The organism is Nocardioides jishulii, from assembly GCF_006007965.1.
In the GTDB taxonomy this organism is placed as follows: Bacteria; Actinomycetota; Actinomycetes; order Propionibacteriales; family Nocardioidaceae; genus Nocardioides; species Nocardioides jishulii.
Window position 1 is genome coordinate 1,934,093 of sequence record NZ_CP040748.1, and the last position, 227,793, is coordinate 2,161,885.

207 protein-coding genes, 7 tRNA genes and 4 pseudogenes (2 of these 218 only partly in view) are annotated in these 227,793 nt (G+C 68.8%); 122 read left to right on the forward strand and 96 right to left on the reverse strand.

Going from position 1 to position 227,793, the window contains the following annotated elements:
- The 7 genes in view from FCL41_RS09100 to FCL41_RS09130 are tightly spaced (at most 51 nt apart) and all read left to right on the forward strand, a layout consistent with a single transcriptional unit that may run on beyond the window.
- Positions 1-328, forward strand: partial view of an ArdC-like ssDNA-binding domain-containing protein gene (locus tag FCL41_RS09100; protein WP_137065737.1) — the end only. 758 nt of this gene lie to the left of the window's left edge; only the last 328 of its 1,086 coding nucleotides appear in the window; its start codon lies beyond the left edge, outside the window; it ends in the stop codon at positions 326-328.
- A complete protein-coding gene (locus tag FCL41_RS09105) occupies positions 325-894 on the forward strand; it encodes a hypothetical protein (RefSeq protein ID WP_137065738.1) in 570 nt (189 codons plus the stop codon). Before FCL41_RS09100 ends, FCL41_RS09105 begins: the two co-directional genes overlap by 4 nt.
- Before the next feature lie 12 nt (positions 895-906).
- Positions 907-2,682: a type IV secretory system conjugative DNA transfer family protein gene (locus FCL41_RS09110; protein WP_137065739.1), complete on the forward strand. Its 1,776-nt coding sequence runs from the start codon at positions 907-909 to the stop codon at positions 2,680-2,682.
- A 51-nt stretch (positions 2,683-2,733) separates the two neighbouring features.
- Complete coding sequence (locus tag FCL41_RS09115; protein WP_137065740.1) at positions 2,734-3,213, forward strand: single-stranded DNA-binding protein; 480 nt, start codon at positions 2,734-2,736, stop codon at positions 3,211-3,213.
- A 14-nt stretch (positions 3,214-3,227) separates the two neighbouring features.
- Positions 3,228-3,788: a hypothetical protein gene (locus tag FCL41_RS09120; protein WP_137065741.1), complete on the forward strand. Its 561-nt coding sequence runs from the start codon at positions 3,228-3,230 to the stop codon at positions 3,786-3,788.
- Positions 3,789-3,814: 26 nt separating this feature from the next.
- Entirely contained in the window at positions 3,815-4,123 is a 309-nt protein-coding gene (locus FCL41_RS09125; protein ID WP_137065742.1) for a hypothetical protein, read from the forward strand.
- On the forward strand, positions 4,123-5,433 hold the full coding sequence (locus tag FCL41_RS09130) for a hypothetical protein (protein ID WP_137065743.1): 1,311 nt from the start codon (positions 4,123-4,125) through the stop codon (positions 5,431-5,433). Before FCL41_RS09125 ends, FCL41_RS09130 begins: the two co-directional genes overlap by 1 nt.
- Before the next feature lie 91 nt (positions 5,434-5,524).
- On the opposite strand, the gene nhaA is transcribed toward FCL41_RS09130, so the two are convergent.
- Positions 5,525-6,820: a Na+/H+ antiporter NhaA gene (gene nhaA, locus FCL41_RS09135; RefSeq protein WP_212723114.1), complete on the reverse strand. Its 1,296-nt coding sequence runs from the start codon at positions 6,818-6,820 to the stop codon at positions 5,525-5,527.
- A 318-nt stretch (positions 6,821-7,138) separates the two neighbouring features.
- Entirely contained in the window at positions 7,139-7,510 is a 372-nt protein-coding gene (locus FCL41_RS09140) for a MerR family transcriptional regulator (RefSeq protein WP_137066061.1), read from the reverse strand.
- Positions 7,511-7,757: 247 nt separating this feature from the next.
- Here FCL41_RS09140 and FCL41_RS09145 point away from each other — a divergent pair, with 247 nt between their 5' ends.
- Positions 7,758-9,263 (forward strand): SulP family inorganic anion transporter, encoded by a 1,506-nt coding sequence (locus FCL41_RS09145; protein ID WP_239021593.1) that lies wholly within the window; start codon positions 7,758-7,760, stop codon positions 9,261-9,263.
- Positions 9,264-9,722: 459 nt separating this feature from the next.
- On the opposite strand, the gene FCL41_RS09150 is transcribed toward FCL41_RS09145, so the two are convergent.
- The 7 genes from FCL41_RS09150 to FCL41_RS09180 form a co-directional block, all read right to left on the reverse strand.
- On the reverse strand, positions 9,723-10,601 hold the full coding sequence (locus tag FCL41_RS09150) for a universal stress protein (protein WP_137065746.1): 879 nt from the start codon (positions 10,599-10,601) through the stop codon (positions 9,723-9,725).
- Positions 10,602-10,685: 84 nt separating this feature from the next.
- The gene (trxB, locus tag FCL41_RS09155) at positions 10,686-11,687 is read right to left on the reverse strand and encodes a thioredoxin-disulfide reductase (RefSeq protein ID WP_137065747.1); all 1,002 of its coding nucleotides are present in this window, start codon (positions 11,685-11,687) and stop codon (positions 10,686-10,688) included.
- A gap of 71 nt (positions 11,688-11,758) precedes the next feature.
- Positions 11,759-12,445, reverse strand: coding sequence for an arsenate reductase ArsC (locus FCL41_RS17855; protein ID WP_137065748.1), 687 nt, complete (start codon positions 12,443-12,445; stop codon positions 11,759-11,761).
- A complete protein-coding gene (gene arsB, locus FCL41_RS09165; protein WP_137065749.1) occupies positions 12,442-13,533 on the reverse strand; it encodes an ACR3 family arsenite efflux transporter in 1,092 nt (363 codons plus the stop codon). Before arsB ends, FCL41_RS17855 begins: the two co-directional genes overlap by 4 nt.
- Entirely contained in the window at positions 13,530-13,886 is a 357-nt protein-coding gene (locus FCL41_RS09170) for an ArsR/SmtB family transcription factor (protein WP_137065750.1), read from the reverse strand. The genes arsB and FCL41_RS09170 overlap by 4 nt, the downstream gene beginning before the upstream one ends.
- 71 nt (positions 13,887-13,957) lie before the next feature.
- The gene (locus FCL41_RS09175) at positions 13,958-15,199 is read right to left on the reverse strand and encodes an MFS transporter (RefSeq protein ID WP_212723116.1); all 1,242 of its coding nucleotides are present in this window, start codon (positions 15,197-15,199) and stop codon (positions 13,958-13,960) included.
- A gap of 67 nt (positions 15,200-15,266) precedes the next feature.
- The gene (locus FCL41_RS09180) at positions 15,267-16,589 is read right to left on the reverse strand and encodes an FAD-dependent oxidoreductase (RefSeq protein ID WP_137065751.1); all 1,323 of its coding nucleotides are present in this window, start codon (positions 16,587-16,589) and stop codon (positions 15,267-15,269) included.
- Between the two features lie 86 nt (positions 16,590-16,675).
- Here FCL41_RS09180 and FCL41_RS09185 point away from each other — a divergent pair, with 86 nt between their 5' ends.
- Positions 16,676-17,032, forward strand: coding sequence for an ArsR/SmtB family transcription factor (locus FCL41_RS09185; RefSeq protein WP_137065752.1), 357 nt, complete (start codon positions 16,676-16,678; stop codon positions 17,030-17,032).
- Positions 17,033-17,060: 28 nt separating this feature from the next.
- On the opposite strand, the gene FCL41_RS09190 is transcribed toward FCL41_RS09185, so the two are convergent.
- Complete coding sequence (locus tag FCL41_RS09190; RefSeq protein WP_137065753.1) at positions 17,061-18,185, reverse strand: ArsO family NAD(P)H-dependent flavin-containing monooxygenase; 1,125 nt, start codon at positions 18,183-18,185, stop codon at positions 17,061-17,063.
- A 326-nt stretch (positions 18,186-18,511) separates the two neighbouring features.
- Here FCL41_RS09190 and FCL41_RS09195 point away from each other — a divergent pair, with 326 nt between their 5' ends.
- The 3 genes and pseudogenes from FCL41_RS09195 (at position 18,512) to FCL41_RS09205 (ending at position 20,900) form a co-directional block, all read left to right on the forward strand.
- Positions 18,512-18,832: a transposase gene (locus FCL41_RS09195; protein WP_170970241.1), complete on the forward strand. Its 321-nt coding sequence runs from the start codon at positions 18,512-18,514 to the stop codon at positions 18,830-18,832.
- Positions 18,832-19,545, forward strand: a pseudogene (locus FCL41_RS09200) (IS3 family transposase); the annotation flags it as partial. The gene FCL41_RS09195 and the pseudogene FCL41_RS09200, both read left to right, overlap by 1 nt.
- A 242-nt stretch (positions 19,546-19,787) precedes the next feature.
- A complete protein-coding gene (locus FCL41_RS09205) occupies positions 19,788-20,900 on the forward strand; it encodes an IS110 family RNA-guided transposase (RefSeq protein WP_239021594.1) in 1,113 nt (370 codons plus the stop codon).
- Here the strand turns inward: FCL41_RS09205 and FCL41_RS17790 are convergent.
- Entirely contained in the window at positions 20,833-21,135 is a 303-nt protein-coding gene (locus tag FCL41_RS17790) for an IS3 family transposase (RefSeq protein WP_170970242.1), read from the reverse strand. The genes FCL41_RS09205 and FCL41_RS17790 overlap by 68 nt on opposite strands.
- A 265-nt stretch (positions 21,136-21,400) precedes the next feature.
- On the opposite strand from FCL41_RS17790, the gene FCL41_RS09215 reads away from it, so the two are divergent.
- Both FCL41_RS09215 and FCL41_RS09220 read left to right on the forward strand, forming a co-directional pair.
- A complete protein-coding gene (locus tag FCL41_RS09215; protein WP_137065758.1) occupies positions 21,401-21,751 on the forward strand; it encodes a lipopolysaccharide assembly protein LapA domain-containing protein in 351 nt (116 codons plus the stop codon).
- Between the two features lie 167 nt (positions 21,752-21,918).
- The gene (locus tag FCL41_RS09220; protein WP_170970243.1) at positions 21,919-22,395 is read left to right on the forward strand and encodes a PGPGW domain-containing protein; all 477 of its coding nucleotides are present in this window, start codon (positions 21,919-21,921) and stop codon (positions 22,393-22,395) included.
- Between the two features lie 327 nt (positions 22,396-22,722).
- Here the strand turns inward: FCL41_RS09220 and FCL41_RS09225 are convergent, their stop codons facing one another.
- A complete protein-coding gene (locus FCL41_RS09225) occupies positions 22,723-23,829 on the reverse strand; it encodes an acetate/propionate family kinase (RefSeq protein WP_212723117.1) in 1,107 nt (368 codons plus the stop codon).
- Positions 23,830-23,833: 4 nt separating this feature from the next.
- Positions 23,834-26,281 carry a phosphoketolase family protein gene (locus tag FCL41_RS09230; RefSeq protein ID WP_137065761.1) on the reverse strand — a complete coding sequence of 816 codons (2,448 nt, stop codon included), beginning with the start codon at positions 26,279-26,281 and terminating at the stop codon, positions 23,834-23,836.
- A gap of 95 nt (positions 26,282-26,376) precedes the next feature.
- Between FCL41_RS09230 and FCL41_RS09235 the strand changes: the two genes are divergently transcribed.
- The 10 genes and pseudogenes from FCL41_RS09235 (at position 26,377) to FCL41_RS09275 (ending at position 37,009) form a co-directional block, all read left to right on the forward strand.
- Positions 26,377-29,172, forward strand: a complete 2,796-nt coding sequence (locus FCL41_RS09235) for a cation-translocating P-type ATPase (protein WP_239021595.1) — start codon at positions 26,377-26,379, stop codon at positions 29,170-29,172.
- A 683-nt stretch (positions 29,173-29,855) separates the two neighbouring features.
- Positions 29,856-30,125: a hypothetical protein gene (locus FCL41_RS09240; RefSeq protein ID WP_137065763.1), complete on the forward strand. Its 270-nt coding sequence runs from the start codon at positions 29,856-29,858 to the stop codon at positions 30,123-30,125.
- A 513-nt stretch (positions 30,126-30,638) separates the two neighbouring features.
- A pseudogene (locus tag FCL41_RS17795) lies at positions 30,639-31,022 on the forward strand (DUF6544 family protein); the annotation flags it as partial.
- Between the two features lie 19 nt (positions 31,023-31,041).
- Positions 31,042-31,386, forward strand: coding sequence for a DUF6544 family protein (locus FCL41_RS17800; protein ID WP_420846576.1), 345 nt, complete (start codon positions 31,042-31,044; stop codon positions 31,384-31,386).
- A complete protein-coding gene (locus FCL41_RS09250) occupies positions 31,377-31,643 on the forward strand; it encodes a hypothetical protein (protein ID WP_137065765.1) in 267 nt (88 codons plus the stop codon). The genes FCL41_RS17800 and FCL41_RS09250 overlap by 10 nt, the downstream gene beginning before the upstream one ends.
- Positions 31,640-33,121 carry an alpha/beta fold hydrolase gene (locus FCL41_RS09255; RefSeq protein WP_137065766.1) on the forward strand — a complete coding sequence of 494 codons (1,482 nt, stop codon included), beginning with the start codon at positions 31,640-31,642 and terminating at the stop codon, positions 33,119-33,121. The genes FCL41_RS09250 and FCL41_RS09255 overlap by 4 nt, the downstream gene beginning before the upstream one ends.
- Positions 33,118-33,339: a hypothetical protein gene (locus FCL41_RS09260; protein ID WP_137065767.1), complete on the forward strand. Its 222-nt coding sequence runs from the start codon at positions 33,118-33,120 to the stop codon at positions 33,337-33,339. The genes FCL41_RS09255 and FCL41_RS09260 overlap by 4 nt, the downstream gene beginning before the upstream one ends.
- A gap of 170 nt (positions 33,340-33,509) precedes the next feature.
- Positions 33,510-34,808: a TrkH family potassium uptake protein gene (locus FCL41_RS09265; protein ID WP_239021596.1), complete on the forward strand. Its 1,299-nt coding sequence runs from the start codon at positions 33,510-33,512 to the stop codon at positions 34,806-34,808.
- Positions 34,801-35,472, forward strand: a complete 672-nt coding sequence (locus FCL41_RS09270; protein WP_212723118.1) for a potassium channel family protein — start codon at positions 34,801-34,803, stop codon at positions 35,470-35,472. Before FCL41_RS09265 ends, FCL41_RS09270 begins: the two co-directional genes overlap by 8 nt.
- A 535-nt stretch (positions 35,473-36,007) precedes the next feature.
- Positions 36,008-37,009 (forward strand): IS481 family transposase, encoded by a 1,002-nt coding sequence (locus FCL41_RS09275; RefSeq protein ID WP_137065769.1) that lies wholly within the window; start codon positions 36,008-36,010, stop codon positions 37,007-37,009.
- A gap of 460 nt (positions 37,010-37,469) precedes the next feature.
- Here the strand turns inward: FCL41_RS09275 and FCL41_RS09280 are convergent, their stop codons facing one another.
- Positions 37,470-37,811 carry a hypothetical protein gene (locus tag FCL41_RS09280; RefSeq protein WP_137065770.1) on the reverse strand — a complete coding sequence of 114 codons (342 nt, stop codon included), beginning with the start codon at positions 37,809-37,811 and terminating at the stop codon, positions 37,470-37,472.
- 590 nt (positions 37,812-38,401) lie between these two features.
- Here FCL41_RS09280 and FCL41_RS09285 point away from each other — a divergent pair.
- The 6 genes from FCL41_RS09285 (at position 38,402) to FCL41_RS09310 (ending at position 45,948) form a co-directional block, all read left to right on the forward strand.
- Complete coding sequence (locus FCL41_RS09285) at positions 38,402-38,782, forward strand: hypothetical protein (RefSeq protein WP_137065771.1); 381 nt, start codon at positions 38,402-38,404, stop codon at positions 38,780-38,782.
- 165 nt (positions 38,783-38,947) lie between these two features.
- Positions 38,948-39,157: a helix-turn-helix domain-containing protein gene (locus FCL41_RS09290; protein WP_137065772.1), complete on the forward strand. Its 210-nt coding sequence runs from the start codon at positions 38,948-38,950 to the stop codon at positions 39,155-39,157.
- A 344-nt stretch (positions 39,158-39,501) separates the two neighbouring features.
- Entirely contained in the window at positions 39,502-40,728 is a 1,227-nt protein-coding gene (locus tag FCL41_RS09295; protein WP_137065773.1) for a tyrosine-type recombinase/integrase, read from the forward strand.
- A gap of 211 nt (positions 40,729-40,939) precedes the next feature.
- The gene (locus tag FCL41_RS09300) at positions 40,940-41,599 is read left to right on the forward strand and encodes a DNA methyltransferase family protein (protein WP_137065774.1); all 660 of its coding nucleotides are present in this window, start codon (positions 40,940-40,942) and stop codon (positions 41,597-41,599) included.
- Positions 41,592-44,891, forward strand: a complete 3,300-nt coding sequence (locus FCL41_RS09305) for a DEAD/DEAH box helicase (RefSeq protein WP_137065775.1) — start codon at positions 41,592-41,594, stop codon at positions 44,889-44,891. The genes FCL41_RS09300 and FCL41_RS09305 overlap by 8 nt, the downstream gene beginning before the upstream one ends.
- A gap of 1 nt (position 44,892) precedes the next feature.
- Positions 44,893-45,948 (forward strand): Eco57I restriction-modification methylase domain-containing protein, encoded by a 1,056-nt coding sequence (locus FCL41_RS09310; RefSeq protein WP_137065776.1) that lies wholly within the window; start codon positions 44,893-44,895, stop codon positions 45,946-45,948.
- A gap of 1,012 nt (positions 45,949-46,960) precedes the next feature.
- Here FCL41_RS09310 and FCL41_RS09315 read toward each other — a convergent pair.
- The 4 genes from FCL41_RS09315 to mobF form a co-directional block, all read right to left on the reverse strand.
- On the reverse strand, positions 46,961-47,617 hold the full coding sequence (locus FCL41_RS09315; protein ID WP_137065777.1) for a DUF2290 domain-containing protein: 657 nt from the start codon (positions 47,615-47,617) through the stop codon (positions 46,961-46,963).
- Positions 47,618-49,747 carry a DEAD/DEAH box helicase gene (locus FCL41_RS09320; protein WP_137065778.1) on the reverse strand — a complete coding sequence of 710 codons (2,130 nt, stop codon included), beginning with the start codon at positions 49,745-49,747 and terminating at the stop codon, positions 47,618-47,620.
- A 387-nt stretch (positions 49,748-50,134) separates the two neighbouring features.
- A complete protein-coding gene (locus tag FCL41_RS09325; protein WP_137065779.1) occupies positions 50,135-50,470 on the reverse strand; it encodes a hypothetical protein in 336 nt (111 codons plus the stop codon).
- A gap of 32 nt (positions 50,471-50,502) precedes the next feature.
- The gene (mobF, locus tag FCL41_RS09330; protein ID WP_212723119.1) at positions 50,503-54,096 is read right to left on the reverse strand and encodes a MobF family relaxase; all 3,594 of its coding nucleotides are present in this window, start codon (positions 54,094-54,096) and stop codon (positions 50,503-50,505) included.
- Between the two features lie 375 nt (positions 54,097-54,471).
- Here mobF and FCL41_RS09335 point away from each other — a divergent pair, with 375 nt between their 5' ends.
- From FCL41_RS09335 to FCL41_RS09390, 11 genes are all read left to right on the forward strand, one after another.
- On the forward strand, positions 54,472-55,098 hold the full coding sequence (locus tag FCL41_RS09335; RefSeq protein ID WP_137065780.1) for a hypothetical protein: 627 nt from the start codon (positions 54,472-54,474) through the stop codon (positions 55,096-55,098).
- On the forward strand, positions 55,083-56,039 hold the full coding sequence (locus FCL41_RS09340) for a hypothetical protein (RefSeq protein ID WP_137065781.1): 957 nt from the start codon (positions 55,083-55,085) through the stop codon (positions 56,037-56,039). Before FCL41_RS09335 ends, FCL41_RS09340 begins: the two co-directional genes overlap by 16 nt.
- Positions 56,040-56,176: 137 nt before the next feature.
- Positions 56,177-56,743: an SAF domain-containing protein gene (locus FCL41_RS09345; RefSeq protein ID WP_239021597.1), complete on the forward strand. Its 567-nt coding sequence runs from the start codon at positions 56,177-56,179 to the stop codon at positions 56,741-56,743.
- A 41-nt stretch (positions 56,744-56,784) separates the two neighbouring features.
- Positions 56,785-57,507: a CpaE/TadZ family protein gene (locus FCL41_RS09350; RefSeq protein ID WP_239021598.1), complete on the forward strand. Its 723-nt coding sequence runs from the start codon at positions 56,785-56,787 to the stop codon at positions 57,505-57,507.
- Positions 57,504-58,976: a TadA family conjugal transfer-associated ATPase gene (locus FCL41_RS09355; protein WP_137065784.1), complete on the forward strand. Its 1,473-nt coding sequence runs from the start codon at positions 57,504-57,506 to the stop codon at positions 58,974-58,976. The genes FCL41_RS09350 and FCL41_RS09355 overlap by 4 nt, the downstream gene beginning before the upstream one ends.
- Positions 58,973-59,833, forward strand: coding sequence for a type II secretion system F family protein (locus tag FCL41_RS09360; protein WP_137065785.1), 861 nt, complete (start codon positions 58,973-58,975; stop codon positions 59,831-59,833). Before FCL41_RS09355 ends, FCL41_RS09360 begins: the two co-directional genes overlap by 4 nt.
- The gene (locus FCL41_RS09365; RefSeq protein WP_137065786.1) at positions 59,830-60,732 is read left to right on the forward strand and encodes a type II secretion system F family protein; all 903 of its coding nucleotides are present in this window, start codon (positions 59,830-59,832) and stop codon (positions 60,730-60,732) included. Before FCL41_RS09360 ends, FCL41_RS09365 begins: the two co-directional genes overlap by 4 nt.
- A 191-nt stretch (positions 60,733-60,923) precedes the next feature.
- On the forward strand, positions 60,924-61,358 hold the full coding sequence (locus tag FCL41_RS09375; protein WP_137065788.1) for a TadE family protein: 435 nt from the start codon (positions 60,924-60,926) through the stop codon (positions 61,356-61,358).
- Positions 61,355-61,777: a TadE/TadG family type IV pilus assembly protein gene (locus FCL41_RS09380; RefSeq protein WP_137065789.1), complete on the forward strand. Its 423-nt coding sequence runs from the start codon at positions 61,355-61,357 to the stop codon at positions 61,775-61,777. Before FCL41_RS09375 ends, FCL41_RS09380 begins: the two co-directional genes overlap by 4 nt.
- Positions 61,774-62,196: a TadE/TadG family type IV pilus assembly protein gene (locus tag FCL41_RS09385; RefSeq protein WP_137066064.1), complete on the forward strand. Its 423-nt coding sequence runs from the start codon at positions 61,774-61,776 to the stop codon at positions 62,194-62,196. The genes FCL41_RS09380 and FCL41_RS09385 overlap by 4 nt, the downstream gene beginning before the upstream one ends.
- Complete coding sequence (locus FCL41_RS09390; RefSeq protein WP_137065790.1) at positions 62,193-65,240, forward strand: LysM peptidoglycan-binding domain-containing protein; 3,048 nt, start codon at positions 62,193-62,195, stop codon at positions 65,238-65,240. The genes FCL41_RS09385 and FCL41_RS09390 overlap by 4 nt, the downstream gene beginning before the upstream one ends.
- 76 nt (positions 65,241-65,316) lie before the next feature.
- Here the strand turns inward: FCL41_RS09390 and FCL41_RS09395 are convergent.
- Both FCL41_RS09395 and FCL41_RS09400 read right to left on the reverse strand, forming a co-directional pair.
- Positions 65,317-65,610 (reverse strand): annotated as a pseudogene (locus FCL41_RS09395) (transposase); the annotation flags it as partial.
- Positions 65,611-65,685: 75 nt separating this feature from the next.
- Entirely contained in the window at positions 65,686-66,942 is a 1,257-nt protein-coding gene (locus tag FCL41_RS09400; RefSeq protein WP_138868059.1) for a protein NO VEIN domain-containing protein, read from the reverse strand.
- A gap of 795 nt (positions 66,943-67,737) precedes the next feature.
- Between FCL41_RS09400 and FCL41_RS09405 the strand changes: the two genes are divergently transcribed.
- From FCL41_RS09405 to FCL41_RS09430, 6 genes are all read left to right on the forward strand, one after another.
- Entirely contained in the window at positions 67,738-68,208 is a 471-nt protein-coding gene (locus tag FCL41_RS09405) for a hypothetical protein (protein ID WP_137065792.1), read from the forward strand.
- Positions 68,209-68,520: 312 nt separating this feature from the next.
- Complete coding sequence (locus FCL41_RS09410) at positions 68,521-69,426, forward strand: bifunctional DNA primase/polymerase (RefSeq protein ID WP_137065793.1); 906 nt, start codon at positions 68,521-68,523, stop codon at positions 69,424-69,426.
- 343 nt (positions 69,427-69,769) lie between these two features.
- Positions 69,770-70,579 carry a hypothetical protein gene (locus FCL41_RS09415; protein WP_137065794.1) on the forward strand — a complete coding sequence of 270 codons (810 nt, stop codon included), beginning with the start codon at positions 69,770-69,772 and terminating at the stop codon, positions 70,577-70,579.
- Positions 70,572-71,546, forward strand: a complete 975-nt coding sequence (locus FCL41_RS09420) for a ParB N-terminal domain-containing protein (RefSeq protein WP_137065795.1) — start codon at positions 70,572-70,574, stop codon at positions 71,544-71,546. The genes FCL41_RS09415 and FCL41_RS09420 overlap by 8 nt, the downstream gene beginning before the upstream one ends.
- A gap of 46 nt (positions 71,547-71,592) precedes the next feature.
- The gene (locus FCL41_RS09425) at positions 71,593-72,267 is read left to right on the forward strand and encodes a hypothetical protein (protein ID WP_137065796.1); all 675 of its coding nucleotides are present in this window, start codon (positions 71,593-71,595) and stop codon (positions 72,265-72,267) included.
- A 7-nt stretch (positions 72,268-72,274) separates the two neighbouring features.
- On the forward strand, positions 72,275-73,390 hold the full coding sequence (locus FCL41_RS09430) for a C40 family peptidase (RefSeq protein ID WP_137065797.1): 1,116 nt from the start codon (positions 72,275-72,277) through the stop codon (positions 73,388-73,390).
- Between the two features lie 5 nt (positions 73,391-73,395).
- Here the strand turns inward: FCL41_RS09430 and FCL41_RS09435 are convergent, their stop codons facing one another.
- Positions 73,396-74,646, reverse strand: coding sequence for a hypothetical protein (locus tag FCL41_RS09435; protein WP_137065798.1), 1,251 nt, complete (start codon positions 74,644-74,646; stop codon positions 73,396-73,398).
- A gap of 167 nt (positions 74,647-74,813) precedes the next feature.
- Between FCL41_RS09435 and FCL41_RS09440 the strand changes: the two genes are divergently transcribed.
- From FCL41_RS09440 to FCL41_RS09460, 5 genes are all read left to right on the forward strand, one after another.
- Positions 74,814-75,095 (forward strand): DUF6112 family protein, encoded by a 282-nt coding sequence (locus tag FCL41_RS09440; RefSeq protein WP_137065799.1) that lies wholly within the window; start codon positions 74,814-74,816, stop codon positions 75,093-75,095.
- A gap of 33 nt (positions 75,096-75,128) precedes the next feature.
- Entirely contained in the window at positions 75,129-75,434 is a 306-nt protein-coding gene (locus tag FCL41_RS09445) for a DUF6112 family protein (RefSeq protein ID WP_137065800.1), read from the forward strand.
- A 10-nt stretch (positions 75,435-75,444) separates the two neighbouring features.
- The gene (locus FCL41_RS09450) at positions 75,445-76,719 is read left to right on the forward strand and encodes a type IV secretion system protein (protein ID WP_137065801.1); all 1,275 of its coding nucleotides are present in this window, start codon (positions 75,445-75,447) and stop codon (positions 76,717-76,719) included.
- A 6-nt stretch (positions 76,720-76,725) separates the two neighbouring features.
- Entirely contained in the window at positions 76,726-78,177 is a 1,452-nt protein-coding gene (locus tag FCL41_RS09455) for an SCO6880 family protein (protein ID WP_137065802.1), read from the forward strand.
- A 149-nt stretch (positions 78,178-78,326) separates the two neighbouring features.
- The gene (locus tag FCL41_RS09460) at positions 78,327-79,688 is read left to right on the forward strand and encodes a toprim domain-containing protein (RefSeq protein ID WP_137065803.1); all 1,362 of its coding nucleotides are present in this window, start codon (positions 78,327-78,329) and stop codon (positions 79,686-79,688) included.
- A gap of 715 nt (positions 79,689-80,403) precedes the next feature.
- Here FCL41_RS09460 and FCL41_RS09465 read toward each other — a convergent pair.
- Together FCL41_RS09465 and FCL41_RS17805 are read right to left on the reverse strand one after the other, a co-directional pair.
- The gene (locus FCL41_RS09465) at positions 80,404-81,039 is read right to left on the reverse strand and encodes a GTP cyclohydrolase II (RefSeq protein WP_170970245.1); all 636 of its coding nucleotides are present in this window, start codon (positions 81,037-81,039) and stop codon (positions 80,404-80,406) included.
- Positions 81,036-81,587 (reverse strand): DUF4231 domain-containing protein, encoded by a 552-nt coding sequence (locus tag FCL41_RS17805; protein WP_137065805.1) that lies wholly within the window; start codon positions 81,585-81,587, stop codon positions 81,036-81,038. The genes FCL41_RS09465 and FCL41_RS17805 overlap by 4 nt, the downstream gene beginning before the upstream one ends.
- 161 nt (positions 81,588-81,748) lie before the next feature.
- On the opposite strand from FCL41_RS17805, the gene FCL41_RS09475 reads away from it, so the two are divergent.
- The 15 genes from FCL41_RS09475 to FCL41_RS09545 all read left to right on the forward strand — a co-directional run bounded on the left by FCL41_RS09475 (position 81,749) and on the right by FCL41_RS09545 (position 96,331).
- On the forward strand, positions 81,749-82,147 hold the full coding sequence (locus tag FCL41_RS09475; protein WP_137065806.1) for a hypothetical protein: 399 nt from the start codon (positions 81,749-81,751) through the stop codon (positions 82,145-82,147).
- Positions 82,144-83,643 carry a VirB4 family type IV secretion system protein gene (locus FCL41_RS09480; RefSeq protein WP_137065807.1) on the forward strand — a complete coding sequence of 500 codons (1,500 nt, stop codon included), beginning with the start codon at positions 82,144-82,146 and terminating at the stop codon, positions 83,641-83,643. The genes FCL41_RS09475 and FCL41_RS09480 overlap by 4 nt, the downstream gene beginning before the upstream one ends.
- Positions 83,640-84,719, forward strand: a complete 1,080-nt coding sequence (locus tag FCL41_RS09485; protein ID WP_175422346.1) for an ArdC family protein — start codon at positions 83,640-83,642, stop codon at positions 84,717-84,719. The genes FCL41_RS09480 and FCL41_RS09485 overlap by 4 nt, the downstream gene beginning before the upstream one ends.
- A complete protein-coding gene (locus tag FCL41_RS09490) occupies positions 84,716-85,183 on the forward strand; it encodes a hypothetical protein (RefSeq protein ID WP_137065808.1) in 468 nt (155 codons plus the stop codon). Before FCL41_RS09485 ends, FCL41_RS09490 begins: the two co-directional genes overlap by 4 nt.
- Complete coding sequence (locus FCL41_RS09495; RefSeq protein ID WP_137065809.1) at positions 85,180-86,895, forward strand: TraM recognition domain-containing protein; 1,716 nt, start codon at positions 85,180-85,182, stop codon at positions 86,893-86,895. Before FCL41_RS09490 ends, FCL41_RS09495 begins: the two co-directional genes overlap by 4 nt.
- Positions 86,896-87,121: 226 nt before the next feature.
- Complete coding sequence (locus FCL41_RS09500) at positions 87,122-87,835, forward strand: hypothetical protein (protein ID WP_137065810.1); 714 nt, start codon at positions 87,122-87,124, stop codon at positions 87,833-87,835.
- Positions 87,828-88,946, forward strand: a complete 1,119-nt coding sequence (locus tag FCL41_RS09505; protein ID WP_137065811.1) for an ImmA/IrrE family metallo-endopeptidase — start codon at positions 87,828-87,830, stop codon at positions 88,944-88,946. Before FCL41_RS09500 ends, FCL41_RS09505 begins: the two co-directional genes overlap by 8 nt.
- 96 nt (positions 88,947-89,042) lie before the next feature.
- Complete coding sequence (locus FCL41_RS17270) at positions 89,043-90,305, forward strand: hypothetical protein (protein ID WP_212723120.1); 1,263 nt, start codon at positions 89,043-89,045, stop codon at positions 90,303-90,305.
- Entirely contained in the window at positions 90,298-91,746 is a 1,449-nt protein-coding gene (locus FCL41_RS09515; RefSeq protein ID WP_137065812.1) for a hypothetical protein, read from the forward strand. Before FCL41_RS17270 ends, FCL41_RS09515 begins: the two co-directional genes overlap by 8 nt.
- A 364-nt stretch (positions 91,747-92,110) precedes the next feature.
- A complete protein-coding gene (locus FCL41_RS09520) occupies positions 92,111-92,536 on the forward strand; it encodes a single-stranded DNA-binding protein (protein WP_137065813.1) in 426 nt (141 codons plus the stop codon).
- Between the two features lie 12 nt (positions 92,537-92,548).
- Positions 92,549-93,082, forward strand: coding sequence for a hypothetical protein (locus FCL41_RS09525; protein ID WP_137065814.1), 534 nt, complete (start codon positions 92,549-92,551; stop codon positions 93,080-93,082).
- A gap of 120 nt (positions 93,083-93,202) precedes the next feature.
- Positions 93,203-93,505 (forward strand): hypothetical protein, encoded by a 303-nt coding sequence (locus tag FCL41_RS09530; protein ID WP_239021599.1) that lies wholly within the window; start codon positions 93,203-93,205, stop codon positions 93,503-93,505.
- 161 nt (positions 93,506-93,666) lie between these two features.
- The gene (locus tag FCL41_RS09535) at positions 93,667-94,824 is read left to right on the forward strand and encodes a hypothetical protein (RefSeq protein WP_137065815.1); all 1,158 of its coding nucleotides are present in this window, start codon (positions 93,667-93,669) and stop codon (positions 94,822-94,824) included.
- A gap of 37 nt (positions 94,825-94,861) precedes the next feature.
- Entirely contained in the window at positions 94,862-95,857 is a 996-nt protein-coding gene (locus FCL41_RS09540) for a DUF4192 domain-containing protein (protein WP_170970247.1), read from the forward strand.
- 234 nt (positions 95,858-96,091) lie between these two features.
- Complete coding sequence (locus FCL41_RS09545; protein WP_137065817.1) at positions 96,092-96,331, forward strand: helix-turn-helix domain-containing protein; 240 nt, start codon at positions 96,092-96,094, stop codon at positions 96,329-96,331.
- 93 nt (positions 96,332-96,424) lie between these two features.
- Here FCL41_RS09545 and FCL41_RS09550 read toward each other — a convergent pair.
- Both FCL41_RS09550 and FCL41_RS09555 read right to left on the reverse strand, forming a co-directional pair.
- A tRNA-Val gene (locus FCL41_RS09550) sits at positions 96,425-96,496 on the reverse strand.
- Between the two features lie 53 nt (positions 96,497-96,549).
- Positions 96,550-97,050 carry a PGPGW domain-containing protein gene (locus FCL41_RS09555; protein ID WP_212723121.1) on the reverse strand — a complete coding sequence of 167 codons (501 nt, stop codon included), beginning with the start codon at positions 97,048-97,050 and terminating at the stop codon, positions 96,550-96,552.
- Positions 97,051-97,169: 119 nt separating this feature from the next.
- On the opposite strand from FCL41_RS09555, the gene FCL41_RS09560 reads away from it, so the two are divergent.
- On the forward strand, positions 97,170-97,607 hold the full coding sequence (locus FCL41_RS09560; RefSeq protein WP_137065818.1) for an SsgA family sporulation/cell division regulator: 438 nt from the start codon (positions 97,170-97,172) through the stop codon (positions 97,605-97,607).
- A 21-nt stretch (positions 97,608-97,628) separates the two neighbouring features.
- Here the strand turns inward: FCL41_RS09560 and FCL41_RS09565 are convergent, their stop codons facing one another.
- Complete coding sequence (locus FCL41_RS09565) at positions 97,629-98,348, reverse strand: aminotransferase class IV (RefSeq protein ID WP_137065819.1); 720 nt, start codon at positions 98,346-98,348, stop codon at positions 97,629-97,631.
- Positions 98,349-98,519: 171 nt separating this feature from the next.
- Here FCL41_RS09565 and FCL41_RS09570 point away from each other — a divergent pair.
- The 6 genes from FCL41_RS09570 (at position 98,520) to FCL41_RS09595 (ending at position 99,333) form a co-directional block, all read left to right on the forward strand.
- Positions 98,520-98,592, forward strand: a tRNA-Gly gene (locus tag FCL41_RS09570).
- 44 nt (positions 98,593-98,636) lie between these two features.
- Positions 98,637-98,707: transfer RNA gene (locus FCL41_RS09575), tRNA-Cys, on the forward strand.
- A gap of 29 nt (positions 98,708-98,736) precedes the next feature.
- Positions 98,737-98,811, forward strand: a tRNA-Val gene (locus FCL41_RS09580).
- Between the two features lie 233 nt (positions 98,812-99,044).
- Positions 99,045-99,120: transfer RNA gene (locus FCL41_RS09585), tRNA-Gly, on the forward strand.
- 40 nt (positions 99,121-99,160) lie between these two features.
- Positions 99,161-99,231: transfer RNA gene (locus FCL41_RS09590), tRNA-Cys, on the forward strand.
- A gap of 30 nt (positions 99,232-99,261) precedes the next feature.
- Positions 99,262-99,333: transfer RNA gene (locus tag FCL41_RS09595), tRNA-Val, on the forward strand.
- Between the two features lie 181 nt (positions 99,334-99,514).
- Here FCL41_RS09595 and FCL41_RS09600 read toward each other — a convergent pair.
- Positions 99,515-99,988 (reverse strand): DoxX family membrane protein, encoded by a 474-nt coding sequence (locus FCL41_RS09600; protein ID WP_212723122.1) that lies wholly within the window; start codon positions 99,986-99,988, stop codon positions 99,515-99,517.
- A 344-nt stretch (positions 99,989-100,332) separates the two neighbouring features.
- Between FCL41_RS09600 and cobT the strand changes: the two genes are divergently transcribed.
- Together cobT and FCL41_RS09610 are read left to right on the forward strand one after the other, a co-directional pair.
- Positions 100,333-101,358: a nicotinate-nucleotide--dimethylbenzimidazole phosphoribosyltransferase gene (gene cobT, locus FCL41_RS09605; protein WP_137065821.1), complete on the forward strand. Its 1,026-nt coding sequence runs from the start codon at positions 100,333-100,335 to the stop codon at positions 101,356-101,358.
- Positions 101,355-102,122, forward strand: a complete 768-nt coding sequence (locus tag FCL41_RS09610; RefSeq protein WP_239021600.1) for an adenosylcobinamide-GDP ribazoletransferase — start codon at positions 101,355-101,357, stop codon at positions 102,120-102,122. Before cobT ends, FCL41_RS09610 begins: the two co-directional genes overlap by 4 nt.
- 10 nt (positions 102,123-102,132) lie before the next feature.
- Here FCL41_RS09610 and FCL41_RS09615 read toward each other — a convergent pair whose 3' ends face one another.
- From FCL41_RS09615 to FCL41_RS09625, 3 genes are read right to left on the reverse strand one after another with little or no spacing between them, the layout of a single operon-like run.
- Positions 102,133-102,672: a bifunctional adenosylcobinamide kinase/adenosylcobinamide-phosphate guanylyltransferase gene (locus FCL41_RS09615; protein ID WP_137065822.1), complete on the reverse strand. Its 540-nt coding sequence runs from the start codon at positions 102,670-102,672 to the stop codon at positions 102,133-102,135.
- A gap of 12 nt (positions 102,673-102,684) precedes the next feature.
- Positions 102,685-103,767 (reverse strand): potassium channel family protein, encoded by a 1,083-nt coding sequence (locus FCL41_RS09620; RefSeq protein ID WP_137066069.1) that lies wholly within the window; start codon positions 103,765-103,767, stop codon positions 102,685-102,687.
- 5 nt (positions 103,768-103,772) lie between these two features.
- Positions 103,773-104,744: a YihY/virulence factor BrkB family protein gene (locus tag FCL41_RS09625; RefSeq protein ID WP_137065823.1), complete on the reverse strand. Its 972-nt coding sequence runs from the start codon at positions 104,742-104,744 to the stop codon at positions 103,773-103,775.
- 17 nt (positions 104,745-104,761) lie between these two features.
- Between FCL41_RS09625 and FCL41_RS09630 the strand changes: the two genes are divergently transcribed.
- Positions 104,762-106,396, forward strand: coding sequence for an acyl-CoA dehydrogenase family protein (locus FCL41_RS09630; RefSeq protein WP_137065824.1), 1,635 nt, complete (start codon positions 104,762-104,764; stop codon positions 106,394-106,396).
- A gap of 131 nt (positions 106,397-106,527) precedes the next feature.
- Positions 106,528-107,409, forward strand: coding sequence for a hypothetical protein (locus FCL41_RS09635; protein WP_137065825.1), 882 nt, complete (start codon positions 106,528-106,530; stop codon positions 107,407-107,409).
- Between the two features lie 114 nt (positions 107,410-107,523).
- Here FCL41_RS09635 and FCL41_RS09640 read toward each other — a convergent pair.
- A pseudogene (locus tag FCL41_RS09640) lies at positions 107,524-108,972 on the reverse strand (glycine hydroxymethyltransferase).
- Positions 108,973-109,304: 332 nt separating this feature from the next.
- Between FCL41_RS09640 and FCL41_RS09645 the strand changes: the two are divergent.
- The 3 genes from FCL41_RS09645 to FCL41_RS09655 all read left to right on the forward strand — a co-directional run bounded on the left by FCL41_RS09645 (position 109,305) and on the right by FCL41_RS09655 (position 112,801).
- On the forward strand, positions 109,305-111,002 hold the full coding sequence (locus FCL41_RS09645; protein WP_137065827.1) for a nitrite/sulfite reductase: 1,698 nt from the start codon (positions 109,305-109,307) through the stop codon (positions 111,000-111,002).
- A 162-nt stretch (positions 111,003-111,164) separates the two neighbouring features.
- On the forward strand, positions 111,165-111,911 hold the full coding sequence (locus tag FCL41_RS09650; protein ID WP_137065828.1) for a phosphoadenylyl-sulfate reductase: 747 nt from the start codon (positions 111,165-111,167) through the stop codon (positions 111,909-111,911).
- 146 nt (positions 111,912-112,057) lie between these two features.
- Positions 112,058-112,801, forward strand: a complete 744-nt coding sequence (locus FCL41_RS09655; protein ID WP_137065829.1) for a sirohydrochlorin chelatase — start codon at positions 112,058-112,060, stop codon at positions 112,799-112,801.
- A gap of 112 nt (positions 112,802-112,913) precedes the next feature.
- Here the strand turns inward: FCL41_RS09655 and FCL41_RS09660 are convergent, their stop codons facing one another.
- From FCL41_RS09660 to FCL41_RS09695, 8 genes are all read right to left on the reverse strand, one after another.
- Entirely contained in the window at positions 112,914-113,294 is a 381-nt protein-coding gene (locus FCL41_RS09660) for a DUF3037 domain-containing protein (protein WP_137065830.1), read from the reverse strand.
- Complete coding sequence (locus FCL41_RS09665; RefSeq protein ID WP_239021601.1) at positions 113,291-114,040, reverse strand: HipA family kinase; 750 nt, start codon at positions 114,038-114,040, stop codon at positions 113,291-113,293. The genes FCL41_RS09660 and FCL41_RS09665 overlap by 4 nt, the downstream gene beginning before the upstream one ends.
- Before the next feature lie 8 nt (positions 114,041-114,048).
- Positions 114,049-114,906 (reverse strand): PPK2 family polyphosphate kinase, encoded by an 858-nt coding sequence (locus FCL41_RS09670; RefSeq protein ID WP_137065832.1) that lies wholly within the window; start codon positions 114,904-114,906, stop codon positions 114,049-114,051.
- A gap of 7 nt (positions 114,907-114,913) precedes the next feature.
- On the reverse strand, positions 114,914-115,510 hold the full coding sequence (locus FCL41_RS09675) for a regulatory protein RecX (protein ID WP_137065833.1): 597 nt from the start codon (positions 115,508-115,510) through the stop codon (positions 114,914-114,916).
- The gene (gene recA / locus FCL41_RS09680; protein ID WP_137065834.1) at positions 115,500-116,582 is read right to left on the reverse strand and encodes a recombinase RecA; all 1,083 of its coding nucleotides are present in this window, start codon (positions 116,580-116,582) and stop codon (positions 115,500-115,502) included. The genes FCL41_RS09675 and recA overlap by 11 nt, the downstream gene beginning before the upstream one ends.
- Before the next feature lie 155 nt (positions 116,583-116,737).
- Positions 116,738-118,045 carry an MFS transporter gene (locus FCL41_RS09685; protein ID WP_137065835.1) on the reverse strand — a complete coding sequence of 436 codons (1,308 nt, stop codon included), beginning with the start codon at positions 118,043-118,045 and terminating at the stop codon, positions 116,738-116,740.
- Entirely contained in the window at positions 118,042-118,236 is a 195-nt protein-coding gene (locus FCL41_RS09690; protein ID WP_137065836.1) for a DUF3046 domain-containing protein, read from the reverse strand. Before FCL41_RS09690 ends, FCL41_RS09685 begins: the two co-directional genes overlap by 4 nt.
- A gap of 10 nt (positions 118,237-118,246) precedes the next feature.
- Positions 118,247-118,822 carry a DinB family protein gene (locus tag FCL41_RS09695; RefSeq protein WP_137065837.1) on the reverse strand — a complete coding sequence of 192 codons (576 nt, stop codon included), beginning with the start codon at positions 118,820-118,822 and terminating at the stop codon, positions 118,247-118,249.
- Between the two features lie 85 nt (positions 118,823-118,907).
- Between FCL41_RS09695 and FCL41_RS09700 the strand changes: the two genes are divergently transcribed.
- On the forward strand, positions 118,908-123,422 hold the full coding sequence (locus FCL41_RS09700; protein ID WP_137065838.1) for an ATP-dependent helicase: 4,515 nt from the start codon (positions 118,908-118,910) through the stop codon (positions 123,420-123,422).
- Positions 123,415-124,194, forward strand: a complete 780-nt coding sequence (locus tag FCL41_RS09705) for a DNA-formamidopyrimidine glycosylase family protein (RefSeq protein WP_137065839.1) — start codon at positions 123,415-123,417, stop codon at positions 124,192-124,194. Before FCL41_RS09700 ends, FCL41_RS09705 begins: the two co-directional genes overlap by 8 nt.
- Before the next feature lie 78 nt (positions 124,195-124,272).
- Here the strand turns inward: FCL41_RS09705 and FCL41_RS09710 are convergent, their stop codons facing one another.
- The 6 genes from FCL41_RS09710 to FCL41_RS09740 form a co-directional block, all read right to left on the reverse strand.
- A complete protein-coding gene (locus FCL41_RS09710) occupies positions 124,273-124,575 on the reverse strand; it encodes a helix-turn-helix domain-containing protein (protein ID WP_137065840.1) in 303 nt (100 codons plus the stop codon).
- A gap of 42 nt (positions 124,576-124,617) precedes the next feature.
- A complete protein-coding gene (locus FCL41_RS09715) occupies positions 124,618-125,124 on the reverse strand; it encodes a CinA family protein (protein WP_137065841.1) in 507 nt (168 codons plus the stop codon).
- Positions 125,125-125,139: 15 nt separating this feature from the next.
- On the reverse strand, positions 125,140-125,760 hold the full coding sequence (gene pgsA / locus FCL41_RS09720; protein ID WP_137065842.1) for a CDP-diacylglycerol--glycerol-3-phosphate 3-phosphatidyltransferase: 621 nt from the start codon (positions 125,758-125,760) through the stop codon (positions 125,140-125,142).
- A complete protein-coding gene (gene rimO, locus FCL41_RS09725; protein ID WP_212723145.1) occupies positions 125,757-127,205 on the reverse strand; it encodes a 30S ribosomal protein S12 methylthiotransferase RimO in 1,449 nt (482 codons plus the stop codon). Before rimO ends, pgsA begins: the two co-directional genes overlap by 4 nt.
- A gap of 159 nt (positions 127,206-127,364) precedes the next feature.
- Positions 127,365-129,314: a helix-turn-helix domain-containing protein gene (locus FCL41_RS09730; protein ID WP_170970249.1), complete on the reverse strand. Its 1,950-nt coding sequence runs from the start codon at positions 129,312-129,314 to the stop codon at positions 127,365-127,367.
- Positions 129,311-131,914 (reverse strand): FtsK/SpoIIIE family DNA translocase, encoded by a 2,604-nt coding sequence (locus FCL41_RS09740; RefSeq protein WP_137065844.1) that lies wholly within the window; start codon positions 131,912-131,914, stop codon positions 129,311-129,313. The genes FCL41_RS09730 and FCL41_RS09740 overlap by 4 nt, the downstream gene beginning before the upstream one ends.
- 315 nt (positions 131,915-132,229) lie before the next feature.
- Between FCL41_RS09740 and FCL41_RS09745 the strand changes: the two genes are divergently transcribed.
- The gene (locus FCL41_RS09745) at positions 132,230-135,532 is read left to right on the forward strand and encodes a M4 family metallopeptidase (protein ID WP_138868060.1); all 3,303 of its coding nucleotides are present in this window, start codon (positions 132,230-132,232) and stop codon (positions 135,530-135,532) included.
- A 140-nt stretch (positions 135,533-135,672) separates the two neighbouring features.
- On the opposite strand, the gene FCL41_RS09750 is transcribed toward FCL41_RS09745, so the two are convergent.
- On the reverse strand, positions 135,673-136,521 hold the full coding sequence (locus FCL41_RS09750) for a M56 family metallopeptidase (protein WP_212723123.1): 849 nt from the start codon (positions 136,519-136,521) through the stop codon (positions 135,673-135,675).
- A 31-nt stretch (positions 136,522-136,552) separates the two neighbouring features.
- Positions 136,553-136,984 (reverse strand): BlaI/MecI/CopY family transcriptional regulator, encoded by a 432-nt coding sequence (locus FCL41_RS09755; RefSeq protein WP_275403733.1) that lies wholly within the window; start codon positions 136,982-136,984, stop codon positions 136,553-136,555.
- Between the two features lie 128 nt (positions 136,985-137,112).
- Between FCL41_RS09755 and FCL41_RS09760 the strand changes: the two genes are divergently transcribed.
- Genes FCL41_RS09760 through cydD form a run of 3 tightly spaced genes read left to right on the forward strand, consistent with a single transcriptional unit; the run spans position 137,113 to position 142,984 of the window.
- Positions 137,113-138,558 (forward strand): cytochrome ubiquinol oxidase subunit I, encoded by a 1,446-nt coding sequence (locus FCL41_RS09760; RefSeq protein WP_137065847.1) that lies wholly within the window; start codon positions 137,113-137,115, stop codon positions 138,556-138,558.
- A gap of 13 nt (positions 138,559-138,571) precedes the next feature.
- The gene (cydB, locus tag FCL41_RS09765; protein ID WP_137065848.1) at positions 138,572-139,612 is read left to right on the forward strand and encodes a cytochrome d ubiquinol oxidase subunit II; all 1,041 of its coding nucleotides are present in this window, start codon (positions 138,572-138,574) and stop codon (positions 139,610-139,612) included.
- Between the two features lie 6 nt (positions 139,613-139,618).
- Positions 139,619-142,984 (forward strand): thiol reductant ABC exporter subunit CydD, encoded by a 3,366-nt coding sequence (gene cydD / locus FCL41_RS09770; RefSeq protein ID WP_137065849.1) that lies wholly within the window; start codon positions 139,619-139,621, stop codon positions 142,982-142,984.
- 101 nt (positions 142,985-143,085) lie between these two features.
- On the opposite strand, the gene FCL41_RS09775 is transcribed toward cydD, so the two are convergent.
- The 3 genes from FCL41_RS09775 to FCL41_RS09785 all read right to left on the reverse strand — a co-directional run bounded on the left by FCL41_RS09775 (position 143,086) and on the right by FCL41_RS09785 (position 146,691).
- The gene (locus FCL41_RS09775; protein ID WP_137065850.1) at positions 143,086-144,780 is read right to left on the reverse strand and encodes a ribonuclease J; all 1,695 of its coding nucleotides are present in this window, start codon (positions 144,778-144,780) and stop codon (positions 143,086-143,088) included.
- Positions 144,781-144,788: 8 nt separating this feature from the next.
- Positions 144,789-145,685 (reverse strand): 4-hydroxy-tetrahydrodipicolinate synthase, encoded by an 897-nt coding sequence (gene dapA, locus FCL41_RS09780; RefSeq protein WP_137065851.1) that lies wholly within the window; start codon positions 145,683-145,685, stop codon positions 144,789-144,791.
- 79 nt (positions 145,686-145,764) lie between these two features.
- Positions 145,765-146,691, reverse strand: a complete 927-nt coding sequence (locus FCL41_RS09785; RefSeq protein ID WP_137065852.1) for an LLM class F420-dependent oxidoreductase — start codon at positions 146,689-146,691, stop codon at positions 145,765-145,767.
- A gap of 97 nt (positions 146,692-146,788) precedes the next feature.
- Between FCL41_RS09785 and FCL41_RS09790 the strand changes: the two genes are divergently transcribed.
- Positions 146,789-148,231, forward strand: a complete 1,443-nt coding sequence (locus FCL41_RS09790; RefSeq protein WP_137065853.1) for a protein adenylyltransferase SelO — start codon at positions 146,789-146,791, stop codon at positions 148,229-148,231.
- 15 nt (positions 148,232-148,246) lie between these two features.
- Here the strand turns inward: FCL41_RS09790 and FCL41_RS09795 are convergent, their stop codons facing one another.
- The 8 genes from FCL41_RS09795 to gcvT are packed head-to-tail and all read right to left on the reverse strand — an operon-like array spanning position 148,247 to position 153,101.
- Positions 148,247-148,648: an NUDIX hydrolase gene (locus tag FCL41_RS09795; RefSeq protein WP_137065854.1), complete on the reverse strand. Its 402-nt coding sequence runs from the start codon at positions 148,646-148,648 to the stop codon at positions 148,247-148,249.
- A 56-nt stretch (positions 148,649-148,704) separates the two neighbouring features.
- Entirely contained in the window at positions 148,705-149,064 is a 360-nt protein-coding gene (locus tag FCL41_RS09800) for a GntR family transcriptional regulator (protein ID WP_137065855.1), read from the reverse strand.
- The gene (locus FCL41_RS09805; protein ID WP_137065856.1) at positions 149,061-149,561 is read right to left on the reverse strand and encodes a dihydrofolate reductase; all 501 of its coding nucleotides are present in this window, start codon (positions 149,559-149,561) and stop codon (positions 149,061-149,063) included. The genes FCL41_RS09800 and FCL41_RS09805 overlap by 4 nt, the downstream gene beginning before the upstream one ends.
- The gene (locus FCL41_RS09810) at positions 149,558-150,370 is read right to left on the reverse strand and encodes a thymidylate synthase (RefSeq protein WP_137065857.1); all 813 of its coding nucleotides are present in this window, start codon (positions 150,368-150,370) and stop codon (positions 149,558-149,560) included. Before FCL41_RS09810 ends, FCL41_RS09805 begins: the two co-directional genes overlap by 4 nt.
- Before the next feature lie 52 nt (positions 150,371-150,422).
- Complete coding sequence (locus tag FCL41_RS09815; RefSeq protein ID WP_137065858.1) at positions 150,423-151,244, reverse strand: PhzF family phenazine biosynthesis protein; 822 nt, start codon at positions 151,242-151,244, stop codon at positions 150,423-150,425.
- 1 nt (position 151,245) lies between these two features.
- The gene (locus tag FCL41_RS09820; protein ID WP_137065859.1) at positions 151,246-151,734 is read right to left on the reverse strand and encodes a GNAT family N-acetyltransferase; all 489 of its coding nucleotides are present in this window, start codon (positions 151,732-151,734) and stop codon (positions 151,246-151,248) included.
- A 5-nt stretch (positions 151,735-151,739) separates the two neighbouring features.
- On the reverse strand, positions 151,740-151,955 hold the full coding sequence (locus FCL41_RS09825; RefSeq protein WP_137065860.1) for a hypothetical protein: 216 nt from the start codon (positions 151,953-151,955) through the stop codon (positions 151,740-151,742).
- A gap of 3 nt (positions 151,956-151,958) precedes the next feature.
- The gene (gene gcvT, locus FCL41_RS09830; RefSeq protein WP_137065861.1) at positions 151,959-153,101 is read right to left on the reverse strand and encodes a glycine cleavage system aminomethyltransferase GcvT; all 1,143 of its coding nucleotides are present in this window, start codon (positions 153,099-153,101) and stop codon (positions 151,959-151,961) included.
- A gap of 85 nt (positions 153,102-153,186) precedes the next feature.
- On the opposite strand from gcvT, the gene FCL41_RS09835 reads away from it, so the two are divergent.
- A complete protein-coding gene (locus FCL41_RS09835) occupies positions 153,187-154,689 on the forward strand; it encodes a leucyl aminopeptidase (protein ID WP_239021602.1) in 1,503 nt (500 codons plus the stop codon).
- A gap of 62 nt (positions 154,690-154,751) precedes the next feature.
- On the opposite strand, the gene FCL41_RS09840 is transcribed toward FCL41_RS09835, so the two are convergent.
- A complete protein-coding gene (locus FCL41_RS09840; protein ID WP_239021603.1) occupies positions 154,752-155,117 on the reverse strand; it encodes a hypothetical protein in 366 nt (121 codons plus the stop codon).
- Positions 155,118-155,223: 106 nt separating this feature from the next.
- Here FCL41_RS09840 and FCL41_RS09845 point away from each other — a divergent pair, with 106 nt between their 5' ends.
- Genes FCL41_RS09845 through FCL41_RS09855 form a run of 3 tightly spaced genes read left to right on the forward strand, consistent with a single transcriptional unit; the run spans position 155,224 to position 158,296 of the window.
- Entirely contained in the window at positions 155,224-155,547 is a 324-nt protein-coding gene (locus FCL41_RS09845) for a hypothetical protein (RefSeq protein WP_137065862.1), read from the forward strand.
- Positions 155,548-155,583: 36 nt separating this feature from the next.
- On the forward strand, positions 155,584-157,353 hold the full coding sequence (gene sucB / locus FCL41_RS09850) for a 2-oxoglutarate dehydrogenase, E2 component, dihydrolipoamide succinyltransferase (protein WP_137065863.1): 1,770 nt from the start codon (positions 155,584-155,586) through the stop codon (positions 157,351-157,353).
- Between the two features lie 52 nt (positions 157,354-157,405).
- Entirely contained in the window at positions 157,406-158,296 is an 891-nt protein-coding gene (locus tag FCL41_RS09855) for a TIGR01777 family oxidoreductase (RefSeq protein WP_137065864.1), read from the forward strand.
- A 14-nt stretch (positions 158,297-158,310) separates the two neighbouring features.
- Here FCL41_RS09855 and FCL41_RS09860 read toward each other — a convergent pair whose 3' ends face one another.
- Positions 158,311-158,826 carry a hypothetical protein gene (locus FCL41_RS09860; RefSeq protein WP_137065865.1) on the reverse strand — a complete coding sequence of 172 codons (516 nt, stop codon included), beginning with the start codon at positions 158,824-158,826 and terminating at the stop codon, positions 158,311-158,313.
- A gap of 65 nt (positions 158,827-158,891) precedes the next feature.
- Here FCL41_RS09860 and lipB point away from each other — a divergent pair, with 65 nt between their 5' ends.
- The 3 genes from lipB (at position 158,892) to FCL41_RS09875 (ending at position 161,409) form a co-directional block, all read left to right on the forward strand.
- Entirely contained in the window at positions 158,892-159,620 is a 729-nt protein-coding gene (lipB, locus tag FCL41_RS09865; RefSeq protein WP_137065866.1) for a lipoyl(octanoyl) transferase LipB, read from the forward strand.
- A gap of 85 nt (positions 159,621-159,705) precedes the next feature.
- Positions 159,706-160,644 carry a lipoyl synthase gene (lipA, locus tag FCL41_RS09870; RefSeq protein ID WP_170970250.1) on the forward strand — a complete coding sequence of 313 codons (939 nt, stop codon included), beginning with the start codon at positions 159,706-159,708 and terminating at the stop codon, positions 160,642-160,644.
- Positions 160,645-160,701: 57 nt separating this feature from the next.
- Entirely contained in the window at positions 160,702-161,409 is a 708-nt protein-coding gene (locus FCL41_RS09875) for a DUF4191 domain-containing protein (RefSeq protein ID WP_137065867.1), read from the forward strand.
- A gap of 67 nt (positions 161,410-161,476) precedes the next feature.
- On the opposite strand, the gene FCL41_RS09880 is transcribed toward FCL41_RS09875, so the two are convergent.
- A complete protein-coding gene (locus FCL41_RS09880; RefSeq protein ID WP_137065868.1) occupies positions 161,477-162,379 on the reverse strand; it encodes an SCO4651 family lipoprotein in 903 nt (300 codons plus the stop codon).
- 39 nt (positions 162,380-162,418) lie between these two features.
- Positions 162,419-162,808 carry an RDD family protein gene (locus FCL41_RS09885; protein WP_137065869.1) on the reverse strand — a complete coding sequence of 130 codons (390 nt, stop codon included), beginning with the start codon at positions 162,806-162,808 and terminating at the stop codon, positions 162,419-162,421.
- 187 nt (positions 162,809-162,995) lie between these two features.
- Here FCL41_RS09885 and glnA point away from each other — a divergent pair, with 187 nt between their 5' ends.
- Entirely contained in the window at positions 162,996-164,414 is a 1,419-nt protein-coding gene (gene glnA / locus FCL41_RS09890) for a type I glutamate--ammonia ligase (RefSeq protein WP_137065870.1), read from the forward strand.
- A gap of 79 nt (positions 164,415-164,493) precedes the next feature.
- Here the strand turns inward: glnA and FCL41_RS09895 are convergent, their stop codons facing one another.
- The 3 genes from FCL41_RS09895 to FCL41_RS09905 all read right to left on the reverse strand — a co-directional run bounded on the left by FCL41_RS09895 (position 164,494) and on the right by FCL41_RS09905 (position 168,216).
- Positions 164,494-164,724: a (4Fe-4S)-binding protein gene (locus FCL41_RS09895; RefSeq protein WP_137065871.1), complete on the reverse strand. Its 231-nt coding sequence runs from the start codon at positions 164,722-164,724 to the stop codon at positions 164,494-164,496.
- Between the two features lie 2 nt (positions 164,725-164,726).
- Complete coding sequence (locus FCL41_RS09900) at positions 164,727-165,044, reverse strand: GNAT family N-acetyltransferase (protein WP_137065872.1); 318 nt, start codon at positions 165,042-165,044, stop codon at positions 164,727-164,729.
- 100 nt (positions 165,045-165,144) lie between these two features.
- Positions 165,145-168,216 (reverse strand): ATP-binding protein, encoded by a 3,072-nt coding sequence (locus FCL41_RS09905; protein WP_338088618.1) that lies wholly within the window; start codon positions 168,214-168,216, stop codon positions 165,145-165,147.
- Between FCL41_RS09905 and FCL41_RS09910 the strand changes: the two genes are divergently transcribed.
- From FCL41_RS09910 to FCL41_RS09920, 3 genes are read left to right on the forward strand one after another with little or no spacing between them, the layout of a single operon-like run.
- On the forward strand, positions 168,127-169,005 hold the full coding sequence (locus FCL41_RS09910; protein WP_137065874.1) for an ABC transporter ATP-binding protein: 879 nt from the start codon (positions 168,127-168,129) through the stop codon (positions 169,003-169,005). The two genes, FCL41_RS09905 and FCL41_RS09910, sit on opposite strands and share 90 nt — an antisense overlap.
- A gap of 51 nt (positions 169,006-169,056) precedes the next feature.
- Entirely contained in the window at positions 169,057-169,776 is a 720-nt protein-coding gene (locus tag FCL41_RS09915) for an ABC transporter permease (protein WP_137065875.1), read from the forward strand.
- Positions 169,773-170,741, forward strand: a complete 969-nt coding sequence (locus FCL41_RS09920) for a protein kinase domain-containing protein (protein WP_137065876.1) — start codon at positions 169,773-169,775, stop codon at positions 170,739-170,741. The genes FCL41_RS09915 and FCL41_RS09920 overlap by 4 nt, the downstream gene beginning before the upstream one ends.
- Positions 170,742-170,800: 59 nt before the next feature.
- Here FCL41_RS09920 and FCL41_RS09925 read toward each other — a convergent pair whose 3' ends face one another.
- Positions 170,801-171,472: a DUF6629 family protein gene (locus tag FCL41_RS09925; RefSeq protein ID WP_137065877.1), complete on the reverse strand. Its 672-nt coding sequence runs from the start codon at positions 171,470-171,472 to the stop codon at positions 170,801-170,803.
- A gap of 151 nt (positions 171,473-171,623) precedes the next feature.
- Here FCL41_RS09925 and FCL41_RS09930 point away from each other — a divergent pair, with 151 nt between their 5' ends.
- Together FCL41_RS09930 and FCL41_RS09935 are read left to right on the forward strand one after the other, a co-directional pair.
- Entirely contained in the window at positions 171,624-172,466 is an 843-nt protein-coding gene (locus FCL41_RS09930) for a class II glutamine amidotransferase (RefSeq protein WP_137065878.1), read from the forward strand.
- Complete coding sequence (locus FCL41_RS09935; RefSeq protein ID WP_137065879.1) at positions 172,463-173,530, forward strand: DUF2776 family protein; 1,068 nt, start codon at positions 172,463-172,465, stop codon at positions 173,528-173,530. Before FCL41_RS09930 ends, FCL41_RS09935 begins: the two co-directional genes overlap by 4 nt.
- 43 nt (positions 173,531-173,573) lie before the next feature.
- On the opposite strand, the gene FCL41_RS09940 is transcribed toward FCL41_RS09935, so the two are convergent.
- The 3 genes from FCL41_RS09940 to FCL41_RS09950 all read right to left on the reverse strand — a co-directional run bounded on the left by FCL41_RS09940 (position 173,574) and on the right by FCL41_RS09950 (position 177,508).
- Positions 173,574-175,190 (reverse strand): APC family permease, encoded by a 1,617-nt coding sequence (locus tag FCL41_RS09940; protein ID WP_137065880.1) that lies wholly within the window; start codon positions 175,188-175,190, stop codon positions 173,574-173,576.
- A gap of 108 nt (positions 175,191-175,298) precedes the next feature.
- Entirely contained in the window at positions 175,299-176,270 is a 972-nt protein-coding gene (gene bsh / locus FCL41_RS09945; RefSeq protein WP_137065881.1) for a choloylglycine hydrolase, read from the reverse strand.
- A 260-nt stretch (positions 176,271-176,530) separates the two neighbouring features.
- Positions 176,531-177,508, reverse strand: coding sequence for a DUF5692 family protein (locus FCL41_RS09950; RefSeq protein WP_137065882.1), 978 nt, complete (start codon positions 177,506-177,508; stop codon positions 176,531-176,533).
- Between the two features lie 127 nt (positions 177,509-177,635).
- Here FCL41_RS09950 and FCL41_RS09955 point away from each other — a divergent pair, with 127 nt between their 5' ends.
- Complete coding sequence (locus FCL41_RS09955; RefSeq protein ID WP_137065883.1) at positions 177,636-178,247, forward strand: TetR/AcrR family transcriptional regulator; 612 nt, start codon at positions 177,636-177,638, stop codon at positions 178,245-178,247.
- A 6-nt stretch (positions 178,248-178,253) separates the two neighbouring features.
- On the opposite strand, the gene FCL41_RS09960 is transcribed toward FCL41_RS09955, so the two are convergent.
- The 3 genes from FCL41_RS09960 to FCL41_RS09970 all read right to left on the reverse strand — a co-directional run bounded on the left by FCL41_RS09960 (position 178,254) and on the right by FCL41_RS09970 (position 180,476).
- Positions 178,254-179,546 (reverse strand): oxygenase MpaB family protein, encoded by a 1,293-nt coding sequence (locus FCL41_RS09960; protein WP_137065884.1) that lies wholly within the window; start codon positions 179,544-179,546, stop codon positions 178,254-178,256.
- A 62-nt stretch (positions 179,547-179,608) separates the two neighbouring features.
- Positions 179,609-180,001: a YciI family protein gene (locus tag FCL41_RS09965; protein WP_137065885.1), complete on the reverse strand. Its 393-nt coding sequence runs from the start codon at positions 179,999-180,001 to the stop codon at positions 179,609-179,611.
- 70 nt (positions 180,002-180,071) lie between these two features.
- Entirely contained in the window at positions 180,072-180,476 is a 405-nt protein-coding gene (locus FCL41_RS09970) for a YjbQ family protein (protein WP_137065886.1), read from the reverse strand.
- A gap of 129 nt (positions 180,477-180,605) precedes the next feature.
- On the opposite strand from FCL41_RS09970, the gene FCL41_RS17455 reads away from it, so the two are divergent.
- Positions 180,606-181,076, forward strand: coding sequence for a nucleoside deaminase (locus FCL41_RS17455; protein ID WP_275403736.1), 471 nt, complete (start codon positions 180,606-180,608; stop codon positions 181,074-181,076).
- A 75-nt stretch (positions 181,077-181,151) separates the two neighbouring features.
- The gene (locus FCL41_RS09980) at positions 181,152-182,999 is read left to right on the forward strand and encodes a thiamine pyrophosphate-requiring protein (protein WP_137065888.1); all 1,848 of its coding nucleotides are present in this window, start codon (positions 181,152-181,154) and stop codon (positions 182,997-182,999) included.
- 15 nt (positions 183,000-183,014) lie between these two features.
- On the opposite strand, the gene FCL41_RS09985 is transcribed toward FCL41_RS09980, so the two are convergent.
- Entirely contained in the window at positions 183,015-183,224 is a 210-nt protein-coding gene (locus FCL41_RS09985; RefSeq protein ID WP_137065889.1) for a hypothetical protein, read from the reverse strand.
- A gap of 301 nt (positions 183,225-183,525) precedes the next feature.
- On the opposite strand from FCL41_RS09985, the gene FCL41_RS09990 reads away from it, so the two are divergent.
- Positions 183,526-184,242 carry a response regulator gene (locus tag FCL41_RS09990; protein ID WP_137065890.1) on the forward strand — a complete coding sequence of 239 codons (717 nt, stop codon included), beginning with the start codon at positions 183,526-183,528 and terminating at the stop codon, positions 184,240-184,242.
- A gap of 117 nt (positions 184,243-184,359) precedes the next feature.
- Positions 184,360-185,499: a sensor histidine kinase gene (locus FCL41_RS09995; RefSeq protein WP_170970251.1), complete on the forward strand. Its 1,140-nt coding sequence runs from the start codon at positions 184,360-184,362 to the stop codon at positions 185,497-185,499.
- 30 nt (positions 185,500-185,529) lie between these two features.
- Here FCL41_RS09995 and FCL41_RS10000 read toward each other — a convergent pair whose 3' ends face one another.
- Genes FCL41_RS10000 through FCL41_RS10045 form a run of 10 tightly spaced genes read right to left on the reverse strand, consistent with a single transcriptional unit; the run spans position 185,530 to position 195,286 of the window.
- On the reverse strand, positions 185,530-187,623 hold the full coding sequence (locus FCL41_RS10000) for a YhgE/Pip domain-containing protein (RefSeq protein WP_137065892.1): 2,094 nt from the start codon (positions 187,621-187,623) through the stop codon (positions 185,530-185,532).
- Complete coding sequence (locus tag FCL41_RS10005; protein ID WP_137065893.1) at positions 187,620-188,468, reverse strand: hypothetical protein; 849 nt, start codon at positions 188,466-188,468, stop codon at positions 187,620-187,622. Before FCL41_RS10005 ends, FCL41_RS10000 begins: the two co-directional genes overlap by 4 nt.
- Before the next feature lie 3 nt (positions 188,469-188,471).
- Entirely contained in the window at positions 188,472-189,395 is a 924-nt protein-coding gene (locus FCL41_RS10010) for an urea transporter (RefSeq protein ID WP_170970252.1), read from the reverse strand.
- A 45-nt stretch (positions 189,396-189,440) separates the two neighbouring features.
- A complete protein-coding gene (locus tag FCL41_RS10015) occupies positions 189,441-190,481 on the reverse strand; it encodes an urease accessory protein UreD (protein ID WP_137065895.1) in 1,041 nt (346 codons plus the stop codon).
- On the reverse strand, positions 190,478-191,113 hold the full coding sequence (gene ureG, locus FCL41_RS10020; RefSeq protein WP_137065896.1) for an urease accessory protein UreG: 636 nt from the start codon (positions 191,111-191,113) through the stop codon (positions 190,478-190,480). Before ureG ends, FCL41_RS10015 begins: the two co-directional genes overlap by 4 nt.
- Before the next feature lie 55 nt (positions 191,114-191,168).
- Positions 191,169-191,858, reverse strand: a complete 690-nt coding sequence (locus tag FCL41_RS10025) for an urease accessory protein UreF (protein WP_137065897.1) — start codon at positions 191,856-191,858, stop codon at positions 191,169-191,171.
- An 8-nt stretch (positions 191,859-191,866) separates the two neighbouring features.
- Positions 191,867-193,591, reverse strand: a complete 1,725-nt coding sequence (gene ureC, locus FCL41_RS10030) for an urease subunit alpha (RefSeq protein ID WP_137065898.1) — start codon at positions 193,589-193,591, stop codon at positions 191,867-191,869.
- Positions 193,591-194,022: an urease subunit beta gene (locus FCL41_RS10035; RefSeq protein ID WP_137065899.1), complete on the reverse strand. Its 432-nt coding sequence runs from the start codon at positions 194,020-194,022 to the stop codon at positions 193,591-193,593. The genes ureC and FCL41_RS10035 overlap by 1 nt, the downstream gene beginning before the upstream one ends.
- Positions 194,016-194,984: a sirohydrochlorin chelatase family protein gene (locus FCL41_RS10040; protein ID WP_137065900.1), complete on the reverse strand. Its 969-nt coding sequence runs from the start codon at positions 194,982-194,984 to the stop codon at positions 194,016-194,018. The genes FCL41_RS10035 and FCL41_RS10040 overlap by 7 nt, the downstream gene beginning before the upstream one ends.
- Positions 194,981-195,286 (reverse strand): urease subunit gamma, encoded by a 306-nt coding sequence (locus FCL41_RS10045; RefSeq protein WP_137065901.1) that lies wholly within the window; start codon positions 195,284-195,286, stop codon positions 194,981-194,983. Before FCL41_RS10045 ends, FCL41_RS10040 begins: the two co-directional genes overlap by 4 nt.
- Positions 195,287-195,532: 246 nt before the next feature.
- On the opposite strand from FCL41_RS10045, the gene FCL41_RS10050 reads away from it, so the two are divergent.
- Genes FCL41_RS10050 through FCL41_RS10060 form a run of 3 tightly spaced genes read left to right on the forward strand, consistent with a single transcriptional unit; the run spans position 195,533 to position 199,860 of the window.
- Positions 195,533-196,066 (forward strand): fluoride efflux transporter FluC, encoded by a 534-nt coding sequence (locus FCL41_RS10050; protein WP_137065902.1) that lies wholly within the window; start codon positions 195,533-195,535, stop codon positions 196,064-196,066.
- Complete coding sequence (locus FCL41_RS10055; RefSeq protein WP_137065903.1) at positions 196,063-196,440, forward strand: fluoride efflux transporter FluC; 378 nt, start codon at positions 196,063-196,065, stop codon at positions 196,438-196,440. The genes FCL41_RS10050 and FCL41_RS10055 overlap by 4 nt, the downstream gene beginning before the upstream one ends.
- A gap of 57 nt (positions 196,441-196,497) precedes the next feature.
- On the forward strand, positions 196,498-199,860 hold the full coding sequence (locus tag FCL41_RS10060; protein ID WP_137065904.1) for an FUSC family protein: 3,363 nt from the start codon (positions 196,498-196,500) through the stop codon (positions 199,858-199,860).
- 106 nt (positions 199,861-199,966) lie between these two features.
- Here the strand turns inward: FCL41_RS10060 and FCL41_RS10065 are convergent, their stop codons facing one another.
- Positions 199,967-200,470 carry a DUF1269 domain-containing protein gene (locus tag FCL41_RS10065; protein WP_137065905.1) on the reverse strand — a complete coding sequence of 168 codons (504 nt, stop codon included), beginning with the start codon at positions 200,468-200,470 and terminating at the stop codon, positions 199,967-199,969.
- Between the two features lie 286 nt (positions 200,471-200,756).
- On the opposite strand from FCL41_RS10065, the gene FCL41_RS10070 reads away from it, so the two are divergent.
- The 3 genes from FCL41_RS10070 to FCL41_RS10080 are packed head-to-tail and all read left to right on the forward strand — an operon-like array spanning position 200,757 to position 203,536.
- Positions 200,757-201,950 carry an SHOCT domain-containing protein gene (locus FCL41_RS10070; protein ID WP_137065906.1) on the forward strand — a complete coding sequence of 398 codons (1,194 nt, stop codon included), beginning with the start codon at positions 200,757-200,759 and terminating at the stop codon, positions 201,948-201,950.
- A 60-nt stretch (positions 201,951-202,010) separates the two neighbouring features.
- Positions 202,011-203,249, forward strand: coding sequence for a TFIIB-type zinc ribbon-containing protein (locus tag FCL41_RS10075; protein ID WP_137065907.1), 1,239 nt, complete (start codon positions 202,011-202,013; stop codon positions 203,247-203,249).
- Complete coding sequence (locus FCL41_RS10080; RefSeq protein WP_212723124.1) at positions 203,246-203,536, forward strand: hypothetical protein; 291 nt, start codon at positions 203,246-203,248, stop codon at positions 203,534-203,536. Before FCL41_RS10075 ends, FCL41_RS10080 begins: the two co-directional genes overlap by 4 nt.
- Positions 203,537-203,540: 4 nt before the next feature.
- Here FCL41_RS10080 and FCL41_RS10085 read toward each other — a convergent pair whose 3' ends face one another.
- From FCL41_RS10085 to FCL41_RS10095, 4 genes are all read right to left on the reverse strand, one after another.
- The gene (locus tag FCL41_RS10085; protein WP_212723125.1) at positions 203,541-205,394 is read right to left on the reverse strand and encodes a heavy metal translocating P-type ATPase; all 1,854 of its coding nucleotides are present in this window, start codon (positions 205,392-205,394) and stop codon (positions 203,541-203,543) included.
- A gap of 34 nt (positions 205,395-205,428) precedes the next feature.
- Complete coding sequence (locus FCL41_RS17055) at positions 205,429-205,602, reverse strand: hypothetical protein (protein ID WP_170970253.1); 174 nt, start codon at positions 205,600-205,602, stop codon at positions 205,429-205,431.
- Positions 205,603-205,743: 141 nt separating this feature from the next.
- On the reverse strand, positions 205,744-207,333 hold the full coding sequence (locus tag FCL41_RS10090; protein WP_338088620.1) for an NAD(P)-binding domain-containing protein: 1,590 nt from the start codon (positions 207,331-207,333) through the stop codon (positions 205,744-205,746).
- 90 nt (positions 207,334-207,423) lie between these two features.
- Positions 207,424-209,598, reverse strand: a complete 2,175-nt coding sequence (locus FCL41_RS10095) for a glutamine synthetase III family protein (protein ID WP_137065910.1) — start codon at positions 209,596-209,598, stop codon at positions 207,424-207,426.
- A gap of 248 nt (positions 209,599-209,846) precedes the next feature.
- On the opposite strand from FCL41_RS10095, the gene FCL41_RS10100 reads away from it, so the two are divergent.
- On the forward strand, positions 209,847-211,412 hold the full coding sequence (locus tag FCL41_RS10100; RefSeq protein ID WP_137065911.1) for a peptide chain release factor 3: 1,566 nt from the start codon (positions 209,847-209,849) through the stop codon (positions 211,410-211,412).
- Between the two features lie 6 nt (positions 211,413-211,418).
- Here FCL41_RS10100 and FCL41_RS10105 read toward each other — a convergent pair whose 3' ends face one another.
- Positions 211,419-211,979, reverse strand: a complete 561-nt coding sequence (locus FCL41_RS10105; RefSeq protein ID WP_137065912.1) for a TetR/AcrR family transcriptional regulator — start codon at positions 211,977-211,979, stop codon at positions 211,419-211,421.
- Between the two features lie 98 nt (positions 211,980-212,077).
- Between FCL41_RS10105 and FCL41_RS10110 the strand changes: the two genes are divergently transcribed.
- The 3 genes from FCL41_RS10110 to FCL41_RS10120 all read left to right on the forward strand — a co-directional run bounded on the left by FCL41_RS10110 (position 212,078) and on the right by FCL41_RS10120 (position 215,183).
- A complete protein-coding gene (locus FCL41_RS10110; RefSeq protein ID WP_137065913.1) occupies positions 212,078-213,091 on the forward strand; it encodes an ABC transporter permease in 1,014 nt (337 codons plus the stop codon).
- Positions 213,092-213,330: 239 nt separating this feature from the next.
- Complete coding sequence (locus FCL41_RS10115; protein WP_135832568.1) at positions 213,331-213,534, forward strand: cold-shock protein; 204 nt, start codon at positions 213,331-213,333, stop codon at positions 213,532-213,534.
- A 173-nt stretch (positions 213,535-213,707) separates the two neighbouring features.
- Positions 213,708-215,183 carry a PP2C family protein-serine/threonine phosphatase gene (locus FCL41_RS10120; RefSeq protein ID WP_137065914.1) on the forward strand — a complete coding sequence of 492 codons (1,476 nt, stop codon included), beginning with the start codon at positions 213,708-213,710 and terminating at the stop codon, positions 215,181-215,183.
- A 40-nt stretch (positions 215,184-215,223) separates the two neighbouring features.
- Here the strand turns inward: FCL41_RS10120 and FCL41_RS10125 are convergent, their stop codons facing one another.
- The gene (locus FCL41_RS10125) at positions 215,224-216,069 is read right to left on the reverse strand and encodes a sigma-70 family RNA polymerase sigma factor (protein ID WP_137065915.1); all 846 of its coding nucleotides are present in this window, start codon (positions 216,067-216,069) and stop codon (positions 215,224-215,226) included.
- A 110-nt stretch (positions 216,070-216,179) separates the two neighbouring features.
- The gene (locus FCL41_RS10130; protein ID WP_170970254.1) at positions 216,180-217,751 is read right to left on the reverse strand and encodes an FAD-dependent oxidoreductase; all 1,572 of its coding nucleotides are present in this window, start codon (positions 217,749-217,751) and stop codon (positions 216,180-216,182) included.
- Between the two features lie 217 nt (positions 217,752-217,968).
- Here FCL41_RS10130 and FCL41_RS10135 point away from each other — a divergent pair, with 217 nt between their 5' ends.
- From FCL41_RS10135 to FCL41_RS10145, 3 genes are all read left to right on the forward strand, one after another.
- A complete protein-coding gene (locus FCL41_RS10135) occupies positions 217,969-218,667 on the forward strand; it encodes an RsmD family RNA methyltransferase (protein WP_137065917.1) in 699 nt (232 codons plus the stop codon).
- An 82-nt stretch (positions 218,668-218,749) separates the two neighbouring features.
- On the forward strand, positions 218,750-219,748 hold the full coding sequence (locus FCL41_RS10140; protein WP_137065918.1) for an iron-containing redox enzyme family protein: 999 nt from the start codon (positions 218,750-218,752) through the stop codon (positions 219,746-219,748).
- Positions 219,745-219,975 carry a CDGSH iron-sulfur domain-containing protein gene (locus FCL41_RS10145; protein ID WP_137065919.1) on the forward strand — a complete coding sequence of 77 codons (231 nt, stop codon included), beginning with the start codon at positions 219,745-219,747 and terminating at the stop codon, positions 219,973-219,975. Before FCL41_RS10140 ends, FCL41_RS10145 begins: the two co-directional genes overlap by 4 nt.
- On the opposite strand, the gene FCL41_RS10150 is transcribed toward FCL41_RS10145, so the two are convergent.
- Together FCL41_RS10150 and FCL41_RS10155 are read right to left on the reverse strand one after the other, a co-directional pair.
- Complete coding sequence (locus FCL41_RS10150; protein ID WP_137065920.1) at positions 219,965-220,642, reverse strand: hypothetical protein; 678 nt, start codon at positions 220,640-220,642, stop codon at positions 219,965-219,967. The genes FCL41_RS10145 and FCL41_RS10150 overlap by 11 nt on opposite strands.
- A 6-nt stretch (positions 220,643-220,648) precedes the next feature.
- Complete coding sequence (locus FCL41_RS10155; protein WP_239021604.1) at positions 220,649-222,928, reverse strand: catalase; 2,280 nt, start codon at positions 222,926-222,928, stop codon at positions 220,649-220,651.
- Positions 222,929-223,111: 183 nt separating this feature from the next.
- Between FCL41_RS10155 and FCL41_RS10160 the strand changes: the two genes are divergently transcribed.
- Entirely contained in the window at positions 223,112-223,636 is a 525-nt protein-coding gene (locus FCL41_RS10160; protein WP_137065921.1) for a cysteine hydrolase family protein, read from the forward strand.
- 51 nt (positions 223,637-223,687) lie between these two features.
- Here the strand turns inward: FCL41_RS10160 and FCL41_RS10165 are convergent, their stop codons facing one another.
- Complete coding sequence (locus FCL41_RS10165; protein WP_137065922.1) at positions 223,688-224,065, reverse strand: hypothetical protein; 378 nt, start codon at positions 224,063-224,065, stop codon at positions 223,688-223,690.
- Positions 224,066-224,135: 70 nt separating this feature from the next.
- Between FCL41_RS10165 and FCL41_RS10170 the strand changes: the two genes are divergently transcribed.
- Positions 224,136-224,774, forward strand: a complete 639-nt coding sequence (locus FCL41_RS10170; protein WP_137065923.1) for a DNA-3-methyladenine glycosylase — start codon at positions 224,136-224,138, stop codon at positions 224,772-224,774.
- A 43-nt stretch (positions 224,775-224,817) separates the two neighbouring features.
- Positions 224,818-225,219: a VOC family protein gene (locus FCL41_RS10175; protein WP_137065924.1), complete on the forward strand. Its 402-nt coding sequence runs from the start codon at positions 224,818-224,820 to the stop codon at positions 225,217-225,219.
- Between the two features lie 18 nt (positions 225,220-225,237).
- Here the strand turns inward: FCL41_RS10175 and FCL41_RS10180 are convergent, their stop codons facing one another.
- Positions 225,238-225,846 (reverse strand): phosphoribosylanthranilate isomerase, encoded by a 609-nt coding sequence (locus tag FCL41_RS10180; RefSeq protein WP_137065925.1) that lies wholly within the window; start codon positions 225,844-225,846, stop codon positions 225,238-225,240.
- A gap of 81 nt (positions 225,847-225,927) precedes the next feature.
- Positions 225,928-227,793 carry the 3' portion of a transketolase-like TK C-terminal-containing protein gene (locus FCL41_RS10185; RefSeq protein ID WP_137065926.1) on the reverse strand. It continues 513 nt past the right edge of the window, so 1,866 of the gene's 2,379 nt are visible here — the last part of the coding sequence; its start codon lies beyond the right edge, outside the window; its stop codon occupies positions 225,928-225,930.

Genomic DNA, 227,793 nt, shown 5'->3' on the forward strand with positions numbered 1-227,793 from the left:
CGGGATCGCCGAGGTGGAGGCCGAGTCGGTGGCGCTCATGGTGGCGGCCGCGCATGGGCTGGACACGAATGACTACACCGTCCCGTACGTGTCGACGTGGGCCTCCACCGTGCGGGGCAAGTCTCCGGTCGAAGTCGTCCAGGCCACCGCAGACCGCGTACGAGGGACGGCGATGAAGATCCTCGATGACCTCGACACCGCTCAGGTCAACGACGGCAACCCTCCGGGACTCGACCGCGAGGCACTCGCGGCGAACCGACGGGTGCCCCGCCCACGACGGACCGCGACACGCTCTCCCGTGTCCAGTGGAATGGGAGTCGAACGATGAGCATGATGAGCGCTTCGTACCGCCGTGACCATCCCACGATCCGTGTGCCGGTGGTGATGCCACTTGTCGAGGTCACCATCGCCCAGGACGGTCACGCGGCCGTGAGGTTGAACGGGGAGCCGTACAACGTCGACGGATCCCTCACCCGCTCTGACGTGAGCACGGTGCTGGACCAGATCGCACTGCAGTTGGGCACCGCAGTGCGCGCTGAACTTATCGAGTCCGACGGCGAACGATTCACCGACTACGTCACCCCCGGCTCTTCCCCGCGCTGCCCTGCCTCCACCAACGACGTCGCGCCTGCATCGAGGCCCACTCACCCAGGGCCTGGCGGTGTGAGGCCGCTGTTGTTGTCCGCGTTCGGGGTCACGGGCAGCGGGTTCACTGTGGGTGAAGAGGTCGAGGTCTGTGTGGTGGTGACGACGCAGGTCGCGGACGCCGACGGCCAAGCGTTCGTCCGGGTGCCCTCAGCGCTGCTGGCCACCCACCCCGATGTGGTGTTGGTCGGGCGGTCGTCGGGAACGGTCGCCGCCGGATCCGTGCCCGCGGACGCCGACTCCGCGTAAGCGAGACAAGCCATGAACCCCGGGGGCCGCAGCGCCGATGACACCTTGGTCAACGCTGGCCTGCTCCTGATCGTCGCCGTCGCCGGTCTCGCCGGCCTCCTCCGCCTGACGGGCAGCGTCGCAGCGCGGGTTACCGGCGCCGATGACCCGTCTGGAAGTTGGGCGGGCGGCCTCTCCGTCCTGACCAAACCGACGGATCCGGCCGGTGCACTTGGCGCCATAGGACTGTCTGCGTGGACCTACTGGTTGACCCTGATCATCCTGCTGACCATGGGCGTTCTCCTGGCGTGGGCAGGATGGCGTCTCTTCGACGGCGCCAGGCACCGTGCACGACTTGATCCCTCCCGGCTGTCGGGAACAGCGACCAGACGCGACGTACGCGCGACCGCGTCGCGTCACGCCTTGTTGAAACGCGGCCGGACACTGCGCCCGTCGCTGCCTTCCCCGACTGCTTCGGACGTGGGATATCTGCTCGGGCATGCACACGGCAAGGAGGTGTGGGCCTCAGTCGAGGACTCGATCCTGCTGCTCGGTCCGCCGCGGTCGGGCAAGGGACTGCACATCGTCATCAACGCCATCCTCGACGCCCCCGGCGCGGTGATCACCACATCCACCAGGCCCGACAACATCAGCGCCACCATCGACGCCCGCCGGGCACGGGGGCCCGTCGCGGTCTTCGACCCCCAACGTCTGGCGCAGTCGATGCACGCTGGCCTGCGCTGGTCGCCGGTACGCGGGTGTGAAGATCCGCTGACCGCGATGATCCGCGCCACCGGCCTCGCCTCCGCCACCGGCCTGTCGTCCGGTGGCGTGGAGTCGGGTGGGTTCTGGGAAGGCAAGACCCGCACCGCCCTGCAGGCACTGCTCCACGCAGCCGCGCTGGACAACCGCGCCCCAGCAGAACTGTTCGCGTGGACCCTGAATCCTGCTGCCGCGGCCGACGCCGTGACGATCCTGTCCAGTCACACGGGCGCTGCACCGGGATGGGCCGAATCGTTGGAGGCCATGATCAGCACGGATCCTCGTACCCGCGACTCGATCTGGATGGGTGTCTCGCTGGCCTTGTCGAGCCTGGCCGACCCACGGGTGCTGGAGACCGTCACCCCCAGGACCGGAGAGCACTTCGAGCCCGAGCAGTTCCTCCGCGACAACGGCACGCTCTACCTGCTCGCAACCGGATCCGGCGCCGGCGCCTCGTGGCCTCTGGTGGCGGCGTTCATCGAAGACCTCGCCGAGACCGCACGCCACCTCGCCGCGGCTTCGCCGGGAGCACGACTCGACCCACCGCTGCTGCTGGCTCTGGACGAGATCGGCAACCTGTCTCCCCTCCCCTCGCTGCCCACGTTGATGGCCGAGGGCGGCGGGACCGGGATCACCACGCTGCCTGTCCTGCAGTCGCTGTCCCAGGCCCGTGACAAGTGGGGCGACCACGCTGCTGGCGCGATCTGGGATGCCTCGATCGTGAAGATCGTCCTCGGCGGCGCCTCGTCGGCGAAGGACCTCCAAGACCTGTCGGCACTCATCGGTGAGCGCGACGAGCTCACCGACTCCATCTCGATCGGTGACTACGGATCGCGCAGCGTCCAACGCTCCACCCGCCGCGTCTCCATCCTGCCCCCGGAGAGGATCCGCACCCTGCCGTTCGGCACCGCGCTGGTGCTGCTGCGCTCCACCGCGCCGCTCATCACCCAGCTGCGGCCGTGGACCACGCGCCACGACGTACAGCCGTCAACGAGGCCGCGGCGATCCTCCAGTTGGCGACGGCCTCGGGGATCTACGCGCACCTGACAAACGAGAGCGGTTGCCACCCAGGCGCCGCGCCGGTGTCAGGAGCACGTGATGACGATTCCTACCCAGATGAGCCTGCCCGGGTTCATCGCCACCACTCCGGAGCTGACCCACACCCAGACCGGAACCGAGCGGTTCTACGCCCGCGTCGGGGTGGAGCACTACCGCAAGGAGGCCGACGGCACCTACACGCAACTGGAGACGAGCTTCCACAGCCTGGTGGCCTTCAGCAAGACCGCGCTGCACGCGTACGAGCAGTTCCGGGTCGGCGACTCCGTCGTCGCTTCGGGCTACATCAACGAGTACGAGGTCGAGCGCCACGGTCACGTCGAGATGCGCGAGGAGTTCGTCGCCCGTCGCCTCGGGCACGACACCGCTCGTACCCGCTACGAAGTGGACCGGTCCCCACGGACCGAGCCCGAGGCACCAGGCGTCGAGGTCCCGCAGCAGCAACCCCGTGTCGCTCCTGCGGCCACGGCCGCGAGCCCGTCCGCGAGCTCCGTCCCGACCGCTCACGGCATGGGCATCTGAGCGGGCCTATCGCCATGACCTCCCACGACCCGTCATCGACGTTCACCTCGCGCATGGGAGTCGTCGACAGCCAGGACGCCGAGTCGGTCGATGACGGGTTGGTCCGGCCGATCAACTGGAACGTCCTCACCGCGGCCGAGGCGGAGAACGAGTGGCTCGACCTCAACGCGTGGGTCCACTGGCTGCGCTTCGCCTACGGACTCCCCGTCGCGATCATCCCGCCGCTGTGGCATCGGCACAACGCCCTGGTCCTCGAACTCTCCGCGCTGCACCGGGCGTGGCTCGCCTCCGTCGACCCCGACGGCCCTCCGGGCGGCCAACTGCAGTGGCACGAACAGTTCACCAACAGCCGTCACCGGCTGCGTGAGTGGGTGCAGCTGGCCGGCACCAAGCTCGACCGCGACCGGCCCACCCGCATCACCACCTGGCCAGGGGATGAGCCCCAACCGCCGGCCATCGAGGCCGAGATCACCGACCGCGAAGCCGACTTCTACAGCTTCGTCGCCCTGGATCTCGCAGCCCGCCGCAGCGTCGAGGAACGTGTTGCCCGCCGCCGCGCCCTCCACTCCACCTGACCAGTCCGACGCTTCAGGAGCCCCCGATGAATCGCAGCGACGCCACAGCCATCACCTGCGCGAGAGTGCTGATCACCGCGCTGGCCGACCACCCCGATCATGCGTTCCCACCCTTCGCCAGCAGCGACTACGAGCGAGCGCTCATCGACTTCGACACCATCTGCGGTCCACAAACACCCGGGCTGCCTGCCTTGCGGCCCGCGGGGCAGGCCAGCGAGCTGTACGAGCAGGCGCTCAACGCCATCACCATCCTCGGGGACCTCGGGATCCTCGACGGCCTGCAGGTCGAACTCGTCCTCGATGTCCTCGACCAGGCGTTCAACGGGCCCTGGTGATGTACGGCCACTCCAGTGCAGCAGTACGCGACGCGGTCGGCGAACTGCTCCACCATCAACGCCTCACCAAGCCGATCGGCGCCGTGCACATCCTCGACGACCCGAGGTTTGACGACTACCGGGACGATCTCGCCCTGATCACCCGATACCGACAGGTGCTGCTCGGGTGGTGCTGCCAACTGGCGCGCATCACCACCGCCTACTCCCTGCCAGGCACCGCCGGGGAGTCGTCCTCAAGCCCCGCGCGGGATCTCCACGAACACCTCCGCAGCGCGTACGCCCACTCCCCCGCACGCGCCCCCAGCATGGACGAACTCACCACGCCCGCTTCCACCTCGGTGGTCGAAATCTGGCGCACCGCCGCCCGGGCAGCGGTCCTCGCCGAGGTCGACTTCAACCCGACCCTGGCGCCGGCCGCGCTCAGCGCAGGTGAACGCATCGTCATGCTCAAAGACATCGCCGACGTCACCCACGCACTCGTGTCCCTCGAGCGGCGATACCGAACCCTCCCCGGCTGGCTCCCCCTCGACAACACCCGCCGGTTGGGACGCAGCGCCCACCTGGCCCGCCTCTTCGCCGACGCCCAACAGGTCGACTACGCGATCGACCATCGAGGACAACGCCCCTGTCCCGGACTCATGGCCGACGGCGAACGCACCGGGATCGCAGGCCTCCTCGCCGCCGAACACAACCTGTACGTCCAGCTGGTGCGCCACTTCCCCGACGCCACCACCCTGCGGCTGGTCCTGGACTCCCAACGCCTGATCTCCGCCGCTGCCTCCGAGATCGTTACCGAAGCCGACCCCGACCTGACCCACCTTTGGGCTGCGCGCGCCGAGACCTACCGATTGCTGACTGATCACACTCGTGACCTTGGCGGACAGATCGGCCATGGTGCGCCCGCAGCCCGAGAGGCGCTCATCCTCGGAACTCGCCTACGCATGCTCGGACGCCCAACCATGACACCGGCCCAAGTTGATGGACTCGCCAACCTCTTCAACCGGGTCGACGCCCGCATCGCTGAGATCGTGAGGACCGGCGCACGGCAAGACCTCTACTTCCTCCGCGTCCCGATCCCCCGTATCGACACCAGCAGCCCAGGCCTCACCAAACCAGTGCGACATCGGTACGCACCGCTCAGCGCGGTTGGCAGCGACATGGTCGAGTTGGTCACCAGTCGGTTCCCGACCCACGGCACCCAGGCCACTCACCCCGCTCACGCGCCCCGGCTCACACTGAGTTCGAACCCGAGATCGTCGCTCGCACATGGCTCCGAGCCCTGGGCCGTCGAACGCTCCCTGGAACTCTGAGCGATCGCGTGCCTGTGCCTCGGGGCGGCGCCCCCATCCACCCAGTAGGACGTGCGAGCCGCGTACCGACGGTTGGTAATGGTGGGTCTTCCTAGCCGAGCGGGTGTTCGTGGAAGTGAGGCCGGTTTCGATAGTGCCGATTGCGGGCGGCCAGCACGCAGAGCGCTGCCACCGCGGAAGTCAAGGACCCGACGAGGACCCCCACCTTGACAGTCTCTTCTAGCGCGGACCCGGCACCGAACGCGAGTTCGCCGACGAGCAGAGACACGGTGAAGCCGACCCCGGCCAACAAACTGACGCCGAATAGGTCGGGCCACCGCAAGGTCGGGTCCAATCGAATTCCTGGCAAGCGGGTAACGAGGAAGGTGGCGGTGGTGATCCCCAAGGTTTTGCCGAGCACGAGCCCGGCCATGATGCCGAGGGCCACGGGGGTGGTGGCCGAATCCACGAGGCCGGAGAACCCTCCGATGGTTACCCCTGCGGCGAAGAACGCGAAGAGCGGAACCGCCACGCACGAGGACCAAGGCTTCAGCAGGTGTTCGAAGCGTGCAGTGGGCCCGTGTGCGGCGGCCGCCTCCTTCTCGGCCAACGAACCCATCCTTGAGGTTGGGGCGTTGAACACCGGGACAGTGAGTCCGAGCAGGACCCCCGCGATGGTGGCATGGACACCAGAGGCATGAACAAAACCCCAAGCCACGACCGCGATCGGCACGAGCAACCACCACGCCGGCAGTCGTCTCAACGCTACTGCGAACAAGGCGATGCTCACTGCGCCTAGCAGGAGGAACAGCAGATCAATGTGCGCGGTGAATCCGACAGCGATGATCGTGATCGCGATGAGGTCGTCAACGACTGCCAAAGTGAGCAGAAAGGCCCGCAGTGCCGGTGGAAGGTGGCTTGAAACGGCTGCAAGGACTGCCACTGCGAACGCAATGTCGGTGGCCGCCGGAACAGCCCACCCGTTGAGCGCCCCCTTGCCGCCACCAGCCGCGGTGACGACGGCAAGGTAGACGAGTACCGGGACCACGACGCCGCCGACGGCAGCGGCGACGGGCACCAACGCGCGGCGCGGATCGCTCAGGTCCCCGGCCAGGAACTCACGCTTGAGCTCCACACCAACAACGAAGAAGAACACCGCGAGCAGGCCGTCCGCGGCCCACTGACCCATCGTCAGATCGAGGTGCAGCGCTGCCGGACCGATCCTGAAGTCGCGCAGCGACGCGTAGAGCTCGGCCCCGGGAGAGTTGGCAAGGGTCAAGGCCACAAGGGTGGCGACACCAAGCAAGACCCCACCGGCCGGTTCCAGTCGGGACCAGGCACCCAACCGCTCGCGGCGGGTGCGCTGATGCGGATCCAGGGGTGCATGGGCATGAAGATGCGACGACAAGATGGAGTCCAGACGTGAGTGTCCAGCGGTCCAGGGACCACCGAGCGAACAAAAGGAAACACTGAAGAGTGGTTCCGCACTTCGTCCCGATAGGGACGGCGCACAGAAGCCTCAGCGTTCTGTCTGGGGACAACCCGTCTGCCACGCACCCCACGTGGAGATGTAGCCATTGGTCCCTGTCGCGGTCATCGTCTGACCCTGCGTGCGCACATCAGAGGACCCCGCAAGGAACTCGGGCGCACGGTGGATGATCACGTCCCCCACTTTACCGTTGCCCCCCCGACAGCGCGAGCCCAGGAAGTACCGACACGAGGTCCGTCACGGCACCTCTTGCGCGAGGAGCTCGATGAACTCGTCCGCCATCTCGAGGTGGCGTACCAGTTTCGCGCGCCGTTCCTGGACGTCAGCTCGAATGGCGCCCAGACGGTCTACGGCCGGTCGGCGGGACGATTCGTCACCGCCATGATCGCGCAGCGTCTCAATGTCAGCCATGACTGCCTTCATCTGGTCAAGGGTGAAACCCAACGGCTTCATCCGTCGGATGACCATGATCTTCTCCACGTCCTCCTCGGTGTAGAGGCGAAAACCGCCCTCGCTACGCCCGGACGGCCGCAACAGACCTACCTCTTCCCAATGACGCAGGCTCCGCAGTGACAGCTCGGTTCGGGCGGCGACCTCACCGATCTGCATCACCGCCACGGGTGCGTCCGCGGGTGTCGGAGGGTGGGATTCAGTGGGCATCGATGGGGTCCTCACGTCATGACGATTACAACCCTCACGTTACGTGAGAGTACGATCCTGCTCAGACTTCGCCGGCAGGACGCCGGCACGCGCACCCATGGTGCGCACCAACCCCATCCAGATCCAAGCCGTCCGAGCCTGCCACCGCGACGTGGCCTTCGCGCGGACGACTGCCTCCCAGAACGGAACGCCGCCCTTGAGCGCCACCACCCTGCCCCACGCACCCGAACCGAGCGTCATGGCGGCGCTACGATCCCCCAAACTGTTGCGCACCGAGGTGCTCGCCGGCCTGGTGGTCGCACTGGCGTTGATCCCCGAGGCGATCTCGTTCTCCATCATCGCGGGTGTCGACCCACGCGTCGGCTTGTTCGCGTCGTTCACGATGGCGGTGTCCATCGCGTTCCTCGGCGGTCGCCCGGCCATGATCTCGGCCGCAACCGGCGCCATCGCCCTGGTCATCGCGCCGGTGATGCGCGAGCACGGCTACGACTACCTCATCGCCACGGTCCTTTTGGGTGGCCTCATCCAGATCGCACTCGGCCTGGGCGGGTTCGGCAAACTGATGCGCTTCATCCCGCGCTCGGTCATGGTCGGGTTCGTCAACGCCCTCGCCATCCTCATCTTCATGGCACAGATCCCGTACATGGTCGACGTGCCGTGGCTGGTCTACCCGATGATCGCCGCCGGCATCGCCATCATGGTCGGCCTCCCGCGCGTCACAAAGGTCATCCCGGCTCCCCTGGTCGCGATCGTCGCCCTCACCGCGTTCACCGTCATTGCCGCCCTCACCGTCCCCAACGTCGGCGACGAAGGCGAACTGCCCGACAGCCTCCCCGCCCTCTTCATCCCCAACGTCCCGTTCAACCTCGACACCCTGCAGATCATCGCCCCCTACGCACTCGCGATGGCACTGGTCGGCCTGCTCGAGTCGCTACTGACCGCGAAGCTGGTCGACGACATCACCGACACCCACTCCAACAAGACCCGCGAGTCCTGGGGTCAAGGCGCGTCCAACGTGATCACGGCCTTCTTCGGCGGCATGGGCGGCTGCGCCATGATCGGCCAGACCCTCATCAACGTGAATGCCTCCGGTGCCCGCACCCGCATCTCCACGTTCCTCGCCGGTGTCTTCCTGCTCATCCTGGTGGTCGGATTCGGCGACGTCGTGGCCATCATCCCGATGGCCGCACTCGTCGCGGTCATGATCATCGTCGCCGTCGGGACCTTCGACTGGCACTCCGTCCATCCGACCACCCTGCGCCGGATGCCGAAGTCAGAGACCACCGTCATGGTCGCCACCGTCGCAGTCACCGTCGCCACCCACAACCTCGCCATCGGCGTCGTCCTCGGCGTGCTGGTCGCCATGACGCTGTTCGCCCGCCGGGTCGCCCACCTCACCGAGACCCGCCGCGAGGTGGTCGAGGACCGCGACGGCGTCGCCACCGCCGTCTACCACGTCACCGGCCAACTGTTCTTTGCCTCCTCCAATGATCTCTACACCCAGTTCGAGTACGCCGACGACCCCAACCACGTCGTCATAGACCTCACCCAGTCCCACATCTGGGACGCCTCCACCGTCGCCTCACTGGATGCCATCACCACCAAGTACGAGCGCAAGGGCAAGACCGTCGAACTCGTTGGCCTGAACGGCCCCAGCGCGGAACGGCACGTCCGGCTCAGTGGCGCTCTCCCCTCACACTGAGAGGCATTCGCACACGACGCGACGAGCGTGATGCCCCGACGATTCGTCAGGCGCTCGTAGTGCACCTCGGGGAGCCGGCAGAGGCCGATGGTCCTCGGGGTGGACGAACACATCTGGCGGCCAGGACGGCAATCCCGGTGGTGGACATACTTCCGATCAAGCCATCGTTGTGGGCCAGGGTCGGCGCCGACACCCCACACGCCGGACAGATCCCGGGCATGACACCCCGGAGGGGTCAAGCGATCCAGGAGTCACAACGGGCACCGGGTGACCGGCGATAACCCTGCCAGCCAGCCCCCGGCCAGCCGCCACGAGGACTTACAGGCGATTCAATTTGGGAAGAGCCGCTCTTCTCACCCGCAGACACCGTTTCCGCCTGATGACTCATCACCACCAGTGGAAACCAAGGCGTGGGGCAGGTCAAGGTGTCAACCAAACACTGGGCAGTCCCGGGCGCGGTCAGATTGCGCTGACGACCGCGACCGGGCATTGTGCCCGCATCGCCACGTCGCTCGACACTGACCGGTGCAACAGTCTGAGTACGCCCCGTCGGCGCCTCGCGCCGAGCACCAGCAGTTGCGTTGATCTGGACAGGTCTATCAGTTCGTCAGCGGGGCGGCCGGATCGGTGCGCGGCCCGGTGTTCGACATCGGGGTACTGATCCGCCAACCCAGCGATGGTCTCAGCAACCAACAACCGCTCTTCCGCCGTCGGCCCGTGCTGATCGCTGCGACTCAGTAGCGCGAGGACTGCGGAACCACGGGCCCAACGCTCCAGCGAACAGTGCACGACAACGACTGGGAGGCCAAACGTGGACGCATAGTAGAACGCGAATTCAGCAGCACCTCGCGACACGAGCGTCCCGTCCACACCCAGGACGACCCGTCGGGCCAACCCGCTCCGGGCCGGCGGGTCCCGGACGACGACGACCGGACAATCGGCCTGCCGCATGACCGAGCGGTGGATGGCACCAGCGGGTGACCAGCCCACGGCTCCCCGGCGCGACCCCACGACGAGAACTGAAGCCTCCTGCGATTGGGCCAGCAGCACGGATGACGTGTCACCCGACTCAACGACGGTCACAGATACGTCCGGATGATTGGCGAGCACCCTGTTGGCTGCGTTGTCGAACAGAGTCCGGCGGGACTCCGCCACCTGCGTCCCGTCGGATCGTGCGTCCGCAAAGGTCGAGTCACCACGGGCGTTGTCTCTGGCGTGCACCAGCCTCAGCGGCCTTCCGGTCGCCGCAGCCCAGGAGGACGCCCAGTCAAGTGCTTCGGTACTGTCCTCGGTGTCACTGATCCCAACGACCACGGGGCCGTGCGCGCTCGTCACCATGATCCATTGTGGTCACGGACCAGACCCCTTGGAAAGGGCGACACTGCGCCGCGAGCTGGCAGGGTGGGCTGTCGAGCCCATCTCCTACCCAGAGGGCAGGTGTCCGTGCTTTGAAGGCAGGTACAGATGGCTTGACCCGGAGGTCGAAGCGGAGTGGTCGAGCGCCGCGATGTAGCGCTCGGCGTCCAGGGCCGCGGCGCAACCGGTCCCGGCGGCGGTGATGGCCTGCTGGTAGGTGTGGTCGACCAGGTCGCCGGCAGCGAAGACGCCGGCCAGGTTGGTGGCCGTGGAGGGCGAGGCGACCTTCACGTAGCCCTCGTCGTCGAGGTCGACCTGACCCTTGACCAGCTCGGAGCGCGGGTCGTGACCGATGGCGATGAAGAGACCAGAGATCTCGAGGTCCTTGAGGTCGCCCGTGACGGTGTCGCGCAGGGTGATCTTCTCCAGCGACTGCTCGCCGTGGATCTCGGCGACCTCGGAGTTCCAGACGATCTCGAGCTTGGGGTCGGCGAAGGCGCGCTCCTGCATGACCTTGGAGGCGCGGAGCTCCTCGCGGCGGTGCAGCAGGTAGACCTTCGAGGCGAAGCGCGTGAGGAAGGTGGCCTCCTCGACGGCGGAGTCACCGCCACCGACGACGGCGATCACCTTGTCGCGGAAGAAGAAGCCGTCGCAGGTCGCGCACCACGAGACGCCGCGGCCCGACAGCTCGTCCTCACGGGGCAGGCCGAGCTTGCGGTAGGCAGAACCGGTGGCGAGGATCACCGAGCGCGCGGTGTAGGTCTTGTCGTAGGTCTTCACGACCTTGACGTCACCGGTGAGGTCGACCTCGACCACGTCGTCGGTGACCAGCTCGGCGCCGAAGCGCTCGGCCTGGGCGCGCATCTCGTCCATCAGGGCCGGGCCCATGATGCCGTCGCGGAAGCCCGGGAAGTTCTCGACCTCGGTGGTGTTCATCAGCGCGCCCCCGGCGGTGACGGACCCTTCGAAGACCAAGGGCTCCAGGTTGGCGCGGGCGGCGTACACGGCGGCGGTGTAGCCCGACGGGCCGGAGCCGATGATGATCACGTTGCGTGGCTGGTCGGACATGTTTCTCACTCCTCGACGCGCATTTGGGGCCCAGCCACGCGGCAGATGTGGTCCACCGCGGGGCGTGGAGCTCAGACGGGTGCGATCTCCGCCAGTAGCGTCTTGACGCGGGCTTCGATCTCGTCGCGGATGGGACGTACGGCTTCGATGCCCTTGCCCGCCGGATCAACGAGGGCCCAGTCCTCGTAGCGCTTGCCGGGGAAGATGGGGCAGGCATCGCCGCAGCCCATGGTGATGACAACGTCCGAGGCGGCCACGTCCTCGGTGAGGAGTTTGGTGGGAACCTCGGCGGTGATGTCGATGCCGACCTCGGCCATCGCCTCGACTGCGGCGGGGTTGATCGTCTCCGCGGGGGCTGAGCCTGCCGAACGGACGAGGACACGATCCCCGCCGTGGTGGCGCAGGAAGCCGGCGGCCATCTGGGAACGGCCGGCGTTGTGGACGCAGACGAAGAGGACTTCGGGCACGGTGGTCATGAGGACGTCTTTCTCCTGGTTGGCGGCCTGCACGAGAGCCGCGTGGGCGATTTTGGCGGTGAGAGCGGGGAGGTAGTTGTTGATACGTGCCTCGGCCGCGATCCGCTCGTAGGCGTCGGTGACGTAGGCGTGAACGGTTTCTGGGCCGAATACGCCGGAGAACTGCGGGATCAGGTCCTCGGCGATCCGGCGGAGCAGTTCTGCAGGTTCGAGCAGATGCCATCCCCTTCGATCCGTGCCGCTGGACCGCGGTATCCCGGGCGCTTGGCGTTCGGATGTCATCGGCTCTCCATCGCCGGGGCCGAAGGAAAGTAGCGGCGGCGGGCCCACAGCGACACGTACACGAGTCCGACGAGGACGGGTACCTCGATCAGTGGCCCCACGACACCGGCCAGGGCCTGGCCGGAGGTGACCCCGAAAACGCCGATGGCCACGGCGATCGCGAGCTCGAAGTTGTTGCCAGCCGCGGTGAAGGCCAGCGAGGTGGTCCGTTCGTAACCCAGGCCGATCGCGCGTCCCAGGGCGAAGCCGCCGATCCACATCACGGTGAAGTAGGCCAGCAGCGGCAGCGCGATCCGGGCCACATCGAGCGGCTGGGAGGTGATCGCGTCGCCCTGCAAGGCGAAGAGCACGACGATGGTGAAGAGCAGCCCGTACAGGGCCACCGGCCCGATTCGCGGCAGGAAGGCGTCCTCGTACCACTCCCGGCCCTTGGCCCGCTCCCCGAAGAAGCGGGTGAGGAAGCCGGCCACCAAAGGGATACCGAGGAAGATCAGCACGGACTTGGTGATGTCCCACGCCGAGACGTCCAGCGTCTCTCCGTCGCCCAGGCCCAGCCAGGTCGGCAACAGGTCGAGGTAGAACCAGCCCAGTGCACCGAACGCGATGATCTGGAAGACGGAGTTGCTCGCGACCAGCACCGTCGCGGCTTCGCGGTCACCGCAGGCCATGTCATTCCAGATCATCACCATCGCGATGCAGCGGGCCAAGCCGACGATGATCAGACCGGTGCGGTACTCCGGGAGGTCTGGCAACAGCAGCCAGGCCAGAGCAAACATGAGTGCCGGGCCGAGGACCCAGTTGAGCAGGATCGAACTCCACAGCAGCCGCTTGTCAGCGGTGACGTGGCCGAGTTCGTCGTACCGGACCTTCGCCAACACCGGGTACATCATCACGAGCAGGCCCAGTGCGATGACGATCGAGACCTTCCCGATCTCAACTGCGGCCAGGGCTTCGTCCAGACCCGGCACGAGACGGCCCAGTCCCAGTCCGGTGACCATCGCGATCGCGATCCACACGGGGAGCAGACGGTCAAGGGTGGACAGTCGCTCCAGGCCTGCCGCCGACGCTGGAGAGGTCTGGACACTCATGCCGGCACCGCCACGTCGAACAAACTGCCCAGGGCACTCAGCGCCCCCGGACGCGCGGAGTAGTAGACCCAAGTGCCGCGACGCTCTCGGCTCACCAGGCCCACGTCATGCAACACCTTGAGGTGATGGCTGATCGTGGGCTGGGACAGGTCGAAGCAGGGCAACAGGTCGCAGACGCATGCCTCTCCCCCCTCGTGCGAGAGGATCAACGACATCAACCGCAGACGGGCCGGGTCGCCGAGCGCCTTCAGCAAGGGAGCGATCGTCTCGGCCTGTTCGGCATCGATCGGTTCTGCCGCAAGTGACGTGCAGCATTCGAGCGCGTCGGTCGGCGCACACTCTGATTTCGACATGTGTCTATATTGACAGATGTGGAAACGCGCGGACCGCCGGGACGGGTGAACGATGGGTGAACACTCGCTGATCACCGCGTCGGAGTCGGCGAGCCGGCCGGCGCTACTGAGGTCGTCGCGGCGCTCGTTTCCTTCGCGCCCGTAGCCGCGAGGCTCGCCAACCCGGTCGCCACAGTCGCGACGGCGGCGAGGACGGCAAACAGACCGACATAGCTCCCCGTCGCCTCGACGATCAACGCGCCCAACAAGGGTGCAAGGGCGCTGGCGGCGAGGACGGGGGCGTTGTACACGCCGCTGACGGCGGCGTACCTTTCTCTGCCCCAGTGGTCGCTGACCAGAGTGGCGCCCACCAGAGTGAAGAGACCTCGCGACGAGCCCGCAAGCACGGCGAGCGCGATGAGCACCGGGGCGGGCCCGGCGAGAGTGGCGAATCCGGTCACAGCAACGCCCATAGCGCCGATCACCACGACGGCCCGGACTTGCGCGGTCAGTTGGCGCGTCATCCAGGGGTAGAACACACGCCCCAGGACTTGTCCCGCTCCCCCGAGCCCCAGGGCCCAGGCAGCACCCGTGGAGGTCATCCCCCGGTCAATCAACAGGGGAACGAGGTAGACCATGGAGGCGTACGAAGCGAGCGCCATGAGGGTCCCGGCTGTGGTGGCGAGCAAGAACGTACGGCTGCGGAGGATGTGGCGATCACTGACACGTGGCGGCGGGCCGGGGATTCCACCTGGCCCGGACGTTCGGCGCTGCCTGGATCCTGTTCCCGCGTGCCGTTCCCGTCCGGGCCAGGGGTGGCGCAGCACGAGCAGATGGATCGGCAGGGTGATGGTGCCCAGTGCGACGGCGAGGACGAGATAGGTCTGGCGCCAGGACAGATGCAGCGCAAGGGCATCCGTGAGGGGCGCAAAGATGGTACTGGAGAACCCGGCCGCCAGCGTCAGTGTGGTGATGGCCTGGACGCTGCGCGGCCCGAACCATCCAGTGAGGGCGGCAAATGCCGGAGGGTAGAAGAGGCAGGCGCTGGCCGTGCCGGCGAGCACCCAGGCCGCTAGGAAGAGTGCGTAGTTGGGGCTCCAGGCCAGCATCAGGATCGCGGCAGTGCCCACGAGGCTTCCCGTGGTCATGACCAGCCACGGCCCGCGATCCTGCAGGATCCGACCGACGACGATGCCGACGGCTCCACCGATGACACTCCCGATGGAGAAGGCGGCCGTGATCGCGGTTCGACTCCATCCTGTTTCGGCCTGGATCTGGGGCAGCAGCACGGTGAAGGCGTAGAAGATCACCCCGTAGCTGACGATCTCCGTCACGCACAGCCCCACCAGCACAGCGCGCAGGGAGCCGCGGCCCAGGGCCGGGCTCCCTGCAGCGGGAGTCTCAGGGGAGGACAGGTCCCGCACCCACCTGCACGAACTCCGGAGCAGCTCCGCAGCAACCGCCTTCGGCTGTCGCGGCGGGCTCGTCGTAGAGGCCGGAGCCACCACAGACGCCGGTGTCCGGCAGTGCCAGCTCGACCCTGGCCGCGGCCTCGGGGTCTCCTGCCACCATCGCGACCACACTGCGCACCTGCTCGTACCCCGTCATCGCGAGGAAGGTCGGGGCACGGCCGTACGACTTCATCCCGACCATGTAGAAGTTCGGCTCGTCGGGGTGAGCCAGGTCAGCGGCTCCCGTGGCCTGCACGGAGCCGCAGGAGTGGAGGTTGGGATCCACCTCGTCTGCTACACGCCTGGGTGCTTCGAGCGTGGAGTCGAGGTCGAGACGCAACTCGGAGAGGAATGACAGATCGGGACGGAATCCGGTCAGGGCCACCACTCGGTCGACGCCTGTGAGCACCCGGCCGTCCTCGGCCACGACAACGACCTGCTCGCCCGCACGACGGAATTCACTTGTCCTGAAGCCAGCCACGAGGGCGACCCGTCCGGCCTCGACGGCCTCGCGAGCCCGTGTGCCCAGTGCCCCGCGACGCTCGAGCTGGTCAGCGGCCCCGCCGCCGAAGGTGTTGCTCGTCGTGGCGCGGCGCAGGGCCCAGGTGATCGTGGTTCCGGGGTGGTCCTGGGCGATGCGGTCGAGTTCGAGGATTGCGTTGAGCGAGGAGTCTCCCGCACCCAGCACGACGGTGTGCTTGCCCGCGTACCGCTCGGGGGCCTTCCTGTCCGGGACGCCGTAGTGGATCTTGTCAGCGTTCGCCTTCTCGCCCAGGGCGGGCAGGCCGTCGGCGCCGGCCGGGCTCGGCGTACGCCAGGTGCCCGAGGCATCAATGACCGCACGCGCCTCGATCCGGCACTCGCGTCCGGCCGCGTTCACGGCATGCACGGTGAACGGCTGGTCTCCGCGGTCAGCGTCCACCAATCGGTCACGGCCCACGCGGGAAACCCCGGTGACCCGTGCGTCGTACTGGATCCAAGGCGCCAGCGACTCCCCCAGCGGGGCCAGGTAGGACTCTACCCACTCCGCGCCGGTCGGGTAGCCAGCGGTCGGCGCGACCCAGCCCGTCGACTGCAGCAGGTCCACCGCGACACGGTCCATCAGTTCGGGCCACGGCGAGAACAGGCGTACGTGCCCCCACTCAGCCACGGCCGCGCCAGCAGCGGCGCCCGACTCCAGCACCAGCACCTCGAGGCCCCGCTCACGCAGATGCGCAGCAGCGGCCAGCCCTTGCGGTCCGGCACCGATCACAACAACAGGCAAGTCATTCATGCCCCACTCCTCACATTCACGTTTATCGATGTAAGAAACAGCACTCTCGCATCGACAAATGTCAATACGTAGGCGATGATGGGGTCATGTCCCCCCACGTGCCCCTCGTCGATTCCGAGGCCATCGTTGCGTGCTGCTCCCCCGTGACCGACGGCGTCGTCACCGACAATGCCGCCGCCGCCCTGGCCAAGATGTTCAAAGCCCTCAGTGATCCAGCCCGGGTCAAGCTCATCTCCCTGATCGCTGCTTCACCCGACGGGGAGGCATGCATCTGTGACCTGACGGAGCCGGTCGGGCTCAGCCAGCCGACGGTCTCCCACCACATCAAGCTGCTCGTCGACGCTGGTCTGGCGACTCGGGAGCAGCGCGGGAAATGGGCCTACTATCGCGTGGAGGGCAACACCCTGACCGCGCTGGCGTCCGCGCTGACGCAGACCCACTAGTCATCAGCCAGCGTCTTCGGCTGATCCATCAGCTTTCGGCAATGGCCGCTACCGTGGCCCGGGCCGAGGGGCCCACCCCGGCCAGCGTTGCGGAGGCCGGGCCCGTCCAGTCGCCGTATCCGACCAGGTACAGCCGTGGTTCATCGCGTGCTTGGGTGCCCGAGGGTCCGGCCACGGGCACGTGGCCACCCACGGTACGCAGTCCGAGCGGACGCAGGTGCCGCAACGCCGGACGAAAGCCCGTGCACCAGATGATGGCGTCGCACTCCCACTCCGTGCCGTCACCCCACGCCACCCCGCCGAGGGTGAGGCGGGAGAACATCGGTTCGGCCCGGAGAACTCCTCGGTCACGGGCGCCCTTGACGCTCGGCACCATCACGATGTCGCCGAGTCCTGCGACGCCACTGTGTTCACGGCCTTCGGCGAGCGCCTCGATGCGGGCACGGGCGGTGGTGAACAGGGCGCGCCCGTCCACGTCGTCGGGCAGGAACCGCGGCGGTCGGGTGGTGACCCAGGTGGTGTCGGCCACTGTGGAGATCTCGGCAAGGATCTGCGCAGCAGAGTTCCCGCCGCCGACGACCACGACCCGTTGCCCGGCAAAAGCGTCCGGGACCCGGTAGTCGACCGTATGCAGCTGGCGCCCGACGAAGTCCCGCATGCCCGGGTACACCGGCCAGAAGGGCCGATCCCAGGTGCCGGTAGCGGAGACCACGTGCCGAGCCGACAGCGTGCGATCTCCCGTGGCGACGTGCAGTCGACCGTCCGGGCTGTCGTCGGCTCGCGACACGCTTTCGACCCGCTGGGGGCGCTGTACGCGCAGGTCATACCGCTCCTCGTAACGCGTGAGGTAGTCGACCACGTGGTCACGGGTGGGGAATCCCCGAGTGGCATCGTCCCAGGGTGGCATCATCCAGCCCGGAAGCGAGGAGAAACCAGCCGGCGAGAACAACCGCAGACCATCCCAGGTACGCGGCCAAGCGCCGCCCGGCCGTTCGGCCGCATCAAGCATGACGAAGTCACGTCCCGGGACCAGCCCGGCTCGCCGCAGGTAGAACGCGGTGGACAGACCCGCCTGACCAGCACCAACCACGACGACGTCCACCTCGACATCAGAAGCCCCCCGAACCGGGATGGCGTCCACGTTGTCCACCATCAACGGCGCTCCTTGGCTCACGTGAATCACGGGTCCAATGGACCGTACACACGTGCGCGGGCTTTTCCTCGCACCAGCACCCTGCCAGAGACACAGCGCTGGCGTTTGACCCCTTTGGAACCGCAACGACTCGGACGTGGAGACCTGTGCACCTACTCGGACAGGAGTGGTCATCCGGGCCCCCTCGTCTCCAGGAGTGAGTCATGGCCACCACCTCACGACGCCTCGCGTCCCTGAGCGAAGCAGCAGAGATCCTCGCCGTGCGCCCCAAGACTGAATCGCCCCTGGGTCTGGTGGAGGCTCTCAATCCATGGAGGATGAGAGTCATGGCAGCACCGAGGAAGTACCCCGACGAGTTGCGTGAGCGTGCCACCCGGATGGCGGTGGAGCTGCGGGCAGACCCCGCGACGAAGCAGGGCGCGATCGCCCAGGTGTCCGAGCAGTTCGGCATGCACCCCGAGACGTTGCGCAACTGGGTGCGGCAGGCCGAGATCGACGGCGGTGTCCGGCCGGGCATCACCTCTGCTGAGGCGCAGCGGATCGCCCAGCTGGAGCAGGAGAACCGCGAGCTGCGCCGTGCGAACCACATTCTGAAGACGGCTTCGGCTTTCTTCGCGGCGGAGCTCGACCGCCCCACCAGCAGGTAGTGGCCTACATCGACGCCCATCGCCACGACGTCGTCGAGGGGCGTGGGGTCGGGGTCGAGCCGATCTGCGCGGTGCTGAAGAGCGCCGGCGTGCAGGTCGCCCCGAGCGGCTACTACGCGTCGAAGACCCGGCCGCCGTCGCCACGCGCGATCCGCGACGCGGAGCTGGTCGCCGACATCGAAGTGGTGCACCGGGCGAACCTGGGTGTCTACGGTGCCCGGAAGGTCCATGCGGCCCTGAACCGTGAAGGCATCGCGGTGGCCAGGTGCACCGTGGAGCGGTTGATGCGTGCCGAAGGCCTGCGTGGGATCCGCCGGGAGAAGGGTCGCAGGACCACCATCGGGGACGGCGCAGAGACCGAGCGGCCAGCCGATCTCGTGTCGCGCATGTTCGTGGCTTCGGCACCGAACCAGTTGTGGGTCGCGGACCTGACCTACGTCCGCACCCACGCCGGGTGGACCTACGTCGCGTTCGTGCTGGATGTCTTCAGCAGGAAGATCGTGGGTTGGCAGGTGTCCACGTCCATGCGCACCGACCTGGCCCTGGACGCCCTCGACATGGTCCTGTGGGAACGCCAACGAGCAGGCCACGACGTCACCGGTTTGGTGCATCACAGCGACCGAGGGGTCCAGTACCGAGCGATTCGCTACACCGAGCGGCTCGCTGAAGCCGAAGCAGTCGCGTCGGTGGGGTCCAAGGGCGATTCGTATGACTGTGAGCAGAATCAGGGGCTGCCTGGCCGGGGCCTGACCCTTGCTTACGACTGGCCACGGTGCCTTGGCGTTGATCTGTCGGCGCCGGCCAGGTGGCGATCAACGCACACACCGGCTGGCCGGGAGGGCGGTGACCGATTAGGGGCCTGATCGCCAAACCTGACCCATCACAGTCCTGTCCTACCCGCCCGACCAGCTGGCTTCGACAACCCAGCCAGATCGGAAGGGCAGCCATGACCAGCATGACCGTCACACCCCCCGAGCCGGTAGCCAGCCGTCAGATCATCATCGGCGTCGACACCCACAAGTACGCCCACGTCGCCGTCGCGATCGACCACCTCGGCGCCCGGCTCGCAGCACAACACGTCGCCGCCAACCGCGAAGGCTACGCGCAACTCGAAGCCTGGGCAGCCGCGTTGGCCGGCAACGGTCGAGTCATCGCCTACGGCGTCGAAGGCACCGGTCGCTACGGCGTCGGCCTGGCCAGCTTCCTGCGTCGCACCGGCCGCCGCGTCATCGAGGTCAACCGCGGCGATCGCCGCAGCCGCCGCAGTAATGGCAAGAGCGACACCCTGGACGCCGAGGCCGCTGCCCGGGCAGTCCTGGGCGGGCAAGCCACGGCTGTCCCGAAGTCGGCCGACGGCACCGCAGAGATGATCCGGCAGATCAAGATCGCTCGCGACACCGCGCGCAAGGCGAAGACAAGCGCGATCATCACGCTCAAGGCGCTCATCGTCACCGCCCCGGCCGACCTACGTGAGCACCTCGCCGGCACTTCCGACAAGGTCCTCATCGATCGATGCGCGTCGCTGCGTCCAGGCGCGGTGAACTCGCCGACCGCCAGCGCCAAGCACGCGTTGCGGACACTTGCGAAGCGCTACCAGGCGCTGGAAGCCGAGATCCGCGAGCACGACACGATCCTCGACGACCTCACCCGGTCCCACGCGCCCACTCTGCGCGAAGGCCTCGGCATCGGCGCCGACACTGCAGCCGAGATGCTCATCGTCTTCGGCGACAACCCCGATCGAGTCCACTCCGAAGCCGTCTTCGCCAAGCTCTGCGGGACCAGCCCGGTACCAGCCTCCTCGGGCATGACGAACCGGCACCGGCTCTCACGAGCTGGCCACCGCGAAGCCAACGCAGCCCTCTACCGGGCCGTCATCGTGAGGATGAGATTCCATGAGCCGACCATCAAGTACGTCGCCCGTCGGACCGCCGAGGGACTGTCAAAACGCGACATCATCCGCTGCCTGAAGCGCTACCTCGCCCGCGAGGTCTACCAGGCCGTCATGACCGATCACCGCGCCCGGCAAGCCGTACCGACCTCAGCCAGCCAGGGAACTCTTGACCTATAGGGGCGTCTGTGACCAGTTCGTGCAGCAGCCCCCTGATCCCACGTAACCCGTCACCGCGCATCAGTCGGTGCACGATGCACATGGCGATCCGGTGGCCGCGCGGGTTCAGTTCGGTGTGCATCTTCCGGACCCCGTAGACGCCGTAGTTGTCGGCGTGCACCTGCCGGATCACGTCCAGGAGACCCGCGTCGGCGACCGCCCGGAATGAAGGCGGCCTGGTCTTGGCGGCCTTCACGCTCAAAGCGCGGGGCTCGGTTCGCCGCGAAACACCCAATTGGGGATGTGCAAAATAAAGCTTGCCCGCATGGGAGAAGCCCCATCTGAGCCGCGCTGTCCGACGCGATCCCCTGGCTAGGCAGAGAACCTACGTTCGGGGCTGCACTACGCCCAGATTGGGCGCCGCACTTCGCCTCGCGCGCAGATACTTCGAGAGACCCACTTTCCCCCTGGGCTCAGAAGTGCCGTTGACAGTGATCGCGAACGCAAGGAGGGTTACGAACATGACCACGAACTCGTCCTCGCCGACACCTGACGCAGAACCCGTCGAGACGAATGCCTCTCAGGCTGACCCCTCCGCCACTTCCCACGCCCCGCTCACGCGGGCCGGCGCCGCATGGGTAGCCACTAGCGTCGCGCTCCTGCTGCTGATCTGCCTCATCGTCTTCATCTTGGAGAACTCGTCGAAGGTCGAAGTCCAATTTCTTGGAATGTCTGGAACGATCCCTCTCGGAATGGCTCTGCTGATCGCCGCCGTGGGAGGCGGTGTTGTGGTAGCGATCGCCGGCGTCGCCCGGGTCACGCAACTGCGCAGGAACGCCCGCCACACCAGGCACAGTCCATCCAGCCCTTGACTGCCACCCCGACGCAATCTTGGCAGTCCGCCCTTTCGGGGTGGCCCGCGACGAGGCCTCATGCCTGCCCTTGAGTGGGTGTTGACGTTCGGACCTAGGCTCGTTGGTGCAGGCACCCATTGCCGCATAGTCCCGCGGCGCCTCATCCGACCGACGAAGGACCTGCTGTGAGTGTCAAGAGCACCGGAAGTCACATCCTGCTACAAGGCGCCGGCTGGGTTCTCGTCATCGTCGGTCTTGCGGCCCTGGTGTTACCTGGACCAGGTCTGCTCGCCCTATTCGCCGGGATGGCCATCTTGGCCACCCAGTACGAATGGGCCGACCGGCGCCTTGCGCCGGTCAGGAAGGCCGCCTTGCGTACGGCGGCCGACAGCGTCAAGAGCTGGCTTCGGATCCTGCTGTCGGTGATCGGCGTCCTTCTGTTGGTCGGCCTAGGCGTCTACTGGGGCATCGGCGTCGCGGCACCCTCGTGGTGGCCTGTGGCCGACAAGTGGTGGTTGATGGGCGGCTGGGGGGCCGGTGCCACCCTGTTTGGGTCCGGCGTCATTGCCCTCGCCCTGCTGGTCTACAGCTACTTGCACTTCCGAGATTTCGGGGACGAGTGGAGTCCGGCACGTGAGGGAGGAGAGGAGCGACCGGGGTGAGAACGCTTGGCCGACGGATTCGGGCTTCGTCCACCGATTCAAGAATTCGAGGGGCGAGGAGGGCGCCAAGTGTGGCCCGCCGCGTGCGATACAGGCTTCAGCGCGGCATGCATGTCATCAGGGCCGAAGTACCAGTCCACCCTCTTGGGGGGGACGGTCGCGGCACGGCTGGTCAAGCAAGAGACTTCCTCGCGTGGCTGCTGGCACGCGGCGAGCTCCGGGCCTGCCTCATCCCAATCCCTTCCCTAGTGCTACCGACCTATGGCCTGGTGCTCGGGACTGCGTGGACCCGTCGCTCGGCCCGGCCCATTGGCCCTGGGCTTGAGGTCAGCTGGTTGCCAGTCGGGCGGTCTGCCTGGCGATCTCGGCTTCCTCGGAGGATTTCACCATCACCGTGAGCACGGTCGACGTCGGCGTGCTGAGGTCGGTGTCGCCTTGTGCGGAGTCGTTCGTGGCCTGGTCGATGTCGATGCCGAGGTAGCCCAGTCCGGCCGCCATGTCCCGGCGTACCTCGGCGGAGTGCTCTCCGATGCCGCCGGTGACCACCAACAGGTCCAGGCCTTGGGCGCTGGCAGACGTGGCGCCGATCTCCCGCCGCAGGTGGTGGGTGAAGACGTCGTAGGCCAAGGCCGCGTCGCGGTTGCCGGCCTGACGCGCAGCCAGGACGTCGCGGAGATCTCCGCTTGTTCCGGAGAGTCCCTTCATCCCCGACTGGTGCTCGAGGACGTCACGCAGTTGTTCGGGTGTGAGGTCGCCATTCTGGAGGAGACACAGCACCATGCCCGGATCCACCGACCCGGAGCGGGTGACCATCACTAACCCTGCCAGCGGGGTGAAGCCCATGGTGGTGTCGACGGACCGTCCGTGGCGGACGGCTGCCAGGGAGGCGCCCGCGCCGAGGTGGCAGGAGACGATGCGCAGCTCGGCGGGGTCTCGTCCGCCCAAGGCTGCGGCGCGGCGTACGGCGTAGGCGTGGCTGAGGCCATGGAATCCGTAGCGCCGCAGTTGCCACCGTTCGTTCCACTGCCGGGGCAGGGCGTAGGTGCTCGCCGCGGCGGGGAGCGTGGCGTGGAACGTGCCGTGGAACGTGGTGTCAAAGCAGGCGACGGCGGGTGTGTCGGGCAACAGCTTCCGGGTCTCACGGATCGCCGCGGTGGCGCGCGGGTTGTGCAGGGGCGCCAGGTTGGTGATCAAGTCGAGATAGTCCAGCACGTCGTCGTCGACGAGCACGGGTTCGATGAAGCGTGGCCCGCCGTGGACGACGCGGTGACCGATCGCGTCGAGGGTGGGGGTCTGCTCGATGAAGTCCCGGATCGGTGCGACGTGCCCTTCTCCCTCCCAACGCTCGATGGTGGTGGCCGCGACCTCGTCGTCCCCTTCGCGCACGGAGAGCTTGAGGCTGCTGGAACCGGCGTTGACGACCAGGACCCGCACGCCCTCAGCCCTCCGGGGCGTTCTGGGCGGGATCCGGCGTCGCCGCCTGAGGTCCGGCCCCCATCCCCCACTGCCAGTCCTGGATCTCGGGGAGATCCTCACCATGGGTGCGGATGTAGATCCTGTGCTCGATCAGCTTGTCCCGCAGGATCTCGCGGACCGGTGCCCCCACTATCTGGAGGCTGGGCACCCGGTCGATCACGTCGATCGCCAGGTTGAAGCGGTCGACCTGGTTGAGCACGGTCATGTCGAACGGCGTGGTCGTGGTGCCTTCCTCCTTGTAGCCGCGCACGTGCAGGTTCTGGTGGTTGTGCCGTCGGTAGGTCAGGCGGTGGATGAGCGTGGGATAGCCGTGATAGGCGAAGATCACCGGCTTGTCCTTGGTGAACAGGGAGTCGAAGGCGTTGTCGGAGAGGCCGTGGGGGTGCTCGCGCTCATCCTGGAGACGCATCAGGTCGACCACGTTGACGAACCTGATGGCCAGGTCGGGGAAGAAGCCGCGCAGCAGCTCGACGGCGGCCAACGCCTCCATCGTCGGCACCTCGCCCGCGCAGCCGAGCACCACGTCGGGTTCCTCGGTGGGGTGGGTGCCGGCCCAGTCCCAGATGCCGATGCCCTTGGTGCAGTGCACGATCGCCTCGTCCATCGTGAGGTACTGCAGGGTCGGCTGCTTGCCGGCGACGATCACGTTGACGTACTGGCGGCTGCGCAGGCAGTGGTCAGCCACCGAGAGCAGCGTGTTGGCGTCCGGCGGGAAGTAGACGCGGATCACGTCGGACTTCTTGTTGACCACGTGGTCGACGAAGCCGGGGTCCTGGTGGGAGAAACCGTTGTGGTCCTGGCGCCACACGTGCGAGGTGAGCAGGTAGTTCAGGGACGCGATCGGTCTGCGCCACACGATGTCGTTGCTGACCTTCAGCCACTTCGCGTGCTGGTTGAACATCGAGTCCACGAGGTGGATGAAGGCCTCGTAGCAGGAGAAGAGCCCGTGCCTGCCGGTCAACAGGTATCCCTCGAGCCAGCCTTGGCAGGTGTGCTCGGAGAGGATCTCCATCACCCTGCCGTCGACGGCCAGGCTGTCGTCGTCCGGCAGGAGCTCGGCGTTCCAGGTGCGAGAGGTCACCTCGAGCACGTCCTGGAGCCGGTTGGAGTTGTTCTCGTCCGGTGAGAACAGGCGGAAGCGATCCATGTTGGCGGCCATCACGTCGCGCAGGAACCCGCCCAGCACCTTCGTCGCCTCGACCGCGCCGGTCCCCGGGGTCTCCACCTCGACCGCGTAGTCGCGGAAGTCGGGCATCTGCAGGTCGTGCAGCAGGAGTCCGCCGTTCGCGTGCTGGTTGGCGCTCATCCGCCGCTCCCCAGCAGGATGCAGGTCGGCGATCTCGGGGACCGGGGCGCCGTCCTCGGTGAACAGCTCCTCTGGTCGGTAGCTGCGCATCCACTGCTCGAGGACCGCACGGTGCGAGTCGTCCTCGCGGGCTCGGGCGAACGGCACCTGGTGGGAGCGCCAGGAGCCTTCGACCTGGTGCCCGTCGACCTCTGCGGGCCCGGTCCAACCCTTGGGAGAGCGCAGCACGATCATCGGCCACGGTCGCCGGGCGACCGGCTGACGCCGGGCGGTGCGTGCCTCGTGCTGGATGTCGCCGATCGCGTCCAGGCAGTGATCCAGAGTGGCCGCGAAGGCCTGGTGCATCTCCTCGGGATCGGATCCCTCAACCAGGTACGGCGCGTGTCCGTACCCGCGCATCAGTGAGGTGAGCTCGTCCGTGGGGATGCGGGCCAGGAGGGTGGGGTTGGCGATCTTGTATCCGTTCAGGTGCAGGATCGGGAGGACTGCGCCGTCGCGACGAGGGTCCACGAACTTGTTGGAGTGCCAGCTGGCAGCCAACGGCCCGGTCTCGGCCTCCCCGTCCCCCACCACCGCCGCGACCACGAGCCCGGGGTTGTCGAACGCGGCGCCGTAGGCGTGGGACAGCGAGTACCCCAGCTCTCCCCCCTCGTGGATGGAGCCCGGTGTCTCCGGGGCCACGTGGCTCGGGATCCCGCCAGGGAAGGAGAACTGCTGGAAGAGTCGACGCATCCCTGCCAGATCCCGACCGATGTCCGGATAAACCTCGCTGCAGGTCCCCTCCAGCCACCCCGAAGCAACCACGCCGGGACCCCCGTGGCCCGGCCCGATGACGTACATCATGTCGAGGTCGCGAGCCGTGATCGCGCGGTTGAGGTGCGCGTACATGAAGTTCAGCCCAGGGGTCGTGCCCCAGTGGCCGAGCAGCCGCGGCTTGACGTGCTCCGGCTGCAGGGCCTCACGCAGAAGCGGGTTGTCCATCAGGTAGATCTGGCCCACCGACAGGTAGTTCGCCGCCCGCCACCAGGCGTCGACCCGTCGAAGCTCGGCCGGGCTGAGAGGTTGCCCGCTGACGGTGCTGTTCGTGACTTTGCGTCGGCTCATGCGCCAGGACGCTAACGTTGAGGCATCGCCGCGTCGAGGGCACGGCGAAGCTCAGGGGGAAACGATCAATGGATCTGGATTCGTCGACTCTGGGAGTGCTTCGCGACCCGTCGCTGCTGGGCGGCGACGTCGTCGGCCGAGAGCTGGACGTGGACCCCACCACCGGACTCTCCGAGGAGGAGGCGGCCCGCCGACTGGCCGCCGACGGCCCCAACGAGCTCCGTGGCAAGAAGCCGGTGCCGACCTGGCGGAAGGTCCTCGCGCAGTTCCAGGATCCCCTGATCTACCTGCTGCTCGCGGCCGTGACGATCTCGCTCATCGCCTGGGTCATCGACGGCGCCCCGGGCACCCCCATCGACGCCTTTGTCATCGCCGCCATCATCGTGCTCAACGCCGTGCTCGGCTACACCCAGGAGTCACGGGCCGAGGACGCCGTGGCGGCTCTCGGCACCATGACAGCCGCGGCGTCCACGGTCCTGCGCGACGGGACGCTGCGGACGGTTCCCTCAGCGGAGCTGGTCCGAGGGGACGTGCTGGTGCTCGACGAAGGCGCCGCGGTCGGAGCAGACGCACGCCTGCTGACCGCTAACTCGCTCCGGATCCAGGAGGCGTCCCTGACCGGGGAGAGCGAGGCAGTCACCAAGGACCCCACCACGCTGAGTCACCCGGCGCCTCTCGGCGACCGGCTGAACATGGTGTTCAAGGGCACCGCCGTCGCCCAGGGCACCGGACGCGCGATCGTCACCGGCGTCGGGATGGACAGCGAGGTCGGCGCCATCGCCGATCTGCTCGACGCCACCGTCGAGGAACCCACCCCCCTGCAGGACGAGGTGGCGAGCATCAGCCGGGTCCTCGGGGCAGGGGTCGTCGTCATCGCGATCGTCGTGATGCTCACGATCATCCTGGTGGACGGGGTCACCGAGCCGAGTGACCTGGTGATCGTGCTGCTGCTGGGGGTCTCGCTCGCTGTCGCCGCGGTGCCCGAGGGCCTCCCGACCATCCTGTCCGTGGTGCTCGCCATCGGCGTGCAGCGGATGGCCAAGCGCAACGCCGTGGTGAAGAAGCTCAGCTCGGTGGAGGCGCTCGGGTCGGCCTCGGTCATCTGCACCGACAAGACCGGCACCCTCACCCGCAACGAGATGACGATCCAGCGGATCGTCACTGCGTCCGGCACCGCCGAGGTCAGTGGTGTCGGGTACCGCCCCGAGGGAGAGGTACGCAGTGACGCAACGCCGCTCCACGACACTCACCTGCACGAGGCGCGGCTCTTGCTCGGGGCTGGCTCGCTCGCCAACGACGCACAGCTGACAGAGCGTGCCGGTGCGTGGGAGATCGTCGGCGATCCGACCGAGGCGGCGTTCCTGGTCGCGGCACGCAAGCTCGAGGGCACCACCGAGTGGATGGGCCGATTCCAGCGACGGGCAGAGATCCCGTTCACGTCCGAGCGCAAGATGATGTCGACCCTGCACCAGCAGGCCAGCAACGGCGCCCACGTCCTGCTCAGCAAGGGCGCGCCCGACGTCCTCCTGGCCAGCTGCACCCGGCAGCAGGTGGGCCGCGACACCGAACCCCTCACCGACGCGACCCGGGCTGCGCGTCTCGCCGAGATCGAAATCCTCTCCACCGACGCCTACCGGACCCTCGGCGTCGCCTACCGCGCCGTGACCGACGAATCCGCCCAAGGGTCCGACGGTGCTGTCGAGATGGACCAGTCCTGGGAGGAGGACCTGGTCTACGTGGGGGTCGTCGGCATCATCGACCCCGCGCGCACCGAGGTGGCCGCGGCCATTGGCGAGGCACACCGCGCCGGCATCCGCGTCATCATGATCACCGGGGACCACCCGAGCACCGCAAGCCGCATCGCGGAGGACCTCGGCATCATCGAGGCCGGAGACCGCGCAGTGACCGGGGTGGAGCTGGACACCCTCGACGACGAGGAGCTGCTCGTCCTCACGCGCGAGGTCTCCGTGTATGCCCGGGTGGCCCCCCAGCACAAGCTCAGGCTCGTCGACTCGCTGCAGTCCGACGGCCAGATCGTGTCCATGACCGGCGACGGCGTCAACGACGCCCCCGCCCTGAAGTCGGCAGACATCGGCGTGGCGATGGGCATCACCGGGACGGAGGTGACCAAGGAGGCGGCGCGGATGATCCTGGCCGACGACAACTTCGCCACGATCGTCGCCGCCGTGCGTCAGGGCCGCGTCATCTTCGAGAACATCAAGAAGTTCCTGCGGTACCTGCTGTCGTCCAACGTGGGCGAGGTCCTCACCGTCTTCCTCGGCGTCGTCCTGGCCGGCGTCATTGGGCTCAACGAGGCCAGCGACGGGGCCACCGTCGTGCTGCCGCTGCTCGCCACCCAGATCCTGTGGATCAACCTGATCACCGACTCGACACCCGCGCTGGCCATGGGGATCGACCCCGAGATCGACGATGTGATGGCACGGACACCGCGCAAGGTGACGGACCGGGCGATCGACGCCCGGATGTGGAGAGGCATCGTGACCCTCGGCCTGGTCATGGCCGGGGCCACCCTCTTCGCCATCGACCTGTTCCTGCCCGGCGGCCTCGTCGAGGGCCACGACACACTCGACGTCGCCCGCACCGCCGGGTTCACCACGCTCGTGCTCGCACAACTTTTCAACTCCCTCAACGCCCGGTCGGAGACGACGACCGCCTTCCACGGCCTCTTCGCCAACAAGTGGCTGTGGGGCGCGATCGCTCTCGGAGTGGTGCTCCAGGTCGCCGTCGTCGAGGTTCCGTTCCTCCAGGTCGCATTCGGCACCGCGTCCCTGGACCTGGCTCACTGGGCCGCGTGTGTCGCCCTCGGCTCGGTCGTGCTCTGGTACGACGAGCTCCGCAAGATGCTCCTCCGACTGAAGGATCGCCCCTGACAACAGCCAGGACCGACCGGGACCCGAGGCGTATGGTCGAACCAGTTGCCATCGCGGCGGCCGCACACAGTCGGCGGGAGTGTCATGACAGCTCAGGACGCACAGTCCTTGCAGGTCCCCCACGCGATGGTGTTCGGAACCGGGATCGGACTCGCCCTTGGTGCGGTTCTGGGTGGCACCGCCTTCATTGCTCCCGGCCTCTTGGTGGGCGCGGGGATCGGCCTCGTCATCGGCGCGGCAGCTGCCGCCCACAGGTCGCCAACAAGCCCGTAGCGCAGGCGCCGCGTGAGGGGAACGACGTCGACTTCAGGGGTCGATCAACGACGCATCATTGCTTCCGTCTTGGTCAGCCTCCTGTGCTCCCCGCGGCTGAGCGTCCGTTTCGCGACGCTGCTCGGCCTCGGGGTCGTCGCCTTCGTCCTCTGCCAAGCCATCGCCTTCTCGTGACTGCCCGCGGCGTTGCTGCGTGGACGCAGCGCCGGCGTGCTGGTCACAGGTGATGACGCTGCCGGCAGCTTCCTCGTCGAGTGGGCGCGCACTGCGGCGTTCAACTCGGAGATCCTGCTTCTCTTCTACGTGGCAGCCAACCCCATCCGCTTCTCCAACGGTGTGCCGCTTGGCTACCTCACCGTGGTCGTGATGCAGGTCTACTTCGGGGTCATCACTGAACGAACTGCTTCACCATGCCCGAGACGGGCAAGATCGCGCCATCGTTTCACTGGCTAGTCACACCCGGCTTCTACGAGCTCGCGGCCTATGCCCTTGCCGCGGCAGCCGCCTACCAGATCAGCAGATGGCAGGACGTCAAGATTCACGGCAGGACGAGGGCAGTCCGGATCCAGCCGTCTCAGAGAGGCAGGAGAAGTCCCCAGGTGGGGTGGGGACTGGTCGTTGCCATGGTGGTGTTGATCGCGGCGAGCGGGTGGGAAGCCGGCGTCATCGTCGGACTCTGAAGCGGACCCGATCGTGGGATCCCGGCGGGTCCGCGCTGCGGGGTTTAGCGCGCGACGTCGATTGGGGATGAGAGTGTCGGGGGAAGGGACTGATCCGCATGGGCAACGCTGTCCGCTGGACCGTGATCGTCGTGCTGGGAGTGCACGGGCTCATCCATCTCCTCGGTGTCGCCAAGGGGTTCGGGTGGGCAGACGTTCCCCAGCTCAAGGGACCCATCGACGCCCGGAGGGGCGTTTTTGTGGTTACTGGCGGCCGTGCTCGTCCTGGCCACCGCCGTCCTGATCGTCCTCGGAGCACCCACGTGGTGGTGGTTGATCGCCGCGGCCGCCGCGGTGGTGTCCCAGCTCGCCGTCGTCACGTCGTGGAGCGACGCGAGGGCGGGCACCGTGCTCAACGTGCTCCTGGCCCTCGTCGCGGCCTACGGCTTCCTCTCGGTGGGGCCAACCAGCTTCCACGCCACGTGGGAGAAGCAGGCCACCCAGGCGCTCACGGACGCCGACGCGACACCCCCGGTGCTGATCGAGAAGGACCTCGCCGGATTGCCGCAGCCTCTCGCGACCTGCATCCGCCGCTCCGGGGCCGTCGGCAAGCCCCGGGTCACCAGCGTGTACGCCGACTTCCACGGCCGCATCCGCAGCAGCCCGGCCACCGCGTGGATGACCTTCACCGGCAGGCAGGTCAACACCTTCGGGGAGCGGCCGCAGCGACTGTTCCTGATGGACGCCACCAGGTCCGGGCTCCCGGTCACCGTTCTGCACCTCTACGCCGACGCGACCGCCACCATGCGAGCCAAGGTCCTCTCGCTGGTCACCGTCGTCGACGCCTCCGGCGCCGAGATGAACCGAGGCGAGACGGTCACCGTCTTCAACGAGCTCGTCCTCCTGGCGCCCGGCGCCATCGTCGACGCCCCGTCCGGTGGACGGCCATGGACGCCACGCACGTCCGTGGGTCTTCACCCTCGGCGACCAGACGGTCTCGGCCGAGCTCACGTTCAACACCTCCGGCGACCTGGTCGACTTCGTCTCCGAGGACCGGTCCCGCGCCTCGGAGGATGGGAAGTCGTTCGCCCCGCAGACTTGGTCAACCCCGCTGTCGGGATACCGCGACGCGGACGGGCACCGACTGCTCACGACGGGCGAGGGACGGTGGCAGGACCCACGGGCTGGTTCACCTACATCGAGCTCGAGTTCGACGAGATCGCCTACAACGTGCCTAGCGTGTAGGAGCAACACCCGACAGGAGTGCTGGGCATGCGGTTGAATCGAGTGGTCCCGACCATGATCAAGGGGTGTGGCCAACGGCTGCTGCCCGCCGGTCTCACCGCGATCTCCTACACCGGCCCGGTGTCGGGCCGTGCCGTCCGCGACGGCGCCCTGTACGACGTCGTCGGACACGTGCTGACGGGTCCCCAACGTTCCCCGGCCGCGGCGACGTACCTGGCGGCCCACCCCGCCAGCCGACGAGGCCTCGGTGCCTGGACGCCGGTGATCGCGTTCGAACGAGCGGAGTCCGCGTGAACAGCCGTAGCGCGGCAGGAGTGCTGCTCGTCGGCGTCGCCGGCGCGATCACGGGATGGCTCGTGCCCCGCGGACCCGTGACCACCGTCGAGGCGGTCACGGTCCTGCTGGTCATGGTGGCGGTGGGCCTGGTTGCCGGGTGGTCGACCCGCGCCCGATGGATCCTGCTAGCCGCACCTATGTCCTACGGGCTCGTCTTCGAACTGGTCCGGGTGCGGATCGACGGACCCACGGTGGACGGCATCTCCCTCGACGGCCTGTACGGCGTCATCGCGCTGGTCGGCGGCCGCGGGGTCGATGCCGTGCTGATGCTGCTGCCGCTGGTGGTCGGCTGCGGCTGGGGCCTGGTCCTGGCGCGACGGGTCGAGCCCTCCCCCGGTGCGCCCCCGCCTGGCGGGCGGCTGGTACGCCGTGGCGTCCTGGCGCTCGCCACCGTCGCGGTGGTTCTGCTGTTCGCCGGTCTGCTCCGACCTGCGTCGACCGAGCGCATCGTCGGTGCCGACGGCGACGAGGTGCCCGGCAGCATCGCCGAGCTGGTCGAGGTGCCGATCGGGGGCCACGACCAGGCGATCATGCTCCGCGGCGTCTCGACCGAGTCACCGGTCCTGCTGTTCCTCGAGGGCGGCCCGGGCGGGACCGGGATCGGCCGGATCCGCAACTCCGGGGAGGACCTGGAGCAGGAGTTCGTCGTCGCCACCTGGGACCAGCGCGGCACCGGCAAGTCCTACGACTCCCTGGAGCCCACCTCGACCCTGACCCTCGACCAGATGGTCCAGGACACCCTCGACGTCACTCGCTACCTGCGCGACCGGTTCGAGGAGCAGAAGATCTACCTCGTCGGCAGCTCCTGGGGCACCCTCATCGGGACGCTGGCGGTCCAGGACTCCCCCGAGCTCTTCCACGCCTACGTCGGCACCGGGCAGATGGTCGACCCGTTCGAGACCGACCAGCTGATGTACACCGAGAGCCTCCAGGACGCGGAAGCAAAGGGCGACGACGACGCAGCCGACACCCTGCGCGACCTCGGCCCCCCGCCCTACGACGACACCTTGGACTACCCGGTCGCCATCGCGTCCAATCCCAAGTGGATCGACTTCGAGCACGGTGAGGACTACGACCCCGATTCGGAGTACCCGACCAGCCTGTTCGTCGCCGAGTACACGCTCGTGGAGCAGCTGCGCGGGATGGCCGCCATCGCCGAGACGTTCCACGTCCTGTACCCGCAGTTGAGCGACACCAACTTCCGCGCCGACGTGCCACGTCTCGACGTCCCGATCTACCTGGTGGAAGGCGCCCACGAGGCGGCAGGACGCGAGACCGTGGCCCGGGAGTGGTTCGACGCCCTGTCCGCTCCGAGCAAGGAGTACGTGGTCTTCGAACGGTCGGGACACACCCCGCCGTACGACGAGCCGGGCCGGTTCGCCGACCTGATGTCCCAGGTCCTGGCCACGACCGGGGCCGGGGCCGGTGCACCGTGACCACCAGCCGGCGACCGGACGACCGCGCGAGCGTCGACCTGTACTGGCTCCCTCTGGGGGCCGGTGCCGGCGGTCAGTGCGTGCGGGGATGCGGCCGCCTCTACGAAGGACTCGCCGCCGCCCGCCGGCACCGGCAGCGCGCCGACCTTTACCACTCGGCCCTGGTCGTCCACCACGACGGACACGACCACGCCATCGAGATGGCACCACCGTCATGAGCTAGAAAAGCCCAGGAAGTCGACATCCACCTGGACCATGCTCGGCGTCTCCCGCGTTCGTGGGGCGGCCCGACCCTCAGGCTGGCAGGCTGACGAATGACCGACCAACCCGGGGGGCGATGAAGCGCGTGAGACGTTTGTGGAACGGGATCGTGCATCCCGCTCGGATCGTGCCTCTCGCGTTCCTTGCGGCAGTCCTGCTCGGCGCTGTGCTGCTCTCGTTGCCGATCTCGACCCCCGGTCCGACCCGTCCCCCGGTCCTGACGGCCGCGTTCACCAGCGTCTCCGCGGTGTGCGTCACCGGCCTGACCACGGTGGACACCGCGACGTACTGGTCACCGTTCGGACAGGCCGTCATCGTGGGTCTCATCCAGGTCGGCGGGTTCGGGATCATGACCTTGGCGACACTGCTGGGGATGCTCGTGGGCAGCAAGTTGCGCCTCAGGTCTTCGCTCATCGCCCAGGCCGAGACCCACACCCTCAACATCGGCGACGTCCGTCATGTCGTGCGCCGCGTCGCCATCACCATGCTGGCGTTCGAGGCCGTCTTCGCGATCATGCTGGCGCTGCGCTTCCGTGCCCGGTACGGCGACACCTGGGCCGAGGCGGTCTGGCACGGCGTCTTCCACTCGATCTCGGCATTCAACAACGCCGGGTTCGCGCTCTACTCCGACAACCTCATGGGATTCGTCGACGACGCCTGGATCATGTTCCCCATCTGTGTCGCCATCGTCGCCGGAGGCATCGGCTTTCCGGTCCTGTTCGAACTAGGCCGTCGCTGGCGACAGCCGCGGGCATGGACGGTGCACACCCGTTTGACGGTCTACGGATCCGTGGTCCTGCTCGTCGCAGGGATCGGCGCGTTCCTCGCCCTGGAATGGACCAATGGAGGCACCCTCGGCGGCCTCACCGCGTGGGGCAAGATCGTCGGTGGCGTCACCGGCGGCGTCGTGCCCCGGACGGCGGGCTTCAACAGCATCGACTACGGCCAAATCACACCCGAGACCATGGCTGTCAACTACGTCCTCATGTTCATCGGCGGCGGCTCAGCCGGCACCGCCGGCGGCATCAAGGTCACCACCTTCTTCCTCCTCGCCTTCGTCATCTGGTCCGAGGTACGCGGCGAGCGCGACACGAACATCGCCCATCGAAGGATCGGCGGCGACACCGTGCGCCAAGCCCTCACCGTCGTCCTGCTGGCTCTCGCCGCCATCGCCGTGGGCACCATGGCGATCCTGCTGGTCACCGACTACACCCTCGACGTGGTCCTGTTCGAGACCATCTCCGCATTCGCTACCGTCGGCCTGTCCACCGGCATCACCCCGAACCTGCCCCCTGCTGCCGAGATCACCCTCATGGTGCTCATGTACGTGGGGCGCGTCGGCACCATCACGGTGGCCTCAGCGCTCGCACTGAAGTCCCGCCACCGCCACTTCCACCTGCCCGAGGAGCGACCCGTCATTGGCTAAGTTCAGGAATCCCGCCTCGACCACAGTGCTCATCATCGGCCTCGGCCGGTTCGGCTCCGCGGTCGCCGAGTCCTTGGTCGGCATGGGGCACGAGGTCCTGGCCATCGACGAGAACCAGGCCCTGGTCGACCGATGGGCCGATGAACTGACCCACGTCGCACAGGCCGACACCACCGACGACGAGGCGCTCCGCCAACTCGGCGTGGCCGACTTCGAGCGGGCGGTGGTCGCGATCGGCACCGACATCGAGGCCAGCGTCCTGACCGTCCTCGCGCTCGCCGAAGCTGGTGTCCCCGACATCTGGGCCAAGGCCATCACTCGCAAACACGGCGCCATCCTCGAGCGGGTCGGCGCCCACCACGTCATCTACCCCGAGCACTCCATGGGCGAGCGCGTCGCCCACCTGCTCACCGGCAGGATGATCGACTACATCGAGTTCGACGACGAGTTCTCCATCGCCCGCACCCTGGCGCCACCCTTCACCTGGGACAAGACGCTCGCCGAGTCAGCACCGCGCACCAAGCACGGCGTGACCATCGTCGGGGTCAAGCGCACCGGCGAAGACTTCACCTACGCCCGCCCCGAGACCACCGTGACCCGCCACGACCACCTCATCGTCTCCGGCCCCACCCGCGTCGTGGAAAAATTCTGCAACATGCACTGACGCCTCTCGTGCCGGGGGGATGCCTGCCGTCCCGTACGAGGAGCACTGATGTCGCCGCGCGCTGCGTCGTACCCGCCCTTGGGCGCCTATGCAGAATGTCGAGACCGCGCACCATGGCACCGCTAGGAACGTCAGCCGCCTGGCTAGCGTGTTACATATCTGGTACACAGCGAGCCGCATTTCTGACGTTTGCGCGCAGGTCAGCATGGGTCAGTCAGTACTACCACTTCTGGTCCCAGCTCGACCGATCTCGTCGTCCGTGCGTCGGCGGCCGGCTTCCGCACCCTGGTACTCCCGCACTTCGCCGTCTCACTATTTCGTCGGCGCACGGACCAAGCTGACACTGCCGCTGAGCCGGTCTTCCCCACCCGCAACGGCACCTGGCACCAGGTCACCAACGTGGAACGCCTGTGATGCCCAGGCACGTTGGTCGAGAACTTGCGACGACACGATCTGAGATCGCGGATGGGTGAAGGCCTCCCGGTGTGGAGTGGAGCTGTCTAAGGAACCGCTCCGCCACCCCAAGGAGGCCTTCATGCCCCACGCTACCCATGCCAACGCAGCCCTGACCCCGCGTGCCCAACTTCGGCTGGCACGCCTGATCGTTGACCACGGCTGGTCGCCCGCACGGGCCGCCGAGCGCTACGACGTCTCGTGGCGCACCGCGAAGAAGTGGGCCGAGCGCTACCGCGACGAAGGCCCGGACGGGATGCATGACCGGTCCTCGGCCCCGCACCACCAGCCGAACCGCACGCCCGCGCCGGTGGTCCGCAAGATCGTGCACCTGCGCTGGAAACAGCGGCTGGGACCAGTCGAGATCGCCGACCGGTTGGGCAGGGCGTCCTCGACCGTGCACGCGGTCCTGGTCCGGTGTCGGATCAACCGACTCACCCACATCGACCGGGCTACCGGTGAGGCGATCCGGCGCTACAAACACGAACGCCCCGGTGACCTGATCCACGTCGACGTCAAGAAACTCGGTCGGGTTCCCGACGGCGGCGGTTGGCGTTACGTCGGCCGTAAACAGGGCAACCGCAACCGTGCCGCCACGCCCGACCTGCCGCGCAACAAGTGGCGCAACCCACTCGGCGGGACCTGCTACCTGCACACCGTGATCGACGACCACTCGCGCGTGGCCTACGTCGAGGCCCACGACGACGAGACCAAGGAGACTGCCGCAGCCGTACTGCGCAACGCTGTCGCCTGGTTCGCCGACCGCGGTGTCACCGTGAAACGGGTGCTATCTGACAACGGCAGCTGCTACAAGTCGAACCTTTGGAACCAGACCTGCGCCGAGCTGGGCATCACCCCGAAGAAGACCCGCCCCTACCGCCCACAGACCAACGGCAAGATCGAACGCTTCCACCGCACCCTGGCCGAGGGCTGGGCGTTCAAGAAGTTCTACAGCTCCGAGGCCGCGCGACTCGCGGCCCTGCCAGCATGGATCCACGAGTACAACCACCACCGGCCCCACTCGGCCATCGGGAAACACTCACCCATCACCAGGTTGGACAACCTGGCTGGGCATCACAGCTAGTTGGCCGTTCTAGCTCAAATGCGAACCGCCCCCGACACTGCGTTCTCCGCAGGTCAGGGGCGGTTCTTCGGTCGGGCTGACAGGATTTGAACCTGCGACCCCCCGGAGAAATTCGGGGCGTTTTGGACCTTGACGATCAACACCGGAAACAGCGGGTGGGACTGCAGTAGAGAGCGTGACGGATCGCCCATGCAAGCTCGTACTTGTTACCGAACTTGTCCGTCTCTCCCCCAGGCCTAGGTGACACGTCGACCCCACGATCACTTTCAACTGGCTCGAACGCCGGTAGGGCGATATCGAGCGCAGACTAGCCGAAGGGCGTCATTGGCGGCTGCACGGATGCGTGAAACTGTCACCCGTTCGCGCAACAGACCCGCTTCGCGAGAGTGCGTCTAACCCCCGCCTATGAACCCCATCGGGTCAACCACTCACGCCGATGAGCGGGCGGCGCATGCGCGGATCAGTCCCCGATCCAGAAGAGGGCTGAGCTTGGATCTCTTGAGCACTCCTCAGCCAAGATTCGCAGGCGAAGTAGTCCCCTCTGCTCCGGGCCGCCCTCCGCCATCGTGAGGGCACGGGCGCAGTCGGCAATGACACGTGCCATGGCCCCGGACGGCATCTTCGTTTCCCCGAAAGGGTCCACCGATTCGAGGACCGGCAACCCACCCGGCACCAGGCCATATGGAGGCTGATCAACGAACCGGTCGAAATCGCCAGCCGCGTCGAAGGTTCCGCCGGACGGGTCGGGCAAGCCCGTTCGCGCACGCCCCGCCTGATCGCGGAGTTCGACGTAGATGCCCACCTGGCCGATTCTCGTGGGCGGCGTCCCTTGCCGTCGAATGCATAGCCTGCGCTCATGCAGCAGAGAGCGTGCGCTGCGGCAATCCGGACCTACCGCGATGAGTGGTGTGCGGCCGTGAGTCATTCCCCCGCCTGGGCCCCGAGAGCTTCCGCTCCCGCCGGAGTGATGGGGCTGAGAACGGGTTGAAGAAGTAGAGAGTAGGCGCCGTCTATGTGGCCCTTGTGAGTACATCGGCTCATGCCGCTCGTCGCGTACCCGGCCTACCGTCAATCATGGCTCGAGACGAGGAAGTGACTTCACTGGAGGAACTGCTGTCGCCTCCATCGGTTCTGGCGCCTCGGCGACCACCAGGACCGGGGCTGTTCGTCGGCTGCCTGGTCGCCGCGGTCGTTGCCTTGGCATGGTTCCCTCGGGTCATCTACCTGTTCTTCCCGCTTCCCTGGACCTTCTGATGTGGCTGTTCGGGCAGTGATAGCAGGAAGTGCAATCCGAAGTGCTGCGTCCTTCCCCCGCGAGACGACCACAGATTTGCCGAAGATGAACCTCCCGTTCGGCGGACCTTCGGCTCGTCGCTGTCGTACGTTGCACGGGTGGAGAGCGAATTGCTGGAGCGCGAGTGGCGCCTGCTCTTGAAAGCCGACCCCGCAGCGAGGGCCGCGCTGGCGGCGACCAATCCTCACGCCGCCTACGAAGCGATCAGCTGGTCGCGAAACGACCTACTCGACGACCCTCAGATGCCCCATGTAGGCGCCATCTTTTGCGCCTGGGCCGAACTTGAAGACCTCTACGAGATCGGCCGCACCTCCCCAAACGAGTTCCAAGCGATCGTCCGTATCGCGATGGACAGGTGGCTGTCGCGCCCAGCAGTGCAGTCCAGAGCCTGGATTGAACGGTGGGTGACCGACACCCGTGGCGTCGTTGCAGCACGGTTCAAGGAAGACGGAACCATCCTCGACGGCAAGCCGGTCTGACGCGCAACGGTAGGGCCCGGCCTTATGTGAGTCACTTCCCCGCGAATGATCTGGGCGCCCCTCGAAATCCGAAGTCACACCTCGGGCCAGAGGCAATCGTGGCACTTGGTGCACCTACGGAGACAGGAGTGGTCATCCGGGCCACCTCGTCTCCGGGAGTCAGTCATGGCCACCACCTCACGACGCCTCGTGTCCCTGAGCGAAGCAGCAGAGATCCTCGCCGTGTGCCCCAAGACAGTCCGCCGCTATGTCTCCGAGGGGCACCTCGAAGCGGTTCGTCTGGGCAGTAAGACCTTGCGGATCAGAGTCGAGTCCATCGAGCGGTTCATCGACGCCTGCCCAGTCGGGGGCGGCTCGAAGCGGCTCTCGCGATGATGCCAACCGCCGGGATCCGACTTCAAAGTGAGGGGTGTGAGCGACCTCACGAGAGGGGCAAACGGGGACATCTACGCCTGATCCTTGTTCCCCGTATGTTCCCCGAAACGGAAAGAGCCCCTCGAAAGGGGCTCTGACCTGCGGTTTTACGGTGGGCGATACTGGGTTCGAACCAGATATTCAGGCCCCTTCTCAGGAGCCACAAATGAGCCACAAACACGCTCTGACCTCCGGGTTTACCGCACCCACAACTCCCACAGTTGTGGACTCTGAAGACCACGAATACCCTCTTTAAGACCACGCCTAGACCACGCAGAGACCACGAAACGAAGGGGTTCAGCCCCATGGCTCGGACCAGCAGACGCTCCTTCGGGGCGATCGAAAAGATGCCAAGTGGGCGCTACCGAGCGCGCTACACCGACCCCTATGGTCGCCACGCGGCCGATGGCTCTCAGATGCGCCACAACGCACCCTTCAGCTTCGCAGCCAAGGCCGATGCAGAGGCGTGGCTCGTCGACGAGCGACGTCTGGTGACGGGAGGAGACTGGACGCCACCTTCCGAAAGACTCGCAGCGCGCAGGCAGGCCTCGCCCACCATGGCCGCGTACGCACCCACGTGGCTTGCGCAGAGGAAGGTCAAGGGACAGCCCCTGGCCGATCGAACCCGCGACCACTATCAAGACCTCCTGGACCGATTCATCCTGCCCAGGTTCGCGGACGTCGAACTGAAGCACATCTCCCCCGAGTCGGTTGCACTGTGGTACGACACCCTGGACAAGCCGACCTACCAGGCGCACGCCTACTCCTTGTTGCGCGCGATCATGCGCACCGCAGCCGACCCCACGAAGAACAACGGCTCCCCCCTCATCCCCTACAACCCGTGCGGGATCTCCGGCGGCGGATCGTCGGGCGGCAAGCGCAAGATCAAGCCAGCGACCGTGGAGGAGATCGTCACGATCGTCCAGAACATGCCGGACAAACACCGCCTCATGGTGATCCTGGCCGACAGTTGTGCCCTCCGTTTCGGCGAACTGGCCGAACTGCGCCGCATGGACGTCGACACGAAGAACGCCGTCATCCACGTACGTCGCAGCGTCGTCCGGTCCAAGTCCGCGGGGGTCGTCGCCAAGGCACCCAAGAGCGAGGCCGGCATTCGCGATGTCCCCATCCCGCCCGACATCCTCGAGGCCGTGATCGAACATCGAAGGGAACACGCGGCACCGGGACCCCAAGGGCTGATGTTTCCCGGCTCCGGCGGTGGCCATCTCTCCCCCAGCGCCTTCTACGGCAAAGTCTCAAAGAAGCGACGTGGGAAACCCGACACCACGGGATGGGGTTGGTACGAAGCTCGTCGTCTAGCAGGACGCGAAGACCTCCGCTTCCACGACCTCAGACACGGGGCACTCACGGAAGCAGCTCGGCACGGCGCGACTCTGGCGGAACTCATGGCACTCGGTGGTCACTCCACCAGCCAGGCCGCCATGCGCTACCAGCAAGCTGCTTCCGATCGCCTTGCAGAGCTGGCTCGGAAGCGTGCCGAAGCACGGGGGTGGACCGCGAGTACGGACTGAACCAACTCACGAGCCCGGTTGGCCCGGTGGCGTCGCAGCCGAAGAGGCCAATCCTCACGGCTTGGACAGCCGTAACCAGTTGCTCGACTCAATGTGACTGCCCCAGCGCCGATCACTCCGCGGTTCTCCCCGCCTGTGCCGCCTGCCGCGGATATGCTCACGCATTGAGGAATGACCTCGCAAGCCGGCGGGTCAAGGGTTAGGGGAAAGCATGACCGCCCAGGTCGCGACAGCGCCAGACGTGCAGGCCAAAGTCGAGGAGCAGCTCGTGAAGTCCCGGCACCGGGTGAAGACGTACGGCGAGGTCCTGACGCCCCGACACATGGTCGACCGCATGCTCGACCTGGTGCAGAAGGACTTGGAATGCGTCGACAGCACCTTCCTAGAGCCGTCAGCCGGCGACGGTAACTTCCTGATCGCGATCCTGGAGCGCAAGTTGCAGGCCATCGAGCGCAGTTACCCATACGGGAAGTGGCCCGAGGCCTCGCTGTTCGCCTTGGCCTCGATCTACGGCATCGAGCTGCTGGAGGACAATCACAAGGACGCCAAGTTGCTGATGCTCTCGACGTTCCTGCGCTTTCACAAGGAGCGCGAGGTGCCCTGCGGGCCACGGACGAGCCTGTACCGGTCCGCTGCCTTCCTTATCGACACCAACGTCGTCCGTGGGAACACCCTCACAGGTCTAGACTGGCGGGCCAGTGAGATCCAGCTCTCCTGGTGGCACCGGGTCGAGGGCCTGCCTGGGATGGTCCAGCGGGAGCCGTTCACGTTCTCCTCACTGCGCGAGGGGGCCCTCGACTTCAACGTCTACCCGGACTACGAGCCTTGCCCGATCGAAGAGGTACACGAGCAGGGCGGCTCGAATGGCTAGTCCGAAGATCGAGACCTACCGCGAGATCATCCCGCTGATCTACTCGTGGAAGACCCCGGACGTCCCCAAGTACGAGGGCTGGGAGAAGATCGGGTACACCGAGCAGGCGACTGCCGACGCCCGAATCGCGCAGCAGGCGAGCCAGATGTCCATCATTAAGGAGAAGGTCTGGGCGCGCCGGGCCGTTTTCACTTCAGAGGCGGGCGGGCGTTTCACCGACACCGACTTTCATGCATTCCTGCTTCAGCAGGGGGTGGAGCGGGAGCTCAAGCCGAAGCGGACAGAGTGGCACAACTTCGCCGACGCCCCCAGGAAGTCAATCGACTACTTCAACGACTTCGCGGGCCAGGACTTCTCCGCGATCCAGCGTGTCGACGTGATGGAGGACTACACCCTGCGGCCCGAGCAGCAAGCCGCGGTTGACCAGGCTGTGGCCGCATTCACGGGCGGCAAGCCCGAGGTGCTCTGGAACGCCAAGCCACGCTTCGGCAAGACGCTGACCACCTACGACCTCATGCGCGCACTGGAGGTGCAGAGGGTCCTGATCGTCACCAATCGTCCAGCCATCGCGAACGCCTGGTATGACGACTTCACGCAGTTCATCGGCCACAAGACCACCTTCCGGTTCGTCTCGGAGTCGCCCTCCCTGGACGGCCGATCGCCCATGACCCGCGAGCAGTGGCGGGCGTACTCGCTGGCCCACCAGGACACTAACCCGCGCATCGTGGAGTTCGTGTCACTGCAGGACCTCAAAGGCTCGCAGTACTTCGGCGGCTCCTACGACAAGTTGCGCCACATCGCGCAGTTCGACTGGGACCTGCTCGTCATCGACGAGGCACACGAAGGAATCGACACCACCAAGACTGACGTCGCCTTTGACCAGATCAAGCGCAAGTGGACGCTGCACCTGTCCGGTACGCCCTTCAAAGCGCTGGCGAAGGGCAAGTTCGAGCAGGACCAGATCTTCAACTGGACCTACGAGGACGAGCAGGCCGCGCGCAAAAACTGGACCCCCCAGAACGGGGAGAACCCTTACGCCGCGCTGCCGACGCTCAACCTGCTGACTTACCAGATCTCGCGGATGATCACCGATCGTCTGGCGGAGGGTGTGGCGACCGCCGAGGACGAGGCGAACATCGACTTCGCATTCAACCTCAACGAGTTCTTCGCGACCAAGAACAACGGCTACTTCGAGCACGAGGACGAGGTCGAGAAGTTCCTCGACTGCATGACGACGAACGAGAAGTACCCGTTCTCCACTCCAGAGCTGCGCGACGAGATCCGCCACTCCTTCTGGTTGCTCAACCGCGTTGCCTCAGCGAAGGCGCTCGAGCGCATGCTCAAGAAGCACGAGGTCTTCAAGGACTACACAATTGTTCTCGCTGCCGGTGACGGGCGCCCGAACGACGACGACGCGGACCCGGTGGCCGCTGGCAAGTCGCTCGACAAGGTGCGCCAAGCGATCGCTGAGGCAGAGAAGGCCGGCGGCAAGACCATCACCCTCTCGGTCGGCCAGCTCACCACCGGTGTCACGGTGCCCGAGTGGACCGCGGTTATCATGCTCTCGGACTTGTCCTCGCCGGCCCAATACATGCAGGCGGCGTTCCGGGCACAGAACCCCTGCACCTTCGAGCGTGGCGGGCAGGTCTTCCAGAAGCAGAACGCCTACGTCTTTGACTTCGCCCCCGAGCGCACGCTCACGATCCTCGACGCTTTCGCCAACAACCTGCACCCCAACCCCTCGGGTGACCCGGCAGTGCGTAAGGAGAACATCCGCACGCTGCTCAACTTCTTCCCGGTGCTCGGCGAGGACGCCGAGGGTCGGATGATTGAGCTCGACGCGTCGCAGGTTCTGACGTTCCCGCAGATCTTCAAGGCCCGCGAGGTAGTACGCCGAGGGTTCCTGTCGAACCTGCTGTTCGCCAACGTCGGCGGCATCTTTCGCTACACCGAGCACGTCAAGGAGATCCTCGACAAGCTCCCCACGGTAAAACAGGGCAAGGTGAAGGCGGACGATCCCATCGAACTCCCGCAGCCCCCGCCGGTGACCGACCCGGAGGGCAAGGTCGACGTCAACGCCATCACCGAGACCGTGATCAACCCCAAGGTCGAGGAACTCGGCAAGCCGGTGTACCGCATCGAGGACATCCTGATCCCCGAGCCCGACGCACCCGCCGCGACGGCTGCAACGGCTATCGCCAAAGCCGTCACGGAGCAGACCCGCGCTAAGCGCGAGCAATTGAAGGACGAGTACGGACTCACGGTTGCCCAGGTCGACAAGGACATCAAGAAGACCGAGCAGGCCGTCAAGGACCAGGTCGAGCGCGCCTACACCGACCACAACATTGTCAATAAGCACATCGAGAACGAGCTCAAGAGCGCGGCCACCGAGGCGGAGGCCGGTGCCATCGCTTCGAAAAAGGCCGAGCAGGACGAGGCGTTCAAGGCGAGCATCCTCTCCATCGTCGAGAGCACGATGGAGAGGATCGTGCCTCAGGTGGTCACGCGCGAGGAGACCAAAAAGGAGCAGAGGCGGGCGAACAAGACCATCGAGGACGCACGTTCACACCTGCGGGGCTTCGCTCGCACGATCCCGATGTTCCTCATGGCCTACGGCACCCGCGACCTCCGGCTCTCCAACTTCGACGACTACACGCCCGACGACGTGTTCGAGGAAATCACCGGGATCACAGAGGCGGAGTTCCGGCTGCTGCGCGACGGTCAGGAAGTCGCGGAGAAGGACGGGACCGTCACTAAGGTACCGGGCCTGTTCGACGAGGGCGTCTTCAACCAGGCCGTCCTGGAGTTTCTCGACAAGAAAGAAGCTCTCGCCGACTACTTCGACGACGCTCAGACCGAGAACATCTTTGCTTACATCCCACAGCAGAAGACCTCACTGGTCTTCACGCCACAGGCTGTCGTGAAACTGATGGTGGACACCCTCGAGGTCGAGAACCCCGGCATTTTCTGCGACCCTGAGAAGACGTTCGCGGACCTGTTCTCAACGGCCGGCCTGTTCCTCATGGAGCTAGTACGTCGCCTCGACACGGGCCTTGCCGAGGCATTCCCCGACCAGGACGAGCGGCTAGGACACATCATGTCAACGCAGCTGTTCGAGATGAGCCACAACGAAATCCTGCACCGCATCACGATCGAGGCTGTCTCCGGCGGGGTCCCAAAGCGCAAAGAGTGGCTCACCGAGTCCGGACACTTCCGGGTAGGCAACCTCGCAAACATGAGCGCCGCGGACCGTCAGGCGATGGTCGACGAGATGCTGCAGAAAGGCAACTGACGTGAACAAGAAGTTCGACGTCGTGATCGGCAACCCTCCCTACCAGGAGGATTCAGTCGGCGAATCGACCCACAACATGCCCATCTACGACAAGTTCATGGACGCGGCATTCGAAGTTGGCGACCAGGTCGTGCTCATCACGCCGGCACGCTTCCTCTTCAACGCGGGGTTCACGCCGAAGACATGGAACGAGAAGATGCTCGCGGACGAGCACCTGCAGGTAGCTCACTTCGAGCCCGATTCGAATCGACTCTTCCCAGACCTGACCGACCCGATCAAGGGCGGAATCGCCGTCACGCATCGCGACGCCGGACGCAAGCTCGGCCCGATCGGCTTTTTCACCCAGCACCCGCAGCTCAACGCCATCCTGAGCAAGGTCGAAAGCTCGGGGGCTGACTCGCTGACGGATCTGGGCATCACCAACGATCGACAGCACCGCTACACCGACAGGATGCACGAGGAGAACCCGACCGCCCGGTCGTTGATGTCCGCGGGCAACCCGTACAAGCTCGACGCCGGCGCCTTTGACCGTCTCCCGTTCCTCTTCCACGAGAAGCCGCCGTCGGATGGTTTCGACTACGTCGAGGTGTACGGCCTGTCCGGACGGAAGCGCACGACTCGCTGGCTCCGTCGCGACTACATCACTGGACCCCCGTCGTTCCCCGCCTACAAGGTCGCAGTTCCAGCCGCGAACGGGTCTGGATCGACAACCGACTTCTTTGGGGTCGCCTTGAACAACCCGACCGTGCTTGGGCCGGACGTGGCGGTTACAAGCACGTTCCTCACGATCGGGGCCCTTGGGGCCAAAGCCAACGCCGACGCACTGCTGAATTACGTGAAGTCGAAGTTCGCTCGCGCGATGTTGGGCATCCTCAAGGTGACACAGCACAACGCAGCTCACACGTGGCGCTACGTGCCGAAGCAGGATTTTTCGGCCGGCTCGGACATCGACTGGTCCAAGTCGATCCCAGAGATCGACCAGCAGCTCTACGCGAAGTACGGACTCGACGAAGGCGAGGTCGCCTTCATCGAGGAGAAGGTCACGCCCATGGAGTGACGCGGACGGGGCAGTCCGTCTGGTCTAAGCGCCGAACAGTTGGATGGCATAAGACCGCTCATGAATGAAACGGGTGGACTGGTGGCCACAGGTATCGAAGCCCCCTTGCGAGGGACTCGGCCCGGCTCGATCAGGGTGTCTACAACAGCCTGAAGTGGACGACAACGTCCTCACAGACGTCGCATCGCGGACGGTTGTTTGTTTCCCGCCCTCCCTCGGTCTCGCCATAGCCCACCTGCCGAGCTGCAGCAGGGTCAGAGCCCAGATTTTGATCGCGTCCCACGCCAGCACCACGGCGACAAAGCTCAGCCAGGTGGGTACCTCGGCCGCCACCGCACTTGCCGCGACCTTCGTCGCCACAAGCAGCCCTGCGACCAGGGCGCCTTGCACGGCACAAGTGCATAGCGAGGGGCACGGCTTTACCCGCCTGATGAGCAAGTTCGAACGTGCGTACACCTGCAGTCAGCCGCGCGCGCGGGTGACCCTGAGCGGCGGATCGCCCGTGATCTTGTAGCGGTCGCGGTAGGGAGCCACCGATGAGGCAGCCAGCCATTGGCTGCGGTCCATGGATCCGCTGGCGGCTCCCCCAGCGTTCGCACCAGGGTTTGCCGCTCGTCATTGCCCGATCGACGAATTCACGCACGCTAGTTGAGTCCCCAATAGTGGCCTAGCCGGTTCGGTGTGCTCACGACGGCGTTGATCCCGCCGCTGTGGCAAGCCGTCCACGACTCGGACGCATAAGCAGCAACGCGCGCGGCACCCGCGTGGAGGCTCCTGCGCGTTGGACACACCAGCCCTGGGGTGGCTGACCAACTCCGAAGGCGTCCCGCGTGATGTCCGAATCCGCGGCTCTGACACGCCGACGCTTTTCGAGCGGGCTGAACGGCGTGGTGTGCTCTCTGAGATTCATCTATGTCTGTACCACCCAAGCCAGCATCCTCTTTGGCTGACACGAACCCGCTCCTGCCACCTACTCCGAGCGAGTTTGGCGCTTCTGGTAACCGCTTGAAGGCTAGAGCGAAGCCCAGGCGAAGTACGGGGCAGCACGCTGCTCGTGAGGCAGTTGCCAACCGGCAATATTCCTCGACTCAGAGGGCTCAAAGAAGAGGCGGTGCTCAGCCCACAGATGTGGATAGAAGTTGCGAAACACGAAATCGACGAATCGGTGGGGGTGCATGGCCGCAATGCACGGCAAGCGGCACGAAGAAGAAATCATTGTCAGGTGGCTCTCGGGATGCATTGCTTTGGCGGACTTCGGATCGAAGTCGAACCTAATCGGCGATCGCAAGTACGGCGAACTGTCCGAGTACATGTCAACAATTGATTCCAAGGGATCGCCCATCTCAAGGAGATCAGTGTCGAGATCATATGGACACGGAACATAGGCGAGACGATGGCCAACTACCTCGCCGCCCTCGATGTCATACGTCATCTGCAGCAATGCGCCGTCAAGCAAAATCGCAGTGAATGCGCGACTCTCGACCCAAGTCAGATACTGCGCCACTGTCGCATCGGTTCGATCTGCGAGTAGTTTGGAGTCCTTCTTGATCTGGAATGTAACCCGTTCGCCGTCTTCCCTGAGTGTATTTACGGCGATAACTAGTTCCGCCCCGGAAAGATAATCGAGGGTGTTCTTAATCTCCGTGGCGGCGGATCGAACGGTATCCACTTAGTCTCTCTTATGGACGTTTGCGAATCGAGTTCGAAGAGCGGGTGGGAGTGAGTCGAAATCAATTTCCCCACGCTCGGCAATCTCCAAGTACTTTGAGAATGCTTCTGCTGCCTCGTCCTTCAGTGTCTCCGGGTCAACCTCTCGGTATGTCTCGCGAATCACAGCTAGTTCGGCCTCTGTGGGGATAGTGAAGTCGAGACGGTAGCCCTTGGTTGCAGTTTGTGCGACCTCGTCTTGGATTTCCTTCATCGTGTCGCCGTGCCCGGTGATGCGAACCCATGCCCGACTACGCGTGATCGCCGTGAAAAGCGTGTTCCGTGCGGTGAGTACGTCGAAGTCTCGATCTGCGCGGTGGGAATCAACGGCATACACCATTGGGGCTTCGTTGCCCTTTGCCCGGAAAATGTGTGCAACAGCCACGCTGTCGTTACGGAACACCTCATCAACGCTCGTACCGACGCCCACGAGGTGGCTCGGAATGTCGCGTGCGCGGAGTTGCCGCGCCAACTTTGCGTATCGACTCTTGGACGTGTACGCATCTGGAAGGACGATCAGGATGTCATCGAACTCCAACTCGTCAACGCTGAGGTTGGTTTGGATCTGGTCCGCAATCCAGGAGTCCTGCTCTGCTTCGGTCTTGAAGCCGTGCGCCACCACTGCATCCGAGGGCTTGACGAGTTCCTTGAAGTAGTCGGGGGAACTCTGCTGGTCACGACTGAGAGATACAGGAGATCCGAAGTCCAGGGCACCCCGATGCACCTCGTATCCGATGTCCCGCCACAGAGATGGGTCATCCGGGTGCTGCACAAGTCCCTCATCGCGATACACGCCGAGCCCCAGCGCGTGTGCGGTCGCCAGTGCCTGTGGCGTATTGCGGTAACAGATCGGCAGCACGATGTCTCGACGCGGGTCGTTTGGCCCCGAAGCAAGGTTGATCAGTGACTCGCCATTGGGGCCGAGCCCGAAGAGTTCGTCGGTGCTCGGCATGACGGACTCGGAAAGTTTCTGCAGTTCGTCGTAGCCCCAAACGATCCGCTTCGGGTCCTTGGTGAAGAGGTAGACGAGCTGGAAGAACTCGGGTGGGAGATCTTGGGCTTCGTCGATCAGAACGGCATCGAAGATGGGCGTGACCGTGCGGGCCTTCGCCACTTCCAGGAGTTCGATACAGATTCCTCGGAAGGCGTCGTCCATACCATACGTCCCCCGCGCGTAAGACCAATTTCGAGGCTCTTCGCCCAGCGCGTTCGCTATCAGGCTATAGACACCGGGCTTGCTGTTCGAGCCCCACGAGTGGGCGATCTTCAGTTGCGTGTAATCGGGCCGGTCGTTGCTGTGCTCGAACGTGAAGCGGGTGACGAGATCCTCGATCTGCTGGTACAGGGCGCGCGAGTGGAAGGTGAGCGCGATGTTCCAATCAGGATGTTGGGTGTGGAGGTACGCCGCTTTCAAGGCGAGAACCACCGTCTTACCGGAGCCCGCCAGCCCTCTGATTCGCTGGGGACCCTCCGGGCTCTCGATCGCCGCGCTCTTCTGCCACCTATCGAGATTGGCGATGCCCTTCTCGATCTCCTTCATGATTGCGCCGCGCGATGAAGGCTTGACGACACCGGCTCGCTTCTTGGTCGGCTTGATCGTTGCGACTCGTTGTAGAGCCGCCTGCAATGCCTGCTGGACCGAGGTGTCGATGCTCTTTCGCTGAGCAAGCCACGCTTCAAGTCCGTTGGTATCTCCGAAGTAGCCAGGTTCTCGAGACACATCCAGATTCGGCGCGAGTGGGGCAGGGAAGAGCGTGGCGGTGTCCGGGGTCACCGCCAAACCGCGACCCGCGCGAAGCGACTCGTGCCTGCCGAGATGGCTTTCGAGAACTCGGTACAGACGGTCCTGCTCGTCAACATATCCAACAAGTTCCGTCTGGCTGGACGGCTGAGTGCCTGCGAGCACGAAGGCGACTAAACCTTGTTCGGGGCTCACCAGCAGGCCGTCGACATTCACCTTGTCGTCGGCTGTGGCGAGGACGGGGTACCCCAAATACAAGGTGCCGTCGGACACGAGCGGCCTAAGCGCCGAGGCCAATGCCTGCGCTGCGAGTCGCGAACGACTTTCGCCCTGGACGACTTCGAGTGGCACGACGTACTCCCTGCTGTTGGCGTTGCGCGGGGTCGAGCCTACCGGTGGTTGTGCTCCGTCGTTGGGCGTCCTCCACACCCCGCATGCGTGTCGAGTCCGCGCGTAGGGCACCTACTCGGTGGCAATCAGACGATCTCCTCGGCCTAGACGAACAGGCTGAACTGCCAGGCTCCGGCCGGTCGTCGAGCAACTCGAAGTGTGTGCCCGCCACGTGGAGTGGTTCACAAACGCTGGCCTCGGCTCCGTCGAGCTATTCAATCGCTCCGCGCAACGACGACGCCAGCGAGGTCCTCGGATGGCGATGCGGCGGCAACGGGGGTCGTTGGTTGTAATGCTCGGTGCGGTCATGGGCCCGACTATGCACCAGTGAGTGACGCGGTCAGAGCGTCACGAATCGATCAGAGGCGACGACGCCAAGGCGCGGCCAGGGAAGCAGCCAATGAGAACCGCTATCGCGACCCACGCCATCTTGATCGCGTCCCAAGCGAGCACCAGAACGACGAGGTTCAGCCAGCCCGGCGCACCGGCCGCCACGGCGCATGCCACAGCCTTCATCGCCACCAGCAAACCTGCGGCCAGGACGACGAGCGTGGCGCAGGCGCGCAGCGTGGGCCGCGACCTTTGTACCTGCCTGATCAGTACGTTCGAAGGTGCGTAGACCAGCAGGTAACGGTGCGCGCGGGCGACCGCCAGCAGAACCGGGAGAGCGAGCAGCATGATCATTGCGGCGGCCTTTCGTGGAGGAACACGCCCGTCTACGACGGCGGTGTCGGCGGTGCCACCCCCGACACCCGAGCCTGTGGACAACCGGCCTCCCAACGCCCCTGTGGACCAGAAACGGCGTGCAGCGCAGGCACAGGTCGGCCGCGCGGAGATTCAGCCGTCTGCGACAGCCGAACTGCCTCGCGCAGGGCGCTGTGCGCCCGTTGACGGTCCGCGTGCTGGGCGTCGTTCGTCGCTCCGTTGCCGAGCGGCAGGTCACCAGTGATCTTGTAGCGGTCGCGGTAGGCAGCGACAGATGACGCAGCCAGGATCCAACGACCTCGATCGACCGAATCCGTTGGCTGCTCCCCCAGCCTTCGCACCCAGGGTTCGCCGCTCGCGATGCCCCGGTCCACGAGTTCCCGCGCACGTGCTTCGATTAACGCCTTGCGCTCGTCCACTGCCCGATGATCTTGCGCGCTCATCGCCCCCAGAGGCTCGGCAATCAGCCCAGCAATCAGCCTCGGACGCAGTCGGCATCCACGCGGTGCCACGGAGGCAGCCTTCTCAACGCGGTAGCGGAGCACCGCGGCGATGTCACTGGCATCGCCCAGGTCGTGTTGACCAACCACGCGCGGCACCAGGTGCTCGAGGTCGTGATGGTGGGCCTCGGCTCCGCGGAGCGCCGCGGTGAGGGGTCCGAACGCGGAGGACTCCACCACTGCAGTGTGCTGGTCCGTGGTCAGCCCGGATCGGCTCAATAGGTCGACGAAGCGGTCGTGTTGTGCCTCTGCGGCGATCGTTTCGAGTTCCGCGGCGATCCGGTCGATCCCCCCGTGGGTCTCGTACTCGACCGCGATCGTCTGGTGCGCCGACAAGCTGGCGCCCGTGTGCTGGAGCACTCCGAACAACACCGTCCTCGCGCTCACCTCATCAGGCTCGGGCGTGGTGTGGCTGTCGTCGGGTTGGTCGAGGGCGACGTACGCGATGTTCGATTCTCGGCCACGCGTCATCGACACGTACAGGTTCTCTCGTGTCGTCCTCGGTGTGACGACGACGTGGGACGTGTCGACGGTGATGCCTTGGGCACGGTGCGCGGTCACCGCGTACCCGAGGTCAAGGTGCTGGCCGACGTACTCGGCCGGCAAGACCGTGCCGGCGCCTCGTGCGTCGAGGCGTCGCACGACCGCGGAGCCATCCCGCCGGATGTCCGTGACGCGCCACCGGTCGCCGTTCTTGACCCAGCCACCCGGCATGGTCCGGAGGGTGCGGTCGTTGCGGCGGGTGATGACGACGTCACCGACCGAGGCACGGCTCCCGTCAGCGAGGTCCACCTCCCGAGGGTCCACGACCCCGTCGCTCATGATGCGTTCGGCCCGCGCGCGCTCGTTGAGCGCACGGACGGCGTGCGCAGACTCCGTGACGAGGACGCTGGCCAACCCCGCGTCGCAGTCCTTGCGCCAGGCCTCGTACGCGGCGTCGAGCATCTCGTCGGTGAGCCCTTCGCGGATTCGATCCTGTTGGGCATACGCAGAGATCACCTCGACCTCCCCTTCGCGGAGGGAGAGGGTTGCTGCCTTCTCCCATTCGTGGCGGAAGCGATGGAGATCCTGGAGTTCGGGGGCGTCCGGACGCCGGTCGACCAGGAGCGCGAAGACGCCACCGGCCTCGACCGACTGCAGCTGGTGTGGGTCGCCGACGAGTAGCACCTTGGCTCCCGCCGCCGTGGCGATGCCGGTGATCCGGTCGAGCGTTGCCGTGCCCGCGAGCGTGGCCTCGTCGATGATCACCAGCTGGCCCGTACGCAGCTCCGTGCGGCCACGGTCGTACTCGTGGAGCCACTTGGCCGTGTTGTCGCACGCGATGCCTAGGTCCTCGGACAGCGCCTGGGCAGCTGCCGCCGAGGGTGCCAAACCCACCACGCTCCCCCGCCCATGCTCGACGATCCAGGCGGATCGCAGGGCTCCCATGGTCGTGGTCTTGCCCGAGCCGGCTGGCCCCACGAGGAGGTCGACGGAGCGTCCCGAAGCGGTGATGCTCACGACGGCGGCCCGCTGTTCGGGGCTGAGTTCGCGATGCTGCTTGGTGAGCACCCGGGCCACCACGGATAGACGAACAACCGGCCCGCCCGTGGTTTCGGCTCGGTCCAGGAGACGCGCCTCGGCCTCGATCACGGTGGTGGAGGAGTACTTCACCGAGTGGCGCGGCCGGAACACGCTTGTCCCGTCGTCGCGCTGCAACCGCACCGGACTGATCGCGAGCTCGGGAGGCGTCAACGCCACCGAGCCGGTCTGGGCCGCGTCAACGATCATCGCGACCACAGCCTCGCGTTCGGCCGCGGTGGCGAAGCGCAGATCCATCGTCTGCTTCGACGCCTCCGCCATCAGGTTCCAGTGACTCCACACGGCACGCTTCTCGCTGACCGCCGACACCACATCGCGGGCGATGGCCTCCACCGCGACAAGAGGGACATCCTCAGCAGCCAGGAGCGATGATCCGCCACCGAGCAGCGTCGCCGCCCACGCGGTCGCGTCACGTCCCATCCGGGCTTGGGCCCGCTCGCGCCACTCCCCCGTCAGGTCCGCCAGCGACCGCGTCTCCTTCGCGGGGCGCGTGGCCAGGGTCGCCTGAGCGCGCAGTTCGACGATCTTCTTCGCCGACGGCATACGCCCCTGGTCCGCGACGTACGCCGCGATGAGTTCGTCCTTCTTCTTCTCGATCTCGCGGGTGCGCCCCGAGAACTCGGTGACCAGGTCGTCGCCGACGCCGACGATCTCCCACTGCGAATTGCGGTCGGCCCCACGCTGACGTCGTTCCCACTCCACCCCGACATCTCGGGTGAGCCGGTCCGCGAGCAGCGCGTTGTAATGAGCCGAGAGACCCGTGACCGAGGCGTACACCGGTCGACCGTCGAGACTGCGCCACCGTCCGTCGCGCAGCGTGAGGACCTTGTTCGACACCACCAGATGCGTGTGGAGTTGAGGGTCACCGGCGCGGGAGTCGTAGTGGTCGTACGCCACCGCAGCAACTCCTGCGACCCCCACTTGGGCGATGGCTCCGTCGCTGTCGGCGAGCCCGGTACGGGTGGCCGCCACCTCACGCTCGAAGAAGGCGAGCACGTGGGCGACTGCTTCATGGTGAGCGTTGACGATGCGTTCCTTGGTGGCGGCGTCGGCCACACCCCACAGCACCGATACCGACTTCGGGACGCTGAACGTCAGGTCGAAACCAGCGACGGCGTGCCGCATCCCGGCAGCGCTTTCTTCGGCTTCGATCCGCGAGATCTCTGCGGCGCACTCCTCCTCGTCCAGGCCTGGGTCCAGTCCCGTGACCCGCTCGTCGACTCGTGCGGCCAGCTTCTTGTAGGTCGGGTAGGCGAGCCCGAGTTGGTCGCCGGACACGGGATCGCGTCCCATCCCGATCAGCAGTGCCAGTTGTGCCTCACTCACCTGCATTCCGACGCGCAGGTGGCCGCCGCCCAGCGCAGCGAGTCCGGAGCCCATCCAGCGGCCGGGAGGAGTACCTGTCTCGGAGTAGTACCGCGTGAGCGGTGTCGACAGGGCGCGGTTGCCGTCTCCCGCCGCGACGCTGCGCAGGAGATAGCGGTAACCGGTGCCTGCTGACATCCGGCGCATCGAGACAGTCACGGCCGATTCCCTTCCACAGCCCTCAGGTGCGCGTACTTATCCACAGACGCGGAGGAACTCGTCCCACGGCACCCGCGGAACCCGTCAACCTGAAGTGGATTCGCCGCAGTACCCCTCGACTTGCAATACGTGTGAAAGCGAGAAGGGGTGTGATCGCGAGCGGAGGAACCTGACGACGACGAGGGCGGTGGACGTTCGGCGGGCTAGGCAGGGCTGGGACGGCTGGCGTACCTGTCAGGAGATCGGGATCGCTGAGAAACGAGGGTTCCCCAACGAAGACAGCGTCCCTACAGTGAGGAGCAGACGATGCGGGCACAACCTGCGGGAAGTCGTCACACCTCAGGCCACACGGCAGAGGAAGTAGGACAACACACCATGACGATTCGACTCGGGCTCATCTCATGGGCGACTGGCGCACTCGTGTTGGCCGCAGTAGCCGCCTGCAGTGACGACACCACCAATGCGCCGAGCGCCACACCCACGCCCAGCGCAACGAGCGTGGCCCCCTCCCCGACGTCGTCTCCGTCTCCGACCTCTCCCTCGGATGCAGCGAGCGACGCCGCGACCAGCGCGATGCGGTCGTACTTCACAGTGGTCAGTGAGGTAGGCCAGGACCCGAAGTCCCCTCTCAAGCGGTTGGAGACCGTGGCCACGAGTACGCAACTCCAAGCCCTTGAAACACTCCACCGAGGCCAGCGTGACCGGGGGCGACGTCAGACCGGCTCCACGGTGATCAGCGAGTTCACGGTGCAATCGGTGAACCTCGACAACTCCGATCCCGGAGCGGGCAAGGTTCCGACGGTGGTCATCGACGTCTGTTGGGATGTCAGCGGTGTCGACGTGCTCGACCGCAATGGCACATCGGTCGTTTCCCCCGACCGCCCCGACACCGGGTGGACGCGTTACAGCGTGGCGAACTACGACTACGCCGACGACCCGAGCGGCGGGTGGCGAGTAGCCACCGGCCAGGACCTCAAGGAGGAGCCATGCGCAGCCTCCTGAGCCGGATCCTGGCGATCGGTCTCGTCGTGGCGCTCTCCTTCTTCGTGCCGACAATCGCGTACGCCGACACCACCTGTGGGCAGACGCATCCGGAGACCGGCGAATGTCTGATCTGGGTGGAGGTGCCCGGCGCACCTGGGACACCCGGCAAGTCGGGCGACAACGGCCCGAAGGACACCGGTGCGGGCGCCGCCTGCTACTGGGACGGAAGACCCCAGAAAATCACAAAGCCGCCACCTGGCCCTACCCCCTGTTCAGCGCCCGAGGGCTATTGGTCGAACAGCCACCAGTGCTACATCAGCCCCGTGGCCCCTCCGCCCCCAGCAGGCGACCCGGCATGGCAGGGACACGAACCCGGAGACGGCGGCGTCTACCACTGCTATCAGCCGCAGTCGGACCTGGCCATGACCTTCTGGGCCCAGGATCCCCCACCGAACTCCGGCGCCGGTCCAACACCACGTGAGGTGGCGCAACTGGCCATCGAGCGGATGCACCTGTCGGCCATCGACCTCGGTATCGCGCCCGAACCAGGCCCCGAGAGCGTCGGCCTCGTCGGCATGCCGGTCTGGATGTGGGCGAAGGCGCCCAACGAGCACACCTTCGGTCCGCTCTCCGAAACGGCCTCCGCCGGGGGCGTCAGCATCACCGCGACCGCGAACGTCCTGCACGTCACGTGGGACATGGGCGACGGCGCCAAGATCGTCTGCGACACCGCCGGGGCGCCGTACAAGGCGTCGTACGGGCTGAAGCAGTCGCCCAATTGCGGCCACACCTACACACGATCCAGCGCGCACGAGGCCGATGACGCCTACACGGTCACCGCCACGTCGAGCTGGGTCATCACCTGGTCGGGCGCCGGCCAGACCGGCACGATCCGACTCAACGGACTGGTCCGCTCGACGCAGATCCGGATAGGCGAGGCGCAGGTACTCGTGAACTGAAGCGAGCTGCGCGGGAGGTAGGACGCATGTCGACCACTGCCCGTGAGGACCGAACACCCGGTCCCCGCACGTCACAGCCAGCAACGGCCCCCGACGTCATCGCGCCGCCCAAACTCCGCCGGCGCCCCGCACTCGTCGTGGCTGCGGTCATCGTCACCGCCCTCGGCTGCCTGATCGGGGCCTGGGCCTGGAGTGCCTCCACCGACACCCAGGAAGTCCTCGCTGCACGCGACACGATCCATCGGGGCGAGACCATCGAGGCCGGTGACCTTCAGAGAATCTGGATCAGCCGCGACCCCCTCCTGAGCCCGCTGCCTGCTTCGGCCTTCGACGACATCGTCGGCCAGAGGGCCGCGCTCGACATCTCTGAAGGCGGGTTGCTCACCGACGCATCGGCCAGTGACGAGGCGCTGCCCCCGCAGGGCCAGACCATTGTGGGAATCTCACTCACGCCCGCACAGGTGCCGGCGATGCCGCTGTACGGCGGCGACAAGGTGCGGATCATCACCACACCAGGAGTCGAAGGCACGCCGGCCCCGAGTACCCCTCAATTCACCGTCGCCGAAGTGGTCAGCACGGCCATCGATGAGACGACCGGCAACACCGTTGTCAACGTCGTGGTGCCGTACGCCGACGCCGGTGTTCTCGCTGCGCAGGCGGCGACGGGCAATGTCGCTCTGGTGCTCGACTCCGGAGCCGAGTGATGGCCATCATCTGTCTCACCTCTGCCGCGGGATCTCCTGGGGTGACCACGACGGCTGTGGGCCTGGCCCTCTGCTGGCCACGCCCGGTGCTCCTCGTCGAAGCCGACCCGACCGGCGGATCCGGGATCCTCGCAGGGTTCTTGAAGGGCACCACGCCGTACGACGTCGGACTCGTCGAGTTGGCGCTCTCACCGCTCGACACAGCAGACGCCCTGCGTGACGTCGTACGCCCGCTCAGCCCTAACGTGGGGCTCCTCGCGGGCACGCGTACGCACACCCAATCCACGGCGCTGCGCGACGTGTGGGCTCCCCTCGCCACGGCGCTGCAGGATCTGGAAGCGAGCGGGCAGGACGTCATTATCGATGCCGGCAGGCTCGGCCTCGTCGGTTCGCCGCAGCCGTTGCTGGACGCTGCGGACGTCACACTGCTGACCACTCGCACGGACCTTCCGTCGCTCTCGGCGGCGCGGTCGTGGGCGGAATCAGTGCGCGAACCCGCCACGGGGTGGCGACACCCCGGACTCCTCTTGATCGGCGCGGGCCAGCCCTACCGGGCCTCCGAGGTGTCCACGGCACTCGGCCTGCCCGTGGTGGCAGACCTGCCAGACGAACCCGCTGCTGCTGCGGTGTATCACCGCGGCGCCCCTCCCCCCAAGCAGTTCGAGTCTGGGCCCTACGTCCGGGCGCTCAAGGCTGCAGTGCAGGCGGCGCAGGCACAGGTGGCCCGCGGGCGTTTCACCGTGGCCAAGGAGGAATCGCGATGACCGGGACGTCGAGCGATCTCAACGGCTACGGGGACCTGACGCGCCTCCCCCTCTTCAACGAACCTCCCCGCAGCGCGCCGTCACCCACGGCCACGCTCGGTACGCCGGTTGCCGCTCTCCCAACGTCAGCCACCGACGTCGACTGGGCGTTGGTCTCCTCCTTGCGTGCTCGCGCGTCGGAGCAACTGAGCCAAACCGTCGCCTCGGATCGTGGCCGCCTCGACCGGGCCGCCCAGGAGGAACTCGGGCGATCCATCGTGCTGGACCTCATCGAGTCGGCGATGACCGACGACGTGGACTCCGGCCACGGCGCGTGGAGTCCCGCTCGGCAACTGGCGACCGCACAGGCTGTCTTCGACGCGCTCTTCCGGCTCGGACGCCTTCAACCCCTGGTGGACAACGACGATATCGAGAACATCGTCATCGTGGGTCACGACAAGGTCCTCTTGGAGTTGATCGATGGCCGGCTGGTCGACGGTCCGCCGGTGGCAGATTCGGATCAGGAGCTGATCGACTTCCTGGTCTTCCTCGCCTCCCGCAGCGAGGCCAATGCCCGGTCCTTCTCCGAGGCACAGCCGCGGCTCCACTTGCGGTTGGACGGCGGTTCTCGCCTCGCTGCTGCAGCGTGGGTGACACCACGTCCCTCGGTGGTGATCCGCCGACACCGACTCATGCAGGTCACCCTCGACGACCTCGTCGCTCGGGACATGCTCTCGCCCACAGCAGCCTCGTTCCTGCGGGCAGCCGTCCGGGCTCGTCATTCCATCGTGGTCTCCGGAGCCCAGGGAGCCGGCAAGACCACCTTGGTCCGGGCGCTGTGCGCCGAGATCGACGAAGGGGAGGCGATCGCCACGTTCGAGACCGAGTACGAACTCCACCTGCATGAACTCGACCGGCACAAGATCGTCCATGCCTGGGAGGCGCGGCCGGGATCAGGTGAGCGTGGTTCCGATGGCCGCCAGGCCGGCGAGTTCACCATCGACGAGGCGCTCGTCGACTCCTTCCGCTTCAATCTCTCGCGCCAGATCGTCGGCGAAGTCCGAGGCAAGGAGATCTGGGCCATGATCAAGGCCATGGAGTCCGGCACCGGCTCCATCTCGACCACGCATGCCGCCGACGGCGTCGCCGCTGTGCGCAAACTCGTCACCTGCGCGATGGAAGCCGGGCCACACGTCACCCAGGGGCTGGCCACCAGCAAGCTGGCCGCCACCGTCGACCTGATCGTCCAACTCAGCATGGTGACCACCACCGGATCGGGTGGCGCACAGCGCACCAGGCGGGTCGCGGAGATCATCGCGCTGGCCCCCGGCGAGCGGGAAGTGGGGTACGCGACCACCCACGTCTTCCGTGCGGACGCCTCGGGGGTGGCGGTTCCCGACGTACTCCCCGACGAGTACCGGACGCTGACCCGACACGGGTTCGACCTCGGGGCGTACCTCTCGACCCAACTGGGCGTGGTGCAGCCATGAACCTATTGACAGCCAGCCTTGCGGGCGGCCTGATCGCCGTCGGTGTCTTCGGTGTCATCGTCGGCTTGCGACCAACAGCTCAGCCACCTCGAGAGCGTCCCACCTTCAAGGGACACCGTCTGAAGTTCTCCTCGCGCACACGCACGCTGCTGGTGGTCGGTGTTGGACTGGGTGTCCTCGGTTGGATGCTGACCGGCTGGATCCTCGCGCTGGTCATCGGACCGGCTGCGACCATCGGGCTCCCGGCCCTGCTGGCTGCTCCCCCAGCAGCCACCCAGATCCACCGGCTCGAAGCCATGGAGGAATGGACGCGCTCGCTCGCGGGTGTGCTGACCGTCGGCATCGGTCTCGAGCAGGCGCTCGTGGCGACGTTGCGCTCCACGCCGGCGCCGATCAACGCCGAGGTTGGGCGGCTCGTGGCCCGACTTCGGGCGCGCTGGGACACCGAGACCGCACTGCGGGCCTTCGCCGACGAGCTCGACGACGCCACCGGGGACCTGATCGCCGCCAACCTGATCCTGGGCGCGCGGCGGCGCGGTGCGGGCCTCGCGAGCGTCCTCGAAGGGCTGGCGGAGTCCGTCGCCACCGACGTACGGGCCAGGCGTCAGGTGGAGGCCGATCGAGCCAAACCGCGAGCGACGGCGCGGTGGGTGACGCTGATCAGTGCCAGCGTCCTGGTCGTCCTTGCCCTGTCGGGAAGTTACGTCGAGCCCTACAGCAGCCCCGTGGGCCAGGTGATCCTCGTGGTCCTGCTTGCCGCGTACGTCGCCACCCTCGTCTGGATGCGACGGATGGCCACGGGCAAACCGTTGCCGCGCTTCCTCGAGGCTCAGTGCGACACGGCGGCAGCGCGATGATCAGCGGACTCCAACTCGCTGTCCTCGCCGGGGGCTTCCTCGGGTTGGGTCTGACGTTGGCCGTCGCCCGGCTTCTTCCCGTTGAACCGGATCTCGTCGATGCTCTGGACCGCGTCTCCTCGCCACGCCGACGCACGAGCGCCGGCGTCGCGTCCCTGCGTACGCGCAAGGAACGGCTCGGACTCTGGGGTCTGCGGGTGCTTCCTCCCGGACTTTGGGTGCGTACGCCGGTGCGCGAGTTGGCCCTGCTGCGGATCTCCGTGGCGCAGTTCTACGGCGAGAAACTGACCTTCGCGGGGCTAGGGCTTCTGATCCCGCCGGGGCTCATCGCCCTCTTCACCCAACTCGGCCTGGATGTCCCGCTCCCGATCCCGGCGCTGGCCTCCATCGGTCTCGCGGCCGTCATGTTCTTCATCCCGAACTACAACGCCCACGACGAGGCGCGGAAGGCTCGAGTCGAGTTCGCCCGGGCCCTGGGTGCTTACATCGATCTCGTGGCGCTCGAACGCCTCAACGGGATCGGGGTGCGGCAAGCGATGGAAGCAGCCGCCGAGGTCGGCGACTCGTGGGTCTTCACCCGCCTGTCCGAAGAGCTGACTCGATCCCGGTGGTCGGGACTGCCGCCCTGGGACGCCCTGCACACCTTGGCAACAGAGCTCGGACTCCCCGAGCTCGATGACTTCGCCGACATCATGCGCCTGTCCGGCGAGGAGGGAGCCAGCGTGTACGCCACCCTGCGCGCCCGCTCCTCGGCCATGCGGACCGCGATGCTCAACGACGAGATCGCTCAAGCGAACGCTGTGGGAGAGCGGATGACGATCCCCGGCTCGCTTCTCGGGGTCATCTTCATGGCATTGCTCGTCGCGCCCTCATTGCTTCGCATGGTCACCAGCTCGTGAAACCGATTCGACTCACCCAAGGAGGAACCCCATGTTGAGAGTTTTGATCCTGCTTCAGATAGCGCTCACCGGCCCCGGCCGTCTACTGGCTGCGCGCCGGGACGAGCGAGGTTCGGTGACCACCGAGCACGTTCTCTGGGCTGTCGCGGTGATCGCCATCGTCGGCATCGTCGTCGCGGCCGTCACGACCTATGTCCAAGCACAAGCCGGCAAGATCCAGTAGCCGGGCCCGCGGGCGCGGTGAGAAGGGTTCGGTTTCGATCGAACTCGTCATCCTCATGCCCGCACTCTTTGCGCTCATGTTCTTGGGCATGCAGGCGGCGCTGCACTACCAGGCGCGCACTGTCGCCATCGCCGCCGCACAACAGGGTGCTCGCGCGGTGGGGGCCGAGCATGGACGCGAGTCCGACGGCGTTCACGCGGCCGACGACTTCATCGTCGAGGCGGGCGGAGCAGACGTACTCACAGGCACGTCAACCAGCGCGAGCCGCACGGCAACACGGGCCACGGTGACCGTGACCGGCTTCAGCCTGAGCGTCATCCCGGGCTGGAAAGTCCGCATCACCCAGACGGCGAGCGTCCCCGTCGAACACCTCACGGCTCCCATCCCCCAGGGGTCCCCATGAAGCGACGCGATGAACGCGGATCCGCGGCGATCGAGGCAGCGATCGGCGTGCCGGCGTTCGCTCTCTTCGTCGGGCTGATCATCTTCGGTGGCCGGACGACAACCACGCACGAGGCATTGCAGTCCGCCGCCGCGGAGGGGGCCAGGTCCGCCTCACTCGCGCGTGACGCCCAGACCGCTCGGACCGTGGCCCGTGAAGCCGCCGCATCCAGCATCGCCAACCAGGAGATCGGGTGCTCCCACGTCGATGTCGACGTGGACACCTCCGACTTCGCCAAGCAACCGGGAGTGGCTGGCTCGGTCGAAGTCACGATTTCGTGTCGTCTCGACCTGTCAGATCTGGCTGTTCCGGGGGTCGGAGGATCACGGGTCATGAGCGCGACAATGTCCAGCCCGCTTGATAGGTGGAGGGAACGATGAGACGCGATGTCGATGAGCGTGGCTCGATCACGGTGTGGCTGGCGCTGTCCAGTTTCGTGATGATCTTCCTGGTCGGCCTGACCGTCGACCTCGGAGGCCAAGTTCATGCTCACGAACGCGCCCACGATCTGGCCGCGCAAGCCGCCCGCGCGGGCGGCGAGGAGGTCCAAGGCGCCGCGGCCATTCAGGGACGTGAGTTGGCCATCAGGCCAGCAGCGGCCCGCGCAGCAGCCGAGCGCTACCTCGAAGCAGCAGGCGTCAACGGGACCGTCGACATCCGCGACGGCGACACCATCACGGTCACGGTCCACGACACCTATGACGCGAAGTTCCTGGGTCTGATCGGCATCACCCGTCTCGACGTTACGGGCACGGCGTCGGCCCGACTCGTCCGCACGCTCGGAGGCAACCAGCGATGACCACCCTCAACTCCCGCCTGCGTGGGCTGGCGGCCACCCTCGCATTGGCCGCCTTCGTCGTCGGGGTTCCGAGCGTCCTCGTGGCCATCGACGCCATCCCCGACCTGGGGGCATTCTCGTGGTCACGACTGACGGCCCCCGATAACGGGACACTCCTGCTCGAGGTGCTCGCGATCGTCTGCTGGGTCGCGTGGGCGATCTTCACCTGCCAGCTCATCGCGTCGGTCTTCGCGCAGATACGTGGCCTGCGCTCACCTCGACTGCCTGGTCTGGCCATGCCCCAGCTCGCGGCCGATCGTCTCGTCGCGGTCGCCGCACTGTTGTTCATCGCAGCCCCGTCGGCAGTCGCGTTGGTTCCAGAGTCGAAGGCGGCGGCGGTCGTGGCAGCGACACCGTTGCCCGCTGGCGAGAGCGCCGTCGTGGCCGCCCCGGCGGCCGCCCCTGTCTCGGCAGCAGCTGCCGACCACGTGCCCCAAGCCAAGGTCGAGCACTACACGGTCAAGCGGGGAGACAGCCTGTGGCGGATCGCCGAGGAGCGTCTGGGAGATGGCGCGCGGTATGTCGAGCTGGTCGAACTCAACCGGGCCATCCTCAACGGGCGTCCCGACTTCCTGCTCCCCGGCACGGTCCTCAACGTCCCGAAGGTCGAGGCGTCATCCTCAGATGCGTACGTCGTGCAACCCGGCGACACCCTGTCCGAGATCGCGCAGGAGGAACTCGGGAAGGCCGACGCCTATCCCGCCATCGTCGAGGCCTCGCACGACACGATCCAGGACGACGGGGCCCACCTCACGGACCCCGACCACATTCGCCCGGGCTGGAAACTGACGATTCCCCAGCAGGCGTCACCGCCCGAGCGCAAGGCCCCACAGGACGTGGAACGACCCCCGCCACACGAGCAAGCACCGCCAACGCCAGCTGACCCCGAGCCGCCGGCCCCCACCGCAACGGTCGCCCCGTCCGCGCCCACCGACGAGTCCACCGCCGAGCACATCGACGACCCCGATGGCACCGTCATCCCGGGCTGGCTCCTGCCAGGGCTCGCCGGCGCCGGGTCGATCTTCGGTGCCGGGCTGTGGCTCGTCCTGCGAGCCCAGCGACGTACCCAACTGCGTCACCGTCGCCCCGGGCGGATCTTCCATGCGCCGCCGCCCAGCCTGTTGCCGGCTGAGAAGACCGCTCACGCCGCCGCGTCGGTCATCGCTCCACGGATCGAAGCCCTCGACGCTGCGCTCCGCGGTCTGATGCCGCTGCCTCGCATCGTCACCGTGACCATGAACAGCCACGCGATCTCGGTGACCCTCGCCGCACCGACCGACCTGCCTCGTCCCTGGGCAGGTTCCGGCAAACAGTGGCGGCTCGCGATGGATGAGGTCCCCGAGCGCCCCGAGGATTCCTTCCCTCCCTACCCGCTCCTGGTGAGCATCGGACAGGACACCGACGGCGCCTTCGTGTTCCTCAACCTCGAGGAACTGCGCACCGTGACGGTCACCGGAGACGAGGACCGGAAGGCTGCGTTCGCACGTCACCTCGCCGCAGAACTGGCCGTCAATCCGTGGTCGATTGCCACACGAGTCGAACTGCTCGGGGTCGGAGCCGATCTCTCGCTCTTCAACCTTGGACGTGTCCGCACGCACCCCGAAGAGGACACCGACTTCATCGCCGAGTTGGCCCACACCCTGTCCACCATCACGGAGCGATCCGACCCTGACGACTTCCACGCGGTGATCATCGCTACTGCCAACCGCCCGCTCTCTGATCTGGACGAGCTCGCGACAGTGATCAACGGGATCCCGGGGCGTTCCTCGGCTGCCCTGGTAGACATCGAAAGCGAGGGCCGAGCCTCCGGCACGCACGTTCATCTGACTGCAGGAGGTCGCCTCCAGGTCGAGTCACTCGGCGTCGATGTCACCGCAGCTGGACTGAGCGAGGAGGAAGCCCGAGCCTGTGCGTTGCTTCTCGACCTCACCCTGGCCCAGGAGGTCGTGCCGGTTCCCCTGGATGACGCCGAAGACACCGTTTCAGACCTCGGCGGAGCGCTGGCACCGCACTTGACCGAACCCCGACCCGAAGGGCCGGCCGGTAGCGAGTCCCTGCTGCCACTCGATGCCCACGTCTACACCGATGAGGCTGCCACGACCGTCGAAGACGTCGAGACGCTCGCGCCCAAGGTATCGCCCGAGGCCAAGGAGGCCGTCCAGGCGGCGGACCCAATGCTGGACGACGATCTCGCGCGCTGGGAAGCACCCGGCCTGGTCGCTTCGAAGTTGACGCTGCTCGGGCCCGTGGGTGCCCGAACGACCGGCGATACCAAGGCCACCGCTCACCGCCGACCGTTCTACGTCGAACTCCTGGCCTACCTCGGGCTCCACCCGCACGGAGTCTCCGCCAGGAGCATCGCGGAGGCGTTCGCGATCCGTCCCGAGCGCGTACGAGTCGACATCAGCCAACTCCGTCGGTGGCTCGGAACAGACCCACAAACCGGAAGGCCCTACCTCCCCAATGCGGAGGTCAGCCACGACCCCGACTCCCCCGCCCTCTACAAGCTCGACGGAGTTCTCTGTGACCTCGACCTGTTCCGTCGCCTTCGCACGCGCGGCCAGAGCCGAGGGGCTGACGGCATCGAAGACCTCGTGACCGCCCTGGGGCTAGTCAGTGGGGAGCCCTTCACCGAGCTCCGCAAGGAACACTGGAATTGGCTCCTCGAAGGCGATCGGTGGGACCACGTCATGACCAGCGCCATCGTCGACGTCGGCCACATCGTCACGGCGCATGCGCTCGCTACCGACGACCACGACCTAGCCTTGTGGGCCGCCCAAGTGGCGTACGCCGCCGCGCCATACGACGAGATCGCCCAACTCGACATGGTCCAAGCAGAGAAGGCCGCTGGCGACGACGAGAGAGCCGACCGTGACCTCAATGACAAGGTCTTCAACCGCCGCGACGACGAGTTGCCGCCGATCGACCTACCTGAACGCACCGGCCAGGTTGTCGCCGAGAAGAACTGGGCATCTCGAGGGCCACGTCCCCGCCGGACTGGGTGACGCCCCGGGCGCGATGGCAGATCCCTGATCGCCGCAGAAGTCTCAGCTTCCGGTGTAACCGGCCGCTGGCGTCCCTTCAGTTATCCGAGGGGTTGAGGCGTCCCTCGAAGGTGATGACGAAGGCGTTGAGCGCTGCCTTTCACCGGATGACCCAACGTGCCCGACCGCTGCCGGTCGGGTCGAGTGATCGTGTCACCAAGAACAGGCACTTCAATGCAGCTTGGTCGTTGGGGAAGTGTCGCGTGCGCGCACCGCACGCCGGTAGCGGGCGTTCAGCGACTCGATCGCGTTGGTGGTGCAGATGATCTTGCGGATCTCAACGTCGACGTCCAGACGGGGTTAACTCGCCCCAGGCGTTGCGCCACAACTTCACGCGGCTGGACAGACAGAGCTCAACTTCTCCTCGAAGTCATCAAGCCTCGCTGCGTGCTCGACGCGCAGCGGGTCAGGACTCGACGAACCAGTCGTAGGAGCGCGGCGCCAGCCGGCCCTTATCGGGGTCGTAGTCGAAGACGGAGAACTCCCCTGCGTCGCGGTCGATCTCGCCGTCGGCAGTGAAGGCCATGTTGGCCCACACCCCCATGACGACCTGGCCTCGGTGCGTGCGCGCCCAGTCGACTTCGGCGCGGGTGACGATGACCGGGGCGCCGTCGGTCGTGGTGCCCTTGGCCTCCAGGTAGTAGGTCTCTTGGTCGCGGGTCGCGAGCGCGTCGAAGTGCTCCTTGAACCGGACGTCTTCGACCGTAAAGCCCTGGGCGCGGAAGTGCTCCTCCAGTCGTGTCTGGGCAGCGTCCTCGATCTTCTTGCGCCGCACCGGGTCCATCTGGTGGCCCTGCCCACCGCGCGCAGCACGCGGCTCGCCTCGCAGAGTTGCCCCTGCCCTCTTGTCGCCGACGTGGAGCATCCACGCGTGGGCGAGTGCCTCTGCTTCGGCGGGTTCGAGCCCTGCGCCTCCGCCCATCGGCGCCCAGTCGTTGACGGCGCCGGACACCAGGGTCCGCAAGTCTTCGCGCGTCAGGCGCTCGTCGAGCGGCACTACGAAGTCCCAGTCCAGGTCGACGTACTGAGTGGTGCCGCCGTGCGCGGGGTCCCAGTGGGGTGCGGCGTACGGCGTTGAGGCGACCCAGCCTGAGGCGACGATGCCTGCCTCGTCGCCGGTGCGCAGCAGGTACATCCGGTCGCCGACGTCGATTCCTTTCGTGCGACGTCCGACCGACCAGCGGTCGCGCACGATGTTGTCGCCGCCCTGGGTCGCTTCGATGGCCTCCTCGAATGTGGGGGCCCCGGTGAAGCCTCCGCCCTTGGGGCTCCAGGTGGCGATGACGGCAGGCCGTCCTGGCCGCGGGAGGCGGACGTCCGGCGGGGAGGCGGCCAGCGGGATGGCGTCGACCTCGGGCATGTCCTCGACGTAGGCGACCGGCTGGCGGCGCCGCGGCATCGCCCGGCCGTGCAGAGCACGGTGAGCAGCGTGGTCGCTGGGCAGCACGTACCCCTTCAGGGCCCACTTCGCGACCTTGTCGGACTTGACTGACTCTCGTCCGGTGATGGCGGCGACCAGGACGACGCGTCCTTCGTAGGAGAGGGTTGCGTAGCGCTGCTCCAGCGCACGTTTACCGATCGCCCAGTCCCCTCGGTTGACCTCCCACAGCGTTTCGAGGTCGACGCCAGGGTCCCAGCCGTACCAGGTCCGGTTGCGTGACAAGCCGTCGCTAGGAGCAATGTCGACTCGGTCGGAGAGGGTGAAGTTCAAGACCACCTGCACAGCATGGCTGATGGCGGTGGAGGTCAAGAGGTTGGGACAGCGAGTGCGGCCCTGCCCCTAAGTGTGAACGGCGTGGCTGAGACGACGGTCAAGACGCCCTCCCCGCGGGCATGCTCGCTGCGCTCGCTTACGGGGAGCCCGGGCGGCGGGGCACGATCTGGCGCCTGTTCAGCAACAAGGACGTCTCAGAGGTCTACATCGCGAGTCGGGCCACCGGGGGCGAGGTAAAGGTGAGTCTCCACGAGTCGGGTGACTGGCGACTCCAGGTCGTCGACCCTGACCGCCCCACGACGGTCCACTTTTGCCGATCACGACCCCGCACAGGGCCGCGTCCTCGCGCAGTCTCGGGGCAGCGTCGTACGCCGATCCGCTCCCCGGGCCGCCCCGGAGAGCCGTGCAGCATGAGCAAGGTGTTCACCCCGACGCGCATGTGCGCAACCTCGCAGGGCGACGAAACCGCCGCGCAGTCGCGTCCTCGACAGGTAGTCTCCCCCGACTGGCCCAGAACGCCCGGCTGCCATGAAGGAGCATCACGTGGGTCGCCACTACCGCAGCGGGCACTACCGCCGTGGCCCAAGCGGCCGCTACCACTACGTGCGACCTCACAGCGTTGACCGGTCCAGTGGCTGGGGCTTCTTCTCGTCCGCGCCGCCTCCTCGCGTCCCCCGCACGCCGAATCCGTCGGCACCAAAGCCACCCAAGCCCAAGGACTCGCGGTTCGCGTGGGTTCATCCGATGCCCTCGACGCCGAACGCCATCTGCCCCGTGTGCGGCGCGGCCGTCTTCTTCTGGAAGAACTCCCACGGCTCGAAGGTCTGGTTCGACGCACTCGGTGCGCCTTGGCCCAAGCACCCATGCCTCGACCTCGACCAGGTCCCGTTGTGGCGACGCAACGGCGTACATTCCGCGCGCGTCGCCGCAGAATATCCACTCCCCGCCGCACGCCGGATACTCGACCCCGGACCGGAGACCAGCAGTTGTGGCTGCTTTATCCTCATGGTGATCGCGTTCTACATTCCCTTCGCCGTGTTTATCCAGGTATTCCCCGACGTGAACACCGGCCCCCCGTTGGTCGTCCTGCTCGTCGTGGCTCTCGCCCTGGCCATCCTCGCCACTCGATCCACCAAGGGCGGTGTGCTCACCACGACTCCGCAGGCTGAAGCCGCGTTGAAGATGACGCGGAAGCCCGACGCGACCGGATCGTGATTCAGGAACCGCCAACGGTGACCGGTCCCGGCGACTCTGCCCCCCGATCTGGTGGACTTCTCGGTCTCGGAGGGTCTGTTTCGACCCGTCTATAGGGGGTCAATTTCACGCGCCGCCGACAGAGAATCCGAGAGGATGGACCTACGAGGTGCCCCGTCACGGACGAGCGTCACAACCCTGAACCCGCCGCGCCAGTAAAACCGAAAGTTCGATAAGGAACGCTCCTGACCTGCACGAACACAGCGTTCCCCCTCGGCGTTCCCCCTACATATTGCCGGATTCCGGTAACGCATCCGCTGCACTCTCGAGGGCATGAACGACCGCCCGACACCAGCCTCCGTCTGGAGCGTCTCGACGATGCAACGCGTTGCCGCCGAGCCGACCCTGGCGAGCGCGGCTCTGCGGTACGCGACCCTCGGGGTCCCGGTCTTCCCCTGCGTCCCGGGCGCCAAGCAACCGCTGACCTCGAACGGGTTCCACGACGCCACGGCGTCGCCCCAGACCGTCCAGACCTGGTGGCAGCGCACACCTGAGGCGAACATCGGCCTACCCACGGGCGCGAACACGGGTGTCCTCGTCGTCGACATCGACGTCCACCCCAGCGGCAATGGGTTCGCCGTCTTCGAACGCGCTCGCAGTCAAGGGCTCGCCGACGACTGGGGCTGGCTGGTTCGTACGCCGTCGGGAGGGCTCCACGCGTACTACCCGGCCAACGGCCTGGAGCAGCGTTCCTGGCAAGTCCCGTCGGCCCACATCGACTTCCGAGGCGACGGCGGCTACGTCATCGCTCCCCCGTCACGCATCGTCGTCGACGGTGCCCCCACGCCGTACGAGGTCATCGCGGTCACGACCGGCGAGGCAAGGTCCGTTGACGCGCTCGCGTTGCGCCGCTTCCTCGAGCCGCCGCGTCCAACTCCCGCCACCCCGTCCCCAGGCCTGGACACCACGCGATGCCGCCCCGAAGCACTGGCCCGCACGGTGGCCGTGACGACGGAGGGTGGCCGCAACCGCGCACTCTTCTGGGCGTCGTGCCGGATGGCCGAAAACGGCCAGAGCCACGCGACCACTGTCAGCTACCTGCTGCCGGCCGCCCGACATGCCGGCCTTACCGATCGTGAGATCGAGTCCACCATCGACTCCGCGTTTCGCACTGCATCCCGCCACGTTCCCGGGAGCGGCCCGGGCCCTACCCAGCGAAGTGAGGCGATCCAACTGTGAACACGCACGACGAATACCGCCGACACGGCTACCACGCTCCTGTGCCGACCCGTCCACCTCGGGGCACGGAGACAGCCGCCAGCGAACTCGCTCGACACCGCGACCCCTCACTCCCATCGGGTGCCGGGCAGCCGATGCGTCCGGGGAAGAGGGTCGCCTGGGTCCGGCCCACCGAACTCACGACGTACCTCGCTCCGCTGGTCGGTCGCGGGATCGATCTCCACACCGAGCTCACTCGGCGCGCACGCAGTGGCCCCGCCACGGCTACCCGCGCGCTCCAAGGACAGGGCTCGGGCTCCCCCTCCCTCGTCCCACAACTCAACCGCACGGAAGGACCGTCGTTATGAGTCATTCGTTCGAGACCTCCACCGGACTCCGCCGTCTTCTCGTACGGCTCCGAGTGTCGGGGGCACGCGCCTGGGAGCACGACCCCGAGGCTCACGACCTGATGCTGTACGCGGCCCGCAAGTACGAGGCGCTCGCGGTCAAACACCACTGCGACCCGGTCGCGGGCGCTACCGCCGCTTTCGAGGCAATGCGTACCTATGCCGCCCGCACCGCCCAGGATCCGTGGGCCGTGGTCACCACGGCCGTCAAGCTCACGCTCACCGCCGAGGAGCGTGCCAACGGCCTCCTCTGCTCTGTCGACCAGGCCCGGCGGCCGGAGTTCTCCCAACACCACGACGTACGCCGGTTCAGCGACACCGAAGCTGACCTGCCCAACTTTCTCCCCGCCCTGACCGTCGAACCCTTCAACGCAGAGGCGCCGGCCCCCACCGGTGCCTACCAGGCCCTCGACGCGACGATCGACCTGTTCACCGCCCTCGGGTGGCCGCGGGATACCGCGACCTGCGCGCTCGACTACATCTCCGCACGGCTCGTGGAGGCCGGCTGCCGTCCACGAACCCACGCGGCGCTGCGTCGCGATCACACCGCGCGAGCTCTCCTCGACATTGATCAAGACGCGTGGTCCACGGTGCTCCGCATCGTGCTGGGCAATCCCAACCCCGACGAGGCATGTACATCAGACGGTCACGGGATCCTGCTGCGCCTGCTCATCGGACATCCGGTCACCGAGATGTTGGACGACGACCTCATGGTGGTCGAGATCAGCGAAGCTGCACCGCGTCCGAGGAGTCGGAGCCATGCCTGACACCCGCGGCCACATCGAACTCGACCGGGCGATCGACTCCATCACCGTCGGCGTACGGCACCGCAAGGATCCCGGCGACCTCGCCACGCTGAGGGACTCCATCGAACGCCTGGGGCTGCTGCAACCCGTCACCGTCACCCCCGATGGCGTGCTTGTCTGCGGGTGGCGGCGTCTGGAGGCCGTACGCGGGCTCGGCTGGCGGTCGATGAAGGTGTGGGTGCGCTCGGGGATCTCGGACAAGCTCGAGGCACTGCTCGCGCAGCAGGACGAGAACCAGCTCCACAAGCCGCTCAACGAGATCGAGAAGGCCGCGCTCTACCGCGAACTCAAGGCGCTGCGGGCCGAAGAAGCCGAGCGGCGGATGCGTGCTTCCCAGTTCGGTGCCGCGGCCAACGCTGGAGACCACGGGGCCGCACCGGGTGCGGAGCCGGGAGAGCGCGGCGACGCACGCGCACAGGCAGCGATGGCGATCACCGGCCAGGCCTCGTACAACACCCACGAACGCGTCTGCGCACTCATGGACTGGGCCACCCGCAAGGTCACGCCACCCGAGGTCCGAGCCATGGCCAACGATGCACTACGCAGGATCGAGGCGGGCGAGCCCGTCAAGCCCCTCTACGCGGAGGTGAAGGCGACGTGCGATCGCATTGAGCAGTCGCCCCCGCTCGGCGAAACAGACCTGGCCCGCCAAGCCCGCGAAGCTAAGGCGCGCGCGGAGCGCGAGAACAAGGAGAAGGGGCGGGCAGGCCTCAAGCGCAACCAGGGCTCGGGTAGCCACTTCCGCAGCGTCCGCTCCTTCAACCTGACCTGGGCCGAGTTGGACGGCTGGACCGAGATGTATGACGTCGACGCGCTCGCCGCTCAACTGAGCCGCAGCGACTGCGAACGGTTCGACCGCGTCGTCACCGCCACGATCGCCTTCCGCGATCAACTCGTCTCCGCACGGCGCCACGCCTCGGCGACCTGAGCGGGCGTTCCTAGCCAGCGTTCCTGACTCGATCATGGGAGTCGCCATGTCCCACTTGACCGGTCGTCAGATCATGCTCCTGCTCGGTTGTGCGCTGGCGGTCATCACCCTCGCGGTCGGCGTGTACGGGCTCCTCCGAGGTCCCGGTGGACAGGCTCCCGACACACCGGCGCCGACTCCGACGTACGCAGGCGCCAGCGCAGATCAGTCCGAGGCGACGTCTCCCGTCACCGCGCCCGAGGAACTGTCGCTCCCCCACACCACCGACCCGATCACCTACGCCCGGGCAGTCGCTGTCGCGCTCTTCGACTGGGACACGAGCACAGGCTTCCTGCCGACCGACTACACGGCTTCGGTGTTGGCCGATGCTGATCCGTCCGGCCAGGAGACGCCCGGGTTGCTCACCGACGTCGCGACCTATCTGCCGAGCGTCGACCAGTGGCTGGCCCTGGGAGCGATGGAGGTTGAGCAGCGCATCGACATCGACGCCGCCGACGTGCCGGACTCTTGGGCTGCAGCCGTCGCCCAGTCGAACGGTCAACTGCGTCCAGGCACGATGGCGGTGACCATCACGGGCACCCGTCACCGCAGCGGCGTGTGGAACGGCGAACCGGCCGAGGTGGTACACCCGATCTCCTTCACGGTCTTCGTTGGCTGCCCGCCGTCCTTCGAGCGCTGCCACGTCTTGCGGCTCTCCCAACTCAACATGCCACTGCGGTGAGCGAACCATGGGAGTGAAGGCCATTGCTGCGGCTGCCGCGGTCGCGCTCCTCGCGCCCGGGGCCTCGGCTTTGGGGGTCGCGGTGCTCGTCGTCCCGGGTGCTGCAGGCTCCGGCACCTGCCTCTGGGATGAGCAGGCCGCGAGCAGCGTCGGGGTCACCGGCACAGTGCCGGGCAGCTTGAGCACGACCAACGCCCACGGCGAGACCGTCACCCTCACTCAGCAGCAGCTCACTCGGGCAGCGACGGTCATCGCCGTCGGCAAGAACGAGGAGATCCCAGCCCGCGGGCAACTCATCGGAATCATGACCGCGCTCACCGAGTCCTCCCTCAGGGTGCTGTCGAACACGACCGCCTACCCCCAGTCAGGCAACATCCCGAACGACGGCGATGGCAGCGACCACGACTCCGTCGGCCTGTTTCAGCAGCGGCCCGCCGCAGGCTGGGGCACCGTCGAGGACCTGATGGATCCGGTGTGGTCATCCCGCGCGTTCTACGGCGGAGCGACGGGGCCGAACGGTGGCTCACCTCGCGGCCTCCTCGACATTGAGGGCTGGCAGGCGATGGAACCTGGTGCAGCAGCGCAGGCGGTGCAGGTCTCCGCGTTCCCGCATCGGTACGCCGTCAACCAACCGGTCGCGGAGAAGGTCCTCAGCACACTCAGCGGCGCCTCCCTCAGCAGCAGTCTGGAGTGCGCACAGCCTGCCGACGACCCGCCGACCGATCTCCAACCGGGGTTCCCGGGCGCACTGATCGCTGCAGCCGCATCACAGCTGGGCAAGCCGTACGTGTGGGGTGGCGGCAACTTCGACGGCCCCACCGGTGGTGGCTTCGACTGCTCCGGCCTCGTGCTCTACGCCGCCTACCAAGCCTCGGACGGAAAGATCCGACTCCCCCACTACACGGGCTACCAGATCGAGCTCGGTCAAGGCATCAGTTGGGACGACAAGGCCCCCGGTGACCTCATCTTCTTTGGCTACCCCGGCGCCGGTGGTCCTCACCACGTCGCGATCTACATCGGCGGCGACAAGATCCTTCATGCGCCGCGGACCGGCGACGTCGTCCGCTACGGGACGGTTGGCGAGTTCGCGGGCGAGGTTATGACGGTGCGACGGCTGGGGTGATGGCCTCAGTCGATGCCGTCGCTCTCATCGTCGCGTGATCGCCATGTTCCTGATCGTTCAGCGACTCGGTTGGCGATCCTGCCTCTGGCCTCCCGCGCCCTGCCGCCGGTCTCAGAACTGAAGCGCTTGACGGCCCCAACACCCCCGACACCCGCGGCGACCGCCTTCACTTTCACCTCCGTCGCTGCCATCCCCCAAAGTCGCGTCTCGGGGTCTTCCCAGGCTTCTTCGATGCCGAGAAGCTGATGGAACTCGTCGACCGCGTCAGCGGTGCGATCGGAGATCTGCACGATCGCCGGTGACGCGGAAGGGTGCGTGAGGACCTTGGCGTTCGCGATGGCTACTGCCTCGCCGAGACGCCCGAGCAACCGGCCGGTGCTCCGTGAGATGGCTTCACGACGCTCCATTCGGGCTGCCCGGATTCCGGTTCGGTACCCGTCAGCATCCTCAGGGGCAGTCTCCAGCACACGATCAAGCTCAAGCACGGCGATCGCGTCGAGCAATTGAAAGCACCGAGCGAGAACGGCCAACCACTCACGAACCTTGGGAGCGATCTCCTTGGTGACCTTCGTAAGGTCACCGACCTTCGACTTCTGCTCGAACTTGCTCGCGAGAGCATCAAGTTGGAGCAGCGCGTAGGCCTGCGTGTCCGCGACGGTGCCAGAGGTCGCCTGGATCTTCGACCAGGTGACCTCGTTGACGCGACCGACATGTTCCCGGATCGTCATGGCCTCCTCGAGTTGGAGGCCGACCCCGATCATCGGCGCAACCACCGCGTTCTTCTGGGCGCGCAGCACGTCGTCCAACTTCGCATCGATCTTCACCAGGTAGTCCGTGACTTCACTCATCGTCTGTTGCAGAGCAAGCTGCGCCATCACACCAGCGCCCCCGGCAAGAATCGCCGGATTGGCCGCGATGCTGCCGGGTCCCTTGGCGATCTGGATCCATCCCTTGATGTTGCCGCGAGCACCAAGCATGGCGTGGTCGACACCAGGGGTACCTGTGGGCGTCAGACCGTACTTCTTCACCTGGGCTGCCGACTCGGCAGTCAATTTCACCCATCGTCCGGAGCTCTCGGCAATCTGGGAACCTGCCTGCAGGCCCGCGGCGCTGCCGCCAACGACCGTGCTGACGCGAGGCAAAGCGAGCGCCTTGGACTGAAGGCCTTCGTCCGCGAGGAACCGTTCGATGGCCGCCGGATCTCCGATCACAGCAAGACCGTCACCGTCACTGACCAACTCAATGTCCGAGTCCACGCTTCTGGCCCCTATCTCGTGCGGAATCACTGCATGGCACCACTTTCATGACCCAGCGTGTCAGGTGGCACCGACGGCAACGGAATCACATTGACGGCCCTTCGAGGAGCACAACTCGGAGACTTCCGGTTATCAGACCGCTGTGTTCGTGGGCGCACCTCAAGGAGATGAGCATCCGCATCGCAGCAGCGAGTCCCGATTTCGGCGCCGTCGGCGGCGCCAGCGACCTCCACACCATCGTCGGTGCACTACTGACGTACGGCCTGATCATCGCCGTCCTCATGCTGGTGATCTCGGCCGCGACTTGGGCGATCGCAGCTAACTCGGGCAGCTGGCACACCGCCCAGAAAGCCCGGCTCGGGTGCTTCGTCGCGCTCGGCGGCGCCACGCTGACCGGCGCCGTCCTGGCCTGGGCGAACTGGCTGCTGGACGTCGGCGCTCACCTGTAGATCGTCCGCCCTTCGCCGTCAGGAGCCCCTCCGATGAACCTTCCCGCCGCAGTTCTCCTGCTCCCCCTCGACATCACGATCAGCCCCAACTCGGACGGCCTGCCGGGTATCCAACAGTTGCGGAGCATCGTGGGGGCTTCGATGACGATCGGGCTGATCCTCGCCGTACTCGCACTGATCCTCTCGGCGATCGTGTGGTCCCTGGGCGCCAACTCCTCCAACCCGCACCTCGCGGGCCGCGGCAAGGTCGGCGTACTGGTGGCCCTCGGCGCAGCGATCGTCTGTGGAGCCTCGGTGACGCTGGTGAACTTCTTCTGGAACGTCGGCCAGCAGGTCTGAGGGGATCGTCATGGGTGTCTGCGATGTTCCGGTGCTCCGGACGGTGTGCAATGAAGCGGGCGACGCGGCCGGGGCGGTGGTGACAGCACCATTCGACTGGCTCGCGCAGAGTTTGGGCGGCGCCGCGCAGTGGATGTTCGAGTCCGTCTGGCACGTCATCGCCACCACGACCTTTGTCGACGTCACCAGCGGCGAATACACGAAGGTCTACAACATCATGTTCGGCATCGGCATCTTCGTGATGCTGGGCTTCTTCATGCTCCAGGTCATCGGAGGCATGATCCGGCGCGAGCCCGCTGCCCTGTCCCGCGCGGTTCTCGGTCTCGCGAAGTCGATCCTCGGCTCATTCGTCGCCCTCACCCTGCTGGCCACAGCACTCGAAGTCACCGACCAACTGTGCATCGGCATCGTCCACGCCGCCGGGACCAACATGGACGAGATGGGAGACAAACTCGCCGTCCTTGCCGTCGGGCTCGGCGCCATCAACCTCAGCGCGCCCGGCGCGGGCGCCATCCTGACCATCTTCCTTGCCAGCCTCTCGATCATCGGGGCGATGGTCGTCTGGATCAGTCTGCTGATCCGCAAAGCACTGCTGCTGATCGCGATCGTGCTCGCGCCCATCGCCCTGGCCGGCGCCAGCTGGGACGTCACCCGCAGCTGGGCCAGCCGCTGGGCGACGTTCGTGATCGCGATGATCTTGTCCAAGGTCGTTCTGGTCCTGATCTTCCTGATCGCCACAGCTCAGGTCTCCGCGCCCATCGACGCCGACCTCGAGTCGGTCAGCCAACCGATGGCCGGCGTCGTACTGATGCTCATGGCCGGGTTCGCGCCCTACCTGACCTACAAGGCCATCGCCTTCATGGGTTTCGACATGTACCACGCCATGTCGGCCGAACAGGAGGCCAAGTCGTCGCTCAACCGGCCTATGCCGGTTCCACTCTCGGGGCGCGGCGGGGCGGCCGAGCCGGTCAAGGTGCTCGGGGGCGGCGACTCTGGTGGCGGTCTCCCGTCCGGCGGCGTCCCCGCAGGTGGGGGTCCTCCAGTTGGCGGTACGTCCGGTGGCGGCGGCGTGAGTGCGGCTCGGGGCTCTGGCGGGGTGAGCGGTGCCGGGGCTGCAGGGGGCGCGGTCGTCGTCGCCAAGGAAGCCGCTGCCGCGGGGCCACGACTCGGCAACTTCGTCGCGGCCCACGCGAACGGACCGTCCTCAGCGAGCCAGCCGGCGGGTCCCTCGCCGATGCCACCCCATGTGGCCGACTCGGCGCTGTCGCCTTCCAATGAGAGGTGATGGTCCATGAGCACCAGCACCGCCTCAGAGCCGCGGCTCACGCCGGTGAAGTTCTCCCGCCTCAGCCGCCGAGGCGTACTCCTCGGGTTGTCCCCGTTGCAGCTCGTCATGGCGGGTATCGGCGCAGGGAGTCTGGCCCTCGGCCTGTACGTCGGTGCGGTCGTCATCGCCGTGCCGGTCATTGGCGTCTGCGTGGCCTTGGTCTTCGTGTCCGTCGGTGGTCGCAAGCTCGTCGAATGGGGACCCATCGGTCTCGTCTGGCTATGGCGCTCCGCCGGCGGGCAACTCATCTATCGCCGCCGCATCGTCCGTCCCCGGCCCGCCGGCACCCTGGCGCTTCCAGGTGACGCGGCGCGACTGCGGCAATGGCTGGACCCGGAGACCGGGGCTGTCATGGTCCACGACCCCCATGCAGCAACGCTGACTGCGGTCATCGGCGTCGCGCACCCCGCCTTCGTGCTCCTCGATCCCGCCGAACAGGAACGCCGCGTTGTCTCCTGGGGACGCGTCCTCGCCACCGCCTGCAGGTCCGGACGGATCGCTGCAGTGCAGGTGATGGAACGGACCCTGCCCGACTCCGGCAAAGGCCTCGCCCAGTGGTGGGACAACCACGGCACCCATGACTCCTCGTGGACGTCGCGGACGTACGCCGAACTCATCGACCGTGCCGGTCCCGCCGGGGAGCGGCACGCGAGCACCATCTCGATCTCGCTCGACATGAAGGCGTCCGCCCGAGCCACCCGCGCGGCGGGCGGTGGGATGAAGGGTTCCGCCGCAGTGCTGCGCCAGGAGATGGCGACGCTCGTGGCAGCCCTCCGCGCTGCGGACCTCTCCCCCGGTGCCTGGCTCTCACCCGGCGACCTCGCCGTCATCCTGCGCTCGGCGTACGACCCCGTCGTCGCCGGCGCGCTGGAGCGGCACGGCGACCTGGGCCGGGGTCTGGCCACAGCTGGTCCGGTGGCCGTGACCGAGTCGTGGGGAAGTCTCCGTAGCGACTCCGCGCATCACTGCGTCCTCTGGATCAGCGAGTGGCCCCGATCGTTGGTCTTCCCCGGGTTCTTGGCGCCCCTCCTCCTGTCGTCGGGCATCCGGCGAACCTTCACACTGCTCTACACGCCGATGCGCACCGACCGAGCCGCACGAGACATCCGTAAGAAGAAGACCGAGTACATCTCCGACGCCGCGCAGCGTCAGAAGATCGGGCAAATCGAAGACGCCCAACAGTCAGCGGAGTACCACGACGTGCTCCGGCAGGAGGCGGACCTGACCGCAGGCCATGGAGTGTTGCGTTGCACCGGACTCATCACCGTCAGCGCCAGCGACCCCGAGGAGCTGGAGCGCGGGGTGGCGGGGATCGAACAAGCAGCGATCCAAGCGTCGTGCGAGACCCGGCGGCTCTGGGGCCAACAGGCTCAGGCCTTCGCTCTCGCAACGTTGCCCCTCGCCCGGTCCCTGTGACCGGCCGAGGTACGAGGTAGATCCGCGTCACATCGTCCAGATAGGGCGTTTCGGCGGACCGCCTCACGGCACCCAGGGAGCGGAGCGAGGTCAGGACATTGGCCAGAGAATCCTAGGCGGACCTCGCAAGCGGCGGCTACAGTTCCGGGGTGGGATCTTGGTGGAGGGTTGAAGTCGGCGATAGAGAAGTTCCTATCTGGGGCAAGAACTATGTATCTGACGCACTCATGATGGTTTTCACCGACGAGGATATCGTCGTGAATGGTCCCAACATCGAACTTCTGGATCAGAATGAAAGCAGCGAACCGTCAGTCGAGTCGTGGTCGGAATCGGAGTCGGACGTTCGCCACACCCGACTCTTCCACTACACGGCGCCCGCGGGAACCATCAGATCCCGGCTTGAGTTACAGGGATTCAGCACCACTTGGGTGCACAAACTGTCGCATGCCTTCATTCAGGAAGGTTACGAGAACGAAGACCCCTTCGAGTTCTGGCCCGAAGGCGCAACATCCTATCCGGACGCAGCCTCTGTCGTAAGGGCCCTCACCAGTCGCCGCGGCCTTTCTGCTGTGTGCAAAGGAGAGTTCCCACGCGTGAGTTCGGAGACCCAGTTCCTTCACGACTGGTGGGAAGCATTGCGCGAAGCTTTCGACGATCCGCGGTTCGCCCTTGCACTCTCGCTGGCGCGAACGAGGGCAACCACAAGGGTCACAGTCGACCTGAGCGACTTGCTCCTCGGTGGATGGCTAGAACCGACTGAGCTGCCGCACCAGGCAGCACGAGCGCGGCTGTCTACGGCAATCGCAGCCGATGGACCTGTGATCGTAGTGGTCGAGGGCTCGAGCGACGCGCGCTGGCTGAAGCGTGCCCTCGAACTGACAGCGCCACAGGTTTCTCACTGTTTTGAGTTCCTAGACTTCCACCAACACAACCCACCCGGAGGGGCAGACCGTGTTGTCTCGCTGACGAAGGGAATGGCGGCAGCCGGAGTAATGAACAGGGTCGTAGCGGTCCTTGACAACGACACGGCCGGCCGAGAAGCGGCCCAACAACTCGTGGGCTCTAAGCTTCCTGATCGTTTTTCAGTGGCCACCCTTCCGGACGTCGCTTACGCGCGCAGGTACCCAACTCTTGGCCCGGATGGCCTAGGGGTAAGCGATGTAAATGGACGCGCCGTCTCCATCGAGTTCATGTTCGGTGATCAGATGCTTCGGGCTGAAGACGGTTCCCAGTTCCCTGTTCGGTGGCAGTCATTCATAGAGAAAGCGCGCAACTACCAAGGGCGCTTGACGGGCAGCGATAAGAAGATCGTCGGCAAAAGGATCGATAGTACTTTCAAACAGAAAGACGGGCGACGGATCCCCAATGAGGTCCTCCAAGGCTGTCGCCGTCTTTCGGAAATGTTAATCAATGCAGCCCACCTACCCGAGCGGCTACCGGTGTCCGAGGCGTCTGTTCTCACTGCGACTTGGATCGGAGATCCGTTCGTCGAACTTCAGATCAGCGGATGAAGTGACTTCATGCTTCTGGCACAGGATTCGCTGCACTTCACCGCACGTCAGCTAGGTTGTTGTCCTGAGCTGGATTCTTCTGGCGATGAGAGACATTGGACGCGGACACGACTGAACTTGTGAAATTCGGAGTGGCACTGATCGTTCCGGCTCTTGTCGGCCTCGGGACTCTTGCCTTAAGCAACAGACACAATAGGCGGCAAGCGGAAGACGAACGTCGGCACCAAGCGCGCCTGACCCGGGAGGCAGCCACCCGCGCCGCTATCGCGGAACGCTACGACGAACGTCGGCAAGCGTATTCGCAGTTGACCAACGTCGCTGCGCAACTGGGTGCCGACTCAGTCCAGAGGGAATACGAAGGAATGAACCCTCCCAAGCACTATCTGGATGGCCCGGAACTCGAGGACCACTTTCGACCATTAGTGGAATCGGTTAACAACGTACTGCTCATCGGAACCCGCGGGACGAGGGCTGCCGCCGAGGATTTGGCAAGGACGTTAGAGCCTATGCATGGTCCCATGAGGGATATGCTAAATTTGAAGCGTCACTCGCAGCGTTTCGTGCCGCTTCGCGTCATGACCTTGGCATTGAGGAACCAGAGAACTCGTCGACTGACGGCGGACTCTAACGGCACGCCGTTCGCCTGAACTCTTAGAGCGGTTGCGCCTAGACGCAACAGTAGGGCATGAGAAGCACGAGGGACGCCAGGGCCGATTCAGTCGTCCGCTCGCTGTTCGCCCGCCGTGTAGTCGTACAGATGGCCGAACTTGCGCTGCTTCGTGATTAAGTAGGGAAGCGACGAGGTCGTGGCATCGATCTTTAGCGAGACGTGCTCCACGTCGAATCCAACCTCTTCGAGCCCGACGATCTTGCGCGGGTTGTTTGTGAGCAGCCGAAGAGATTGCAGCCCGCGGTCCTTCAACACTGCCGCGACCCGACTGTAGTCGCGAGGATCCGGCTCCACGCCGAGCGCTTCGTAGGCATCCCATGTATCCAGATTCTGGGTATCACCCAGGGCGAGCCCTCTCACCTTGGTCAGGAGACCAGCACCTCGACCATCACAGATCATGTACACGACAAGCCCCCCGTCACGGTGTACGCGAACGAGGCTCTCGTGGAGTTGTTCGTGGCAGTCACAGTCGGTCGCTCGAAATATTTCGGCTGTATAGCAGGCACTCTGGACCCTCACTAGGGGGAACGCGACATCCGTTTCACCATCCGGCGCCGCTGGCACCTCAATGCAGAGGATGTTGTCTTCCTCGTGCTCCCCGAAGCTGTAGACGTGAAGACTGCCAGAGCCGTAGTGGCTAACGAAGTCACAAGAGGCGTGCTCGAACGCTGTCGGAATCACGGCGTAGGCCCGACCTTCGTCGCAGTCGCAAGTTCGGCGCTGCTCGGGATGAGACCCTCCCACTCCGCTTGCAGATCCAACTCATATTGAGCGACTCGCGCGCCAAGCGTTCGGTCGCGATCGTCGTTGTCGAAGGGCTCGAGTCCGAACGTGTACCGCTTCGCGTCTGCCTCCAGCAACCGCTGATATCGCCGATACAAGGTCCAGCGCTCATGTGGACGCTCAAACTGCCCTAGCGCAACAACGGTCGCGCATAAGGCAGCCAAGACACTCGGGACTACCTTGCCGGTCACGAAGTCGTCCCCAGAGAGGCCAATGAAGACGGGGATAGCCGCGGTAGCGGCGGTCGTGAACACCGTGAGCGCTCGGGCGCGGAACCTGTTCTTGTCTGCCTTTGCCCCAATGGACCGTGCGACGGCCGTACACATTGCCAACGGCTCTTGCGCCGGGGACTGCGGTGCGTCTTGGTGCCGGGTATTCCAGTTCACACACGTAGTTTGCCCCCTGGTACAGCGCCACCGGCACGAACCGGCAACTCCGTTCGACATGCAAGATCCCGCCCAGAACGACTTGCCTAACCAGGTTCGCGCGGATATCGGACGACATCGGCGTGCGTCCCTACCGCCGCCGTGCACGGGCGCCCAGACGCAGCAATCGGCCGGAGCGCCCCGCCCACCTCACTAATGAAGAACTCATTAGGGAGTAGCCAATGACAAGCTCCGACGACCCCGAAGCCCGCGCTGACAACGCGCGGCAAGCCCTCCGGCTCTTGGCCCATGCCACCCGACACATTACGGACCCCACCCCGATCTACCCGATCTTGGGCGACCTCTCGAACGGTCTCGCCTCCTGCGCGCAGTCGCTTCACCAGCTTGCCGCCCTCCACGAGGGCCCAGCGCGAGAGCATGCACAACAGGCTGGCGACGCCCACAAAAGGAGCGCAGCCTCGTACCAAATCGCCTGGGAGTTGCACCGGGCTGCCGTGATGGTCGCCCAGGCGGCGAAGATCCTAGACAAGGCTCACGAGCTCGAGGCGACGATCACGTACGACCTCAGCCACGCCGACCAGTCGATCGAACCGCCTCGCGGGCACGGGATGTCGTTATGACCAAACGGTCCGAGAATTCACGCCTGCGCTCCGCCGTCCTCGTGTCTCCCAGACACGAAAAGCGAACCGACCGCAAACTCCGCAACGCCTCCGCGCGGGCGCTGATCAACGACGACCGCGACGTTCAGCGATCGACAGCGCGTCAGAAGGCCGCCGCCCTGGCGGCCGAGAAGCGCGCGACCGTGCTGCTTCCCCGCACCGGCGAGCCTGGTCCTGCCGCGCTGCGTACGCCTGGGCGGTTCCGTCTCCCCCGGCATCAAGACACCTCCGCGACCCTCGCTGGCGCCTACCCGTTTCTCGCCGAAGGAGGCCTCGGTAGCGAGGGCGTCTTCGTCGGCCAGGACCTCTACTCGGGATCGTCGTTCGTCTACGACCCGTGGGTCCTCTACGCCCGCGGCCTGATCACCGCACCAAACCTCGTACTCGCCGGGATCGTCGGCTCCGGCAAGTCGAGCCTCGCCAAGAGCCTCTACACCCGCTCCATTCCGTTCGGCCGACGCGTCTACGTGCCCGGCGACCCCAAGGGCGAACACACCGCCGTCGCCGAGGCCGTCGGTGGCAAGGCCATCGCGCTCGGACACGGCATGCGCAACCGGCTCAACCCACTCGATGAGGGCCACCGTCCTGCCGGGCTCGACGACGCACAGTGGGCCAGCCAGGTCACCAGCCGACGACGCGACCTGATCGGTGCTCTCGCCGAGACCGTCCTCGACCGACGCCTCACTCCCCTCGAGCACACGGCGATCGACGTGGCTCTGGACCGCACAGTCCACGGGGCCGACGTGCCGGTGCTCCCGATGGTGGTGGACCGCCTTCTCGCACCTGAGGCCACCGATGACCACGACGGTCGACTTCTCGAAGACGGACGCCTCGCTGGCCACGCCCTACGACGGCTGGTAGCCGGCGACCTCGCCGGACTCTTCGATGGCCCCTCCACGGTGAACTTCGACCCGTCGCTGCCGATGATTTCCCTGGACCTGTCCCGAGTCGCCGACAACTCCACGCTCGTCTCCGTGCTTATGACGTGCGCCTCAGCGTGGATGGAGTCCGCGCTCATGGACCCGGCCGGCGGGCAGCGCTGGGTCGTGTATGACGAAGCCTGGCGGCTGTTGTCGCACCCTGCGCTCCTGCGTCGAATAGACGCCCACTGGCGCCTCGCGCGGCATTACGGGATCGCGAACATGCTGATCTTTCACAAGCTGTCCGACCTCGACAACGTCGGTGACCAAGGCTCCGCGATGCGCGCGCTGGCCTCCTCGCTGCTCGCCAACGCCGAGACCCGCATCGTCTACCGCCAAGAGTCCGACCAGCTTGGGGCCACCTCGGCCGCGCTGGGTCTCACGGGCACCGAGCAGTCCCTCATCCCCACGCTCGGCACCGGCCAAGGACTCTGGCGGATCAAGAACCGGTCCTTCGTCGTGCAGCACCAGATGCACCCCGACGAACTCGCCCTCTTCGACACCACCGGCCGCATGACAGGAGGGACGGCGTCATGACCACTGACGTTCGCGGAATAGACGCGCGGGAAGCCAAACTGGAAGCGCTCCACCACCGACTGAGCGAGTCTGTTGCAGCACTCGTCACGGGTGAGGACTGGAAGCGTGCTCTGGAGTTTGCCGCCCAGTTCCGCGCCCGCAGTTTCAATAACACGATGCTCATCTACGCCCAGCACTGCGCGGCGTACACCGAGGGGCGCGTCCCCGCGCCCACTCCCACGTACGTCGCGGGGTTCCACCAATGGCTCTCCCTCGGCCGCCATGTCGAGAAGGGCCAGCACGGGTACGGCATCCTCGCGCCGGTCACCGCCAGGTTCGCCTCCGCGACCCCCACCGACCCTGCGTCGTGGCATCGTCTGGCGCGCGGAGAGAAGCCCGCCTTTGGCGAGAGCGTGAGGTCGAAACTCATCGGTCTCAAACCGACTCACGTTTGGGACGTTTCTCAGACCACAGGTGACCCGTTGCCTGAACTTCCCCCTCCCAACCTGCTGCGGGGCGCAGCACCCACCGGCCTCTGGGATGGCCTGGCCGATCAGGTCACCGCATTGCGGTTTGACCTTCGGTTGGTCTCGTCGGCCACGGCGATCGGCGGGGCCAACGGGCTGACCGACTTCCTCACCCGCGAGGTCTCGGTCTGGGTCGACATGGATGACGCAGCCCAGGTCAAGACGCTCAGCCACGAACTTGGGCACGCTTTGCTCCACAGCCCCCGCGCTGACGCCATGTCCACCGAGCCGGCAGCGGACGCGACCCTGCATCGCGGCATCGCAGAGGTCGAGGCTGAGTCCATCGCCCTGATGGTCGGCGCCGCGCACGGCCACGACACGTCGACCTACACAATCCCGTACGTCTCCACGTGGGCATCGAGTGTCCCCGGCAGGACTCCACTCGAGGTGATCCATTCGACGGCCGACCGCGTCAGGAGTGCTGCGCTGGGGATCCTCGAGAAGCTCGACACGCAGAAGATCGGGGACGGCAACCCGCCAGGCCTCGACCGCGAGGCGTTCAACCATCAAGCCAGGAGACCGGCGGTGGCCACCGGCGTACGCCATGACTCGACGGGACTCGGACTATGAAGATCCCGGTCGTTCTCAGCGCCGTCCACGTCGACATCAGCCCTGACGGGCACCTCACCGTCGATATCGACGGCACCCCCCATTTCAGCGATCAGGCGTTGGGACGCGGCGACCTCCAGTCAGTACTGGATGCAATCACGACCGAACTCGGGACCGCCGTTCGCGTTGAGATCCGTGAAGCCGACGGCACCACCTACGCCGACATCGCTACACCCCCGCCTGCAACAGAGACCGCCCCGAAGATGGAGGTACCGACCCCGGTGTCTCAACCGGGCCTCCACGGCCACGGGTTCCACCCGGGTGAGGAAGTCGTCGTCGCGTACGTCGTCTGCACCCAGACAGCCGATGGCGCCGGGCAAACAAGTCTGCACCTGCCGCCCGCGCTCCTGGGCAGACGTGGGTCCAAGCTGCTGCTGGTCGGGATGACGTCCGCTGCCGTGGCCAAGATCGACCAGCCGGCATGAGCACCCGGAGCCAAGCGGTCGACGACGGGCTGACCAACGCCACGCTGATCGCCATCTTCGGGGTCTTCGTGCTCGCGATCATGCTGCGCGCGGCCGGTTCCATGGCCGCCTTCGCGACCGGATCTGAGCAACCCTCCGAAGGCTTGGCAGCCGGGCTACGCGTGGTCGCACAGCCGCGTACGCCCGGGCCAGCGCTCGGCGCCTCCAGCCTCTCGGCCGTCGCGTACTGGTGCAGCATGCTCGTCCTGGTCGCATTGCTGATCGGACTCCTGTGGACGGTGTGGGTGCTCGTCTCCAGAGGGCGACACCGCAGCGCTCATGACCCGAGCCGCATTCACGGGACCGCCACCAGCTGGGACATCGACGACACCGCCTCAGAGAAGGCCCTGCTGCGTCGGGGCCACACTCTGCGCCCATCGCTCACCCACCCCAAGGCGCGCGACGTCGGCTACCTGCTCGGAAAGAGCCACGGGCGGGGTGTCTGGGCTTCGGTCGAAGACTCGATCCTCGTCATCGGTCCACCGCGTTCTGGGAAAGGCCTGCACCTGGTGGTGAACGCGATCCTTGATGCACCAGGTGCCGTCGTCACGACCTCGACCCGCCCCGACAACCTCGCGGCGACGATCCGAGAGCGCCGCGACGTCGGCCCGGTCGCAGTCTTCGATCCGCAGCGCCTCACCGCCGGCCTCACCGACGCACGCGACGTCGGCGTGCGCTGGTCACCGATCCGTGGCTGCGAAGACCCGCTGACAGCCATGATCCGGGCCACTGGGCTCGCGTCCTCAACCGGCCTCTCGGCGGGAGGCACCGAGTCAGGTGGCTTCTGGGAAGGACGCGCCCATGCCGTCATCCAGGCGCTCCTGCACGCCGCCGCTCTCGACCGACTCCCGACGCGCGTGCTGTTCGAATGGTCACTCTCCGCCACCGCAGCCATGGACGCCGTCGGGATCCTCGCCAGCCACGGCGGCGCCGCGCCCGGATGGGCCGACTCCATCCACGGGATGATCCACTCTGACCCGCGCACCCGCGACTCGATCTGGATGGCCGTCTCCCAGGCCATGGCATCCCTCGCGGACCCCAAAGTGCTCGACGCGGTCAGCCCTTCACCAGGCGATGAGTTCGACCCGACCCACTTCCTCACCAACAACGGGACGCTCTACCTACTCGCCACCGGCGCCGGCGCAGGGGCCGCTTGGCCCCTCGTAGCTGCCTTCCTGGAAGACCTCACCGAAACCGCACGCCACCTCGCAGCAGCATCACCAGGCACCCGCCTCGACCCGCCCCTCTTGCTCGCACTCGACGAGATCGGCAACCTCGCTCCCCTGCCCTCGCTCCCCGTCCTCATGGCTGAGGGCGGCGGCACCGGCATCACGACCATGCCCGTCCTTCAGTCGCTCTCTCAGGCCCGCGCGAGGTGGGGCGAGCACGCGGCCAGCACCATCTGGGACGCATCCATCGTCAAGGTCATCCTGGGCGGAGCCTCGGCCTCGAAAGACCTGCAAGAACTCTCGGTACTCATCGGAGAACGAGACGACCCGAGCGATACGGTCACCATCAACGAGCACGGCGCGCGCTCGATCCAGCGGTCGACACGACGGCGTCACATCATGCCGCCGGAGCAGATCCGCATGCTGCCCTTCGGCACCGGCCTTGTCCTGCTGCGGAGCGCCCCGCCGATCGTGGTTCGTCTGCGTTCGTGGCACTCCAGGTAGGAGCGGACCGCTGCCTTCCGCCCGGATTGACGCGGGCAGCTCGGATCAGTTCGACCGCGAGTCCCGGACCGTCCGCGCACTTCTGCCCTCCGGGAGATCTCGTGACCGCGGAGCTCGCCGCGCATAAAGATATCTGCACCTGAAGCATTAGTGCGCGACTCATGTGACATACTGAAGTTAGTCCTGACCGACCAGCGGCCCTGGACACCACGTTCCAGGAGGCTGCATGAACCCCGATCAGCGCCACCCCGCGTCCCCTGACTCGCCGTCCGCAGCCCTTGGCGCCGAAACGGACGGTCTACGCCACCTTCTCGTCGAGACCATCGAGGCCCGCCACACCCTCGCTGCTGATGCCCACCTGGTCTCGGAGTCCCGGTACGGGATGGGATTTGGCAGCCAGTGGCGAGACCTGCTCGACGACACCCGCGAAGCCCTGACCGATCGCGGTTTCGAGTCGTGTCGGCTAGCTCCGGGCGGGCACAGCATCCCGGTCGTCAACAACTGCTTGGTCTACGTCTGGCGGGTCCCGAACCACCCCGACGCGGTCAATGAGTTCGCCTCAAGTCCGACCCGGAAGAGCGGGTTCGCGGTCCCGCCGCCCGAGCCGGGCCTGTGGGAGCCGAGCCTGTCCGATGAGCACGACGCCGCCGACAACCAGAACGAGGGTGAGGTCGAGCAGGCACTGCGTGCGGTCGATGACGCAATGTCGGTGATTCTCGTGATGATCAAGTCGAGTCCTTGGCGACTGCATTCCGTCGACTGGGCCGTAGCCGTGCTCGACGAGGACGGCAAGGTCGAGTTGCGTGGCACGGAGCCGATCTGGGTCCCCGAGCCGGACGCAGACGCCAGTACCTCTGAGGTGGAGTCGTTCGACAGCGGAGCGCCGATCGAACCGACCGTCGAAGCCCGCGAACAGGAAGAGACCGACCCGGATGCCTGAGGACGGACCTGGCCTGTTCGATCTCCCAGCCGCCAGGAGCGGCGGTTTCGAGCCGGCCCGACTCACCCAGGCCCGTGCACGCCGAGGCATCAGCAAGGCCGAACTGGCCCATTCCGTCGACGTATCGCCGGCAGCGATCGGCCAATACGAGGCCGGGGTGAACTCGCCACGCCCCGAGGTACTCGACCGGCTGGCAGATGCTCTGGAGGTGCGGCCCGGGTTCTTCGGTGTCGGCAGGCCATTTGCCCGCATCGACGCCGTCAACGCCCATTTCCGAAGCCTCCGGTCAGCTCGCGTCAGCGATCGTCAGAAGGCTTTGGCCACTGCCACTTTCGTCTGGGAGCTGACGTTTGCGCTCGAGCGCTGCGTGAAACTTCCGGAAGTCGACCTCCCGACCGTTCCCGCCGGAACCTCACCAGCTGAGGCCGCCACCTTGCTTCGACAGCATTGGCACCTCCCGGAAGGGCCGGTCAAGCACCTGGTCGCGACGGCAGAGTCCAAGGGAATCGTCGTCGCCGTGCGTCCGCTACGCGAGATCGACGCGGTCGACGCTTTCTCAGCAGTCATCGTCGACCGACCGATCATCATCACGACGCCGCGGCGCAGCGAAAATGTCTTCAGGCACAGATTCTCGATCGCCCACGAGATCGGCCATCTACTTCTCCACGGCGAATGCGGAGAGCACAACTCGTCCGTCGAGAAGGAAGCAGACGAGTTCGCCGCCGCGTTCCTGACACCCGCAGCGTCGATGGACGCTGCGCTGCCACAACGTCTCGACGTGGCCGCCTTGGATCGTCTCGGCCGGACGTGGGGCGTCTCCCCGAAGTCTTTGGTTCGCCGGATGGTGGAGCGTGCACGCACTACAGAATCCTCAGCGCGACGGGCATACCAACGACTGGCCATGACCGACGACCCCCTAGCCGACCCCACCAGTTCCTACCCCGGCGAAATGCCCTCTCTGCTGCGCAAGGCAGCAGCACTGGCCGGCGACTACGGAACAGGAGCACCGGCCCTGGCGGAAGCGTTGAGGATCAGTCCTGCGCAAGTACGCGACCTGCTCGGCGACGCTGACCAGCGTCCGGTCTTGCGGCTCGTCGGCGACGAAGGATGACACGAGGGTTGGAACGAACGCTTCAATCTCTCTCACGACGCACGGTGACCTTCACTAGTCTGAACGCGCACCGCCCCCTCCCGAAAGTTGCGCCTGATGCTGTCCGATGCTGAGCTCCTCCTGGGACTCGGAAGGCACCTCTCCGCCTACGAGGTCTCGTCCTCGCACGCCGCCCTAGACTCGTTGCAATTCGCCGGCCAGGTCTACGAGCTCGCGTGGCGCCTCCGCGACTCGCAGGTCTCGACGGGCAACCGAGTCGAGGCGATCGCCATCGAGGCACACATCGGGACCCGGCAGCTGCATCGCGAGGTTCTGCCGACGATGGAACAGCTCGGGTGGGTTGACTGCCACCGCGACAAGGACGGACAGCTCGTCACCGTCGAAGCGCTGATTCCGCCGAACGAGGTCCTGATCGCGGACGCCTCGCGGCTCCTCGACGTGCTGCTGGTCAACAGCGTCCAGCGCGCCGCGCTTGAGCTGATCCGGGCGACGAGTCGCCAGCCGCTTACTGTCGACGCCGCCATTGAGTCTGCGGCCGCATGGAGCGAGGAAGCCGCGACCGACGCTCTCGGACACCTTGAGGCGGTCAACCTGGTCCGCCGCATTGAGGAGGAGGTCGACCGTCCGGTCGTGTTCAACCCGAACGTCTGGACCAACGATCAGCAGGCGGCCACGGCTGCCCTTCGAGCCCAGGATGCGCGCGCGAGCAAGGAAGTAGGCGCGCTTCTCGACGAGATCGCAGCTCTCCCGGGCATCCCGGAGCAGCAGGTCACCTCCACCGAGCAGCGATGGGTTGATTTTGCAGTTTCTCAGGGACTGGTGGAGCGGTCGGTCGTGCAGACGAGCGATGGCGCTGAGGCGGGGTTCCTGTTCAGCCCCCACCTCAAGCGGAACGCGTTCGGGACCGAGGCGACCGACCCCTCAGGGCACGTCCGCCAGCTTGTGGGCAGCATGATCTACGCCTCGACCTTCGCCACCTGGAAGCTGGACAGTCCAGGCGCGTTTCTGTACACACTCATCAGGGATGGAGAAGCCGGGCGCGTCGCGAACATCGGCACCGACTACCCGATGCTTGAGACGGCCGGAACGATCAAGGTCGAGAAGGTCTCGGCGAACAACTTCAAGATGATCCTTCTCCAGACCGACGTCGCCGAGTCGGCGCTCTCGATTCTCGACTCACGAGGTCGCACTCGCGGAGATGCAGGCAGCCTGCAGAACCTTGGCGACCAGCGCCGTTACAGCCATGTCGAGCGCGAACGCGCGAAGATGGCGACCGAAGCCGACCCGGGCGATCGCGAAGCTGCTCGCCTGGTCGCTGCGCTGCGCGATGTCGCCTCGGGGGGTGGCTTTGGTGTCTGACGACGAACTACCCTTCACCGAGCCGGAGAACCTCGAGACTGCGCCGTCCCAACTCGCTGAGGACCCGACTACCGAAGACCCCGCGTCGGTTGCCGCCCCGCAGGGCCAGGTCATCGAATCGTCGCCGGCTGTCGAGTCGTCGCCGGCTACGGAGCCTGCGACCGCCAAGCGACTGGAGCCTGCTCAGACAAAGAAGCCCGCCCGAGGGTCGCGAAAAACTGGAGGACAGCGGCCGCGCCGCCCGGAACAGGCGCAGGCAGACCCCGGTGCAGACCTGGAGCGGCGGGCCGGGCGAACCGAGTTCAACGACGGCGCGCTCGTCCGGCTGCGCGTGCCGATCCGCGTCGACGCCGACACTGGACGCGACGTGCTCACCGACATCGACGTTCTGGCGATCGACGTCGACGGCCGGCTCCGCCTCTCGCGCTCAATCTTGGAGTGCAAGAGCGGAAAGGGGCAGGCAGGTGAACCCGACCGCCTGCTTTGGCTCTCAGGCCTGCAGCGATTCCTGGGCTTCGAGCGTGCAGTACTCGTCCGCCAGACTGTCTCGCGCCGGGGTCGGGGGCTCGCACGTGACCTCGGACTGCGAACACTTGACATGGAGACGCTCGCTGGGCGGGAGAAAGCGCACGCCTGGATTCCCGAACGATTCGCGCACATCGACGGCCCCGAGTGCTCGGCGGCGGAGCTGCGCAGCGACACCCAACTCAAGGCACTCGGTCACATTCCCTCGGAGCTGGTCGCGTTCCTTCGCTACGACGCGCTCCGCGCCGAACCGCACCGCGTTCTGCGAGCCATCGCCTCGCTCGGCCGTGCAGCAGAGGCTGGAGGCGTGCTTCCAAACCCGACCCGCGTGGTGCTCGCGGGCCATGCGCTCATCGCGCTCATCGCGGCAGCCTTGGCGGATGCGGGCCGGCTCGACGAGATCTCGGCCGAAGAGCTTCTCGACCGCACGCGCCGAGCGCTCGTAACGGGGAACCCTGATGACGACCAGGTTCTCCAGCTTCTCAGCCGGGCGGACGAGGTGGTGCGGTACTCGGCGGAACGAGTGCACGCGGCTTATAAGGAAGCAGGAGTGAAGCGCCCAGATGTGACGATTCCCTCCCTGAAGGAGACCGTTTCGACGCCGCCCGATTGGGTTCCTCGCTATGTCGACCTTGTCGAGAAGCTGCGCGCGAACCCTGCGGTGTCTCGGCAGATGCTCCAGACCACCGAGCTCGCCGTATTTGAAGCTCTCGTCGGCGGGAACGCGCACGAGTCACCTGCTTTCGACCACTTGTTCACGCAGGAACACCGGTACATGCTCAACGTTGCCCGTAGGTGCTTAGCCGACATCGCCGGCGCTGGCATCGGCGAGGCAGTCGCAGCAGCCCTGGACCTCGACTTCGGACGAGGCGCATCGCCGCGAGCCGACCGCGACGCAAACCCGCCTGAGAGGTGACTGGCGGGTCATCGATCACGACCTTGACCTGCGAGTTCGATCAGACCCACCATGCGGTCACCCGGCGCACTCGACAAGCCACCTCTCTATCCATAGCCGGTGCCAGCCAAGTGGAAGCGGGAGGGAGGTCGTGGAACGTGCGCTCCGCGTTGACCGACCGAGAACCTCACGCGTCGTTGTACCGCGCCGGATCGGGTATCTCTGGGCATTGACATACATAGATTGCCTGACGGCTAGGCGGCCCGCGTCATTCCCCCACCATTGACCGCCTCCGGCTTCGTGGCGCGATGTGAGTGGGCCCGTCTCTCACACCTACTCCCTGAGCACACCACAAACCGCGGTGCGCACGACCAAGGGAGTCGCGATGTCCATCCCCACCCAGATGAGCCTGGTCGGCTTCATCGCCAGCGATCCGGACCTCCACTTCACCACCGCAGGCGCGGAGTACCTCCGCGTCCGCGTGGGCGTCGAGCAGTGGCGCAGGGAGGTCGACGGCAACTTCACCAAGCTCGACCCGACCTTCCACGACATGGTCGCCTTCGAGAGCACCGCCCGCGAGACCTATGCACGGTTCCGCAAAGGGGACACGTTCGTCGCCAGCGGCTACATCCACGAGTACGAAGTCGAGCGGCGCGATGGCAGCAGCGTGATCAAGGAGGAGTTCGTTGCGCGCAACATCGGCCACAACGTCAACAAGACAGCCTACGAGGTGCAACGCCGCCGGCTGGAGCCGACTGCCCCCGCGCCGCAGACATCACCGGCGACGGCGAGCCCGGCTGTCGGATTCTGACGAGGAGCCACCATGGATCCGTATGGCGGCTACGAGGCCACCGAGGAATCGTCCTCGGGCCCCTTCCAGCGCGACGACCTCCCGGGGGCGGTCAACTGGAACCTGCTCTTGGCCGATGAGGCCGACTACGAATGGCATGACCTCGACCGGTGGGTGAAGTGGCTCAAGACCAGCCACGGGCTCTCCCCCTCGATCGTCCCGCCGTTCTACTACCTGCATGACGAACTGGTCTGGGAGCTCTCAGCTCTGCACACCCACTGGCTGAGCTGCTACCACCAGACTGCATCACCCTCAGCGCCGATCGCTTGGCGACGCGACTTCGAGGACACCAAGCACCGACTGCGCGATTGGGTCGCGATCTCCGGCACCCGTCTCGATCGCGACCGTCCCACCCGGGTCACTTTTTGGCCCGGGGAGACTCCCGTCGTCCAGCCCGCTGAGATCACGATCCAGGACCGCGACGGCCACTTTGAGGAGTTCGTACGCCAGGACGTGCAGCGCAGGCGCCGTATCGAAGCCTCGGTCAACAGCCCTCTGGTCGGCTGAGCACGGGTTCTCCCACAGCAGCACGGCGTGAGGTCTCCTCCACAGGGCAGGGCACCGTCGGACGACGGCGACGAACTGCCGGCCGCACTCTCGGAAGATCCCTCACGAAAGGAGCCGACGATGATCCTGCTCCCCCACGCCGTGACGCTCGCCCAGGCACGCTCCTACCTGGCTGCGCTCGCGGATCAAGCCACCACCATCGACGCGTCGTCGGCCTACGAACATGCGCTGATCGAACTCGACCGGGTCCACGGAGATGAGGTACCGACGATCGACAGCGACGAACTCTGCGAAGACCGGGCGATCCTTCTCTCGATGGCCACGGCTGCCCTCGAGGACCTCGATCGTCACGGGGTCGACGCGCTGAGCATCGAACTCATCATCGCGATGCTCGACGACGCCTACACCCTCGACAGTCTCTGATGTACGGCGAAACCGGCGCAGAGATGCGAAGTCACCTGGCGGAGCTCCTCCGTCAGCACCGTGTCCAGCAGAAGTTGGGTCCGACGCCTGAGGATCGCGAGGATGTCGGCTCGACGGTCCGTGCGTACCGCCAGGCGGTTCTGGTGTGGATGAGCCGGACCATGCACACCGTCAGCCCGCTTGCCTTCTCCAATCTGCCGCACCCGCAGCCCAATCCCTTCCGTTCGGCCGGGCAATCCGGGGCCAGTCTCAGCCCTGCCGCCGAGCTCACGCACGCCATCGACCTCGCGGTCGCCGAGTCCACGGCCTCGCTCCCCACCCTGGAGTCACTCGCCTCATCTCATCCCTCGCCGATGGTTGAGCACTGGCGTCGTACCGCGCGGGCTGCCGCGCTCGCCGAACACGACACCTCGCGTCGGGTCACTGCCCAGATGACGGTGCCTCAAGCCCAAGCAATCGTCGCCGACATCGCGGCGATGACGCAGGCTCTGGTGATCCTGGACCAGCGCTACCGCAACACCCCGGGCTGGGAGCCGCTGACCCAGAGCGCACGCCTCGGATGGGTTTCACTCGCCGCGGCCCTCGACATCAACCTCGGCCAACCCGACTACAGCGTCGACCACCTGGGGTGGCGTCCCAAGACCAAGGTCATCCCCCACCCCGTCCGGCCAGGCATCCTCGGCGTGCTGCAGGCGCAACACAATCTCGTGATCCGGATGAGCGCGTTCCCGACCGCCACCAACCTGCGTCTGGTGGTCGACTCCCAACGGCTCGTCTCAGCTCACCTGGTCCCGTTCGCAGCACGGGTCGACGACCGACTCGCCGCCCGATGGTCCCAGCGCGCAGAGACCTACACGCTGATCCAGAAGCAGCTCCGCGACATCGGAGGCGTCCTCGGCAACGGAGCCTCGGCCGCCGCCGAAGGAGCCAACGCCGTCGCGCGTCTGCGCGCGATCGCGCCAACCACGATCGTCGAGGCACGCGTGCTCTCAGGCTTCCAACTCCTCTTCAACCGACTCGACCACCGCATCGCCGACGTCATCAATGAAGGCCTGCAGCGCGGCGCCTACTGCGAGCGCGTCGCACTCCCCCACTTCGAGAACGGAACCGGGCACATGGTCACCCCGGTCAACGAGCGCTTCGCGCCCACCTCACCAGCGACAGACCTGGCGGTCGTACACACCGTGAACCAACGCCTCCGTCCGCAGGCACCCCCGACCGCGCCCGCTGCCACTCCGGGACCCACCCGAGTCGAGTTACATGCCGCCCTCACCCACCGACCTCCCCCGCCCAACGATTGCGGCTCGCTCGGCAGGTGACTCCGAGTCCCCGGCGGGCGCCGCTCACCTACAGGACATGAACCTCTCCGTCCGCTCCCCCGAAGAACTCGTGGTGGCCATCCCCCACCTGCTCGGATTCAACCCGAACGAGTCGCTCGTCCTGGTCCCCCTTGGCCCGGAGCTTCCTGTGGTCCGAGTCGACCTGCCCACTTCAGCGCGCGAGCGCGAACAGGCATGGGACTCCATCGGCGACGTGTACGCCCGCTGCGCCCAACCCACCTCAAGGGTTGCGATCGTCACCTTCACCACCGATACCGACTACGGGGACAGGCTCAGCCAGGACTTCGCCCTGCGCCTGGACGGTGTCGGCGTGACCAGCCCGATCCGTCTAGGAGCCAGCGACACCGCTTGGATCGACTTCGACAGCCAGATCTCCGGCCCGCTGAGCACCGCCACTCGCGACCGGATCGCAGCTAGCACCGTCCTGAACGGCATGGCCCAACCCGCAGCCAGCCGCACATCCTTGGCTGATTCACTCGTCGGTGACCGCCAACCCATCGCCGACCACCTCGCCGACGCCCACGCACAGGCCGCAACCAGCAGCATCCGCGCCGAGGCAACGTTTGCGCGCCGCCATCTCCGGGCCTTCCACGCGGACGGCAGACGCCTCACCGACCCCGCTGCCGCTCGGTTCCTCGTCGCGCTCGAGTCCACGTCTGTCCGCGACCGGCTGTGGGACGACATCAGCGCGCACACCGCCGCGTCACACATCGCGCTGTGGAGCGACCTCACCCGCAGGGCCCCCGACTCGCTCCGCGCAGCCCCGGCGTCGCTCCTCGCCTTCGCCAGCTGGCTCAAAGGCAACGGCGCACTCGCCTGGTGTGCCCTCGAACAGGTGCCCCGAGACAAGCCGTACGACGCCGCCCGCCTCGTCGCCGCAGTGGTCCAGAAGGGCGTCCACCCACGCCAGTGGGCGGCCCTCACCACCACTGCCCTCGACGTCAGCCAACGCATCGAGGCCCTCAGCGCCACGCCAAGGACACAACCCGGCCCGCCCGCACCAGGGATCTGAGCACCGTCGTGAACACCGCCCACCAGCGTCACACACCGCACAGCCGCATTGAGCGGCTCCTCGCGCACCTCGTCGGCCGCACAGACTCCTCGGAGCCGTCACCTACGCGGTTCGACCTCATCCACGTCGTCCACGTCGTGCCGATCCCCCACGAGCGCTGATCCGGATCACCCACCAGGCAGTGGGCGGGCGCGCCCACCTTCTCTATGGACGCACGTACCCAAGGAGCCCCAGATGACGACTCAAACACCCCGACCACGCATCTCCGCCCAGCAGGCTCACCGGAACCGACCACTGCCGATCTATGTCAGTGTCGACGAGGCCGCAGCGGTCATGTCGGTCTCGGCCAAGACGATCAGGCGACGGATCAGCGACGGCACCATCCCCGCCTATCAGTGTGGGAGACGCAACATCCGGATCCGGCTCGAAGACCTCGAAGCGGCGTTCGAGCGCATGCCCGCGGCCCACTGGTGACTGATTCCTAAGACCACGTAGAGACCACGAGGCCCGAAATGAAAACCGCCTCTGACCCACGTTTCCGCAGGTCAGAGGCGGTTTAGCATGCGGTGGGCGATACTGGGTTCGAACCAGTGACCTCTTCGGTGTGAACGAAGCGCGCTACCACTGCGCCAATCGCCCGTGTGGTACGTCGCGAAACATTAGCGCATGTCCCGACGGCACACACATCGGGGTCACCGCGACATGCCCGGCAGCTCCGGCACCACGCCGGAGAAGCCCTGCAGCCAGTCCCAGCCCGACACGGCGAGGTCCGGCCAACCGAACGCAGTGATCAGCGCCGAGAGCACCAGGGCCACCGCGACCACGGACAGCACGCCCACGGCGATGCGCCGGCGGCGTACGGCCGGGTCCATCTCGCGTGCCTTGTCCGCTGCTCGCTTGGCGGCGTCCCGTGCGGCGTCGAGCCAGCGGTCGGCCCAACGCCACTCGGTGGAGAGGATGGCCAACCCCAGGATCAGCCCGAGGATGCCGGGACCGGGCGCCACCATCATCACGACGCCAGCCAGGATCACGAGCACGCCGACCAGGGTGACGACCACCTTGGTGATGGCACCGGTCACCGGGTGCAGGTGGAGTCGCGCGTGGAACCGGGCGAGGAACCGTGGGCCGAAGTACTCCTTCTCGGCCTGCTCCAGCTCCCGCTCGGTGTCGTCGATCACTTCGCGCTCCGCCACAGGTCGAGCCTAACCAGAACGGCCAACATAATTTTCCCCAAATTGGTGGATGAGAAACGCGTCATGGCCCGCGGACACCCGCGTCTCACCCACAACTGAGACCAACTTGGAGGGTCACCATGGGCAGCCGTCACGACCGTCGCGTCGCCGAAAACGTCGTCACGCACGACATCACGATCCAGTGCATCGACACGTCTGGGCGCACGCACGACCTCGACACCGTCTTCTCGTACTCGAAGGTGGACCCGTTCGCGGTCACGGTCACCTTCCTGACCCCCGAGGGCGACCTGCCGTGGACGTTCAGCCGCGACCTGCTGCTGCGCGGCCTCACCACCCCGATCGGTGACGGCGACGTCCACGTCTGTCCGAGCATCAACGACCACGGCCGCGCCGTCGTGATCATCGAGCTCAGCTCCCCCGACGGCCACCTGGTCACTGAAGCGCGCACCGACGCCGTGTTCACCTTCGTCCAGCGCTCGCTCGCCCTCGTCCCCGAGGGCGAGGAGTCGCAGCACCTCAGCATGGACGCGATGATCGAGCAGCTCCTCGCCGTCTGACCCTTCGCCCTCTCCCTCGACCTACGGGTCGGGATGCGCGTCCCGACGCGCAGCGAAGGTCCGGATCACGTCAGCAGTGACCGGGCCCGGTGCGGCGTACGCCCATGCGTCGCACCACGCCACCCCCTCGACCTCGCGCGTGCTCGAGGTCAGGAAGACCTCCTCCGCCTCCCCCAGCACGTCGAGCGGCTCCTCGACCTCCCGCGCGCCGGTCCACTCCAGGACGAGCCCACGCGTGATGCCCGGCAGGCAGCCCGTGGCGAGCGACGGCGTACGCAGCTCTCCCCCGACCACGTAGAAGACGTTGGTCGCGCTGCCCTCCGACAGCATCCCGGCGGTGTCCGCGAGGAGCACCTCGTCGGCGCCTGCTGTCACCGCTTCCCGCAGCGCGACCAGGTTGTCGACGTAGTCGGTGGACTTGTGCCCAGCGGTGCCCGCGGCGCGATTGCGGCGCCACGACGACGTACGCACGCGCATCGCCCCGCCGCCGGGCGGCAGAGGGCTGTGGGCGACCTGCAGTCCCGCGCCGCTCCACAGCAGACGCAGCCGCGCAGCTCCGGCCACCTCTCCCCCGTCTACCGCCAGCTCGCGCAGCACCTGGTCGCGCACCTCGTCCACCGTGACCGTCGGCAGGCCCAGGGCGGCGGACGAGGCGGCCATCCGCTCCAGATGTCGGGTCAGGGCGAACGGCACCCCGTCCACCATCCGCAAGGTCTCGAAGACCCCGTCGCCCGCACGCATGGCGGTCACTCTAGGGGCGGCCTGACGCGCGCAGCTCCGGGCGAGCCTCCCGCGTGGCCGGTCGGTGGCCACGACACCCGCGGCAGGACCCCCGGTTTTGCATCGTCCTAGGCATCGGCTAATGTTCCTTTCGCAGCAACCGACCGGAGAAATCTGGCCGGAAGTCGCAGTGCGGACATAGCTCAGTTGGTAGAGCGCAACCTTGCCAAGGTTGAGGTCGCGAGTTCGAGTCTCGTTGTCCGCTCGGTTTGGTCTTTCCACCGGGTCCTTCCATGGGAGGACCACCACGGTGGGTTGGCCGAGAGGCGAGGCAACGGACTGCAAATCCGTGTACACGGGTTCAAATCCCGTACCCACCTCTGAACCACAACTGAAGAAGCACCACCTCGGGCGATTGGCGCAGCGGTAGCGCGCTTCCTTGACACGGAAGAGGTCACTGGTTCAAACCCAGTATCGCCCACCACCACCACGAAGGCCCCGGTCGCTCTGACCGGGGCCTTCGGCGTTCCCTACCCACCTGCTCCTCGCGAGCCTCGGCGACCATGCCAGGACGACCCGCCCAACGCCCGCCCAGTGCAGACACAGCCCAGCCACCCACGTGGGAGACACAGCCCAGACCCCCCGTGCAGACCCACCGGCCCCATCCGTTACTGTTCTTCTCGCACCACCGACCGGGAGTCCCGGTCGAAGGCGCATGCGGACATAGCTCAGTTGGTAGAGCGCAACCTTGCCAAGGTTGAGGTCGCGAGTTCGAGTCTCGTTGTCCGCTCCAAGGGCCTCACGGTCCAGCTCCACCGCCGTGGGCCTCGCAGGGTGGGTTGGCCGAGAGGCGAGGCAACGGACTGCAAATCCGTGTACACGGGTTCAAATCCCGTACCCACCTCGAACGACAACTCCACACTGCACCACCCCGGGGCGATTGGCGCAGCGGTAGCGCGCTTCCTTGACACGGAAGAGGTCACTGGTTCAAACCCAGTATCGCCCACCGAGTCACACGACTCCCCTGCTCAGAAGAGCCACCCGCGCGCCTCTCACGACGAACCCGCCGGCCACAAGGCCGACGGGTTCTTCTGTGTCACTTCTTCCGTGTCACTTCTTCCGTGTCACTTCTTCTGTGTCACCTTTTTCTGTGTCACCTTTTTCTGTGTCACACGGTCACCGCGGACTCACCGCAGGATCGGGAACCTCTTCACGAACGGGAGCTTCTCCCAGTAGCTGCCCACCCCCAGGTAGCGGCCGGCGCCCATCAGGGCCAGGAGGCCGAGCACCAGCGCGTAGACGAGGTGGTCGTCCATGAACGGGTTGTTGTCCAGCGGGAGGACGGCCGCCCACATCAGGACCAGCATCACCGCGCCACTGGCGGCGGCGAGGTTCATGAAGACCCCGAGCATCAGCGCCACGCCGATGCCCAGCAGGCCGATCATGAAGAGCCAGTCGGCCCAGGCCTGCCCGGCCATGTTGTTGAAGAGCTCGGCAAACGGGCCCTGGACTCCGCTCAGGAAGCCGGCGGTCGGGCTGCCGCCCTCGATCCACGCGCGGTCGGCCGGCGTCGCATACCCGAGGCCGAAGGTCTTGTCCAGGAACGCCCAGAGGAAGACCCAACCGATGGCGATGCGGGTCAGTCCCGCAGCGATGGCCACGCCGGCGGGGTGCCGGCTGGTCGTGGGCTCCTCAGCGGGGTCACCGGACCGTGAGGTGGGCGACGATGTCACTGAAGGCGTGGTGTGGGGTTGTGCCTCTCGGGTGCTGCGGATGGCGTTCATGACGGCCTCCGGGTTGGAGTGCACCCGCTTCTGGAGGACCCTGTGTCCTCCTCGGGAGCATCTCTTCTTCCCTTTCAGCGTCCTCCCCCGGCGGGTCCGCGGGAAGCGTCCAGGGGTGTCTACTGGCTCACGCAGGCGAGCCTTTCCTCAGCCCTGGGCAAGGCGTGAGGACGCGTGGACCGGTCGAGGCCCGCAGCGCGCAGGCGACCTAGACTGACGCGGTGACTGTTGCTGCTCCTGCCCCCCTGGTCCGCGCCGAGGCCGAGGAGCGACTCCTCGGACTGGCCACGCCGCCCGGCGCACTGGGTCGGCTCGGCGAGGTGGCCTGCTGGTTCGCCGCCACGCAGGGCCAGGTGCCGCCCCCGGAGCTCACCCGGGTCCGCCTGGTCATCTTCGCGGGAGACCACGGTGTGGCTGCCCACGGCGTCTCCGCGTTCCCCTCCGAGATCACCGGCGCCATGGTGCACACCTTCCTGGCCGGCAAGGCAGGCGTCAGCGCCCTCGCCGCCGCGCACCAGGTCGAGGTACGCGTCCTCGACCTCGGCGTCGCCACCGACCTCGGCGACGTCCCTGCCGAGGTCGTGGCCCACAAGGTGCGTCGCTCCAGCGGCGCGATCCACCTCGAGGACGCCCTCACCGCCGACGAGCTCGCGCAGGCGTACGCCGTGGGCCGCGCCGTCGCCGGCGAGGAGATCGCGGCCGGCGCCCAGCTGCTGATCTCCGGTGACATGGGCATCGGCAACACCACCCCTGCCTCCGCCATGGTGGCGGCCGCCCTCGGCCTGCCGGCCGTCGAGGTCACGGGTCGGGGCACCGGCATCGACGACGCCGCCTGGCAGCACAAGGTCGCGGTCGTGCAGCAGGCGCTGGACCGCGTCGGGTCACGCGCCGACGACCCGATGGAGACTCTCAAGGCACTCTCGAGCGCCGACCTGGCCGCCACCACCGGCTACCTCGTCGCGGCGGCAGAGGCTGGCGTCCCGGTGCTGCTCGACGGCCTCATGTCGGTCGCCTGCGCCTTGACCGCCGAGCGCATCGCCCCCGGCGCGGCCGCGTGGTTCGCCGCCGGGCACCGTTCCACCGAGCCGGGCCAGTCGCTGGCCCTGTCGAAGCTCGGCCTGGAGCCGCTGCTCGACCTCGGACTGCGCCTCGGCGAGGGCAGCGGCGCCGTCGCCGCCGTCCCGGTGCTGCGCAGCGCCATCGCCGTCCTGCGTGACGTCGCCCTCCTCTCGGAGATCATGGGGTGATCCGCGACGGCTGGCGGCTGGCCCTCGGCACGCTCACCGCCCTGCCGACGCCACCGCCTTCGGCGGTGACCCGGGACACCGCACGGGCGGCCGTGCTGCTCGCACCCCTGGCCGTACTCCCGCTCGGCGCGGGCGTGGTGGCGCTGGGGTGGCTCGGTGAGCGCCTCGGTCTTGCTCCCCTGACGCTGGGCTTCCTGGCGCTGGGCTGGCTGGCCCTCACCACGCGCATCCTGCACTGGGACGGCCTGTCCGACACCGCCGACGGGCTGACGGCCTCCTACGACCGCGAGCGTGCGCTCCAGGTCATGAAGTCGGGCACCTCCGGCCCGGCCGGGGTGGTGGCGACCGTCGTCGTCGCCGGCCTCCAGGTCGCCGGCTTCAGCGGCCTTCTCGCCTCCGAGCGAGGAGCGGTCGTGGCCGGACTGGCCGTCTGCCTCTCCCGCCTCGCGCTGTCGTTGGCTTGCGTACGCGGCGTGCCGCCGGCTCGCCGCGACGGTCTGGGAAACCCAATGACCGGCGTCGTCCGGGTCTGGCACGTGGTGGCGCTCTGGCTCCTGTGCGGCGGCCTCGCCGCCGTCGTGACCTGGTGGGTGGGGCTGCCCGCCACCGCGGTCGTGGCAGGGCTGGCGGCAGCCCTGGTCGTCGTCACCGCCCTGCTGGTGCACTGCGTACGCCGTCTCGGCGGCGTCACCGGCGACGTCTTCGGGGCCGGCATCGAGCTGGCGCTGGCCGCCATCCTGCTCGGGATCACCGCAGCCCTCTGAGGTCTGGCGCTCAGAGCACCAGGACGCGACCGGCGACCACCAGGTGCACCTCGTCGCAGACACCGCCCACCCGCTGGTTCACGATGCCCAGCAGGTCGCGGAAGAGCCGCCCCGAGCGGTGCACGGGCACGACACCCAGCCCCACCTCGTTGGTCACCAGCACCACCGGGCCCGGGTGGACGCGCAACGCCTCCACCACGCCGACGAGCGCCTGCTCGACGAGGTCGTGCACGTCGTCGGACGACGCCTCCCACGCCTCGGCGGCGTCGATCGTGCTGGTGAGCCACGTGCCGAGGCAGTCGACGAGCACGGCTCCCGGCGCCTCGGTCAGCGCTCCGACCAGGTCGAAGCCCTCGACCGTGTGCCAGTGCTCGGGGCGTCGGTCACGGTGGGCCTGGATGCGGGCAGCCCAGTCCGGGTCCTGCTCCACGTCGGGGGACGGGCCCGGCGCCACGTACGTGACGGCATCGGCCCCTGCCAGGAGAGCCTCGGCGTGGCGCGACTTGCCGGAGCGCACTCCCCCGGTGACCAGCACTGCTCGAGCGGCCATCAGACGAGCACCTCAGGCGTCCTCTGCGAAGTCCTCGTCGGCGTGGGTGCCGGGGCGCGGGGCCCACGGCAGCTCCTTCGACGGACGGATCACGATGAGTCGGTCGCCGCGCGCGAGCTGGGTGACCACCGGGTCGTAGTAGTGGTAGATCTTCTCGTCGCGCACGATGGCGATCACCTGGTCACCGACCCGCTGCGGCTGCATGCCGACCTCGCTGAGCAGGAGGTCGCGCTCCCCCACCTCGAGGCCGGCGCCGGAGGTCAGCAGATCCTCCATCACGTCGCCCAGGTCAGGGGAAAGCGTCGAGAGGCCGAGAAGGCGGCCGACGGTCTCGGCGGTGGTGATGACGGAGTCGGCACCCGACTGCTTCATGAGCGGGACGTTGTCCTCCTCACGCACCGCAGCGACGATGTGGACCTCGGGGTTGAGCTGGCGCACGGTGAGCGTGGCCAAGACGTTGGTCGCGTCCTGGTTGGTGGTGATGATGACCTGATGGGCCCCCTGGACGTCAGCGGTGAGCAGGATCTGGCGACGGGTCGCGTCACCGCTGATGACCGCGAACCCGTCGGCGTGGGCGTCGGTGAGGGCCGTGGGGCTCGGGTCCACCACCACGATGCTGCCGCGCTCCATCCCGTTCTTCACCAGGGTCAGGGCAGCGCTACGCCCCTTCGTGCCGTAGCCGATGACGACGACGTGGTCTCCCATGTTCTTCCTCCACCGGGCGACCCGGAACAGTTCGCGGCTCTGGCTGGCCAGCACCTCGAGCGTGGTACCGATCAGCAGCACCAGGAAGGCGATGCGGGCCGGCGTGATGATGAATGCGTTGATCAGCCGGGCGCCGTCCGAGACCGGCACGATGTCGCCGTACCCAGTCGTGCTCAGCGTGACGGTCGTGTAGTAGATGGCGTCGAGAAGGCTCACGTGACCCGTGGGGTCGTTGGCGTCGCGGTAGCCGTCCGCATCGAAGTAGACCAGCAGCACGGTGCCGACGAGGATCGCGGCAGCGGCAGCGATCCGTCGCCCGAGCGCGGCCCACGGAGACTGCTCCGGGTCCGGCAGCTTGACCGTCGTGCTGCCGGTCGGCTCCACAGGCATCTGGCTCACGCCACTGAGTCTTTCACGCCGACGCGGAGCCGGAGGCGTTGCACGAGCTCGCGTCGGGCCCTGGACGTGGACGACTGCGGGAAGACCGTGTCGAAGGCCGCGTTGACGGCGGCTCCGACCAGCACGGCGATGGAGAGCAGGTAGAGCCACAGCAGCACCGCGATCGGGGCCGCCAGGGGGCCGAAGACCGAGCTCGACTCCGAGGCCGTCTCGGTCAGGATCCAGCGCAGCAGGAACGACCCGGCGATCCAGCTCACCAGGGAGAAGACCGCGCCGGGCAGGTTGAAGCTCCAGTTGGTCCGTACCGGCACCGAGACGTGGTAGAGCGTCGCCAGGAAGCAGACGCAGAGCACGATGACCACCGGCCAGTAGAACTGCAGCAGCATGTCGAAGGTGTCCGGCAGCCACTTGCTGAGCAGGCCCGGGCCCGCCACCACCAGCGGCAGAGCGAGCGCCCCCATCGCCATCGCCAGGAGGTAGAGCGAGAAGGAGAGCGCCCGGGTCCGGACGATCCCCCGGTGTCCACCGAGGCCGTGCATGATCGTGATGGTGTCGACGAAGACGTTGAGTGCCCGGGAGCCCGACCACAGCGCCAGGAAGAAGCCCAGCGACATCACGTCGAAACGGCCCTCCGCCAGGACCTCCGCGATCGTCGGCTCGATCACCCGGCTGACGGCGTCGTCGGTGAGGGCCTGCGAGGCCAGCGCGATGATGGCCTCCTGCAGGTCGGCGACCTGCGCCGGCGGGTAGCGCTCGGAGACGAAGCCGATCGCACCGGTGAGCGCGAAGACCAGCGGCGGCACCGAGAGGATCGCGAAGAAGGCAGCCTCCGCGGCGAGTCCCGTGACGCGGTGACGCAGGCAGGCACCGAAGGCGGTCACGACGAGACGCCACACCACGTGGGCGAGCTGGACCGTCCGGCCACGGACCCAGGGGATCACGCGATCCCACGGGTGCTGTGACGGCATGCGCCTACGGTAGCCACATGCAGACCGAACTCCGGGCACCTGCCAACCAGACACCCCCACTGGTGGGTCACGACGTCGTGGCGTGTGACGCGGCCCTCACCACGGCGGTGCTCACCCATGGCGACCAGGAGGTCCTGACGAGCCTGGGTGACCTGGGGCGCGATGCGGGCAGCGAGGAGGCACGCGAGCACGGACTCGCTGCCAACGACCACCCGCCGCGACTGGTCGCGTACGACCGGCACGGGCACCGTGTCGACGAGGTCGCCTTCCACCCGTCGTGGCACTGGCTGATGGAACGCGCCGTGGGGCACGGGCTCCAGGCCGCCCCGTGGGTCTCCGGCGCCGAGCACGCCCACCTGCGCCGGGCGGCGGGTTTTCTCGCCTGGTCGCAGACCGAGCCGGGGCACGGTTGCCCGATCTCCATGACGTACGCCGCCGTCCCCGCCCTCCGCGTCGACGAGGCGATCGCGCAGGAGTGGGTGCCAGGGCTGGCCGCGACGTCGTACGACTTCGGCGTGCGCGACCCGCGGACGAAGAGCGGGCTGCTCGCCGGGATGGGGATGACCGAGAAGCAGGGCGGCTCCGACGTGCGCACCAACGTCACCCGGGCGGTGCCGACCAGCGAGGACGGCCTCTACACGCTGCGCGGGCACAAGTGGTTCACCTCGGCACCGATGAACGACGTCTTCCTGGTGCTGGCCCAGGCCCCCGGCGGGCTCACGTGCTTCGTGATGCCGCGGGTGCTGCCCGACGGCACGCGCAACGCCTTCGACGTCGTACGCCTCAAGGACAAGCTCGGCAACCGTTCCAACGCCTCGGGTGAGCTGGAGTTCGACGGCACGCTGGTACGCCGGCTCGGCAACGAGGGGCGCGGGGTGCGGACCATCATCGAGATGGTCGCCGCCACCCGGCTCGACTGCGTCATCGGCTCGGCCGCGCTGATGCGCCACGCCGTGGCGGAGGCATCCTGGCACGTCGCCCACCGCAGCGCCTTCGGCGGAGTGCTGGCCGACAAGCCCTTGATGCGCAACGTGGTGGCCGACCTGGCTCTCGAGTCCGAGGCGGCCACGGCCCTCGCGCTGCGTCTGGCCGCCGCCGTCGACCGCGTGGACGACCCGCAGGAGGCAGCGCTGCGGCGTATCGCCCTGCCCTTGGCCAAGTTCTGGGTCTGCAAGCGGACTCCGGCCATGGTCGCGGAGGCCCTGGAGTGCCTGGGCGGCAACGGCTACGTGGAGGAGTCCGGGCTCCCGTTGATGTATCGCGAGGCCCCGCTCAACTCGGTGTGGGAGGGCTCGGGCAACGTGAACGCGCTCGACGTGCTGCGAGCGCTCGCCCGGGAGCCGGAGTCGCTGGCCGCGTGGATGGGCGAGGTGGGGGCGGCCCGCGGCGCCAACGCCGACCTCGACCGGGCGGTCGACGAGACCCTGGTGCTGCTCGGCGAGTCAGGCGCGGCGGAGGGATCGGCCCGCCTGCTGGCCGGGCGGATGGCGACCTGCCTGCAGGGCTCGTTGCTGGTGCGGTACGCCCCGGCTGAGGTCTCCGACCTCTTCTGCGCCTCACGACTCACCGGTGGACACCACGGCGCCTACGGGATGCTCACCGGTGGCGACCAGGCGTTCCTCGTCGAGCGGGCGACGCCAGTCCTGGACTGAGCGCAGTTGTGTGCACGGATCGGCCGCCCTGACGGCGCGTCGAGCCGATTCGCGCACACAACCACCTCCGTCTCCCCCACCGGCCCCGGCGCGGGATCCGACGCGCGCGCCTCCGCGCGACAGTGCTGCCCATGGAAGGACGACTGACCCGGGTCACCCACGGTGCCTATCGACGTGTCGACGCAATCGATCCCGAGCACGCCACGCTGCGGGCGTGGCTGGGCGTGCTGCCCCGCGGGACGGCCTTCACCCACGTGACGGGTGCGATGCTGCTCGGACTGTGGCTGCCACCACTCCCACCCGAGCCGCTCGTGGTCGTGCAGCTGCCACGCGGCGCCCACCCGGTCCGCAGGCCCGGCCTCAAGGCGCTGCGCAGCACTTCCGCTGCTCACTCCCGCTCGGTCGCAGGGCTGCCCGTGGCCCCGGTGACCGACGTACTCCTCAGCCTGTGCCGTGACCTGGACGACCTCGGTGCCCTGATGGCGGTGGACGCCGCCCTGCACCTGGGGCTGGCCACGAGCGAGGGGCTCGCCCACGCCTCCGCGCCCCGACGGCACGGTGCCCCACGGCTCCGACGCCTGCTGCTCAACGCCGACCTACGCACGGAGTCACCGTGGGAGACGGTCCTGCGCGAGTTCCACCGTCACGTGGACGCACCGGTCACCCCCCAGTACAAGGTGAGGCGCGACGACGGTGGGTTCGTGGCACGCGGCGACCTACGGGTCGGCGAGTCGCTGGTCCTGCACGAGTACGACGGCGGTGTCCACCGCGACGTCGAGCAGCACCGGTCCGACCTCCGGCGCGACCGGCGGTTGGAGGAGGCTGGATGGACGCGGCGGGGCTACACCTCGAGCGACCTCGTCCACCAACCTCGGGCACTCCTGAGTGACGTCGACCGTACGCTGGGCCGCCCGCACGACCCCGGCCGACTGGTCGTCTGGGGCGCCACGCTGCGCGCCTCGACCCTCACGCGGGCCGGCCGGGCGCTGATCTGGCCGCGCCTCATGAAGTGAGGAGCGGGTTGTGTGCGCGAATGGGCCGTCCTGACGGCGTGTCGAGTCGATTCGTGCACACAACGCACGTGGCCCCCGCCCTCGAGGGGCAGGGGCCACGCGCTCGGACTCGGCTCAGGAGAGCTCGAGACCCGGGTAGAGCGGGTTGGCGTCGAGCAGCTCGGCGCTGGCGGCGCGCACGCGGTCAGCGACGCCGTCCGCGAGGACGTACGACGCCTTCGACGGGCCACCGGCCTTCGTGGTGCCGGGCTTGGTGTTCGACAGCACGTCGACGATGAGCTCGGCCACCGTGTCGAACTCGGCCTGACCGAAGCCACGGGTGGTGAGCGCAGGCGTGCCGAGGCGGATGCCGGAGGTGTACCAGGCGCCGTTCGGGTCGGCCGGGACGGAGTTGCGGTTGGTGACGACGCCGGCGTCGAGCAGCGCCGACTCCGCCTGGCGACCGGTGAGGCCGTAGGAGGAGACGTCGACCAGGACCCAGGTGGTTGTCGGTACCGCCCGTCACCCCAGGTTGGTGTCGCGCTTCAGGAAGCCCTCGGCGAGGTGCTGGGCGTTGTCGGCGACCTGCTGGGCGTACGACTGGAACTCCGTGGTGCGCGCCTCGGCGAACGCGACGGCCTTGGCCGCCATGACGTGGCTCAGCGGACCACCGAGGACCATCGGGCAGCCGCGGTCGACGGAGGGCGCGTACTCCTCGGTGGCGAGGATGAAGCCACCGCGCGGGCCGCGCAGCGACTTGTGCGAGGTCGAGGTGACGACGTCGGCGTAGGGAACCGGGTTCTCCTCACCGGTGAAGACCTTGCCGGCGACCAGACCCGCGAAGTGGGCCATGTCGACCATCAGGGTGGCGCCGACCTCGTCGGCGATCTCGCGCATCTTGGCGAAGTTGACCCGGCGCGGGTAGGCGGAGTAGCCGGCCACGAGGATCAGCGGCTTGAACTCCTTCGCCTTGGCGCGCAGCGCGTCGTAGTCGATCAGGCCGGTCGCCGGGTCGGTGCCGTACTGGTTCTGGTGGAACATCTTGCCGGAGATGTTCGGGCGGAAGCCGTGCGTCAGGTGGCCACCCGCGTCGAGCGACATGCCCAGCAGGCGCTGGTTGCCGAGCTCGCCGCGCAGCTTCTCCCAGTCGGCCTCGGTGAGGTCGTTCATGTTCTTGACGCCGACGTTCTTCAGCCAGGGGCCCTCCACGCGGTGGGCGAGGATGGCCCAGTACGCGGTGAGGTTGGCGTCGATGCCGGAGTGCGGCTGGACGTAGGCGTACTCGGCGCCGAAGAGCTCGCGCGCGTGCTCGGCGGCCAGCGACTCGACGGTGTCGACGTTCTGGCAGCCGGCGTAGAAGCGGTGACCGACGGTGCCCTCCGCGTACTTGTCGCTGAACCAGGTGCCCATGGTGAGCAGCACGGCCGGCGACGCGTAGTTCTCGGAGGCGATGAGCTTCAGCGAACCTCGCTGGTCGGCCAGCTCCTGCCGAGTGGCCTCGGCGATGCGGGGCTCGACGGAGGCGATCACCTTCAGGGCGGAGTCGTACGCAGCGCTTGCGGTGGCGGCAACAGAGTCGGTCATGGCCCCAGCCTAATTCGTGCGGTCCGGCCCCGCCGGAGGGCACTCCTACAGGGGTGTGACCTGCGCCTCACGAGGCCTTTCCCTTCCGCTTGGCATACCCCAAATGGTGTCCATATATTGGTACGAGCATCCACGATACGAGATGACGAGTTGTGGCAAGTGTGTCCGCACGATGAGACTCGCCGCGTGATCAGCCGAGAAACTCACGCTTACCTCGTGGCCCGCCGCCACGTGGACCTGATGCGCATCGGCAGCATGACCTGTTGTCCCCGCTGAACCTCCGACTGACCGACGCACGGCCTGCTCCCCCTCAGCGAATCTAGGACCACGCAATGACTGCCACCCCCGCTCCAGCCCGTCCCCGCCGCAAGCGCGGTGAAGGCCAGTGGGCTCTGGGTTACACCGAGCCGCTCAACAAGAACGAGCAGAGCAAGAAGGACGACAACCCCCTCAACGTCCGCGGGCGCATCCTCGGCATCTACTCCAAGCGCGGATTCGACTCGATCGACCCGGCCGACCTGCGCGGCCGGTTCCGCTGGATGGGCCTCTACACCCAGCGCGCCCCCGGCTTCGACGGCGGCAAGACCGCGACGCTGGAGGAGGAGGAGCTGGACGACCGCTACTTCATGATGCGCGTCCGCACCGACGGAGCCATCCTGGACGCGGCCGCCCTGCGCGCGCTGGGGACCGTGTCGGTCGACCACGCCCGTGGCACCGCCGACATCACCGACCGCAACAACATCCAGTACCACTGGATCCAGATCGAGGACGTCCCGGAGATCTGGGAGCGCCTGGAGGCCGTCGGCCTGACCACGCTCGAGGCGTGCGGCGACTCGCCCCGCCCCTTCCTGGGCTCGCCGGTCGCCGGCATCGCCAAGGACGAGATCATCGACGGCACCCCGGCCATGGACGAGATCAAGCGCCGCGTGCTCGACAACCCCGAGTTCTCGAACCTGCCCCGCAAGTTCAAGACCTCGGTGAGCGGGCACCCCAGCCACGACGCCGCCCCCGAGATCAACGACGTCTCCTTCGTCGGCACCGTCCACCCCGAGCACGGCCCGGGCTTCGACCTGTGGGTCGGCGGCGGACTCTCCACCAACCCGATGCTGGCAGTGAAGCTCGGCGTGTGGATCCCGCTCGACGAGGTGGCCGACGCCTGGGAGGGCGTCTGCGGCATCTTCCGCGACTACGGCTACCGCCGCCTGCGCTCCAAGGCCCGCCTCAAGTTCCTGGTCGCCGACTGGGGCATGGAGAAGTTCCGCGAGGTCCTCGAGACCGAGTACCTCAAGCGCACGCTCGTCTCCAACCCCTCCCCCGGCGTCCCGACCCGTCAGGGCGACCACGTGGGGGTGCACGAGCAGAACGACGGCAAGTTCTACGTCGGCGCCGCGCCCGTCGTGGGCCGCATCAACGGCGAGCTGCTCGTCGCCCTCGGCGACCTGGTGGAGAAGTACGGCGCCCGCGGCGTACGCCTGACCGCCTGGCAGAAGCTCGTGGTGATCGGCGTCGACGGCGCGGACACCGAGGCCCTCGTCGCCGACCTCCGCACCATCGGCCTGGACGCCCGTCCCTCCAACTGGCGCCGCAACACCATGGCCTGCACGGGCATCGAGTTCTGCAAACTCGCGATCGTCGAGACCAAGGCACGCGCAGCCGACCTCATCGGTGTGCTGGAGCAGCGCTTCCCCGACCTCGACACGCCGATCACCGTCAACGTCAACGGCTGCCCCAACGCCTGCGCCCGGACCCAGATCGCCGACATCGGCCTGAAGGGGCAGCTCGTGATGGACGCCGATGGTCGCCAGGTCGAGGGCTTCCAGGTGCACCTGGGCGGGGCGCTGGGCCTGCAGGCCAACTTCGGCCGCAAGCTGCGCGCCCACAAGGTGACCAGCGCCGGCCTCGACGACTACATCACCGCCGTGGTCACCAACTACCTCGCCGAGCGCACCGAGGGCGAGCAGTTCGCGGCGTGGGCCGCACGCACCGACGAGGCGAACCTTCGCGGCGACCTCGTCCTGGAACGGGCCTGACATGTCAGAGCGTTCGCAGCCCAACCACTGCCCCTACTGCGGTGACGACAACCTGTGGCCCCGCGAGGCCGAGCAGGGGCTGTCCGCGTGGGAGTGCCGGTCCTGCCTGCGCTCGTTCGGCCTGAAGATGTTCGGTTTGATCCCCCGACCCGAGGTGAGTTCATGACGACCGAGACCACGAGCGCGGCGCGGGCCTTCCGCGGCACGCACACCGAGGGGCGCTCCCCCGAGGAGCTGCGTGAGCTCGTGTCGCACATGGGCGCGGAGCTCGAGCTGGCGCCTGCCGAGCACATCATCGAGTGGGCCTTCGCGACCTTCGGGGAGCGCTTCTGCATCACGTCCTCGATGGGTGACGCCGTCCTGGCGCACCTGGCATCGACGGTCGCGCCGGGCATCAACGTGGTCTTCCTCGACACGGGCTACCACTTCGCCGAGACCATCGGCACCCGTGACGCCGTCGAGGCGGTGCTCAACGTCAACCTGATCACCATCGAGCCCCCGCTCACGGTGGCGCAGCAGGACGCCGAGTACGGCAAGGACCTCTACCGGACCAACCCAGACCTCTGCTGCAAGCTGCGCAAGGTGCAGCCCCTGCAGGAGACGCTCGACGGTTTCGACGCCTGGGCCTCGGGCCTGCGACGCGCCGAGACCGCCAACCGGGTCATCGCTCCGGTGATCGGGTGGGACGCCCGCCGCGGCAAGGTCAAGGTGTCCCCCATCGCCCGCTGGAGCGACGAGCAGGTGGAGCAGTACATCGCCGAGAACGGCGTGCTGGTCAACCCGCTCGTGTACGACGGCTACCCCTCGATCGGCTGCTGGCCCTGCACACGACGCGTTGCTCCGGGTGACGACCCGCGCAGCGGCCGCTGGGCCGGTACCAACAAGACGGAGTGCGGAATCCACTCCTGACCAGCACCACCACGAATCGCACCACCAGCTCCACCACACCCACCACTGATTCACCGCACCACTGATTCACCGCACCACAGCACCACCACCCGAATCGACAAAGGCGTCGATGCACGGCACACCACTGGAGAAATGGGAGGTCTCTGATGGCTGCTCCTGCGTTGGTTGCACTCGCCCACGGAAGCCGCGACCCGCGGTCCGCGGCGACGGTCAAGGCACTCGTCGAGGAGGTCCGCCGCATGCGGCCGGACCTTCGGATCGAGCACGCGTTCCTCGACCTGGCCAAGCCCTCGTTCACCACCACGGTCGACAAGCTCGTCCGTGCCGGATTCGACGAGATCGTCGTCGTCCCGCTGCTGCTCACCGAGGCCTACCACGCCAAGGTGGACGTCCCCGAGGCCGTCGCCGAGGCCATGAGCCGGCACGCCGGCCTCCAGATCCGGGCCACCTCGGTGCTCGGCCTGGAGTCGAGCTTTCTCGACGTGCTCGACATCCGCATGCGCGAGGCGCTGAAGGAGAGCCGCGTACGAGAGCTCGACGCGCTCGTCCTGGCCTCGGCCGGTTCTTCGGACCCGCTCGCCAACCAGTCGGTGGCGCGACTGGCCCGCCTGTGGGGCGCGCGGCACAAGCTGCCCGTGACCGCCGCGTTCGCCTCGGCCGCCCCGCCGGCGACCGGTGAGGCGGTACGCGCGTTCCGCACCCAGGGACGACGCCACATCGCCGTGGCCTCGCTCTTCCTGGCTCCGGGCCTGCTGCCCGACCGGGCAGCAGAGCTCGCGCTGGAAGCGGGAGCCGTCGCGGTGTCGAAGCCGTTGGGCGCCCACCCCGAGGTCGCCCGGACCATCTTGGCTCGCTACGCCGTCGGTGCGGTCGAGCTGGTCCCCGTCTGAGGGAGAACCCCTCTGAGCGACAACCCCACGAGGATCTGCACCACGTGAGAGCCCGCGGCCGTCCGGCCGCGGGCTCTCGCGCGTGTCGGGACCGCGGAATACGACCCGGCGCCTACCCGACCAGGTGCGAGAGCAGTCGTGTCAGGGCCTCGGCGGGGTCGTCGGCCACGCCGCCGTGCACCGGACCGGGCTGCACCACCGTCGACTTGGGCGCCTTGAGGAAGCCGAACCGCTGGCTCAGCGGACGCGTCGATGCCTCGCCGCCCCGCTCGTCACCGACGCAGACTCCCGTGACGAACTCCAGCGCAGCGCAGACCCGGTCGAGGTCGAGGGAGGGGGCGAAGGCGGCGAGCCGCTCCCGGTCCACGTCCCACTCGACGGCGAGGAAGTCGGCCTCCTGGCAGTAGAGCACCACGCCGACGTTGACGAACTCCTCGCGGTCGGGGCGCGGCACGCAGCGCAGGACGGCGTACTGGTAGGCGTACGCGGTCATGAGGTCACCTCCGGCAGCCAGGACGCACTTCCCAGACGGGCGGTCAAGAAGTCGACGTATGCCCGGCGGAGATCCTCGGGCGAGGTGTCGGGGGTGGAGTGCAGCCACTCGTCGGGCACCTCGGCCACCACCTCCTCGAAGACCTCGCGGGAGAGCACCGTGCGGGCCCGGACATCCGCCTCCGCCACCTCGGGGAGGTGGCGCCTCAGCACGTGGTCGGAGGAGTCCCACGGTTGGGCGGCGAAGCGGGCCGGGTCGGTGACGCCGCGGCTCCAGGCGTGGTGGAAGTAGAGGGAGGCGCCGTGGTCGATGACCCACACCTGCCCGTGCCAGACCAGGAGGTTGGGGTTGCGCCAGCTGCGGTCGACGTTCGCGGTGAACGCGTCGAGCCACAGGATCATGCCGTGGTCAGTGGCCGAGGCCTCCACGTCACCGTCGAAGCCGAAGGACCCGGGAAGGAAGTCGACGCCCAGGTTGAGACCGACGCTGGCGACCAGCAGGTCCTGCACCTCCTCGTCCGCCTCGTAGCGCGCGATCGCACGATCGAGCTCGAGGGCGACGAGGCGCGGCGTCCGCAGGCCCAGCCGGGTGGCCAGACCGCTGACGATCACCTCGGCGACGAGGACGCGTACGCCTTGGCCGGCACCGGAGAACTTGCAGACGTAGGTCCCGAGGTCGTCGGCCTCGACGATGCCGGGCAGGCTGCCGCCTTCACGTAGCGGGGTGACGTACCTGGAGACCCCCACACGAGGGATCACTCGATCACCAACGCTTCGAGACGCGCGCGCTCAGCGGCCACGTCGAAGTCCGCCACCGGCCAGCGCAGGTCCATCCGCGCGAGCGTGTCGTGCAACAGCGCGGCCACGGCGAGGTTGCGGTACCACTTGTGGTCGGCGGGGATCACGAACCAGCCGGCGTCGGGGTGGTGGGTGCGCTCCAGGGCAATCTCGTACGCCCGCTGGTACTGCGGCCACAGGGCCCGCTCGTCCACGTCGCCCGGGTTGAACTTCCAGTGCTTCTCGGGGTTGTCGAGACGCTTGAGCAGACGCTTCTTCTGCTCGTCGGCCCCCACGTGCAGCATGCACTTGACGACCGTGACGCCGTCCGCGACGAGCTCCTGCTCGAAGTCGACGATCTGGTCGTAGCGGCGCTCGATCTCCTCGGGGGACGAGTAGCCCCGCACCCGGTGGATCAGCACGTCCTCGTAGTGGCTGCGGTCGAAGACCCCGATGTAACCAGCGTCGGGCAGCGCCTGACGGATGCGCCAGAGGAAGTCGTGCTCCAGCTCCTCGGGAGTGGGTGCTTTGAAAGCCTTGATCTTCAGCCCTTGGGGATCGACGAGCCCGAGGGACTTGCGGATCACCCCTCCCTTGCCGCTGGTGTCCATGCCCTGGAGGATCAGCAGGACGCGTCGGGAGGCATCGTGCTCACGCCCGGCCCACAACCGCTCCTGCAGGTCCGCCAGCTCCTGGCCGATCGAGGCCAGCGCCGCCTCGCCCGCGGCCTTGTCGCCTGTGAAGCCCGGCGTGCCGTCGGTCGGGAGCGCGGTCAGGTCCACCGGCCCGGGGGGCAGTGCGAGAGCTGTCGTGTCGAACGTCAAGTCGTCACCCATGCGTCCATCATGGCTGACCGTCGTACTCCTCGTCGCGCTCCCCCAGTGCGTCACGGACCACGGCGTAGGCGAGCCCGCTGGAGTAGCCCTTGCGAGCCAGCATCGACACCAGTCGACGCGTGGCGGTCTGGTGGTCGACGGACCGCAACGAACGCATCTTCTTCGCCACGAGCGCCTCTGCCGCCGCGCGTTCGTCGTCGGGGTCGATCTCGGCGATCGTCTCCTTGACGATCTCGTCGTCGACGCCCTTGCGACGCAGCTCCTGGGCCAGAGCTCGTCCGGCCAGGCCCTTGCCCGGCTGGCGCGAAGCGATCCACATCCGGGCGAACGCCTCGTCGTCGACCAGACCGACCTCCTCGAACCGGTCGAGCAGCCGGGTGGCGATCTCCTCAGGGACGTTTCGCTGCGCCAGCTTGTCGGCCAGCTGTTTGCGACTGCGTGCCTGACCGGTCAGCTGGTCGAGCAGGATCTTGCGCGCCACCTCTTCGGCATCGGCAGGAGGACCGGCCTGGACCGGGTCGACGGGGATCTCCCCGGTCCAGGCGGCCACACCCGCATGCACGTCACCGACCCACGGGTCGATGTCGTGCGACTCAGAAGTCATCGACCCCGATGGGCTCGTCGGACAGGTCGTCCGCAGGAACGTTGACCTGCGGGCCGACGCCCAGCTTCTCGAGGATCTTCTTCTCGATCTCGTTGGCCAGGTCGGGGTTGTCCCGCAGGAAGGAGCGCGAGTTCTCCTTGCCCTGGCCGAGCTGGTCGCCCTCGTAGGTGTACCAGGCACCGGCCTTGCGGATGATGCCTTCCTCCACGCCCACGTCGATGAGGCCACCCTCGCGGCTGATGCCCTTGCCGTACATGATGTCGAACTCGGCCTGCTTGAACGGCGGCGCGACCTTGTTCTTCACGACCTTGACGCGGGTGCGGTTGCCGACCATCTCCTGGCCGTCCTTCAGCGTCTCGATGCGGCGGACGTCGAGGCGGACCGAGGAGTAGAACTTCAGCGCGCGACCACCGGTCGTGGTCTCCGGCGAGCCGAACATCACGCCGATCTTCTCGCGCAGCTGGTTGATGAAGATGGCGGTGGTGCCGGAGTTGTTGAGGGCACCGGTCATCTTGCGGAGCGCCTGGCTCATCAGACGGGCCTGGAGGCCGACGTGGCTGTCGCCCATCTCGCCCTCGATCTCGGCACGGGGCACCAGAGCGGCCACGGAGTCGATGACGATGAGGTCCAGGGCACCGGAGCGGATCAGCATGTCGGCGATCTCGAGGGCCTGCTCACCGGAGTCGGGCTGCGAGACCAGCAGGGCGTCGGTGTCGACGCCGAGGTTCTTCGCGTAGTCCGGGTCGAGCGCGTGCTCGGCGTCGATGAAGGCCACGATGCCGCCGGCAGCCTGGGCGCTGGCGACCGCGTGGAGCGCGACCGTCGTCTTACCCGAGGACTCAGGGCCGTAGATCTCGACGACTCGACCGCGCGGGAGACCACCGAGGCCGAGGGCGATGTCGAGGGCGATGGCGCCGGTGGGGATGACCTCCAGCGGAGCGCGGGTCTCGTCTCCGAGCCGCATGACGGAGCCCTTGCCGAAGGACTTCTCGATGTTGGCGAGCGCGGCATCGAGTGCCGACCCCTTGTCGCCCCCGCGGGTCACGGGCGCCTTCTTCGATGCAGCAGCCATTGCAGTTCCATTCTCGTCGTCGGTGGTGCAGGTACTTCTTCGACGCTAGAGCGAGCCACCGACAAAAAGCCTGATCAGCCTGTCGAGCTGTGGACAACCTCGCCCTGCGTCGTACCTGTGAGCACGACCCTACCCGAACACCTGTTCGACAACACTCAGTGCGGTGCGGCGTGTCGTGCAGCGTGGGTCGAGGCGTGACGCAGCGCCGCGACCCCGGCCCCCAGGACGGCCAGCGCGAGCACGGCTGCGTAGGCGTTGAGCGCTCCGTAGCCCCACTGCCCCACGATCACGCCCGCCAGGGCGCTCCCCACCGCGGCGGCCAGCGACATGGTCATGTCAGCGGCTCCCTGCACGTCGGCACGGACCTCGAGGGGTGCGTGCTCGGCGAGCAGCGTGGAGGCGGCGATCGTGGAGATCGACCACCCCAGCCCGAGGAGGAACAGGCCGGCGAAGATCTGCCACGAGCTGCCCTGCGGAGAGATCCCGCTGAGCAGCAGTGCCGTCAGCAGGACGCCCGCACCCACCACGAGCAGGCGGGCTCGTCCCCACCGGTCCGCGGCCCAGCCGGAGAGCGGCGCGAAGGCGAACATGCCCAGGACGTGGATCGAGATGACGAACCCGATGACGCGCAGCTCGGCACCACCGTGCTCCATGTGCAACGGCGTCATGACCATGACGGCCACCATCGTGGCGTGCGCGCCGGCGAGGCCGAGCGTGGCCGCGACCAGCAGCGGATGGCTCCGCAACGCGGTCCAGACCTCACGCAGGGAGGGCGGCGTCGGCACCCCACCCGACAGCTCGTGCCCGTCGCCGGCGAGCCGCCGTGCGGTCAGCAGCGGGTCCGGACGGAGCAGCACAGCCGCCAGGAGCCCTGCGGCGGCGGTGCCGACCGCGCCGAGCACGAACGGTCCGGTGAGCTCCGGCACCGACAGGACGTCGGCCAGCCCGGCCGCGGGGCCGGTGAGGTTGGGGCCGACGACGGCGCCGATGGTCGTGGCCCAGACGACGACGGACAGGGCTCGGGCCTTGTGCGCGGGAGCGGCCAGGTCGGTGGCGGCGTACCGGGCCGCGTTGTTGGAGGCGGACGCCGAGCCGAGCAGGACCATGGCCACGAGCAGCAGGGCGATCGAGCCCACGGTCCCGGCGACGACCGCGAGGAGCGCACCGCAGGCAGCCGCCAGGTAGCCGGTGACCAGACCGACCCGGCGCCCACGACGCGACATCACGCGGGCGAGGAGGAAGGCCGCAGCCGCGGTCCCGAGCACCTGGAACGTCTGGGACAGCCCGGCCATGGCCTCTGAGCCGGACAGGTCCCGCGCCAGCAACGACGACGTCGCGATGCCGATGGTGATGCCCAGGGCACCGGTCGCCTGGACAGCGACCAGGCTCCCCACGGTCCTGCGCTGCACGCCGGCGACGTCGAGCGTCGCGCCGGTGTCCGGGAGGGTCTCGGGGCGGCTCACCGCAGGCGCTCGGGCAGCTCGAGCACCGACCACACCGCGCGCCAGACCTCCTTCGGCGGGACACCCGCCGCCAGGGCCTCCGTGGCGGTCCGCGAGCCGAGGTCCGCGATCACGAACAGCTCGGCCCAGCTGCGGGAATACCCCTCACCCAGGGCCTCGTCCATCCGCGCCCAGAACTCCGTGTGCCTCATCCGTTGCTCCTCATCGCGGGGAGGGGACGGGACGACCGACGTCGTGCACGTGGTGCAGGACGTCGTGCAGGTGGTACTGCCCCAGCGTCCGCACCGTGAAGACGCTGCCGTTGCTGCGGCGACCCGGGCGGTCGTACGCCTCGGGCGGCACGCTGGCCCACAGCCCCGCCGCGTGGCCGGCGGCCTCCACCAGCTCCACGTCGACGACCGCGGGGTCCTGCTGCCAGTACCGCTCGGACGCGGCGGTCTCGTCCTGGTCCCAGTTCTCGAAGACGGGGTCGTCCTGCTCGAGGAGGAGGCTCAGCCGCCCCGCCATCACCCGGTGGACGTCGCGCACGTGGCAGGCGTACTCCAGGACCGACCAGGTCCTCGGCGCGGGTCGCTCTGCCGCGGCGGGCGCCCGCAGAGCCTCGCCGAGCTCGACGGTGGAGTCGTGGATGAGTCCGGCGAGCGCAGGGACCTCCAGCTCGCCGGGCTCCACGCCGCACTCGTCGCAGCGGCGCTCGAGCACCCACGTCCAGTCCTTGGTCTCGGGGTCGATGACCGGGGGCTCGGTGGAGGGACGTTCGTGTGCCATGAGCACCATGCAACCACTGTCCGGCCGCTCGTGACCACGTGGATTGCGCTCCGGGCCATGTGTGACTGTCGGCACCCGGTGACAAGATGACGCCGTGGCCGCGATCGACGCCTTCAGCGCCCCGACCCGCGAGTGGTTCGAGGCAGCGTTCGCCGCGCCCACCCCCGCCCAGGAGGGCGCCTGGGAGGCGATCTCCCGCGGCCAGCACGCGCTGGTGGTGGCGCCCACCGGCTCGGGCAAGACGCTGAGCGCCTTCCTCTCCGCCCTCGACCGCGTGCTCACCCAGCCGCCCGCCGACGATGCTCCTGCCTGCCGGGTCCTGTACGTCTCCCCGCTCAAGGCCCTGGCCGTCGACGTCGAGCGCAACCTGCGCGCACCGCTCGCCGGGATCCGCCACACGGCCGACCGGCTCGGGGTGTCGGTGCGTGACGTACGCGTCGGCCTGCGGTCGGGCGACACCGACCCGGCCGAGCGTCGACGGCAGGCGACCAAGCCGCCCGACATCCTGATCACCACACCCGAGTCGCTCTTCCTGATGCTCACCAGCCAGGCCCGCGAGGCCCTGCGGGGCGTCGACACCGTCATCCTCGACGAAGTGCACGCCGTGGCCGGCACCAAGCGCGGCGCACACCTGGCGATCAGTCTGGAGCGTCTCGACGCCCTGCTCCCCCGCCCCGCCCAGCGGATCGGGCTCAGCGCGACCGTACGCCCGATCGACGAGGTCGCCCGGTTCCTGGGCGGGGCGGCGCCGGTCGAGGTCGTGGCGCCGCCCAGCCACAAGGAGTGGGACCTGCGCGTCGTGGTGCCGGTCGAGGACATGACCGCTCCCGGGGAGGTGGCGGGTGCCGCCGACCCGACGGACCCGGACGCCACCTCCACCCCCTCGCTGTGGCCCCACGTCGAGGAGCACGTGGTCGACCTGGTCGAGCAGCACCGCTCCACCATCGTCTTCGCCAACTCCCGTCGCCTCGCCGAGCGGCTCACCGCACGCCTCAACGAGATCGCCACCACACGTGCCGGCGGCGACCTGGAGGAGGACCACCGACCTGCCAGCCTCATGGGTGGCTCAGGAGCGACTCGCGGCGCCGGCGAGGTCGTGATCGCCAAGGCCCACCACGGCTCGGTGTCCAAGGAGCAGCGCGCCCTCATCGAGGACGACCTCAAGAACGGACGCCTGCCCTGCGTCGTGGCGACGAGCAGCCTCGAGCTCGGCATCGACATGGGTGCGGTCGACCTCGTCATCCAGATCGAGTCCCCGCCGAGCGTGGCCAGCGCCCTGCAACGCGTCGGCCGCGCCGGACACCAGGTGGGCGAGGTGAGCCGCGGCGTCCTGATGCCGAAGCACCGTGGCGACCTCGCCCAGACCGCCGTCGCGGTGAGCCGGATGCGTTCGGGCCAGATCGAGGCGTTGCGCATCCCGTCCAACCCCCTCGACGTGCTCGCCCAGCAGGTGGTCGCCGCCGTCGCCATGGACGAGTGGGCGGTCGATGACTTCTACACGCTCGTGCAGCGCGCGGCGCCGTACGCCGGGCTGCCCCGCAGCGCGTACGAGGCGACCCTCGACCTGCTGAGCGGGCGCTACCCCAGTGAGGAGTTCGCCGAGCTCCGTCCACGACTCGTGTGGGACCGCGTGGCCGACACCCTGACCGCACGCCCGGGCGCGCAGCGGCTCGCGGTGACGAGCGGCGGCACCATCCCCGACCGCGGTCTCTTCGGCGTCCACCTGGTCGGCGAGGGGTCCGGGCGCCGGGTGGGCGAGCTCGACGAGGAGATGGTCTACGAGTCGCGGGTCGGCGACGTCTTCGCGCTCGGCGCCACCAGCTGGCGGATCGAGGAGATCACCCACGACCGGGTGCTGGTCTCGCCAGCCCCGGGCATCCCGGGCCGCCTGCCCTTCTGGAAGGGCGACACCCTGGGCCGCCCGGCCGAGATGGGTGAGGCGATCGGCGAGCTGGTCCGCCGCCTGGGGACTCTCTCGCCCGAGGCTGCCCGCGCCCACGTGCGCGCCGACGGACTCGACTCGTACGCCGCCGACAACCTGGTGCGCTACCTGGAGGAGCAGCGCGAGGCCACCGGCGTCGTCCCCAACGACGCCCACGTCCTCGTCGAGCGGTGCCGCGACGAGCTCGGCGACTGGCGCCTCGTCCTGCACTCCCCCTACGGCACCTCCGTGCACGCGCCCTGGGCCCTGGCCATCAACGCGCGGCTGCGCGAGCGCTACGGCGTCGAGACCCAGGCCATGGCCAGCGACGACGGCATCGTCATCCGGGTCCCCGACACCGACGCCGATCCCCCGGACGCCTCACTCGTGGTCTTCGACCCCGAGGAGATCGAGGCCGTCGTCACCACCGAGGTCGGCGGGTCCGCGCTCTTCGCCAGCCGGTTCCGGGAGTGCGCCGCCCGAGCCCTCCTGCTGCCCCGGCGCGACCCCGGCCGACGCTCCCCCCTCTGGCAGCAGCGTCAGCGCAGCGCGCAGCTGCTCGAGGTCGCGGCGCAGTACCCCTCGTTCCCGATCGTGCTGGAGGCGGTGCGCGAGTGCCTCCAGGACGTCTACGACCTTCCCGCCCTGGTCTCGGTGCTGCGCGCGGTCCAGCGCCGCGAGATCACCGTCACTGACGTCGAGACCCAGCATCCCTCCCCCTTCGCCGGATCGCTGCTCTTCGGCTACGTCGCCCAGTTCCTGTACGAGGGCGACTCCCCGCTCGCCGAGCGCCGGGCCGCCGCCCTCTCCCTCGACCCGGCGTTGCTGGCCCAGCTCCTGGGCCGCAGCGAGCTGCGCGAGCTCCTCGACCCCACGGTGATCGAGGAGGTCGAACGCGAGGTGCAGTGGCTGGCGCCCGGCCGGCAGGCAAAGAGCGCCGAAGCCCTCGCCGACATGCTGCGCCTCCTGGGGCCGCTCACCACCGAGGAGGTGGCCCAGCGCAGCACCGAGCCCTCTTCCGCCCTCGGCTGGTTGGAGTCGCTCGCCGGGGCCCGACGGGTCGCGCAGGTGCGCATCGCCGGCGTGGAGATGTGGTGCACCGTCGAAGAGGTCGCCCGACTGCGCGACGGTCTGGGGGTCCCGGTGCCGGCCGGGGTGCCCGCCGTCTTCACCGAGCCGGCCGAGGATCCCCTCGGTGACCTCCTGGCCCGCTACGCGCGCACGCACGGCCCGTTCACGCCGTCCGAGCCTGCCACCCGCTTCGGGCTGGGCGTGGCCGTCGTACGCCAGAACCTCGCCCGGCTCGTCGCCCGGGGTCGCGTCGTCGAGGGAGAGTTCCGACCCGACGGTGAGGGCCAGGAGTGGGTCGACGTCGAGGTCCTGCGCCGCATCCGCCGCCGCTCCCTGGCCGCCCTGCGTCAGGAGGTGGAACCCGTCGCGCCGGAGGCGCTCGCCCGCTTCCTGCCGGTCTGGCAGAAGGTGACCGGCAGCGCGAACCGCGTCGGCCTGTGGGGCATCGACGGCGTGCTCACCGCGGTGGAGCAGCTGGCCGGGTGCCCGGTCCCGGCGAGCGCCCTGGAGTCCCTGGTGCTGCCGGCCCGTGTCCGCGACTACGAGCCGTCGTTCCTCGACGAGCTCACCGCGTCGGGCGAAGTGCTGTGGGCCGGCCACGGCGCGCTGCCGGGCACCGACGGCTGGATCAGCCTGCATCCCGCCGACCAGGCCCACCTCACCCTGCCACCGCCGGACGAGACCGAGCTGGATCCACTGTCCCTCGCCGTGCTCGAAGCGCTGGCCCCCGGCGGCGCCTGGTTCTTCCGTCAGCTCTCCGACCTGGTCAGGAGCACGGACGACCGAGCACTGAGCAACGCGCTCTGGAGCCTGGTGTGGAGCGGCCACGTCTCGGGCGACACGGTGGTGCCGCTGCGAGGTCTCCTGCGCGGTGGCTCCACCGCCCACCGCTCCCGGCGCAAGCCCCCTCGGGCCGCCCGGATGCCGTCGCGCACCGGTCCGCCGGAGACCGCGGGACGCTGGTCGTTGCTCCCCCAGCGGGAGAGCGACCCCACCCGTGTGGCGCACGCCCGCGCCGGGCTGCTCCTCGAGCGCCACGGCGTGGTGACCCGCGGCGCCGTGGTCTCCGAACGGGTGCCCGGAGGGTTCGCCGCGGTCTACCGCGTGCTCGGGGCGCTGGAGGAGAACGGTCGCTGCCGTCGGGGCTACTTCGTGGAAGGACTCGGCGCGGCACAGTTCGGCACCTCCGGCTCCATCGACCGCCTGCGCACGTTCGCCGACAGCCCTGAGGAACGGGCCGCCGATCCGGTGGCACTGGCGCTGGCCGCCACGGACCCGGCGAACCCGTACGGCGCGGCCCTGCCGTGGCCCGACTCCGGCGGCGGCCACCGCCCGGGGCGCAAGGCAGGCGCTGTCGTGGTCCTGGTCGACGGGCGCCTGGTCCTCTACGTCGAGCGCGGCGGCAAGACGCTGCTCACGTGGGGCGAGGAGGAGCACGACCTGTTGCCCGCGGCCGCCGCCCTCGCCGACTCCGTGCGTCGCGGGAGCCTGGGGCAGCTCACCGTCGAGAAGGTCGACGGCGAGCCGTTGCTCGGCGCCGGTGACACGGTGCTGCGCCTCGCGATGCACGAGGCGGGCTTCGTCGCCACCCCCCGAGGACTGCGGATCCGTGCCTGAGGGCGACACCGTCTGGCGGGCGGCCCGGGCGCTCGAACGCGCGCTCGCCGGCCAGGTGGTCGTGCGCAGCGACTTCCGCGTGCCCGAGCTGGCCACCGTCGACCTCAACGGCGCCCGTGTGGTCAGCAGCCGCTCGCGGGGCAAGCACCTCCTGCTGCGGCTCGACCACGACCAGCCCTGGACGTTGCACACCCACCTCAAGATGGAGGGCACCTGGCGCACCTACCGCCCCGGGGAGGCGTGGCAGCGACCTGCCCACACCGCTCGGGTGGTGCTGGAGACCGGCACCACCACGGCGGTCGGCTTCTCCCTCGGCATCGTGGAGCTGCTGCCACGGGACCAGGAGGCGGCACGGCTCGCCCACCTCGGCCCGGACCTGCTGGGGCCCGACTGGGACGAGGACGAAGCGCTGCGCCGCCTGCTCTCCGACCCGGGGACGCCGTTGGTCCAGGCCCTGCAGGACCAGACCCTGATGGCTGGCGTCGGCAACATGTACGCGTGCGAGCTCAGCTTCCTGACGGGCCGCTCGCCCTTCACGCCGGTGGGTGAGGTCGAAGGGCTCCCCCGCCTCGTACGCCGGGCGCACCAGCTCCTCATGCTCAACAAGGAGCGAGCGTCGCAGTCCACCACCGGCGACCTGCGACCGGCTCGGCGGACGTGGGTCTACCGGCAGCGGGAGTGCCGACGCTGCGGGCGATCCGTCTCGGTCGGCGCGGTGGGCAAGGACGGGCAGGAGCGCACCACGTACTGGTGCTCCCACTGCCAGCCCTGAGGACGGCAGCCCTGAGGAGGCAGCTCTGAGGACAACCCCAGCGTCGACCCCTCGGGCGGCACCGCCCCGAGGAGTGACTCAGGCAGCGGAGGCCACGACCTCGGCGGCCGGACGAGCGGTGTCGAGGGTGGCCACGCGGTCCAGCCCCTCTTCGCGGGCGACCACGGCGCTGGCCTCACGCAGGACGTAGGAGAGCGGCACGTCGAGGGCCGCGCACAGTGAGGCGAGGAGCTCCGAGGAGGCCTCCTTCTGACCACGCTCGATCTCCGAGATGTATCCCAGGGAGACACGGGCCTCGGCCGACACCTCACGCAACGTCAGACCACGCTCCATCCGGGTGGCGCGCAACACCTCGCCCAGCGTCCGGCGAAACAGCACCATGCGTCCTCCTCGGTCAAGCAGTGGTTCGACGTGGGGGCAACGCTACCCGACGGCTGGTTCTTCCCTGCGGAGGATTCCGGCCAGGAGCCGTACGGCCGCGTCGACGCTCGCGCGTTGGATCTCCGCGCGGCTGCCCTCCAACGACAGCGCCTGGGAGACCACGGCGTCCGGCGAGGCCACGGCGACGTGCACCGTACCGACCTTCTTGCCCTCCTGCTCGTCCGGGCCAGCGACCCCGGTGGTGGCGACGCCGTGCGTCGCGCCGAGCAGGTCGCGTACGCCGGCGGCCATCGCCACGGCGCACTGCGACGAGACCACCCCGTGCCGCTCGACGACGTCGGCGGGGACGCCGAGCACGTCGACCTTCACCCGGGAGGCATAGGCGACCACGCCGCCCAGGAACACCTGCGACGCACCGGGCACGGCAGTCACGGCGGCGCAGACCTGGCCCCCGGTCAGGGACTCGGCGGCCGCAAGCGTGGCGCCGGCCCGACGGAGCTCAGCGACGAGCCCGGTGACCGGATCAGCGGCGTGCGGTGACGCGTCCACGAGGGCTCCTCAGGATCAGGACTTCAGGGCGGCGCGCTGGCGCCAGACCTCACGGTAGAACTCGTAGCCCGACCACAGCGTCATCACCACGGCGCCGGCGAGCGCCGCCTGACCGAGGTAGAAGACACCCTCACCGACGATGCCGAGGTTGTCGAAGGCTCCACCGTGGGCGTCGCCGTGCGGGAGCGGCATGAGCAGGAGACCGAGCGCGAGCGCCTGCAGCGCGGTCTTGATCTTGCCGGACTGGGCCGCGGGCATCACGACCTTCTTCAGCACCGAGAGGCGCAGGAGCGTGACGCTCCACTCGCGCAGCAGCACGATGATGGTCACCCACCACCACACGTCGCCGGTGATCGAGAGGCCGATGAGGGCCATGCCCGTGATCGCCTTGTCGGCGATCGGGTCGGCGATCTTGCCGAAGTCGGTGACGAGGTTGTACTTGCGGGCCAGGTCGCCGTCGATCTTGTCGGTGATCATCGCGACCGCGAAGATGGCGAAGGCGATCCACCGCCACGTCGTGGAGTCACCGCCGTCGTGCAGCAGGGCCCAGCCGAAGACCGGGACGAGCAGGATGCGGAGCGTGGTCAGTGCGTTGGGCACGTTCCAGTTGCTCGGCTTGGTGACCACCTCGGTCATCGACTCTCTCCGTTCTGCGCCTGCGCCACCAGGTCGACGCCCTGGCTCTCCACGACTTCGGCCCACACCAGGTCACCGATGCGGACGTCGGCCGCGGCACCCACGAGCTGGGTGGTGCCGTCGACCTCCGGGCCCTGGTGCTGGGCACGACCCTCGACGAGTCCGTCCTCCAGACTCTCCACGAGCACCTGGACCCGCTCTCCGATCCGCTCCTCGGCACGCTGCGTGGTCAGCTCCTCGACCAGCGCGTTGACGTGGGCGACGCGGGCGGCGACCTCGTCGGGGTCCAGTTTGCCGTCGTACGTGGCGGCCTCCGTGCCGTCCTCGTCGGAGTAGCCGAAGACACCGGTCACGTCGAGGCGGGCGGCCTCCAGGAAGTCGCAGAGCGTCTCCAGGTCCTCCTCGGTCTCACCCGGGAAGCCGACGATGACGTTGGAGCGGATGCCGGCCGACGGCGCCTCGGCGCGCACCTGGTCGAGCAGGGTCAGGAAGCTCTGCGGGTCGCCGAAGCGACGCATCCGCCGCAGCACCGAGGCGCTGGCGTGCTGGAAGGAGAGATCGAAGTAGGGCACGACGCCGGGGGTGTGCGCCACGGCCTGCACCAGCCCGGGCCGGGTCTCGGCGGGCTGCATGTAGGAGACACGCACCCACTCGATGCCGTCGATGGCGGTGAGCTCGGGCAGCAGGGTCTCGAGCAGGCGCAGGTCGCCCAGGTCCTTGCCGTACGAGGTGGAGTTCTCGCTGACGAGGAAGAGCTCCTTGACCCCCTGGGTCGCGAGCCACTGCGCCTCGTGCAGCACGTCGCTGGGACGGCGCGAGACGAAGGAGCCACGGAAGCTGGGGATGGCGCAGAAGGAGCAGCGGCGGTCGCACCCGCTCGCGAGCTTGAGCGGAGCCATGGGGCCGCCGTCGAGACGCCGGCGCATGGCGCGGGGGCCGCTGGCGGGCGACTCCGAGGCGTTGAGGTCAGGGGCCTGGATCTCCGGAGCTGCACCGTGGCCGGGGACGCTGATGGTGCTGGCGTCGCGGTCGACCGGCGAGATGGGCAGCAGCGCCCGGCGGTCGGACGGGACGTGCGGCTCGTGCTTCTCGCCGCCGATGATCGAGCGCAGGCGTGCGGCGATGTCGGGATAGTCGTCGAAGCCCAGCACGGCGTCGGCCTCGGGCAACGAGTCGGCGAGCTCCTTGCCGTAGCGCTCGGCCATGCACCCGACGGCGACGACGGCCTGCGTACGCCCGTGCTCCTTGAGGTCACTGGCCTGGAGCAGCGTGTCGACCGAGTCCTTCTTCGCGGACTCGACGAAGCCGCACGTGTTGACCACGACGGTGTCGGCGTCCTCGGGGTCCTCGACGAGGCGGAAGCCGTCGGCCTCGAGACGCCCGGCCAGCTCTTCGGAGTCGACCTCGTTGCGAGCACATCCGAGCGTCACCACTGCGACGCTGATCGGCCCGTTCTGCTGGGGGGGAGTACGCGTGTCCATCGGGAGACGAGTATGCCCGCCCGGCCTCCGAACGGCCGCATCCCCACCTGGGGTGTACGACACGTCCGGGACCGGACGGGCACGCGTCTCGCAGCCGCCCCGCAGCGGTTCGGCGGCGGGTGACTAGTCGGCGTACGTCCCCTGGGCGGGCTCCCCCGGCTGGCCGACGGCACCACGCTCGGTGCCGGCGACCGTCACAGTGACCGAGCCGTCGCTGGCCTGCACGCGCACCGGCGGGCTGGCCTTGACCTCGGTGCTCTGGCCGATGGCGAGGTTGCCCTGGAAGACGATGGTGCCGCCGGCGTCGCGGACGACCACCTCGGCGCCGCTCGTGGGCGCGAGCACCGTGACCTTGACCGGATCGGCGAGGGCGTTGCCGATGCCGCCGGGGCCGCCCGAGCCGTTGAGGACCGGGGTGTCGGCCGTGTCCTGCGGCGCGTCCATGACCAGGCGGGCGACCGACCAGACGAGGACCAGGGCCATCACCACAGCGACCAGGATCGACCAGTTGGGACCGCCCCTGGTGCCCCGGATCGAGCCGTGGGAGCCCGTGGCCAGCTCGGCCTCGAAGACCCGGCGCGGGTCGATGGGGGCGTTGGCGTACCGCTCGTCGTAGGAGACGAGCAGGGGCGTCACGTCGACGCCCAGCACCCGGGCCAGGGTGCGCAGGTGGCCGCGGGCGTAGAAGTCGCCGCCGCACGGGACGAAGTCATCGACCTCGATGGCCTCGATCACGTGGGGACGGATGCGGGTGCGCTCGGCGAGCTGGTCGGTGCTCAGCCCCAGCCGGGTGCGAGCCGCACGCAGCTCGGGTCCGACGACCGGGTCCTGGGCCGGCTCGACCACGAAGTCGTCGACCACGACGGGAGCGACCGGCTGACCCTCGCGGGCGATCGGGCTGACTCGCTCGCCCCATGCCTGGTCCTCCTCGAAGAGCTCGAGCTCGGCGCTGTCCAGCACCTGGGTCTCGTCCGGGCGGTGGGCCGCACTGCTCAGCGCCTCGCTGCGGGAGGGGGCGATGATCGAGCGCACAGGGGCAGGCGTCTCACTCGGCTCGACCTCGAGGTCGACCGCGTCCGTCTCGTCGGCCGGGAGGGCGTCGACCGTGGCGACCGACTCGTCGTCGGACTCCGAGGGGCGTCGTGCGGCGAGGGCGGAGACGCTCGCACGGGCCCTGGCGAGCAGCGCGCTGGTACGGGTGCGGACGACGCCTGCAGGGGCCTCGGCGTCGTCACGGGGGTGCAGGTCGACCGCGTCAGTCTCGACCTGCTCGACCTGGAGTGCGTCAGCCGCGAGGACGCGCGGTGCCTCGTCACGGGCCGGAGCACCCGGGGTGGCCCCGTCCTCGGCCACGTCGGTGGCCGCGTCGGTGGCCGCGTCTGCGGGCATGTCGGCGGCCACGTCTGGGGCCACGTCTGGGGCCACGTCTGCGACCGGGGGCATCTCACCCACGACCACGACCTCGGCGCCTCGGTGCGCGAGCCGGTCGAGGCCAACCGTGAGGTCCTCGCCGCCGCCCACGACTCGGGTGCCGAGACCCAGCGGAAGGGCGAAGGGGCCGCCGTAGAGACGCCGGGCGACACCGGCGTGACGGGCGGCGGGTGAGCCGACCTCGGCCAGCAGCCGGTCGGGGTTGCGCGGGACGACGTTGAGCACGCCGTCGCGCGTCAGGCCACGACGCGGACGGTGCTCGACCCGCTCGACGGCCGACCACGGCAGGCCGACCCAGGCGCGGCCGAGACGCAGGCGTACGCCCTGGTCGTCGGCGACGAGCAGAGGGGTGCGCGCGTCCACGCAGGTGGCGAGCCAGAACGCAGCGAGGGCGCCCATGAGCACCACCAGGACCCAGTCGCCGACGGCACCGGTGCTGATCGCCCGACCGAACCAGGCGATCGCCACACCGGAGGCGAGCATGCCGACGACAGCCGCGACGGCGGCGTTGCGCCGGACCTCCACGATCTCGCCGGCCAACGTCAGCCCCGCCTGGTCGGTCGCGCGTCCCTCATCGGTACGGCCCTCGTCGTCGTGGAACTGCTCGTTGATGTTCGTCGCTGTGTTCGTCGCTGTGTTCATCGCTCCCCCTCGAGCGTCGCGATCACTGAGTCGATCTCGTCGGGCTTGACCAGGACGTCGCGTGCCTTCGATCCCTCGCTGGGACCGACCACGCCACGACTCTCCAGGATGTCCATGAGGCGCCCGGCCTTGGCGAAGCCGACGCGCAGCTTGCGCTGGAGCATCGACGTCGAGCCGAACTGGGTGGAGACGACGAGCTCGACGGCCTGGACCACGAGGTCGAGGTCGTCACCGATGTCGTCGTCGAGCTCGCGCTTGGAGGCCGCGGGTGCGGTGACCTCCTCGACGTAGGTCGGCTCGAGCTGGTTCTTGCACGCCGCGACGACCTCCTGGATCTCCGCCTCGGTCACCCAGGCGCCCTGCACGCGGATCGGCTTGGAGGCACCCATCGGCAGGAAGAGGCCGTCACCCTGGCCGACGAGCTTCTCGGCGCCAGGCTGGTCGAGGATGACGCGGCTGTCGCCGAGGCTGGAGGTGGCGAAGGCGAGACGCGACGGCACGTTGGCCTTGATCAGGCCGGTCACGACGTCCACCGAGGGGCGCTGGGTGGCCAGCACCAGGTGGATGCCCGCCGCACGCGCCAGCTGGGTGATGCGCACGATCGCGTCCTCGACGTCGCGCGGCGCGACCATCATCAGGTCGGCGAGCTCGTCGACGATCACCAGCAGGTAGGGGTAGGGGGTGAGCACGCGCTCGCTGCCCGGCGGGACCTCCACCTTGCCTGCGCGGACGGCCTTGTTGAAGTCGTCCAGGTGGCGGAAGCCGAAGTTGGCCAGGTCGTCGTAGCGCATGTCCATCTCGCGCACGACCCACTGCAGTGCCTCGGCAGCCTTCTTGGGGTTCGTGATGATCGGCGTGATGAGGTGCGGGATGCCCTCGTAGGAGTTGAGCTCCACGCGCTTCGGGTCGACCATGATCATCCGGACCTCGTCCGGCGTCGCCCGCATCATGATCGAGGTGATCATCGAGTTGATGAAGGACGACTTTCCGGAGCCGGTGGCACCGGCGACCAGCAGGTGGGGCATCTTGGCCAGGTTGGCCACCACGAAGCCACCCTCGACGTCCTTGCCGAGGCCGGCCACCATCGGGTGGTGGTTGTTGCGGGCCACGTCGGAGCGCAGCACGTCGCCCAACGAGACGATCTCCTTGTCGGCGTTGGGGATCTCGACACCGACCGCGGACTTGCCGGGGATCGGGCTGAGGATCCGCACGTCGGCGGAGGCCACCGCGTACGCGATGTTGCGCTGGATGTTGGTGATCTTCTCGACCTTGACGCCCGGGCCGAGCTCGACCTCGTAGCGGGTCACGGTCGGACCACGGGTGTAGCCGGTGACGTGGGCGTCGATGCCGAACTCGTCGAGCACCTGCGTCAGACGGCCGACGACGTCGTCGGAGGCCTTCGTACGCGCCTTGTGCGGCGACCCCGGCTGGAGCACGTTGCTGCCCGGCAGGGTGTAGGTGATGTCGCCCGACAGGGCGAGCTGCTCGACGCGGGGCGGGAGCGGGGTGTGCGGCGGGGGCTCGACGACGGCGCCGGGGCTCGGTTCGTCGACGGCGGGCGGGGAGAAGATGCCGACTCCGGCGTCGGTCGACTCGGCGTCGTGCTCCAGGGCGACGTCGATCGGGTCGGGCCGGCGACGGCGCTTGGTGATCTCGCGGTCCTCGACGAGGGGGGTGTCGTACGCCGGGTCCCCGGCCTCGGGGTCGATCTCGTCGTCGAGGCGACGGCCGCGACGGCGCGGGCCCTCCTCGTCGTCCCCCTCGTCGTAGTGGCGCCCGAGCAGGCGGTCGCGCAGCTCGGCGAGCCGGACAGGGATCTGGTAGATCGGGGTGGCGGTGATGACCAGCACGCCGAAGACGGTGACCAGCACCAGGATCGGCACCACGACGAAGGGGGTGCGCAGCAGGTCGAGCAGCAGGCTGGAGACGACGAACCCGATCGCTCCGCCGGCCCCCTGCAGCTCGCTGGCGTCACCCAGGCTGGGCTGGGGGTTGCCGTTGGCGATGTGCACGAGCCCGAGGACGCCCAGCAGCACGGCCGTCCAACCGATGATCTGACGGCCCACGGGACCGTTGCGCTCGGGGTCGCGCAGCGTGCGCCACCCCAGGTAGGTGAAGGCGAGGGGCACCGCCCACGCGACCTTGCCGACGGTGCCGGCGGTCGCGGAGCGGACCAGGTCCATGGCGCCGCCCGGCGGCTGCCACCACACGGCTCCGGCGACCACGAGGGCCAGGCCGAGCATGAAGAGTCCGACGCCGTCACGCCGCAGCGCCGGATCGAGGTCACGGGCACCGTGGCCGACGCTGCGAGCCACCGCTCCCGCGCCGTGGGCCAGGCCCATCCAGGTGGCGACCAGCGCGCGCCCGAGGGCTGCGAAGGTCCGGCTCACCGGGCCGGGGCCGTTGCGGACCGCACGAGGAGCCGGTCGTCGCGCCGCCTGCGACGGGCGTGACGAACCACGTCCTGCCGCTTTGGGGGCAGGACGTGAGGCACTCTTGCCGGCTCCGCTCGAGCCAGTACTCCGTGATCGGGTGTTCGAACCCTTGCTGGAAGAGCTCGAACTCCGCGACCGCGGCGGGGAAGACGTACGGGTCGCCATGCTGCGACCCTAGTTGATCCGTCTCACCAGTCACATGAACCACAGGTGCGTGTCGCCCGCGCTCACTCCCCACCGGGCACCGCACGGAGAAGGATCTTCACGCTTGCCCTTTACGGCCCGGCAATTGTCTCCCTAGGGTGACGGCAACCACACATTCTCGGGTGGCGACGGCACAGTTGGATTCGGAAGGAAGACGACGTGAAGCTCCTCTCCCAGGGGCTTGCGCTGGTGGTGATCGGAGCGGGCCTCTCAGCCGCTCCCCTGGCCGCTGCACAAGCCCGACCCAGTACACCCACACCCCCGGGTGTGCAGTCGATGAAGTCACAGGCCGAGGGCACCACCACGGTCTCCGCCGAGCCGGCCACCGGCCGCGTCGGCTTCATTCGCGTCAAGGGCTCCGGCGACCTCCTGCCCGGCCGCTCCGCCAAGGGCGAGAGCGGTGCCGCTGCCAAGGCCACCGCGTACGTCACCCAGCACGCCGCCGCGTTCGGCGCCCGGGCCGGTGAGCTCACCCAGGCCGGCGTCCAGTCGTCGAAGACCGGGTGGACCGTGGACTTCGAGCAGTCCTACAAGGGCGTGCCGGTCTTCGGCGCCATGCTCCGGGCCCACGTCGACTCCCAGGGTGACCTCGTCTCCGTCAACGGCTACGCAGCTCCCGGGCTCGACCTCTCGGTCAACCCCCGGCTCAGCGCGGAGGCCGCGGCCGAGCGTGCGGTCGCGACCGTGCGCGAGGAGCCGCCGGGCGAGAACGGCGCGGCCGACACCACGGGCATCAAGGCCGTCGCCACCGACCTCGTCGTCTACCGCATCGGCGCCACCCGTGGCGTCGAGGGCAAGGCTACCTTGGCCTACACGGTGGAGGTCAGCAACGAGCGCAACGTGCGCGACGTCGTCTTCGTCGACGCCACCCACGGCAAGCTGCTCAACCGCTACTCCATGGTCCACGAGGCCCTCGACCGTCGCCTGTACGAGGCCGACGCGCAGCGCAACCTCACCCTCGTGTGGCAGGAGGGCGACCCCCTGCTCCCCGACCCGGCAGCCACCGTCAACCCCGACCAGGACTCGATGGTGAAGAGCTCGGGCGAGGCCTACTGGCTCTTCCGCAACGCGTTCGGCCGCGACTCCTACGACGGGGAGGGCGAGCCGATGAACATCGTCAACAACGACCCCGCGATCCAGTGCCCCAACGCCAACTGGAACGGCGTCACCACCAACTACTGCAACGGCGTCTCCTCCGACGACGTGGTCGCACACGAGTGGGGGCACGCCTACACCGAGTACACGTCCGGCCTGATCTACCAGTGGCAGTCGGGTGCGCTCAACGAGTCCTACTCCGACATCTGGGGCGAGACCCTCGACCTGGTCAACGGCCGCCTGGACGAGGACGAGGGTGACATCACCACGCCGCGCACGGTCGACCAGTGCTCCACCTCCACGCGTGGCGACATCACCATGACCATCGATGCCCCCGCATCGATCGCCGGTCCCTGCGCCGACGCCGCCCCGGCAGCATTCGGTCCCGTCTTCAGCCCGGGCGGAGTGACCGCGACCGTCGTCGTGGCCGTCGACCCCGACGAGGGCGCCGACTACACGACCACCGACGCATGCTCCCCGTTCACCAACGCGGGTGCCGTGAGCGGCAACTTCGCCTACGCCGACCGCGGCGGCTGCACCTTCGCCACCAAGGCCGCCAACGCCGAGGCCGCCGGAGCCACCGGCATCGTCGTCGGCGACAACGCGGCCGGCCGGCTGCCGCTGCAGATGTCCGGTGACGCCGACATCTACGGAGCGATGGTGCGCCAGGAGGACGGCACCAAGATCAAGTCCGCCACCGAGCCGGTGACGGTCACGATCAAGGACGCCGGCACGACGCCCAAGGAGGAGAGCCTGCGCTGGCTCGTCGGCGAGGACTCCAGCGCCTTCGGCGGCGCGATCCGCGACATGTGGAACCCCACCTGCTACGGAGACCCGGGCAAGGTGACCGACGCCGAGTACCACTGCGACACCTCCGACGCCGGTGGTGTGCACAGCAACTCGGGCGTGCCCAACCGCACCTTCACGCTGCTCACCGACGGTGGCACCTACAACGAGGTCGCCGTCTCCGGCATCGGCATCGACAAGGCCGCGGCCATCCACTGGCGGGCCCAGTCGGAGTACCTCACGCCGGTCTCCGACTTCGTCGACCACGCCGACGCCCTCGAGGCCTCGTGCGCCGACCTGGTCGGGACCACCGTCACCAAGTTGACGACGACGCCCGACGCCTCCCCGGTCGCAGCCGGGCAGGTCACGGCGGGCGACTGTGCGCAGGTCGCTGCCGCGACCGCAGCAACCGAGCTGCGTACGCCGCCGGAGCAGTGCAACTTCCAGCCGATGTTCGACCCGAACACCCCGTCACTGTGCGGCGACGGGCTGAGCACGAAGACCATCTGGAGCGAGGACTTCGAGGACGGCCTGGCTGGCTGGGCGACCTCGCAGGAGGTCGTCTACGAAGATGGCTTCGGAGCACCGTGGGAGTCGGTCTCGGACGCGCCGGGCACGAACGCCACCAAGGTGGCCTACGGTCCGGCTCCCGACCGGGGCGACTGCCAGGCAGGTGAGAACGACTTCTCCAGCCGCGACTCGATCACGAGCACCACGATCGAGCTGCCCGGAGCGGGTCACCGATTCCCGAAGCTCTCGTTCGACCACTACGTGGCGACCGAGTCGGGATACGACGGCGGCAACGTCAAGATCAGCGTCAACGGTCGCGACTTCGCCCCCATCCCGCGTGAGGCCTACCTCTTCAACGCGCCCACGACGCTGACCTCCGAGGCCACCAACACCAGCCCGTTGGCCGGGGAACCGGGCTTCACCGGCACCGACGGCGGCGAGCTGACCGGCACCTGGGGAACCTCCATCGTCGACCTGGCCGCGGCCGGGGCGAAGGCGGGCGACCTCATCAAGCTCCGCTTCGACATCGGGCGTGACGGCTGTGGCGGCCTCGACGGCTGGTACGTCGACAACGTCGAGATCAGCAGCTGCCTGGTGGCGACCGACGTGGAGGCCACCCACTCCCCCTCGCCGGTCGTCGAGGGCAAGGCCTCGAAGATCACGGTCGAGGTCTCGCGCGACGGTACGTCCGGCACGGCCCCCACGGGCCGCGTCGAGCTCACCGACGAGGACGGAGAGGTGATCGGCAACAAGGCGCTGCGCGACGGCAAGGTCACGTTCGACGTGCCGAAGAACCTGCCGGTGGGCAACCACACCTTCACCGCCTCCTACCTCGGGTCCGGGCAGTTCGCCCCGGGCACGGACGAGGTGAGGGTGACGGTCAAGGCGAAGGCCAAGGCCGGGTCCACGACCCGGGCGACGGTGAAGCCGAAGTCGCAGCGGCCGCGTCAGGACTTCAAGGTGACGGTGAACGTGAAGTCGTCCGCCGTGAAGAACGTCTCCGGCAAGGTCGTCCTCCGCGTCAAGGGCGCGAAGGTCGGCCAGGGGACGCTGCGCAACGGCAAGGTCGTCATCACCGTGCGCCGCAACTTCAAGCCCGGCACGTACACCCTGGTCGCTGCCTACCAAGGCTCGAAGGCGGTCAAGGCGAGCCGGGTCACCGTGAAGTTCACGGTGCGGAAGAGGTGATCGCCTGACCCGCTCCTGAGCCGGTCCGGGAGACCACCGGCCAAGGACAGCCCCCAAGGAAAACAGCGGAACCCCGCCGACGTGCGCGTCGGCGGGGTTCCCTGCGTCATGGCCACCTGCGTCGTGCACCTGCGTGGCTCCTACAGCTCGTTGAGCCAGGGCGCCACGACCAGCGCGGTCGGGGCCACCAGCAGGGCCCAGGAGACGGCCAGCAGGCAGAACACCTGCAACGGTCGCGGCTTGAGGTCGCCCAGCACCCGGACCCGCTCGACGAGGTCCACGGTGCCCACGCCCATGGCCCCCTCCGGCGCGCGTCCGCTGGCCATCGCCAGGAGCGCGTGGGCGAGGTCCTTCGGACTCCCCACCCTGAGGGCGGCGCGGTCAGCCAGAATCTCCACCAGGAGCCGGACCTCGCGCAGCGCAGCGCTCGAGGAGACCCAGGCCGGGAACGCCCGGTGCAGCACCGTGAACGCCTCGAGCACGAGGTCGTGGCGAGCCTTGAGGTGCGCCTTCTCGTGGGCGAAGACGGCGTCGAGCTGACGTTTCTCCAGCCGCTGCAACGCAGCGCCCGAGACGACGACGCGGGGGTTGCCCACGCCCGGGACGCAGTACGCCACCGGAACGTCGTGGTCCAGCACGCGTACCCGCCCGTGGCTGCCCAGACGGTCCGCGACCAGGTCGAGCTGCTCGCGGTGGCGTCGACGGGTCGCCCGCAGGGACGTGCCCACGCGGTGGCCCGAGATCAGCAGGCGAATGACCACCGAGACGGTCAGCAGTCCGGCCAGCACGGCAGCGGTCGACCCCCAGGGCGCGTGGTCCTTGTTCCACGTGGAGTCGGTGATCAGCGACAACCCCGCTCCGACCGCGGAGAGCACGGCGGCGAGCGCGACGGCCTGCCACAGCACCATCGAGGCAAAGGGGGTGTGGTGCAGCCACTTCCAGCGCGCGAGAAGGGCAGGGACGGGACCAGCCAGGAGGACGGCGATCACTCCCAGGACAAAAGGAGTCATCGACCGGCGTTCAGTCGGCGTCCAGGGCGGCGAGCGCCCGACGCAGCGCGGCCAGGTCCTCGGCGGAGGCCTCCTCCACGAAGGCGACCAGCGCCGGCTCGCGGTCGCCGGAGCCGAGGTCGGAGAGAGTGCCACGCATCAGGTCGGCGGTCATCGCCGCCCGCGTGGTGCGCGCCGCGTACCGGTAGGCACGACCGTCCTTGTGCTGGATGGTCATCCCCTTGCGGGCGAGGCGGTCCATCACGGTCATCACGGTCGTGTAGGCGACGTCGCGCCCCTGCGACAGAGTGGCGTGGACCTGACGAACGGTCACCTCGTGGCCCTCCTCGAGGTCCCACAACACGTCCATCACCGCACGTTCGAGGTCGCCCAGCGATGCCTTGCCAGTGCTGCGCGAAGTGAGTCGTCGGCCTTCGGATGGGGCTTCTCTCTTCGTGGTCACCCCCCAAGTGTACCTACGTGTCAACCCGTACTACGCTCGGTAGTAATTCGTACTACTACTCGTAGTAGACGGGTGGACGGACCGAGGTTCCGGCCGGCCACCCGACCCACACTCACGCTGGAGGAACCGTGGAAGTCCTGGACATCGCCAGATGGCAGTTCGGCATCATCACCGTCTACCACTTCCTGTTCGTGCCGCTCACCATCGGCCTGACCATGCTCATCGCGGTCATGGAGACGATCTGGGTGCGCACGCGCAAGGAGGAGTACCTGCGCCTGGTCAAGTTCTTCGGGAAGCTCTTCCTGATCAACTTCGCCCTCGGTCTCGTGACCGGCATCGTGCAGGAGTTCCAGTTCGGCATGAACTGGTCGGACTACTCCCGCTTCGTCGGTGACGTCTTCGGCGCTCCCCTGGCGGTGGAGGGACTGCTCGCCTTCTTCCTCGAGTCGACCTTCCTCGGCCTGTGGATCTTCGGCTGGGACAAGCTCCCCCGCGCCCTGCACGCCGCCTGCATGTGGCTCGTCCACCTCGGCACGCTCGCGTCGGCCTGGTTCATCCTCGCCGCCAACAGCTGGATGCAGCACCCGGTCGGTCACACGTACAACCCCGAGACGGGTCGCGCCGAGCTGGTCGACTTCGCCGCGGTGATGTTCAACAAGGTCCAGCTGGTCACGTTCCCGCACGTCGTGCTCGCGGCGTACATGACCGCCGGTGCCTTCATGGTCGGCGTGGCCGCCTACCTCTACGTCTCGAAGCGCCACGAGCACGACAAGTCGCTCTACCACAAGGCGATCCGCATCGGCGCCGTCGCCGCCCTCGTCGGCGGCATGGGCGTCGCGGTCTCGGGTGACATCCAGGGCAAGATCATGACCGACGTCCAGCCCATGAAGATGGCAGCCGCGGAGGGTCTGTACGAGACCACGACGACCGCACCCTTCTCGGTGCTCACGGTGGGCAGCCTGGACGGCTCCGAGGCACTCGGCCTGATCGAGATCCACGGGCTCACCTCGTTCCTCGCCACCGGCTCCTTCAACGGCACGGTGGAGGGCATCAACCCCCTGCGCGAGCGCTACATCGAGGAGTACGGCCAGGACCCGGGCGCCGCCTACTACAGCTCGACCGGCTACGTCCCGGTCATCCCGATCACCTACTGGTCGTTCCGCTTCATGATGGGTCTGGGCATCTGGGTCGCCATGGGTGCGGCCATCCTGCTCTGGGCCACGCGCAAGGGTCGTACGCCGGTGGGTCGCCGCTGGCCCGCGATCCTCGGCCTCTCGTTGCCCATCACGGCCGTCGCGGCCAACTCGTTCGGCTGGATCTTCACCGAGATGGGCCGCCAGCCCTGGGCCGTCTACGGGCTGATGACCACCGAGAACGCCGTCTCGCCGGGCGTGAGCGTCTTCGAGGCCGCCACCTCGCTGATCGTGCTCACCCTGCTCTACGCGGTGCTCGCGGTCGTGGAGGTCGCGCTCCTCGTGAAGTACGTCAAGATCGGCGCGGAGCCCTTCGCCGAACCACCGGACGTCCCCCTGGGCGGCAACGACGACGACCGCCCCATGGCGTTCGCGTACTGAGAGGAGAAGAACCATGGAACTCACCACAGTCTGGTTCGCGCTCATCGCGATCCTCTGGATCGGCTACTTCACGCTCGAGGGCTTCGACTTCGGTGTCGGCATGCTGCTGCCGAAGCTGGCGAGGAACGAGAAGGAACGCCGTGTCATGTACAACACCGTCGGCCCGGTCTGGGACGGCAACGAGGTGTGGGTGCTGGTCGCGGGCGGTGCCACCTTCGCCGCCTTCCCCGAGTGGTACGCCACGCTCTTCAGCGGCTTCTACCTGCCACTGCTCCTCATCCTGGTCGCGCTGATCGTCCGCAACCTCGCCTTCGAGTACCGGCACAAGCGTGACGACGACAGGTGGCGCAAGCGGTGGGACTGGGCGCTCATCCTCGGCTCCTGGACACCTGCGGTGCTGTGGGGCGTGGCCTTCGCCAACATCGTGGCCGGCGTGCCGATCGACGCCGAGAAGGAGTTCACCGGAACCCTCTTCACCCTGCTCAACCCCCTGGGCCTGCTGGGTGGACTGGTGACGGCCAGCCTCTTCGCCACCCATGGCGCGATCTTCGTCGCCCTGAAGACCGACGGCGAGATCCGTCACCGGGCCCGTGACATGGCCGCCAAGCTGGGCGTGCTGGCCGCGGTCCTGGCAGTCGTCTTCATGGTCTGGATCCAGATGAAGACCGGGAGCCTCGCCTCCGCCGTCGCCTTCGTGCTGGCCGCGCTGGCCCTGGTCGCTGGTCTCGTCGCCAACCTGAGGGGCCGCGAGGGCTGGGCCTTCATCGGCACCTTCACCACGATCGCGCTGGCAGTCGGGGGCCTCTTCCTGGCCCTCTTCCCCGACGTGATGCCGTCGACGACGGACGCTGCCTTCTCGCTCACCACCACCAACGCGGCGGCCACGGCCTACACGCTGAAGGTGATGACGTGGGTGGCGGTGATCTTCACGCCGATCGTGCTGATGTACCAGGCGTGGACCTACTGGATCTTCCGCAAGCGCATCACCGTGGCGCACATCCCCGACCCCGAGGACTTCACGAGCCTCGCCCCTGCCGAGACCTTGGAGAAGTGACCTGAGATGAAGCCCTTCGACCCTGCGCTCGTCCCGCACCTCCTGCCAGCCCGCCGCCCCTTGGTGGTCGGTCTGGTGGCCGGGACGGCGCAGGGTCTGCTGGCCGTCGCCCAGGCCTGGGCGGTCGGTGTGCTGATCGTCCGGCTCGTCACCGAGCCGACCGGCGACGGCTGGCACTCCCCCGCCCTGTGGCTGGGGGCCGTCGTCGTGGCGCGTGCGCTCGCGACGTACGTCGTGGACGTCACGGGGGCCCGCGCCTCGGCGATCGTCTCGACGACCCTGCGCCGGCGCCTGCTGGCCTCGGCCTCCCGCCTCCAGGCCGTCGAGCTGTCGCAGCAGCGCACGGGCGAGATGACCGCCCTGGCCACCCGCGGAATGGCCTCGGTCGAGCCGTACCTCACCCGGTACCTGCCTTCACTCGTCCTGGCTGCCGTGCTGCCGGCCGCCACGGTGGCCACCATCTTCTGGCTCGACTGGTTCTCGGGCCTGATCGTCGTGCTGACCCTTCCGCTCGTGCCGATCTTCGCGATCCTGATCGGGCTCAACACCAAGGACCGCGCCGAGCGGCAGTGGCGCGAGATGGCGACGCTCTCGGGCCACTTCCTCGACGTCGTACGCGGTCTGCCCACCCTGGTCGCGCACCGCCGGGCCACCGCCCAGTCGCGCACCATCCGTGCCGTCACCGACCGCTATCGCCGCGCGACGCTGGAAACCCTCAAGATCGCCTTCGTCTCCTCGGCCGCGCTGGAGTTCATCGCGACCATCTCGGTCGCCCTCGTCGCCGTCGTCGTGGGCCTGCGCCTGGCCGCTGGCGGCCTCGACTTCGAGACCGCCCTGATCGTGCTCCTGCTGGCCCCCGAGGCCTACTGGCCGTGGCGCCGGGTGGGTGCGGAGTTCCACGCCGCGGCCGAGGGCACGGCCACCTTCGAGGCCGCGTCGGCACTGCTCGACGACGGCGCGACCACGCCCGACGACACGGCCACCCCGCTCGCCCTCGGCCAGGGTCTGCGCGTCGAGGGACTCAGCTTCGTCTACCCCGGTCGCCAGGACCCTGCGTTGGCGCCGCTCACCGTCGACCTCGGTCAGCGCGGCCTTGTCGCGGTGACCGGGCCCTCGGGTGGCGGCAAGTCGACCCTCCTGGCGCTCCTGCTCGGCGAGCTCACCCCGACCACCGGCGTCGTCACCGTCGACGGGACCCCGCTCACCGCCGACCGCCTCGCCGCCAGGCGTGCCACGGTCGCCACGGCCCCGCAGCGGCCGTGGCTGACCGCCGGATCCATCGCCGAGAACCTGCGGCTCGGACGACCCGACGCCGGCCCGGAGCAGCTCTGGCAGGCGCTCGAGGCGGTCGACCTGCACACGGTCGTCGCTGCCCTGCCCCAGGGCCTCGACACCCCGCTGGGTGAGGACGGAGCCGGGCTGTCCGCCGGCCAGCGAGCCCGCCTGGGCCTGGCCCGCGTCGTCCTGGCCGCCCGTCCGGTCGTCCTCCTCGACGAGCCGAGCGCCCACCTCGACAGCGAGTCGGAGGCGATCCTGCTCGACACGCTGCGCCGCCTCGCCCAGGACGCCCTCGTGGTCGTCGTCGCCCACCGCGACACGGTGGTCGCGAGCGCCGACCGGGTGGTCGCGGTGATCCCGCCGGCCCGCCACCCGGCCCCCGCCGACACCGACCTGACCGATCTCGCAACCGCGGCCTCGCAGGCCGCACGCCCGGTGCCGGTTGTCGAGCTGGACGACGAGCCAGCTCGCTGGGGCGTGCGCACCGGGACCCTGCTGGGCGCCCTCTCGGTCACCTCCGGTGTCGCCCTGACCGCGACCGCCGCATGGCTGATCACCCGCGCCTCCGAACACCCGCCGGTGATGTACCTCATCGTCGCGATCGTCGGCGTCCGCACCTTCGGCCTGGCCCGGCCGGTGCTGCGCTACGTCGAGCGCCTGGTCTCCCACGACGCCGCCTTCCGCATGCTGGCCGAGCGTCGTGCCCAGGTGTACGACGCCCTGGTGCCGCTGGTGCCCGGCCGGCTCGGGGTGCGCCGCGGCGACCTCCTCACCAGCGTCGTCGACGACGTCGACGCCCTGGTCGACGAGCAGCTGCGGGTGCGTCAGCCCCGCGCCACGGCCTTGCTCGTCGCCGGTGTCGCGCTGCTGTTCACCGTCCTGCTCCACCCCCTCGGCGCGGCCGTCATCGCCGGACTCTGCCTCGTCGGGCTGGCGGCGCACCTGGTCACGTGGGCCGGTGTCCGCTCCGCCGAGTCCGACTTCGTCTCGGCCCGTGCCGCCGTCTCGACCCAGGTCGAGACCTACCTGCACAGCCTGCGCCAGTGGGTCCTGTGGCAGGCCGACGGCCGCGTCCTCGACGACGTCGACGCCGCCTCGAACCGTCTCGGGCGTGCCGCGACCCGCTCGACCCGTGCCAGCGCAGCCGGACACGCCCTGGTCATCCTGGCCTGCGGCCTGGGGCTGGTGCTGATGGCGCGGGTGATGGCCGCGCCGCTGGCCGAGGGCGCCATCTCGCCCGCCATGACGGCGTTGCTGGTGATGCTGCCCCTGGCTCTGGTCGACGTCTTCGGACCGCTGGTCGACGCCGCCCCGGTGGCGGTGCGCACCCGCGCAGCCCGTGAGCGCCTCGACGCCCTGACGAGCATGAGCCCCGCCGTCACGGTCGCCGAGGACGCGTCCACCACTCCCCTGTCGGCCCACCCGTCCGGTCAGCTCGAGCACGTGTCGCTGGGCTGGGGTGACACCCCCGCGGTGACCGACCTCGACCTGTCGCTGCCCGCCGGCGCCAGGGTCGGCCTCGTCGGTCCCAGCGGATGCGGCAAGTCCACCGTCGCCGCCGGCCTGCTGCGCTTCCTCGACCCGAGCGCCGGACGCCTCACCTGGGACGGCACGGACGCGCGCGCCCTGCACCCGGACACGATCCGCGAGCGCGTCGGCCTCGTCGACGACGACCCGTACGTCTTCGCCTCGACCGTGCTCGAGAACGTACGCCTGGCGAAGCCCGGGGCCGACGACGCGGCCGTGCTGGACGCCTTGTCGCGCGCCCACCTGGGCCCGTGGGTGGCCTCGTTGCCGCACGGCGCAGGGACCATGGTCGGCGAGGGTCACGCCCACGTGTCGGGCGGCGAGCGCGCACGGCTCGCGATGGCCCGCGCACTGCTGGCCGACCAGCCGGTGCTGGTGCTGGACGAGCCGACGGCCCACCTCGACTCGGAGACGGCGCGCGCAGTCTCCGACGAGCTGCTCGCCGATGCCGGACGTACGGTCGTGTGGATCACCCACGGGACCATCGGACTGGACGAGATGGACCACGTCGTGAGTCTCGAGCACGTGGAGGCTCCCGCCGACCTCGTCGCCCACCGCGCGGGCTGAGGCTGCCGACCAGCCCTGTCGCTGCCGAACGGGTCAACCCCGCAACGACGACGCCGGCCCCGGACACCTGGGTGTCCGGGGCCGGCGTTCGTGCAGGCGGCTCAGGCCTCGATGACGACGGGCACGATCATGGGACGGCGGCGGTGGGCCTTGTTGACCCAGCGGCCGACCACACGGCGTACGACCTGCTGCAGCTGGTAGGTGTCGTCGACGCCCTCGGACATGGCGGTCTCGATCGCCCGGACGATCTGGGGCTTCACGGAGTCGAACGTCGAGTCGTCCTCGGCGAAGCCGCGGGCGTGCATCTCCGGGCCGCTGGAGACCTTGCCGGTCACCGAGTCGACCACCGTGATGATCGAGATGAAGCCCTCCTCGGCGAGGATGCGCCGGTCCTTGAGGGAGCTCTCGGTCAGGTCACCGCCGATCGTGGTGCCGTCGACGAAGACGTATCCGCAGTCGACCTTGCCGACGATGCGGGCGCGACCGTCCTCGAGGTCGACGACGACGCCGTCCTCCGCGATCACGATGTGGTCGTCGGGCACGCCGGTGTCGCGGGCCAGGTCGGCGTTGGCCAGCATGTGGCGGATCTCGCCGTGCACCGGCATCACGTTGCGCGGCTTGACGATGTTGTAGCAGTAGAGCAGCTCACCGGCGCTCGCGTGCCCGGAGACGTGCACCAGGGCGTTGCCCTTGTGGACCACGTTGGCGCCGAGCTTCGAGAGTCCGTTGATGACCCGGTAGATCGCGTTCTCGTTGCCCGGGATCATCGACGAGGCGAGGATGACGGTGTCGCCCTCCTCGAGATGCACGAACGAGTGGCTGCGCTGGGCAATGCGGCTCAGCGCGGAGAGCGGCTCACCCTGCGAACCGGTCGAGATCAGGACCTGGCGCTCGGGCGGGAGCTTGGCCAGCTCCTTGGCGTCGACCAGGACGTCCGGCGGGACCGTGAGGTAGCCGAGGTCCTTGGCGATCTGCATGTTGCGGACCATCGAGCGACCGACGTAGGCGACCTTGCGGTTGTGGGCCACGGCCGCGTCGAGCGCCTGCTGGACCCGGTGCACGTGCGAGGCGAAGCAGGCCACGATGATGCGCTGCTTGGACTTGTAGAACGCCCGGTCCAGGACCGGACCGATGTTCTTCTCGTGCGTGGTGAAGCCCGGGACCTCGGCGTTGGTGGAGTCGGTGAGGAAGAGGTCCACGCCCTCCTCGCCCAGGCGGGCGAAGGCGCGCAGGTCGGTGATCCGGCCGTCCAGCGGCAGCTGGTCCATCTTGAAGTCGCCGGTGTGCAGGACCATGCCGGCGCCGGTGCGGATGGCCACGGCCAGCGCGTCCGGGATGGAGTGGTTGACGGCGACGAACTCGAGGTCGAAGGGGCCGAAGGCGATGCGCTCGCCCTCGCGCACCACGTGGTGCACGGTCTCCTTGAGCCGGTGCTCGCGCAGCTTCGCGCCGAGCAGCGCCAGCGTCAGCTCGGAGCCGACCAGTGGGATGTCCTGGCGCTCACGCAGGAGGTAGGGCGTGGCCCCGATGTGGTCCTCGTGGCCGTGGGTGAGGACCAGCGCCTCGACGTCGTCGAGGCGGTCCCGGATGGCGTCGAAGTCCGGCAGGATCAGGTCGACGCCGGGGTGGTGCTCCTCGGGGAAGAGCACGCCGCAGTCGACGATGAGCAGGCGCCCGTCGTACTCGAAGACGGTCATGTTGCGGCCGACCTCGCCGAGGCCGCCGAGGGCGATGACGCGCAGGGCTCCCTTGGCGAGTGGCGGGGCAGCGTCGAGTTCAGGGTGGGGATGCGACATGCAGTTCCTCAGATCAGGCCTGCGGCGGTGAGTCCTTCGCGCAGGGCTTCGTATTCGTCGTCGTCCAGCGCCACGAGCGGGCCCCGGACGTTGCGGTTGTCGAGGACGCCTGCGAGCTGCAGGGCGCCCTTCGCGGTGGTGGCGCCGTAGTTGGCAACGCCCATGACGGCGTCGAAGGCCGGCGTCAGGCCTCGGAAGATGTCGAGGGCGCCGGCGTGGTCGCCGTCCAGGAAGGTGTCGATCATGGTCGCCAGCTGGCGCCCGGCGACGTGGCCGGCGACCGAGACGAGTCCGCACCCGCCGTGGGCCAGGAAGCTCAGCGTGGCGACGTCGTCGCCGGAGTAGACGGCGTAGCCCATGTCGGAGAGACGGGAGGCGCGGACCATGTCGCCGGCGGCGTCCTTGACGGAGATGACCTTGTCGGACTCGAAGGCCCGCTCGTAGGTCTCCATCGAGATGGTGATGCCGGTGCGCCCCGGCACGTCGTAGAGCATGACGGGCAGGTCGGTGGCGTCGGTGACGGTGGTGAAGTGGTGGAGCACGCCACGCTGCGACGGCTTGTTGTAGTACGGCGCGACCAGCAGGATGCCGTCGACACCGATCTTCGCGGCGTTGCGCGCGAGCTCGACCGAGTGCTGCGTGGCGTTGGTGCCCACGCCCGCGATCACGGTGGCACGGTCGCCGACCGCGTCCTTCACCGCGCGCAGGATCTCCGCGTCCTCCTCCACCGTCGTGGTCGGCGACTCGCCGGTGGTGCCGGAGACCACGACGCCCTCGTTGCCGTGCTCGACGAGGTGGGCGGCGATCTTCGCCGTCCCGTCGAGATCCACCGAGCCGTCGTCCTTGAACGCGGTGGCCATGGCGGTCAGCAGACGTCCGAAGGGGGCAATCGGTGCGGAGCTCATGGGTGCAAGGTTATCCCGGCGCGGACGCGAGTCCGCGACAGGTGAACGCGTGTGGGCAGGTCGACCCCCGGGGCCGGGCTCACCGCACCTGCGGCATGACGCGTTCGGCGACCAGGGCGAGGTGGTCCAGGTCGGCGAGGTCGAGCACCTGGAGGTAGAGGCGCTCGCTGCCGAGGGCGGCGAAGCGCTCGATCTTCGCGACGACCTCGTCGGGGGTTCCGGCCAGGCCGTTGACCCGCAGCTCGTCGACCTCACGACCGATCGAGGCCGCTCGACGGGCGAGCTCCGCCTCGTCCTCGCCGACGCAGAGGACCAGGGCGTTGGACCAGGTCATCGTCGAGGGGTCGCGGTCGATCGCCTCGCAGGCACGGGCGACCCGGTCGAACTGCTCCTTGGTCTCCTCCTCGTCGACGAAGGGGAGGTTGAACTCGTCGGCGAAGCGCGCGGCCAGTGCCGGCGTACGGCGCTTGCCGCGGCCGCCGATCAGCACGGGCGGCTTCGCCTGGGTCGGCTTGGGCAGGGCCGGCGAGTCGGTGAGCGTGTAGTGCTCCCCCGCGAACGAGTAGCTCGCACCGGTCGACGTGCCCCACAGGCCCGTGACGATCTCGAGCTGCTCGGCGTAGCGGTCGAACCGCTCACGGGTGTCGGGGAACGGGATGCCGTACGCCGTGTGCTCGGCCTCGAACCAGCCGGCTCCGAGCCCCAGCTCGACGCGCCCACCGCTCATCTGGTCGACCTGCGCGACCTGGATGGCCAGCACGCCGGGGTGCCGGAAGGTCGCCGAGGTCATCAGCGTCCCGAGCCGGATGGTGCTGGTGTCACGTGCGAGTCCGGCCAGCGTGGTCCAGGCGTCGGTCGGACCGGGGAGCCCGTCGCCGCCCATGGTCAGGTAGTGGTCGGAGCGGAAGAACGCCCCGAATCCGAGCCGTTCGGCCTCCTGGGCGACCACCCGGAGGTCGTCGTAGGTGGCGCCCTGCTGGGGTTCGGTGAAGATGCGCAGTTCCATGGCTCTCACCTTGCCACGCCGAGCCGGGAGGGGCCACGCCGGCCTGAGCACAGCCACGGCCGTTGGCACTCTCAGGCCTCCCGCCTAGGCTTGGACGGTGACGCTCTCCCTCCAGCACCACTTCGTCGACGCCCTCCCCGAGCTGGCGACGCCCACGCAGGCACATCCCTTCGCCGAGCCGCGCCTCGCCGTGCTCAACGAGCCCCTCGCGGCCGAGCTCGGGCTCGACGTCGACTGGCTGCGTACGCCCGAGGGCACCCGCTTCCTCGTCGGGCAGGGGCTTCCCGACGACGCGCGCCCCGTGGCGCAGGCCTACGCCGGGCACCAGTTCGGCGGCTACTCGCCCCGTCTGGGTGACGGCCGCGCCCTGCTGCTCGGAGAGATCGAGACCCCCGAGGGGCTGCGCGACCTCGCCCTCAAGGGGTCGGGCCCGACCACGTACGCCCGCGGGGGCGACGGCTTCGCCGCCCTCGGGCCGATGCTGCGCGAGTTCCTCGTCAGCGAGTCGATGCACGCGATGGGGATCCCCACCACCCGCTCCCTGGCCGTGGTGACCACGGGCGAGTCGGTGCTGCGCGAGGAGGGCGCGCTGCCGGGCGCCGTGCTCGTGCGCGTGGCCGCCAGCCACCTGCGCGTCGGCACCTTCCAGTACGCCCGTGCGAGCAACCAGATGCGGGTGCTCGTCAAGCTCGCCCGCTACGCCCTCGAGCGCCACCACCCCGAGGACCTGCAGGCCGACAACCCGCCCCTGGCGCTCTTCGACCACGTCGTGGCCGACCAGGCCCGCCTGGTGGCCCAGTGGCTCACCGTCGGCTTCGTGCACGGGGTGATGAACACCGACAACGTGTCGATCGCCGGCGAGACCATCGACTACGGTCCCTGCGCCTTCCTGGACGCCTACAGCCCCGGCGCCGTCTTCAGCTCCATCGACACCGGCGGGCGCTACGCCTACGGCAACCAGCCGACGGTGACCCAGTGGAACCTCGCCCGCTTCGCCGAGGCGCTGCTGCCCATCATCACCGACGAGGAGGCGGAGGCGGTCGAGGCCGCGACCGCCGTGCTCAACACCTTCCCAGCCCGCTTCAACGACGCCTGGATGGCGACGATGGCCGCCAAGCTGGGTCTCGCCCCGGAGACCGAAGGGCTCGTCGACCTCGTCACCGAGCTCCACGGCTACCTGGAGGCCAGCGGCGTCGACTTCACGACGTTCTTCCGCGACCTCGCATCGGCGGCCCGCGGCGACCGCGAGCCTGTTCGTGGCGCCACCCTCGAGCTGGAGCGCCTCGACGCATGGCTGGAGAAGTGGCTGGCCCACTCCCCCGACGCCTCAGCCATGGACCGGGTCAACCCCGTGCACATCCCGCGCAACCACCTCGTCGAGGAGGCCCTGACTGCCGCGTCGGCGGGCGACCTCGCACCGTTCGAGGCCCTGCTCGCGGCCGTACGCCAGCCCTACGACCCGATCCCGGGCGAGGAGCGCTTCACCCAGCCGGCGCCGGCGGAGTTCGCGGCCACCTTCCAGACGTTCTGCGGGACCTGAGTCGAGCGGGACGGCTCAGCCGTCCACTCGGTGGCGCTCGCGCAGCAACGGCATCACGTTGAACTCGAGCATCGGGGCGAGGTCGTCGTAGGTGCCGTCGAGGGCGGTCCAGCGCAGCTCGGCGATCTCGCCAGCCAGCACGGGATCCCCCGGCAGCTCAGCGGCGTAGACGGTGGAGTGCAGCTGGTGCCCGGGCTCGTTGGCCGCCTCGGAGGTGAACTCACCGAGGAGCTCGAGGTCGGTGATCGCCAGCGAGACCTCCTCGGCGGTCTCCCGCACTGCGCAGTCGAGGGCGCTCTCGCCGGGCTCCGGCTTGCCGCCGACGAGCATGAAGCGACTGGTGCCCTGCTTGCGGACGGTGAGGACGGCGCCGTCGCGCACGAGCGCGACGGCCGAGACGACGATCTGGGGAGCCACGGCTCCAGTCTGCCGGGTCGGTTCAGGCCTCGGCCCAGCGGCCGTCAGCCCAGCGGTCAGCCCAGCGCCCGGCGTACGTGCTCCAGCACCTCGGCGTCGGTGAGCCCGAGGTGGCGCGCCTGGGCGACGTACGCCGCGGCCGCCGCTCGCGCCGCCTGCTCCGTGCCGTACCCCAGGACCACGGTCCCCGCCCGTCCGCGGGTGGCGACGACACCCGCCGCCTCGAGCTCCTTGTAGGCCCTGGCGACCGTGTTGACCGCGAGCCCCAGGGCGGCTGCGAGCGTGCGCACGGGCGGGAGCTTGTCGCCGGGGACGAGCGCACCCGTGACCACGGCACCGGCCACCTGGCGGCGCACCTGCTCGAAGGGCGGGTCGGCAGCCAGCGGGTCGATGACGACCTCGAAGGGCAACGTCATCGCCGCGTCCACCACACCCAGGACAACGGCGGGTCGAGGTCGGGACGGGAGATGCGCCGCACCTCGGTCCACTCGGCGGGGTCGAACTCCGGGTAGAAGGCGTCGCCGGAGACGTCGATGTCGACCTCGGTGAGGATCTGCTGGTCGGCGACGGGCAGCGCGGCCTCGTAGACCTGGGCGCCGCCGGCCACGAAGACCTCGTCGTCGCCCGCCAGGTCGAGGGCCTCCTCCAGCGAGTGGGCCACCGTGACGCCCTCGTCGCGCCAGTCGCGGTCCCGGGTCATCACGATGGTCCGGCGCCCGGGGAGCGGGCGCCCGATCGACTCGTGCGTGACCCGGCCCATCACCAGCGTGTGGCCCAGCGTCGTGGCCTTGAAGTGCCCGAAGTCCTCGCGGCTGTGCCACGGGATGTCCGGGCCGTCGCCGATCACGCGACCGTGCGCGTACGCAGCGATCAGGGTGACGTGCGGGGTCGCCGCGTCCGACGAGCCGGTCATACGGCGATCGGCGCCTTGATCAGCGGGTGCGGGTCGTAGCCCACGACGTCGATGTCCTCGAGGTCGAACGCGTCGATCTCGGTGACGGCCGGGTTGAGCTGGAGCGCAGGCAGGGCCCGCGGCTCACGGGTGAGCTGCAGACGGGCCTGCTCGACGTGGTTGGAGTAGAGGTGGGCGTCGCCGAAGGTGTGCACGAAGTCCCCCACCCGCAGACCGGTCACCTGGGCGACCATGTGGGTGAGCAACGCGTAGGAGGCGATGTTGAAGGGCACCCCGAGGAAGACGTCGGCGGAGCGCTGGTAGAGCTGGCAGGACAGCTTGGCGGGGCCACCGTCGTCGGCCGGCTGCACGTAGAACTGGAAGAGCGTGTGGCAGGGCGGGAGCGCCATGTCGTCGACGTCGGCCACGTTCCACGCCGAGACGATGTGGCGCCGCGAGTCGGGGTTGGTGCGGATGCCCTCGATGAGCTTGGCGACCTGGTCGACGTGTCGTCCGTCAGGGGTGGGCCAGGAGCGCCACTGGTAGCCGTAGACCGGCCCGAGGTCACCGTTCTCGTCGGCCCACTCGTCCCAGATCGAGATGCCACGCTCCTGGAGCCACTTCACGTTGGTGTCACCGCGCAGGAACCACAGCAGCTCACCGAAGACGCTGCGCGTGTGCACCTTCTTCGTCGTCACCAGCGGGAAGCCCTCGGAGAGGTCGAACCGCATCTGGTGCCCGAAGATCGACCGCGTGCCGGTGCCGGTGCGGTCCGACTTGTCCGTGCCCTCGTCGAGGATGCGTTGCAGCAGGTCGAGGTAGGCGCGCATGCGCGTCACCCTATCGGCTGACGCACGTCCGGGGCTGCTCCCGGGCGCCTTCTCAGTCGGCGAACGCGACGGTGCCGCGCACCGACGTGCGGGTGGCGCCACCGACCCAGTACTCACCGTCGCGGCGCTCGACGTGGACCCGTCCGGTGCGCCCGAGCACGGTGCCCTGACGGGCGACGTACGTCTGCGGCAGCACCCCGGCCCCCACGAGCCACTGGGCCAAGCCGGCGTTGAGGGAGCCGGTGACCGGGTCCTCGGTCGTCCCGAAGAGGGCGCGCACCTCCACCGCACACTCCCCACCCGGGGCGTGGAGTCCGGCGAGCCCGACCGCGAGCCCCTCCAGGGCTGCCACGTCGGGACGCACCCCGAGCACGGCGTCGGCGTCGCGCATCAGCACCCCGATCCAGCCGGGGCCGTTGTCGATCCACTGCAGGTCCTCGACCTCGCGGGCGCCCACCCGGAGGGCGGTCAGTACGCGCTCCTTGACGTCCGCCTCGACCTCGCCGCTGCGCAGGAGCGGCGGCGCGGCGAACGCCAGCACGTCGCGGCGACGTACGGTCACCAGCCCGACGCCGCACTCCTGCATCACGTCGTCACCCGAGGGCACTCCCCCGGCCTCGAGCCAGGCGTGCGCGGAGCCGAGCGTGGGGTGGCCGGCGAAGGGCAGCTCGCCCTCGATCGTGAAGATCCGGAGGCGGTAGTCGGCGCCCGGGGCGCGCGGGGCGAGCAGGAAGGTGGTCTCGCTCAGGTTGGTCCACCGGGCGAACGCGGCCATCTGCGCGTCGTCGAGGTCGTCGGCCCCGTGCACGACCGCGACCGGGTTGCCGCCCCACGGGTCGGGCGAGAAGACGTCGACCTGCGAGAAGGAGTGCACGTCAACCGCCGAGGGTCTGCAGGGCGTCACCGTCGACGCGGTAGGTCGTCCACTCGTCCTGGGCGACGGCGCCGAGCGACTCGTAGAAGGCGATCGAGGGGGCGTTCCAGTCCAGGACCCACCACTCCAGGCGCGAGAACCCGCGCTCCACGCAGACCTGGGCGAGCCGTTGGAGCAGCGCCTTGCCCAGACCGGTGCCGCGGTGCTCAGGCAGGACGAAGAGGTCCTCGAGCCAGATGCCGTTCTTGCCGGTCCACGTGGAGAAGCTGAGGAACCAGACGGCGAGGCCGACGACCTCACCACCGACCTCGGCCACGTGGCAGTACGTCGTGGGCGACGGGTCGTCGAAGAGCACCCGGCGGAAGTCGTCCTCCGTCGCCTCGACGGCATCCGGCTCGCGCTCGTAGTCGGCGAGGGCGTGCACCAGGGACAGGATGGCGGGAAGGTCCGCCTCGACGGCAGGGCGGACCCGCGGGTCAGACGTGGTCATCGGGCTCAGGCGTGCAGGGACATCGGTCCGTAGACCTTGCGGTCTCCCTCGAAGAGCGTGACCGAGTCGACGCCCTCGGCAGCCAGGTCGGCGAAGACCTCCCCAACCCACGCCTCGGCCTCCGCCTGGTCGACGAAGGTGCTCCCGGCGAAGTCGGCCGACACCTCCACCGGTGTGCCGGAGGCGTCCTCGAACGTCCAGTACCACGCGTTGTCAGCCATGCTTCAGCCCTCCCGGACAGACGTGTCGACGAACGGCGGCTTGACCACCGTGAAGATCTCGCGGCGCCCTCGGACGTCGACGCCGACCTCGGCGCCGACCTCGATCGACGTGGGCAGCAGCGCCAGGCCGATGCCCTTGCGCAGGGTCGGGCTGAAGGTCCCCGAGGTCACGTCACCCAGCGGCACGTGCTCGGTGAGGGTCACCGACATGCCGGGGCGCGGGATGCCGCGTCCCGTGGCGAGCAGGCCGCGCAGCACGCGGGGAGCGCCCTCCGCCTTCTGCTCCGTGAGGACGTTCTTGCCCCAGAACCTCTCCTTCGACCAGCCGACCGCCCACCCGATGCCGCCCTCGAGCGGCGTCGTCTCGATCGTGATGTCCTGCCCGTGGAGCGGGTAGCCCATCTCGGTGCGCAGGGTGTCGCGCGCGCCCAGTCCACAGGGCACCAAGCCGTGCTCGACGCCCGCCTCGAGCAGGGCGTCCCACAGGGCCAGCGCCTGGTCGTTGCGCACGATCAGCTCGTAGCCGCGCTCCCCGGTGTAACCGGTGCGGCACACGACGACCAAGGCGTCCGCGGGCTCAGCCGCGATGCCGGCGTCAGCACCCCACTCCGCCTCGACGAACGACATGTAGCCGTGGCCCGCCGGGAGGCCGACGGCGGCGAGCACCTCGTCGGACTTCGGCCCCTGGACAGCCAGGACCGCGTAGTCGTCGTGGTGGTCAGTGAGCTTGACGCCCTCGGGCAGCTCGGCGGAGAGACGGCGTACGACCTCGGCCGTGTTGGCCGCGTTGGGCACGAGCAGCACGTGCTCGTCGTCGCTGAAGTAGGCGATCAGGTCGTCGACGATGCCGCCGGTGACGTCGTCGCAGCAGAGCGTGTACTGCGCCTGGCCGGGCTGGATGCGTGCCAGGTCATTGCTCAGGGTGGCGTTGACGAAGTCGGCTGCTCCCGGTCCGCTGAGGAGGACCTTGCCCAAGTGGGAGACGTCGAAGACCCCGACGGCCTCGCGCACGGCCGTGTGCTCCTTGACGATCCCGGTGGGGTACTCCAGGGGCATCGACCAGCCGCCGAACTCCGAGAACTTCGCACCGAGGGCCACGTGGCGCTCGTGCAGCGGGGACTGCTTCAGACCGTCGTCGCTGGACATGGGCCGACCCTAACGCAGCGGATCCGCGCGGCACTCGCCACCGCGCTGCGGTGAGTCGCGCCGCGAGCGTGGCTATTGTGTCGGGGTGACGACGACGTACACCCTGCGCACCGCCAGCCCCGCCAAGACCCGCACCGACGCCGTGGTGGTGGGCGTCCTCTCCTCCCCTCAGGGCGCCACGCTCGCCCCGGGCGCCGAGGACGTGGCGACCGAGTACGGACGCAAGCTGCGCCCGCTGCTGGAGGCCATGGGAGTCAGCGGCAAGGCCGGCGAGGTCGTCAAGGTGCCGTCCGCCGGCACCATCACCGCCCCGCTGCTCGTCCTGGTCGGGCTCGGCGCCGAGGTCACCCCGGTGGCCGTACGCCGCGCCGCCGGAGTGGCGGCCCGCAACATCCCCAACGCCAGCTCCGTCGCCCTGGCGCTGCCCGCCACCGACGAGCAGCTCGTGGTCGCGTCGCTGACCGGGTTCGTGCTCGGCGGCTACACGTTCACCACCTACAAGAAGTCCACCAAGGACACCCGCCCCAGCGAGGTCGGGGTGCTCTCACCGATCGCCCGCACCGACGCCGCGAAGGCCGCCTTCGAGGCCGCCCAGGTCGTGGCCGACGCCGTGCTGACGACCCGTGACTGGGTCAACGAGCCCCCCGGCGAGCTCACCCCCGAGCGTTTCGTGCAGGCGGCGACCGCTTCGCACGCTGCCGCCACCAAGGGCCGGGGCGCCCCGAAGGTCACCCTCGAGGTCTTCGACGAGGAGAAGCTCGCCGAGATGGAGTGTGGCGGCATCCTGGGCGTCGGCGCGGCGTCCGCCGCTCCCCCGCGCCTGGTCAAGCTCACCTACGCCCCCGAGGGCGCGACGACCCACCTGGCCCTGGTCGGCAAGGGCATCACCTTCGACTCGGGTGGCCTCACCATCAAGCCGGCCGGGTCGATGGGCACGATGAAGTCCGACATGGCCGGAGCGGCAGCCGTCGTGCAGGCGCTCCTGGCCATCGCCCGCCTGGGGCTCGGCGTGAAGGTGACAGCGTGGGCGCCGTTGGCCGAGAACATGGTTTCGGGCTCCGCGACGCGCCCCGGCGACGTGCTGACCATCCGTGGCGGCACCACCGTCGAGGTCCTCAACACCGACGCGGAGGGTCGGCTGGTGCTCGCCGACGCGCTCGTGCTCGCCGTGGAGGAGGAGCCGGACGTGCTGCTCGACGTCGCGACCCTCACCGGGCACATGATGCTCGCCCTGGGCGACAAGGTCACCGGCGTGCTCGGTGACGACGAGACGGTCGCCACCGTCGTGGCCGCCGGTGAGCGCGCCGGCGAGGCGCACTGGCCGATGCCGATCCCCGAGGAGATGGACGAGCGCATCCGCAGCAGCAAGGTCGCCGACCTCGCCCAGCACGACTGGGTGCGCTGGGGCGGCGGCCTGTACGCGGCAGCCTTCCTGCGGGAGTTCACCGGCGACGTGCCGTGGGCCCACCTCGACATCGCCGGCCCGTCGTTCAACTCGGGCGGACCGTTCGGCGACTGGACCTCCGGCGGCACCGGCGTCTCGGTGCAGACCCTGGTCGAGTTCGCCCGGACGCTCGCCGAGGGCTGACCCACCTGGCCCCTGGCCCGAGCGATCGAGCCTGCGGCCCGGGCGATGCCCCGGGCCCTGGCTCAGACCTCGCCGGCCTTGCGGCGCCGGTTCCACTCCCGCATCCGCTGCGGCACGCCCACGACCGCGGCGTCGTACGAGGGGACGCGGTGGTGGTTGCAGAAGTCGTGGGCCCACTTCACCGACGGCACGCGTCGTCGCGTCCACTCCCCGTCGTGGGCCACGAGCAGCAGGGTCACGTCGTTGACGGCCGTACGCGGCTCGACGAACCCCTCGACCCCACGGCGTGCCACGACCCACTCGTTGAGGTGCCTGACGTCGGCGCTGGAGGCGGAGCGGACCGTCGTGGACCCCGTGCGTGCGGCGTCACCCCCGGGCCGACGCATGCGTGCGGAGCTGCCGCCGCGGAACCGATCGAACAAACCCATGGGAGACAGTGTGACGGGTGGGTGGCCACCAGGTGCTGCATAGTCCGGATCGAAGTGAGAAGATGAGCGGAGAATTCACGATCGACCTAGCGAGGGATTGACCACAGTGGTCGCCGAACACGACGTCCTGGTTCTCCGGACCAGATCCGACGGTGGTCCCTGTCGTGACGCCATCGGCGGCGTCGACCTCCTCCCGCGTCGTGACCACCGGGCGGAACGCGCCAGCGTCCGCTTCCACTCGATCTCCTCGTCCCGCGGCCAGCACACGGTCGCCCGACGGGCGGGCGTGCCGATCGGCGTCGCCCAGCAGCTCCATCTCTGGGAGACCCGCAGCCGGGACCTCGTTCCTGCCGTGCAGACTCCCGTCGACAGCACGTCGCCCCACCAGGCACACCTGGTGTCCGTGGGCGACCCGCACACCCTCTCCTGACCCCGACCCACACCCTCACGAGACGACAGGACACCCATGGCCTCCGAAGTCACCCTCCCCGCACTCGGCGAATCCGTCACCGAAGGAACCGTCACCCGCTGGCTGAAGCAGGTCGGTGACACCGTCGCCGTCGACGAGCCCCTGCTCGAGGTGTCCACCGACAAGGTCGACACCGAGATCCCCTCGCCGATCGCCGGCACCCTGCTCGAGATCCGGGCCAACGAGGACGACACCGTGGAGGTCGGGGCTGTCCTCGCCGTCATCGGCGAGGAGGGCGAGGGTGGTGCGTCCGCCGAGGCTCCCGCTGAGGAGGCTCCCGCTCAGGAGGCTCCCGCCGCTGAGGCCCCCGCCGAGGAGGCCCCCGCCGAGGAGGCCCCCGCCGAGGAGGCCCCCGCCGCCGAGGCACCCGCCGCCGAGGCACCCGCCGCCGACGCCGGCGACGCCACCTCCGTGACGCTTCCCGCCCTGGGCGAGTCGGTCACCGAGGGGACCGTCACCCGCTGGCTGAAGCAGGTCGGTGACACCGTCGCCGTCGACGAGCCCCTGCTCGAGGTCTCCACCGACAAGGTCGACACCGAGATCCCCTCGCCCGTCGCCGGCACCCTGCTCGAGATCAAGGTCGCCGAGGACGAGACCGTCGAGGTCGGCGCCGAGCTGGCGCTGGTCGGCTCCGGCTCGCCCGCTGCTGCCCCCGCCGAGCCGGCCAAGCCCGCTGCTCCCGCCCAGCCTGCGGCTGAGGAGAAGCCCGCCCCCGCCGAGGAGAAGCCGGCCGCACCTGCTGCCGAGGAGAAGCCTGCGGCTCCGGCCAAGGCCGAGGAGAAGCCCGCGGCTCCGGCCCAGGCCGCTGCTCCCGCCGAGGCCAAGCCCTCGCGTGAGGACGACCAGAGCGCCTACGTGACCCCGCTGGTGCGCAAGCTCGCCGCCGACAACGGCGTCGACCTCACCACCCTCACCGGCACCGGTGTGGGCGGGCGCATCCGCAAGCAGGACGTGCTCGACGCCGCTGCTGCGGCGAAGGCACCGGCTGCTCCCGCGGCCGAAGCTGCTCCGGCTGCTTCCGCTCCTTCAGCGCCCAGCGCCCCGGCCGTGTCGCCGCTGCGCGGACGTACCGAGCCGCTCACCCGCCTGCGCAAGGTGATTGCCCAGCGCATGGTCGAGTCGCTGCAGACCGCGGCCCAGCTCACCACCGTGGTGGAGGTCGACGTCACCGACATCGCCCGCCAGCGCGACGCGATCAAGGCCGACTTCCTCGCCCGCGAGGGCGTGAAGCTCTCGTTCATGCCGTTCTTCGCCAAGGCTGCGATCGACTCGCTCAAGGCGCACCCGGTGCTCAACGCCCAGATCGACATCGACAAGGGCGAGGTGACCTACTTCGACAAGGAGAACCTGGCGATCGCCGTCGACTCCGAGAAGGGCCTGCTCACGCCGGTCATCAAGGACGCGGGCGACCTCTCCGTCGCTGGCCTGGCACGCAAGATCGCCGACGTCGCCGACCGCACCCGCAACAACAAGATCGGTCCCGACGAGCTCTCCGGCGGCACCTTCACGCTGACCAACACCGGCAGCCGTGGCGCCCTCTTCGACACCCCGATCCTCAACCAGCCGCAGGTGGCCATCCTCGGCACCGGCTCGGTCGTGAAGCGCCCGGTCGTCATCACCGACCCGAAGCTCGGCGAGACCATCGCCGTGCGCCAGATGGTCTACCTCGCGCTGACCTACGACCACCGCCTGGTCGACGGTGCCGACGCGGCTCGCTTCCTGAGCGACGTCAAGCAGCGCCTCGAGGCGGGTCAGTTCGACATCTGATCCACCCACGACGCATGGGGCCGGCCGACCAGTCACCTGACAGGCTGGCCCCATGCGCATCGTGATCGCCGGGTCCTCCGGCTTCCTGGGCACTCACCTCCTCCGCCTGCTGCGCGGGCACGGACATCAGGTGAGTGCCCTCGTGCGTCGTGCCCCCGGACGTGACGAGATCCGGTGGGACCCCTACGACGGCCGGCTGGACCCGAGCGTCCTCCAGGGCGTGCACGTGGTGGTCAACCTCGCCGGCGCCCCCACGATGGGCAATCCCCACTCCTCCTCGTGGGCCCGCGCGCTGCGCGAGAGCCGCGTCACCACCACCTCGGTGCTGGCCGAGGCGATCAGCCGGTGCGAGCGCCCGCCCGCCTTCCTGGCCGGCAACGGCATCTCCTGGTACGGCGACCACGGCGACTCCCCGGTCACCGAGCAGTCCGAGAGCCTCGGCGACGCACTCCTGACCCGCGTGACGCGTGAGTGGCAGGAGGCCACGGCTCCGGCCGTCGAGGCCGGTGCACGCGTCTGCATCCTGCGGACCGCGCCGGTGCTCGACCGCGAGGCAGCGCCGCTGAGCGTCCTGGCTCCGCTGTTCAAGGTCGGTCTCGGCGCAGGCCTCGGCTCGGGTCAGCAGTACTTCCCCGTGATCTCGCTGCGGGACTGGACCGCCGCCACCGCCTTCCTCGCGGAGTCGCGCGACCTGGCGGGCGCCTTCAACCTCTGCGCCCCCCAGACACCGACCAACGCCGAGTTCACCGCTGAGCTGGCTACCGCCGTGGGCCGACGGGCCCGCCTGCGCGTGCCAGACTTCGCGCTGAAGCCGGCGGCAGGCGCCATGGCCCCCGAGGTGCTGGGGTCGATCCGCGCCGTCCCCGCCGCCCTCGAGACCGCGGGCTTCGACTTCTCCGACCCGACCGTGGCCGAGGTCCTTGCCGCAGGACTGCACCGCTGAGCCACGCGGGGGCCTCACGTCTCGCCCCGACCCGCGCGGTGGACGACCCTGGCCACACGCCACTCCCCCTCGCCCCACCGGAGCGTGACGCGGCGCAGCGAGGGCGCATCACGAGGCAGCACCCGGCGTACGTCGTCGCCGACGACCGTGCCGGCGTGCACCCGGTCGGTGACGTCGAGCACGAGTCGGTCGAACCCCACGTGCACCTCGCGCACCTCGAGGAGCTGGGTGGTCAGGCCCTCCACGACCAGTCCTCGCTCGACGTACGCCTGGAGCATCGCCACGTCCCGGCGCCCGACCGGTGACCCCGTGACGTAGAGGGCGCGCAGGCCCGGTACGTCACCGGTCTGCCAAGCACGTGCGCGGGCCTCGTCCCAGGCCCGCAGCACCTCCACCGGCTCCTGGGCCTTCTCCTGCTCGGGAGCCGAGGGTGGAGCACCCCGCGACCCCGACAACCAGATCACGACGCTCCCGACGACGCACAGGACTGCCGCCACGAGCCCCGTCAGTGCCGTACGCGTGAGTGACATGGCCCCACCCTGCCGGGATCGGGGCGTGGACGCCGGCCGTCATCCACAGGGTTACATTGACTCCCATGACGCTGGAGTTCCGAGATGCCGGATTCGGCGAGGCGGCCGTGCCCTACCTCGAAGCCTGGGACCTGCAGCGCGAGGTGCACGCCGGCGTCGTGGCGGGATCGCAGCCCCCGACCGTCCTGCTCCTCGAGCACCCCCCGGTCTTCACGGCCGGCAAGCGCACCGACGCCCACGAGCGCCCCGCCGACCCGGGCGGCGCCGACGTGATCGACGTCGACCGCGGCGGCAAGATCACCTTCCACGGCCCGGGTCAGCTCGTCGGCTACCCGATCGTGACGCTGCCCGACCACGTCAAGGTCGTCGACTACGTCCGCCGGGTCGAGGAGGCGTTGATCCACGTCTGCGCCGACCTCGGCGTGCGCACGGCGCGGGTCCCCGGACGCAGCGGAGTGTGGTTGCAGGCCGACGCTCGAGGGCCGGAGCGCAAGATCGCCGCGATCGGGATCCGTGTCAGCCGCGGCGTGACCATGCACGGCTTCTCCTTGAACTGCGACGTCGACATGTCCTGGTACGGCCGGTTCGTCCCGTGCGGCATCGCCGACGCGGGCGTCACCTCCCTCAGCAAGGAGCTCGGGCGTGACGTGCCCGTCGCCGAGGTGCTGCCGCTGGTGCGCCGGCACGTGGGCGACTACCTGGCCTGGCAGCCCTACGAGGCGACCCCCGACTACGAGCCGCGCCCCGAGCCCGGGCGTACGCCGCGCATCGAGCTCGTCACTCCCGGCAGCTGAGTGCCCGGCGGGTCCGGCGCGCCGGGGCATCCACCCCGGCGTCCCGTGATTGGGCCGGGTCGACGTCCGGCGTAAACTTCGTCACGTGACGTCTCCCCTGCCTGATGGCCGCAAGCTCCTCCGCCTCGAGGTCCGCAACGCCGAGACCCCGATCGAGCGGAAGCCGGAGTGGATCAAGACGCGCGCGAGGATGGGGCCGGAGTACACCGCGCTCCAGGGTCTGGTGAAGGCCGAGGGCCTGCACACCGTGTGCCAGGAGGCGGGCTGCCCCAACATCTTCGAGTGCTGGGAGGACCGCGAGGCCACGTTCCTCATCGGCGGTGACCAGTGCACGCGCCGCTGCGACTTCTGCCAGATCGACACCGGCAAGCCCACCGCCCTGGACCGCGACGAGCCCCGCCGCGTGGCCGAGTCGGTGCAGAAGATGGAGCTGCGGTACGCGACCATCACCGGCGTCGCTCGCGACGACCTGCCGGACGGCGGCGCCTGGCTGTACGCAGAGACGGTCCGCGCCATCCACGAGCTGAACCCGGGCACCGGCGTCGAGAACCTCATCCCCGACTTCAACGGCAAGCCCGAGCTGCTCCAGGAGGTCTTCGAGTCGCGACCCGAGGTCCTCGCCCACAACGTGGAGACCGTGCCCCGCATCTTCAAGCGGATCCGACCGGCCTTCCGCTACGAACGGTCCCTCGACGTCATCACCCAGGCCCGTGACTTCGGCCTGGTGACGAAGTCGAACCTCATCCTCGGCATGGGCGAGACCCGCGAGGAGGTGACGCAGGCCCTGCACGACCTGCACGACGCCGGTTGTGAGCTGGTCACCATCACCCAGTACCTGCGCCCGTCGGTGCGACACCACCCCGTCGAGCGCTGGGTCAAGCCGGAGGAGTTCGTCGAGCTCCAGGCAGAGGCCGAGGAGATCGGCTTCTCCGGCGTGCTGTCCGGTCCGCTCGTGCGCTCGTCCTACCGCGCAGGGCGCCTGTACCGTCAGGCCATGGACGCCCGGGCGTCCACGACTGCCTGAGCGGTCACCCTTCGATCCACCACCCGGCCCCGGCCGTCGAATCAGCAAAGGCACCACATGTCTACCCCCGTCACCACCGACCTCAGCCGTCGCCAGCAGCTGGTGCGTTCGTACCGGATGGCGAAGCAGTCCGACCCCCGTCTGGGCCTGTGGGTCCTCGGCGCTGGACTCCTCGGCGCCCTGGTCGGCTTCTTCGGCGTCGCCGCCCTTCCCGGTGACGGACCCCTGACGTGGGTCCTCGCCGCGGTCACCGGCCTGCTCCTGGGTCTGCTGCTGGCGATGGTCGTCTTCGGCCGCCGCGCCCAGAAGGCCGCGTACGCCCAGATGGACGGCCAGGTCGGCGCCGCCGCCGCCGCACTGGGCATGCTGCGAGGCAAGTGGAAGGTCGACCCCGCCATCGGCTTCACCAAGCAGCAGGACGTCGTGCACCGCGTGGTCGGGCCCCCCGGCATCGTCCTGGTCGGTGAAGGGTCCAGCCCGGCCCGCCTGCGGGTCCTGATGACCAACGAGCGCCGCAAGCACGAGCGCGTCCTGGCCGACACCCCGATCCACGAGGTCGTCTGCGGCAAGGAGGAGGGTCAGGTCCCCCTCGACAAGCTGCTGCGCCACGTGCAGAAGCTCGGCCGCCAGGTGAAGCCGGCCGAGATGACCGACATCCTCAACCGCCTGCGGGCCCTGGACGCCAACCGCTCCAACATCCCGATGCCCAAGGGCCCGGTGCCGACGAGCATGAAGGGCATGCGCGGCCAGATGCGCGGTCGCTGAGCGACACCCCAACGTACGACGAGAGCCCGGGCCATCTGGCCCGGGCTCTCGTCCTTTGTCCGGGTGCTCAGCCCTGCTCGGGCGAGTCCGGCATGTCGGGACGCTCGATGACGTCGTCGGCCGGCGGGGCGCTGATGCTGACCGGGTCGCCCCAGTCCTCGTACGTGACGGAGGTGCTGCCGAGCTTGCCGATCGTCATGTCGATCGTGCGCACCCGTCCGTCGGCGTCGAACCAGACGTCGTAGTCGATGCTCTTGGGGTACTGCGACAGGACGGCCTTGTTGAGGTTCATCTTCGACGGGTCGAGCTGGAGCGCGTAGTGCTGGAGCGCGTCACCGTCGACCTCCTCCTCACCGACGTACTTCACGCTCGTAGCGGCCTGGGCGAACATGTCGACCGTCTTCGAGGGATCCAGCGCGCTGAGGTCCAGGCCTGCGCCGGCCACGTCGGACGCAGGGATCTTGATGAACTTGTCGCCACTCATCCCGGTCTTCAGGTAGAGCGCACCGTCGACGAGGCGCAGGTCGCCCTTCTGGCCCGAGGGCATGGCTCCACCCACCATCGTGAGAGCGAGCTCCGGCTCCTCACCGGTGAAGTCGATGTCGCCGGAGAACGTGGTCGTGGAGTCCTTGGCCTTGCTGGTCATCTCGACCTCGGCGGTCGTGGCCCTCTCGAAGGCCGCAGCGAGCAGCTTGCCGAACTGCTTCGCCGTGATGTCGTCGCCGGGCTTCGCTCCGGCGACGACGGGGCTGCCGGGCGACGACGCGTCCGAGGAGTCACCGTCAGGCCCCGTCGACTCACCGGGAGTGGCACTGTCCTTGGCGTCGGGCGCGGCAGAGCTGTCGACCGACGAGGAGTCCTCGCCAGCGCCAGACTTCGCGTCGTCGTCGCCACCGCAGGCGGCGAGGCTGAGCGCGAGCGGGAGGGCGAGGGCTGCACCGGCGCGGCGCAGGGTCGTGGTTCGGCGCACGGGAGGAGCCTTTCGCAAGGGAGAACCGTCCCTGCGAGCCTACTCGGAGGGCGAAGCCAGGTCCTCGAGTCGCACCACTGCAGAGCCGACGGCGAGGTCGTGCAGGCCGCGTCCGTCAGGACGGAAGACCAGCGGAGGGATGACGAGGGCGATGAGCACCTGGCGCAGCAGGGCCTGCAGGAGGCCGATGGGGCGCGGCGTGCCGTCGAACCGGACCACCCGCAGGCGGGTGACCAGCTGGCCGAACGAGCCTCCGGCCAGCGCGATCCCGAAGGCGGACTCGAGGACGAAGACGCCCAGCGTGTAGAGACCTGACGACGGGTTGTCCAACCATCCCTGCCAGCCGAGGAAGAGCATCACCACGCCGATGCTCGCGAACCAGTCGACGACGAGGGCGAGGATGCGGCGGGTCCAGGAAGCGGTCTGCACCGGTCAAGGCTACCGAGGGCGGGCGTACGCGCCGTAGACCGGGCACGTGTGACGTCGCTGAAACAATCGGGATACGGTCAAGAAACTGCCCCTGCATAGGTTGCGGGGCACCTCGGTGCACCGTCGCACCGAGCGCCACTCCCCAGATCTGGCGGTCACCACCCGAGTGGATGGCCTAGGAGGATGAATGTTCGCGAATAGCGATGAGCTGCTCAAGTACATCAAGGACGAGGGCGTCGAGATGGTTGACGTCCGCTTCTGCGACCTTCCCGGCATCATGCAGCACTTCACGGTGCCGGCGTCGTCGTTCGACGAGTCCGTCTTCAAGGACGGGCTGGGCTTCGACGGGTCGTCGATCCGTGGCTTCCAGGCCATCAACGAGTCCGACATGAACCTGTTCCCGGACCCGACGACGGCCTTCATCGACCCGTTCCGGGCAGCCAAGACCCTGGTCGTGAACATGTTCATCCACGACCCGATCACCGGTGAGCAGTACAGCCGCGACCCGCGCAACATCGCGAAGAAGGCGCTGGCCTACCTCGCCTCCACCGGCATCGCCGACACCGCGTACTTCGCCCCCGAGGCCGAGTTCTACATCTTCGACCAGGTCCGCTACTCGACCGGCGTCAACGAGTCGTACTACCACATCGACTCCGTCGAGGGCTGGTGGAACTCTGGCAAGGAGGGCGACAACCTCGGCTACAAGACCCGCCTCAAGGGTGGGTACTTCCCGGTCGCGCCCTACGACCACTACACCGACCTGCGCGACACCATGGTGAAGAACCTCGAGGCCTCCGGCCTGCAGGTCGAGCGCGCCCACCACGAGGTCGGCACCGCCGGCCAGGCGGAGATCAACTATCGCTTCGACACGCTGCTCAAGGCCGCGGACGACGTGATGAAGTTCAAGTACATCATCAAGAACACCGCGTGGGAGGCCGGCAAGTCGGTCACCTTCATGCCGAAGCCGATCTTCGGCGACAACGGCTCGGGCATGCACGTGCACCAGTCGCTGTGGAACGGCAACGAGCCGCTCTTCTACGACGAGACCGGCTACGGCGGCCTCTCGGAGATGGCCCGCCACTACATCGGCGGCATCCTCAAGCACGCCCCGTCGCTGCTGGCCTTCACCAACCCGACGGTGAACTCGTTCCACCGTCTGGTGCCGGGCTTCGAGGCCCCGATCTCGCTGGTCTACTCGTCGCGCAACCGCTCGGCGTCGATCCGCATCCCGCTGACGGGCACGAACCCGAAGGCGAAGCGCGTCGAGACCCGCTTCCCGGACCCGTCCGCGAACCCCTACCTCGCGTTCTCCGCCCTGATGCTCGCCGGCATCGACGGCATCAAGAACAAGATCGAGCCGGCCGACCCGATCGACAAGGACATCTACGAGCTGCCGCCGGACGAGATGGCCGAGATCGACCAGGTGCCGACCTCGCTCGGTGCCGTCCTCGACGCCCTCGAGGACGACCACGACTACCTGACGGTGGGCAACGTCTTCACGCCCGACCTGATCGAGACGTGGGTCGACTACAAGCGCACCCAGGAGATCGCGCCCGTGCAGCTGCGCCCGCACCCGCACGAGTTCGAGCTCTACTACGACATCTGAGCCTCACCACAGCAACGGGCCCTTGACCTGCGTCTCCGCAGGTCAAGGGCCTGTTGCGTTGAGCGCACCCACCACCACGTCACCCGCCCACGTGCTCCACCAGGCGCAGCGCGCCGGTCGGGCAGCGCGCGATCACCTCCGAGAGGGTGCGGACGGTCCCCGCGCTGTCAGCCCGTCCGGGGTCGATCCAGGGTCGTGCGCTGGGGTCGAACACGAGGGGCATCCCGCGTACACACTCGGCGGCGTGCCGACACACGTCCCGGTCGAAGGAGACATCGACCAACGGGCCGGTGTAGGTCCTGCGCGCCACGGTCAACGACCTCCTGCGGTCGGCGTCGCGTTGTGGAGCAGCTCGCGGTACTCAGGGTGACCACGGAGCCAGCGGATGATGAAGGGGCACGTGACGAGCGCCTTGAGGCCCCGCTGACGTACGTCGTCGAGCGCCGCGCGAGCCAGGCTGTTCGCGACTCCGCGGCCCTCGAAGGTCGGGTCGACCTCGGTGTGGGTCAGGACGATCAGCTCGTGAGTCTCCTGGTAGTCGACGAAGCCAGCGACCGTGCTCTCCCCGTCGAAGGTGGCCTCGTAGCGGTTGCGGTCGGGGTTCCTGGTGACCTTGATGTCGTGGGCCATGGCGGTGGTTCCTCCTGGTCTCGATGCTCTCTGCGGATGGCTCCATGCTCGTGCCGCCGGCCGCTCGTTCGCGTCAGGGAGAACTGCCTAGGTCTGTCGGTCAGGAGAGCGGCAGCTCCCTGAGCTGCCGACGTGAGGTGATCTCGAGCTTGCGAAAGATGTTGCGCAAGTGGGCCTCGATCGTGCGCGGGCTCAGGAACAGTTGGGCGGCCACCTCGCGGGAGGTGGCTCCGGAGGCCACCAGCCGGGCGACGTGACGTTCCTGAGCTGTGAGTTCGTCGACCGGCTGGGCGGTCCGAGCGCGTGGGTGCTCGCCCGTGGCGCGGAGCTCACGAGCCGCGCGGGCCGCGAACGCTCCCGCACCCATGTCGCCGAGGAGCTGGTGGGCCGTGCGGAGTTGGTCTCGGGCATCGCGGCGCCGACCTTCGCGGCGCAGCCACTCCCCGTAGACGAGGTGGGTGCGGGCGAGAAGGCCGCCCATCCGGCTGCGGCCCAGCTGTGCGATCGCCTCCGAGAAATGCTCGTCCGCCGCGGCTCCGGCGCTGACCAGTCCGTCTGAACGCGCCGCGATCCCGAGAGCCCAGGGTGAGCCGCTGGCCCTGGCCCGGGAGCAGACCTGAGCGGCCGCCTCCGCGGCACGCTCCATCTGGCCTGCGCGGGCGGCGGCTTCAATGAGTTCGACGTGTGCCAGGTTGCTGAGCGACACTTCGGGCGACTCACACGCCCGCGCCGCTGCCTCGTGAGCGGCTGCGTAGTTGCCGAGTCCGTTGTGGAGCACGGCCAGGGAGTACTGCGCGAGAGACTCCTCCGTACCTCCGTCCGGATGGGCTGCATCCTGCGCAATGACGTCCCTGAGCTCAGTGGTCTTCGTCTGGTCCCCTCGCCAGGCGCTGAGGATGAGGTGGGCGTGCTCCACCTGCACCCCGCCGGTGGCCTGGGTCAACGCCGACGCCTCGGTGGCGAGCCCTCCGGCCTCGTCCAGCTCGCCGGTCAGCACGAGTGTGAGGCTCAGGAAGCGCAACGCGTCGGGCAGCTTCGCCAGCGCACCAGCGTCGCGAGCCACATGGACGTTGTGGGTGGCCAGGATGTGGAGCAGCTCGTCGTCGAAGGCGGCCAGCGCGTTGCGGCAGGCCAGTCGCAGCCATCGCTCGCCGGCCTCGGCTTGCTCAGGGTCCGTGAGTGCGTCGCGGAACGCACTCAGGGCATGTCGCAGTTCGGGGGTCCCCTCCGCGGACCCGCACGTCAGGGTCGTCACGAGCCCGTCCAGCAGAAGGTCCGAGGGCTGCGGAGGCCCCGGGGGTGCGGGGGCGAGTCGTGCCGCCTCCGCGACCTCGAGCAGTCCCCGGTCGGAGCCGCCGCTCACCAGCGCCGCGTCCAGGGCGTTCAGGTATGTCTCGCGCGACAGACGCGGGTCGAGGCTCGACAGGCTCTGGGCTGCCTCCACCAGCAGACCCGGCACCTCGCCGCCCCGGGTGGTGTGGAAGGCCACCTGCGCCCTCAACAGGGTGACGCGGGCTGCCTGCAGCGCGTCGAGGGGCCCGGCCTCTGCGACATCCAGCAGTGCCAGGGCACTCTCGGGGGCACCTGCGTCGTACTTGAGGTGGGCAGCCGCCAGCGCCCGTCTCGTCCTGACGGAGGGCTCGGGGGTCAGTTCGGCAGCACGTTGCAGGAACGCGGCCGCAGCCGCCACGCCGCCCCGGACCCGGGCCCGGTCAGCCGAGCGTTCCAGTTCAGCAGCGGTCTCCTCGTCGGTTCCCAGGACGGCTTGCGCCCGGTGCCACGCTCGTCGATCCGGGTCGTGGAGGGAGTCGGTGGCCGACGCCAGGGCACCGTGGGCGCGACGACGGTCCGGGGCGGTGCCCGCCTGGTAGATCGCCGACCGGACCAACGGGTGTCGGAAGCGCACCCGCGTGCCCATCTCGACGAGTCCGCTGGCCTCAGCCGGTGCCGCCGCCTCACGCGGAATGCCGAGGCGGGAGGCCGCGCGCCACAGCACGCCGGAGTCGCCGGTGGGTTCGGCCGCGGCAACGAGCAGCAACAACCGGGTCTCGATCGGGAGGCTTGCGCTGCGGCGGCGGAAGCCTTCCTCGATCCGGCGGGGCACGCTGAGCTCGTCCGGCCTCCCGAACCCTCCGGCCAGGCGTGCCGGCGATGCTCCCCGTGGCAGCTCGAGCAGGGCCAAGGGGTTGCCGCGCGCCTCGGCGGCGATGCGCGCGCGCACCGCGTCGTCCAGAGGCGTGGCGACAACCCTGTCGAGGAGCGTCTCGGACTCGACGTCGCTGAGTCCTTCGAGGCGCAGCTCCGGCAGCCCGGTGAAGGCATGGTCGTCGCCCGGGCCGGAGTCACGAAGCGCGAAGAGGAGAGCCATCCGCTCCGCCGACACCCGTCGCGCCACGAAGGCCAGCACCTGTGCCGACGCCTCGTCCAACCATTGCGCGTCGTCGACGACGCACAGCAGCGGTGCTTCTTCCCCCACCTCGGCCAACAGGTTGAGGGTGGCCAGTCCCACGAGGAAGCGGTCGGGGGCGGGCCCGGAGTGGCGGCCGAACGCCACGCCCAGGGCCGTCTGCTGCGGCTCGGGCAGGGCGCCGAGTCGTCCGAGCAATGGACCGCACAGCTGGTGCAGTCCAGCGAAGGCGAACTGCCGCTCGGCCTCCACCCCCGTCGAGGAAGCCAGCACGAAACCCGAGGAGGACGCAGTCGCGCCCGCGTGGTCCATCAGCAGAGTCTTGCCGATGCCGGCCTCACCGCGCACCACGAGAACCCCGCTGTGTCCGGAGCGTGCCCGCGCGACCAACTCATCGATGGCCGCCCGCTCGGCGACCCGACCCACGAGGTCCATGGCGACCCCCCTGTCTGGAGCGGAGAGGAACGGTGAGTGTCGCCCATGCGCAGCGGCTCCGCAAGCGCCCCAGCCGCCGCGCCGGGACACAACGGTAGGTACATCGGTGAAAGTCACCGACGCGGGGACGACGGCGGTCGGGCGAGGCTGATGGCACGGCGACGGACCGACGACCTGTCCGTCGTCCGGCCTTTCGACCCGGGACGGGCGGAGGCATCCCCTGCCACGAGAGGAACACCCATGACCACCTCCCTTGTCATCGACGTCGAGGACCTGAGAGTCACCTACGGCGACTTCACGGCCGTGCGCGACCTGTCCTTCCAGGTGCACCGCGGGGAGCTCTACGCGCTGCTCGGGACGAACGGGGCAGGCAAGACCTCCACGCTGGAGGTAGTGGAGGGCCACCGGCCTCCCGCCTCCGGCTCGGTACGGATCTTCGGCTCGAGCCCTCAGGACCGCAACGCAGTTCGCCCGCGGATGGGCATCATGCTGCAGGAGAGCGGCTTCTCCCCCGACCTCACGGTGCGGGAATCGGTGGGCCTGGTCGGGGCGCTCAGCGGACGGCGAGACGACATCGGCAGGGTCCTCGCCGTCGCCGGACTGACTCAGAAAGCGTCCACCCGGGTCGCCCAGCTCTCCGGCGGAGAGAAGCGCCGCCTCGACTTCGCCACTGCCGTCTACGGCGGCCCAGACCTGGTGATCCTCGACGAGCCGACCACCGGTCTGGACATCCAGTCCCGCGACTCGCTGTGGGCGGCCGTGGACCGGCTGCGCGACACCGGTACCACGGTCGTGCTCACCACGCACTACCTGGAGGAGGCGCAGCAGCGCGCCGACCGGATCGGGCTCATGCACGAAGGCACGCTGCGGCAGGAAGGCACTGTCGCAGAGCTCACCCGGACACTGCCCGCGGTGATCACCTTCTCGCTCCCGCCCGGTGCTCCCGAGCCGCCGATCATCGGCGCGCTCAATGGAGGCTTCCACGTCGAAACCTTCAGCCTGCAGCACGACCTCCACCGCTTGCTGGGTTGGGCACACGACTCGGGGGTGCCGCTGCTGGACCTCACGGCGGGCCCGACGCGCATCGACGACGTCTTCCGCGCCCTCGACAGCAACTGACGCGACCCACCCGCACCCCACCACCACACAACACCGAAGGGATTCGCCACCATGCTCGAGATCGCTCGCAGTGAGCTGTTGCAGATGTTCCGGAACCGCCTGGTCCTGGTGACCGGCCTGATCATCCCTGTCGCCATCGGCGCCTACTTCGTCCGGCAGCACGAGACCTTCGCCGATCTCGGCAGCGCCGGCTACGTCGCCGCCATCGTGATGTTCACCGTGCTTGCCTTCGGGCTCTACACCACGGCGGTGACCACCCTGGCCGCCCGCCGTAGAGACCTCTTCCTCAAGCGGCTGCGCTCGACGGCGGCCAGCGACCGGAGCATCCTCGCCGGGCTGCTCCTCCCTGTCGTCGTCGTTGCGCTCGTCCAGGTCACCGTGATCCTCGTGGTGTTCGGGGAGGTCTCCGCCCGTCCTGACGCGATCGGGCTCGTGGTGCTGGCGGTCCTGGCGACCACGGCCATGATGGTGGCCCTGGCCCTGGCGACTGCCGGGTTCACGAACTCTCCCGAGCACGCCCAGGTCACCACTCTCCCGGTCAGTCTCGCGGTGATCGCGGTGGCCAGCTGGGTCGGGATCAGCGGCACCGAGGAGCTCACCCACCTCAAGCGACTCCTGCCCGGCGGCTCGGCGGCGGAGCTGGTGATCAACGCCTGGGACGGCAACGTCGGCCTCGCCGAGTCGCTGTCCCTGCTGGCGCCGACCCTGGCCTGGGTCGCGCTCGCCGTCGCGCTGGCCGGTCGGCTCTTCCGCTGGGAGCCGCGGCGATGAACAGGTCCACGGCCGGACGCCGTCGGCCCGAGGACAACGTCGCCCCAGGGACCACTCGCACGGGCTCCGTCGAAGGCCCGCTGGGCACGCGTCGTGTCCTGCTCGAGCGTTACGAGGTCGGCGAGGTCATCGGCTGCGGCGCCACCGCGGTGGTCCACCGGGGTCGCGACCTGCGAACCGGCCGATCCGTCGCGATCAAGGTGCTGCACGAGAATCTGGCGACCGACCCTCGGTTCCACGCGAGGTTCCGGCGGGAGGCGCAGGCGGTGACCGGTCTGCGGCACCCCGAGATCGTCGTCGTCCACGACGCCGGGTACGAGCACTCGACAGACGCGTCGGGAGTACCGCTGCGACGCCCCTTCCTCGTCATGGAGCTCATCACCGGCCGCTCCCTGCGCGACGTCCTCGAGCGTGGCCTGCCCACGCTCGCCGAGGCACTCGACTACCAGCTGGGGGTCCTGTCCGCCCTCGAGGCGAGCCACCGGGCGGGCATCGTCCATCGCGACATCAAACCCGCCAACGTGATGGTGACGGCCCAGGGTGCGGTCAAGGTCGTGGACTTCGGCGTCGCCCGGAGCAGCCACGACCCTGCAGCGACCCTCACCCTGCCCGGGGAGCTCCTCGGCACGCCGTCCTACCTGGCGCCCGAACAGCTGCGCGGGTACGCGGCTGACGCACGCAGCGACCTGTACTCCGCAGGCTGCCTGCTCCATCACCTGCTGAGCGGGAGACCTCCCTTCGTCGGGGATGACCCCGTCTCGGTCGCCTACCAACACGTCCACGAGGAACCCGCGCGCGTGGACACGGGCGTCGCCGCCCTCGACTCGGTCCTTGCCCGGGCGCTCGCCAAGGAGCGCGGCGACCGGTTCCAGGACGCTCGGTCGTTCCGGGTGGCGCTGCTGCGCGCGACCAGGGGCGGGACGGTCCGGCCCGGCCCGGACGCGGTCACGAGCACGGCCTGCTGACCGCGGAGGAGACGCGTCGGCGGCGCGGGTCTCCGCCTGTGGGCCCTGCTCCCCCACCCTCAGGCAGGCGACAGCGCCCGCTCGTAGCGATGGAGGTCGGTGAGCCGGCGACGCAGCACCATGTGCACGACGACCAGCGCGGAGCTCAACGCTGCGTACACGCACCACAGCGACGCGAATGCCTGGACGTAGACGATGGCGACGACCGAGAGCCCGACGAGGTTGAGGAGCCCGAAGGCGACGATGGAGGGGTAGCCGGACATCACCGCCGGACCGATCACCGCCACGACGTACAGCACGGCCCACATGACCCCGTACGTCAGTCCGACGTCGTACACCAGGGCGTGCGGCTCCTGGCGGATCTCGATCGGGCCCCTGAGCACCGCCCACCCCAGGTACCCCGCGACCACTGCACCGAGCACCACGAAGGGCGCCACCCGCAAGCGTCTCGCCCTGGGTTCGAGGAGCAGCACCGCCAGCGGCACCAGGATCGGGAGGATCGGGAACGCGAAGAGGACGTACGCCAGCGCGGCGGCCTGCTGGACGGCCGCGGAGACGTAGTCAGATGCTTCGCGCCAGACGAGGGCCTCGGTCAGCTGGTGGAGGGCGAAGAACAACGGCAACGACGCGAACGGCAGCTCGCGGAGCGTGCGCACCTCGCGCAGGCTGACAACAGCGACGGGGAGCAGCGCCACGCCAGTGGTCAGGTCAGCACCGATCGAGAAGCACACATTCGACAAGTACCCCAGCCGAGCAGTTGCAGCCCTGGTCGGACGTGCCGGGGGCTGCGGTCAGGGCCTCGCCACCCGGCAGTCGGTAGGGCTATCGTCCCAAGAGGGGACCACTCGCTCCATCGCCACTCCCCCGGAGAAGGAGGCCGCGATGTGCAGATGGCTCGCCTACACCGGTTCGCCGGTGCTCGTCCACGACCTGCTCTACCGGCCCGAGCACTCGCTGATCGTGCAGAGCCTGAGCTCCACCATGGGCGCCGAGACGACGAACGGCGACGGCTTCGGGCTCGGGTGGTACACGGACCTCCCGACGCCGGGCGTCATCCGCAGCACCGAGCCCGCGTGGAACGACCGCAACCTCGAGGAGATCTCGGCGCACATCAGGTCGCCCTGCGTGCTCGCCCACGTCCGCGCCTCCAGCGGCTCAGCGGTGCAGCAGACCAACTGCCACCCGTTTCGGCATGGGCGCTGGCTCTTCATGCACAACGGATCCATTGATGGCTTCCTCACCCTCAAGTACGACCTGGCGATGGCGGTGGATCCCGTCCTGTTCGCCGGCATCGAGGGCTCGAGCGACACGGAGATGTTCTTCCACCTGGCGTTGACCCTCGGACTCGAGGAGGATCCAGTGGGCGCCGTGAGCCGGGCCGTGGGGCTGATCGAGGAGACCGGTCGTCGCCACGGCGTCGACTTCCCCCTGCAGATGACGGTCGGGATGACCGATGGAGAGACGTTCTACGCCTTCCGCTACAGCAGCCAGGGGCGATCCCGCACGCTGTTCCACAGCGCTGACATCGCGACCCTGCAGCAGCAGTACCCCGGCAACCAGATGCTGCGGCGACTCTCCGAGGACGCCAAGGTGGTGGTCTCGGAGCCGTTGAGCGACCTGAAGGGTGCCTGGCGGGAGATTCCCGAGTCCACGTGCCTGGTGCTCCACAAGGGCCAGGAGCAGATGCTCCCGTTCGAACCGCAACCGAGGCTGGTGGAGTCATGAACTACTGGGTCAGTGTCGTGTTCCGGGCCATCCCCCTGGCCATGATGGCGGTCTGCATCGGCTTCGGCGTCTACGTCTGGAACGCAGCCGATGCCCCCGGGAACTTCGTGGCAGGCCGGGTGGTCACGTTCCTCGCCGCGATCTGTCTGTGCCTGTTCTGCACGGCCGCCACGATCATCAGGCAGCTGATCGGTCGCTTCAACGCCGTCGACAAGGTGCTGTATCCCGCGCTCGGCTACCTGTCCGCGGTCGTCACGTCGGCGTACGGCGTGAGCCTGTTCGCCGGAGCCTCGGGCAGCGGCCAGGACCCGGACTACGTCGCCGGGCACGTCGTCCTCGGCCTGGGCCTGATCAGCGGCTGCGTGGCGACCGTCGCCACTGCCTCCACCAAGTTCTCACTGATCCCGGCCAACTCCGCGCAACCAGCCGGTGAGCGGACCGCACCCTCGACGGCTTTCTCCGGAGTGGCCGTGACCGTGCTCGGGGCGATCCCTGTGCTCCTCGCCGCGACCGCCTGGGCCTTCGGTGTCGCCAACCTGCTGATGACCACCTCACCGAGCAGGTTCACGGTGGGCCACGTGGTCATCGGCCTCGCGATGATCTGCACGAGCCTGATCGGACTGGTGTGGAGCATCCTGCGCCAGGTCCAGAACTCCTACGGCCCCCGGGACCGCGTCCTGTGGCCCTGGCTGGTGATCGTGATGGGCGCGGCCGCCATGGTCTGGGGGATCGTGCTGCTGGTCCTCGACGACGAGCCGTACTACCGCACCCCGGGGTTCGTGATGATCGGCCTGGGGCTGGTCTGCTTCAGCATCCTGAGCAAGGTCGGTCTGCTCGCGCTGGTGTGGCGGCGCACGTTCAGCCTCGCCAACCGCGTGCCGCTGGTCCCGATCGTGACCGCCCTCAGCTGCCTCTTCCTCGCAGCGTTCGTCTTCCAGGCCGCGATCACCGACTCCAACGTCTTCGTCGCCGCGCACGTGCTGGTCGGGCTGGGCGCCGTCTGCTTCACGCTCTACTCGATCGTCTCGATCCTGGAGAGCGGTACGTCCTCGCACGACGGCTGAGGCGCAGGCCTGTGGCACGGCCGTTGAATGGTGACCTGGATCCTCATCGGCCACCCTCCGCCCGGTACTCGGGCACTTCCGCGACCAGTGCGGCGGCCCGGCTGGCGGGCAGGGCGGAGCGTACGCCCCACTCGAGCAGCACCAACGCAAAGCCGGCCACCACGACCATGTCGACCCCGTTGGGCAGCACGTCGCGGCCACCTCCGAACCTTCCGAGGAAGGTCAGCACCAGCAGGCCGGCGTAGTAGGGGCCCAGCCAGGCGAGCGACCCCAGCTCCAGGGAACCGCGGAGTTGGGGTTGACGCACGATGCGCCACACGAGCACGGCGACACCGACGGCGATCGGGATGGTCAGCTTGATCATCGTCTCCCACCCTGTCCAGTAGATGATCAGGGAGATCACGACGAAGGCGATCCGGGCCAGGACCGACACCACGTGCAGCCGGAACGGCCGTCGCCGGTCCGGGACCTGGCGGCGCAGCGCGAGCACGCTGACCGGTCCGAGGCACATGGACAGCACGATGGCCCCGGAGTTGTACGAGAGGAGCTCCGACCACCCGTCACGGAACACGACGAGCAGCACCACACCGACCACGAGGTTCAGCGTCATCGCCCGCATCGGGACGCCGCGCCGGGTGAAGGCCGACACCGCACGCGGGAAGAGACCGTTCTGGGCCACGGCCACCGCGAGCCGACCGGTGGAGGCGGTGGAGACCAGGCCTGCGCCGAAGGGCCCGAGCACCGCGTCGGCCACCACCAGGTTCGCCAGCGCTGCCATGCCCAGGCCAGCGAGGAGCCCGGCGAGCGGTCCGTTCACGCCGCCCTTGTCGAGGCCCGCCCAGCCATCTCCGAGGTCGTCCGGGTTGACGGCCCCGACGAATCCCACCTGGAGAAGCGTGAAGAGCACCGTGCAGATGAGGATTCCTCCGACCAGGGCAACCGGGATCGTCACCTGAGGGCGATGCGCCTCGCCGGCGAGGTCCAAGGCGTGCCGGAACCCCAGGAAGGCGAAGACGACACCCCCCGTGGTGATGGCACTCATCACCCCGGCGGCTCCGCCAGGAGCAAAGCCGGTCTCGCGGATCGCCGCGGTGGAGAACTGGGTGAGCAACGCGACCGCGATGACCACGGGAACGAGCAGCTTCACCCACGTGAGCGCGGTGTTGATCCGGGTGAACAGAGCCACTCCGTAGGCGTTGAGCCCGGTGAACACCGCCAGCAGCACGGTGGCTGCCACGATTCCCGGCAGGCTCAGGGCACTCTTCCCGTTGGACGAGGCCTCCGCGACGAAGAGCCAGTCGAAGGCCGGCTCGTTGCTGGCGTACTCCAACATGGCCTGGGTCTCGATCGGCGCGGCCGTCACGTAGCCGACCCACGCCACCCAGCCGATCGCGATGCCCACCCCTCGCCCGTGGCTGTACGTCGGCAGCAGCCCGAGGCCGCCGACCACTGGCAGCATCGCGGCGAGCTCGGCGTACACCAGTGCGACGCTGATCAGCATCAGCCCCGCGATCGGCCACGCGAGGATGGCCGCAGGCCCGGCCTGCTGTGCCGCCAGGAGCGGGGCGAACAACAGTCCGGATCCGACCACGCCCCCGACCGCGACGAAGGTCAGCCCGAGCGTGCCCACCGACCGGTGGGGAGCCGTGGTCTCGTCCATCTCAGACGATTCGTGCGGGGCGACGGCTCGGGCCTGGTGCGCTGGTCCAGCACCTCACGGGCCGCGCCCGCGGGACCGCGGCCCAGCTGAGCGGCACCCCCTCCATGACTAGTTCTGCGCCAGGATCTGCTGCCCGGTGACCAGCGGATAGGTGGAGAGGGTGTCGCCGTCGAGGTCGACCTTGTGCATGTCGACCGCCGTGATCTGGCTGTTCTCGTACGTCGTGTAGTAGTAGATGCCCTTGTCGGTGTTGCAGCACGACGAGTAGATGGTGATCTCGTACTTGTCCCCCACCTCGACGCAGCCCCGCTGCTGCGCGACGGAGCCGAGGATGTGGAAGAACTGGCTGATCGCCTCGGACTCGGAGTCGCCCGACGTCGAGTTCATGGCCGTGAACGTGGCCTTCACGAAGCGGGACATCGAGGAGAGGTCGCCCGGCAGCCCGACGGCTCCGAGCCCGCGGCTGTAGGTGTCGAAGTCCAGCTTCTTCGAGAAGTGGTTCTCGGGCTGGGCGGTCGACATGCTCGCGTAGTTGTTGAGGTTGAACAGCTGGATGTCGAAGGGGGGGTTGTTGGTCAGCAGTCCTACCGGGTTGTCGTAGATCCGCAGCCCGTCCTTGACCGACTCGACGGTGATCGACTCGTCCCGGTCGGAGATGATCCAGTGCAGCGGCGAGAGCGGGAACTCGGCGCTGAAGGGGATGTCGACGAGCACCATCGCCTCCAGGGCCGCGCGAGCCTGGGACACGGTCTCGAACTGACCGAGGATCCAGGGGATGAACTCGAACGGCGTGACGTTGTCCTTCCCGGGCGTCTCGGGCTTGTAGTCGGCGTTCTCGGGGAAGTTGAGCCCCGCCATGCTCAGCCCCTTCTCGTTGGTCGCGTCGTAGTAGAGCGGGTAGCCGTCGGCCACCGTCGTCATCCCGATGACGGCGTGGTGGGCCACGAGGTCGTTCACCCTCCGGAAGGGGAACGGGTAGTTGCGCGGAGTGATGGTGACCGTTTCGTGGTACGAGAACTCGAGATCCAGGTTGCGACCGAAGTAGTGGTCCTTGGCGGTGTAGTTCGTTGCAGTGCACACGGTGTGGCCTCCACGCTGGTTTGCGACTCGATCGGTCCGGCTTCGATCCACGCCCACGTCAGGGGCGCGAAACAGGTGTGCCTCGACGCTAGGGGGCCAACCGGTCCTCGACCAGAGACCTTTGACCCTGTCGGGGAGGGGCATGGGCACGAGCGGGTCAGCGGGTCGGTGCCCCCGTGCAGCAACGCCGTGGCCGAGCCTCAAGGCTCAACCACGGCGCGTTGTCCACCGTGCCCCGGCTACGAGCCGGGCAGGCGGTCTCAGGCGGGGAGCGCCTGCCCCGTCTCCCGGACCCCCGGCTGACCGAGGGGCGACTCCTCGGGGAGGTTCTCGGCGCGCACCTCGCGGTACGGGCGGAGCTCGGTGTAGAGCTCGTCGCGCAGCGGGTTGCGGTGCCGCGTGACGATGACGAACACCTGGTAGGCCGCGACGGCGACGTTGGCCGCGAGCGACAGGGCCGACACGACGAAGAGCGCGGTCGGGTTGTGCGACGACTCGACGGCGAACTGCGAGGAGGTCACGAAGGTCGGGAACGCCATCGTGAACATCATCCACAGGGCCAGCGTGTGGGCGCGGTGCTGCAGCCAGGCGCCCTTCTTGATGAAGAAGGCGGGGATGGTGCAGGAGATGAGCAGGGCCGCACCGGCGTAGAAGGCGTGGTCACCGACGCAGTTGTAGACGTAGGCGAAGTTCCACAGGTCGTAGGCGATGATCCAGAACCACATCATGTCGGGCCAGATCATGTCCTTCGAGCGGTCGCGCGACACGATGATTCCGGCCCATCCGCAGATCGTGAGCAGGTTGAGGATCCCGGCGATGCCGTTCATGTAGTTCCACGACCCGCCGACCATGAAGACGCCGTCGTGCATGCCCTGCAGTCCCGCCACCTGGAAGTCACGGATGACCGCCTCGGCGATGTTGATCGCCAGGATGGCCGCGGGGAACATCAGCATCCAGCGGTTCTTCGCCAACCGCGGGACGTACCGGATGAGCATGAAGCCCAAGCACCCGGCGAGTGCCGAGTAGACCTTCACCCAGTGGAACCAGGTGCCGGTGGACGACCCCTCGCCGGCCGTGTTCGGCCACACGAACAGGGTCAGGAAGATTGGCAACGCCACGAAGAAGCCAAGACCGGCCCACTTCCAACGACGCGTGACCTCGTTGAGCGCGATGAGGCCCCCGAGGACGACGAAGAACATCGCCCACGAGTACCAAGGAATGGATTCGAACAAGAACATCGGACCTCCTCTCCCGTCGCGGTCCGCGACGTGCGGTCCGCCGATTTCCACGGTAGGAACTGCTCCGCCGGGCGTCACTAGACAGCTGAGGCGATGTGTCCAAGGGCGTCGAGCCGTACTGTGAGGCATGGCTGAGGGGAGCGCCCAGGCGCAGCAGAGAGCAGGCGCACGCGACGCGCTGGCGTCCGCGCTCAAGGCGCGGCTGCGCACCGAGCCGTTGGACAAGGTGACGGTCACGCAGCTGACGCGTGACTGCGGACTGACCCGGCAGGCGTTCTACTACCACTTCCCGGACGTGCGGCACCTCGCCGTCTGGGTGTTCGAGACCGAGGTCGCCGCCCAGGTCCGCGCGGACGCCTCCGACGTGGGCTGGTCCGACGGCCTGGTCAGGCTGATGCTCTACATGCGCGACAACCGCTCGTCCACGTTCGCCGTGCTCGACGGGCTCGGTCGTGCCGGGCTCGAGCGCTTCCTGCTCGGGCAGATGCGGCCCGTCACCGAGGCCGTGATGGACCGGGACGGTGGTGGACCGGTCCTCCCCCACGATCGCGTTCTGGTCGTCGACTTCTACACCTCGGCGGTGCTGGCCGTGGTGCTGCGCTGGGTCGCGGACGGCATGGTGGAGCACCCCTACCGCGTGGCGGGCGACCTCGACCTCATGCTGGACGGCGCGATCCGCGAGTCTGTCCGCCGGCTCGACGCGCGAGCCGCACTCCCGCGCCGTCAGGGTCGCGGCTAGGACGTCTCACACCCGCGCGGTGTACTCGGGGTGTCCGTAGCCGCGGAGGCGCCGCTCGAGGGTGGCCACCACGTAGCGGTCCACCAGCTTCTCCACACCGGGGACGTGGGAGAGCCGGCGCGCGGCCAACGTGCGTCCGATGACGAAGGGCAGCATGGTCGTCGCTCGCGCCCGGTCCAGGGCGCTGACCCGGACCCCCATCGCCGCCGCCCGGTCGTAGTCGCCCTGGAGGAAGGCCTTCACGAACGTCACCGTGGAGAAGCTGCGCTCGAACGTCTCGGCGAGCACCCCGGCGCCGTGGGCGTCCGGGTGCAGGGTCGCGGCCAGGGTGGAGCGTACGAGCTCTCCGCACGTCGCGTCGTCGAAGCTGGCCCGCAGCGTCGCAGCCCGGGCCTGGAGCACTCTCAGCACCTGGGCGGGCGAGTCGGGGAGCAGCTCGTTGGGCAGGCCCAGCAGGAAGCACCGGTACCGCGCCAGCTCGACGTTGGCCTGCTCCCGCGCGTCGAACTCGGTGCGTCCCTGGCGCAGCGCCTTCATGGAGATCAGCGCGATGTTGATCATCCCCGCCGGCATCTGGTCGACCTGCGGGATCGGCAACCCGTAGGTGCCCACGTCCCACTGCTCGCTGCGCAGGGCGTGCAGCCGCACCGACGAGTGCATGAGCCGGACCATCGCAGCAGCCTCGAAGCCAGGGCCGAAGCGGTCCACTCCCCCGGGCAGCACGGTCGCGGCGAAGAACGAGGCGGTCTCCTTCACGCGGCGCGCCGACGTCCGGCCCGACAGGGTCCCGGTGATCGCCATCGGCAGCGCGGCGTACGCGTTGAGGAACGTCGCCAGGAAGGCGCCCCGGATGACGAACGGCGTCACGAGCGCGGCATCGATCCGCTCCCACCGGGCGCCCTCCCGGACGAGGTCCATGTCGATCCACTCCGGCGTCGCCTCCATCGAGGCGATGAAGGCCCGCAGCTCGGCGGGGGCGTCCTGCACGGCGTCCACCCCCTCGCGGCAGGCGGTGCGCAGCATCGTGACCAACCCGCGCATGCCGTGGACCGGCAGCAGCAGGGCGTAGGCGTCGGCCACGACGTCGCCCAGACGGGTGGCGGTCACCACCAGGTCGACCAGATCGGCGTCGGCCAGGATCGAGGCCCGGTCGGCACCCTTCACGAAGCCGAGCTCGCTGGGGTCGTCAGGGCCGAGCGCGAGTCGCTCCGGCACGGCGTCCGGGTCGAGGTGTCCGTACACCTGAGGCAGCTCCTCCCGCTGCCTGCGGACCCGTTCGACGAGCGCCTCGTGAGTCATGTCGCCTCCTGCGTGCCTGGACCTCCAACCTACGGTGGCCCCGAAGGTCACGCCAGCACCGCTCACCCGGACGAGCCGGTTGACTCCCCGCCGACGAGCTCCTGCATGGACCCCGACGTGAAGCGGCGCACCTCCTGGGGCCAGCCACACCCCTCGGCCACCTTCCCGGCCCACCTGCGGGCGGACTCGTCGTCGGGCACGTCGATGATGGTGAGCCCACCCAGCCACTCCTGGGTCTGCGTGAAGGGCCCGTCAGTGACGACCACCTCACCGCTCCGGGCGTCCGCGCTGGCCGCTTCCTCCAGCTCCTCGACCAGCCCACCGGCATACACCAGGACGCCGTGCTCCTGCATCTCCCGCATGACCGCCACGGAGGGTGCGACACGACTCGCGAACCACGCCTCGTCGTGGTCGCCGACCCACTGCTGGTTGAAGTGGATCAGGTACTGAGGCATCTCGGCTCCCTGGCGTCGGGCGGACTCGTGCACCCCACTCTCCCGCTGGTCACCCCAGCGGGCAAGGCCCTCAGCCAGCGAGGAACGAGAACCGCACCTCGCGCTCAGGGTTGTCGACGTTGAGGTCGACGAGGCAGATGCTCTGCCAGGTGCCGAGCGCGAGTCGTCCGCCCAGGACGGGGACGCTGGCGTACGGCGGGAGCAGCGCCGGCATCACGTGCGAGCGCCCGTGCCCCCTCGAGCCGTGGCGGTGGAGCCACCGCTCGTCGGCCGGCAGGAGGTCACCCAGGGCAGCGAGCAGGTCGTCGTCGGAGCCCGCGCCGGTCTCGAGGATGGCGAGGCCGGCCGTGGCGTGCGGGACGAAGACGTGGACCAGCCCGTCCCCGCGTCCCGAGACCCAGGCAGCGACGTCCTCGGTGAGGTCGAGGACGCGCTCGACGTCACCGGTCCGGTAGTGGCGCAGGTGTGATTCCACCTGCACATGCTGGCACGTGCGCAGCGGCTCCGGAAGAACCTGCCTGCCGCCCGGCAAGGTCGAGGGTTCCGTCCCGTCGTCAGGAACTGTGGGCACAACGGTCCACCAGCCACCTGTCACCATGGCTGGGTGAGTGACGACAGCAGCTGGCTCCAACGAGCCATCGAACTGGCCACCGACAGCGTCTCCGACGGTGGCGGTCCCTTCGGCGCCGTCATCGTGCGCGACGGCGTGGAGATCGCCGCGGGTCAGAACCGCGTGACCTCGAACTTCGACCCGACCGCCCACGCCGAGGTCCAGGCCATCCGGACCGCCTGCACCGCGCTCGGGGAGTTCAGCCTCGCCGGTTGCACGGTCTATGCCTCGTGCGAGCCGTGCCCGATGTGCCTCGCCGCCTGCCTGTGGGCGCGCGTCGACCGAATCGTCTACGCCGCCGACCGGGACGACGCCGCACGCGGCGGCTTCGACGACCGGCGCTTCTACGAGCTGTTCACCCGACCTCGTGCGGAGTGGGAGGTCGCGGTCAAGTCCCTGCGTCTGCCCGAGGCGGAAATGCCCTTCCACGCGTGGCGCGCCCGCGAGGACCGCCACCTGTACTGACCACCTGACCAGGCATGGAGCGCTCGCAGCGGGGTACGGGTCCGGGGTCCACCCCGAGCCGAAGGAAGAGTGCCCATGGCAGCAGGAGACCACCGCGTGAGCGCCGACGACGTCACGGACGACGGCGCAGAGTCCAGCCAGCAGCCCCAGCGCCTGGTGGCAGACCTCGTGGTCGAACGCCTGCGGGCATGGGGCGTGCACCGCGTCTTCGGCTACTCCGGCGACGGCATCAACGGCTTCATGGGCGCCCTGCGAAGGGCCGACGGCGACCCGGCATTCGTCCAGGCCCGCCACGAGGAGAACGCTGCCCTGATGGCGGTGGGCCACGCCAAGTACACCGGCGGGGTCGGCGTCGTGACCAGCACGCAGGGTCCGGGTGCGGTGCACCTGCTCAACGGCCTGTACGACGCCAAGCTCGACCACCACCCTCTGGTGGCGATCGTCGGCCAGCAACCGACGACGGCACTGGGATCGGAGTACCAGCAGGAGATCGACCTGCCGGCCCTCTTCAAGGACGTGGCGGCACAGTACGTCCAGACGGTGCTGGCGCCGGAGCAGGCCGCCATGGTGGTGGACCGCGCCTTCCGGACGGCCCTCGCGACCCGCTCCCCCTGCGTCGTCGTGCTGCCCCACGACGTCCAGGTCGAGCCTGCCCCCGACCAGCCGCCGCACGAGCACGGCGTCGTGCCGACCGCGCCCCAGTGGCGCACGCCCCGCGTCATCCCCGCCGACGACGACCTCGCGGAGGCCGCCGCCGTTCTCAACGCCGGTGAACGCGTGGCCCTCCTGGTTGGTCAGGGCGCGAAGGACGCCCAGCGGCAGGTGCGCGCCGTGGCCGAACGACTCGGTGCCGGCGTGACGACCAGCCTCCTCGGCAAGCCGTGGTGGGACGAGACCCTGCCCACCAGCTGCGGCGTCATGGGCCACCTCGGCACGACCGCCTCAGGATGGCTGATGGACCAGTGCGACACCCTCCTGATGATCGGCACCAACGACCCGTGGACGGAGTTCTACCCGGCGCCCGGACAGGCGCGAGGTGTGCAGGTCGACATCGACGGCCGGCACCTGGCGAATCGCTACCCGGTGGAGGTCGGGCTCGTGGGCGACGCGGCCGAGACCCTCGACCGGCTCCTGCCCCTGCTGGAGGACAAGTCGTCGCTCCCGTGGCGGTCCGACGTCGTGGCCCAGGTGGAGCGCTGGCACGCCATCGCCGAGGAACGCGCCGCGGCCGACGCCCACCCACTCACGCCCGAGTACGTCGTACGGGCCCTCACCCCGCAACTCCCTGCGAACGCCCAGGTCAGCGTCGACGTCGGATCGGTCGTCTACTGGTACGCGCGGCACCTCACCCTCCCCCACGGAGTGCAGGCGCACCTGTCCTCCACGCTGGCCTCGATGGGATCGGGCCTTCCCTACGGCCTGGCTGCCAAGCTCGCCGAGCCCGGACGACCTGTGGTCGCGCTGGTGGGAGACGGGGGCATGCAGATGAACGGGATAGCCGAGCTCATCACCGTCGCCTCTCGCCGGCGGGACTGGGACGACCCTCGCTTCGTCGTGCTCGTGCTCAACAACCGCGACCTGGCCGAGGTGACGTGGGAGCAACGCGAGACGGAGGGCGATCCGCGCTACGACGTCAGCCAGTCGCTGCCGGACTTCCCGTACGCCGGCTACGCCGACCTGCTCGGGCTCACCGGCATCCGCGTGGAGCACGGGCACGAGGTCGAGGCGGCGTGGGAGCGTGCGCTGGCGGCGGATCGCCCGGTGGTGCTGGAGGCGGTCGTCGACCCGGACGTCCCGCTGCTGCCTCCCTTCCCCGCCGGGGAGCAGAAGCTCGAGAACTTCCGGCGGGCGCTGGGGCAGGAGGACGACGGAGCGCGGGCCCGCCGGCTCCTGGACGCGCAGGCTGCGCAGGAACGGCCGTAGGCCGGTGCCGAGTCGCTAGGACGACGCCACGAGGCCGACGAGCCACTGCGCGGCGTTGAGGACTGCCAGCCCGACGGAGGTGCCGATGGCGACTCCGATGAGCACCAGCAGCAAGAGGGTCAGTGCGGTCCCCGTGCGGGGATTGCGTTCCAGGAAGCCGACCGTGTCACCCGGACGACGTGGCAGTGACGGACGGGGGATGTGGTGGATCTGGCGCATGCTCATGCCATGACGGTGCGCCGGGTCCTCCCCTTCCCGGCAGGGCTGCTCGGCTCAGGTCCCGATGACCAAGGACACCTTTCCCGAAGCGGCGGACATGGTCCGTCGAGAGCATGCGACCGCAGGGTCGGCAGGGGTCGTCGGCTCCGTCTGCGAGGAGCCCCTCGGAACCTCTGCCTCGGCCGGCAGACCGACACGGAGCCGACTCAGATACACCACAGGTCCCACCACTCACAAGGGCCGAAATCCCCAAAATTCGTTGGCTCGCGGAAGATCAACGGGCTGTGCCCGAACGTACATTGACAACATGGAACCCGAACTGCAGGAAGTCGCCGCCGGCCCGGCCAAGCCGATCACTGTCTTTCTGCTCGACGACCATGAACTGGTCCGTCACGGCATCCGCAGCGTGCTGGAGCGCGACGGCGACATCGTCGTCGTCGGCGAGTCGGGCCTGGCCCAGCAGGCCGCCCAGCTGATTCCTGCACTCCGGCCCGACGTCGCCATCCTCGACGTGCGGCTCCCCGACGGCACCGGCGTGGAGGTGTGCCGTCAGGTGCGCTCGGTGGACTCCGGGATCGCCGCCCTCATGCTGACCTCCTACGACGAGGACGAAGCCCTCTTCGCGGCCATCATGGCCGGTGCGGTGGGATACGCCCTCAAGCAGGTGAAGGTCTCCGACCTCGTTGACACCGTGCGCCGCGTCGCAGCGGGTCAGTCCACGCTCGACCCGTCACTCACCTCCCGCGTGCTGGCGCGGCTGCGTGACGGGCCTCCCGTCAATCCCCTGACCAAGCACCTGACACCGAAGGAGCGGCAGGTGCTGGAGCTGGTCGGCCAGGGGCTGACGAACCGACAGATCGCCTCGCAGCTCCACCTGACCGAGAAGACCACCAAGAACTACGTGTCCGCGATGCTCGGAAAGCTCGGCGTCACGTCTCGGACCCAGGCGGCGATCATCGCGACGATAGGACATCAGGGGGGACACCAGGGGGGACACCACGGACACCAGCACAACCACCGTTGAGGGGCGTCCACGGCGCCGCATGAGTGGGCGCCACCGACAGGGGGCATACCTCAGGTGGGCATACATCCAATGGGGGATGGCTTTCCCCATGGCACGAGGGATGACAAGGGAGTGGCCATGTATGACATCTCGGGAAATCGCCAGGACCCCTGGCTGCACGACGATCCGCCGGACCTCCGATCACTCGCCCGCAGAGCCGTCTCCTCCAACGGGCCGCGAGCCGACCAGGAGGCCGTGCTCTCGCTGCTGGCCGTGCTGACGAGCGTGTCGTCGGGGCTCAGCCTGGACGACAAGCTGGCCCGCATCATGGCAGTGGCCAAGGAGATCACGGGGGCCCACGAGGCAGTCTTCGAGCTCGTGGACGGGCCCACCCACCGGGGACCACCCAAAAAGCGCGGGTGGGAGGTCCTCGAGGCAGACGTCCGGTCCCAGGAGGAGGTCATCGGGCACCTGAAGCTGGTCGGCAAGACCACCCGGGCGGGCGGGTTCACCGAGCTCGACCGGGAGATCGCCCAGGCCCTGGCCGCAGCATCGGGCGTGCTCATCGAGAACGCCAGGCTGCGTGACCAGGTGAGGCGCCACCACCTGGCGTCTCGAGCCCAGGGCACCGACCTGGACGTCGAGCACCTCGGCGAGGCCGACCAGTGGTCCTCGCTGGAGGACAGGGACCGGATCGCCCGCGACCTCCATGACCTGGTCATCCAGCGGCTCTTCGCGTTGGGCCTCGACGTGGAAGCCATCTCGTGGCTGCGAGATCCCGCGGAGATCGCGCGGAGGCTGGCCCGTGACTCGGCAGAGATCGACACCACGATTCGCGACATCAGGCGCATCATCTTCAGGCTCGGTGCGACGGGAGACGACACCGATCCACGCGCCGCCGTCGAGGAGCTGGTCGACAGGGCGACACGGACGATGAAGCTCCGTCCGCGGCTCGAGTTCCGGGGTCCGGTGAGGACGGTGATCGACCCCGGCCTCCTCTCCGACGTCCTGGCGGTGCTGAGCGAGGGCCTGTCCAACGCCGCACGTCACGCCCGGGCCACGACCTGCTCGGTCGAGCTCAGTGCCCTGGACGACGTGGTGGTCACGATCGCCGACGACGGCACCGGACTCCCCCGCGTCATGGAGGAGAGCGGTCTCGCCAACATCCGCGCCCGAGCCCAGCAGCGTGGGGGTGCGTTGGAGATCAAGTCGGTGGCCGAGGTCGGGACGACGCTGGTGTGGCGCGTGCCCTTCCCCGAGCTGCGTCGGGCTCCCTGACCGGGCGACGTGCTGTGACGGCCGCGGTCGTCACAGCACGAGCTCGGGCTGCAGCCGTTTGATGGTCCACGTCCGCTGGCGACGTGCTCCCCAGGTCGTGAAGGCCAGCGCGACCAGGAGCACGCCGACCAGCACCGCCACGTCGATGGTGAAGGTCTGCCCGTCCCCTCCGTACAGCGTCTGGCGCAGCCCCTCGACCGCGTACGACATGGGCAGTACCTGGTGGAAGCTCCGCAGCGGCTCCGGCACGGTCTGCCAGGGGAACGTTCCACCCGCAGTGACCAGCTGGACGAGCATCAGCACCAGGCCCAGGAACTGCCCCACGGCGCCCAGCCACACGTTCAGGGCCTGGATGGCCGCCACGAACGCCGCGGACGCGAGCAGCAGGAGCAGCACGGTCGCGACCGGGTGCACGACGTCGATGCCGAGCGCGAACTTCACCAGCCCGAACATCACGAGCACCTGCACGGCACCGATGAGCCCGGCCGGTATCCAGCCGCCGAACGTCGTCTGCCACGGGGCCGCGCCCGCAGCGGTCGGCCGCGGCGACAGCGGCTTGACGAGGAGGAACAGGACGTAGGCCCCGATCCACGCGGCGAGCGACATGAAGAAGGGGGCGAGGCCGGCCCCGTAGTTGCCGGCGCGGGCGAGCGTGTCGTCGGCCACACGTACGGGGTTGCCGATCGTCCTGGCCGTCGCACGTTCCGTCCTGGCGTCCGGGTTCGGGATCTTGCCCAGCCCTTCGCGCAGACCCGATCGGAGCTCTGCGGTCCCGTTTCGCAGGCGGATGCTCCCGTCCCTCAGCCGTACGCTCCCCCGGGCCAGGCGATCGGCCCCCGTCGCCAGCTGGGCGGTGCCGGACGCCAGTGAGTCGACCCCCGTCGACAGCCGTCCGGCGCCGGAGTCGAGCTGGGCAGCACCCTCCTGCAGTCGGCCGGCCCCGGCCCGCGCGCTGTCGATCCCGCGGACCAGCTCGGGCGTCGCGTCAGCCAGCCGTTGCGCGCCGGCGGCGACCTCGCCCGACCCGGCACTGAGCTTGTCCAGGCGGTTCGACGCCTGCCGGACGTCCCTCCCTGCCTGCTGGACCGGAGCGCGGGCCACGTCAAGCACGGCGATGAGGTCGCGGCCCTGGGCCGGTGTCAGCACTCCGTCGTCCACCAGCTCCTGCACGCGACGACGCAGCGCCGCGTCAGCCTCCTCGAGCTGGCGCAGCACGTCGCCGGTCACCTCGGCGACGCGGCGTCCGACTGCGGCGACCTCCTCGTTGCCCGCAGCGACCCGACCGGCACCGTCGGCGAGACGGCGCGTCTGGTCGGGCAGGTCGCGCGTCCGGGTCGCCAGGGTGCCGAGACCGGAGCTCAGCTCGCTGGCCCCCGCAGTCAGGCGTCCCGCCCCGGAGGCGAGCTCGTCGGCGCCGCTGCGCAGTCGCGTCGTGCCGTTCGACGCCTCGGTCGCTCCCGTCGCGAGCTCGCGGGTCCCCGTGACGGCCTGCTTCGTGCCGGCGACCAACTCGTCGGCCCCCTTGACCAGGCGTTCCGCGCCCTCGACCCCGCTCGCCAGGTTGGTGTGGATGGAGGCGAACCCCCGAAGGAAGGTGGTCGCCGCCTCGGTGCCGACCTCCTCGGCGATGGCGTCGCGCACCTTCCCCACGATGGTGTCGGCGATGGTGGTCGCCATGTAGTTGTTGGCGTCGTTGGTGATCAACGTCAGGCTCGCCTGCCGAGGTTCGAACTTGCCTGCGGAGACGAGGTCCTCGGAGAAGGACGGCCCGATGACCAGGGCGGAGTCGTACCTGCCCGAACGGATGCCTGCCTCCGCATCGGTCTGGCTCGTCCTGGTCCATCCGAACCCGCCGTCGCCGTCGAGCAGCCGCCTGGCCACCTCGTCGCCGTAGTTGACCTCGCGGGCGGGATGTCCCTCCCCGCCCGCGGTGGTGGCCCCCAGGTCCTGCACCACCAGGGCAGCCGGCACCTGGTCGAGCCGTCCGTAGGGGTCGTCGTTGGCGAAGAGGTAGAGGCCCGAGTAGAGCGAGGGAACCACCACCAGGGCCAGCACCGCCAGCTTCGGGAGGGTCCCCGTGGTGAGGCGGCGCAGCTCGGCGGCCGCCACTCGGATCGCGATCATGGGTCGGCCTCCTCGTGAGGGGAGCGTGAGCTCCCGTCGTCCGTCAGACGCTCGAACCGTGTGGTGGGCGCGTCCTCGTCCTCCCTGGGCGGGTCAGATGCGTCCGCCTGCTGGTCCTCGCCGGTGTAGTCGTCGACCACCACCCTCAGCGCCTCCACCGGCCTGCGGCGCAGCGCCTCGGGTCCCCGCGCGGTGGGGAGCGTGGCTCCCAGGTCTCGCGCCGTGGGCCGCAGGCACTGCGCCAGCACGCCGTATCCCTGACCCGCGAACTCCTGGGCCAGGCCCCACCACCGGCGCGGATCGCCGCCGTGCCGGTCGGGGAGCGTCAGCACCAGGAACCGGACGTCGAGCCGTTGCGCGGCCAGGCGCGTCAGCAGCTCGGTCCTGTCACCTCCGTAGAGGTCCTCGAAGCGCTCCTTGCGCCGGTCCAGCAACCCCTGGGACTCGAGCCACGGGTTCATCCGTCCCGCGCGCGCGGGCCGATGGGCGTAGGCCAGCTCCTCGGCGACCACCGTGTGCAGGGGGACGACCTCGTCCGGCTCCGAGACACCGGGGAGGTCGACCAGTGCGGTGACCCGGCGCAGCAGGGTGGACGACGTGGAGACGCTCCCGTCCCCGTCCAGCAGCTCGACGCTCCCCGAGGTGGGGAGCATGCGCCCGGTGGCGACGAGGGCGAGCGCCGTGTGCCCCTGCCCGGGGTCCCCCGCGACGAGGAGGCACTCCCCGACCTGGAGGGAGAGCGTGTCGAGCTCGAGGACGGAGGAACGGCGTCCGTCGAGACGTACGCCGTTCAGCTGGATCCGCTTCGGTCTGGGTCCAGGGCGATCAGCCCGCCGCCACCGCACCCTTCACGTCCGCCGCAGTGCCGCGATCTTGGACCCGATGAGGAGGAAGACCCACGTGGTGAGGATGTAGGGCCAGGTGTAGTGCGGGAAGGTCGTCGCGTCGTTCATGAGCAGCGTGACGACGGCCGTCACCACGGTGCCGACCGCGGCGTAGCACCACGAGGCCACGTTGGCCTGGTGGAAGACGACGGCCAGCGCGATCGCCGTGAGCACCCCGGAGTACCCGGCCAGCCCCTGCTCGATGGTGCTCGCCGACTCGCCCATGGCGAGGGCCGTCAGGCTGCCCAGCACGCTTCCCATCACCGCGGCGAGACCGACCTTCCACGAGGCGATGAAGAGCCCGAGAAGGATCAGGGCACCCGCCCACACGCTGTTGACGAGCACCACCTCCGAGACGTTGGTCAGGAGCGAGGTGAGGAAGGCATCGCCCGTGCCGTCGACGACGTGCTTCGCGGATGACTCCACGTGGATGCTGGTGGAGGCCGCGTACAGGATCGAGGCAGCCGTGCAGAAGGGGGCCGTTGTGTAGGGCAGGTTGAACCCCTTCAGCGCCGGACGGGCGAAGAGCCAGGCGAAGAACAGGGTCAGCGGTGCGGTGAGCACGGCTCCGACCGGGGTCAGGACGTACGCCCACCCCTGCGCGCCGAGCGCCGTGTAGACCGCGGCTCCCACCAGGCAGCCGTTGAAGCCCTGCATGCCCATGCCGACGTTGTCGGCGTCGAAGCCCACCAGGCACCCCGCCAACGTGCCGATGATCGTGCCGATCGCGGCCAGCAGCGCCATCTGCCAGTCCGCCACCAGGAAGGCGGCCAGGATCAGCAGGCCCGTCCAGGGGTTCGCCTGGAAGAAGATCTGTCCGACCCCCTCTGCGAGGGAGCGCCAGGTCACCGCCCGAAGGCTGGCTGCGGGGTCACGCGTCGCACTCATCCCGGACATCTCGTCTCCTCTTCCATGGGCCTGTCAGCCCATCGGTCAGCACTTTCGAATGAGGGGTGCTTCCACGTCGGTGAGCGCCAGCCGCAGCGCCCGCCAGGCCAGGGTCGTCGCGTGTGCGACGCTCATCACGTCGTCGGCGACCATGCGCACCCACGCACCTGCCTCGCCGGGCAGGGCACTCACGCCGAACGACACGTCGCCCACCTCCGGGGCGAGGGTGTCGTGCAACAGCTCCTGGAGCTCCTTGGCACTCATCCGGTCGGTGAGGACGTAGAGCATGGAGAGGACGTCGCGGTCGTCCATCACGGCCAGGCCACCGGTGTCGCCATCCTGGGGCACGAGCCGCACCCGGTCGAGGGCGACCATGTGGCCGGTGGGACGCCGGACCTCGAGGTCGCTGGCCAGCGCCGTGTACGCGTGCCGCTCACCCCTGCCCAGGCGCCCCGCCATGAAGGTCTCCCCCATCACCAGGGTGGCGGACTCGGCGATGGTGACGCGGTTGCGCTGGTACAGGCGGGACCGCGCGAAGGCGATGAGGGGGTCGGGCAGATACTCGACGTAGGCCTCGTCCTGCACGTCGAGGTTCACCTGCGCCACGGCGTAGTCGTGCTCCATCTTGAGCACCTTGGTGTAGGCCGACGTGGTGACGTGGGCCGACGACCCCGGCCCGAAGGTCAGGTCGGTGCGCAACCGGTCTCCCTGCATGATCCCCGCACCGGTCGACATCAGGTAGGTGTAGGGCATGTCGGGCCGCAACGGGTCGTAGTAGAGCGGACGCATGATCTGCAGGGGCGACTTCTGGTAGTGCTCGACCAGCTCCGTGCCGTCACCGCGCCGGGCGAACCCGAGCTCGAGGATGCCGATCTTGCCCGGGCTCCCCGGGGGAAGGGTGTCGGGCACGCCACGGTGTCGAGCGATGATCTCCGGCACCCAGTCGGGTTCGTAGTGACCGGGCTGGAGCCGGGGACCGCCGTAGCCCACGACGCTGCGCTGGACCGGCACCTGCTCGACCGACACAGGCTCGACCGGCACCTGGGCGACCGTGGGGCTGCGGGGACGTACGCGTGCACCGGTCATCTCAACAGCGCTCCGCTGCGTTCGGCCCACAGGGACAGGATCTGTTCCTGGAGCTCGGCCACGCCCTGGCCGGTGAGGGAGTTGGTCAGCACGACCGGCCGCCCTTCCCGCACCCGGTGGGCGTCCGACTCCATGACCCCCAGGTCGGTGCGTACGTACTGGGCGATGTCGATCTTGTTGATGACGAGGATGTCGGAGTCGGTGATGCCGGGACCACGTTTGCGCGGCATCTTCTCGCCCTCGGCGGTGTCGAGGACGAAGACGAAGACGTCGGCCAGGATCGGCGAGAAGGTGAGGGTCAGGTTGTCGCCGCCGGACTCGTAGAGCAGGGTGTCGACCTCGGGGAAGCGCTCGAGCATCTCGGCACCGGCAGCGAGGTTCATCGTCGGGTCGTCACGCACCGCCGTGTGCGGGCAGGCGCCGGTCTCGACGCCCACCACCCGCTCCGGGTCCAGGACCCCGGCGAGCTCGCGTCGTACGTGCTGGGCGTCCTCCTGGGTGTAGATGTCGTTGGTGATCACCGCTGGCTGGCGACCGGCCGCCAGCAGCCCCGGCACCAGAGCCTCGGTCAGGGCGGTCTTGCCCGACCCCACCGGGCCGCCGATGCCGATCCTCAACACGTTGTCCGTCATCGTTTTCCTCATTCGTTCGTCGTTTGTCAGGGGTGGTGCAGGCCACTCGGTCAGGTCAGCAGGCGAAGAGCCGTGCGGGGGCACGTTCGTGCTGTGCCGACACCACGTCGGCCATCGGCACGAAGCCGCCCATGTCGTCGAGCTCGCGCTCCACCGCCGACGTGGCCACCTCGGCGATCTCGGGAGCCAGCCGGTGGAGGAGCACCTGCGCGTGCACGTGGTCGGTCAGGCGCAGGCGCAACGCGGCCCCCAGGAAGCTGGCGGCGAAGGCGGACAAGTCGGAGACGACCGCCTCCTCCACCCCCACCCCCCTCGAGGCGTGCACCACGGCCGCAGCCACCGGCTGGCACCCGGGCGTGGCCTTGGTGGTCACCATCTCCGACCACCTGGCGAGCTCGGGGCCGCCGAACGCCTGGAGGGCCACGTCGGTGAGCTGGTGCCCACTGCGTACCGAGGCCTTGCGCATCTCGGTGTTGAGCTTGCTGGCGTGGAGCAACGAGTCCACCTCGACCACCCGTTCCCAGTCCCCCACCCGGACCGCGTCGTGGGCGCGGGCCAGGGCGGTGGCGTCCGCGGGACCGACCGAGTGGCGCAGCATCCCCCGCGCCAGCTCTTCGAGGTCGTCCCGGACCACCAGGCGGGCCTGACTGAATCCCTCCAGCCCGTGGGACATGGTGTAGAACCCGCTCGGGAACGCCGAGTCGGAGAGCTGGAGACAGGTCAGGAGACTGGTGGCGCTCGTCACGGACACCCCTAGACCATGAAGAACAGCTGGGTCATGGGAAGCGACTCAGCAGGCTCGATGTGGGCAGGCTCGCCGTCGAAGCTCACCTTGTAGGTCTCCGGGTCGACGTCGATCAGCGGAGTCTCCTCGTTGCGCACCATGTGCTCCTTGCCCAACGAACGAGTCCGCTTCACCGGCATGACCTGGCTCTGCAGCCCCAGCTTCTCGGGCACGCCCTTCTCGATCGCCGCCTGGGACATGAACGTGATGCGGGTGCTCTGCATGGCCTTGCCGAACATCCCGAACATCGGACGGTAGAAGACAGGCTGCGGAGTCGGCAGCGAGGCGTTGGGCTCACCCATCAGCGCCCAGTTGATGACGCCGCCCTTGATCACCATCTTTGGCTTCGCACCGAAGGAGCCCACTGGCCACAGCACGATGTCGGCCATCTTGCCGTCCTCGAGCGAACCGACGTAGTCGGAGACGCCCTGGGTGATGGCGGGGTTGATGGTCACCTTCGCGAGGTAGCGCAGCACCCGGAAGTTGTCGTTGCCGGGCGCGTCCTCGGGCAGGGGTCCCCGCTTGTCCTTGCAGTGGTGGGCGATCTGGAAGGCGCGGATGTAGTTCTCACCGATCCGCCCCATCGCCTGGGAGTCGGACGAGATCATCGACAGCACCCCCACGTCGTGGAGCACGGTCTCGGCCGAGATGGTCTCGGCCCGCACGCGCGAGTCCGCGAAGGAGACGTCCTCCGGCACGTCGTGCGAGAGGTGGTGGCAGACCATCACCATGTCGAGCAGCTCGTCGACGGAGTTGACCGTGTAGGGCAGGGTCGGGTTGGTCGAGGAGGGCAGCACGTTGGGGTAGCCGGCCGCCTTCATGATGTCGGGCGCGTGACCACCTCCTGCTCCCTCGGTGTGGTACGTGTGGATCGTCCGGCCGTCGATGGCCGCCATCGTGTCCTCCACGTAGCCCGCCTCGTTGAGGCTGTCGGTGTGGACGGAGACCTGGATGTCGTACTCATCGGCCACTGTGAGCGCGCAGTCGAGCGCAGCGGGCGTGGTGCCGTAGTCCTCGTGCACCTTGAGCGACGACGCTCCCGCCTCGACCTGCTCGATCAGCGGGCCGGGCAGCGAACCGTTGCCCTTGCCGTGGAACCCCATGTTGACCGGGATGTCCTCAGCCGCCTCCAGGAGCCGTGAGATGTACCAAGCACCCGGCGTCGTGGTCACTCCGTTGGTGCCGTCCGTGGGGCCAGTGCCGCCACCGAACAGCGTGGTGATGCCGTTGGACAGAGCCGCGTAGGCCTGCTGCGGTGAGATGTAGTGCACGTGGCTGTCGAAACCGCCGGCCGTGGCGATCATGTGCTCACCGGAGAGGAGCTCGGTGCCAGGACCCACCACGAGACGGGGGTCCACGTTCTTCTGCAGGTGAGGGTTGCCCGACTTGCCGACACCGACGATCTTGCCGTCCTTGACGCCGATGTCGCCCTTCAGCACGCCCAGCACCGGGTCGAGGACGATGACGTTGGTGATGACCAGGTCCAACCCGCCCGTGGCGCCTGACGACTCGGGGTCGGCGGCCATGCCGTCGCGCGCCGTCTTGCCGCCGCCGTAGACGACCTCGTCGCCGTAGCTGCCCTCGTTGAAGTCCTTCTCGATCTCGATCACGAGGTTCGTGTCCGCCAGCCGGATCTTGTCACCGACCGTCGGGCCGAAGAGGTCCGTGTACTGCTTGCGCGAGATGATGGCCATCACTTGCCGCCCTTCTTGGCCTTGCCCGATTCGGACGAGCCGCCCTTGCGGCTCGTCGGCTTGCCGTCGCTGAAGCCCTCTTCCCTCATGCGCTTCAGCGCCTTCGTGCGCGTGTGGGTCGCGTCCAGACCTCCGTTGACCAGGTTGTTGAACCCCCAGATCCGGCGAGCGCCGGCGTACGCCGTGAGGACCACCTCCTTGGTGTCCCCGGGTTCGATGCGCACCCCTGTGCCTGCGGGGATGTCGAGGTGCATTCCGTAGGCGAGCTCACGCTCGAAGAGAAGCGCCCTGTTGACTTCGAAGAAGTGGAAGTGGGAGCCCACCTGGATGCCGCGGTCACCGGTGTTGGTGACGCGCAGGGTGACGGTCGGTCGGCCGGCGTTGATCTCGATCTCGTCCGAGCCGTGGTCGTACTTCGGGCTGCCTAGCATCGTTCGTACCTCCGAGGTTGGTCGTGCATCGGGCCGTCTGCTCCGTCGTCCTGGCGTGGCACGGGGGCGAAGGGCTCCTGGACTTGGACTTGGTCGTGGTGGTCGTGGTCGTGGTGAGCGTGGTCGTGGTGAGCGTGGTCGTGGTGAGCGTGGTCGTGGCCGCCACCGCCGTGGTGGTGGTCGCCCTGCACCTCGTGCGAGTGGGCGTAGCCGTGGTCGTGGTCGGCCAGGAGTCCGGCGGAGATTCCGTCGTAGCCGTGGCCGAGCCGGTGGCGGGCCAGAGACATGCGGTCGTCGATGGTCCGACCCAGGGCTGGGTCGGCCACGAGGGGACCGTAGAAGTGGACGCGCTCGAACTGGGCCACCTCCGGGCAGGTGCGCGCGAAACCGGCGGGCACCACCACGACCTCGTCGGCGCCGAGCCGGTGGAACCGGTCGACAGCACGTGCCAGGTCCTCCGTCTCGAGGCCGGGGCGCACACACGCCACCTCCACCTGCACCTCGGAACCGTGGGTCCGGACCAGGTGGGCCAACCGGTGCAGCTCAGCATCGTCGAAGGGGTTCTCGGATCGCGCCGTGAGGAGCACGCCCGCACCGGGGCGCCTCGACGCAGTGGTCCTGACGGCCTTGCGCAGGTGGGCGACGAGGTGGTCGGGGGTCCCCAGGCTCTCGCAGAGCGCGAGACGGGGCTCCCCCTCCTCGATCGTGGCGAACCACTGCAGGGCCTTGGCGCAGTCGGCCACCAGGCCGGGATCACGCCCCCACGTCATCGGCAGCACCATGACGACGTCGTCGGTGCTCGCGAGCGCCGAGCGCACCACGTGGTGCACCACCCGGCGCGAACAGGTCAGCACCTCCGCGGACAGTCCCGCCGTGGCCGGGCCGAAGTCGGCACGGTCGCTCTCGTGCCCGGTGACGAGCACGAGGGTGACGGGCCTGGTCGCGGGGGCAGGAGAGGTCATGACGACACTGGGTCGTGGCACGAGACGAGCTTGCTCCCGTCGGGGAAGGTGGCCTCCACCTGCAGGAGCGACATCCGCTCGCGCACGCCGGCCATGCAGTCGCCCTCCGAGACGACCTGCTTGCCGATCTCCATGCACTCCGCCACCGAACGGCCGTCGCGCGCCCCTTCCAGGATGGCTTCCGTCACGAGCGCCTGGGCCTCGCTCACGTTCAGCTTGGTGCCACGGTCGCGACGCCTGCGTGCAAGATCCGCGACTTGGTAGACGTACAGCTTCTCAATTTCTCTGGGCGTGAGATCCATAACAGAGGGGCCTTTCCGAATCCCTGGGGAAAGCCGACGGGAGCCGTCGGGACTTTTTCTCACGATACCTGCGTCAACGCGCTTGGCAAGAGACCTCAGCAATTGCCTTGGATTGACATCAGAGGCGTGAATTGCAGCAAACTCCTGGGTAATTCGCCAGAGGCTTTTGGTCCTCTTCCGGGGGCCTTTGGTCCCAGTCTCACGACAGGGTTGCGCAGGCACCTCCCAGCGGAACTACTGTCAGGCATGAGCAATGGAGATCCCCCGGCCCGAGAGCCGGCCGAACACCATGGCACTCCCCCGGGCCACGACCCGGCGGACCACGGGCCCACGGACCATGCGCCCCGTCACCTCACGAAGCGCCCCGACCACCTGCACGCACCGTCGATCGCACTCGTGATCCTCGGCGGCGTGCTCGGCGTCGCCGCCCGCGAAGGATTCGTCCTCGTCGTGCCCGACGTCGACCGGGTGCCGGTGGTGATCCCCCTGGTCAACCTGCTGGGGGCCTTCCTGCTGGGCTTCCTGTACGAGGGGCTGACGCGCGCCCAGCCGCCCGCACAGGTGGTGGGCAGGCTGAAGCTGCTGGTGGGCACCGGTTTCTGTGGCGGCCTCACCACGTACAGCTCCCTGGCCACCGACACCGCCGTCCTGTTCGACGACTCACGCCCCGAGGTCGCGGTGCTGTACGCCCTGGTGACGGTGGTGGTGGGTGCCGGCGCCACCTTCCTGGGCATCGTCGCGGCCACGACCGTGCACCCCCGGAAGCAGGTGACGTCATGACTCCGGGAATCTTCCTGCTGCTCATCTGCGCCGGAGGCGTCGGAGCCGGCGTGCGGTTCGTGGTGGACGGGACCATCCGGTCACGGGTGAAGCAGCTGTTCTCCTGGCCGACGGCCGTGATCAACCTGTCGGGCTCGCTCGTCCTAGGGTTCCTGACTGGCCTGGTGGCGAGTGGGCTGGCCTCGACCGAGGCCAGCGCCGTCCTGGGCACCGGATTCCTGGGTGGCTACACGACATTCAGCACGGCAAGCTACGAAACCGTGCAACTCATTCGCCAGAAGCATTACGGGACGGCATTCGTCTACGGATTCGGAGTCCTTGTCGCGAGTATTGCCTTGGCATATCTGGGGTACCGCTGGGGACTCAACGCCTGACACTATTCGCAGCGCGATGTCCGGGACATTGCCGTTCGACCGCCAGGGAGGGTGCAGGTGGACAGTCTCTGGCTGCTCCTCGGGGTCGGCGTCCTGGCCGCGACCTTGGCCGACGTGTTCCTGTCGGCCCTCAACTTCGACGAGTCCGGATTCCTCGCCGGCAGGGTGGCCCGGGTCCAGTGGAGGCTCCTGCGACGGGTGACGCGGCGTCTACCGCGGAGGTGGCGCCCCGCCGCGCTGCGCCAGGTCACCGGCCTCCAGGTCGTCGTGATGGTCGCGGTCTGGGTCTGCGGAACGATCCTTGGCTACGGACTCATCTACTACTCGCAGATGTCGCCCTCGACCTTCTCGACGAGCGGCGGAGATCGCGAGCTCAACTTCTTCGACGCGCTCTACTTCAGCGCCGCCCAGCTCGCGACCGTGGGCGGCTCGGTGCTCACGGCCAGCACCGACCCTCTGCGCTTCCTCAGCATCCTCGAGTCCCTGACAGGAGTGGTGCTGATCTCCCTGATCCTCACGTTCCTGCTCGGGGTCTACGACGTGATCGGCAGCCTCAACACCCTGTGCCGGCAGTTCTCCAGCGCAGAGCGAGGTGTGGGGTCCGCGGTGGCGAGCCTCGCCCCCCACTTCCACGACGGTCAGGTCGACGGACTCGACAGCCACCTGGACGCGGTCTCCGACGCGCTCACGTCCTACATGGACGGCCTCCGCCTGCACCACGCTGCGTACTACTTCCAGAGCGGGCGGGACCAGTTCGCACTGCCCTACGCGTTGAGCATGGTCGGTGGCACCATCGGCGCCCTCAACTGGGGCCTCCCCACCGGCCATCCCGCCTCGGTCCAGGCCTCGCTGCCCCCGCTCACCTACCAGTTCCTGGAGTTCACCGACCAGCTGCAGGACCTACTACGCTGGAGCGACCGGCAGGTGCCCGAGGTCGTCCCCCACGACGTCTTCGCGGCCCACGCCGGGGACGGGGTGCTCGACTCACCCCGCGACAGGTGGGTGACGACGTTCCTGGGCCTCAATGCCCAGATGGCTCGGCTCGCGGGCGTGGAGCCACTCGCCGACATGGACGACGTCTACCGCCGCTACTCACGGTGGCTCCCCTTCGCCTACCGCTCCCAGAGCACGACGCTCGCGGTGAGCGACGACCTGGACTACCAGCCCTTGATCGTCACCGACATGCCCGTGTCCGTGCTGCGTGAGCACAGTCCGGTCGTCCTGGAGAGCGTCGAGGTGGTCCCCGGCGTGACCCCCTGGGCCGTCCGCCAGGACGGGACGAAGGAGGCCCTGCGTCCCGACCTCGGGCTCCACCTCCTGCGCGAGCGCGCGGGCCAGGTCGATCCCGGACACGTCCGGCTGCGTGCCGCGACCCGGGCACTGCTGGCCTCCGGAGGCACGGTCGCCACGCTCTTCGTGGTCTTCGACGCCCTGGGCGACGACCAGGCCGTCCCCGCCGCCATATTCGGCGGCTTCGCCGCGATGCTCAGCACGGGGCTGGCCAATGCGCCGGGCCTGCGTGAGCGCCGGCTGGCCAGCCTGGTCGCGATCCTCCCCGTGTGGCTCGTCCTGCTGCTCGGTGCCCTCACCTCGGGCGAGCCGTGGTGGCGCGCCGCGCTCCTGGTCGTCGTGGCCCTCGCCGGCACCGGCGCCAGGAGGTTCGGCCCCTTGGCGGGCGCCCTGGGCGGCGTCACGTTCATGACCTTCTACTTCGCCCTCATCCTGCGCCTGGACCTCTCCGACGTGCCCTTCTTCGCCGCTGCGGCGCTCGTGGGCGTGGTGTGGTCGTACGTGTGCAGCTACGTGCTGCTGCCTGATCGCCCTCTCCACATGCTCCAGCAGGGGGTGGAGGCGTTGACCCACCAGATGACCACGTCGGTCGCCACCCTCGTCGACGCCGTCTCCTGGGCGCGTTGGGACCCCGACATCCGTCAGCGCGTGGCCGTCGACATGAAACGTACGCACCGCACCGCAGCCTTCGTGGCGGGGCAGCTCGCACGCGAGACCTCCGACACCGAGGCCATCCGGATGGCCGAGGGGTTGCGCCTGCGCGTCTTCGACGCCGAGCTGGCGATGGTCAACCTCAAGAACGCGGCGCGAGGGGTCACGGGCACGACGCTCTCGCTGCAGACCCGCGGACGCCTGGGGGGCATGTTGGAGACCTTGCGCGCGGACCTGACGTCACGACTTGCGCAGAGGGAGCCGGGATGGACCGCCGGCCCTCCTGCCCTCGACACGCCCAGCCGTCCGTGGCCGACCGAGGCGTTGAACCTGGTCAAGGCGGCCCAGGCGTTCCACTCAGCCGTGCTCCTGCTGGCAGCGTGGCAGTCGGACCCCCACGCCGTCGATCCGCTCGACCCCCACGACCCGGAGGGTGACGCCGCCCTGGCGGACCTGGCCGTGGCTGGCGCCGGCGGAGACGCCGCGAAGGGCAGGTTCCAGCCGTGGACACGCCGATCCGTGCAGACGGCCGTGGCCACCGCCTTGTCCCTCGCAGTCGGGGCCGCGATCTCCGGTGCCCACCAGTTCTGGGCCGTGCTCGCCGCCTACCAGACGTTGGGCTCCACGGACGGGGAGACGCTCTCGAAGGGTTCACGCCGGGTCGCCGGCACCGTGGTCGGGGCCGCTGCCGGTTTCGCGATCGCCACGGTCGGCGGCGGCCGAGGCGAGATCGTGGTCCCGGTGCTGGCCGTGGCGCTCTTCGCCTCCGTCTACTACCGTCCCGTCGCCAGCGGTGTCGCGACGTTCTGGACCACCCTGATCTTCGCCGGGATCTACGAGTACCTCGGGCGGCTCACGACGGTGGCGATCGAGCAACGCATCCTCGAGACCTTCCTCGGAGCGATGATCGCGCTGTGCGTCGCGTGGTGGGTGCTGCCGACGCGCACCAGGAGCCGCATCAACAAGGACATCACGACGCTGACGCGCGACCTCCAGCTCATCCTTTCGGGAAGCTTCGAGCGGCTGACGAGCCGCGAGGAGATCCCACGCAGTGCGGTCCAGAAGCGCCTCCTGGGCATCGACCACCAGGTCCGCGACCTCAACGCGGACGCCGCCCCGTTGCGCCACACCATCGGCTCCTACGAGACCGGTGGCATCGAGGCGCTGCTGACAGCCGTGTGGTCACTGACCTCGATCACCCGGGAGCTGGTGCACACGGTGGAGCGCACCCGGACCGAGCACCTCGACACGGATGGACCGGACTGGCCGCAGGTGCGGCAGACGATCGAGCAGAACCTCGCCGCGCTGCTGACGGCCCTCTCCGACCGGGTGCCGGCCGAGGTCGTGACTGACCTCCCCCCGGTGGACGAGGCGACGCTCACCCCGGGCGCGCGTGAGGTCCACGACCTGGCCGACCTGACCAACCAGACGATCCTCGCCCTCGTCGAGCTGGTCGCCCCGGAGTCGGACGAGGACTGACGGCCCGCGCTGCCGCTCGAGCCCTCGGCGAGGCGGCGTGCGCCCGCGCACGCAGACGGGACCCGGCCGTACGGCCGGGTCCCGTCTGCCTGCTGGGGCTGTCCGCTCAGGCCTCGTCCCCCTCCTCGACGACCTTGCGGAGCTTCGCCTCTTCCTCGCTCGAGAGGTTGGTCTGGATCAGCTCACCGTGGATGCCCTGCGAGCGCAGCTCCTCGTGCACCCGGTCCAGGACGGCGCCCGCCGACAGGACGAAGAGGGCCGAGGTGCCTGGGGTGACCTTCGCCCGCACGTCCTTGATGAAGTCGTCGTTGATGCCGACGTCGGTCAGCGCGCCGATGAGCGCCCCCGAGGCAGCGCCCACGGCCAGACCGATGATCGGGATGAAGAAGATGATGCCGAAGAGGAGGCCCCAGAACATGCCGCCCAGCAGTCCCGGCCCGAGGAGGTCGTTGGCCTGCCGCGTCTTGGGCTTCTTCTTTCCCTCCGGCCACGACACGGTGGCAGCGTCGAGCACCTGGATGAGTTCCTGGCCCTGAAGCCTGATCAGGGCGTCCTCGGCCTTCTGCGCCCCTTCCGGGGTGTCGAACTTCCACACTGTCAGAGTTGCCACGTCGAGCTCCTACGTCGTTGTCGGTCTCAGCGGCCACCGGTGTGGCCACGCAATTCGACGCTAGGTCGATCGCCTTCCACCCCACAGGGACCAAGGACCCGGGTCAACCGGGCCTTTGGGACTCGCGGAGCTGGCGGTCGGGGCGCCCGCGACGGCCCGTCACGAGCGGGAACCTCGTCGCGCGGGGGCCATGTCCAGTTCCGCCCTCACCGGTGGTCTTCCACGGCTAGGGTGTGGCGCGAACCAGGTCAGCGGCACAGGTCAGCTGCACAGGCGAAGGGCAACCATGGGACTCATCCAAGCAGCAGTAGGCGCCATCGGCGGCAGCCTCGCGGACCAGTGGAAGGACTTCTACACCGTCCCCGACGGGCTCCCGCCGACGGCGGCCCTCTTCGCCGCAGTCCCCCGCGGCACCAACGCCGGGCGAGGGTCCAACACCAAGGGCTCCGACGGCGTCATCACCAACGGCAGCCGGATCGTCGTCCCCGAGGGCTACGGCCTGGTCCTCATGCAGGAGGGAGCCATCACCGGTTTCGCCGCGCAGGCGGGGGCGTACGAGTGGAGCTCCGAGGCCCAGGACTCGGAGTCGATCTTTGCCGGCAACGGCATCGTGAGCCCCCTCGTCACCACCTCGTGGGAGCGTTTCAAGTTCGGCGGACGCCCGAGCTCGCAGCAGCGCGCCTACTTCGTGGCGCTCAAGGAGCTGCCCAACAACCGCTTCGGCACCCAGTCGGAGATCTACTGGGACGACGCGTACATGAACGCCCAGGTGGGCGCGGTCACCCGCGGCACCTACACCCTGCGCATCACCGACCCGATCCTCTTCGTGAAGGCCTTCGTGCCGGCCTCCTACCTGGAGCCGGGCCGGGTCTTCGACTTCACCGACCTGGACAACGACGCCGCCTCACAGCTCTTCAACGAGGTCGTCGGCTCCCTGGCGCCCGCGTTCTCGATGTACACCAACGACCCCTCCAAGGGGAACCGCATCACCAAGATCCAGCAGGACTCGGTGGGGTTCGCCCAGAGCCTCTCCGCGGCGGTGGAGACCAACTACCAGTGGAGCACCGCCCGTGGCCTGGAGATCGTCTCGGTGGCGATCGTCTCCATCGAGTACGACGAGTCGACCCGGGAGCTGCTGCGCAACGTGCAGCGCGCCGACGCCCTCGCCGGCGCCCGCGGCAACTCCAACCTCCAGGCCTCGGTCGCGGCCGGCTTCGAGTCCGCAGGTGAGAATGCCGGCCCCGGTGGCCTCATCGGCATGGGCATGGCAGCTGGCTCCGCCGGCATCGGGGGCCTGCAGCAGCCGGTGCCCGGGGTAGGGGCCCAGTCGGTTCCCGCGGCTCCCGCGGCTCCCCCGGCTCCCACACCTCCCGCCGAGGATCCGGTCGCCACGTTGACCCGGGCCAAGGAGATGCTCGACGCCGGCCTGATCACCCAGGAGGACTACGACGCAGCGAAGGCCAAGGCATTGGGTCTCTGACCGACGCCGACTGACCGACCCCACGCTGACCTGTCCTGACGAGCCTGCCTGGAGACCCTGATGACAGCCCACGGGAGCGCGCCCGAACCGCCGATCGCCGACACCAGCACTGCACAGCAGCGGGAGGCTGATGCCGGTACGCCTGTGGTCGACACCGCCAACGCGTGGCTCGACGACGGCGTCAACCGCTGCGCCAGGTGCGGCTCCACCGAGATCCAGCTCCGGGTCTCGACCGGCCACCTGGTCTGCCTCTTCTGCCGTCACGAGTGGACCGAGGCCCACATCGAGCCGCTCGTGGCGGGCGAGGGGTCCCTGCGTGACCTCACCGGAACCGTGATCGCCTCCGGGGCCACCGACCTGGTCGCCGACGACGGCATGCTCACCATGAAGTGTTCCGGCTGTGGCGCCGAGGTGGTGGTCAACACCGCGGAGGCCACCTCCTCGCGGTGCCACTGGTGCCGTCACCTCCTGACTGTCAACGAGCAGGTCCCCAACGGGGCGGTGCCCGACGCGGTGCTCCCCTTCAGCGTGACCAGGGACCAAGCCGTCGAGCACATCAAGCTGTTCGCTCAGAAGCGGCGTACGTTCGCACATCGACGCTTCGTCAAGGAGTTCACCCCCGGCAACGTCGTGGGGGTCTACCTCCCCTACATGGTCGTCGACAGCAACGCGTCGGGCGACGTGCACGGCGTCGGGGAGGTCGAGACGCGGCAGTACACCCGCGGCACCGGCGACAACAAGCGCACCGTGTACGACGCCGACGTCCACCGCGTCGAGCGCCACGTCGACCTCACCGTCGACGACCTGACTCTGGAGTCGTCGACCGAGCGCGCCCACATGAACGCCTTCGTCAACACCAACAACGTGATCAACACGATCCTCCCGTTCGACACGAAGAACGCCGTGCAGTGGAACGCCAGCTACCTCGTCGGCTACACCTCCGAGCGTCGCGACGCCGACGTCGCTGCGCTGGTGCCCGAGCTCGAGGACCAACTGCTCTCGATCGTCCGCTCGCAGGTGCAGTCGTCGGTGAAGACGTACGACCGTGGCGTGCGCTGGGAGGGCGAACGCCTCGAGGTCCACGGCACCCGGTGGGTCTCGATGTACCTCCCGGTCTGGCTGTACTCGTACTACCACGACGAGGGAGGCACCCCGATGGTGCACTACATCGCCGTCAACGGCCGCACGGGCGAGACGATGGGCAGCGTGCCGGTCTCGCAGTGGCGCCTCGTCACCGCTGCCCTGGTCACCGGCACCGTGCTGGAGAGCATCGTCATCGCAATGCTGGGGCTGTGGTGAACGCCGCGTTGCTGGCGGCGTACGCCGTCGAGGTGCACGCGGAGTCAGGCACGCCGTGGGTCCTGCTGCTCGCCGGTCCGGCCGGTGCGGTCGCCGTCTACTGGACCCTCTTCCGCTACTACCGCAACACCGACAAGTCCCACTCGTTCGAGCGGGAGACGCTCATCGAGGCCATGCCGGTCACCGGGCAGGACCCCAAGATCGACACCGTCCGCGGCACGGAGCGACGTGAGGTCAGGGGCAACAACGTCTCCGAGCACCGCCAGCGGGTGCAGCGGCTCCCGTGACGCCCTAGCTGGTGGCGGGGCTTGGCCGTAGTCGGCGGTGCAGGCCGAGGGCTCGCAGCGCGGACAGGATCGCCACCAGGTCGACGACCTCCTGGAGCAACGCACCCACGACGGCCGGCAGGTAGCCGAACGCCGCCACCAGCATCAGGACGATCGAGATCGAGATCCCCAGCCAGATCGACTGGAGCGCCACCCGGACCGTGCCTCGGGAGAGCTCCACCACGGTGGCCACCCGGGCGACGTCGTCGGAGGTGACGACTGCCGAGGCCGACTCGCTGGCAGCGCTCGCCCCGCGCCCGGCCAACGCGATCCCCACGTCGGCGGCAGCGAGGACCGGCGCGTCGTTGATCCCGTCGCCCACCATCAGCACCGGGCGAGGCTGCATGGCGTGCACCACCTCGACCTTGCGCTGTGGAGTCATCTCGGCCTGGACCGTCTCGATCCCCACCGCGTCCGCGACGGAGCGGGCCGTCGGGGCGACGTCACCGGTCACGAGGGCGACCTGGGCGACCCCCAGCTCCCTCAGCCGCTGCACCGTCCGAGGGGCCTCGACCCGCACGGGGTCGGAGAGGACGATGACCCCGGCCTCCTCGCCGTCCACCGAGACGTAGACAGCCGTCTCACCACCCTCGAGGGCAGGGCGCTCGAGCGGGCCGACGGCCTCCTCGATGAAGCGGGGCTTGCCGACCCGCACCGAGGAGCCGTCGACGAGGTGGGCCAGGACCCCGTTGGTCGCGAGCTCCTCAGCGGACTCCACGTGGGGCAGGGCAACTCCCTGCCGGCGGGCCGCCTCGACGACGGGTGAGGCGAAGACGTGCATCGAGTACTGCTCGGCAGCGGCAGCCAGGGACAACGTGTCACCGGCGGAGCGGCTCCTCGCGATGACCCGGGAGACCTCGGGACGGCCCTGGGTGAGCGTGCCGGTCTTGTCGAACGCGACCGACCGCACCCGGGCGAGCGTCTCCAGGACACCACCGTCCTTGACGATGACGTTCACCTTCGCGGCAGAGCTCATGCCCCCCATGAACGCGACCGGCGCCGCGATGAGCAGGGGGCACGGGGTGGCGACGACGAGCACCTCCGCGAACCGCACCGGGTCACCACTGACGTACCAGGCAACCCCGGCGATCAGCAACGACAGGGCGGTGAAGGGGACGGCGTAGCGGTCGGCCAGTCGCACCATCGGAGCCCGGGAGGCGACCGCGCCCTCGACGAGCTGGACGATGCTCGCGTACTGGGAGTCGTGGGCAGTCCGGGTGGCCCGCATGGTGAACGTGCCGGTGCCGTTCGTCGTGCCCGAGAGCAGCGTCGCGCCGGCCGCGTACGTCACGGGCACGGGCTCGCCGGTGACCGACGACTCGTCGATGACCGCCCGCTCGGAGAGCAGGACGCCGTCGACGGGCAGGATCTCCGAGGAGCGGACGAGCAGCTCGTCGCCCACCGCCACCTCGTCCACGGGGACCTCGACGACGTCACCACTGCGAGGGTCGACCCGTCGGGCGTACGACGGAGCCCGGCGCAGCAACGTGTCGAGCTCATGGGTCGCGCGGCGGGCTGCCCACGCCTCCAGCGCCTCACCGCCGGTGAGCATGACGGCGATGATCAAGCCCGCCACGTACTCCTCCACGGCCAAGGTCGCCGCCATGGCGATCACCGCCAGGAGGTCGAGGCCCCAGCGGCCCGCCATCAGGTCACGCACCATGTCGACGGCGGTGACGACGATGACGATGCCGAGCACCCCGTAGGCCGTCGTGGCCAGCACCGCGGAGGCGTCCAGCGCCCAGGCGGCCACACCGACCACCAGGCCCACTCCAGCGATGAGGATCAGCAACTGGCTGCGCGTGAAGCGCGGGGTCACGCGGCCCGGGGCTCGCCCACCGGCGGTCATGTCGTCAGGGGCGTGGAGCCGCGTCGGTGCCACGGTTGCTGGGGCACTCCGGATCGGTGCAGACGCGTACGTCGACGGTTCCGTCGGGGTCCTTGCCCTCGCGCGGCGGCTCGCCGTCGTGCGGCCGCACCTTGACCTGGGCGCCACAGACCCGGCACTCCTGCTGGTCGAAGTACACGTTGGTTCTCCTGCCCGTCGGTTGCCGTGGACGTCACGTCGAGCACCCGGCTCGCTCCCCGTCTCCGGTCACGCGGTGACGCGGTGACGGGGCCACCGTACTCCCCGGAGGGCCGGAGCACAGGGGCGGCGTGGTCGCGCCTCAGCGCCTGACGGGTTCGTCCTGACGGGTGGTGATCGGCGTCGTGACGATCGCCTCCCGGGCATCGAGCGCCGCCCGGGCCCTGGGGTGGTCGGTCACTCCGTTGTGGAGGAGGAACGACTCAGCGCTGTCGTCGAGCACGTTGATCCAGTCGTCGTGCAGCGGCGGCGCCATGCTCCCGGTGAGCGTCGAGCGGTAGCCGAGGTTGCGGTAACCCATGATGTCGCGCTTCTTGTCCTGCTTCCACTGCTTCAGGAGATCGGCCTGCTGCTCAACGCCGAACTCCGGGTAGTCGCTGTAGGACAACAGGTCACGGATGTAGGCAGCCTGGAAGTCGATCTCGTCGTCGGCACAGGTGCCCGCCTCCTCACGGGCCCGCCACTCGGCGATGTCCGCCTGACGCTCAGCCACGGGGGGCAGGTCGACGTGGCCGAGGATGACCTCGCGCGCGAACCATGCCTGGGCGTCGAACATGTTGAAGGTGAAGTACTGGTCCTGCATCCCCAGGTAGAGGAACTTCGGGTTCTCCTGCCAGACCACACCCTTGTAGAGGTCACCCGGGTAGAGCCGGTTGTTGGTCACCAGCCGCAGGTCGTCGGGCAGGTAGGAGAAGTGGTGCAGGTAGCCGGTGCAGAGGATGATCCCGTCGACCTCGGCACTGGTGCCGTCGGCGAAGTGGGCGGTGCTGCCCTCGAGCCGCTGCAGCAGCGGCACCTCGTCGATGCCTTCGGGCCAGGCGTAGCCGGTGGGCCGGGAACGGTAGCTGAGGATGACGCGCTCGGCCCCGTACTTGTGGCACTGGCTGGCGATGTCCTCGGCCGAGTAGCTGCTCCCGATGAGGAGGACGGTACGGCCGGTGAACTCGCGCGCCTCACGGAAGTCGTGGGCGTGCATCACCCGGCCGGCGAAGGTGTCGAGTCCTTCGAACTCCGGGGCGTGGGGGGTGCTGAAGTGGCCCGTGGCCGAGACGACGTGGTCGAACTCCTCGGTCACCAGCTCATCGGCGACCAGGTCCTTCACCGTGACCGAGAACTTCTCGGTCTCCTCGGAGTACTCGACCCACTTGACCGCGTGGTTGAAGCGGATGTGCCTGCGGGCGTCACTGGCCTCGACCCGGCCCATGATGTAGTCGCGCAGGACGGCGCGGGGCGGGTAGGAGGGGATCGGCTTTCCGAAGTGCTCCTCGAAGGAGTAGTCGGCGAACTCCAGACACTCCTTGGGGCCGTTCGACCAGAGGTAGCGGTACATGCTGGCGTGCACCGGCTCCCCGAACTCGTCCAACCCCGTACGCCAGGTGTAGTTCCACATTCCGCCGAGGTCGGACTGCTTCTCGAAGCACACGACTTCGGGCAGATTCTCGACTCCCGCGACACGGGCCGCCTCAAAGGCGCGCAGTTGCGCCAACCCGCTGGGACCTGCTCCAAGTACGGCTACTCGCATGTGTTCCTCTCGTGGGTGTGCAACCGTGACCAGTTGCTTGAAGGGGCAAACTCTTTCACGGACCGGCACGTCGTCCGTGGCCCCGCACACCTGCGCCCACGTCGGAGCGGCGTGCCTCACAACCCCTTCCGGGGAGCACAGGCCGCCCATCAGGCAGGCCGGGAGCCGAACGCCCCGCCGACCATCCGGTCGACGGGGCGCTGGAGCTGGTGCTGTGACGTGGGCGCGAGGGTCAGTACCTCACTTGATGAAGAGCATCTCCCGGTACTTCGGCAGCGGCCATGCGGCGTCGTCGACCTCGGTCTCGAGGGTGTCGACGTAGACACGGGCAGCCTCCATGAGCGGGCGGATGACGCTCGCGCAGTGCTTCATGTGGGCCGCCGTGTCGGCGAAGTCGTGCTTGGCCAGCTCGTCACCGAGCTGGGCGACGGTCTCGAGGAGACCGTTCGCGTTCTCGGCGATGACCTTGACCTGGCCGGCGTCGAACGTGGCGTCCAGGGCCTGGGCGGCGCTGATCGTGGTGGCCAGCTCGGAGGCGTACTTCAGGGCCGCCGGGTAGATGACGGTCTTCGCCAGGTCGATGACGAGCTTGGCCTCGACCGCGATCGAGTTGATGTACTGCTCGGAGTAGACCTCGTAGCGCGAGTTGAGCTCGACCGCGGAGAGGACGCCGGTCTTCTCGAAGAGCTCGATGACCTCGGGATCGGTGAAGACCGGAAGGGCGTCGGCGCTGGTGGGGAGGTTGCGCAGGCCGCGCTCCTCGACGGCGGCCTCGTGCCACTCGCTCGAGTAGCCGTCGCCACCGAAGACGGCGCTGCCGTGCTGCTCCATGAGCTCCTTCAGCACGATCGCCACCGCCTCGGCGTGGGTCTTGCCGGCACCGAGCTCCACCTCGAGCTTGTCGGCGATCCAGTTCAGGGAGTCGGCGAGCATGGTGTTCATCGAGGTGAGCGGGCCGGAGACGGACTGCGAGGAGCCGACGGCGCGGAACTCGAAGCGGTTGCCGGTGAAGGCGAAGGGCGAGGTGCGGTTGCGGTCGCCCGGGTCGCGCTTGAAGTTCAGGATCTGCGACAGACCCAGGTCCATCTCGCCACCGTCGGCCGACGGGTTGACGCAGCCGTTCTTGATGTCCTCGAAGACGGCCTCGAGCTGGTCGCCCAGGTAGACCGACAGGATCGCCGGCGGGGCCTCGTTGGCGCCGAGGCGGTGGTCGTTGGAGGCCGTGGCGATGACGGCGCGCAGCAGGGGCCCGAACTTGTGGACCCCGCGGATCACGGCTCCGCAGAAGAGCAGGAAGTTGAGGTTCTGCTCCGGCGAGGTGCCGGGGTCGAGCAGGTTGCCCTGGGTCTCGTTGCCGACCGACCAGTTGACGTGCTTGCCGGAGCCGTTGAGGCCGGCGAAGGGCTTCTCGTGCAGCAAGCAGATGAAGCCGTGCTCGACCGCGGTCGCCTTCAGCACGGTCATGATGAGCTGCTGGTGGTCGGCGGCGATGTTCGCGGTCTCGTGGTAGGGCGCAATCTCGAACTGGCCGGGCGCGACCTCGTTGTGGTGGGTCTTCGCGGGGATGCCGAGGCGGTAGAGCTTCTCCTCGACGGCCTGCATGTAGACCTGCACCCGCTCGGGGATGGCACCGAAGTAGTGGTCGTCGAACTCCTGGCCCTTGGCCGGCGGAGCGCCGAAGAGCGTACGACCGGCGAGGAGCAGGTCGGGGCGCTTGGTGGCCAGGTGCTGGTCGATCAGGAAGTACTCCTGCTCGGCACCGCAGCTGGCGTTGAGCGGCGCGATGTCGGTCTCGCCCATGAGCGTCAGCACGCGGCGCGCGGCCTGGTCCATCGCAGCGTTCGAGCGCAGGAGCGGGATCTTCTTGTCGAGGGACTCGCCGGTCCACGACATGAAGACCGACGGGATCATCAGCGTGGCGCCGTTGGCGGTGTGCATGATGTAGGCCGGGCTCGTGGGGTCCCAGGCGGTGTAGCCGCGGGCCGCGTTGGTCATGCGGAGGCTGCCGTTGGGGAACGAGGAGCCGTCGGGCTCACCCTTGATCAGCAGGCTGCCGGTGAACTCGGTGATCGCGTTGCCGTCGGGGTTGGTGATGATGAACCCGTCGTGCTTCTCCGCCGTGATGTTGGTCAGCGGGTAGAAGACGTGCGAGAAGAACTTGGCGCCCTTGCCCATCGCCCAGTCCTTCATGGCGGCGGCGACGATGTCAGCCGTGGCGGAGTCGAGCGGCTCGCCGGTCTTCACCGTCTTCTTGACGGCCTTGAACGCGTTCTTGGAGAGCGCCTCCTCCATCGTGTCGAGGCTGAAGACGTCGGTCGCCCAGATCTCGCTCAGGGGACGGATGTCGGCAGTCGGGGCGGCGGAACGGTTCAGGACCTCGGTGATGGCGCCGCTACGGACTTCGTTGGCAGTCATGTTCAACTCACAATCGTCGATGTTCGTTGGGGCAGAGCGTAGGTCTGTCCTGTTACCTCTGACTGCTGCAATGTTTCGGCCTTGTTAACGTATTCCGGCCCCTCGGACCCTCTACGCCTGAAACCGTCGGATGTCGACGTGGCGGTCGTCACATCGGCGCGCGTGGCGCGCAGGTCCGGGCGTACGCCGCCCTCCGGAACGACTCCGACGAAGCCCGGGAACCGGGCGCACAGCGATAAAGTCGCTCGGTGCTCGACACCCGACCCCGCCGTACGTTCGCCGTCATCAGCCACCCTGACGCCGGAAAGTCCACGATCACCGAGGCGCTCGCCCTGCACGCCCGCGCGATCAACGAGGCCGGCGCGGTGCACGGCAAGGGCGACCGCAAGGCCACGGTCTCCGACTGGATGGCCATGGAGAAGGCGCGCGGCATCTCGATCACCTCGGCGGCGCTCCAGTTCGAGTACCGCGACCACGTCGTCAACCTCGTCGACACCCCCGGCCACAGCGACTTCTCCGAGGACACCTACCGCGTCCTCTCCGCGGTGGACTCTGCCGTCATGCTCGTCGACGCCGGAAAGGGTCTCGAACCGCAGACCCTGAAGCTCTTCCGGGTCTGCGCCCTGCGCGGGATCCCGGTGATCACCGTGATCAACAAGTGGGACCGGCCCGGACTCTCCCCGCTCGAGCTGATGGACATGATCGAGCGGCAGATCAAGCTGCGCCCCACTCCCCTGACCTGGCCCGTCGGCGAGGCTGGCGACTTCCGCGGCGTGCTGGACCGGCGCACGGGCGAGTTCATCAAGTACACGCGTACCGCGGGCGGTGCCACCATCGCCCCCGAGAAGCGGATGGCCTCCGACGAGGTGTCGGAGGCCGACCGCCTCGTGTGGGACAACGCCGTCGAGGAGCACGGGCTGCTGGAGCTCGACGAGGCCGACCACGACCAGGCGCGCTTCCTCGCCGGCGAGACCACCCCGGTGATGTTTGCCTCCGCCCTGCAGAACTTCGGCGTCGCACAGCTGCTCGACCTGCTGCTCGAGCTGGCGCCTGCCCCCGGCCCCACCGAGGGCGTCGACGGCACGGTGCGCGAACCCGACGACGACTTCAGCGCTTTCGTCTTCAAGGTGCAGTCCGGCATGAACAGCGCCCACCGCGACCGGCTCGCGTACGCCCGCATCGTCTCGGGTGAGTTCGAACGCGGCATGGTCGTCACCCACGCCTCCACCGGTCGCCCCTTCGCGACGAAGTTCGCGCAGACGGTCTTCGGGCGGGAGACGACGTCGGTGGAGAACGCCTACCCGGGCGACATCATCGGCCTGGTCAACGCCAACGCCCTGCGCGTGGGCGACACGATCTTCACCGGCCCCAAGATCGAGTACGCGGGCGTCCCCTCCTTCGCGCCCGAGCACTTCATGACGGTCAGCGCCGGCGACATCGGCCGCTTCAAGCAGTTCCGCAAGGGCATCGAGCAGCTCGACCAGGAAGGCGTGGTCCAGGTGCTCCGCTCGGACCTGCGCGGTGACCAGAACCCGGTCCTGGCCGCGGTCGGCCCCCTGCAGTTCGAGGTCGTCGAGGACCGCATGGTCAACGAGTTCAACTCCCCCGTGCGGTTCGCTCGCCTGGACTACAAGGTGGCCCGCCTGACCGACGCCGAGGGCGCCGAGGCGCTGAAGGGCATGCGCGGCTGCGAGGTGCTGCAGCGCAGCGACGGCACCCACGTCGTCCTCTTCGCCGACAGCTGGCGAGCCAACGCCACCGCTCGTGACAACCCGTCCATCACCCTCGAGGCCCTGCCCGCCGGCGGCGCCTGAACGACGTCAGCGCGGGGGACGCATCCCGTCGAGCACCACGGCGAGGAGGTGCTCCACCAGGTCGGGCGCGGCCCGGTGGACCGCCTCGGCCTGCGGACGCGTGATCATGCCGATCAGCACCACCAGCTCCAGGGCGCCGATGTCGTCGCGCACGCAGTCGGCAGCGCGCGCCGCCGCCAGCACCTCCTCGACGCCGGCCAGCGTCACGTCCTGGGACATCCGCACGGCCTCGGAGAACGCGTCGTCGGCATGCTCGGCCAGTGCGGCGGTGAGGGCGCCGAGGTCCAGGTCGACGAGACGGCGTACGTAGGCGTCCCACGACGCGGCCGTCATCGCACCATCGCCTGCCAGCGCCTCCTGGGCCGCCGCGCGCATGTCTCCCAGGATCGCCTGCGCCACCTCGTCACCGAGCGCCGAGCGCGACTCGAAGTTGCGGTAGAGGGTCGCGATCCCGACCTGGGCGGCCTCGGCCACCGTCTCCAGCGCCACCCCGCCCCCGTAGGCGGCGAAGAGGCGGCGGGCCTCGTCGATGATCCTCGCCCTGCGTCGTGCTGCGTCTGCCCGCATCGGTGCTCCTCATCGAATTGACACCAGCAGCGTACCGGAGGAAAGTTGTCCAGATAAGCGGAGGCTTTCCCTCCGAAACTGTCCCGCAGGAGTCCCCCATGTCCACCCCCTCCCCCACCGCGGACCAGCAGGCTCGCCCCGCTCGCCAGGTGCCGCCGCTCGCGAAGCTCGTCGGCCTGTCGGCCGGCCTCGGCGTGATCCTCGTGCTGCTCCTCGCCATCTTCATCATGCCGTCGCTGAAGAGCGGCCCCCACGACCTCGCCGTGGGAGTTGTCGGGGCCGAGGCCGCAGCGTTCGAGGACGCACTGGCCACCGCCGCACCCGGCGCCTACGCGACCGAGGTGTTCGCCGACGAGGCCGCCCTGGAGACCGCCGTACGCGAGCGCGACGTCGTCGGCGGCTTCGTGGTCGACGGTGAGTCGGTCGAGGCCGTCGTGGCGAGCGCCGGCTCCACCGCCATCTCGGCCACCCTTGCCGCCACCGGTGCGGCCGTCGCCGAGGCCACCGGGGCGACCACGAGCGTCACCGACGTCGTCCCGCTCCCCGCGGACGACCCGACAGGCATCGGGATCGGCGGACTCGCCTTCCCCCTGGTCTTCGGTGGCATCGTGCCCGCGGTCGCGTTCCGCAGCATGTTCGCGGGCCGTGACCGGTGGAAGCTCGCCGGCATCGTCACCTTCGCCGCCCTGGGCGGCCTGATCGTCGCCACGGTGCTGAAGTTCCTCTTCGGAAGCATCGAGACCGGGTTCCTGCCCGTGGCCGGAGCCATGGCTCTGGGCATTGCCGCGCTCGCCATCCCCCTGGCCGGACTCCAGCAGCTCTTCGGCGCCAAGGGCTTCACCATCGGCGCGATGACGATGATGTTCCTGGGCAACCCGCTCGCCGGGATCGCCACCACCGGCGACTGGCTCCCCGGCGGCCTCGGCGCGTTCGGACAGATCCTCCCGCCCGGCGCCGCAGGGACCCTGGTCCGTTCCGCCGCCTACTTCGACGGAGCTGGCGGCGCCACCGCCGCCCTCACCCTCGGAGCGTGGGTCCTGGTCGGCGTCGTGCTGCACGCGATCGGCACCCGAAAGGCCGCCAACAGCCCCTCCGAGACCGCCGCAGCCTGACGCTGCGAGGCGGGTTTCGGGCGGCGAAAAGAAAAAAGTCGCGCGCCGAAGCGGCAAAATGCCCACGGACCCGCTATGGTCATACATGTTGAAGGGGCAACCTTGGTTGCCCTGGCCGCGGAAGACGCGCGGCTCGTATTCGTACTCCTGGTTTTCGGTTCGCTGAACATCAGCACGGTTCGATGTTCAGCAGCGGCTGGTGGGCACAGTGTCCCCAGCACCGAACAAAGGAAATGATCATGGCTCAGGGCACCGTTAAGTGGTTCAACGCTGAAAAGGGCTTCGGCTTCATCGCGCAGGATGGCGGCGGCGAGGACGTGTTCGTCCACTACTCCGCGATCCAGACCAACGGTTACAAGTCGCTCGACGAGAACCAGAAGGTCGAGTTCGACCTCGCCCAGGGCCCCAAGGGTCCCCAGGCTGAGAACGTCCGCGCCATCTGACGTTCCGTCGCTTCGAAGGGCCCCGACCGCTTGCGGTCGGGGCCCTTCGCCATTTCTTCCCCATTCCGTCCCCCTGTTGTTGCGCCGGCCTGCCGTGTCACGAGTGCCGAGCGGGGTACCGCAGCGGAGGTGAGGCACCACACCCACCCGCTGACGACCCGAAGGGCGGCGTGATGGACGAAGGTCTGGAGACGCTCGAAGCCCTGGTGCCCGCGTCGCTGGGCCTCTTCCCCTCGCTCTGCGTCACGGGGCGGTACGTCCTCGGCCGTCACCGCCGATGCCACAGCGCCAGCGGCCTGAAGGCCGTGCCCCTGCCCGACGGTCGTGTGGCGGTGGCGGTGGCCGAAGCCCCCGGGGGCGGAGCCGTCGCGGCCGTCACCACCGCGCGACTCTTCGCGGTCCTGTACGCCCGCCTCGAGGACGGCGCCAGCCTCAGCGACGCGCTCGCAGGCTGTGACCGTTGTGCCCGTCGTACGCCCCAGGGACCGGGCGCCACGATGGCGGTCGCGGTGGTCGCGCAGGACGACGGCATCACCGAGGTCGGGACCGCTGGCCACACGGCCCCCCTCCACCTCACCCGCACCGGACGCACCCGCCACCTCCCACTCCCGGCGAGCCGCCCCTTGGGCACGGGTGGGGTCCCCACCACCGCGGAGCTCCACCTCGAGATCGGCGACTCCTTGGTGCTCTACACCAAGGGGCTCGTCACCGCCCGGGACGGCCTCGTGGCCACCGGGACGCGACGACTGGAGGCGCTCCTCACCGAGATCGACCCGATGCGTTGCGCGGATGGCGACGCGGTCGCCGAGGACGTGCTGGGCGCCATGCAACGCCCCTCGGGCTTCGTGGACGACGTGGCACTCGTCGTCGCCCAACGTTGCTCGCCCCCCACCCCCTTCCGCTTCACAGGTCATGTCGCTCCCGGCGAGCGGTCCCGGTGCACCACTGCGCTGTCGGACTGGCTCGCCGCCCTCGGCGTGAGCCTCGTCGACCACGTGACCCTGCAGCGAGCCGTGGACGTGATTGCCACGAGCATCGTGGACTCGCACGCGACGCGCACGAGGGCGGCGTTCACGGTGGACGCAGTCCTGACTGATGGTGGCGTCGTCGAGATCCGCCTCCGGTGCACCACCAGCTGGCGCCCGGAGACGCCCGGGCGCCAGCACGCGCTCGTGGTCGCCGGCGGCCTGGTCGACTCCTTGCGCCTCTCCCACACCACCGCGAGCCCCAACGAGGACCAGGTCGAGCACGGGACCCAGGTGCTGCTGCGCCAGGCCGTGGGGCGGGCCGTGCCCCTGCTCCGCTCCGTCGCGCACGACTCGACCGGCCGGTTGCTCGAAGCCGCGTCAGGCCCTTCCGCGATGGTGCGCGAGACGGTACCGGGCAGCCTCTGGGTCACCGGCGCCATGGGCACCGAGGACGAGGAGGAGTTCCGCTGGGCGCTGCACGAGGTCACCTGCTCGGGCACGGTGTCGGCCACGATCGACCTGACAGGCATCACGCGCATGACGGGCCACGCGGTGCTCACGCTCTTCGACTTCCTGGAGCGGGCCGCGTCGTCGCAGGTGGACCTGACCGTCGTCGCTGACGAGGACTCCGTGGCTGACCAGGTGCTGACGCTCGCAGCACTCCCCCACGTCACCCACTGACCGGGCCGGGCGAGGCTGAAAGGCTCGACGGGGCCGCCGATCAGGCGATGTCGCCGACCTCGGCCCTCACCTTGTCGTAGATCCCGGTCAGGAGGCGGGACACCTGCGTCTGGGTGACCCCCAGCTCCTGGCCGATCTCTGACTGCGTCATGTCCTCGTAGAAACGCAGGTAGAGGATGCGACGGTCACGGGCTGGCAGCTGACGGACGACGGGAGCCAACGTCAAGCGGGCCTCGACCTCCTCGGTCCGCGGATCGTCGGCCATCAGCTCTGACCAGGCGGCACTGCCGTCGGCACCTCGCGGCTGGTCCAGGGACGCCGCCCGGAAGGAGCCGTAGGCCTGCACGGCCTGGTCGTACTCGTGGCGGCTGATGCCCACCTCGTCGAGCACCTCCGCGACCTCCGGGTCACGACCGTGCTTCTTGGCGAGCTCGTCGGTGGCCCGGGTGACCTGGGCCTGGACCTCCTGGATGCGCCGTGGCGGTCGGACCGACCAGCCGTGGTCGCGGAAGTGTCGCCTGATCTCACCCCGGATCGTGGGCACCGCATAGCTCAGCAGGTCGCGGTCGCGCGTGGGGTCGAACCGGTGCACCGCCTTGACCAGGGCCTCGCACGCGACCTGGCGCAGGTCGTCGGGCGCGATGCCACGTCCGACGTAGCGCATCGCGATCGACTCGGCGACGCACTGGTTGAGCAGGACGATCTCCCTGAGGAACGCCTCACGCTCCTCGCCCTGCGCCGTTCGGCTGCGGGCGAAGAGCTCTGCCACCAGTGACATGCGGGCCTCGCGCGGCATCGACTCGTGGGCAGGCTCCCTGGGGGCGGGAACGATGGCCGGACCCTCAGGTCCGGCGGAAGGACGGGCGCGTTCTTGATCCTGCTCCATGGGAAACACCTCGTGATCCACGTTGGTGCGGAGTCGTGCACGTGTGGGGCGCCGTCAGGGCCATCCCCTGCTGAACACCATGCCAGCCACGTGGCCGAAAGACCATGGGTCTACTTCTGCGAGGTGCGGGTGCCCACCCGTCGGAGTGCAGCGCAGGCCGGTCCCTCGGCACGGCGCAGGGGGCGCGTGGCCGGGCCCTCGATCACCTCGCCGTCGACGCCGAACCGCGACCCGTGCAACGGGCAGTCCCACGAGGCCTCGGCGTCGTTCCACCGCAACGGCCCACCGAGATGGGTGCAGACCATGACGTTGCCGGCCTCGTCCACAGGAGCCTTGAGGGTCGAGACGTGGCCCAGCGCCATGTGGCCCGCCACGGCTCCGTTCAGCCGGGCGATGGACGGGGCGCTCCCGAACGCCTCCCTGAATCCGCTGTGCGGTGGCTCGCCGAAAGACGCGCCGGTTGGTGGCCCAGTGGTTGCCCCGGTGATGGCCCCCGCGATGGTGTGGGCCGCGGCCACCCCGTTGGTCAGGCCCCACTTGTTGAAGCCCGTCGCTGCCCAGATCCGGTCGTCGCTGCCCGGCAGGGCGCCGACGACCGGCAGACCGGTCCAGGGCTCGTAGTCCTGGGCGCCCCAGGCATGGGTGACCTCGAGCTCGCCGAACCAGCGTTGGCTCCACTCACGCAGGGCGTCGAAGCGCTTGGTGGTCGCCCCGCCCCTACCGGTCACGTGGCCCTCGCCGACCACCATCAGCAGGGGTTCAGGCGTCCCCCGCGTCGGGTCGGCAGGCACGTCACGCACCGAGTGGTTGGGCGACCCCGCCGAGACGTACATGCCGTGGGCGAGCGTGCTGACCAGGTCGTCTGGCGCGCGCAGCGCGAGGCCGTAGGACCGGTGCGGCTCGACGCGGGAGAAGTGCAGGGCTCGGTCGGCGATGGGCGCGCCGGTCGCCAGCACGAGGTGGGGCGCCTCGACGGACGTGCCGTCCGAGAGCCCCACGCGCGGACTGCCCAGCAACGAGACCGAGCGCACCCGCCTCCCCTCGTGCACCGTGACGCCCAGCTCCCGGAGCTCGTCGAGCCAGGCGCGCGTCAAGGCCGCCGGGTCGATCTGGAGCTGATCATCCAGGGCGACGCCGGCGACGTGGGGGAAGGGGGTGGTGAGCTCGTCCGTCAGGTGTACGGCCAGGCCCGCTGCTCGAGCCGCCTCGTACTCCTGCCGGACGGACCTCGCCTGGCGCGGCGTCTCGGCGAAGGTCACGGCGCGACGACGTTGGTGGGAGACGCCCGCGGCCTCGCACTCACCGAGCACCCACTGCTGGGCCGACGCGGTGGCGTGGACGTAGGACCGCATCGTGTCCTGCTTCCAGTGCCGGCCCATCGACGAGAGCACCGTGCCCTGCAGCAGGCTGACCTTGCCCGTGGAACGGCCCGTGGTCAGCGCTGAGACGCGCCCGGCCTCCACCACCGCCACCCGGCGGCCAGCCCGCGCCAGCAGCACCGCGGTGGCCAGGCCGGTGATGCCCGCCCCCACGACGAGGACGTCGAGGGCTCCCGGAGCCGGCAGCGGGTCGTCGAAGGACGGCATCGGGCGGTCGAGCCAGGGCGACACCTTGAGCGGGTGGCCGTGTCGCGTGCCCGCAGGCTTCCCCGCGGACTTGTTGCTCTCGGGATCGAACGGCACTTCGCACACCTCCACGTCGACGGTCCCCGCCACTGTGCCCACGTCGTGGGCGTTCCATGCAGCGCCCACGTGGCCGATCCGTGCACCGTCTGCGCGCAGTCCGACGGCACGTTGGGTGCGGCGCCTCGCAGGGCCACGTCCCGAGCTTTTCGTGCGGGCAGGTGTCAGAACCGGCGGGCGGGGGTAGGAAAGAGGTTCCTTCGATCTTGGAGTGACCATGCCGCTGCGCCACGACGTGTGCCCTGCGTCGACCTCCCCGGACGCCGTCGAGACGACCGCGACCCCGACGTCGACCATCGACTTCGGGCCGCTGAGGATCTCCTACGACGGCCGGGTGCTCACTCCCCGCCCGTGGACGCAGATCCAGTCGTCCTGGGCTGCGGAGCTGCTCTCCCACCTCCCCGAAGGACCTGTGCTGGAGATCTGCACCGGCGCCGGCCACATCGGACTGCTCGCGCTGTCGATGACCGACCGACGCGGTGTGCTGGTCGACGCCGACCCCGTGGCCGCCCAGTACGCCCGCTCCAACGCCGAGACTGCCGGCCTGGCTGACCGGGTGGAGGTCCGCACGGCCCTCGCGCACGAGGCCGTGGGGCGGGACGAGACCTTCCCCCTGGCCATCGTCGACCCGCCCTGGGTGTCCTCGCAGGAGGTCTCCCGCTTTCCCGAGGACCCGCTGCTCGCCATCGACGGGGGTGCAGACGGTCTGGCCGTCGCCCGCGAGTGCCTGCACGCCGTCGATGCCTGCCTCCACGACGACGGCGCAGTCCTGCTCCAGCTGGGCAACCTCACCCAGGTCGCCGCGCTGGAGGAGTGGCTCGAGCAGGCCGGTCCCCCGCACCTGCGGGTCACCGAGCTCCGGGCGTACGAGGACCGCGGCGTGGTCGTGCTGCTCCGACGCCCCGAACACCCCTGAACCGTGCCGCGAGGCGCCTGCGCAGAGCGCCCGGCAGCTGTCGCTCCACCCTCCCACCTACCGTTGCCACGAGGAGCACCACATGAAGACACCCCGTCCGTGCGGGCCGCTGAGCACCTGGGTCAGCCTCACCCTCACCGGGGGTGACCCAGGAGAGATGCCCGAGGTCACGTCGCACGACCCCCTGCTCGACCTCGACTTCCAGCTCGCGCTCTGGACCCTCTACGAGCTGCACTACTCCGGCTTCGACGACGCCGACGACGCGTGGGAGTGGGACCCCACACTGCTGACCTTCCGCGCCTCTCTCGAGAAGCCGTTCGAGGAGGCACTGCGCACACTCTCCGCCCCGTTGGTGCCCGCCACCCTCAGCGTGGCTCCGACCACGAGCGACGCGATGGTCGAACTGCTCATGTCGATGATCGACGGCGCCCCCAGCTCCGGCCTGGCCCAGCACGTCCAGCGCCGGGCGGACCTCGAGCAGTTCACGCACTTCATGCGGCTGCGCAGCATCTACCACCTCAAGGAGTCCGACCCGCAGACGTTCGTGGTCGCCCGGCTCCCCGGGGACGTCAAGGTCGCCGTCTCCGAGCTGCAGTACGACGAGTTCGGTGCCGGACGTCCCGAGATGCTGCACCAGACGCTCTTCGCCGAGGCCCTCGAGGCGTGCGGACTCGACGCCACCTACGGCGCCTACCTGCCGGACGCCGACGCGTCGACCCTCGCGGTCAACAACACGATGTCGCTCTTCGCGCTGCACCGCCGGCTGCGCGGTGCCAGCATCGGCCACCTCGCGGCGTTCGAGGCGACCAGCAGCGTCCCCTGCCGACGGATCGCTGGCGGCATCCGCCGGCTCGGGCTACCCGACGCGGCGGCCGCCTACTACGACGAGCACGTGGAGGCCGACGCGGTCCACGAGCAGCTCGCCCTGCGCGACATCTGTGGTCGTGCGGTCACGCTCGAGCCGGCGCTGGCGCCCGACGTCGTGTTCGGTGCCGCCGCCTGCCTCGCCGTCGACCACCTCTCCGGCCTGCAGCTGATGCGCGCCTGGGGCCTGGACCTGGATGCGGAGGGAGCGGCATGAGTGCGGACGAGGACGTGCGTACGACCGTGTGCCCCGACGGGCCGATGCTGGTGCGTGGGGCCTCGTCCTGGCCCGACGACAACGGTGAGCTGCACCCCGTACGTCGTCCGGTCGTCGCGGTGTGCCGCTGTGAACGGTCGCAGCTCGCGCCGTGGTGCGACGGGACCCACAAGGCACTCCCCCGCGGATGGGACACCGAGGGCAAGGGGCGCCCGGTCAAGAAGTGAGCAGAGGACGAGCGTCCTCTCCCCTGCTGGTCCGCGCCCGGGCATAGGCCGGGGCCCGGAGCAGCGCCCACAGCGGGGGCACGCCCAGTCCCGTCGGCGGCAGGAGGACAGGGTCGAAGGACGGCTCCTCGTCCGAGCGCCGCACGAGTTCCAGGTGCCCGAACTCCACCCACCGGCCGAGGCCACGGGCGTACGAGAGGGTGTAGTCGCGCGACTGCTCGAAGCCGTCGTCGGGCACGGCACGCAGCACGACGGGCCCCACGGGCGTCTCGTAGGGCAACAACGTGGTGAGGCCGCTGCGTCGCGCCGCGATCGTCGGCAGCAGCACGAAACGGCCCAGGGGGCTCGCCCCCGTCGTGGCGAAGAGCACGTCTCCGGGGCCCTGGTCGCGCAGGCGTAGCGCCAGTCCGGCCAGGTCCCAGGTCAGTGAGGGCAGGCCGATGGCAGCGGAGAGCCGGGCGAGGACGTCGTCCTCGCCCGGCTCGTCCAACCACGCGACGCCCGTGCGGCGCCCGGTCGTCCCACCGCTGCGCGTGACCCGACCCTCCCAGACCTCACCCCGCGGGTGCAGGGGCTTGGCCCTGCTCCGCAGCGACGCCAGACCGGCGGTGGCACCCGCCAAGGCACCACCACCGACCCGGCTCAGCCCGAGGACCAGGTCACGCATCGACGCTCAGGCCACGGTCGGCGGGAACCGGTGCCACACGCGGTGCTGCGACAGCAGCGTCTGCAACTCCGTGAAGAGCGAGGCGGGGTCGTCCGCCCGTACGACGCCGGGCGTGGCCTCGCCCGGGTCGGCCTCGTTGAGCGCAGCGACGCCGGCACCGAAGGCACCGATCGCCTTGGCGTGGCGCCAGCACTCCTCGATCATCAGCGAGACCCGCGGGTCCAGGGCTCCCGAGCCCGTGGCGCCGGCCTTGGCGTCGCGCGCCGGGATGGCGTCGGGCGCCGGCACCGGGGCCGCGGCCAGGACCAGCGCGTCGAACTCGACCGAGCGCGCCGTGGCGAAGGTCCGCTGGGCGGTCGCGCCGGCCACCTGACCTCCGTGCGGGGCCACGACGAGCGGCACCATGCCGGCCCCGAAGACCGCCTCGCGCAGGGTCTGCAGCTCACCGGGATCAGTGGTGTCGTCGACGACGATCCCGATCATCCGACCATCGGCGGGCCAGGTGCCCCCCACCTGTGAGAGCGCCGCACTCGGCACGACGTCAGCCAGCGGCTCGGTCGGCTCCGGCGCGGGAAGGCCCAGTCCGGTGGCCACCTCCTGGCAGAGGACGGGGTCGATCTGGGCAAGGGCCTGGAGCTGACGTTCCTTGATCGCGTCCTCGTAGCACTTGCCGAGCTCGAACGTGTACGCCCGGATGATGTGCTCCTTCTCGACCGGAGACATGCTCAGCCAGAAGAGACGTGCCTGAGTGAAGTGGTCGTCGAAGGACGTGGGATTCTCGCGCACCTTCGTCGACTCGGGCACGCGGACCGGGGTGTCGGCGAAGGCGCCCTCCAGGGTCCCGGCCAGGAACGGACATCCGCCGTCGAGCGAGTTGGGCTTGTAGGGCGCAACCCCCTCGTGGTCCGCGTGCTGGTGGAAACCCTCGCGGAACATGTCATTGACGGGCGCGTGCGGGCGGTTGATCGGGATCTGGTTGAAGTTCGGGCCGCCGAGGCGGGTGAGCTGGGTGTCGATGTAGGAGAAGAGCCGTGTCTGGAGCAGCGGGTCGTCGGTCACGTCGATGCCCGGAGGAAGGTTGCCGGGGTGGAAGGCGACCTGCTCGACCTCCGCGAAGAAGTTCTTCGGGTTGGCGTCGAGCGTGAGGCGACCGATCGGCTGGACCGGCGCCAGCTCCTCCGGAACCAGCTTCGTGGCGTCGAGCAGGTCGATGCCCTCGAACTGCTGCTCCTCGTTGTCGGGGAAGACCTGGATGCCGAGCTCCCACTGGGGGAAGGCTCCGGCCTCGATCGCGTCGTACAGGTCGCGACGGTGGAAGTCCGGGTCGACTCCGTTGATCAGCTGGGCCTCCTCCCAGTCGAGGGAGTGCGTGCCCAGCATCGGCTTCCAGTGGAACTTCACCAGCGTCGTGGCGCCCTCGGCGTTGACGAGCCGGAACGTGTTGACGCCGAAGCCCTCCATCATCCGGTAGGAGCGCGGGATGCCACGGTCCGACATGTTCCACAGCGCATGGTGCTGCGCCTCGGTGTGCAACGAGACGAAGTCCCAGAAGGTGTCGTGAGCGCTCTGGGCCTGCGGGATCTCCCGGTCGGGGTGGGGCTTGCCAGCGTGGATGACGTCGGGAAACTTGATGCCGTCCTGGATGAAGAAGACCGGGATGTTGTTGGCCACCAGGTCGAAGTTGCCCTCCTCGGTGTAGAACTTCGTCGCGAAGCCGCGGGTGTCACGGACGGTGTCCGCCGAGCCGCGGGAGCCGAGCACGGTCGAGAAGCGCGTGAAGACGGGGGTCCGCACGCCCTCGCCGAGGAACTTGGCAACCGTCAGCTCGGAGGCGGTGCCGTATCCCTCGAAGTAGCCGTGGACGGCGGCACCACGGGCGTGGACCACGCGCTCGGGGATGCGCTCGTGGTCGAAGTGGGTGATCTTCTCCCGCAGGTGGTGGTCCTGCAGCAGGGTCGGTCCACGCGGCCCCGCCTTCAGCGAGTGGTCGGTGTCGCGCAGGCGGGCACCCGTCGAGGTGGTCAGGTAGGCGCCCTGCTGGGCGCGTACGCGGTCGGGTGCCTCCGTCGGCGCACCGGTCGCGGTACGGGTCGCTGCACCGCGCTGGTCCGGCTTGGGCGGCAGCGGGTCGTGGGGCTCGGTGGGCTCCTCCACGGTGGGCGGCACCGCGTTGGGACGGCCTGGGACGACGTTGCCCTCCGACGTGGGATCGAGGGCGTCCTTCGCCTCTTTGAGCCCCTTACCGAGGGCCTCGGCGGTCTGGCTGGCGGCCTTGCTCATGTCCATGCTCTTCGTGCCTCCGTTGGGTGTCCGGGTGCTCGTCAGGGGGTGTCCCGAGTCGGGCTCTGAAGGTCAGCGGTACCCGCTCAGCCGGGCCGCAAACACCGCGCACGGGGGTGCTGCACCGTTCGCCAGGCTCGACAGGGCCCTGGGTGGCCGCCCCTTGAAAGGCCTGCTTGGCTGGGGCCCATGCAGGCCCTGATCCTCATCGACCTCCAGGAAGACTTCTTCGCGACCCCGGCCATGCGGCCGTTGCGGGCCGGCGTGGTGGAGTGCGTCCACCGGTGGGTCGCCTGGGCCCGCGAGCGATCATTCCCCGTCATCGAGGTGCGGACCGTCAATCCACCCGACCCGGACACGTGGGCCCTCAACATGCGCGACGACATGCAGCCGGTGGTGCTGGCCGGCACGGAGGGCGCGAAGCGTCTGCACGACCTCGACTTCGAGCCGGACGTGGTGGTGGAGAAGCGCCGTGACGACGCCTTCCACGACACGGAGCTGCGCGAGCTCCTCGCCGCCGAGTCCATCGACTCGGTGGTGCTGGCGGGGGTCTCGACCGAGGCGTGCATCCTGATGACGGCCGCGTCGGCCTACGCCAACGACATCCGCGTGGCCATCGCTCACGGTGCGGTGGCGGCCGCGGACGAGAAGGCGCACCACCTGGCACTCGACTGGCTGCGACAGCAGTACCGCCAGGAAGTCATCACGCCCTGACCTGTGCCAGCGCGGGGCTGGGATCAGTGCGCCGGGGTCAGTGCGCCGGGGTCAGTGCGCCTGGATGCCCGGCAGCGGTGGCTCGGCGATGCGCACGACGCCCACCACGCGGATGTGCGGCCCCAGCCACACCGTGCCGAGGTCGGTCCGCAGCACGGGGCGGCCTCGCTCCAGCCCGAACTCACCGGCGACCTCCCGCTCCCCCAGCCGGACGACGACCAGGGACCCGCGCGCGGCCCGGGCCATGGGTTCGTAGTGCAGGACCGTGCCGGGCGCCCAGCCCCAGCTGAGGAACTCGTCCCCCTGGACGGTGAGCACGCGTAGCTCCTCGCCTGCGCCGCGACGAGGGCGCGAGCGGCGTACGGGCTCGTCGGCCTCCTCCCACAGGGGCGCCTGACCCGGATCCACCCGCCTCGACTTCGAACGCACGTTCGACACCCTATCGGTGCGCGGCGCCCCGCGCAGCCACCGCTCGCCGAACGCCTGCTTGGATGGTCCGGTGCCCACCGTCGTCGATCTCTCCCGCCCCGCCCCGGAGGTCGCGCCAGGCCTCCTGGGCTGCCGGTTGACCAGCCACACCCCCGACGGCGACGTCACGCTGGTCCTCACCGAGGTGGAGGCCTACGAGGGTGCCGTCGACCCCGCCTCGCACGCCCACCGTGGCGAGACGCCGCGCAACAGCGTGATGTTCGGGCCGGCCGGCCACGCCTACGTCTACCGCTCGCACGGCATCCACTGGTGCCTCAACGTCGTCACCGGGCCGACCGGGACCGCCAGTGCGGTCCTGCTGCGCGCCGGACGCGTGGTCGACGGCGAGGACCTCGCACGTACGCGGCGCGGCGCCCACGTCGCGCTGCGCTCGCTGGCGCGCGGGCCGGGCAACCTCGGACGGGCGCTCGGGATCAGCGCCGCCGACAACGGGGCCGACCTGCTCTCCCCGGGCCACCTCTCCTCGGGCCACGGCCTGCACCTCTCCCTCACCGCCGACCCGGTGGAGGAGGTGGCCAAGGGTCCGCGCGTCGGCGTCAGCCTGGCCGCCGACGTGCCGTGGCGCTTCTGGCTCCCGGGTGAGCCCACCGTCTCGGCCTACCGCCGCTCGGTCCGGGCAATGCCCGCAGGTCCGTCCAGCGTCAGCTGACGAACCCCTTCCCGCGGAGGGCTGGCCGTCCTAGGGTCGAAGCATGAGCCTCGTCGTCCACTTCGAGATCCACGCCTCCGACCCGCAGCGCCTCATCGACTTCTACGGAGAGGTCTTCGGATGGACCTTCACCCGTTTCGGTGAGCAGCCATACTGGATCATCGACACGGGCGAGGGTTCCATCCGCCACGTGGACGTGCCCGGATTCGGGATCAACGGCGGCCTCGTCCAGCGTCCGGGCCCGGCGCCTGAGCCGGGCTCACCGGTCGTCGGCGCCAACCTCGTGGTCGGCACCGACGACGCCGACGCGGTGTACGCGAAGGCCCTCGCCGCGGGAGCCGTGGAAGCCATGCCGCTCGAAGACCAGGAGGGGGTCGGGCGCCTCGGTTACCTCATCGACCCCGACGGCAACCTCCTCGGGCTCATCGCTCCGAGCATGGACTGAACCCGGCGCCGAGGCCGTTCAGGCGGTGGCGACTGCCCGGGCGACGAAGTCGCGGATCAGCTCGACACCCTTCTCCCCCGGCGCGACCTCGACACCGCTGGAGACGTCGACGCCCCACGGGCGGACGGTGCGGATCGCTTCAGCCACGTTCGTGGGCGCAAGACCGCCGGCCACCAACCACTTGCCCTCCGGGGCTCGGTCGACCAGCTCGGACAGGTCCCAGCGTTCACCCGACCCGGGCCTGGGAGCATCGATCAGCAGCAGCTCCTCGCCGTAGGCCCCGACCTCCAACGAGGGATCCTCGTCGAGCGAGGTCGCCCGCCACACCCGCGGCACGATCGCCAGCGCGGCAGCGAAGTCGGCCTCGCCGTAGGCAGGGCCGTGCAGCTGCAGCACGTCGAAGCCCAGGCGCGAGGCGATCTCGGCCGCCTCGACGGCAGGCATGTCGTTGACCACGAGCACGGCGTCGGCCCGCCCCGTCACCGCGGCCACGACGGCCCGCGCCTCGTCCTCGGTGGCGCGACGAGAGCTCGTCGCGTTCATCACCACGCCGACGGCGTCGGCTCCGGCGTCGAGGGCGACGCGCGCATGCTCGGCCGTGCGGAGGCCACAGATCTTCACGTACACGCAGCCATCCTCCCACCGCGCTCCAGCCGACGGCGTCAGCGCCCGAGGAGTCCCAGCGCTAGCGCCCGAGAAGTCCCAGCGCTAGCGCCCGAGAAGTCCCAGCGCCGCGTCGACCACGGCGGCCGTGTCGATGCCGTGCAGCGCGTAGGCGTCCTCGAGGCTCGACGACTGTCCGAAGTCGCTGACGCCCAGGCACCTGATCCGGTCGCCTCGCACACCCGCCAGGTAGGACAGCGTGTGCGGGTGGCCGTCCATCACCGTCACGATCGGGGCGCGGTGCTGCTCGGGGAAGAGCACGTCGACGATGTCGTCGCCGTCGGTGGCCGAGCCGACGCTGCCACGCCGGTTGAACGACCGGAAGACCAGGTCGGGGCTGGTGAGGCAGACGACACCGGCCGTGATGCCCTGCTCGGCGAGGAGCTCGGCGGCCCGGACCACCTCCGGCATGATCGCGCCGACCCCGACCAGCGTGACCTGCTCAGCGGCAGGGTCGTGGGAGGTGAGGCGGTAGCCGCCGGCGACAGCGTGCTTGCGGCGCCGCTCCAGGAGCGCAGGGTCCTCGGGCAGGTGCGCCAGGTCCTGCGGCAGCGGGCGCGTGGTGAGGCGGAAGTAGGACGACGTACCTCCCTCGACGCCCACCCGGTCCATCGCGGCGAGCATCGTCCACTCCAGGTCCTGGGCGAAGGCGGGCTCCCACGCGATGCACTCGGGCTGCTCGAGGCCGATGGAGGGCGTGTAGATCGACTGGTGGGCGCCACCCTCGGGAGCCAGCGTCACCCCGCTCGGCGTGCCGATGATGATCGACTGGCCGCCGGAGTAGATGCCGTACGACCACGGCTCCAGCGCGCGCGGGATGAACGGGTCGTAGAGCGTCGCGATCGGGATCAGTCGCTCCCCCCACCGCGACCAGGTCGCGCCGAGCTCTCCCAGCAGGCAGACCAGGTTGACCTCGGCGATGCCCAGCTCGATGTGCTGGCCCTGCCTGCCCTCGGCCCACTTCAGCACCCGCTCGGCGTCGTCGGCGAACCAGTCCCGGCGGTCCTTGACCGACCAGACGCCGGTCTTGTTGATCCACCCGCCGAGGTTGGTGGAGGAGGCGACGTCCGGGCTGCAGGTGACGACGCGACCGGCCACCTCGGGCGCCTCACGCGTGAGGTCCGCCAGGAACCGGCCGAGCGCGGCCTGGGTCGAGATCGGCGCACGGTGGGCCCGCGACATGCCCGACGGCACGGAGATCGTCGGGGTCGGGGTCACCGGCTCGCGACGCAGCGCCTCGCCGCGCGTACGGCACAGCGCAGCGGCAGCGGAGTCGTCCGGGAGCGGGGCCCACGGGTCCGCCGGGTCGACGCCCGAGGCAGCCGCCAGCTCGAGCATCTGCTCCTCGCTGATCAGCGCCGAGTGGTTGTTGGGGTGTCCCTCGGTGGGAAGGCCGCGCCCCTTGACCGTGTAGGCGAAGACCACCGTCGGCCGGGTCGGGTCGACGGTGCGGTAGGCGTCGAGGAGCAGGCCGATGTCGTGGCCGCCCAGGTCGCGGATGGCGACGGCCAGCACGTCGGGGGTGATGTCGGCGAGCAGCTCACGCAGGCTGGACGAGCCGTCGTCGCCCAGGATGCGGTCGGCGATCTGGTCCGCCGGCACCCGGAGCATCCGCTGGTACTCCTCGTTGGGCATCTCCTCCAGCCGGGTGCGCAGCTCGTCGCCGCCCGGGCGCTCGAAGAGGCGCGAGATCGTGGAGCCCCACTTGAGCGTGATGACCTGCCACCCGGCTGCCTCGAACATGCCGCGCAGGCGGTGGGTCTGCACGTCGGGCACCACGCGGTCGAGCGACTGGCGGTTGAGGTCGACGATCCACAGCAGCTCACCCAGGCAGGCCACGGCGGGGTCGGCGACGGCCTCCCAGATCGCGCCCTCGTCGAGCTCGGCGTCACCCAGCAGCGAGATGAAGCG

What these genes read in the sequence shown, in the direction of transcription:
- FCL41_RS09105 (WP_137065738.1), top strand. Translation starts at nt 325, where the DNA reads ATGAGCATGATGAGCGCTTCGTACCGCCGTGACCATCCCACGATCCGT.
- FCL41_RS09290 (WP_137065772.1), top strand. Translation starts at nt 38,948, where the DNA reads ATGGCCACCACCTCACGACGCCTCGTGTCCCTGAGCGAAGCAGCAGAG.
- trxB (WP_137065747.1), bottom strand. Translation starts at nt 11,687, where the DNA reads ATGTCCGACCAGCCACGCAACGTGATCATCATCGGCTCCGGCCCGTCG.
- FCL41_RS10105 (WP_137065912.1), bottom strand. Translation starts at nt 211,979, where the DNA reads ATGCGGGCAGACGCAGCACGACGCAGGGCGAGGATCATCGACGAGGCC.
- FCL41_RS10155 (WP_239021604.1), bottom strand. Translation starts at nt 222,928, where the DNA reads ATGGACATGAGCAAGGCCGCCAGCCAGACCGCCGAGGCCCTCGGTAAG.
- FCL41_RS09635 (WP_137065825.1), top strand. Translation starts at nt 106,528, where the DNA reads ATGGAAGGACGACTGACCCGGGTCACCCACGGTGCCTATCGACGTGTC.
- FCL41_RS09875 (WP_137065867.1), top strand. Translation starts at nt 160,702, where the DNA reads ATGTCTACCCCCGTCACCACCGACCTCAGCCGTCGCCAGCAGCTGGTG.
- ureG (WP_137065896.1), bottom strand. Translation starts at nt 191,113, where the DNA reads ATGACGGACAACGTGTTGAGGATCGGCATCGGCGGCCCGGTGGGGTCG.
- FCL41_RS10090 (WP_338088620.1), bottom strand. Translation starts at nt 207,333, where the DNA reads ATGGGCGGCCTGTGCTCCCCGGAAGGGGTTGTGAGGCACGCCGCTCCG.
- FCL41_RS09545 (WP_137065817.1), top strand. Translation starts at nt 96,092, where the DNA reads ATGACGACTCAAACACCCCGACCACGCATCTCCGCCCAGCAGGCTCAC.
- FCL41_RS17805 (WP_137065805.1), bottom strand. Translation starts at nt 81,587, where the DNA reads ATGTCGAACGGAGTTGCCGGTTCGTGCCGGTGGCGCTGTACCAGGGGG.
- FCL41_RS09950 (WP_137065882.1), bottom strand. Translation starts at nt 177,508, where the DNA reads ATGTTCTTGTTCGAATCCATTCCTTGGTACTCGTGGGCGATGTTCTTC.
- FCL41_RS10175 (WP_137065924.1), top strand. Translation starts at nt 224,818, where the DNA reads ATGAGCCTCGTCGTCCACTTCGAGATCCACGCCTCCGACCCGCAGCGC.
- FCL41_RS09940 (WP_137065880.1), bottom strand. Translation starts at nt 175,190, where the DNA reads ATGGACGAGACCACGGCTCCCCACCGGTCGGTGGGCACGCTCGGGCTG.
- FCL41_RS09380 (WP_137065789.1), top strand. Translation starts at nt 61,355, where the DNA reads ATGAAGCGACGCGATGAACGCGGATCCGCGGCGATCGAGGCAGCGATC.
- FCL41_RS10010 (WP_170970252.1), bottom strand. Translation starts at nt 189,395, where the DNA reads ATGAGTGCGACGCGTGACCCCGCAGCCAGCCTTCGGGCGGTGACCTGG.
- FCL41_RS09295 (WP_137065773.1), top strand. Translation starts at nt 39,502, where the DNA reads ATGGCTCGGACCAGCAGACGCTCCTTCGGGGCGATCGAAAAGATGCCA.
- FCL41_RS09455 (WP_137065802.1), top strand. Translation starts at nt 76,726, where the DNA reads ATGAGCACCAGCACCGCCTCAGAGCCGCGGCTCACGCCGGTGAAGTTC.
- FCL41_RS10110 (WP_137065913.1), top strand. Translation starts at nt 212,078, where the DNA reads ATGTCCACCCCCTCCCCCACCGCGGACCAGCAGGCTCGCCCCGCTCGC.
- FCL41_RS09205 (WP_239021594.1), top strand. Translation starts at nt 19,788, where the DNA reads ATGACCGTCACACCCCCCGAGCCGGTAGCCAGCCGTCAGATCATCATC.
- FCL41_RS10055 (WP_137065903.1), top strand. Translation starts at nt 196,063, where the DNA reads ATGACTCCGGGAATCTTCCTGCTGCTCATCTGCGCCGGAGGCGTCGGA.
- FCL41_RS09540 (WP_170970247.1), top strand. Translation starts at nt 94,862, where the DNA reads ATGAACCTCTCCGTCCGCTCCCCCGAAGAACTCGTGGTGGCCATCCCC.
- FCL41_RS09620 (WP_137066069.1), bottom strand. Translation starts at nt 103,767, where the DNA reads ATGCCTGTGGAGCCGACCGGCAGCACGACGGTCAAGCTGCCGGACCCG.
- FCL41_RS09335 (WP_137065780.1), top strand. Translation starts at nt 54,472, where the DNA reads ATGACGATTCGACTCGGGCTCATCTCATGGGCGACTGGCGCACTCGTG.
- FCL41_RS09325 (WP_137065779.1), bottom strand. Translation starts at nt 50,470, where the DNA reads ATGATCATGCTGCTCGCTCTCCCGGTTCTGCTGGCGGTCGCCCGCGCG.
- recA (WP_137065834.1), bottom strand. Translation starts at nt 116,582, where the DNA reads ATGGCTGCTGCATCGAAGAAGGCGCCCGTGACCCGCGGGGGCGACAAG.
- FCL41_RS09275 (WP_137065769.1), top strand. Translation starts at nt 36,008, where the DNA reads ATGCCCCACGCTACCCATGCCAACGCAGCCCTGACCCCGCGTGCCCAA.
- FCL41_RS10045 (WP_137065901.1), bottom strand. Translation starts at nt 195,286, where the DNA reads ATGGATCTCACGCCCAGAGAAATTGAGAAGCTGTACGTCTACCAAGTC.
- FCL41_RS09140 (WP_137066061.1), bottom strand. Translation starts at nt 7,510, where the DNA reads ATGCAGATCGGTGAGGTCGCCGCCCGAACCGAGCTGTCACTGCGGAGC.
- FCL41_RS09535 (WP_137065815.1), top strand. Translation starts at nt 93,667, where the DNA reads ATGCACACCGTCAGCCCGCTTGCCTTCTCCAATCTGCCGCACCCGCAG.
- FCL41_RS09855 (WP_137065864.1), top strand. Translation starts at nt 157,406, where the DNA reads ATGCGCATCGTGATCGCCGGGTCCTCCGGCTTCCTGGGCACTCACCTC.
- FCL41_RS10035 (WP_137065899.1), bottom strand. Translation starts at nt 194,022, where the DNA reads ATGCTAGGCAGCCCGAAGTACGACCACGGCTCGGACGAGATCGAGATC.
- dapA (WP_137065851.1), bottom strand. Translation starts at nt 145,685, where the DNA reads ATGAGCTCCGCACCGATTGCCCCCTTCGGACGTCTGCTGACCGCCATG.
- FCL41_RS10160 (WP_137065921.1), top strand. Translation starts at nt 223,112, where the DNA reads ATGCAGGCCCTGATCCTCATCGACCTCCAGGAAGACTTCTTCGCGACC.
- cydD (WP_137065849.1), top strand. Translation starts at nt 139,619, where the DNA reads ATGAAGCCCTTCGACCCTGCGCTCGTCCCGCACCTCCTGCCAGCCCGC.
- FCL41_RS09170 (WP_137065750.1), bottom strand. Translation starts at nt 13,886, where the DNA reads ATGTCGAAATCAGAGTGTGCGCCGACCGACGCGCTCGAATGCTGCACG.
- FCL41_RS09520 (WP_137065813.1), top strand. Translation starts at nt 92,111, where the DNA reads ATGTCCATCCCCACCCAGATGAGCCTGGTCGGCTTCATCGCCAGCGAT.
- FCL41_RS09730 (WP_170970249.1), bottom strand. Translation starts at nt 129,314, where the DNA reads ATGAACACAGCGACGAACACAGCGACGAACATCAACGAGCAGTTCCAC.
- sucB (WP_137065863.1), top strand. Translation starts at nt 155,584, where the DNA reads ATGGCCTCCGAAGTCACCCTCCCCGCACTCGGCGAATCCGTCACCGAA.
- FCL41_RS10040 (WP_137065900.1), bottom strand. Translation starts at nt 194,984, where the DNA reads ATGACCTCTCCTGCCCCCGCGACCAGGCCCGTCACCCTCGTGCTCGTC.
- FCL41_RS09110 (WP_137065739.1), top strand. Translation starts at nt 907, where the DNA reads ATGAACCCCGGGGGCCGCAGCGCCGATGACACCTTGGTCAACGCTGGC.
- FCL41_RS09670 (WP_137065832.1), bottom strand. Translation starts at nt 114,906, where the DNA reads ATGGGTGACGACTTGACGTTCGACACGACAGCTCTCGCACTGCCCCCC.
- FCL41_RS10050 (WP_137065902.1), top strand. Translation starts at nt 195,533, where the DNA reads ATGAGCAATGGAGATCCCCCGGCCCGAGAGCCGGCCGAACACCATGGC.
- FCL41_RS09425 (WP_137065796.1), top strand. Translation starts at nt 71,593, where the DNA reads ATGTCCCACTTGACCGGTCGTCAGATCATGCTCCTGCTCGGTTGTGCG.
- FCL41_RS09965 (WP_137065885.1), bottom strand. Translation starts at nt 180,001, where the DNA reads ATGCCTCAGTACCTGATCCACTTCAACCAGCAGTGGGTCGGCGACCAC.
- FCL41_RS09990 (WP_137065890.1), top strand. Translation starts at nt 183,526, where the DNA reads ATGGAACCCGAACTGCAGGAAGTCGCCGCCGGCCCGGCCAAGCCGATC.
- FCL41_RS09485 (WP_175422346.1), top strand. Translation starts at nt 83,640, where the DNA reads ATGACCACTGACGTTCGCGGAATAGACGCGCGGGAAGCCAAACTGGAA.
- cydB (WP_137065848.1), top strand. Translation starts at nt 138,572, where the DNA reads ATGGAACTCACCACAGTCTGGTTCGCGCTCATCGCGATCCTCTGGATC.
- FCL41_RS09710 (WP_137065840.1), bottom strand. Translation starts at nt 124,575, where the DNA reads ATGGTGCTGTTTCGCCGGACGCTGGGCGAGGTGTTGCGCGCCACCCGG.
- FCL41_RS09930 (WP_137065878.1), top strand. Translation starts at nt 171,624, where the DNA reads ATGTGCAGATGGCTCGCCTACACCGGTTCGCCGGTGCTCGTCCACGAC.
- FCL41_RS09150 (WP_137065746.1), bottom strand. Translation starts at nt 10,601, where the DNA reads ATGGTGACGAGCGCGCACGGCCCCGTGGTCGTTGGGATCAGTGACACC.
- FCL41_RS09810 (WP_137065857.1), bottom strand. Translation starts at nt 150,370, where the DNA reads ATGCGCGCCTACCTCGACCTGCTGCAACGCATCCTCGACGAGGGCACG.
- FCL41_RS09935 (WP_137065879.1), top strand. Translation starts at nt 172,463, where the DNA reads ATGAACTACTGGGTCAGTGTCGTGTTCCGGGCCATCCCCCTGGCCATG.
- FCL41_RS09125 (WP_137065742.1), top strand. Translation starts at nt 3,815, where the DNA reads ATGAATCGCAGCGACGCCACAGCCATCACCTGCGCGAGAGTGCTGATC.
- FCL41_RS09215 (WP_137065758.1), top strand. Translation starts at nt 21,401, where the DNA reads ATGACCACGAACTCGTCCTCGCCGACACCTGACGCAGAACCCGTCGAG.
- FCL41_RS09390 (WP_137065790.1), top strand. Translation starts at nt 62,193, where the DNA reads ATGACCACCCTCAACTCCCGCCTGCGTGGGCTGGCGGCCACCCTCGCA.
- FCL41_RS09800 (WP_137065855.1), bottom strand. Translation starts at nt 149,064, where the DNA reads ATGACGTTGCCCTTCGAGGTCGTCATCGACCCGCTGGCTGCCGACCCG.
- FCL41_RS10075 (WP_137065907.1), top strand. Translation starts at nt 202,011, where the DNA reads ATGACAGCCCACGGGAGCGCGCCCGAACCGCCGATCGCCGACACCAGC.
- FCL41_RS09130 (WP_137065743.1), top strand. Translation starts at nt 4,123, where the DNA reads ATGTACGGCCACTCCAGTGCAGCAGTACGCGACGCGGTCGGCGAACTG.
- FCL41_RS09420 (WP_137065795.1), top strand. Translation starts at nt 70,572, where the DNA reads ATGCCTGACACCCGCGGCCACATCGAACTCGACCGGGCGATCGACTCC.
- FCL41_RS09440 (WP_137065799.1), top strand. Translation starts at nt 74,814, where the DNA reads ATGAGCATCCGCATCGCAGCAGCGAGTCCCGATTTCGGCGCCGTCGGC.
- glnA (WP_137065870.1), top strand. Translation starts at nt 162,996, where the DNA reads ATGTTCGCGAATAGCGATGAGCTGCTCAAGTACATCAAGGACGAGGGC.
- FCL41_RS10000 (WP_137065892.1), bottom strand. Translation starts at nt 187,623, where the DNA reads ATGATCGCGATCCGAGTGGCGGCCGCCGAGCTGCGCCGCCTCACCACG.
- FCL41_RS10095 (WP_137065910.1), bottom strand. Translation starts at nt 209,598, where the DNA reads ATGACTGCCAACGAAGTCCGTAGCGGCGCCATCACCGAGGTCCTGAAC.
- FCL41_RS09785 (WP_137065852.1), bottom strand. Translation starts at nt 146,691, where the DNA reads ATGGAACTGCGCATCTTCACCGAACCCCAGCAGGGCGCCACCTACGAC.
- FCL41_RS09445 (WP_137065800.1), top strand. Translation starts at nt 75,129, where the DNA reads ATGAACCTTCCCGCCGCAGTTCTCCTGCTCCCCCTCGACATCACGATC.
- FCL41_RS09625 (WP_137065823.1), bottom strand. Translation starts at nt 104,744, where the DNA reads ATGCCGTCACAGCACCCGTGGGATCGCGTGATCCCCTGGGTCCGTGGC.
- FCL41_RS09560 (WP_137065818.1), top strand. Translation starts at nt 97,170, where the DNA reads ATGGGCAGCCGTCACGACCGTCGCGTCGCCGAAAACGTCGTCACGCAC.
- FCL41_RS09490 (WP_137065808.1), top strand. Translation starts at nt 84,716, where the DNA reads ATGAAGATCCCGGTCGTTCTCAGCGCCGTCCACGTCGACATCAGCCCT.
- FCL41_RS09385 (WP_137066064.1), top strand. Translation starts at nt 61,774, where the DNA reads ATGAGACGCGATGTCGATGAGCGTGGCTCGATCACGGTGTGGCTGGCG.
- FCL41_RS09355 (WP_137065784.1), top strand. Translation starts at nt 57,504, where the DNA reads ATGACCGGGACGTCGAGCGATCTCAACGGCTACGGGGACCTGACGCGC.
- FCL41_RS09985 (WP_137065889.1), bottom strand. Translation starts at nt 183,224, where the DNA reads ATGAGCATGCGCCAGATCCACCACATCCCCCGTCCGTCACTGCCACGT.
- FCL41_RS09615 (WP_137065822.1), bottom strand. Translation starts at nt 102,672, where the DNA reads ATGGCCGCTCGAGCAGTGCTGGTCACCGGGGGAGTGCGCTCCGGCAAG.
- FCL41_RS09740 (WP_137065844.1), bottom strand. Translation starts at nt 131,914, where the DNA reads ATGGCGACCCGTACGTCTTCCCCGCCGCGGTCGCGGAGTTCGAGCTCT.
- FCL41_RS09955 (WP_137065883.1), top strand. Translation starts at nt 177,636, where the DNA reads ATGGCTGAGGGGAGCGCCCAGGCGCAGCAGAGAGCAGGCGCACGCGAC.
- FCL41_RS09920 (WP_137065876.1), top strand. Translation starts at nt 169,773, where the DNA reads ATGAACAGGTCCACGGCCGGACGCCGTCGGCCCGAGGACAACGTCGCC.
- FCL41_RS09915 (WP_137065875.1), top strand. Translation starts at nt 169,057, where the DNA reads ATGCTCGAGATCGCTCGCAGTGAGCTGTTGCAGATGTTCCGGAACCGC.
- FCL41_RS09805 (WP_137065856.1), bottom strand. Translation starts at nt 149,561, where the DNA reads ATGACCGGCTCGTCGGACGCGGCGACCCCGCACGTCACCCTGATCGCT.
- FCL41_RS09660 (WP_137065830.1), bottom strand. Translation starts at nt 113,294, where the DNA reads ATGACCGCGTACGCCTACCAGTACGCCGTCCTGCGCTGCGTGCCGCGC.
- FCL41_RS10140 (WP_137065918.1), top strand. Translation starts at nt 218,750, where the DNA reads ATGAAGACACCCCGTCCGTGCGGGCCGCTGAGCACCTGGGTCAGCCTC.
- FCL41_RS09230 (WP_137065761.1), bottom strand. Translation starts at nt 26,281, where the DNA reads ATGAGCCGACGCAAAGTCACGAACAGCACCGTCAGCGGGCAACCTCTC.
- pgsA (WP_137065842.1), bottom strand. Translation starts at nt 125,760, where the DNA reads ATGACCGAGGTGGTCACCAAGCCGAGCAACTGGAACGTGCCCAACGCA.
- FCL41_RS09825 (WP_137065860.1), bottom strand. Translation starts at nt 151,955, where the DNA reads ATGGCTGACAACGCGTGGTACTGGACGTTCGAGGACGCCTCCGGCACA.
- arsB (WP_137065749.1), bottom strand. Translation starts at nt 13,533, where the DNA reads ATGAGTGTCCAGACCTCTCCAGCGTCGGCGGCAGGCCTGGAGCGACTG.
- gcvT (WP_137065861.1), bottom strand. Translation starts at nt 153,101, where the DNA reads ATGTCCAGCGACGACGGTCTGAAGCAGTCCCCGCTGCACGAGCGCCAC.
- FCL41_RS09630 (WP_137065824.1), top strand. Translation starts at nt 104,762, where the DNA reads ATGCAGACCGAACTCCGGGCACCTGCCAACCAGACACCCCCACTGGTG.
- FCL41_RS09900 (WP_137065872.1), bottom strand. Translation starts at nt 165,044, where the DNA reads ATGGCCCACGACATCAAGGTCACCAGGAACCCCGACCGCAACCGCTAC.
- FCL41_RS09840 (WP_239021603.1), bottom strand. Translation starts at nt 155,117, where the DNA reads ATGGGTTTGTTCGATCGGTTCCGCGGCGGCAGCTCCGCACGCATGCGT.
- FCL41_RS09500 (WP_137065810.1), top strand. Translation starts at nt 87,122, where the DNA reads ATGAACCCCGATCAGCGCCACCCCGCGTCCCCTGACTCGCCGTCCGCA.
- FCL41_RS09695 (WP_137065837.1), bottom strand. Translation starts at nt 118,822, where the DNA reads ATGGTGCTCATGGCACACGAACGTCCCTCCACCGAGCCCCCGGTCATC.
- FCL41_RS09860 (WP_137065865.1), bottom strand. Translation starts at nt 158,826, where the DNA reads ATGTCACTCACGCGTACGGCACTGACGGGGCTCGTGGCGGCAGTCCTG.
- FCL41_RS09745 (WP_138868060.1), top strand. Translation starts at nt 132,230, where the DNA reads ATGAAGTCACAGGCCGAGGGCACCACCACGGTCTCCGCCGAGCCGGCC.
- FCL41_RS09995 (WP_170970251.1), top strand. Translation starts at nt 184,360, where the DNA reads ATGTATGACATCTCGGGAAATCGCCAGGACCCCTGGCTGCACGACGAT.
- FCL41_RS09360 (WP_137065785.1), top strand. Translation starts at nt 58,973, where the DNA reads ATGAACCTATTGACAGCCAGCCTTGCGGGCGGCCTGATCGCCGTCGGT.
- FCL41_RS10120 (WP_137065914.1), top strand. Translation starts at nt 213,708, where the DNA reads ATGGACGAAGGTCTGGAGACGCTCGAAGCCCTGGTGCCCGCGTCGCTG.
- FCL41_RS09115 (WP_137065740.1), top strand. Translation starts at nt 2,734, where the DNA reads ATGACGATTCCTACCCAGATGAGCCTGCCCGGGTTCATCGCCACCACT.
- FCL41_RS10135 (WP_137065917.1), top strand. Translation starts at nt 217,969, where the DNA reads ATGCCGCTGCGCCACGACGTGTGCCCTGCGTCGACCTCCCCGGACGCC.
- FCL41_RS09375 (WP_137065788.1), top strand. Translation starts at nt 60,924, where the DNA reads ATGTCCAAGCACAAGCCGGCAAGATCCAGTAGCCGGGCCCGCGGGCGC.
- FCL41_RS09430 (WP_137065797.1), top strand. Translation starts at nt 72,275, where the DNA reads ATGGGAGTGAAGGCCATTGCTGCGGCTGCCGCGGTCGCGCTCCTCGCG.
- FCL41_RS09415 (WP_137065794.1), top strand. Translation starts at nt 69,770, where the DNA reads ATGAGTCATTCGTTCGAGACCTCCACCGGACTCCGCCGTCTTCTCGTA.
- FCL41_RS09690 (WP_137065836.1), bottom strand. Translation starts at nt 118,236, where the DNA reads ATGAGGCACACGGAGTTCTGGGCGCGGATGGACGAGGCCCTGGGTGAG.
- FCL41_RS09480 (WP_137065807.1), top strand. Translation starts at nt 82,144, where the DNA reads ATGACCAAACGGTCCGAGAATTCACGCCTGCGCTCCGCCGTCCTCGTG.
- FCL41_RS09565 (WP_137065819.1), bottom strand. Translation starts at nt 98,348, where the DNA reads ATGCGTGCGGGCGACGGGGTCTTCGAGACCTTGCGGATGGTGGACGGG.
- FCL41_RS09120 (WP_137065741.1), top strand. Translation starts at nt 3,228, where the DNA reads ATGACCTCCCACGACCCGTCATCGACGTTCACCTCGCGCATGGGAGTC.
- FCL41_RS09675 (WP_137065833.1), bottom strand. Translation starts at nt 115,510, where the DNA reads ATGACTTCTGAGTCGCACGACATCGACCCGTGGGTCGGTGACGTGCAT.
- FCL41_RS09195 (WP_170970241.1), top strand. Translation starts at nt 18,512, where the DNA reads ATGGCAGCACCGAGGAAGTACCCCGACGAGTTGCGTGAGCGTGCCACC.
- FCL41_RS09180 (WP_137065751.1), bottom strand. Translation starts at nt 16,589, where the DNA reads ATGAATGACTTGCCTGTTGTTGTGATCGGTGCCGGACCGCAAGGGCTG.
- FCL41_RS09475 (WP_137065806.1), top strand. Translation starts at nt 81,749, where the DNA reads ATGACAAGCTCCGACGACCCCGAAGCCCGCGCTGACAACGCGCGGCAA.
- FCL41_RS09655 (WP_137065829.1), top strand. Translation starts at nt 112,058, where the DNA reads ATGGCTGCTCCTGCGTTGGTTGCACTCGCCCACGGAAGCCGCGACCCG.
- FCL41_RS09410 (WP_137065793.1), top strand. Translation starts at nt 68,521, where the DNA reads ATGAACGACCGCCCGACACCAGCCTCCGTCTGGAGCGTCTCGACGATG.
- FCL41_RS09365 (WP_137065786.1), top strand. Translation starts at nt 59,830, where the DNA reads ATGATCAGCGGACTCCAACTCGCTGTCCTCGCCGGGGGCTTCCTCGGG.
- FCL41_RS09505 (WP_137065811.1), top strand. Translation starts at nt 87,828, where the DNA reads ATGCCTGAGGACGGACCTGGCCTGTTCGATCTCCCAGCCGCCAGGAGC.
- FCL41_RS09250 (WP_137065765.1), top strand. Translation starts at nt 31,377, where the DNA reads ATGCGGTTGAATCGAGTGGTCCCGACCATGATCAAGGGGTGTGGCCAA.
- FCL41_RS09650 (WP_137065828.1), top strand. Translation starts at nt 111,165, where the DNA reads ATGACGACCGAGACCACGAGCGCGGCGCGGGCCTTCCGCGGCACGCAC.
- FCL41_RS10150 (WP_137065920.1), bottom strand. Translation starts at nt 220,642, where the DNA reads ATGCGTGACCTGGTCCTCGGGCTGAGCCGGGTCGGTGGTGGTGCCTTG.
- FCL41_RS09530 (WP_239021599.1), top strand. Translation starts at nt 93,203, where the DNA reads ATGATCCTGCTCCCCCACGCCGTGACGCTCGCCCAGGCACGCTCCTAC.
- FCL41_RS09340 (WP_137065781.1), top strand. Translation starts at nt 55,083, where the DNA reads ATGCGCAGCCTCCTGAGCCGGATCCTGGCGATCGGTCTCGTCGTGGCG.
- FCL41_RS09305 (WP_137065775.1), top strand. Translation starts at nt 41,592, where the DNA reads ATGGCTAGTCCGAAGATCGAGACCTACCGCGAGATCATCCCGCTGATC.
- FCL41_RS09185 (WP_137065752.1), top strand. Translation starts at nt 16,676, where the DNA reads ATGTCCCCCCACGTGCCCCTCGTCGATTCCGAGGCCATCGTTGCGTGC.
- FCL41_RS10145 (WP_137065919.1), top strand. Translation starts at nt 219,745, where the DNA reads ATGAGTGCGGACGAGGACGTGCGTACGACCGTGTGCCCCGACGGGCCG.
- FCL41_RS09300 (WP_137065774.1), top strand. Translation starts at nt 40,940, where the DNA reads ATGACCGCCCAGGTCGCGACAGCGCCAGACGTGCAGGCCAAAGTCGAG.
- FCL41_RS09980 (WP_137065888.1), top strand. Translation starts at nt 181,152, where the DNA reads ATGGCAGCAGGAGACCACCGCGTGAGCGCCGACGACGTCACGGACGAC.
- FCL41_RS10125 (WP_137065915.1), bottom strand. Translation starts at nt 216,069, where the DNA reads ATGGAGCAGGATCAAGAACGCGCCCGTCCTTCCGCCGGACCTGAGGGT.
- FCL41_RS09820 (WP_137065859.1), bottom strand. Translation starts at nt 151,734, where the DNA reads ATGACCACGTCTGACCCGCGGGTCCGCCCTGCCGTCGAGGCGGACCTT.
- lipB (WP_137065866.1), top strand. Translation starts at nt 158,892, where the DNA reads ATGACGCTGGAGTTCCGAGATGCCGGATTCGGCGAGGCGGCCGTGCCC.
- ureC (WP_137065898.1), bottom strand. Translation starts at nt 193,591, where the DNA reads ATGGCCATCATCTCGCGCAAGCAGTACACGGACCTCTTCGGCCCGACG.
- FCL41_RS09775 (WP_137065850.1), bottom strand. Translation starts at nt 144,780, where the DNA reads ATGTCGCATCCCCACCCTGAACTCGACGCTGCCCCGCCACTCGCCAAG.
- FCL41_RS09645 (WP_137065827.1), top strand. Translation starts at nt 109,305, where the DNA reads ATGACTGCCACCCCCGCTCCAGCCCGTCCCCGCCGCAAGCGCGGTGAA.
- FCL41_RS09495 (WP_137065809.1), top strand. Translation starts at nt 85,180, where the DNA reads ATGAGCACCCGGAGCCAAGCGGTCGACGACGGGCTGACCAACGCCACG.
- FCL41_RS17270 (WP_212723120.1), top strand. Translation starts at nt 89,043, where the DNA reads ATGCTGTCCGATGCTGAGCTCCTCCTGGGACTCGGAAGGCACCTCTCC.
- FCL41_RS17855 (WP_137065748.1), bottom strand. Translation starts at nt 12,445, where the DNA reads ATGACATCCGAACGCCAAGCGCCCGGGATACCGCGGTCCAGCGGCACG.
- FCL41_RS10015 (WP_137065895.1), bottom strand. Translation starts at nt 190,481, where the DNA reads ATGACCGGTGCACGCGTACGTCCCCGCAGCCCCACGGTCGCCCAGGTG.
- FCL41_RS09525 (WP_137065814.1), top strand. Translation starts at nt 92,549, where the DNA reads ATGGATCCGTATGGCGGCTACGAGGCCACCGAGGAATCGTCCTCGGGC.
- FCL41_RS09960 (WP_137065884.1), bottom strand. Translation starts at nt 179,546, where the DNA reads ATGACTCACGAGGCGCTCGTCGAACGGGTCCGCAGGCAGCGGGAGGAG.
- FCL41_RS10115 (WP_135832568.1), top strand. Translation starts at nt 213,331, where the DNA reads ATGGCTCAGGGCACCGTTAAGTGGTTCAACGCTGAAAAGGGCTTCGGC.
- FCL41_RS09190 (WP_137065753.1), bottom strand. Translation starts at nt 18,185, where the DNA reads ATGGTGGACAACGTGGACGCCATCCCGGTTCGGGGGGCTTCTGATGTC.
- FCL41_RS09910 (WP_137065874.1), top strand. Translation starts at nt 168,127, where the DNA reads ATGACCACCTCCCTTGTCATCGACGTCGAGGACCTGAGAGTCACCTAC.
- FCL41_RS10070 (WP_137065906.1), top strand. Translation starts at nt 200,757, where the DNA reads ATGGGACTCATCCAAGCAGCAGTAGGCGCCATCGGCGGCAGCCTCGCG.
- FCL41_RS09450 (WP_137065801.1), top strand. Translation starts at nt 75,445, where the DNA reads ATGGGTGTCTGCGATGTTCCGGTGCTCCGGACGGTGTGCAATGAAGCG.
- FCL41_RS09240 (WP_137065763.1), top strand. Translation starts at nt 29,856, where the DNA reads ATGCCCGAGACGGGCAAGATCGCGCCATCGTTTCACTGGCTAGTCACA.
- FCL41_RS09405 (WP_137065792.1), top strand. Translation starts at nt 67,738, where the DNA reads ATGCCCTCGACGCCGAACGCCATCTGCCCCGTGTGCGGCGCGGCCGTC.